Origin of the sequence: Roseovarius sp., from assembly GCF_030373445.1 — a bacterium.
Taxonomy (GTDB): Bacteria; Pseudomonadota; Alphaproteobacteria; order Rhodobacterales; family Rhodobacteraceae; genus Roseovarius.
Genome location: NZ_JAUCYU010000002.1, coordinates 111,215 through 336,755 on the forward strand (window position 1 = coordinate 111,215; position 225,541 = coordinate 336,755).

General features: G+C 65.7%; 223 protein-coding genes, 1 tRNA gene and 1 pseudogene (2 of these 225 cut by a window edge). 135 read left to right on the top strand and 90 right to left on the bottom strand.

Annotation, left to right across the window (positions count from 1 at the left end; genetic code table 11):
• The 4 genes from QUV18_RS04035 to QUV18_RS04050 all read right to left on the bottom strand — a co-directional run.
• Positions 1-360, bottom strand: partial view of a cysteine hydrolase family protein gene (locus QUV18_RS04035; protein ID WP_300892148.1) — the 5' portion only. The gene continues 204 nt to the left of window position 1, outside the view; only the first 360 of its 564 coding nucleotides appear in the window; the start codon lies at positions 358-360; its stop codon lies beyond the left edge, outside the window.
• Between the two features lie 7 nt (positions 361-367).
• On the bottom strand, positions 368-1,330 hold the full coding sequence (gene glpX / locus QUV18_RS04040; RefSeq protein WP_300892149.1) for a class II fructose-bisphosphatase: 963 nt from the start codon (positions 1,328-1,330) through the stop codon (positions 368-370).
• A 98-nt stretch (positions 1,331-1,428) separates the two neighbouring features.
• Positions 1,429-2,715, bottom strand: a complete 1,287-nt coding sequence (locus tag QUV18_RS04045) for a homoserine dehydrogenase (protein ID WP_300892150.1) — start codon at positions 2,713-2,715, stop codon at positions 1,429-1,431.
• 381 nt (positions 2,716-3,096) lie between these two features.
• A complete protein-coding gene (locus QUV18_RS04050) occupies positions 3,097-3,429 on the bottom strand; it encodes a hypothetical protein (RefSeq protein ID WP_300892151.1) in 333 nt (110 codons plus the stop codon).
• Positions 3,430-3,533: 104 nt separating this feature from the next.
• Between QUV18_RS04050 and QUV18_RS04055 the strand changes: the two genes are divergently transcribed.
• From QUV18_RS04055 to QUV18_RS04065, 3 genes are all read left to right on the top strand, one after another.
• Positions 3,534-4,121, top strand: coding sequence for a TetR/AcrR family transcriptional regulator (locus tag QUV18_RS04055; protein ID WP_300892152.1), 588 nt, complete (start codon positions 3,534-3,536; stop codon positions 4,119-4,121).
• A 293-nt stretch (positions 4,122-4,414) separates the two neighbouring features.
• The gene (locus QUV18_RS04060) at positions 4,415-4,618 is read left to right on the top strand and encodes a dodecin family protein (RefSeq protein WP_300892153.1); all 204 of its coding nucleotides are present in this window, start codon (positions 4,415-4,417) and stop codon (positions 4,616-4,618) included.
• Positions 4,619-4,827: 209 nt separating this feature from the next.
• The gene (locus tag QUV18_RS04065; RefSeq protein WP_300892154.1) at positions 4,828-4,935 is read left to right on the top strand and encodes an LPXTG cell wall anchor domain-containing protein; all 108 of its coding nucleotides are present in this window, start codon (positions 4,828-4,830) and stop codon (positions 4,933-4,935) included.
• A 42-nt stretch (positions 4,936-4,977) separates the two neighbouring features.
• Here the strand turns inward: QUV18_RS04065 and QUV18_RS04070 are convergent, their stop codons facing one another.
• A complete protein-coding gene (locus QUV18_RS04070; protein WP_300892155.1) occupies positions 4,978-5,376 on the bottom strand; it encodes a hypothetical protein in 399 nt (132 codons plus the stop codon).
• An 11-nt stretch (positions 5,377-5,387) separates the two neighbouring features.
• On the bottom strand, positions 5,388-5,921 hold the full coding sequence (locus QUV18_RS04075) for a redoxin domain-containing protein (RefSeq protein WP_300892156.1): 534 nt from the start codon (positions 5,919-5,921) through the stop codon (positions 5,388-5,390).
• A 73-nt stretch (positions 5,922-5,994) separates the two neighbouring features.
• Here QUV18_RS04075 and QUV18_RS04080 point away from each other — a divergent pair, with 73 nt between their 5' ends.
• On the top strand, positions 5,995-6,603 hold the full coding sequence (locus tag QUV18_RS04080) for a TetR/AcrR family transcriptional regulator (protein ID WP_300892157.1): 609 nt from the start codon (positions 5,995-5,997) through the stop codon (positions 6,601-6,603).
• Between the two features lie 36 nt (positions 6,604-6,639).
• Here QUV18_RS04080 and QUV18_RS04085 read toward each other — a convergent pair whose 3' ends face one another.
• Positions 6,640-7,551: a pirin family protein gene (locus QUV18_RS04085; protein WP_300892158.1), complete on the bottom strand. Its 912-nt coding sequence runs from the start codon at positions 7,549-7,551 to the stop codon at positions 6,640-6,642.
• Between the two features lie 160 nt (positions 7,552-7,711).
• On the opposite strand from QUV18_RS04085, the gene QUV18_RS04090 reads away from it, so the two are divergent.
• Positions 7,712-8,197, top strand: coding sequence for a hypothetical protein (locus QUV18_RS04090; protein WP_300892159.1), 486 nt, complete (start codon positions 7,712-7,714; stop codon positions 8,195-8,197).
• A gap of 7 nt (positions 8,198-8,204) precedes the next feature.
• Here the strand turns inward: QUV18_RS04090 and QUV18_RS04095 are convergent, their stop codons facing one another.
• From QUV18_RS04095 to QUV18_RS04105, 3 genes are read right to left on the bottom strand one after another with little or no spacing between them, the layout of a single operon-like run.
• Positions 8,205-8,774 (bottom strand): TadE/TadG family type IV pilus assembly protein, encoded by a 570-nt coding sequence (locus QUV18_RS04095; protein WP_300892160.1) that lies wholly within the window; start codon positions 8,772-8,774, stop codon positions 8,205-8,207.
• Positions 8,774-9,310, bottom strand: coding sequence for a TadE/TadG family type IV pilus assembly protein (locus tag QUV18_RS04100; RefSeq protein WP_300892161.1), 537 nt, complete (start codon positions 9,308-9,310; stop codon positions 8,774-8,776). Before QUV18_RS04100 ends, QUV18_RS04095 begins: the two co-directional genes overlap by 1 nt.
• Positions 9,307-11,040, bottom strand: a complete 1,734-nt coding sequence (locus tag QUV18_RS04105) for a VWA domain-containing protein (RefSeq protein WP_300892162.1) — start codon at positions 11,038-11,040, stop codon at positions 9,307-9,309. The genes QUV18_RS04100 and QUV18_RS04105 overlap by 4 nt, the downstream gene beginning before the upstream one ends.
• A 361-nt stretch (positions 11,041-11,401) precedes the next feature.
• On the opposite strand from QUV18_RS04105, the gene QUV18_RS04110 reads away from it, so the two are divergent.
• From QUV18_RS04110 to QUV18_RS04165, 12 genes are all read left to right on the top strand, one after another.
• Complete coding sequence (locus QUV18_RS04110; RefSeq protein WP_300892163.1) at positions 11,402-12,835, top strand: Glu/Leu/Phe/Val dehydrogenase; 1,434 nt, start codon at positions 11,402-11,404, stop codon at positions 12,833-12,835.
• Positions 12,836-12,841: 6 nt separating this feature from the next.
• Positions 12,842-13,435: a DUF6151 family protein gene (locus QUV18_RS04115; protein WP_300892164.1), complete on the top strand. Its 594-nt coding sequence runs from the start codon at positions 12,842-12,844 to the stop codon at positions 13,433-13,435.
• Between the two features lie 217 nt (positions 13,436-13,652).
• Complete coding sequence (locus QUV18_RS04120) at positions 13,653-14,906, top strand: sarcosine oxidase subunit beta family protein (protein ID WP_300892165.1); 1,254 nt, start codon at positions 13,653-13,655, stop codon at positions 14,904-14,906.
• Positions 14,907-15,021: 115 nt separating this feature from the next.
• Positions 15,022-15,657: a YceI family protein gene (locus tag QUV18_RS04125; protein WP_300892166.1), complete on the top strand. Its 636-nt coding sequence runs from the start codon at positions 15,022-15,024 to the stop codon at positions 15,655-15,657.
• A 10-nt stretch (positions 15,658-15,667) separates the two neighbouring features.
• On the top strand, positions 15,668-15,952 hold the full coding sequence (locus QUV18_RS04130) for a sarcosine oxidase subunit delta (RefSeq protein ID WP_300892167.1): 285 nt from the start codon (positions 15,668-15,670) through the stop codon (positions 15,950-15,952).
• Positions 15,949-18,879 carry a sarcosine oxidase subunit alpha family protein gene (locus tag QUV18_RS04135; protein WP_300892168.1) on the top strand — a complete coding sequence of 977 codons (2,931 nt, stop codon included), beginning with the start codon at positions 15,949-15,951 and terminating at the stop codon, positions 18,877-18,879. Before QUV18_RS04130 ends, QUV18_RS04135 begins: the two co-directional genes overlap by 4 nt.
• Positions 18,872-19,423 (top strand): sarcosine oxidase subunit gamma, encoded by a 552-nt coding sequence (locus tag QUV18_RS04140; RefSeq protein ID WP_300892169.1) that lies wholly within the window; start codon positions 18,872-18,874, stop codon positions 19,421-19,423. Before QUV18_RS04135 ends, QUV18_RS04140 begins: the two co-directional genes overlap by 8 nt.
• Positions 19,424-19,462: 39 nt before the next feature.
• A complete protein-coding gene (locus tag QUV18_RS04145; RefSeq protein ID WP_300892170.1) occupies positions 19,463-19,771 on the top strand; it encodes a hypothetical protein in 309 nt (102 codons plus the stop codon).
• A gap of 42 nt (positions 19,772-19,813) precedes the next feature.
• Positions 19,814-21,793 carry a DNA primase gene (dnaG, locus tag QUV18_RS04150; protein WP_300892171.1) on the top strand — a complete coding sequence of 660 codons (1,980 nt, stop codon included), beginning with the start codon at positions 19,814-19,816 and terminating at the stop codon, positions 21,791-21,793.
• Positions 21,794-21,905: 112 nt separating this feature from the next.
• The gene (gene rpoD / locus QUV18_RS04155; RefSeq protein WP_300892172.1) at positions 21,906-23,906 is read left to right on the top strand and encodes an RNA polymerase sigma factor RpoD; all 2,001 of its coding nucleotides are present in this window, start codon (positions 21,906-21,908) and stop codon (positions 23,904-23,906) included.
• A 131-nt stretch (positions 23,907-24,037) separates the two neighbouring features.
• On the top strand, positions 24,038-24,421 hold the full coding sequence (locus QUV18_RS04160) for a hypothetical protein (RefSeq protein WP_300892173.1): 384 nt from the start codon (positions 24,038-24,040) through the stop codon (positions 24,419-24,421).
• A gap of 149 nt (positions 24,422-24,570) precedes the next feature.
• A complete protein-coding gene (locus QUV18_RS04165; protein WP_300892174.1) occupies positions 24,571-24,879 on the top strand; it encodes an HlyU family transcriptional regulator in 309 nt (102 codons plus the stop codon).
• A 348-nt stretch (positions 24,880-25,227) separates the two neighbouring features.
• On the opposite strand, the gene QUV18_RS04170 is transcribed toward QUV18_RS04165, so the two are convergent.
• Entirely contained in the window at positions 25,228-26,253 is a 1,026-nt protein-coding gene (locus QUV18_RS04170) for an AEC family transporter (protein WP_300892175.1), read from the bottom strand.
• A gap of 47 nt (positions 26,254-26,300) precedes the next feature.
• Between QUV18_RS04170 and QUV18_RS04175 the strand changes: the two genes are divergently transcribed.
• The 5 genes from QUV18_RS04175 to ribD all read left to right on the top strand — a co-directional run bounded on the left by QUV18_RS04175 (position 26,301) and on the right by ribD (position 29,389).
• On the top strand, positions 26,301-26,789 hold the full coding sequence (locus tag QUV18_RS04175; RefSeq protein ID WP_300892176.1) for a hypothetical protein: 489 nt from the start codon (positions 26,301-26,303) through the stop codon (positions 26,787-26,789).
• 5 nt (positions 26,790-26,794) lie between these two features.
• The gene (locus QUV18_RS04180) at positions 26,795-27,220 is read left to right on the top strand and encodes a secondary thiamine-phosphate synthase enzyme YjbQ (RefSeq protein ID WP_300892649.1); all 426 of its coding nucleotides are present in this window, start codon (positions 26,795-26,797) and stop codon (positions 27,218-27,220) included.
• Positions 27,221-27,363: 143 nt separating this feature from the next.
• Entirely contained in the window at positions 27,364-27,621 is a 258-nt protein-coding gene (locus QUV18_RS04185; RefSeq protein ID WP_300892177.1) for a hypothetical protein, read from the top strand.
• A 197-nt stretch (positions 27,622-27,818) separates the two neighbouring features.
• Entirely contained in the window at positions 27,819-28,298 is a 480-nt protein-coding gene (gene nrdR / locus QUV18_RS04190; protein ID WP_300892178.1) for a transcriptional regulator NrdR, read from the top strand.
• Positions 28,295-29,389: a bifunctional diaminohydroxyphosphoribosylaminopyrimidine deaminase/5-amino-6-(5-phosphoribosylamino)uracil reductase RibD gene (gene ribD / locus QUV18_RS04195; protein WP_300892179.1), complete on the top strand. Its 1,095-nt coding sequence runs from the start codon at positions 28,295-28,297 to the stop codon at positions 29,387-29,389. Before nrdR ends, ribD begins: the two co-directional genes overlap by 4 nt.
• Positions 29,390-29,480: 91 nt before the next feature.
• Here ribD and QUV18_RS04200 read toward each other — a convergent pair whose 3' ends face one another.
• The 3 genes from QUV18_RS04200 to QUV18_RS04210 form a co-directional block, all read right to left on the bottom strand.
• Positions 29,481-30,125, bottom strand: a complete 645-nt coding sequence (locus QUV18_RS04200; protein WP_300892180.1) for an SDR family NAD(P)-dependent oxidoreductase — start codon at positions 30,123-30,125, stop codon at positions 29,481-29,483.
• A 10-nt stretch (positions 30,126-30,135) separates the two neighbouring features.
• Positions 30,136-30,591, bottom strand: coding sequence for a DUF1178 family protein (locus QUV18_RS04205; protein ID WP_300892181.1), 456 nt, complete (start codon positions 30,589-30,591; stop codon positions 30,136-30,138).
• 73 nt (positions 30,592-30,664) lie between these two features.
• Positions 30,665-31,141 carry an NUDIX hydrolase gene (locus tag QUV18_RS04210; protein ID WP_300892182.1) on the bottom strand — a complete coding sequence of 159 codons (477 nt, stop codon included), beginning with the start codon at positions 31,139-31,141 and terminating at the stop codon, positions 30,665-30,667.
• A 323-nt stretch (positions 31,142-31,464) separates the two neighbouring features.
• Between QUV18_RS04210 and QUV18_RS04215 the strand changes: the two genes are divergently transcribed.
• The 5 genes from QUV18_RS04215 (at position 31,465) to bfr (ending at position 33,110) form a co-directional block, all read left to right on the top strand.
• The gene (locus QUV18_RS04215; protein ID WP_300892183.1) at positions 31,465-31,617 is read left to right on the top strand and encodes a hypothetical protein; all 153 of its coding nucleotides are present in this window, start codon (positions 31,465-31,467) and stop codon (positions 31,615-31,617) included.
• Entirely contained in the window at positions 31,617-31,778 is a 162-nt protein-coding gene (locus QUV18_RS04220) for a hemin uptake protein HemP (RefSeq protein ID WP_300892651.1), read from the top strand. Before QUV18_RS04215 ends, QUV18_RS04220 begins: the two co-directional genes overlap by 1 nt.
• A 5-nt stretch (positions 31,779-31,783) precedes the next feature.
• On the top strand, positions 31,784-32,257 hold the full coding sequence (locus QUV18_RS04225; protein WP_300892184.1) for a hypothetical protein: 474 nt from the start codon (positions 31,784-31,786) through the stop codon (positions 32,255-32,257).
• 126 nt (positions 32,258-32,383) lie between these two features.
• On the top strand, positions 32,384-32,659 hold the full coding sequence (locus tag QUV18_RS04230; protein WP_300892185.1) for a bacterioferritin-associated ferredoxin: 276 nt from the start codon (positions 32,384-32,386) through the stop codon (positions 32,657-32,659).
• Complete coding sequence (gene bfr, locus QUV18_RS04235) at positions 32,625-33,110, top strand: bacterioferritin (RefSeq protein ID WP_300892186.1); 486 nt, start codon at positions 32,625-32,627, stop codon at positions 33,108-33,110. The genes QUV18_RS04230 and bfr overlap by 35 nt, the downstream gene beginning before the upstream one ends.
• Before the next feature lie 109 nt (positions 33,111-33,219).
• Here the strand turns inward: bfr and QUV18_RS04240 are convergent, their stop codons facing one another.
• The 5 genes from QUV18_RS04240 to QUV18_RS04260 form a co-directional block, all read right to left on the bottom strand.
• Positions 33,220-34,188 carry an oligopeptide/dipeptide ABC transporter ATP-binding protein gene (locus QUV18_RS04240; RefSeq protein ID WP_300892187.1) on the bottom strand — a complete coding sequence of 323 codons (969 nt, stop codon included), beginning with the start codon at positions 34,186-34,188 and terminating at the stop codon, positions 33,220-33,222.
• A complete protein-coding gene (locus QUV18_RS04245) occupies positions 34,185-35,156 on the bottom strand; it encodes an ABC transporter ATP-binding protein (RefSeq protein WP_300892188.1) in 972 nt (323 codons plus the stop codon). The genes QUV18_RS04240 and QUV18_RS04245 overlap by 4 nt, the downstream gene beginning before the upstream one ends.
• Positions 35,156-36,064 carry an ABC transporter permease gene (locus QUV18_RS04250; RefSeq protein WP_300892189.1) on the bottom strand — a complete coding sequence of 303 codons (909 nt, stop codon included), beginning with the start codon at positions 36,062-36,064 and terminating at the stop codon, positions 35,156-35,158. The genes QUV18_RS04245 and QUV18_RS04250 overlap by 1 nt, the downstream gene beginning before the upstream one ends.
• The gene (locus QUV18_RS04255; protein WP_300892190.1) at positions 36,061-37,047 is read right to left on the bottom strand and encodes an ABC transporter permease; all 987 of its coding nucleotides are present in this window, start codon (positions 37,045-37,047) and stop codon (positions 36,061-36,063) included. Before QUV18_RS04255 ends, QUV18_RS04250 begins: the two co-directional genes overlap by 4 nt.
• Positions 37,048-37,190: 143 nt before the next feature.
• Positions 37,191-38,729: an ABC transporter substrate-binding protein gene (locus QUV18_RS04260; RefSeq protein WP_300892191.1), complete on the bottom strand. Its 1,539-nt coding sequence runs from the start codon at positions 38,727-38,729 to the stop codon at positions 37,191-37,193.
• 338 nt (positions 38,730-39,067) lie between these two features.
• Here QUV18_RS04260 and QUV18_RS04265 point away from each other — a divergent pair, with 338 nt between their 5' ends.
• The 6 genes from QUV18_RS04265 to QUV18_RS04290 all read left to right on the top strand — a co-directional run bounded on the left by QUV18_RS04265 (position 39,068) and on the right by QUV18_RS04290 (position 44,839).
• Positions 39,068-39,421 carry a hypothetical protein gene (locus tag QUV18_RS04265; RefSeq protein ID WP_300892192.1) on the top strand — a complete coding sequence of 118 codons (354 nt, stop codon included), beginning with the start codon at positions 39,068-39,070 and terminating at the stop codon, positions 39,419-39,421.
• Positions 39,422-39,514: 93 nt separating this feature from the next.
• The gene (locus QUV18_RS04270) at positions 39,515-40,348 is read left to right on the top strand and encodes a hypothetical protein (RefSeq protein WP_300892193.1); all 834 of its coding nucleotides are present in this window, start codon (positions 39,515-39,517) and stop codon (positions 40,346-40,348) included.
• A 3-nt stretch (positions 40,349-40,351) separates the two neighbouring features.
• On the top strand, positions 40,352-41,011 hold the full coding sequence (locus QUV18_RS04275; protein ID WP_300892194.1) for a Fe2+-dependent dioxygenase: 660 nt from the start codon (positions 40,352-40,354) through the stop codon (positions 41,009-41,011).
• A gap of 61 nt (positions 41,012-41,072) precedes the next feature.
• The gene (locus QUV18_RS04280) at positions 41,073-42,737 is read left to right on the top strand and encodes an iron ABC transporter permease (protein ID WP_300892653.1); all 1,665 of its coding nucleotides are present in this window, start codon (positions 41,073-41,075) and stop codon (positions 42,735-42,737) included.
• A 125-nt stretch (positions 42,738-42,862) separates the two neighbouring features.
• On the top strand, positions 42,863-43,543 hold the full coding sequence (locus QUV18_RS04285; RefSeq protein WP_300892195.1) for a hypothetical protein: 681 nt from the start codon (positions 42,863-42,865) through the stop codon (positions 43,541-43,543).
• 57 nt (positions 43,544-43,600) lie between these two features.
• Positions 43,601-44,839, top strand: coding sequence for an MFS transporter (locus tag QUV18_RS04290; RefSeq protein ID WP_300892196.1), 1,239 nt, complete (start codon positions 43,601-43,603; stop codon positions 44,837-44,839).
• A gap of 144 nt (positions 44,840-44,983) precedes the next feature.
• Here the strand turns inward: QUV18_RS04290 and QUV18_RS04295 are convergent, their stop codons facing one another.
• Entirely contained in the window at positions 44,984-46,333 is a 1,350-nt protein-coding gene (locus tag QUV18_RS04295; protein WP_300892197.1) for an NAD(P)/FAD-dependent oxidoreductase, read from the bottom strand.
• A gap of 162 nt (positions 46,334-46,495) precedes the next feature.
• Here QUV18_RS04295 and QUV18_RS04300 point away from each other — a divergent pair, with 162 nt between their 5' ends.
• A complete protein-coding gene (locus QUV18_RS04300; protein WP_300892198.1) occupies positions 46,496-47,797 on the top strand; it encodes an ABC transporter substrate-binding protein in 1,302 nt (433 codons plus the stop codon).
• A gap of 333 nt (positions 47,798-48,130) precedes the next feature.
• On the opposite strand, the gene QUV18_RS04305 is transcribed toward QUV18_RS04300, so the two are convergent.
• Complete coding sequence (locus QUV18_RS04305; protein ID WP_300892199.1) at positions 48,131-48,859, bottom strand: FCD domain-containing protein; 729 nt, start codon at positions 48,857-48,859, stop codon at positions 48,131-48,133.
• Positions 48,860-49,058: 199 nt separating this feature from the next.
• Between QUV18_RS04305 and QUV18_RS04310 the strand changes: the two genes are divergently transcribed.
• Positions 49,059-49,550 (top strand): thioesterase family protein, encoded by a 492-nt coding sequence (locus QUV18_RS04310; protein ID WP_300892200.1) that lies wholly within the window; start codon positions 49,059-49,061, stop codon positions 49,548-49,550.
• A 4-nt stretch (positions 49,551-49,554) separates the two neighbouring features.
• On the opposite strand, the gene QUV18_RS04315 is transcribed toward QUV18_RS04310, so the two are convergent.
• The 3 genes from QUV18_RS04315 to QUV18_RS04325 all read right to left on the bottom strand — a co-directional run bounded on the left by QUV18_RS04315 (position 49,555) and on the right by QUV18_RS04325 (position 53,332).
• Entirely contained in the window at positions 49,555-50,214 is a 660-nt protein-coding gene (locus QUV18_RS04315; RefSeq protein WP_300892201.1) for a hypothetical protein, read from the bottom strand.
• Positions 50,215-50,449: 235 nt separating this feature from the next.
• Positions 50,450-51,961 (bottom strand): Asp-tRNA(Asn)/Glu-tRNA(Gln) amidotransferase subunit GatB, encoded by a 1,512-nt coding sequence (gatB, locus tag QUV18_RS04320; RefSeq protein ID WP_300892202.1) that lies wholly within the window; start codon positions 51,959-51,961, stop codon positions 50,450-50,452.
• A 147-nt stretch (positions 51,962-52,108) separates the two neighbouring features.
• Positions 52,109-53,332, bottom strand: coding sequence for a hypothetical protein (locus QUV18_RS04325; RefSeq protein ID WP_300892203.1), 1,224 nt, complete (start codon positions 53,330-53,332; stop codon positions 52,109-52,111).
• 239 nt (positions 53,333-53,571) lie between these two features.
• On the opposite strand from QUV18_RS04325, the gene QUV18_RS23540 reads away from it, so the two are divergent.
• Complete coding sequence (locus QUV18_RS23540) at positions 53,572-54,639, top strand: transglycosylase SLT domain-containing protein (RefSeq protein ID WP_366914617.1); 1,068 nt, start codon at positions 53,572-53,574, stop codon at positions 54,637-54,639.
• 18 nt (positions 54,640-54,657) lie between these two features.
• Here the strand turns inward: QUV18_RS23540 and sigJ are convergent, their stop codons facing one another.
• The 3 genes from sigJ to pepN all read right to left on the bottom strand — a co-directional run bounded on the left by sigJ (position 54,658) and on the right by pepN (position 58,634).
• Positions 54,658-55,545 (bottom strand): RNA polymerase sigma factor SigJ, encoded by an 888-nt coding sequence (gene sigJ, locus QUV18_RS04335; protein WP_300892204.1) that lies wholly within the window; start codon positions 55,543-55,545, stop codon positions 54,658-54,660.
• On the bottom strand, positions 55,535-55,996 hold the full coding sequence (locus QUV18_RS04340) for a carboxymuconolactone decarboxylase family protein (protein WP_300892205.1): 462 nt from the start codon (positions 55,994-55,996) through the stop codon (positions 55,535-55,537). Before QUV18_RS04340 ends, sigJ begins: the two co-directional genes overlap by 11 nt.
• Positions 55,997-56,081: 85 nt before the next feature.
• Positions 56,082-58,634 carry an aminopeptidase N gene (gene pepN / locus QUV18_RS04345; protein ID WP_300892206.1) on the bottom strand — a complete coding sequence of 851 codons (2,553 nt, stop codon included), beginning with the start codon at positions 58,632-58,634 and terminating at the stop codon, positions 56,082-56,084.
• Between the two features lie 111 nt (positions 58,635-58,745).
• Here pepN and QUV18_RS04350 point away from each other — a divergent pair, with 111 nt between their 5' ends.
• The 4 genes from QUV18_RS04350 to QUV18_RS04365 all read left to right on the top strand — a co-directional run bounded on the left by QUV18_RS04350 (position 58,746) and on the right by QUV18_RS04365 (position 61,368).
• Positions 58,746-58,949, top strand: coding sequence for a hypothetical protein (locus tag QUV18_RS04350; RefSeq protein WP_300892207.1), 204 nt, complete (start codon positions 58,746-58,748; stop codon positions 58,947-58,949).
• Positions 58,950-59,085: 136 nt separating this feature from the next.
• Positions 59,086-59,862, top strand: a complete 777-nt coding sequence (locus QUV18_RS04355; RefSeq protein ID WP_300892208.1) for a gamma-glutamyl-gamma-aminobutyrate hydrolase family protein — start codon at positions 59,086-59,088, stop codon at positions 59,860-59,862.
• 197 nt (positions 59,863-60,059) lie between these two features.
• Complete coding sequence (locus QUV18_RS04360) at positions 60,060-60,755, top strand: DNA helicase (protein ID WP_300892209.1); 696 nt, start codon at positions 60,060-60,062, stop codon at positions 60,753-60,755.
• A gap of 145 nt (positions 60,756-60,900) precedes the next feature.
• The gene (locus QUV18_RS04365) at positions 60,901-61,368 is read left to right on the top strand and encodes a hypothetical protein (protein ID WP_300892210.1); all 468 of its coding nucleotides are present in this window, start codon (positions 60,901-60,903) and stop codon (positions 61,366-61,368) included.
• Positions 61,369-61,377: 9 nt separating this feature from the next.
• Here the strand turns inward: QUV18_RS04365 and QUV18_RS04370 are convergent, their stop codons facing one another.
• Positions 61,378-61,740 carry an MmcQ/YjbR family DNA-binding protein gene (locus QUV18_RS04370; protein WP_300892211.1) on the bottom strand — a complete coding sequence of 121 codons (363 nt, stop codon included), beginning with the start codon at positions 61,738-61,740 and terminating at the stop codon, positions 61,378-61,380.
• A 4-nt stretch (positions 61,741-61,744) separates the two neighbouring features.
• A complete protein-coding gene (locus QUV18_RS04375) occupies positions 61,745-62,494 on the bottom strand; it encodes an SDR family oxidoreductase (protein WP_300892212.1) in 750 nt (249 codons plus the stop codon).
• A 123-nt stretch (positions 62,495-62,617) separates the two neighbouring features.
• On the opposite strand from QUV18_RS04375, the gene QUV18_RS04380 reads away from it, so the two are divergent.
• The 4 genes from QUV18_RS04380 to QUV18_RS04395 all read left to right on the top strand — a co-directional run bounded on the left by QUV18_RS04380 (position 62,618) and on the right by QUV18_RS04395 (position 66,767).
• The gene (locus tag QUV18_RS04380; protein ID WP_300892213.1) at positions 62,618-63,070 is read left to right on the top strand and encodes an isoprenylcysteine carboxylmethyltransferase family protein; all 453 of its coding nucleotides are present in this window, start codon (positions 62,618-62,620) and stop codon (positions 63,068-63,070) included.
• A 121-nt stretch (positions 63,071-63,191) separates the two neighbouring features.
• Positions 63,192-63,698, top strand: coding sequence for a phasin family protein (locus QUV18_RS04385; RefSeq protein WP_300892214.1), 507 nt, complete (start codon positions 63,192-63,194; stop codon positions 63,696-63,698).
• A 46-nt stretch (positions 63,699-63,744) separates the two neighbouring features.
• Positions 63,745-65,319 carry a Re/Si-specific NAD(P)(+) transhydrogenase subunit alpha gene (locus tag QUV18_RS04390; protein WP_300892215.1) on the top strand — a complete coding sequence of 525 codons (1,575 nt, stop codon included), beginning with the start codon at positions 63,745-63,747 and terminating at the stop codon, positions 65,317-65,319.
• A 14-nt stretch (positions 65,320-65,333) separates the two neighbouring features.
• Positions 65,334-66,767, top strand: a complete 1,434-nt coding sequence (locus tag QUV18_RS04395; protein ID WP_300892216.1) for an NAD(P)(+) transhydrogenase (Re/Si-specific) subunit beta — start codon at positions 65,334-65,336, stop codon at positions 66,765-66,767.
• A 366-nt stretch (positions 66,768-67,133) separates the two neighbouring features.
• On the opposite strand, the gene QUV18_RS04400 is transcribed toward QUV18_RS04395, so the two are convergent.
• Positions 67,134-68,915 carry a calcium-binding protein gene (locus tag QUV18_RS04400; RefSeq protein WP_300892217.1) on the bottom strand — a complete coding sequence of 594 codons (1,782 nt, stop codon included), beginning with the start codon at positions 68,913-68,915 and terminating at the stop codon, positions 67,134-67,136.
• 225 nt (positions 68,916-69,140) lie between these two features.
• Between QUV18_RS04400 and QUV18_RS04405 the strand changes: the two genes are divergently transcribed.
• Positions 69,141-70,421 (top strand): DUF3422 family protein, encoded by a 1,281-nt coding sequence (locus QUV18_RS04405; protein ID WP_300892218.1) that lies wholly within the window; start codon positions 69,141-69,143, stop codon positions 70,419-70,421.
• Between the two features lie 16 nt (positions 70,422-70,437).
• On the opposite strand, the gene QUV18_RS04410 is transcribed toward QUV18_RS04405, so the two are convergent.
• The 11 genes from QUV18_RS04410 to xdhA all read right to left on the bottom strand — a co-directional run bounded on the left by QUV18_RS04410 (position 70,438) and on the right by xdhA (position 83,245).
• Positions 70,438-71,223: a GH25 family lysozyme gene (locus tag QUV18_RS04410; RefSeq protein WP_300892219.1), complete on the bottom strand. Its 786-nt coding sequence runs from the start codon at positions 71,221-71,223 to the stop codon at positions 70,438-70,440.
• Between the two features lie 2 nt (positions 71,224-71,225).
• On the bottom strand, positions 71,226-71,891 hold the full coding sequence (locus QUV18_RS04415) for a DUF938 domain-containing protein (protein WP_300892220.1): 666 nt from the start codon (positions 71,889-71,891) through the stop codon (positions 71,226-71,228).
• Between the two features lie 135 nt (positions 71,892-72,026).
• Positions 72,027-73,163, bottom strand: a complete 1,137-nt coding sequence (locus tag QUV18_RS04420) for a sugar-transfer associated ATP-grasp domain-containing protein (protein ID WP_300892221.1) — start codon at positions 73,161-73,163, stop codon at positions 72,027-72,029.
• A gap of 217 nt (positions 73,164-73,380) precedes the next feature.
• Complete coding sequence (locus tag QUV18_RS04425) at positions 73,381-74,454, bottom strand: BMP family ABC transporter substrate-binding protein (protein ID WP_300892222.1); 1,074 nt, start codon at positions 74,452-74,454, stop codon at positions 73,381-73,383.
• 52 nt (positions 74,455-74,506) lie between these two features.
• Positions 74,507-75,427, bottom strand: coding sequence for an ABC transporter permease (locus tag QUV18_RS04430; RefSeq protein WP_300892223.1), 921 nt, complete (start codon positions 75,425-75,427; stop codon positions 74,507-74,509).
• A 12-nt stretch (positions 75,428-75,439) separates the two neighbouring features.
• A complete protein-coding gene (locus QUV18_RS04435) occupies positions 75,440-75,814 on the bottom strand; it encodes a hypothetical protein (protein ID WP_300892224.1) in 375 nt (124 codons plus the stop codon).
• Positions 75,814-76,896: an ABC transporter permease gene (locus tag QUV18_RS04440; RefSeq protein WP_300892225.1), complete on the bottom strand. Its 1,083-nt coding sequence runs from the start codon at positions 76,894-76,896 to the stop codon at positions 75,814-75,816. The genes QUV18_RS04435 and QUV18_RS04440 overlap by 1 nt, the downstream gene beginning before the upstream one ends.
• A gap of 122 nt (positions 76,897-77,018) precedes the next feature.
• Positions 77,019-78,536 carry an ABC transporter ATP-binding protein gene (locus QUV18_RS04445; RefSeq protein WP_300892226.1) on the bottom strand — a complete coding sequence of 506 codons (1,518 nt, stop codon included), beginning with the start codon at positions 78,534-78,536 and terminating at the stop codon, positions 77,019-77,021.
• On the bottom strand, positions 78,533-79,468 hold the full coding sequence (gene xdhC, locus QUV18_RS04450; RefSeq protein WP_300892227.1) for a xanthine dehydrogenase accessory protein XdhC: 936 nt from the start codon (positions 79,466-79,468) through the stop codon (positions 78,533-78,535). Before xdhC ends, QUV18_RS04445 begins: the two co-directional genes overlap by 4 nt.
• Complete coding sequence (gene xdhB, locus QUV18_RS04455; RefSeq protein WP_300892228.1) at positions 79,458-81,890, bottom strand: xanthine dehydrogenase molybdopterin binding subunit; 2,433 nt, start codon at positions 81,888-81,890, stop codon at positions 79,458-79,460. Before xdhB ends, xdhC begins: the two co-directional genes overlap by 11 nt.
• The gene (xdhA, locus tag QUV18_RS04460) at positions 81,887-83,245 is read right to left on the bottom strand and encodes a xanthine dehydrogenase small subunit (protein WP_300892229.1); all 1,359 of its coding nucleotides are present in this window, start codon (positions 83,243-83,245) and stop codon (positions 81,887-81,889) included. Before xdhA ends, xdhB begins: the two co-directional genes overlap by 4 nt.
• Positions 83,246-83,637: 392 nt before the next feature.
• Here xdhA and dnaE point away from each other — a divergent pair, with 392 nt between their 5' ends.
• Entirely contained in the window at positions 83,638-87,132 is a 3,495-nt protein-coding gene (gene dnaE / locus QUV18_RS04465) for a DNA polymerase III subunit alpha (RefSeq protein WP_300892231.1), read from the top strand.
• A 112-nt stretch (positions 87,133-87,244) separates the two neighbouring features.
• A complete protein-coding gene (locus QUV18_RS04470) occupies positions 87,245-88,018 on the top strand; it encodes a hypothetical protein (protein WP_300892232.1) in 774 nt (257 codons plus the stop codon).
• Between the two features lie 12 nt (positions 88,019-88,030).
• Here the strand turns inward: QUV18_RS04470 and QUV18_RS04475 are convergent, their stop codons facing one another.
• Positions 88,031-88,225, bottom strand: coding sequence for a SlyX family protein (locus QUV18_RS04475; protein WP_300892233.1), 195 nt, complete (start codon positions 88,223-88,225; stop codon positions 88,031-88,033).
• A 112-nt stretch (positions 88,226-88,337) separates the two neighbouring features.
• Between QUV18_RS04475 and hisS the strand changes: the two genes are divergently transcribed.
• The 3 genes from hisS to hisG are packed head-to-tail and all read left to right on the top strand — an operon-like array spanning position 88,338 to position 91,602.
• Positions 88,338-89,828 carry a histidine--tRNA ligase gene (gene hisS, locus QUV18_RS04480; RefSeq protein WP_300892234.1) on the top strand — a complete coding sequence of 497 codons (1,491 nt, stop codon included), beginning with the start codon at positions 88,338-88,340 and terminating at the stop codon, positions 89,826-89,828.
• Positions 89,825-90,910 carry an ATP phosphoribosyltransferase regulatory subunit gene (locus QUV18_RS04485; RefSeq protein WP_300892235.1) on the top strand — a complete coding sequence of 362 codons (1,086 nt, stop codon included), beginning with the start codon at positions 89,825-89,827 and terminating at the stop codon, positions 90,908-90,910. Before hisS ends, QUV18_RS04485 begins: the two co-directional genes overlap by 4 nt.
• Positions 90,907-91,602 carry an ATP phosphoribosyltransferase gene (gene hisG, locus QUV18_RS04490; protein ID WP_300892236.1) on the top strand — a complete coding sequence of 232 codons (696 nt, stop codon included), beginning with the start codon at positions 90,907-90,909 and terminating at the stop codon, positions 91,600-91,602. The genes QUV18_RS04485 and hisG overlap by 4 nt, the downstream gene beginning before the upstream one ends.
• Before the next feature lie 97 nt (positions 91,603-91,699).
• Here hisG and QUV18_RS04495 read toward each other — a convergent pair whose 3' ends face one another.
• The 3 genes from QUV18_RS04495 to QUV18_RS04505 all read right to left on the bottom strand — a co-directional run bounded on the left by QUV18_RS04495 (position 91,700) and on the right by QUV18_RS04505 (position 94,119).
• Positions 91,700-92,188, bottom strand: a complete 489-nt coding sequence (locus tag QUV18_RS04495) for an outer membrane beta-barrel protein (protein WP_300892237.1) — start codon at positions 92,186-92,188, stop codon at positions 91,700-91,702.
• Positions 92,189-92,598: 410 nt separating this feature from the next.
• Positions 92,599-93,189 (bottom strand): outer membrane beta-barrel protein, encoded by a 591-nt coding sequence (locus tag QUV18_RS04500; RefSeq protein WP_300892238.1) that lies wholly within the window; start codon positions 93,187-93,189, stop codon positions 92,599-92,601.
• Positions 93,190-93,690: 501 nt separating this feature from the next.
• The gene (locus QUV18_RS04505) at positions 93,691-94,119 is read right to left on the bottom strand and encodes a DUF1489 domain-containing protein (RefSeq protein ID WP_300892239.1); all 429 of its coding nucleotides are present in this window, start codon (positions 94,117-94,119) and stop codon (positions 93,691-93,693) included.
• 98 nt (positions 94,120-94,217) lie between these two features.
• On the opposite strand from QUV18_RS04505, the gene QUV18_RS04510 reads away from it, so the two are divergent.
• A tRNA-OTHER gene (locus QUV18_RS04510) sits at positions 94,218-94,317 on the top strand.
• Between the two features lie 27 nt (positions 94,318-94,344).
• Positions 94,345-96,633 carry an adenosylcobalamin-dependent ribonucleoside-diphosphate reductase gene (locus QUV18_RS04515; protein ID WP_300892240.1) on the top strand — a complete coding sequence of 763 codons (2,289 nt, stop codon included), beginning with the start codon at positions 94,345-94,347 and terminating at the stop codon, positions 96,631-96,633.
• A gap of 50 nt (positions 96,634-96,683) precedes the next feature.
• Here the strand turns inward: QUV18_RS04515 and QUV18_RS04520 are convergent, their stop codons facing one another.
• The 3 genes from QUV18_RS04520 to QUV18_RS04530 are packed head-to-tail and all read right to left on the bottom strand — an operon-like array spanning position 96,684 to position 98,769.
• A complete protein-coding gene (locus tag QUV18_RS04520) occupies positions 96,684-97,478 on the bottom strand; it encodes a metal ABC transporter permease (protein WP_300892241.1) in 795 nt (264 codons plus the stop codon).
• Complete coding sequence (locus tag QUV18_RS04525) at positions 97,478-98,254, bottom strand: metal ABC transporter ATP-binding protein (RefSeq protein WP_300892242.1); 777 nt, start codon at positions 98,252-98,254, stop codon at positions 97,478-97,480. The genes QUV18_RS04520 and QUV18_RS04525 overlap by 1 nt, the downstream gene beginning before the upstream one ends.
• Positions 98,251-98,769 carry a transcriptional repressor gene (locus QUV18_RS04530; protein WP_300892243.1) on the bottom strand — a complete coding sequence of 173 codons (519 nt, stop codon included), beginning with the start codon at positions 98,767-98,769 and terminating at the stop codon, positions 98,251-98,253. Before QUV18_RS04530 ends, QUV18_RS04525 begins: the two co-directional genes overlap by 4 nt.
• 56 nt (positions 98,770-98,825) lie before the next feature.
• On the opposite strand from QUV18_RS04530, the gene QUV18_RS04535 reads away from it, so the two are divergent.
• The 5 genes from QUV18_RS04535 to QUV18_RS04555 all read left to right on the top strand — a co-directional run bounded on the left by QUV18_RS04535 (position 98,826) and on the right by QUV18_RS04555 (position 102,773).
• Complete coding sequence (locus QUV18_RS04535; protein ID WP_300892244.1) at positions 98,826-99,908, top strand: zinc ABC transporter substrate-binding protein; 1,083 nt, start codon at positions 98,826-98,828, stop codon at positions 99,906-99,908.
• Between the two features lie 151 nt (positions 99,909-100,059).
• The gene (locus tag QUV18_RS04540; RefSeq protein WP_300892245.1) at positions 100,060-101,268 is read left to right on the top strand and encodes a GTP-binding protein; all 1,209 of its coding nucleotides are present in this window, start codon (positions 100,060-100,062) and stop codon (positions 101,266-101,268) included.
• Positions 101,265-101,903 carry a DUF1826 domain-containing protein gene (locus QUV18_RS04545; RefSeq protein WP_300892246.1) on the top strand — a complete coding sequence of 213 codons (639 nt, stop codon included), beginning with the start codon at positions 101,265-101,267 and terminating at the stop codon, positions 101,901-101,903. Before QUV18_RS04540 ends, QUV18_RS04545 begins: the two co-directional genes overlap by 4 nt.
• Before the next feature lie 50 nt (positions 101,904-101,953).
• On the top strand, positions 101,954-102,148 hold the full coding sequence (locus QUV18_RS04550) for a DUF6525 family protein (RefSeq protein WP_300892247.1): 195 nt from the start codon (positions 101,954-101,956) through the stop codon (positions 102,146-102,148).
• A 274-nt stretch (positions 102,149-102,422) separates the two neighbouring features.
• Complete coding sequence (locus QUV18_RS04555; RefSeq protein WP_300892248.1) at positions 102,423-102,773, top strand: hypothetical protein; 351 nt, start codon at positions 102,423-102,425, stop codon at positions 102,771-102,773.
• A 4-nt stretch (positions 102,774-102,777) separates the two neighbouring features.
• Here the strand turns inward: QUV18_RS04555 and QUV18_RS04560 are convergent, their stop codons facing one another.
• Together QUV18_RS04560 and QUV18_RS04565 are read right to left on the bottom strand one after the other, a co-directional pair.
• Positions 102,778-102,996, bottom strand: coding sequence for a hypothetical protein (locus QUV18_RS04560; protein ID WP_300892249.1), 219 nt, complete (start codon positions 102,994-102,996; stop codon positions 102,778-102,780).
• Between the two features lie 488 nt (positions 102,997-103,484).
• A complete protein-coding gene (locus QUV18_RS04565) occupies positions 103,485-104,345 on the bottom strand; it encodes a LysR substrate-binding domain-containing protein (RefSeq protein ID WP_300892250.1) in 861 nt (286 codons plus the stop codon).
• 98 nt (positions 104,346-104,443) lie between these two features.
• On the opposite strand from QUV18_RS04565, the gene QUV18_RS04570 reads away from it, so the two are divergent.
• From QUV18_RS04570 to QUV18_RS04600, 7 genes are all read left to right on the top strand, one after another.
• Entirely contained in the window at positions 104,444-105,622 is a 1,179-nt protein-coding gene (locus tag QUV18_RS04570; protein ID WP_300892251.1) for a 2-aminoethylphosphonate--pyruvate transaminase, read from the top strand.
• Positions 105,623-105,640: 18 nt separating this feature from the next.
• Entirely contained in the window at positions 105,641-106,885 is a 1,245-nt protein-coding gene (gene phnA / locus QUV18_RS04575; RefSeq protein WP_300892252.1) for a phosphonoacetate hydrolase, read from the top strand.
• A gap of 11 nt (positions 106,886-106,896) precedes the next feature.
• Positions 106,897-108,345: a phosphonoacetaldehyde dehydrogenase gene (phnY, locus tag QUV18_RS04580; protein ID WP_300892253.1), complete on the top strand. Its 1,449-nt coding sequence runs from the start codon at positions 106,897-106,899 to the stop codon at positions 108,343-108,345.
• Positions 108,346-108,618: 273 nt separating this feature from the next.
• On the top strand, positions 108,619-109,752 hold the full coding sequence (locus QUV18_RS04585; protein WP_300892254.1) for an extracellular solute-binding protein: 1,134 nt from the start codon (positions 108,619-108,621) through the stop codon (positions 109,750-109,752).
• Between the two features lie 114 nt (positions 109,753-109,866).
• Positions 109,867-110,979, top strand: a complete 1,113-nt coding sequence (locus tag QUV18_RS04590; protein ID WP_300892255.1) for an ABC transporter ATP-binding protein — start codon at positions 109,867-109,869, stop codon at positions 110,977-110,979.
• A 12-nt stretch (positions 110,980-110,991) separates the two neighbouring features.
• Positions 110,992-111,912: an ABC transporter permease gene (locus QUV18_RS04595; RefSeq protein WP_300892256.1), complete on the top strand. Its 921-nt coding sequence runs from the start codon at positions 110,992-110,994 to the stop codon at positions 111,910-111,912.
• Positions 111,909-113,294 carry an ABC transporter permease gene (locus QUV18_RS04600; RefSeq protein ID WP_300892257.1) on the top strand — a complete coding sequence of 462 codons (1,386 nt, stop codon included), beginning with the start codon at positions 111,909-111,911 and terminating at the stop codon, positions 113,292-113,294. Before QUV18_RS04595 ends, QUV18_RS04600 begins: the two co-directional genes overlap by 4 nt.
• A 135-nt stretch (positions 113,295-113,429) precedes the next feature.
• On the opposite strand, the gene QUV18_RS04605 is transcribed toward QUV18_RS04600, so the two are convergent.
• The 3 genes from QUV18_RS04605 to QUV18_RS04615 all read right to left on the bottom strand — a co-directional run bounded on the left by QUV18_RS04605 (position 113,430) and on the right by QUV18_RS04615 (position 117,903).
• Entirely contained in the window at positions 113,430-115,937 is a 2,508-nt protein-coding gene (locus tag QUV18_RS04605; protein WP_300892258.1) for a Hint domain-containing protein, read from the bottom strand.
• A 117-nt stretch (positions 115,938-116,054) separates the two neighbouring features.
• Positions 116,055-116,795, bottom strand: coding sequence for a helix-turn-helix domain-containing protein (locus tag QUV18_RS04610; RefSeq protein ID WP_300892259.1), 741 nt, complete (start codon positions 116,793-116,795; stop codon positions 116,055-116,057).
• Positions 116,796-116,898: 103 nt separating this feature from the next.
• Positions 116,899-117,903 carry a LysR family transcriptional regulator gene (locus QUV18_RS04615; RefSeq protein ID WP_300892655.1) on the bottom strand — a complete coding sequence of 335 codons (1,005 nt, stop codon included), beginning with the start codon at positions 117,901-117,903 and terminating at the stop codon, positions 116,899-116,901.
• Positions 117,904-118,061: 158 nt separating this feature from the next.
• Between QUV18_RS04615 and QUV18_RS04620 the strand changes: the two genes are divergently transcribed.
• From QUV18_RS04620 to QUV18_RS04700, 17 genes are all read left to right on the top strand, one after another.
• The gene (locus QUV18_RS04620) at positions 118,062-119,297 is read left to right on the top strand and encodes an ABC transporter substrate-binding protein (protein WP_300892260.1); all 1,236 of its coding nucleotides are present in this window, start codon (positions 118,062-118,064) and stop codon (positions 119,295-119,297) included.
• Positions 119,298-119,391: 94 nt separating this feature from the next.
• Entirely contained in the window at positions 119,392-120,660 is a 1,269-nt protein-coding gene (locus tag QUV18_RS04625) for a branched-chain amino acid ABC transporter permease (protein WP_300892261.1), read from the top strand.
• A gap of 12 nt (positions 120,661-120,672) precedes the next feature.
• Positions 120,673-121,905: a branched-chain amino acid ABC transporter permease gene (locus QUV18_RS04630; RefSeq protein ID WP_300892262.1), complete on the top strand. Its 1,233-nt coding sequence runs from the start codon at positions 120,673-120,675 to the stop codon at positions 121,903-121,905.
• Positions 121,902-122,642, top strand: a complete 741-nt coding sequence (locus QUV18_RS04635; protein WP_300892263.1) for an ABC transporter ATP-binding protein — start codon at positions 121,902-121,904, stop codon at positions 122,640-122,642. The genes QUV18_RS04630 and QUV18_RS04635 overlap by 4 nt, the downstream gene beginning before the upstream one ends.
• A complete protein-coding gene (locus QUV18_RS04640; RefSeq protein ID WP_300892264.1) occupies positions 122,639-123,361 on the top strand; it encodes an ABC transporter ATP-binding protein in 723 nt (240 codons plus the stop codon). Before QUV18_RS04635 ends, QUV18_RS04640 begins: the two co-directional genes overlap by 4 nt.
• Positions 123,362-123,369: 8 nt before the next feature.
• Positions 123,370-124,707 (top strand): aspartate aminotransferase family protein, encoded by a 1,338-nt coding sequence (locus tag QUV18_RS04645; protein ID WP_300892657.1) that lies wholly within the window; start codon positions 123,370-123,372, stop codon positions 124,705-124,707.
• A 163-nt stretch (positions 124,708-124,870) separates the two neighbouring features.
• A complete protein-coding gene (locus tag QUV18_RS04650; protein ID WP_300892265.1) occupies positions 124,871-125,797 on the top strand; it encodes a 3-keto-5-aminohexanoate cleavage protein in 927 nt (308 codons plus the stop codon).
• The gene (locus QUV18_RS04655) at positions 125,784-126,278 is read left to right on the top strand and encodes a GNAT family N-acetyltransferase (protein ID WP_300892266.1); all 495 of its coding nucleotides are present in this window, start codon (positions 125,784-125,786) and stop codon (positions 126,276-126,278) included. The genes QUV18_RS04650 and QUV18_RS04655 overlap by 14 nt, the downstream gene beginning before the upstream one ends.
• Entirely contained in the window at positions 126,275-127,297 is a 1,023-nt protein-coding gene (locus QUV18_RS04660) for a histone deacetylase family protein (protein ID WP_300892267.1), read from the top strand. The genes QUV18_RS04655 and QUV18_RS04660 overlap by 4 nt, the downstream gene beginning before the upstream one ends.
• Before the next feature lies 1 nt (position 127,298).
• Entirely contained in the window at positions 127,299-128,339 is a 1,041-nt protein-coding gene (locus QUV18_RS04665) for a dipeptide epimerase (protein ID WP_300892268.1), read from the top strand.
• Positions 128,332-129,378, top strand: a complete 1,047-nt coding sequence (locus QUV18_RS04670) for a DUF1611 domain-containing protein (protein WP_300892269.1) — start codon at positions 128,332-128,334, stop codon at positions 129,376-129,378. Before QUV18_RS04665 ends, QUV18_RS04670 begins: the two co-directional genes overlap by 8 nt.
• Before the next feature lie 60 nt (positions 129,379-129,438).
• Complete coding sequence (locus QUV18_RS04675) at positions 129,439-131,184, top strand: ATP-binding protein (RefSeq protein ID WP_300892270.1); 1,746 nt, start codon at positions 129,439-129,441, stop codon at positions 131,182-131,184.
• A complete protein-coding gene (locus QUV18_RS04680) occupies positions 131,181-132,413 on the top strand; it encodes a sigma-54 dependent transcriptional regulator (protein ID WP_300892271.1) in 1,233 nt (410 codons plus the stop codon). Before QUV18_RS04675 ends, QUV18_RS04680 begins: the two co-directional genes overlap by 4 nt.
• A 342-nt stretch (positions 132,414-132,755) precedes the next feature.
• Complete coding sequence (locus QUV18_RS04685) at positions 132,756-133,757, top strand: DctP family TRAP transporter solute-binding subunit (RefSeq protein WP_300892272.1); 1,002 nt, start codon at positions 132,756-132,758, stop codon at positions 133,755-133,757.
• Positions 133,758-133,852: 95 nt separating this feature from the next.
• The gene (locus tag QUV18_RS04690) at positions 133,853-134,518 is read left to right on the top strand and encodes a TRAP transporter small permease (protein WP_300892273.1); all 666 of its coding nucleotides are present in this window, start codon (positions 133,853-133,855) and stop codon (positions 134,516-134,518) included.
• The gene (locus QUV18_RS04695) at positions 134,518-135,897 is read left to right on the top strand and encodes a TRAP transporter large permease (protein WP_300892274.1); all 1,380 of its coding nucleotides are present in this window, start codon (positions 134,518-134,520) and stop codon (positions 135,895-135,897) included. Before QUV18_RS04690 ends, QUV18_RS04695 begins: the two co-directional genes overlap by 1 nt.
• 128 nt (positions 135,898-136,025) lie before the next feature.
• On the top strand, positions 136,026-137,333 hold the full coding sequence (locus QUV18_RS04700) for an FAD-binding oxidoreductase (RefSeq protein ID WP_300892275.1): 1,308 nt from the start codon (positions 136,026-136,028) through the stop codon (positions 137,331-137,333).
• Between the two features lie 3 nt (positions 137,334-137,336).
• Here the strand turns inward: QUV18_RS04700 and QUV18_RS04705 are convergent, their stop codons facing one another.
• Positions 137,337-137,813, bottom strand: coding sequence for a MarR family transcriptional regulator (locus QUV18_RS04705; RefSeq protein WP_300892276.1), 477 nt, complete (start codon positions 137,811-137,813; stop codon positions 137,337-137,339).
• 223 nt (positions 137,814-138,036) lie between these two features.
• Here QUV18_RS04705 and ectA point away from each other — a divergent pair, with 223 nt between their 5' ends.
• The 4 genes from ectA to QUV18_RS04725 are packed head-to-tail and all read left to right on the top strand — an operon-like array spanning position 138,037 to position 141,772.
• Entirely contained in the window at positions 138,037-138,567 is a 531-nt protein-coding gene (ectA, locus tag QUV18_RS04710; RefSeq protein WP_300892277.1) for a diaminobutyrate acetyltransferase, read from the top strand.
• 49 nt (positions 138,568-138,616) lie between these two features.
• The gene (gene ectB, locus QUV18_RS04715; protein WP_300892278.1) at positions 138,617-139,909 is read left to right on the top strand and encodes a diaminobutyrate--2-oxoglutarate transaminase; all 1,293 of its coding nucleotides are present in this window, start codon (positions 138,617-138,619) and stop codon (positions 139,907-139,909) included.
• Positions 139,910-139,913: 4 nt separating this feature from the next.
• Complete coding sequence (locus QUV18_RS04720; protein ID WP_300892279.1) at positions 139,914-140,315, top strand: ectoine synthase; 402 nt, start codon at positions 139,914-139,916, stop codon at positions 140,313-140,315.
• A gap of 20 nt (positions 140,316-140,335) precedes the next feature.
• Positions 140,336-141,772 carry an aspartate kinase gene (locus QUV18_RS04725; RefSeq protein ID WP_300892280.1) on the top strand — a complete coding sequence of 479 codons (1,437 nt, stop codon included), beginning with the start codon at positions 140,336-140,338 and terminating at the stop codon, positions 141,770-141,772.
• An 86-nt stretch (positions 141,773-141,858) separates the two neighbouring features.
• Here QUV18_RS04725 and QUV18_RS04730 read toward each other — a convergent pair whose 3' ends face one another.
• From QUV18_RS04730 to QUV18_RS04755, 6 genes are all read right to left on the bottom strand, one after another.
• Positions 141,859-142,029 carry a hypothetical protein gene (locus tag QUV18_RS04730; RefSeq protein WP_300892281.1) on the bottom strand — a complete coding sequence of 57 codons (171 nt, stop codon included), beginning with the start codon at positions 142,027-142,029 and terminating at the stop codon, positions 141,859-141,861.
• Between the two features lie 15 nt (positions 142,030-142,044).
• On the bottom strand, positions 142,045-143,430 hold the full coding sequence (locus QUV18_RS04735; protein ID WP_300892282.1) for an ammonium transporter: 1,386 nt from the start codon (positions 143,428-143,430) through the stop codon (positions 142,045-142,047).
• Positions 143,431-143,720: 290 nt separating this feature from the next.
• Positions 143,721-143,951 (bottom strand): hypothetical protein, encoded by a 231-nt coding sequence (locus QUV18_RS04740; protein WP_300892283.1) that lies wholly within the window; start codon positions 143,949-143,951, stop codon positions 143,721-143,723.
• A gap of 13 nt (positions 143,952-143,964) precedes the next feature.
• Positions 143,965-145,395 carry an ammonium transporter gene (locus QUV18_RS04745; protein WP_300892284.1) on the bottom strand — a complete coding sequence of 477 codons (1,431 nt, stop codon included), beginning with the start codon at positions 145,393-145,395 and terminating at the stop codon, positions 143,965-143,967.
• 414 nt (positions 145,396-145,809) lie between these two features.
• Positions 145,810-146,439: a dimethylsulfonioproprionate lyase family protein gene (locus QUV18_RS04750; RefSeq protein ID WP_300892285.1), complete on the bottom strand. Its 630-nt coding sequence runs from the start codon at positions 146,437-146,439 to the stop codon at positions 145,810-145,812.
• 115 nt (positions 146,440-146,554) lie between these two features.
• Positions 146,555-147,157 (bottom strand): dimethylsulfonioproprionate lyase family protein, encoded by a 603-nt coding sequence (locus tag QUV18_RS04755; RefSeq protein ID WP_300892286.1) that lies wholly within the window; start codon positions 147,155-147,157, stop codon positions 146,555-146,557.
• 290 nt (positions 147,158-147,447) lie between these two features.
• Between QUV18_RS04755 and QUV18_RS04760 the strand changes: the two genes are divergently transcribed.
• The 10 genes from QUV18_RS04760 to QUV18_RS04805 all read left to right on the top strand — a co-directional run bounded on the left by QUV18_RS04760 (position 147,448) and on the right by QUV18_RS04805 (position 156,757).
• The gene (locus QUV18_RS04760) at positions 147,448-148,155 is read left to right on the top strand and encodes a glutathione S-transferase (RefSeq protein WP_300892287.1); all 708 of its coding nucleotides are present in this window, start codon (positions 147,448-147,450) and stop codon (positions 148,153-148,155) included.
• Positions 148,145-149,368: a Coenzyme F420 hydrogenase/dehydrogenase, beta subunit C-terminal domain gene (locus QUV18_RS04765; protein WP_300892288.1), complete on the top strand. Its 1,224-nt coding sequence runs from the start codon at positions 148,145-148,147 to the stop codon at positions 149,366-149,368. Before QUV18_RS04760 ends, QUV18_RS04765 begins: the two co-directional genes overlap by 11 nt.
• A complete protein-coding gene (locus QUV18_RS04770) occupies positions 149,365-150,216 on the top strand; it encodes an ADP-ribosylglycohydrolase family protein (RefSeq protein WP_300892289.1) in 852 nt (283 codons plus the stop codon). Before QUV18_RS04765 ends, QUV18_RS04770 begins: the two co-directional genes overlap by 4 nt.
• Before the next feature lie 14 nt (positions 150,217-150,230).
• Positions 150,231-150,617 carry a carboxymuconolactone decarboxylase family protein gene (locus tag QUV18_RS04775; protein WP_300892290.1) on the top strand — a complete coding sequence of 129 codons (387 nt, stop codon included), beginning with the start codon at positions 150,231-150,233 and terminating at the stop codon, positions 150,615-150,617.
• Between the two features lie 81 nt (positions 150,618-150,698).
• Positions 150,699-151,529 carry a 3-keto-5-aminohexanoate cleavage protein gene (locus QUV18_RS04780; protein ID WP_300892291.1) on the top strand — a complete coding sequence of 277 codons (831 nt, stop codon included), beginning with the start codon at positions 150,699-150,701 and terminating at the stop codon, positions 151,527-151,529.
• On the top strand, positions 151,526-152,611 hold the full coding sequence (locus QUV18_RS04785) for a 3-carboxy-cis,cis-muconate cycloisomerase (protein ID WP_300892292.1): 1,086 nt from the start codon (positions 151,526-151,528) through the stop codon (positions 152,609-152,611). Before QUV18_RS04780 ends, QUV18_RS04785 begins: the two co-directional genes overlap by 4 nt.
• Before the next feature lie 322 nt (positions 152,612-152,933).
• The gene (locus QUV18_RS04790; RefSeq protein ID WP_300892293.1) at positions 152,934-154,121 is read left to right on the top strand and encodes a porin; all 1,188 of its coding nucleotides are present in this window, start codon (positions 152,934-152,936) and stop codon (positions 154,119-154,121) included.
• A 110-nt stretch (positions 154,122-154,231) separates the two neighbouring features.
• Positions 154,232-155,062, top strand: coding sequence for a sulfotransferase domain-containing protein (locus QUV18_RS04795; protein WP_300892294.1), 831 nt, complete (start codon positions 154,232-154,234; stop codon positions 155,060-155,062).
• Positions 155,059-155,898 (top strand): sulfotransferase domain-containing protein, encoded by an 840-nt coding sequence (locus tag QUV18_RS04800; protein ID WP_300892295.1) that lies wholly within the window; start codon positions 155,059-155,061, stop codon positions 155,896-155,898. Before QUV18_RS04795 ends, QUV18_RS04800 begins: the two co-directional genes overlap by 4 nt.
• The gene (locus tag QUV18_RS04805) at positions 155,891-156,757 is read left to right on the top strand and encodes a sulfotransferase domain-containing protein (protein ID WP_300892296.1); all 867 of its coding nucleotides are present in this window, start codon (positions 155,891-155,893) and stop codon (positions 156,755-156,757) included. Before QUV18_RS04800 ends, QUV18_RS04805 begins: the two co-directional genes overlap by 8 nt.
• Positions 156,758-156,794: 37 nt before the next feature.
• Here the strand turns inward: QUV18_RS04805 and QUV18_RS04810 are convergent, their stop codons facing one another.
• Complete coding sequence (locus QUV18_RS04810) at positions 156,795-157,937, bottom strand: TauD/TfdA family dioxygenase (protein ID WP_300892297.1); 1,143 nt, start codon at positions 157,935-157,937, stop codon at positions 156,795-156,797.
• Positions 157,938-158,407: 470 nt separating this feature from the next.
• On the opposite strand from QUV18_RS04810, the gene QUV18_RS04815 reads away from it, so the two are divergent.
• Positions 158,408-159,319 carry a LysR family transcriptional regulator gene (locus QUV18_RS04815; protein ID WP_300892298.1) on the top strand — a complete coding sequence of 304 codons (912 nt, stop codon included), beginning with the start codon at positions 158,408-158,410 and terminating at the stop codon, positions 159,317-159,319.
• 6 nt (positions 159,320-159,325) lie between these two features.
• Here the strand turns inward: QUV18_RS04815 and QUV18_RS04820 are convergent, their stop codons facing one another.
• From QUV18_RS04820 to QUV18_RS04850, 7 genes are all read right to left on the bottom strand, one after another.
• The gene (locus tag QUV18_RS04820; protein ID WP_300892299.1) at positions 159,326-160,348 is read right to left on the bottom strand and encodes an ABC transporter ATP-binding protein; all 1,023 of its coding nucleotides are present in this window, start codon (positions 160,346-160,348) and stop codon (positions 159,326-159,328) included.
• A gap of 21 nt (positions 160,349-160,369) precedes the next feature.
• Positions 160,370-161,278: an ABC transporter permease gene (locus QUV18_RS04825; protein WP_300892300.1), complete on the bottom strand. Its 909-nt coding sequence runs from the start codon at positions 161,276-161,278 to the stop codon at positions 160,370-160,372.
• Positions 161,275-162,222, bottom strand: a complete 948-nt coding sequence (locus tag QUV18_RS04830; RefSeq protein ID WP_300892301.1) for an ABC transporter permease — start codon at positions 162,220-162,222, stop codon at positions 161,275-161,277. Before QUV18_RS04830 ends, QUV18_RS04825 begins: the two co-directional genes overlap by 4 nt.
• Entirely contained in the window at positions 162,219-164,045 is a 1,827-nt protein-coding gene (locus QUV18_RS04835; RefSeq protein ID WP_300892302.1) for an alpha/beta fold hydrolase, read from the bottom strand. Before QUV18_RS04835 ends, QUV18_RS04830 begins: the two co-directional genes overlap by 4 nt.
• Positions 164,046-164,047: 2 nt before the next feature.
• A complete protein-coding gene (locus QUV18_RS04840) occupies positions 164,048-165,061 on the bottom strand; it encodes a dipeptide ABC transporter ATP-binding protein (protein WP_300892303.1) in 1,014 nt (337 codons plus the stop codon).
• 74 nt (positions 165,062-165,135) lie between these two features.
• Positions 165,136-166,671 carry an ABC transporter substrate-binding protein gene (locus QUV18_RS04845; RefSeq protein ID WP_300892304.1) on the bottom strand — a complete coding sequence of 512 codons (1,536 nt, stop codon included), beginning with the start codon at positions 166,669-166,671 and terminating at the stop codon, positions 165,136-165,138.
• 24 nt (positions 166,672-166,695) lie between these two features.
• Positions 166,696-168,003, bottom strand: a complete 1,308-nt coding sequence (locus QUV18_RS04850) for a Zn-dependent hydrolase (RefSeq protein ID WP_300892305.1) — start codon at positions 168,001-168,003, stop codon at positions 166,696-166,698.
• Positions 168,004-168,465: 462 nt separating this feature from the next.
• Here QUV18_RS04850 and dusA point away from each other — a divergent pair, with 462 nt between their 5' ends.
• Complete coding sequence (gene dusA / locus QUV18_RS04855) at positions 168,466-169,482, top strand: tRNA dihydrouridine(20/20a) synthase DusA (protein WP_300892306.1); 1,017 nt, start codon at positions 168,466-168,468, stop codon at positions 169,480-169,482.
• A 7-nt stretch (positions 169,483-169,489) separates the two neighbouring features.
• Here the strand turns inward: dusA and QUV18_RS04860 are convergent, their stop codons facing one another.
• A complete protein-coding gene (locus QUV18_RS04860) occupies positions 169,490-170,665 on the bottom strand; it encodes a multidrug effflux MFS transporter (protein WP_300892307.1) in 1,176 nt (391 codons plus the stop codon).
• 166 nt (positions 170,666-170,831) lie between these two features.
• On the opposite strand from QUV18_RS04860, the gene QUV18_RS04865 reads away from it, so the two are divergent.
• Positions 170,832-171,656 carry a sulfite exporter TauE/SafE family protein gene (locus QUV18_RS04865; RefSeq protein ID WP_300892308.1) on the top strand — a complete coding sequence of 275 codons (825 nt, stop codon included), beginning with the start codon at positions 170,832-170,834 and terminating at the stop codon, positions 171,654-171,656.
• Complete coding sequence (locus tag QUV18_RS04870) at positions 171,650-172,435, top strand: hypothetical protein (protein WP_300892309.1); 786 nt, start codon at positions 171,650-171,652, stop codon at positions 172,433-172,435. Before QUV18_RS04865 ends, QUV18_RS04870 begins: the two co-directional genes overlap by 7 nt.
• 142 nt (positions 172,436-172,577) lie before the next feature.
• Here QUV18_RS04870 and QUV18_RS04875 read toward each other — a convergent pair whose 3' ends face one another.
• From QUV18_RS04875 to QUV18_RS04895, 5 genes are all read right to left on the bottom strand, one after another.
• A complete protein-coding gene (locus QUV18_RS04875; protein WP_300892310.1) occupies positions 172,578-172,817 on the bottom strand; it encodes a DUF1289 domain-containing protein in 240 nt (79 codons plus the stop codon).
• Positions 172,814-173,290, bottom strand: a complete 477-nt coding sequence (ruvX, locus tag QUV18_RS04880) for a Holliday junction resolvase RuvX (RefSeq protein WP_300892311.1) — start codon at positions 173,288-173,290, stop codon at positions 172,814-172,816. The genes QUV18_RS04875 and ruvX overlap by 4 nt, the downstream gene beginning before the upstream one ends.
• Positions 173,287-174,513, bottom strand: a complete 1,227-nt coding sequence (ccmI, locus tag QUV18_RS04885; protein ID WP_300892312.1) for a c-type cytochrome biogenesis protein CcmI — start codon at positions 174,511-174,513, stop codon at positions 173,287-173,289. Before ccmI ends, ruvX begins: the two co-directional genes overlap by 4 nt.
• A 78-nt stretch (positions 174,514-174,591) precedes the next feature.
• Complete coding sequence (locus QUV18_RS04890; protein WP_300892313.1) at positions 174,592-174,912, bottom strand: type II toxin-antitoxin system RelE/ParE family toxin; 321 nt, start codon at positions 174,910-174,912, stop codon at positions 174,592-174,594.
• Between the two features lie 5 nt (positions 174,913-174,917).
• On the bottom strand, positions 174,918-175,181 hold the full coding sequence (locus QUV18_RS04895) for a hypothetical protein (RefSeq protein WP_300892314.1): 264 nt from the start codon (positions 175,179-175,181) through the stop codon (positions 174,918-174,920).
• Between the two features lie 202 nt (positions 175,182-175,383).
• On the opposite strand from QUV18_RS04895, the gene QUV18_RS04900 reads away from it, so the two are divergent.
• The 12 genes from QUV18_RS04900 (at position 175,384) to rarD (ending at position 185,187) form a co-directional block, all read left to right on the top strand.
• Positions 175,384-176,628: a sarcosine oxidase subunit beta family protein gene (locus tag QUV18_RS04900; protein WP_300892315.1), complete on the top strand. Its 1,245-nt coding sequence runs from the start codon at positions 175,384-175,386 to the stop codon at positions 176,626-176,628.
• A 253-nt stretch (positions 176,629-176,881) separates the two neighbouring features.
• The gene (locus tag QUV18_RS04905) at positions 176,882-177,148 is read left to right on the top strand and encodes a hypothetical protein (RefSeq protein WP_300892316.1); all 267 of its coding nucleotides are present in this window, start codon (positions 176,882-176,884) and stop codon (positions 177,146-177,148) included.
• 174 nt (positions 177,149-177,322) lie between these two features.
• Entirely contained in the window at positions 177,323-177,652 is a 330-nt protein-coding gene (locus QUV18_RS04910; protein WP_300892317.1) for a hypothetical protein, read from the top strand.
• 213 nt (positions 177,653-177,865) lie between these two features.
• Complete coding sequence (locus QUV18_RS04915) at positions 177,866-178,093, top strand: hypothetical protein (protein ID WP_300892318.1); 228 nt, start codon at positions 177,866-177,868, stop codon at positions 178,091-178,093.
• A gap of 108 nt (positions 178,094-178,201) precedes the next feature.
• Positions 178,202-178,531, top strand: coding sequence for a sarcosine oxidase subunit delta (locus QUV18_RS04920; RefSeq protein WP_057819536.1), 330 nt, complete (start codon positions 178,202-178,204; stop codon positions 178,529-178,531).
• Positions 178,528-181,542, top strand: a complete 3,015-nt coding sequence (locus tag QUV18_RS04925) for a sarcosine oxidase subunit alpha family protein (RefSeq protein ID WP_300892319.1) — start codon at positions 178,528-178,530, stop codon at positions 181,540-181,542. The genes QUV18_RS04920 and QUV18_RS04925 overlap by 4 nt, the downstream gene beginning before the upstream one ends.
• Positions 181,535-182,104: a sarcosine oxidase subunit gamma family protein gene (locus QUV18_RS04930; protein WP_300892320.1), complete on the top strand. Its 570-nt coding sequence runs from the start codon at positions 181,535-181,537 to the stop codon at positions 182,102-182,104. The genes QUV18_RS04925 and QUV18_RS04930 overlap by 8 nt, the downstream gene beginning before the upstream one ends.
• A gap of 154 nt (positions 182,105-182,258) precedes the next feature.
• Entirely contained in the window at positions 182,259-182,858 is a 600-nt protein-coding gene (locus QUV18_RS04935; RefSeq protein ID WP_300892321.1) for a superoxide dismutase, read from the top strand.
• Between the two features lie 172 nt (positions 182,859-183,030).
• On the top strand, positions 183,031-183,429 hold the full coding sequence (locus QUV18_RS04940; protein ID WP_300892322.1) for a hypothetical protein: 399 nt from the start codon (positions 183,031-183,033) through the stop codon (positions 183,427-183,429).
• Between the two features lie 86 nt (positions 183,430-183,515).
• Complete coding sequence (locus tag QUV18_RS04945) at positions 183,516-183,737, top strand: hypothetical protein (RefSeq protein ID WP_300892323.1); 222 nt, start codon at positions 183,516-183,518, stop codon at positions 183,735-183,737.
• A gap of 1 nt (position 183,738) precedes the next feature.
• Positions 183,739-184,197 carry a host attachment family protein gene (locus QUV18_RS04950; protein WP_300892324.1) on the top strand — a complete coding sequence of 153 codons (459 nt, stop codon included), beginning with the start codon at positions 183,739-183,741 and terminating at the stop codon, positions 184,195-184,197.
• A gap of 93 nt (positions 184,198-184,290) precedes the next feature.
• Positions 184,291-185,187, top strand: a complete 897-nt coding sequence (gene rarD, locus QUV18_RS04955) for an EamA family transporter RarD (RefSeq protein ID WP_300892325.1) — start codon at positions 184,291-184,293, stop codon at positions 185,185-185,187.
• On the opposite strand, the gene QUV18_RS04960 is transcribed toward rarD, so the two are convergent.
• Positions 185,148-185,699 carry a TIGR00730 family Rossman fold protein gene (locus tag QUV18_RS04960; protein ID WP_300892326.1) on the bottom strand — a complete coding sequence of 184 codons (552 nt, stop codon included), beginning with the start codon at positions 185,697-185,699 and terminating at the stop codon, positions 185,148-185,150. The two genes, rarD and QUV18_RS04960, sit on opposite strands and share 40 nt — an antisense overlap.
• A gap of 101 nt (positions 185,700-185,800) precedes the next feature.
• Between QUV18_RS04960 and QUV18_RS04965 the strand changes: the two genes are divergently transcribed.
• From QUV18_RS04965 to xrtE, 4 genes are all read left to right on the top strand, one after another.
• Positions 185,801-187,696 carry a LysM peptidoglycan-binding domain-containing protein gene (locus QUV18_RS04965; protein WP_300892327.1) on the top strand — a complete coding sequence of 632 codons (1,896 nt, stop codon included), beginning with the start codon at positions 185,801-185,803 and terminating at the stop codon, positions 187,694-187,696.
• A 121-nt stretch (positions 187,697-187,817) separates the two neighbouring features.
• The gene (locus QUV18_RS04970; RefSeq protein WP_300892328.1) at positions 187,818-189,641 is read left to right on the top strand and encodes an ABC transporter ATP-binding protein/permease; all 1,824 of its coding nucleotides are present in this window, start codon (positions 187,818-187,820) and stop codon (positions 189,639-189,641) included.
• A 4-nt stretch (positions 189,642-189,645) separates the two neighbouring features.
• Positions 189,646-189,993 carry a hypothetical protein gene (locus QUV18_RS04975; protein ID WP_300892329.1) on the top strand — a complete coding sequence of 116 codons (348 nt, stop codon included), beginning with the start codon at positions 189,646-189,648 and terminating at the stop codon, positions 189,991-189,993.
• A gap of 109 nt (positions 189,994-190,102) precedes the next feature.
• Positions 190,103-191,677 (top strand): exosortase E/protease, VPEID-CTERM system, encoded by a 1,575-nt coding sequence (xrtE, locus tag QUV18_RS04980; RefSeq protein WP_300892330.1) that lies wholly within the window; start codon positions 190,103-190,105, stop codon positions 191,675-191,677.
• On the opposite strand, the gene QUV18_RS04985 is transcribed toward xrtE, so the two are convergent.
• The 3 genes from QUV18_RS04985 to QUV18_RS04995 form a co-directional block, all read right to left on the bottom strand.
• Complete coding sequence (locus tag QUV18_RS04985) at positions 191,678-191,926, bottom strand: VPEID-CTERM sorting domain-containing protein (protein ID WP_300892331.1); 249 nt, start codon at positions 191,924-191,926, stop codon at positions 191,678-191,680.
• A gap of 230 nt (positions 191,927-192,156) precedes the next feature.
• Positions 192,157-195,945 (bottom strand): efflux RND transporter permease subunit, encoded by a 3,789-nt coding sequence (locus tag QUV18_RS04990; RefSeq protein ID WP_300892332.1) that lies wholly within the window; start codon positions 195,943-195,945, stop codon positions 192,157-192,159.
• Positions 195,942-197,279, bottom strand: coding sequence for an efflux RND transporter periplasmic adaptor subunit (locus QUV18_RS04995; RefSeq protein ID WP_300892333.1), 1,338 nt, complete (start codon positions 197,277-197,279; stop codon positions 195,942-195,944). The genes QUV18_RS04990 and QUV18_RS04995 overlap by 4 nt, the downstream gene beginning before the upstream one ends.
• 229 nt (positions 197,280-197,508) lie before the next feature.
• Between QUV18_RS04995 and QUV18_RS05000 the strand changes: the two genes are divergently transcribed.
• The 3 genes from QUV18_RS05000 (at position 197,509) to der (ending at position 201,059) form a co-directional block, all read left to right on the top strand.
• Positions 197,509-198,159, top strand: coding sequence for a tetratricopeptide repeat protein (locus QUV18_RS05000; RefSeq protein WP_300892334.1), 651 nt, complete (start codon positions 197,509-197,511; stop codon positions 198,157-198,159).
• 66 nt (positions 198,160-198,225) lie between these two features.
• A complete protein-coding gene (locus QUV18_RS05005; RefSeq protein WP_300892335.1) occupies positions 198,226-199,557 on the top strand; it encodes a PQQ-like beta-propeller repeat protein in 1,332 nt (443 codons plus the stop codon).
• A 50-nt stretch (positions 199,558-199,607) separates the two neighbouring features.
• A complete protein-coding gene (gene der / locus QUV18_RS05010; protein WP_300892336.1) occupies positions 199,608-201,059 on the top strand; it encodes a ribosome biogenesis GTPase Der in 1,452 nt (483 codons plus the stop codon).
• A gap of 11 nt (positions 201,060-201,070) precedes the next feature.
• On the opposite strand, the gene QUV18_RS05015 is transcribed toward der, so the two are convergent.
• Positions 201,071-201,769 carry a hypothetical protein gene (locus tag QUV18_RS05015; protein ID WP_300892337.1) on the bottom strand — a complete coding sequence of 233 codons (699 nt, stop codon included), beginning with the start codon at positions 201,767-201,769 and terminating at the stop codon, positions 201,071-201,073.
• Between the two features lie 158 nt (positions 201,770-201,927).
• On the opposite strand from QUV18_RS05015, the gene QUV18_RS05020 reads away from it, so the two are divergent.
• Positions 201,928-202,917 (top strand): fatty acid desaturase, encoded by a 990-nt coding sequence (locus tag QUV18_RS05020; RefSeq protein ID WP_300892338.1) that lies wholly within the window; start codon positions 201,928-201,930, stop codon positions 202,915-202,917.
• A gap of 154 nt (positions 202,918-203,071) precedes the next feature.
• Positions 203,072-203,305 carry an EF-hand domain-containing protein gene (locus QUV18_RS05025; protein ID WP_300892339.1) on the top strand — a complete coding sequence of 78 codons (234 nt, stop codon included), beginning with the start codon at positions 203,072-203,074 and terminating at the stop codon, positions 203,303-203,305.
• Positions 203,306-203,422: 117 nt separating this feature from the next.
• On the opposite strand, the gene QUV18_RS05030 is transcribed toward QUV18_RS05025, so the two are convergent.
• Both QUV18_RS05030 and serS read right to left on the bottom strand, forming a co-directional pair.
• A complete protein-coding gene (locus QUV18_RS05030) occupies positions 203,423-204,145 on the bottom strand; it encodes a hypothetical protein (protein WP_300892340.1) in 723 nt (240 codons plus the stop codon).
• A 132-nt stretch (positions 204,146-204,277) separates the two neighbouring features.
• Entirely contained in the window at positions 204,278-205,570 is a 1,293-nt protein-coding gene (serS, locus tag QUV18_RS05035) for a serine--tRNA ligase (RefSeq protein WP_300892341.1), read from the bottom strand.
• Positions 205,571-205,946: 376 nt separating this feature from the next.
• Here serS and yajC point away from each other — a divergent pair, with 376 nt between their 5' ends.
• The 11 genes from yajC (at position 205,947) to QUV18_RS05090 (ending at position 214,707) form a co-directional block, all read left to right on the top strand.
• Positions 205,947-206,228, top strand: a complete 282-nt coding sequence (gene yajC, locus QUV18_RS05040) for a preprotein translocase subunit YajC (RefSeq protein WP_300892342.1) — start codon at positions 205,947-205,949, stop codon at positions 206,226-206,228.
• 40 nt (positions 206,229-206,268) lie between these two features.
• A complete protein-coding gene (gene secD / locus QUV18_RS05045) occupies positions 206,269-208,932 on the top strand; it encodes a protein translocase subunit SecD (protein ID WP_300892343.1) in 2,664 nt (887 codons plus the stop codon).
• Positions 208,925-209,686, top strand: a complete 762-nt coding sequence (locus tag QUV18_RS05050) for a sulfite exporter TauE/SafE family protein (protein WP_300892344.1) — start codon at positions 208,925-208,927, stop codon at positions 209,684-209,686. The genes secD and QUV18_RS05050 overlap by 8 nt, the downstream gene beginning before the upstream one ends.
• A gap of 1 nt (position 209,687) precedes the next feature.
• Positions 209,688-210,041, top strand: a complete 354-nt coding sequence (locus tag QUV18_RS05055) for an Mth938-like domain-containing protein (RefSeq protein ID WP_300892345.1) — start codon at positions 209,688-209,690, stop codon at positions 210,039-210,041.
• Between the two features lie 96 nt (positions 210,042-210,137).
• Positions 210,138-210,755: a heme ABC exporter ATP-binding protein CcmA gene (gene ccmA / locus QUV18_RS05060; protein ID WP_300892346.1), complete on the top strand. Its 618-nt coding sequence runs from the start codon at positions 210,138-210,140 to the stop codon at positions 210,753-210,755.
• Positions 210,752-211,408, top strand: a complete 657-nt coding sequence (gene ccmB / locus QUV18_RS05065; protein ID WP_300892347.1) for a heme exporter protein CcmB — start codon at positions 210,752-210,754, stop codon at positions 211,406-211,408. Before ccmA ends, ccmB begins: the two co-directional genes overlap by 4 nt.
• Before the next feature lie 16 nt (positions 211,409-211,424).
• Positions 211,425-212,162 (top strand): heme ABC transporter permease, encoded by a 738-nt coding sequence (locus QUV18_RS05070; RefSeq protein WP_300892348.1) that lies wholly within the window; start codon positions 211,425-211,427, stop codon positions 212,160-212,162.
• On the top strand, positions 212,159-212,317 hold the full coding sequence (gene ccmD / locus QUV18_RS05075) for a heme exporter protein CcmD (protein WP_300892349.1): 159 nt from the start codon (positions 212,159-212,161) through the stop codon (positions 212,315-212,317). Before QUV18_RS05070 ends, ccmD begins: the two co-directional genes overlap by 4 nt.
• A complete protein-coding gene (locus QUV18_RS05080) occupies positions 212,310-212,855 on the top strand; it encodes a DsbE family thiol:disulfide interchange protein (RefSeq protein WP_300892350.1) in 546 nt (181 codons plus the stop codon). The genes ccmD and QUV18_RS05080 overlap by 8 nt, the downstream gene beginning before the upstream one ends.
• The gene (locus tag QUV18_RS05085) at positions 212,852-213,949 is read left to right on the top strand and encodes an ABC transporter ATP-binding protein (RefSeq protein WP_300892351.1); all 1,098 of its coding nucleotides are present in this window, start codon (positions 212,852-212,854) and stop codon (positions 213,947-213,949) included. Before QUV18_RS05080 ends, QUV18_RS05085 begins: the two co-directional genes overlap by 4 nt.
• Complete coding sequence (locus QUV18_RS05090) at positions 213,946-214,707, top strand: SDR family NAD(P)-dependent oxidoreductase (RefSeq protein ID WP_300892352.1); 762 nt, start codon at positions 213,946-213,948, stop codon at positions 214,705-214,707. The genes QUV18_RS05085 and QUV18_RS05090 overlap by 4 nt, the downstream gene beginning before the upstream one ends.
• A 164-nt stretch (positions 214,708-214,871) precedes the next feature.
• On the opposite strand, the gene QUV18_RS05095 is transcribed toward QUV18_RS05090, so the two are convergent.
• The 4 genes from QUV18_RS05095 to purB form a co-directional block, all read right to left on the bottom strand.
• On the bottom strand, positions 214,872-215,951 hold the full coding sequence (locus tag QUV18_RS05095) for a FliG C-terminal domain-containing protein (protein WP_300892353.1): 1,080 nt from the start codon (positions 215,949-215,951) through the stop codon (positions 214,872-214,874).
• Between the two features lie 110 nt (positions 215,952-216,061).
• On the bottom strand, positions 216,062-216,220 hold the full coding sequence (locus tag QUV18_RS05100) for a chitin-binding domain-containing protein (RefSeq protein ID WP_300892354.1): 159 nt from the start codon (positions 216,218-216,220) through the stop codon (positions 216,062-216,064).
• A 75-nt stretch (positions 216,221-216,295) separates the two neighbouring features.
• Positions 216,296-216,829, bottom strand: a complete 534-nt coding sequence (locus QUV18_RS05105; RefSeq protein WP_300892355.1) for a tetratricopeptide repeat protein — start codon at positions 216,827-216,829, stop codon at positions 216,296-216,298.
• Positions 216,830-216,919: 90 nt separating this feature from the next.
• Entirely contained in the window at positions 216,920-218,227 is a 1,308-nt protein-coding gene (gene purB, locus QUV18_RS05110; RefSeq protein WP_300892356.1) for an adenylosuccinate lyase, read from the bottom strand.
• Between the two features lie 82 nt (positions 218,228-218,309).
• On the opposite strand from purB, the gene QUV18_RS05115 reads away from it, so the two are divergent.
• Both QUV18_RS05115 and QUV18_RS05120 read left to right on the top strand, forming a co-directional pair.
• A complete protein-coding gene (locus QUV18_RS05115; protein ID WP_300892357.1) occupies positions 218,310-218,723 on the top strand; it encodes a DUF6314 family protein in 414 nt (137 codons plus the stop codon).
• Positions 218,724-218,922: 199 nt separating this feature from the next.
• Positions 218,923-219,669 carry a DUF3445 domain-containing protein gene (locus tag QUV18_RS05120; protein WP_300892358.1) on the top strand — a complete coding sequence of 249 codons (747 nt, stop codon included), beginning with the start codon at positions 218,923-218,925 and terminating at the stop codon, positions 219,667-219,669.
• Here the strand turns inward: QUV18_RS05120 and QUV18_RS05125 are convergent.
• The 5 genes from QUV18_RS05125 to QUV18_RS05145 form a co-directional block, all read right to left on the bottom strand.
• Positions 219,657-220,442 (bottom strand): hypothetical protein, encoded by a 786-nt coding sequence (locus tag QUV18_RS05125; RefSeq protein ID WP_300892359.1) that lies wholly within the window; start codon positions 220,440-220,442, stop codon positions 219,657-219,659. The genes QUV18_RS05120 and QUV18_RS05125 overlap by 13 nt on opposite strands.
• Before the next feature lie 153 nt (positions 220,443-220,595).
• On the bottom strand, positions 220,596-221,405 hold the full coding sequence (locus tag QUV18_RS05130; protein ID WP_300892360.1) for a lytic transglycosylase domain-containing protein: 810 nt from the start codon (positions 221,403-221,405) through the stop codon (positions 220,596-220,598).
• A 79-nt stretch (positions 221,406-221,484) separates the two neighbouring features.
• Entirely contained in the window at positions 221,485-222,384 is a 900-nt protein-coding gene (locus QUV18_RS05135; protein ID WP_300892361.1) for a hypothetical protein, read from the bottom strand.
• Between the two features lie 214 nt (positions 222,385-222,598).
• Complete coding sequence (glnA, locus tag QUV18_RS05140) at positions 222,599-224,005, bottom strand: type I glutamate--ammonia ligase (protein ID WP_300892362.1); 1,407 nt, start codon at positions 224,003-224,005, stop codon at positions 222,599-222,601.
• A 43-nt stretch (positions 224,006-224,048) separates the two neighbouring features.
• Complete coding sequence (locus QUV18_RS05145) at positions 224,049-224,387, bottom strand: P-II family nitrogen regulator (protein ID WP_300892363.1); 339 nt, start codon at positions 224,385-224,387, stop codon at positions 224,049-224,051.
• A gap of 169 nt (positions 224,388-224,556) precedes the next feature.
• On the opposite strand from QUV18_RS05145, the gene QUV18_RS23545 reads away from it, so the two are divergent.
• Together QUV18_RS23545 and QUV18_RS23550 are read left to right on the top strand one after the other, a co-directional pair.
• Positions 224,557-225,321, top strand: a complete 765-nt coding sequence (locus tag QUV18_RS23545) for an NAD(P)H-hydrate epimerase (RefSeq protein ID WP_366914618.1) — start codon at positions 224,557-224,559, stop codon at positions 225,319-225,321.
• 158 nt (positions 225,322-225,479) lie between these two features.
• Positions 225,480-225,541, top strand: a pseudogene (locus QUV18_RS23550) (NAD(P)H-hydrate dehydratase) (its annotated part continues 781 nt past the right edge of the window); the annotation flags it as partial.

The window sequence follows — 225,541 nt, forward strand, 5'->3', positions numbered from 1 at the left end:
GGTGGTGGAAACGCAATGCGGCGTGGTGAGGCCGCAGATCACGAGGTCGGTGATTTCGCGCTCGCGCAGGTGCGCTTCGAGCGTGGTGCCGATGAAGGCGGCATTGACGGATTTCTCGAAGACCGGATCGCCCGGGCGCGGTATGACCTGCGGCTTGAAGGCGGTGCCGCCGGTCCTGGGCCCAAGCGGGCTGTTCGGTTCAGCGCTGACATGGAGGACGTGGCAGACGGGGTCGCCCGCCTTCCGCCACGCCGAGAGCAGCGCGCCGGCGGTGTCTTCGGCACCGGGGTTGTTGCGCTCGCCCCATGCCGGGTGGTCGAACCCCGTCTGGATATCGATCAGGATCAGCGCCGCCGGCATGGCCCGGTCAGAGCGGGTGGCGGCAGGTCATCCGGCGGCGTTCCCCGGTCTTGGACCTGAGCAGCAGGGTTTCGGTCTCGATGCTGTCGCCGCGCGGCTTGAGCCCTGCGACGAGGGAGCCGGTGGTCACGCCGGTGGCGGCGAAGATCACGTCGTCGGTGACCATCTCGTCGCGGGAATAGATGCGGTCGAGATCGGTGATCCCGGCCTTCTCGGCGCGGCCCTTCTCGTCATCGTTGCGGAAGAGGAGCCGGCCCCAGATCTGGCCGCCGAGGCACTTGAGCGCGCCCGCCGCCAGCACGCCCTCGGGTGCGCCGCCGGAGCCCATGTACATGTCGATGCCGGTGGCCTCGGGGTCGGTGCAATGCATCACGCCCGCCACGTCGCCGTCGCCGATCAGGTAGACGGAGGCGCCCACCTCGCGCAGCTCGGCGATGGTGTCCTGGTGGCGCGGGCGTTCGAGCACGCAGACGGTGATGCCCGACGGTTCGCAGCCCTTGGCCTTGGCCAGCGCCTCGACCCGTTCGCGCGGGCTCATGTCGAGCGAGACCACGTCCTTGGGGTAGCCCGGGCCGACGGCGAGCTTGTCCATGTAGACATCGGGCGCGTGCAGCATGGTGCCGCGCGGGGCCATCGAGATGACCGTCAGCGCGTTGGGCATGGCCTTGGCGGTGATGGTGGTACCTTCGAGCGGGTCGAGCGCGATGTCGACGCCGGGGCCATTGCCGGTGCCCACTTCCTCGCCGATATAGAGCATCGGCGCCTCGTCCCGCTCGCCTTCGCCGATCACCACGACGCCGGCGATGTCGAGCTTGCCCAGCTCCTCGCGCATGGCGTTGACGGCGGCCTGGTCGGCGGCTTTCTCGTCACCGCGGCCAATGAGCGGGCGGCAGGCCAGCGCGGCCTGTTCCGAGACCCGGGCGAGGGCGAGCGACAGGATCGTGTCGTCGAATTTGGCGGCGTCGGACATGGAAACTCCTCAAGGAAATGGGCCGGGGAATTGGGCCGGACGGTCGGGCAACAGCATTAGCGGCGGGGTCGGGCCGGCACAAGGGCCGGCCACCGGGTTCAGACGGATTCGATGCGCAGGGCGACCGGTTGCAGGGCCATCACGTCGAGCCGTCCCATGGCCTCGAGCGCCTCGTCGAGGGCGCTGCGGGTGGTGCGGTGGGTGACGATCAGCACCGGCGCGGTGTTGTCCTTGTGCTTTGTCTGGCGCATCCGGTCGATGGAAATGCCGGCATTGCCGAGCGCCGTCGCCACCTTGGCCAGCGCGCCGGGTTTGTCGTCGAGCGCCATGCGCAGGTAGTAGGGCGCGGGCGTGGCCGTTTTCGCCGGGGTGGCGCGGGTGAGCGCGGCGGCCGGTACGCCGAAGGTGGTGCAGCGGAAGCCGCGGGCGATGTCGAGCACGTCGCCCATCACCGCGCTGGCGGTGGGGCCTTCGCCCGCGCCGGGGCCGCGCAGGACGATCTGCTGCACCTGGTCGCCTTCGAGCACGACCATGTTGGTGCCGCCCTCGAGCTGGCCCAGCGGGCTTTTCTTCGGCACGAGGCAGGGCGACATGCGCTGTTCCAGCCCGCGGCCGGTCATCTGCGCCACGCCCAGAAGCTTGATGCGGTAGCCAAGGTCGTCGGCATGGCGGATATCGGCGATGGTGACCCGCTCAATCCCTTCCAGTTCCACGGCGTCGAAATCAACCTGGCAGCCGAAGGCGATGGCCGACAGGAGCGACAGCTTGTGGCCCGCGTCGATACCGCCCACGTCGAGCGTCGGGTCGGCCTCGAGGAAGCCCAGGGCGTTGGCCTCCTCGAAGACCTCGTCATAGGGCAGGCCGCCCGATTGCATGCGGGTCAGGATGTAGTTGCAGGTGCCGTTCATCACGCCCATGACACGGGTGATCTCGTTGCCGGCAAGTCCTTCGGTAAGCGATTTGACCACCGGGATGCCGCCCGCGACGGCGGCCTCGAAGCGCAGCACGGCGTCGTTTGCCTCGGCCAGTTCGGCGAGGGATTGCCCGTGATGGGCGAGCATGGCCTTGTTGGCGGTGACCACGTGTTTGCCGGCCTTCAGCGCGGCCTCGGTCGCGGCCTTGGCGGGGCCGTCGCTGCCGCCCATGAGCTCGACGAAGAGGTCGACATCGTCGCGGGTGGCCAGCGCCACGGGGTCGTCTTCCCAGGCGTAGTTCGACAGGGTCACGCCGCGGTCCTTGTCGCGGGTGCGTGCCGAGACGGCGGAAATGGTGACCGGGCGGCCGGCGCGGGTCTCGAGCAGCTGGGCTTTCTGGCGGATGATCTTGACGACACCGGTTCCGACGGTGCCGAGCCCGGCGATGCCTAGGCGCAGGGGGGTGGTCATTTGGGCGCTCCGATCAACAACTCAACTTCGCGGAAAGGTCTGGAATGGGCGTGTAAACGCTTGGTGCGGGGCTTGCAACGCGGGTTTTGTACGGGTGATGGCGGGTGCACCGTGCTCCGCGCGGAACAAGGGCGAAGCCCGCCGCGCATCGACGGGCCGTCCCGTCGCACCGGAGGTGCGCCGCCTATACACGGCACGCCTTTGGCGTGACGGCACGGCGTTCCGGAGAGGGACATGCGGCATCGAGATGGTGGAGGGGGCTGGCGGGCGTAAAGTGGTGGCCATCGGCGTTGGATCGCCATACCACGGCCCGTCGATGCGCGGCTTGTCGAGGTTTCAAAAGACCTTTCGCAAGCTTCCCGTGTCACCATGCGACCCGGCTCAGCCCTCGTCTTCGTCCATCTCGATCGTCTGGTTCAGCCTGTCCCTGTCGGCCTCGCCGATCACCTCGCCCCTGAGCCTTGCGGCGCGGGCCTTGAGGCTTGCGGCGCGGGCGTCGATCTCGGGCGCGGGGGAGGCGGCATTGCCGAGCGTCGTGCCGTCGGCCGAGGGGGGCCGTGCCGTCGCGCGGGCGCGGAGGGTTTCGGCCGGAACGAGCGCCGGGTAGTCGGACGCCCAGGCCTCGTCGCTGACCACGGCATCAAGCTGCGGGAAGGACCCGCAGCCGGCCGCCAGCGCGGCGGCGCAGAGGACGAGGGAGAGGCGCAGGGGCATCGGCGCTGTCCTTGGAAATCACACTGTCTCTTCCTTGCCACTTTTGCGTGGGGGAGGGCAAGTCGGGCGTTGATCTGAACAGGCGTTCAATTATGCTGCGGCCCATGGCAAGAACCCAGGGCTCTCATTCCGGGATCACCGGCCCGAAAGTGCGCGAGGCGGCGCTGAAACTCTTTGCGGACAAGGGGTTCGCCGCCGTGTCCATGCGCCAGATCGCGGCCGAGGTGGGGGTGCAGGCGGGCGCGCTCTACAATTATACACCTGACAAGCAGACGCTTCTGTTCGACCTGATGAAGACCCATCTCGAGGACCTGCTGGCCGCGCAGGAGGCGGAGGGGACGCGGGAGATGCCCTTTCCGGCGCTGCGGGAATTCACCCGGTTTCACATCAATTTCCACAACGAGCGGCCCGAGGAGGTGTTCATCGCCTACATGGAGCTGCGCAACCTGAGCCCCGAGAATTTCGGCGTGATCGAGACGCTGCGCCGGACCTATGAGCGGCGGCTGGAGGACATCCTGCAGCGGGGCATCGACAAGGGGGTCTTTGCCATCGCCGACACGCGGATCGCGGCGATGGCGCTGATCGCGATGCTGAACGGGGTGAATACGTGGTTCCGGGAGGGCGGTCGGCTGTCGCTGGCGGAGGTGCAGGAGCTGTACTGGGACATGGTGCGCAAGTCGGTGGCAGCCTGAGGCGCGCGAATCGGGGTTAACGGGCTGATTTGGCTGGGAAACCGCTTGTCGGTATCGCGTCGGTATCGCGTCGGTATTCTGTCGGTGTTTTTCACGGTGCGGCACCGGGTTGATGTGGCGCGCGGTGGGGGGTGGCGCAAGATGTGGTTTGGCACGCAACGGGGATAAAACCCCGCCGATGGCGACCGCTGCCCCGCGGCGATCCGCCGACGCCGGCAGGCAGGCGGCAGGCTGGCAGGAACAGGGGCGGCGGGGGTCATGTTGACTCGGTGCAATGATAAAGGAGGCAGTCCATGACCGTTGCACGCGTAACAGAACTTTCCGCGGTGTCCCCCAACAGCTTCGACGATGCCGTCGAGAAGGGGATCAACCGCGCGTCCGAAACCCTGCGCAACGTGAAGAGCGCCTGGGTCAAGGATCTCAACGTCGAGGTGGATGGCGGCAAGGTTTCGGCCTACCGCGTCAACATGGAAGTGACCTTCATCCTCGACGACTAGAACGTTTCGGCGATGCCGGAGAGAAAAGCAGGCCGCGCCCCGAGGGGTGTGGCCTGTTTTCGTGTGTCAGCGCCGTTTTCCGCGCGGAAAACGGGACAGAAAATGCGCATTTTCTGTCCCGGAATTTTCGAAAATTCCGGGGCCCGTGGCGACGGGTGGCATTCTTTTAACAGGCCGGGCAGGGTGGTGCCGGAAAAGGGAGGTGCGGCATGGTCTTCGGGCATTGGAACCAGACGGGGGTCGATATCTGGTTGACGCTGATCGGGATGGCGGTGGTCGGGCTGGTGCTGCTTTACGTGGTGCGGCGGAAGAAGTGAGGGGGCGGCCCGTGGGCGGGCCGGCCCCGTTGGTGAGCAGGGTCAGGCGGCTTCCGCGTCGGGGCGGCTGAAATTCACCTCGCGGATCACCTGCCAGCGGCCGTCTTCGAAGACGAAGTCGATGCTGAGGTCGATCATCATCTTCGGCCCGCCCACGGGGATCTTGCGGGAGATCAGCACGTGGCCGCGATGGCCGGTGACGGTGAGGCGGTGGAGGTGGAACCAGAGGTGGTCCTCGGGTGTCTTGTCGCGGAACGTCTCCTGCAGCATCGCCATGAACTCCTGCTTCTGCAGGGTCATCAGGCGGCCGTCGATGCCGAGGTCCATCACCTCGATATCCTCGTGGTAGATGGTGTCGAGCATGGCCATGTCGGCGCGCACACCGGCCTGCATGAGCTCTTCGAGCCGGGCGCGGAGGGTGGTTTCGGTGGGCTGGGTCATGGGGGTTCCTTTCAGGCGTGGGTGCCGTTGATGGGGGTGTTGGCGAAGGCGCCGCGGCGGAAGCCGATGCCCTTGGCGATCCATGCGAGGTCGGGGCGGGCGAAGGGGACGTTGGAAATGTCGGTGATCTGGAGGTTTCCGGTCTCGTCGATGACGAAGAGGCCGGGCTCGGCGAAGGGGGCTTCCACGTCGCGTCCATTCTGGGTGCCGGAGATGTAGAGGCCGAGTTGCTGCATCTGCGGGATGGTGAGCCCGTAGGCCACGTCGAATTGCGGTGCGACCTCCTCCATGTGGGCCGTGGCGCGGGCCTCGGTGTCGGCCGAGACGGCGAGCACGTCGGTGCCCTGGGCGGTGAAGTCGGGCAGGCGGTCGTTCAGCTCCTTGAGGTAGGTGGTGCAGAGCGGGCAGTGCTTGCCGCGGTAGACGAGGGTGAGCTGCCAGTCGAAGCCGTCGCGGGGGGTGGCGAGGCTGCGCGTGCCGCCGGAGAGCACGGGAAGGTCGATCGCCGGAAACACCGATCCGGCGGCGAGTTTCGGGGTGGTCATGGGGAGCCTTTCGCTTTATATATCGAACGGTACAAATATGTCGGGCGGCGCCGGGCGGGTCAAGGATTATATATTGAACGATACAAAAAAATTAGGACGGCCGCGCAGCTTCGACTATGATGCGGCGCTGAGGCAGGCGATGCATGTCTTCTGGACGATGGGCTATGACGGGGCGTCGCTGCGCGATCTGAAGGGGGCGATGGGGATCACCGGCCCGAGCCTTTACGCGGCCTTCGGCGACAAGCGGGAGCTGTATCTCAAGACCATCGACCATTACCGCGATGCGGAGGGCTGTGCGCCCCTGGTGGCCTTCGAGGCGGAGGAGGACATCGCGGCGGCGATCCGCGCCTTCCTGGTCGAAATCATCGATTCCGCCACCGGGCACGAGAGCGGGGCGAAGGGGTGTTTCCTGGCCTCGAGCGTGGCGACGACGGCGGGGCAGGTCGACGGCGTGTCGGAGCGGTTGCAGGCGGCGATCGAGGAGGCGCAGGCCCGGCTGACGGCGCGGTTCGAGCGGGAGGTGGAGAAGGGCACGCTACCGGAAGGATTCCCGTCAGAAGAGCGGGCGGCGCTGCTGTTCGATATAAGGCAGGGCTACATGTTCCAGGGCCGCGCCGGGGTGGCGCGGGAGGCGCTGATGCGGGATCTCGACGCGCGGGTTCGGCTGTTGCTGTCGGAGTGAGCCGGGCCGCGGCGATGCGCGGCCCGGGGTATTGCGTCAGTGGGCGGGCTTGATGAAGGTGCCGTTGCGAAGTTCGCTCATGGCGGTCATCAGCTCTTCGCGGGTGTTCATCACGATCGGCCCGTGCCAGGCGACCGGCTCCTGGATCGGCGCGCCGGAGACCAGCAGAAAGCGCACGCCCTCGTCGCCCGCCTGCACGGTGATCTCGTCACCGGTGCCGAAGCGGATCAGGGTACGGTTGCCCGACATGTCGCGGATGTTCACCTCCTGCCCGGCGACCTCCTTTTCGAGCAGCACGCCCGAGGGGGCCGAGGCGTCGGCGAAGGCGGCGGAGCCTTCGAAGACATAGGCGAAGCTGCGGCGGTAGGTGTCGACCTTGAAGGTCTTTTTCACGCCTGCCGGCACCGAGATGTCGAGGTATTGCGGATCGGCGGCGATGCCGTCGACCGGGCCGGTCTTGCCCCAGAAGCTGCCCACCACGACGCGGACGGTGGTGCCGTCATCGTCGGTGATGACGGGAATGTCGCCGCCCTTCACGTCCTGGTAGCGGGGCGCGGTCATCTTCAGCGAGGAGGGCAGGTTGGCCCAGAGCTGGAAGCCGTGCATCTGGCCTTGCGGGTTCCCCTTGGGCATCTCCTGGTGCATGATGCCCGACCCGGCGGTCATCCATTGCACGTCGCCCGCGCCCAGCGTGCCGGTGTTGCCCAGCGAGTCGCCGTGCTCAACCGTGCCCGACAGGACATAGGTTATCGTTTCGATGCCCCGGTGGGGGTGCCACGGGAAGCCCTGCGCGTAGTGCTCCGGCAGGTCGTTGCGGAAATCGTCGAAGAGCAGGAACGGGTCGAGCTCGGACGGGTCCTGGAAGCCGAAGGCGCGGTGGAGGTGGACGCCGGCGCCTTCCATCGTGGGCTGGGCGGGGCGTTGTTCGAGGATGGGTCTGAGGGACATGGGATGGTCCTCCTTTCCCGACAGATGTAGAGATTTGCCGGCGCCGCACCAGTGGGGCGGGTGGCCGGTTCCGGCAGGGCGTTTGTGCGCGGATGCGCAAATCCCCCTCGCGCGGGGGCGGCGAACCGGGTAGACGCGGGCGTAGCGAGGGAGAGTGCGAATGCGCGACGATGAGACGGTGCTGGCGGTTGTCCGCGCCTCGGCCATGCGGCGGGGGCTGGGGGTCACGATGCTGGCGGTGCTGGGGTTGCTGCTGATCTATACCGGGATTGCCAGGCCGCCGGCCCAATTCGCCTGGCAGGCCTTCCTGGTGGTGATGGGGATCATCGCGCTCTGGGGCGCCGAGCGGATGCGCCGGGCGACGCGGGCGGCGGTGGAGCTGACCGAGGCGGGGCTGCGCACCAGCGAGGGCGAGGAGATCGCGGCGATGGAAGAGATCGCATCGGTCGACCGGGGGGCCTTTGCCTTCAAGCCGTCGAACGGGTTCATCCTGCGGCTGAAGGGCCGGGCGCCGGGCCGCTGGCAGCCGGGGCTGTGGTGGCGGTTCGGGCCGCGCGTGGGCATCGGCGGGGTGACGCCGGGCGCGCAGGGCAAGGTGATGGCCGATATCATCGCCGCGAAACTGGCCGAGCGCGAGGCGCGCTGAGCCCGGTTTACGAGCTGCACGCGTCGAAGCACAGCTTCGGCGCGAAACGCAGGCTGGTGAAGACCCGGGTGTCGATGTTGATCTTGTCGCTGTAGACCAGCGAGAACAGCGAATCGTACTTCGAGACGCTTTCGACCACGATCAGCTCTTCTCCGTCGTTCATGATCGGGAAACGGTCGTGCTCGCTGGCGGTGTTGGTGGTGGTCAGCGCGGTCATGCGGTCCTCGCCGCGCACCTCGGACCACTTGACCTCGTACCGGTCGTCGGTCTCGTTGTAGCGGACGATGGTGACGCGGACCTGGTTGGTGCCGCTGTCGTTGGAGATCTCGTCGAACAGGATCTTGACGTTGTCCATGTAGGTGTCGGTCACGACCGACTGTTCGCGCGAGAGCAGGTCGGCGATGGTGTAGGTCGCCTTTTCGCGCACGCTCTTGTAGCGGTGAACCTCGAAGAACTCGTAGGAAGCGCAGATCGTCCAGAAGAGGAGCGGGAAGGCGATCACGGACTCGACCGTGAACGAGCCGCGCTCGTCATCGCGGAAGGTTTTCAGCAGGTGCTTGAGATACAGCCAGGACATCAGAGCGGCTCCTGCACGAAGGCGGTCATGGAAACGATCGAGGATTGGCCGTTGGCATCCTTGGTCAGGGCGCTGCCAAGCGCGTCATCGGGAAAGAGCGGGTCGAAGCGCAGGCAGGCGCGCAGCAGCATGAGCTGGTTCTGCTGGCCGTTGACGAACTGCTTCACCGGCTTGGTGGGCTCGGCCGAGTCGGTACAGTCGGCGGTGGTATCGAGCGAGTTGAAGACCCGGATGTCGGCCGAGCGCATCTCGAGCCGAAGGGTCGTCGCGCAATCGCGGATCATCAGGGCGTTGTCGCAGATGATATCCTTGATCTCGTCGTGCTGCGGGGCGGTGCCGGTGCCGAGGCGGATTTCGCGCACGGCGATGTCGAGCCCGCGTTCCAGCAGGGTGTGCCGCAGGGTGACGAAACCCAGCTCGATCGACATCAGCATGAGGGCGAGATAGGCCGGGAAGACCAGCACGAACTCGACCGATGCGTTGCCGCCCTCGTCGCGCAGGAAGCGGCGCAGCTCGTATCCGAAGGGGCCGATCATTCCGTGAGCCTCAGGTTCTGCACGTTCGACGCGATGGAGTTGAACGCGGCGCTGATGTCGGTGCCCGAGGCCGGGTAATAGTGGTTGAGCGTCGAGGCGCAGGAGGTCAGCGTGGTTTCGGCGGTGCCGCCGGAGGGCACCTCGAAGCCGATGGTGTAGACGACGACGCCCGCGGTCTTGGTGGCCGAGCAGACGCCCAGCATCCGGGTGTTCTTGGCGGACCCGCTGAGATATTCCGAGCCGACATAGTCGTTCCACGGGCCCCAGTCGCCGGTGATGTCGCCGTAATACTCGGGCGACATCAGCCCCCAGGCCATTTCCCAGGTAAGCCGCTCGGTCGAGATGTAGCCTTCCAGCGTGTTCTCGAGGTCGTTGAATTCCGCGGTCGAGATCCAGTTGTTGGCCACCTCCGGGTCATCGGCTTCGGCCGCGTAAAAGCGGTCGTCACCGGCGTCCCTGAGGTAATAGACCGACATTTCGGGGCCGTTGGCCTCGTATACGCAGGTCCATTTCGACTTGCCGCACTTGCTTTCGTCGTCGCTCTTGGTGTGCTTGAAATCGTGGTAGGCGTACTTGAAGACGCGGTCCTGGTACTTGACGTGGTACAGGTCGGAATGCGCGCCACGGTACTTCGGGTTGCTCTTGTCGAAGAAGTAGGAGGTGGTGTTGGCGCCGTCGCCCATCATGACGATGATTTTCAGGGTCTCCGGCTCGTTATAGTTGGCGGGCACGGTCGAGAGCGTGCCATCGACCTCGCCCGAGGCGATCAGGTCGGCAGACACGGCGCGGAAGGACGGGTCGAGCAGGGCGGCGCCCCAGTTCATGCCCTGGTGGCCGCTGGTGTTCCCCGATGCCTCAAGCGAGTCGATCTTCGCGTGGAGCGCGGTTTCGCTGATCGAGAAGGGCATGATTTCCATGTAGGCATCGGTGTAGCAGGAGCGCCATTCCGGATCGAGGTTGTCGAAGCCGCCATAGACCGACGTGTAGATCATGTGATCCACGGGAATGCCGCTGCTGAGGGCCGAGGCGCCTGTCGTGAGCGTCGCGTGATTGTAATCGTTTTCCTTGAATTTCAGGCAGGTCGAGTAATTGTGCTGCCGGTCCACCGCGAGGGCGTTGAAGATGGTCCAGCCGGGGGTGACCGACCAGCTGAACGGCACGATCGAGATCACGGTATTGCCCGCCTCGGAGCCGTTCAGGACGGTGGTGACGAATTCCTTGGCCGCGGCCTGGAGATTGAGGAGCTTGGTGCCCTTCATCGATCCCGAGACGTCGAGCACGATGACGATTTCCAGTTTCGGCGTGCGCACTTCGGCGGTTGCCGCGCCATAGGCATTGAGCTGATCCACGCCGGACAGCTTCATGATGTAGGTGTCGAGCGTCATGCTGGCCGACGCCTTGACCTTGGTCGAATTCAGGGAGGTCACGATGTCATCGCTGCCCTCGCCGTCGATATCGATGTCGTGCAGGTAGCTGGCCATGTCGCTCTTGGCGAAATAGTCTTCGACGATCGCCTTGACCTCGGCCTTGTCGGTGCCGCGCGGGGCGCCCGCACCGGCAAGCACGGCGGCGTCGAGCGTGGCCTGGAGATGGGCGCGTTCCATTTCGTGGCGCATGGTATCGATCCCGAGACCGGCCATCGCGAACATGAACAGGAACAGGAAGAGGACGAGGATCGTGGCGGCTCCGTCTTCTTCGTCACGGAAGCGCGCGACCCGGCCAGTTGCCACGGCGACGCCCGCCCTTTTTCTGGCCCAACGCCAATACGTCCGGCCCCCCGATACTTCCAGCATTCGGCACCCTCACAAATGTAAAACGCAGAATCGCGCACACTTTTTGACCGGCAAGATATTGCTGACGAGCATGGCACAAATATGGCGAAAGTACGAATTGTTACCGTGGATCAGGTGGTTAACCGGAAACTATGAATTGGAAGCCCGGCCATTGTTGCGCTCTGGTGGCGGATGGCCGCCGGGCCTGCCCGGAAAATCGGCGGGTGGACAAAGCCACACCATGCAGTAACGATACCGTCAAAAAAGATCCGTAGATACCAACAGGACGGACGCGAAACGCAAATGGGAGAGACGTGACATGACAAGCCCCCGGAAGGAGCCGAGTTTCCGCGAAAGCGTGGATCTGATGTTCAACCACGCGGTTGCGCTGATGGATCTGCCGCCGGGGCTGGAGGAGAAGATCAGGGTGTGCAACGCCACCTATACCGTGCGCTTCGGCGTGCGGCTGCGCGGGCAGATCCAGACCTTCACCGGCTATCGCAGCGTGCATTCCGAGCACATGGAGCCCGTCAAGGGCGGGATCCGCTACGCGATGGGCGTGAACCAGGACGAGGTCGAGGCGCTGGCGGCGCTGATGACCTACAAATGCGCCCTGGTCGAGGCGCCGTTCGGCGGCTCGAAGGGCGGTCTGCGGATCGACCCGCGCGAATGGGACGAGCACGAGCTGGAGCTGATCACCCGGCGGTTCGCCTACGAGCTGGCCAAGCGCGACCTGATCCACCCCAGCCAGAACGTGCCCGCCCCCGACATGGGCACCGGCGAGCGAGAGATGGCGTGGATCGCCGACCAGTACCGGCGGATGAACACGACCGACATCAACTCGCGCGCCTGCGTGACCGGCAAGCCGGTCAACGCCGGCGGCATCCAGGGCCGGACGGAGGCGACGGGCCGGGGCGTGCAATACGCGCTGCAGGAGTTCTTCCGCCATCCCGAGGACATCAAGGCCGCGAAACTGTCGGGCACGCTCGACGGCAAGCGGGTGGTCGTGCAGGGCCTCGGCAACGTGGGCTACCACGCCGCCAAGTTCCTGTCGGAGGAGGATGGCTGCAAGATCGTCGGCATCATCGAGCGCGACGGCGGGCTTTGGGACGATGACGGGCTCAACGTCGAGGAGGTGCGCAACTGGATCGCCAAGCATGACGGGGTGAACGGCTATTCCTCTGGCAAGTACGTCAAGGACGGGTCGAGCTTCCTCGAGGAGGAGTGCGACATCCTGATCCCGGCGGCGATGGAGGGGGTGATCAACCTCGACAACGCCGAGCGGATCAAGGCGCCGCTGATCGTCGAGGCGGCGAACGGCCCGGTGACCGCCGGGGCGGACGAGATCCTGCGCAAGCGGGGTACGGTGATCGTGCCCGACATGTATGCCAACGCGGGCGGTGTGACGGTGTCGTATTTCGAGTGGGTCAAGAACCTCAGCCACATCCGCTTTGGCCGGATGGGCCGGCGGCAGGAGGAGGCGCGCCACCAGCTGATCGTGTCCGAGCTGGAGCGGCTCGACGCGCATCTGGGCGATGCCTGGGTGATGTCGCCGGATTTCAAGAAGAAGTACCTGCGCGGGGCGGGCGAGCTTGAGCTTGTGCGCTCGGGGCTCGACGACACGATGCGCACGGCCTACCAGCAGATCCGCGAGGTCTGGCACGGCCGCGAGGACGTGCACGACCTGCGCACCGCCGCCTACCTGGTGGCGATCACCAAGGTGGCGGCGAGCTACCGGGCGCTGGGGCTCTGACCAGGCGTGGCGGGGCGGGAGATCGACATCGCGTGCCGTTGCGGGAAGCTGACGGGGCGGATGTCGGGGATCTCGCCCGCCACGGGCTGCCGGGTGACCTGCCACTGCAAGGATTGCCGGGCCTTTGCCACCCATGTGGGGGCGGCGGATATCCTTGACCGCAATGGCGGGTTCGAGCTGTTCCAGACCTTGCCCGCCAGGTTGAAGTTCACGTCCGGTGTCGAACATCTGCGCTGTCTGCGGCTGTCGCCGAAGGGGATGATGCGCTGGTACGCAGGGTGTTGCGGCACGCCCGTGGGCAACACGCTGGGCACCTCGGGGTGGTATTTCCTGAGCCTGGTCGTCGCGCTGGTGCCGGTGGACCAGGCGGCGGCGCTGGGTCCGAACCGGGGGACGTTCTTTGCCAAGGATGCGCCGGAAGGGGCCAGCCCGCCGGCGGATCACGGGAAATGGACGTTGATGTCGGGGGCGTTCGGGCGGCATTTCGCGGCCATGCTGGGGCTGGCGCCGAAGGGGTCGCCTTTCTTTGAAGGCGGGCGGCCGGTGGTGGAGCCGGCGGTTCTGACGAAAGAGCAGCGGTTGAAGGCGGAGGCGGTTTAGGCCGCGAGGGCCGCGCATCGCCGTGCCGGCGGGGCGGCCCTGCGATGCGCGGCGGTGCGCCCTTGGCGCACCTTGATTCCGCGCGGCGCTTTGCTTTGAGCTCTGCGCTGTCGCCCCCGGACCTGAATTTGTCGAACCGGTGATCGCGTGGCATTCCGCGTGTTGCTATCCGGGGCGGGACTTGCTTCACTCCGGCCAACCAAAGGGGAGTCTTTACATGCGCTTTTCCGGCTTGCGCGTTCTCAAGGAAGGCCTGACGGGCAACAAGGGCTGGCAGGCCCATTGGCGCGATGCCGAGCCGAAAGGCGAATATGACGTGGTCATCATCGGCGGCGGCGGGCATGGCCTCTCGACGGCCTATTACCTGGCCAAGAACCACGGCATCCGCAGCGTGGCGGTGCTGGAGAAGGGCTATCTCGGCGGCGGCAACGTGGGGCGGAACACCACGATCGTCAGGGCCAACTATTTCCTGCCGGGGAACTCGGAATTCTACAGCCACTCGCTCAAACTGTGGGAGGGGCTGGAGCAGGACCTGAACTACAACACGATGCTGTCGCAGCGGGGGCAGATCACGCTGTTTCACTCCGACGGCCAGCGCGACGCGGCGATCCGGCGGGGCAATTCCATCGTCAACCAGGGCGACGAGGCAGAGCTTCTGTCGCTGGCGCAGCTGAAGAAGATGGTGCCCTATCTCGATTACGAGCAGCAGCGCTTTCCGATCCATGGCGCGCTCATTTCGCGGCGCTCGGGCACGGCGCGGCATGACGCGGTGGCCTGGGGCTATGCGCGTGGTGCGAGTGAGCGGGGCGTGGACCTGGTCCAGAACTGCGAGGTGACGGGGATCGACATCGAGGGCGGGAAAGTAACCGGCGTGCAGACCTCGCGGGGCGCGATCAAGGCGAAGAAGGTGGCGATGATCGTCGCCGGGCGCTCGAGCCAGGTGGCGGCGATGGCCGGCATGCGCCTGCCGATCGAGAGCCACGTGCTGCAGGCCTTCGTGACCGAGGGGCTGAAACCCTGCATCGACCACGTGATCAGCTTCGGCATGGGGCATTTCTATATCAGCCAGTCCGACAAGGGCGGGCTGGTCTTCGGCGGCGACCTGGATTTCTACGCCTCCTACGCGCAGCGGGGCAACCTGCCGATGGTCGAGCACGTGATGGAGGCGGGGATGACCCTGATGCCGGCGATCGGCAAGGCAAGGGTTTTGCGGTCATGGGGCGGGATCATGGACATGTCGCCCGACGGCTCGCCCATCATCGACAGGACGCATATCGGCGGGCTCTACCTCAATTGCGGCTGGTGCTATGGCGGGTTCAAGGCGGTGCCGGGCTCGGGCTACTCGATGGCGCATCTCGTGGCCACTGACGAGCCGCACGAGCCGGCGGCGCGGTTCCGGCTGGACCGGTTCCGCACGGGATACGGGCTGATGGACGAAGAAGGCACGGGGATGCAGCATAACCTGCATTGATGGTCTGCGTGGCGAGGTCGGGATAGTGAGTATTTTCGGAACAATGAAAGGCGCGGAGATGAGCTTTGACGGCGGCGCGCGGGGAGAGGGCGGGATCTTGAGTATTTTTGGAAAGATGAAAGCGGTGGGGGGTGCCCTGTGTCTGGCCGTGGGGCTGGGCGGGGCGGCTGTTGCGCAGGACGATCCGCTGCCGGCGGGGAATTACACGCTCGACCCGTATCACTCGACGCTGGTCTTCTCGGTGAGCCACCTTGGGTTTTCCAACTACGTGATGAGCTTCGACAGCTTCGAGGCCGAGCTCGAGCTGGACCCGGCCGATCCGGGGAAGGCAGCGCTGAGCGTGACGGTGGACCCGGCCTCGCTCGACGTGCCGCGGCCGCCGGAGGGGTTCCTGGAGGAGTTGATGGGCGAGAGCTGGCTCAATACGGGCGCGCATCCGGAGATCGGCTTCACCTCGACCGGGATCGAGATGACGGGCGAGGAAAGTGCGACGGTGACGGGGGACCTGACCCTGTTGGGGGTGACGAAGCCCGTGACGCTGGAGGTCACGTTCAACGGCGGTTACACCGGCCACCCGATGGACCCCAACGCGCGGATCGGCTTCTCGGCGGAGGGGGCGTTCAACCGCTCTGATTTCGGCATGGGCTACGGCATTCCCGCGCCGGGCACGACCATGGGCGTGGGCGACGAGGTGACGGTGCGGATCGAGACCGAGTTCACCGGGCCGGCGATGGAAGAGAACAAGGACTGAGGACGGTTTCATGCGGATCACCTGCCCGCTTTGCGGCGCGCGCGACCGGCGCGAATTCTATTACAAGGGCGATGCCGTGGCGCTGGACCGGCCTGATCCGGCAGCGGGCGAGGCGGCGTGGGACGACTATGTTCACAACCGCGACAACCCGGCCGGGCCGACGCGCGAGCTGTGGTATCACGAGAGCGGCTGTTCGGCCTGGCTGGTGGTGACGCGGGATACGCGGACGCACGAGATTTCGGGGGTCGACCTGGCCTCGGACTTGGCGGCGGACGTCGCGGGGGCGGGCGCATGAGGGTCGCGGGCGAGGGGTTGATCAACCGCAGGCGCCGGGTGGAGTTCACCTTCGACGGGCGCGTCTACCAGGGGGTCGAGGGCGATACGCTGGCCTCGGCGCTGCTGGCCAACGATATCCGGCTGATCGGGCGGTCGTTCAAGTATCACCGGCCGCGGGGATTGCTGACCGCGGGGAGCGAGGAGCCGAACGGGCTGGTGACCACGGGGCGGGGTGCCGGGCAGGAGCCCAACATGCGCGCCACGATGGTGGAGCTGTTCGACGGGTTGCAGGCGCGGAGCCAGAATGCCTGGCCGACGCTGGATTTCGACCTGATGGCGGTCAATGACCTGGCGGCGCCATTCCTTGGGGCGGGGTTCTATTACAAGACCTTCATGTGGCCGGCGAAGTTCTGGGAAAAACTTTACGAGCCGGTCATTCGCCGGGCGGCGGGGCTGGGCGCGCTGTCGATGCGGGCCAATGCGGACAAGTACGAGAAGGCCTGGGCGCATTGCGACCTGCTGGTGATCGGGGCGGGGCCGGCCGGTTTGATGGCGGCGTTGACGGCGGCGCGGGCCGGGCTCGACGTGGTGCTGGCCGAGGAGGACACGCGGACGGGCGGGCGGCTCAATGCCGAGAGTTTCGAGGTGGACGGCGTGCCGGGGCGCGTGTGGGCCGAGGAGGTGACGCGGGAGCTGGTGGCGATGGAGAACGTGCGCATTCTCACGCGGACGACGGTGACGGGCGCCTATGACCACGGCACGTATGGCGCGCTGGAGCGGCTGTCGCCGTGGGATGCGGCCAAGAAGGGCGCGCCGCGGGAGTGTTTCTGGCGGATCGTGGCGAAGCGGGCGGTGCTGGCGGCGGGGGCGATTGAACGGCCCATCGCGTTCCAGAACAACGACCGGCCGGGGATCATGAATGCGGGCGCGGTCAGGGCCTACATGAACCGCTGGTGCGTGAGCCCGGGGCAGAGCGTGGCGGTCTTCGGCAACAACGATGACGCGCACCGGACGGCGGCGGACTTGCTGGAAGCGGGCGTGCATGTGAGCGCGCTGGTGGATGCGCGGCATGATGCGGTCACGAGCCTCGACGTGCCGTTCTATGCCGGCGCGCAGGTGTGCAACAGCGAGGGGCGGCGTGGGCTGGAGGCGGTGTCGATTGCCACCGCGTCGGGCATCGAGAAGGTGAAGGCCGAGGCGCTGGCCGTCTCGGGCGGGTGGAACCCGACGGTGCACCTGACCTGTCACATGACCGGGCGGCCGGTGTGGAACGCCGAGATTGCCGCCTTCGTGCCGCAGCCGGGGGCGATCCCGGGGCTGATGACGGCGGGGGCCTGCGAGGGGGTGTTCTCGACCCGCGGCTGTCTGGAGGCGGGCGTGCGGTTGGCATCCGCGGTCTTGGAGGACCTGGGGGTGAAGGCGCCCAAGGTCGATGTGCCGGGGGCCGAGGACAGCGACTATGACATCAGCCCGCTCTGGGCCGTGCCGGGCAAGGGGCGGGCGTGGCTGGATTTCCAGAACGACGTGACCGTGAAGGACGTGAAGCAGGCCGCGACGGAGAATTTCCGCTCGGTCGAGCATATGAAGCGCTATACCACGCAGGGCATGGCGACGGACCAGGGGAAGAATTCGAACGTCGCGGCGCTGGCAGTACTGGCGGACGTGACCGGGCGGGGGATACCGGAGACGGGGACGACAACGTTCCGGCCGCCCTACGTGCCGGTATCCATCGCCGCGCTGGGCGCGGGCGGGCAGGGCAAGGGGTTCGCGCCGCAGCGGTTCACCACCTCCCATGCCGCGAGCGTCGAGCGGGGCGCACCGATGATCGAGGCGGGGCTGTGGTACCGGCCCAGCTACTTCCCGAAGGATGGCGAGCGCACATGGCGGCAATCCTGCGACCGGGAGGTCGGGATGGTGCGCGATCACGTGGGGGTGTGTGACGTTTCCACCCTGGGCAAGATCGACATCCAGGGGCCGGATGCGGGTGCGTTCCTGGATTATGTCTATACCAACCTGTTCTCGACCCTGAAGGTTGGGCGGGTGCGCTACGGGCTGATGCTGCGTGAAGACGGGCACGTGATGGATGACGGCACCACGGCAAGGCTGGGCGAGACCCATTACGTGATGACGACCACCACCGCCGCGGCGGGGGAGGTGATGCGGCACCTGGAATTCGTGCACCAGGGGCTGTGCCCGCAGATGGACGTGCGGTTCGTGTCGGTGACCGAGCAATGGGCGCAGTTCGCCGTGGCCGGGCCGAAATCGCGGGAGGTGCTGAACGGGGTTCTGGGCGAGGCGATCGACGATGAAAGCTGGCCGTTCATGTCCTGCGGGGAGGCGACCGTCGGCGGCGTGAAGGGGCGGTTGTTCCGGATTTCGTTCTCGGGTGAGCATGCCTACGAGGTGGCGGTGCCGGCGCGTTATGGCGCGGCGCTGTTCAGCGAGCTGGTTCGCCGGGCCGAGGCGTTGGAGGGCGGACCTTACGGGATGGAGGCGCTGAACGTTCTGCGCATCGAGAAGGGGTTCATTACGCACGCCGAGATACACGGGCGGGTCACCGCCTTCGATATCGGGATGGGTCGGATGGTGAGCCAGAAGAAGGATTGCATCGGCAAGACCATGGCGGCGCGGCCCGGCCTGACGGACGAGAACCGCGAGCAACTGGTGGGGCTGAAACCCGTGGGCGCGGTGAAGCAGCTTGTGGCGGGCGCGCATCTCTTCAACGAGGGGGACGAGGCCGTGCGCACCAATGATCAGGGCTATATCACCTCGGTCGCCTTCTCGCCCACCTTCGGGCATGTGCTGGCGATGGGGTTCCTGAAGAACGGGCGGGCGCGGATCGGCGAGCGGATCCGCATGGTCGAGCATCTGAAGGGGGTGCAGACCCTGTGCGAGGTGATCGACCCGGTGCAGTTCGACCCGGAAGGAGGGCGCGTGCGTGGCTGAGTTGACGGCAATGACCCCGCTGGACGGGATGGCGCCGCTGGCGATTGGCGGGATGACGCTGAGCGAGGTGGATCTCGGGCGGCTGACCTCGGTCGCGCCTTACAAGGGGCGCGACGCGGCGCTGGGCAAGGCGCTCAAGGCGGCGCATGGCATGGGCTGGCCGGAGCCGAACCGGGCCACCGGGAAAGACGGCGCGCGGGCGATCTGGTTCGGGCAGCGCATGGCGCTGCTGGCGGGGCCGGAGCCGGCGGCGGAGCTTGCCGAGCACGCCGCGCTGACCGACCAGTCGGATGCGTGGACGGCGGTGACGCTGGAGGGGCCGGGCGCGGCCGATGTGCTGGCAAGGCTGGTGCCGCTCGACCTGCGGCCCGGGGTGTTCGCGCCGGGCCATACCGCGCGGACCGAGTTGCAGCACATGATGGCGTCGGTCACGAAGACGGGCGAGGCGGCGTTCCTGATCCTCGTCTTCCGGTCGATGGCGCAGACCCTGCTGCATGACATGCAGACGGCGATGGAAGGGGTTGCGGCACGGGGTCGGCCCTGACACTCTGTCCCGGTTAGGTGTCATGCGGAGGGGTCTGTCGTGTCACGGCTGTGCCTTGCACTGTTACTGAGTATCGCGCTGCCCACTGTTGCGGCGGCGCAGGGCCTGAGCCGCGAGAATTGCCGGGCGACGCGGGATATCCTGGCGCAGGTGATCGAGGGGCGGAAGGCCGGGATGTCGGCCAAGGCGGTGACCGCGCGATTGTCGAAGGGCGAGCAGGCGGTCGACGAGAAATACGTCGAGACCGTGCCGCCGCTGGTGAAGCTGGCCTATTCGCTGGAGCCCGCGATGCTGACCGGGCAGGTGGCGAAGGATTACGAGGCGCAGTGCCTTAGCTATAAGCCGTGATGTGGTCTTGGCCCCGGGGCCGGATTGCACCATATTCGGGGCATGAGCCTGCCCCCCGGATTCCTTGACGAGCTGAGAACGCGCACCTCGCTGTCGCAGGTGGTGGGCCGCAAGGTCATGTGGGACAACCGCAAGTCGAACCAGGGCAAGGGCGACATGTGGGCGCCGTGCCCGTTCCACCACGAGAAGACGGCCAGTTTCCACGTCGATGACCGGAAGGGGTATTATTACTGCTTCGGCTGCCACGCGAAGGGCGACGCGATCAGTTTCGTGCGCGAGACCGAGAACGTGGATTTCATGGAGGCGGTGAAGATCCTCGCGCAGGAGGCCGGGATGACCGTGCCCGAGCGCGACCCGCAGGCGCAGCAGAAGGCCGACCGGCGGACCGAACTGGTCGAGGTGATGGAGATGGCGGTGCGCCATTTCCGGATGTCCCTGAATACCGGGGCCGGTGGGGCGGCGCGGGACTATCTCGACGGTCGCGGCCTGAAGGCGGATGCGCTGGAGCGGTTCGAGATCGGCTTTGCCCCCGATGGCTGGCAGGGGTTGTGGGATCACCTGACCGGCAAGGGGGTGGAGCCGCAGAAGATCATCGATTGCGGGCTGGCGAAGCCCTCGCAGAAGGGCGGCAAGCCCTATGACACGTTCCGCAACCGGATCATGTTCCCGATCCGGGACGTGCGCGGCCGCTGCATCGCCTTCGGCGGGCGGGCGATGGACCCCGATGACAACGCCAAGTATCTCAACTCGCCCGAGACCGAGCTCTTCGACAAGTCGCACACGCTGTATAACCACGCGCCCGCGCGCGAGGCGGCGGGCAAGGGCCAGCCGCTGATCGTGGCCGAGGGCTACATGGACGTGATCGCGCTTTCCGAGGCCGGGTTCGAAGCCTCCGTCGCGCCGCTGGGCACGGCGGTGACCGAGCACCAGTTGCAATTGCTTTGGCGGATCGCCGACGAGCCCATCGTGGCGCTGGATGGCGACACCGCGGGCCTGCGCGCGGCCTATCGCGTCATCGACATCGCCCTGCCACTTCTGGAGGCGGGCAAGTCGCTGCGCTTTGCCCTGATGCCCGAGGGGCAGGACCCCGACGACCTGTTGCGCCGGTCTGGTGCGAAGGCGGTGCAGGACGTGCTGGATGCGGCGATGCCGATGGTGACGCTGCTGTGGCAGCGCGAGACGGAAGGGCGCAGCTATGACAGCCCCGAGCGGCGGGCCGCGCTCGACAAGGCGCTGCGCGAGAAGATCGCGCTGATCCGCGACCCCTCGATCCGGCACCATTACGGCGAGGCGGTGAAGGAGCTGCGCTGGCAGCTCTTCAACCCGCGCAACAACCGGCCGCCAAGGGGGGCAGCCGGGCAGGGCGCCCGGCGCACCGGCGGCGGCAAGGGCAAGTGGACGCCGGTCGAGCCGGTGCGGGCCGTAACCAAGACCTCGCTCCTGGTGACCTCGGACGAGAAGGCCTATGGCGAGCTGCGCGAGGCGGTGATCCTGGCCGTGCTGATCCTGACGCCAGAGGTGCTGGACGAATTCGAAAGCCGGATCGAGACCCTGCCCTGTACCGGGCGCGACCATGCCCGCCTGCGCGACCTGCTCCTGCGTCATGGCGAGACGGGGGCGGAAAGCCTGCATGAATATATTGCCGCCGAAATGGGCGAGGGGGCCGTTGAAAACCTCTGCCGCCGCCCCCATGTGGCGCTTATTCCCGCGGTGCGCCGGCCGGGTGATCATGACTTGGCCCGGCAGACCGTGAAGGAAGAGCTTGAGAAACTCGACGCCGCGCGTGGATTGGAACAGGAAATCAGCGAGGCGGCCGAGGATATCGGGGGCATGGCCGGAGAGTTCGTGACCCACCGGCTCAAGGCGGCCGCGCAGGCGCGCGAAAGCGCGACGCGCAGCGTGCAGGAGGATCAGACCGAGTATGAAATCGGGGCCAATGGCGCACCTATCAGCCGGTCGGAAAAGGAAGCGTTCGACGCCTTGCTGGAGACCATGGGGTTCCGGAAGAAGCACGATGAGTGACTTTTGGGCACGAATCAGTAAAGAAATCAGGGTAAAGGGTTTGCGAATCACCTATTCGCGCTATTGATTCGGATTATCTTCGAATCACCCGCCCACTGTTCAGGAGACGTTCATGGCCGCCAAGGACAACGACGACCAGAAGCCCGAAGATCAGGAGGCCGAAATCTCGCTCGACATGAGCCAGGCCGCGGTCAAGAAGATGATCGCCGAGGCGCGCGAGAAAGGTTTCATCACCTACGATCAGCTCAACAAGGTCCTGCCGCCCGACCAGGTCGGCAGCGAGCAGATCGAGGACGTGATGTCGATGCTGTCGGAAATGGGCATCAACATCATCGAGGATGAAGAGGCCGAGGAAGAAGAGCAGAAATCGACCGCCGTGGCCGAGATCGGCCGCAAGGGCGAGCTGACGCTGGGCTCGGGCAAGGAAGAGAAGCTCGACCGCACCGACGACCCGGTGCGCATGTACCTGCGCGAGATGGGCTCTGTCGAACTGCTGAGCCGCGAGGGCGAGATCGCCATCGCCAAGCGGATCGAGGCAGGCCGGAACACGATGATCGCGGGGCTGTGCGAAAGCCCGCTGACCTTCCAGGCCATCACCATCTGGCGTGACGAGCTTCTTGGCGAGGACATCCTGCTGCGCGACGTGATCGACCTGGAGACCACCTTCTCGGGCCAGATGGGCGACGAGGAAGGCGAGCCGATGGTCGAGGCGGCGAACATGGCCTCGGCCCCCTCGGGCGGCAGCCAGAAAGAGGAGGGCGGCTCGGAGCCCGAGCTCGACGCCGACGGCAACCCGCTCTCGCGCGAGGATGACGGCGACGAGGACGAGGACGAACAGGCCAACATGAGCCTTGCGGCGATGGAGGCCGCGCTGAAGCCGCGCGTGCTGGAAACGCTCGACCGGATCGCCAATGATTACGAGAAACTCTCCGAAATGCAGGACAGCCGGATCTCGGCCACCCTGAACGAGGACGGCTCGTTTTCCCAGGCGCAGGAAGATACCTACCAGAAGCTGCGCTCGGAGATCGTGCAGCTGGTGAACTCGCTGCACCTTCACAACAACCGGATCGAGGCGCTGATCGACCAGCTTTACGGCATCAACCGCCGGATCATGCAGATTGACAGCGCCATGGTGAAGCTGGCCGACCAGGCGCGCATCAACCGCAAGGAATTCGTGGACGAGTACCGGGGCCGCGAGCTTGACCCCAACTGGCTCGAGGACATGGCGGCCAAGTCGGGCCGCGGCTGGCAGGCGTTCATGGAACGCTCGCCCGGCAAGGTGGCCGAGCTGCGCGCCGACATGGCGCAGGTGGGCCAATACGTGGGCCTCGACATCAGCGAGTTCCGCCGCATCGTTCAGCAGGTGCAGAAGGGCGAGAAGGAAGCCCGCAACGCCAAGAAGGAAATGGTCGAGGCGAACCTGCGGCTGGTGATCTCGATCGCCAAGAAATACACCAACCGCGGGCTGCAGTTCCTCGACCTCATCCAGGAGGGGAACATCGGCCTGATGAAGGCGGTCGACAAGTTCGAATACCGCCGCGGCTACAAGTTCTCGACCTACGCGACCTGGTGGATCCGGCAGGCGATCACCCGGTCGATCGCCGACCAGGCGCGCACCATCCGTATCCCGGTGCACATGATCGAGACGATCAACAAGCTGGTCCGCACCGGCCGCCAGATGCTGCACGAGATCGGCCGCGAGCCCACGCCGGAAGAGCTGGCCGAGAAGCTGCAGATGCCGCTCGAGAAGGTCCGCAAGGTGATGAAGATCGCCAAGGAGCCGATCTCGCTCGAAACGCCCATCGGCGACGAGGAAGACAGCCAGCTTGGCGATTTCATCGAGGACAAGAACGTCATCCTGCCGCTGGATTCTGCCATTCAGGACAACCTGAAGGAAACCACGACGCGGGTGCTCTCCTCGCTCACCCCGCGCGAGGAACGGGTCCTGCGGATGCGCTTCGGCATCGGCATGAACACCGACCACACGCTCGAGGAGGTGGGCCAGCAGTTCAGCGTGACCCGCGAACGGATCCGCCAGATCGAGGCGAAGGCGCTGCGCAAGCTGAAGCATCCGAGCCGGTCGCGGAAGCTGCGGTCGTTCCTGGATCAGTGAGCGGGCGACACAGCCGGACATGGATAGAGCGGGCCGTCGGGAGACGGCCCGTTTTGCGTTCAGGACCGGCAGCTCCTGAGACCGGGGAGGGTCGAGAATTTGTTTGAGATGGACCACGGCGGGGCGCCGCGATGATCGAATATCGGATTTATATCCATGATTTCGACGGGGATGCGAAGGAGGTTGCAGAGTTCCTGGACTTCCCCGATGCATGCCACGCGAACCGAGGTGAGCGAAATCCGGAGATGGTCGTCCCCAGACGGAACAGCGTGATGTTCTCTGTCGATGACCCGACGGGAAAAGACGCAAGCTGCCTGACGGCCTTTGCGAAGGAAGTGACGAACAGGCGCGAAAATCTGAGAGACCTGGGAGGCGAGACGACATACAAGATCGCGCTGATCGTCACGGGGCGCGGGGCCGAGGAAAACGTGCATGTTACCGTTCCAACGGAGATTTCCAAGATAGCCTGCGAGCTTGGCTGTGAGATCGACGTCTTCGTTTCGAGCTTGGATTGATCCGGCGGACCGGTTTTGCAGGTTTCGGGTCAGGCCCAGGAACCGCCGCGGGATTGCCCCCAACCTTGACACCACTCGCCCCCGCGCCCACCCTTTGAGAGGCTCGGCGCCTGTCCGGGCCTGTGCTGCAAGGAATGGAAAGGCTGCCCATGTCGCTCTTGTCACGTCTCTTCGGGTCCGGCTCCGGTTCGGACAATGGATCGGGCAAGGGCTCGGCGCCTGCCCATGACCCGGTCACATACGAGGGCTTCACCATCCATCCCGAACCGATCAAGGAGGGCGGCACCTATCGCGTGGCCGCGCGGATCGAGAAGGAGGTGGCGGGCGAGGTGAAGGAGCACCAGCTTATCCGCGCCGACATGGTGAGCGACCCCGACGGCGCCGCCGCCGAGTCGGTGCGCAAGGCGCAGCGCCTGATCGACGAGCAGGGGGAGCGGCTGTTCGACCGGCCCCGGTGAGGGAAAGTTTGGCAGTCCCGAACCGGCGGCGGCTCCGATACGGTGCCATGGGAGCCCGCCGGGCGAGCGCCGGCCCGTGGGGAGGCGCTGCTACGGGTTTGGCTGGCAGTTTATGGCGCCGAATACATCCTTCCTATTGACGTTACGCGACACCCGCGAAAGCGCCTGCCCGTCACGCCAAAGGCGTGCCGCGTATACACGGCGCACTTGCGGTGCGACGGGACGGGCCGGCGCCGCGCTTTGGCGCGGCTTGACTCCGGGCGCGCGCGCGTCGGCCGGCCTCGGTAAGGGAGGATCAGGGGTTGGGTTGTGCCGGGGAGGTGCCGGGCTGAAGCCCGGCCTACGCGCCTACCGCCCCGCCAGCCACTCCGCCACCGTCATCCACACCGGCAGGGTCGCCGCGCTGAGGATCGTCGTCTGGGCAATGAGCGTCGCCGCCAGCCGCCGGTCGGCGCCGAAGCCCGCCGCCAGCACATGCGCGGCCGAGGCCGTGGGGAGCGCGGCGAAGACCACCAGCACCGGCACGATGGGCGCCGAGGAGCCGAGCGCCAGCGCCACCAGCGTCACCGTCAGCGGCAGGATCACCAGCTTGGTCGTCACGAGGATGCCGGTGAACCGGTTCATCCGCCCCAGCGCCCGCCAATTGAGCGTCGCCCCGATGGAGATGAGCGCCACCGGGATCGCCGCCTCGGCCAGAAGCGTCACCGGGGCCAGCACCGGTGCGGGGATGGTGAGCCCGGTAAGGCCCACGACCACGCCTGCAAGGCTTGCCAGCAGGAAGGGGGTGAGCGCCACCCGGCGCAGCATGGCCGCCGCCGTCAGCCCCTCGCCGCGCGACAGGGCCGAGACGGCGAAGATGTTGGCCAGCGGGATGCCGAGGCCGATGGTGACCGAGTAGAGCCCGATATCGGCCGAGGGCAGCGCCTGCACCAGCACGAAGCCCAGTGCCGTGTTGAACCGCCAGGCCGCCTGCCAGCAGCCGGCGAAATCGAGGAACCGTTCGGGCCCGAAAGGCCGCGCGAGCCAGCCGAGCGCCAGCCCCAGCCCAAGCACCGCCCAGACGAGCGGGCCCACGATCAGCAGGCTGGCCGGTTCGATCGGCCGGGAGGCGGCGGCGGTGAAGATGAGCGCCGGAAACAGGATCTCGAAGTTCAGCCGGTCGAGCCCGGCCCAGGCGTTCTCGCTCAGCCGGTTGCGCACCAGCCCGCCCAGCAGGACGAGCAGGACGACGGGCAGAAGGCCGGTGACGAGGATGGGCAGCATCGCGGGCAAGGGTCCGGTGGCGGGGTTCGCCCCCTCATGCCCGCTGGCGGCGGCGGGGTAAAGGCCCCGGCCGGCGATTGCGTCATCGCCGTTGCCGGGTGCGGGGCGCATGGCGTATGTCTGTTGGCAGTTGGTTGATGTCATTCCCGGAGACCCCGATGCGCCTGTCCCTCGTTGCCGCCTGCCTTGCCCTCTCGCCCCTTCCCGCGGCCGCGCAGTCGGGCTGCGCGGGTATCCCGCTGTTCCAGTGCCAGTCGGGCAGCAAGGCCATCGATCTCTGTCTTGCCGGCGACGTGGCGGTCTATCGCTACGGGCCTGCGGGCCGCGCGGCGGAGCTGGTGCTGGAACGCCACGTGACCGAGGTGGACCTGCAGCCGTGGAACGGCGTCGGGCGCTACCTGTGGGAGGAGCTGACGCTTTACAACGCCGGCTATTCCTATGCGCTCAATTACAGCGTCGACCGGATGGCGCAGGGCGAGGCGCAGGTGACCGGCGGGGTGACCGTGGCACAGGGCGGCCAGGTGCTGGCCGAGGTGCAGTGTAGCCCCGGCACGGTGGGCGCGCATGATTTCTACCCGGTCTTCGAGCGCAAGGAAGCCAACGGGCAATGCTGGAACCTCGACAGCCACGCATGGCAGCGGTGCTGAGGCCCGTGCAGACCAGTTTCGGCATCGAGACGCGCGGACAGGGGCTTTACGAGTTCACGGGCCAGGTGGAAAGCTGGCTGCGCGATGCGGGCGCGGACGAGGGGCTGCTGACGCTCTTCATCCGCCACACCTCGGCCAGCCTGCTGATCCAGGAGAATGCCGACCCGGACGTGCAGCGCGACCTGCTGGCCTATTTCTCGCGCCTCGTGCCGCCCTCGGACGACCCCGCGATGGGCTACCTGCGGCACACGATGGAAGGCCCCGACGACATGCCTGCCCATATCAAGGCGGCGATGATGCCGGTAAGCCTGACGATCCCGGTCAGCGGCGGGCGCATGGCGCTTGGTACCTGGCAGGGTTTGTACGTGTTCGAGCATCGCGATCGCCCGCATTTCAGGCAGGTGGCCGCGCATCTGGCCGTGTCCGGCTAGCCAAACTGGCCCGATTTCGCTGCAGTGCAACAAACAAACATTGCGAGCTTTCCACGAAAGCGGATAAAAAACGAATCAGGGCAAGATCGCCCGTATCGGCCGCGGCGCAACCCGCGCCCGGTCACAGTCGAAAGGACTTTAAAATGGCTGAAGCCGAAACCAAGACCCCGCTCACCGAAGAGCAGAAGAAGCGCCGTTGGGCCGGCCGCAAAATCGCGTTCCTGTATTTCAACCAGCAGTATCGCATCGACAACCCCGAGGCCAGCAAGGAAGAACGCAAGGCCGCGTGGAAGGAAGCGAAGAAGACGCAGACCAAGATCGCACTGCGTACGCTGAACCAGCTGGAACGGGCTGGCTTCGGGATTTCCGTGCCGGAAAAACCTGCGGAAGCCGCTGAATAAGCTTTCAGACCGACGACGCGCCCGGCCCTGCCGCCCGTCATGGGCGCGCCCGGGGCCGGGCGCAACACGAAGCCCCCCTTTATATAGCGCTGCAAAATCCCCTCTACCCAAAACTTTGCGGCTGCCCTATAGTGGCTGTGGATAAATGGGCCAAAGACCCATAACCAACGAGGCAGAGAAGAAAAGGGGCTGGGGCGATGCGGTGCCCGTTTTGCGGAAACATTGATACACAGGTGAAGGACTCTCGTCCGGCGGAAGACCACGTGTCGATCCGGCGGCGGCGGTTCTGTCCGGCCTGCGGGGGCCGGTTCACCACCTACGAGCGGGTGCAGCTGCGCGACCTCGTGGTCGTCAAGACCAACGGGCGGCGCGAGGATTTCGACCGCGACAAGCTGGAACGCTCGATCCGGATCGCGCTGCAGAAGCGCCCGGTGGAACCCGAACGGGTGGAGCAGATGATCTCGGGCATCGTGCGGCGGCTGGAAAGCCTTGGCGAGACCGACATCCCGTCGAAGACGGTGGGCGAGATCGTCATGGAAAGCCTGGCCCGGATCGACACCGTGGCCTACGTGCGGTTTGCCAGCGTTTACAAGAACTTCCAGGCGGCGGATGATTTCGACAAGTTCGTGAGCGAACTGCGCCCGAACGCCGCGGAAGACGCGCCCGCGGACGAGTGAGCGACACCGACACAAGGTACATGCGCCTCGCGCTGTCGCTCGGGCGGCGCGGGCAGGGGCAGTGCTGGCCCAACCCGGCCGTGGGCTGCGTGATCGTGCAGGGCGACCGGATCGTCGGGCGCGGCCGGACCCAACCGGGCGGGCGGCCCCATGCGGAGCGCGTGGCGCTGGCGCAGGCGGGGGCGGCGGCCAGGGGGGCCACGGCCTATGTCAGCCTTGAGCCCTGTTCCCATCACGGACAGACGCCGCCCTGCGCCGAGGCGCTGATCGAGGCGGGCGTCGCCCGCGTCGTGGCGCCGCTGGAGGACAGCGACACACGGGTCTCCGGCCGGGGCTTCGCCATGCTGCGCGCGGCCGGGGTCGAGGTGGTCACGGGCGTGCTGGCGGCGGAGGCACAGGCCGACCTCGCGGGCTTCTTCCGGAAGGCCACCGAGGGCCGGCCGTGGATCACCCTGAAACTTGCCAGCTCCCTCGACGGACGCATCGCAACCGCCAGCGGTCACAGCCAGTGGATCACCGGGCCCGAGGCGCGGCGGCTTGTCCACGGGCTGCGCGCCCGGCACGACGCGGTGATGGTGGGGGCGGGCACGGCACGGGCCGATGACCCGATGCTGACGGTGCGCGGCCTCGGCGTGGCGCGGCAGCCGGTGCGGGTGGTGGTCTCGCGCAGGCTGGACTTGCCGCAGGACGGCAAGCTGGCCCGCACGGCGGGCGAGGTGCCGGTGTGGCTGTGCCACGGGCCGGATGCGGACGAGGATCGCAAGGCGGCATGGCAGGGCTTCGGTGCCAAGTTGCTACCCTGTGAGCTGACGGGCAGGCAGATCGACCCGGTCTCGGTCTGCGCGGCGCTCGGGGCGGCGGGGCTGACGCGGGTGTTCTGCGAGGGCGGCGGCGCGCTGGCGGCCTCGCTCCTGTCGGCCGGGCTGGTGGATGAGCTGGTTGGGTTCACCGCGGGCTTTGCCGTGGGGGCCGAGGGGCTGCCCTCGGTGGGGGCGATGGGGATCTCGTCGCTGGACGAGGCGGAGCGGTTTGCCTTGGCCGAGGTCCGGCAGGTGGGCGGGGACGTGATGCACCGGTGGGTGCGGACCTGAGGCGGCGGTAACTCCGTTTTCTGTTGGATGCCTCCGGCGGGGATATTTTCAGCCAGAAGAAGCACGGGGTGCGTGATTGATCGCCCGGGGCTCAGAACGGCAGGTCGCGCCCGTCCCACGTGCGGAAACAGCCGGTGGTGTCGAGGGTCAGGCGGTCGAACTCGGCAATGAGGCCATCGGCGCTGTCGCCGACGCCGACCTCGCCCTTCTCGCCGCCCATGTCGGTGCGGACCCAGCCGGGGTGGTAGATGCCCACGGCGATATCCAGTTCCTTCAGGTCGACGGCCAGGTTGCGCCCCAGGTTGAGCGCGGCGGCCTTCGAGGCCCGGTAGCAATAGCTGCCCCCGGCGGCGAGCTCGTCACTGCCGAGGCGGCTGGAGAGGATGGCGATCTTCGGCTGTTTCGCCAGCTGCAGCCCGGTCATCAGGGCCTGGACCGTCAGGAAGACGCCGGTCACGTTGGTGGCCATCACCTCGGCCCATGTCCCGGGCGCGAAGCCGCTGGCGAGCGACTGGCCCTTGTCGGGGTAGATGCCGGCGTTGCAGACGAGGAGGTCGACGGGCTTGCCGTCGACATGGGCCGAGAGCGCCTCGAACTGGTCGGGTTTCGTCACGTCCAGCTCGACCTCGGCCCCGCCGGAGCGGGCGGTGCCGGTCACCTCGTGGCCCATGCGGCGGTAGCGCTCGGCAAGGGCGTGGCCGATCCCCCGGCTGACCCCGGTGATCACGACATGCATTGCCGCCTCCTCAGTTGGATTTCCGGTTGGGCAGGAATGGCAGCGGCGCGACAGGCACGCCGTCTTCGAGAAGCTTGCGCGCCTCCTCGGGCTTGGCCTCGCCGTAGATCGAGCGCTCGGGGGCGGTGCCCTCGTGCATCTGCCGGGCTTCGCGGGCGAAGTTGAGGCCCACGTATTCCGAGTTCTTCTCCACGTGGCGCTTCAGTTCGGCCAGCGCCTGTTCGGCGGTGGTCGCGGGGGCGGAAAGCGGGCGCTGGCGGGGGGTATCGGGCGCCTCGGGCGCTTGCGGGCTCTTGCGGCGGCTGTCGCGCACGCTGGGCGCCATCAGCGCCTTTTCCACGTGGGTCGAGCCGCAGACCGCGCAGGCCACCATGCCTGCCGATTGAAGCTTGTCGAAGGCCGAGGCCGACTGGAACCAGCTGTCGAAGCGGTGGTCCTTGTCGCATTTGAGGGTGAACTGAATCACACCGTCTACTCCATCACACGATTGCGTAACAGTTATACCGTCCGGGGCGGTTTTCAAGCGGCCTGCCGCGCGTTCAGGACCGCAGCAGCTTGGGGTCGAAGCGGCGGATGATCTGCGCCAGCTCGGGCTCGTCGACCTTCGCCGCGGCCTTCTTGCGCCGCATCCACTTGCGCTTGCGCTGGTCCTTCTCGGGATAATCCTCGGCCAGCGCCCGGACCCGCACCGGGTAGACCATGGCGACACAGGGCAGCCCGCCTTCCTGCGGGGCCGACTTGTGGTAGGAGAAGAGCCCCAGGCACGGCCCGGCCACCCGGCCCAGCACGCCCGCCTCCTCCCACGCTTCCTGAAGGGCGGCGTTGGCGGGGGTGTGCCCGTCGAGCGGCCAGCCCTTGGGAATGATCCAGCGCTTGGTCCCGCGCGAGGTGACCATCAGGAATTCCGGCTTGTCGTTGCGGATGCGGTAGCACAGCGCGGCGAACTGCGTGCGCAGGTCGGACTTGTGTCGCGAACGAAGCGCGATGGGCACCTGTTTGAGATAGTGCTGGGACATCGGGTTGTCCTTCTCCCTTGCGCCCGGGCTGCTCGGCCAGATTGTATATACAGTCTGCCAGAGAGGCGCGCGCATTGCGAGTCCTGATTGCCGCCGGGTCACATTTTCCGACAGGCGCCGTGGCCGTCCTGCGCAAGGCCAGAAACGCGCCCCCCGTGACGCCCCCCGCGCGCGGGCGAGCGCAGGAGAGCATGCAGGAGTCCGCGCGCCGCAATCCGATGGAAATAATCAGGATTGACAAAGCTGAGTGAAAAAGTCAGAAATGTAGTCAGCCAACCGGACCCGGTCAGCCATCAGCCAGAACACGAGGAAAGGAGCGACGGATGATTGCTGAACGGGTAAGCCGCGATACGGCGCCGGTGCGGGGGGCCAGCCCGACGCGCAACCAGGCGGCGGAGATGGCCATGGCGGGGCTGCTGACGCCCGACATGGTGCTCGAGCATCTGCTCGACCGGATCGAGGGGCGCCCGGCATGATGACGCTTCGCAAATCCCCCGATGGCGACGCGGCCACGGCACAGCCGCAATACGATGCCCGCGAGCTGATCGGCGAGGGCGCCACCGCGACGATCACGCTGGACGGCCAGATCTACACCCTGCGCATCACCCGGATGGGCAAGCTGATCCTGACGAAATGATCCCGATGAAACATCACAGCGACATGCGCGGCGGGTTTCCCGTCGCCGGGTTCGACACCCTTTCCGGCGCCGAGCGCGTGCTGGTCCGGGCGTTGCGCCACTGGTCCGACGGGCCGGAGGGGCAGGACCATATCGCCCGGCTGCTGCTGGAGGTGATGGGCGAGGCGCGGGCGAAGACCTGCCAGCGGGCGCTCAACGACGTGATGGGCCTGATCGGGCGGCACGGGCGGCGCAAGCTGATCCGGCACCAGCCGCACTGTTCCTGCGTCGGCGCAGACGAGGCCGTGTTCGCGCATTTCATCATGCTCGCCGCCACCGGCGAGCGGGAAGACGCGATGCTGGTGGGCTCGCTGATCGTCGAGGGGCCGCTGCTCCTGCCGCTGACCGAGGCGGCGCGGCAGGCGGGGCTCTACCTGCACCGCTCGACCCTGTCCGGCATGGTGCCCGCGACGGACATGGCGGGGGTCACCGTTCACTGATGCGGGGGAACCTGCGGCAAAGCCGCGCGTTTCCCTGTATCTGACAGAAAAGCTCTGGTTTTTGCCGGCGAATCGTGCAGAAATCGAGAACAGGATGGATCCAGGCGATCCGAAGACGAGGCCGAGATGATAATCTGCCATTGCCAGTCGATCACAGACCGCGATATCCGCGCTGCCGTGGACTGGATGCGTGCGGCCGACGAAGACACGCTCATCACCCCCGGCAAGGTGTACCGCGCGCTCGGCAAGAAGGCCGATTGCGGCGGCTGCCTGCCGCTCTTCCTTGACACCATGCATCAGTGTGACACCTTTGTCATACCCATGCAGCGGCGTGACAGGCGCCGCGAGGAATCAAAGGAAGCGAGCGATGAAGGGCGACGAAAAGGTTATCGAGTACCTTAACAAGGCACTGCGGAGCGAATTGACGGCGGTCAGCCAGTACTGGCTGCATTACCGGCTTCAGGAAGACTGGGGCTATGGCAAGAACGCCGCCAAGTCACGCGAGGAAAGCATCGAGGAGATGCACCACGCCGACAAGCTGATCACGCGGATCATCTTCCTCGGCGGCCACCCCAACCTGCAGAAGCTCGACACGCTGCGCATCGGCGAGACCCTGCGCGAGACGCTCGACGCCGACCTCGCCGCCGAGCATGACGCCCGCACCCTCTATATCGAGGCGCGCGACCATTGCGAGAAGGTGGGCGATTACGTCTCGAAGAACCTGTTCGAAGAGCTGATCGCTGACGAGGAAGGCCATATCGACTTCCTCGAGACGCAGATCGACCTGTTCGACAGCCTTGGCGCCGAGCGCTACGGGCTGCTGAATGCAAGCTCTGCGGACGAGGCGGAATAGGGGGCTCTGCCCCCAACGTTGAAATCCTGGGGGATTTCAACGTCTCCCCCGGGATATTTCCGGCCAGAAGAAGCACAGGGGCGGCCCCTTTTCCGGGGTCGCCCTTTTCCTATTCCGCGAAGTGGCAGGCGGCCTGGGTGCCGTTGGCGAGCGTGCGCAGTTCGGGGCGGTCCTGGCGGCAGATCGCCTCGGCCATGGGGCAGCGCGGCGCGAAGGGGCAGCCGGGCGGCGGATTGACCGGGTCGGGCAGTTCGCCGGGCTTGCGCGGGTTGTCGAAGGAGCCGCCCTCGAGCTTGGGGATCGCGTCGAGCAGGAGGCGTGTATAGGGGTGCTTCGGCGTGGCGAAGAGATCCTCGGCGCGCGCCAGCTCCATGATCCGGCCCAGGTACATCACCGCGACGCGGGTGCCGAAATGTTCGACCACCGACAGGTCGTGGGTGATGAACAGGTAGGTCAGCCCGCGCTCTGCCTGCAGGTCGGTCAGCAGGTTGAGGATCTGCGCCTGAATCGAGACGTCGAGCGCCGAGATGGGCTCGTCGGCGACGATGAAGGCGGGGTTCGTCACCAGCGCCCGGGCGATGGCGATGCGCTGGCGCTGGCCGCCCGAGAACTCGTGTGGCAGGCGGCGCTGCCAGCTCTGGTCGCAGCCGGTGGCATCCAGCACCTCCTCGACCCGCTGGCGCACCTGCTGGGCGTTCATTTCCGGCATCAGGTGGCGCACCGGCTCGGCCAGCGTGTCGAACACGTTGCGGCGCGGGTTGAGCGAGGCATAGGGGTTCTGGAACACCATCTGCATGTCGCGGCGCACCGGCTTGCGGGCGGCCTCGTCCATGGTGTCGATGCGCTGGCCCTGGAAGTGGATCTCGCCCTCGGTGGGGTTCAGCAGGCCGATGATGGCGCGGCCCAGCGTGGTCTTGCCACAGCCCGACTCGCCCACCACGCAGAAGCTTTCGCCGGGCTCGATGGACAGGTCGACGCCGTTCAGCGCGTGCAGCACCGGCGTTTCGCGCGACAGGAAGTGCGTGGGCAGCGCAAAGCGCACCTCGACGCCCTTGGTTTCGACGATGGGCTGGCTCATGAGGCGGCCTCCGCCGGGGTGAGGGGGTGGAAGCAGGCGGCGTGGCCGCCCGCGCGTTCGGGGATTTCCTGCCGGCAGCGCTCGGTCGCGCGGTTGCAGCGCGGGTGATAGGCGCAGCCCCGGGGCAAGGCGGTGATCGGCGGCATCGAGCCCGGGATCTGGTAGAGCCGCTCGCCCCGCGCCGCGTTCTGCGGCAGGGCCTGCAGCAGGCCGTAGGTATAGGGGTGCTGCGGGCCGCGGATGATTTCCTGCGTGGGGCCTTCCTCGACGCATTTGCCGGCATACATGATCATGATCCGCTCGGTCACCTCGGCCACGACGCCAAGGTCGTGGGTGATCAGGATGAGCGCCACGTCATTCTCGCGGCAGAGCTTGAGGATCAGCGCCATGATCTCGGCCTGGATCGTCACGTCGAGCGCGGTCGTGGGCTCGTCGGCGATGATCAGCTCGGGGTCGGTCAGCAGCGCGATGGCGATGACGACCCGCTGGCGCAGGCCACCCGACAGCTCGTGCGGGTAGGAGGTCATCCGGTTCTCGGCCGAGGGGATGGCGACCATGCGCAGCTTTTCCACGCAGAGCTTGTGGGCCTCGGACTTGGAGATGCGGCGGTGCGCCTGCAGCGTCTCGATCATCTGGGCGCCGATGGTCATCACCGGGTTGAGGGTGACCATCGGGTCCTGGAAGATCATCGAGATGCGGTTGCCGCGCAGCTTGCGGATCTTCCGCTCGGACAGCTCCAGCAGGTTTTCCCCGTGGAAATTGATCGTGCCGCCCGACACCCGGCCGGGCTCGGCGATGAGGTTCAGGATGGCGAAGGCCAGCATCGACTTGCCCGCGCCGGATTCGCCGACAACGCCAAGGCGCTCGCCCTTCTCCAGCGTCAGGTCGACCCCGCGCAGGGCCTCGACCTCGTCGCGCTTGCCGCGCGGAAAGGCCACGTGCAGGTCGCGTACTTCGAGCATCGCCATCAGTCCTCTCCCCGCCGCAGTTTCGGATTGAGCACGTCGCGCATCCAGTCGCCCAGGAGGTTCAGCGCCAGGATCAGCACCACCAGCACGATGGCGGGGTAGAGGGTGATCCACCACGAGCCCGAGAAGATGAACTCGAACCCCGAGCGGATGAGTGAGCCCAGCGACGGCTTGTCGGTCGGCATCCCCAGCCCGAGGAACGAGAGCGCCGCCTCGGTCATGATCGCCTCGGCCACCTGGATGGTCGAAATCACCAGCACCGGCGTCAGCGTGTTGGGCAGGATATGCCCCCACATCACCTTGCGCGCGGGCAGGCCGATGACCCGGGCGGCATCCACATATTCCTTCGACTTCTCGCCCAGGACCGAGCTGCGCACCGTGCGGGCGAACTTGGGCCATTCGGCGACGCCGATGATCAGGATCAGCATGAAGATGGCGTAATCGGCATAGGTGTTGGCGTCGAAGGCGGCGTTGAATATGGCCAGCACGATGATGGCGATCATCAGGGTCGAGAGCGACATCTGGATATCGGCCAGCCGCATCAGGAAGGCGTCGATCCAGCCACCCTTGTAGCCGGCGATCAGCCCCAGCGTGATGCCGAGGATGGCCTGCACGATCACCGCGCCGATCCCGATCAGGAGGGAAATGCCGGTGCCGTACATGATGGTCGAGAGCACCCCGCGCCCCTGCGCATCGGTGCCAAGCAGGAAGCGTTCATCGCCGCCGTCGCGCCACGACGGGGGCATCTCGCTGTCCATGATGTCGAGCTGCATCAGGTCATAGGGGTTCTGCGGCGCGATGAAGGGCGCGAAGACCGCCATGAGGATGAGCAGCACCAGGACGATGCCCGCGGCCATCGCCACCGGGTCGCCAAGGAAGCGTTTGAAGACAAAGCGCCAGGTGATCATGATTTGGCCCCCGGCAGTTTCACGGTCGGGTTGATCAGCGTGTAGATGAAATCGACGATGGTGTTGACCACCACGAAGATCAGGCCGACCACGATGATGTAGGCGATGATGAGGGGCGTATCGACCCGGTTCACCGCCTCGAGGAAAAGAAAGCCCATGCCCGGCCACTGGAAGACCGTCTCGGTCAGGATGGTATAGGCGATGAGCGTGCCGATCATCAGGCCGCCCACCGTGACCACCGGCAGAAGCGTGTTGCGGAAGGCGTGCACGTAACGCACCCGGCGGGTCGAGAGGCCCTTGGCACGGGCGAAGCGCACGTAATCGGTGGCCATCGTCTCCATCATCTCGGCCCGGATCAGGCGGATGAAGAGCGGCAGCATGATCGACGACAGGGCGACCGAGGGCAGGATCAGGTGCGCCCAGCCGTCCGCCGTCAAGAGGCCGGTATCCCAGCCCCACGGAAGTTCGACCGTCTCGCCGCGCCCGAAGGCGGGCAGCCATTTCAGCTCGACCCCGAAGATCCAGACCAGCATGATCGCGGTCAGGAAGACGGGGATCGAGATGCCGATGATCGAACCGGTCATGATCACCCGCGTGAGGAAACTGTCGCGGTTGATGGCACAGTATATCCCCGCCGGGATCGACACCGACAGGAAGATGAAGACCGCGCCCAGCACCAGCTCGAACGTGGCGGGGAACTTGTCCATGATCACGTCGAGGGCAGGGCGCTTGAAGAAATAGGAGGTGCCCAGGTCCCCCTGCACGGCATTGCCGAGGAACCGGAGATACTGTGCCATGAACGGATCATTGAGGCCCAGCTCCTCGCGCAGGGCGACGCGCTCTTCCTCCGAGACCGACTGGCCCACGAGTTCGCGCAGCGGGTCGCCGAGGTTGTCCTGGATGGAAAAGCCGATGAGCGAGATGACGAACATCACGATCACGGCCTGCAGGGCCCGGCGGATGAGGAAAGCGAGAATGTGCATGGCTTCGGATCTGTCCCGTGGCGCGCGCCCGTCTGGCGACTCAGGTGTTGCGTGGCGCGCGACAAATCACGGTTGGCGCACCGGGTGCAAGGCGCGGAATGCCGGCGGGCCGGGAAAACCGGCCCGCCGGACGTGGCGTAATCTTACTCTTCGATGACCAGGTCGCCCAGGTAGGGGAAGTTCATCACGTTGAGCACGGGCTCGATATCGACGCCCGTCCGCGCGGCCCAGGCCAGGTCCTGCCAGTGAAGCGGCACGAAGGCGGCCTCGTCATAGAGGATCTGCTCGACCTTCTGCAGCATGTCGGCGCGCTTCTGCTCGTCCGTTTCGGTCAGCGACGCCATGGTCAGGCTGTCGACTTCCTCGTTCGAGTAGTTGCCCGAGTTGTACTGGCCACGGCCGGTGTCGGCGTTGGGCGTCATGGTCAGGAACTCGTTGAAGTTGGCGCTGTCCTCGGTGTCCGAATGCCAGCCGATCATCATGATGTCGGCGGCGCGTTCATCGAACTTGGGCCAGTATTGCGCTTTCGGCATGGTGGTCAGGTCGATCTCGATGCCGATCTTCGCCAGCATGGCCGCCGCCGCTTCGCAGATCTTGTAGTCGTTCACGTAGCGGTTGTTGGGGCACATCATCGTGGCCGAGAACCCGTCGGCGTAACCGGCCTCTTCCATCAGCGCCTTGGCCTTTTCCACGTCGAAGCGCGGCTCGAGGTTGGGGTTGTGACCCACGTAGCCCTCGGGAGACTGTTGCGCCGCGACGGTGCCGAAGCCCTTCATGATCTTTTGCACGATGCCTTCGTTGTTGATGGCATGCACGATCGCCTGGCGGACCTTGACGTCGGCCAGCGCCTCGTTGCGCTCCTGGTTCATCTGCAAGGTGATGATCCGGGTGCCGGTCATGGTGACGAGGTTGGTGTTCTCGTCGTTCTCGATCCGCTCGAGGTCGGTCGGCGGCACCGGCGCGATGAAGTCGACGTCACCCGACAGAAGGGCAGCGACACGGGTCGGCGCTTCCTTGATCGGCGTCAGGATCGCGGTCTGCACGTTGCCCGGGCTCTCGGTGTCCCAGTAGTCGGCGTTGCGCTCGAAGGTCACTTTCACGCCCTGCTCGCGCTCGGCCACGGTGAACGGGCCGGTGCCCGAGACGTTCTGGCTGGCGAAGCTGTCACCGTGCTTGGCGATCTCGTCGCCGCCCTCGGTGTAGAACTTCTTGTCGAGCGGGAAGACATAGGTGGCAGTGTGCAGGATCAGCGGGCTCGGCCCGTCCGTCTTCACTTCCACGGTGTAGTCGTCGACCGCGGTGGCCGAGCTCCAGCCGGCGAAGATGCCCTTGAAGTCGGGCGAGGATTTCAGGCGCTCGATCGTGTAGACCACGTCTTCCGCCGTCAGCTCGTTGCCGGAATGGAAGGTCACGCCTTCGCGGATGTGGAACAGCATCGTGGTGTCGTCGATCCGCTCCCACTCGGTGGCGATGCGCGGGTCGAAGCCGAGGTCCTTGTTCCAGCGCACGAGCGGGTCGAAGACCATGTGGCTGAGCTGCAGCGTGCCGCCCGAAAGCTGCTCATGCGGGTCGAGCGAGACCGGGTCCGCGTCATAGGCGAAGTTCAGCGTCTGCGCCGACCCCATCCCTGCGGCCGCCACGAGGATCGCGGAAGCGGTAGCAAGATTGCGTAGGATTTTCATGTATTTCTCCCTGGATAAGCCGGTTTTCGTGGCACCACCATAGCGTGGGTGCCCCGACATGCGCGCAAGGTTGTCGCGATTCTGGGCGGGTGTAAAGGCCGCGTGCCGTTACGCTATAGCTGTCAAGGGCGCTAAAAAGTCAGCCAAACCAGCGGTCTATGGGAATTTTTATCAAAAGGTCAAAGGCTTGCGGCGTGGCGCGGGGCGGGGGCCTGGCCGTGGTTCGGGCCGGTTCGGCGGCCGGATTTCCAATCCTGACAAGAATGCATGGCTTTGTTGACAGGGGTGGCGCCGGGCAATACCAATGATTTCTATCAGGAACCCGAGGAGATCCAGACATGACCGACACCCCCGAAAAACCCCGCCGTCTTGTCGCCGCCCGCCGCAGCGTCGCGCTGGGCACGCTGGCCGCCGTCGTCGCCGGTGGCACCGCCGCCCATGCCGCCGTGGCGACCCCCGACATGACCGACACGCCTGACTGGGTTCTGCTGGCCTCCGGTGAGGGCGAAAGCGAAGGCGAGGGGGAAGCCGAGGGCGAAGGTGAAGCCGAGGGTGAAGGCGAGGGCGAAGGCACCGAGGAGTATTCCGAGGAAGGCGAAGGCGAGTCCTCCGGAGAAGGTGAAGGTGAGGGCGAAGGCGAAGGCGAAGGCGAAGGTGAGGGCGAAGGCGAAGGTGAGGGCGAAGGCTCCTGACCTCCGGCCAGCCACCGGCCAACCCACCCTGCAGGCGCCGCATGTCCCACATGCGGCGTCCATGATTTCAGAGCTTCCCGAAAGGATCGCGCCATGACGCAGACGCCCCGCAAACCCCGCCGGCTTGTGACCGCCCGGCGCACGCTGACCGTCGGAACGCTGGCCGCCGGTCTGGCCACCGCGGCCCATGCCGCCGTCATCACCCCGGCCGAGGCCGACCTGCCCGACAGCTACTGGCTCGCCGCCGGCGAGGGCGAAGGAGAGGGCGAGGGCGAGGGAGAAGGTGAAGGCGAGGGAGAAGGTGAGGGTGAAGGCGAGGCCACCGAGGCAAGGCTCGACGACGACGCCTTCCTCGTGGCGCTCGGACAACTGGAAGGCCGGTTGCGCGCCGCCACCGCGCTGGCCGAGGACGGCGAGGCCGAAGCGGCCTCGGCCCTGCTCGCCACGCAAGAGGCCGAGGCGCTGGACGCGCTCGAGGCCCGCGGCATCGACGGCGTGCCCGAGGCGCTGGACGCACTAGACGCCGCCCTTCAGGACGGCGAGCCCCAGGCGCAATACGAAGCGGCCCGCGACCTTTTCGAAGACGCCCGCCGCGAAACCACCGCCCGCGCCCAGTTCCGCGCGCTCATCGCGCTGACACGCGAGGCGGGCAAGACCTACGCCGCCGCCGTTGAAGGCTCGAAGATCACCGACCCCGCCGCCTACCAGGCCGCCTGGGGCATGATCGAACTGGCGAAAACCGAGGCCGGAGAGCTGGCCGATGCCGGCAACGAACGCATCGCCCGCGCGGGCCAGGGCCTGCTCGCCGCGCTGGCCTTTGCCGACCCGGCCTTCACCGACCTGCAAGCGGCGGGTCTGGACCCCGATGCCAGCCTCCTCCACGGCGCCGCCGGGCGGATGGACCTGGCCCTGTCGAAGGTGTACTGACCCATGTTCATGGTGATCGGAGACGTGCTGACCAAGAACGAGGTGGCGGAGCTGCGCCGCGCCGCCGACGCCATCGAATTCCAGGACGGCCGGGCCACGGCGGGCCGCTATGCCCGCGACGTGAAGTCGAACCTGCAGGCCAAACCCTCGGCCGATCTGGACGAGATCCTCGCCTCGGTGCGCAAGACCCTCTTCAAGAACGAGCTCTTCCGCTCCGTCGCGCGGCCCCGCAAGATCGCCCGCTCGCTGCTGTCGCGCTATGGCCCCGGCATGGAATACGGCTTCCACGTGGACGACCCGATCATGAAGGGGTCCCGCACCGACCTCTCCTTTACCCTCTACCTCTCGGAGCCCGAGGAATACGAGGGCGGCGGGCTGGTCATCGACGACGTTCTCGAGGAACGGGTGATCCGGCTTCAGGCCGGCGACATGGTGCTTTACCCCACCTCGGCCCTGCACCGGGTCGAACCCGTCACCACGGGCGAGCGCGTGGCGGTCGTGGGCTGGGTGACAAGCTGGGTGCGCGACGCGGCCAAGCGCGAGGTGCTGCACGATCTCGACGTCGCCACCCGCTCGATCTTCGACGAGCACGGCAAGACCCCGGCCTTCGACCGGCTCTTCAAGGCGAAAAGCAACCTTTACCGCATGTGGGCGGACGGGTAGGCAGGCACACCGCGCCCTGGCGCGGCGATAGGGAACCAAAGGCGGACCGGATCAAAGAATGCTGAGCGAAACCGTCCTGCACCGGCTGGCATGGGTTGTCGTGGCGTTCTGCGTCGCGCCCATCCTCGCGGCGGCGCTGGCGGCCTTCACCGGCGACCTCGATACCTGGCGCGAGGTGCTGGCCTCGGTCCTGCCGCGCTATGCACGGACCACGCTGATCCTCGTGGTGATCGTCGGCCTCTCGACAGCGGTGATCGGCAGCGTGACGGCCTGGCTGGTGACGGTCTACCGCTTCCCCGGCGCCCGCTGGCTGGAGATTGCGCTGGCCCTGCCGCTGGCCTTCCCGGCCTACGTGATGGCCTATGCCTATACCTACATGCTCGACCATCCGGGGCCGGTGCAGACGGCGCTGCGCGACGTGATGGGCTGGGGCCCGCGCGATTACTGGTTTCCCGAGGTGCGCTCCATCGGGGGGGCGGCCCTGATGCTGACCATCGTGCTTTACCCCTACGTCTACCTGCTGGCGCGCGCCTCGTTCCGCCAGCAATCGGCCAATGCCTTCCTCGTCGCCCGCACGCTGGGCCGCTCGCCGCTCAAGGCCTTCTACCGCGTCGCCCTGCCCATGGCGCGGCCCGCCATCGCCGGCGGCGCGCTTCTGGCGATCATGGAGACCATCGCGGATTACGGCACCGTCGCCTTCTTCAACGTCCAGACCTTCGCCACCGGCATCTACCAGGCGTGGTTCAGCCTCGGCGACCGGGCGGCGGCGGCGCAGCTCTCGCTCTGCCTCCTGAGCTTCGCCCTGCTGCTCGCCGGGCTCGAACGCGCCCAGCGGGGGCGGGCCCGCACCGCCGGGCGCGGCACGCGGTTCGAGACGATGGAGCGGCCCCGCCTGACCGGCGCCAAGGGCTGGATCGCCTGCGCGCTCTGCCTCCTGCCGGTGCTGCTGGGCTTCGTCATCCCGGTGCTGATGCTGGGCAGCATGGCCATCGGCTCGGGCCAGTCGCTCCTGTCGTCGCGCTATGTCGGGCTGATGCAGAACTCGGTCACCGTGGCGGGGGTGGCGGCGGTGCTGACCGTGCTGGGCGCCATCCTCATCGGCTTCCGCGCCCGCACCCGGCCCTCGCGCAGCTCGAAACTGATCGTGATCGGCGCGGGCGTGGGCTACGCGGTGCCGGGCGGGGTGATCGCCGTCGGCCTGATGGTGCCCATGGCCGCGCTCGACAACCTGATCGACGGGGTCATGGAGGCGCGGTTCGGCATCGACACCGGGCTGCTGATCACCGGCTCGATCTGGCTGATGGTGCTGGCCTACATGGCCCGTTTCATGGCCGCCGCCCTCAACGCCTATGACAGCGGCATGGCCACCATCCCCCATCACCTCGACGCGATCGGCCGCTCGCTGGGCCAGCCGGGCCAGCGCCTGCTCTGGCGCATCCACCTGCCGGTGGCGCGCAACTCGGTGCTGACGGCGCTGCTGATCGTCTTCGTCGACGTGATGAAGGAACTGCCCGCCACGCTGATCCTGCACCCGTTCAACTTCCAGACACTGGCGGTCCAGGCCCACCGCCTCGCCGCCGACGAGCGGCTGGCCGAGGCGGCGGTGCCCTCGCTGGTGCTGGTGGGCTTCGGCCTCATCCCCGTCGCGGTGCTCTGCCGGGCGCTGGGGCGCGAGGGGCGGGGGCAGAAGGCGGCGCGGCTCGGCACGGCGGTCAGCGCGGGGTAGGCCGGAGCGGCGCGGAGAAAATGCGCGGGGCGAGGCGAATTTCCTAGCAAGCCTCGCTTTTTGGGGTAACCTGACCCCCGGGAGCAGCCGGACGCATTGGTCCGGCTCGGGTGGAGGGAAATTTCATGAATTACGCATTGGCCGCCTTTCTGGCCGCTTTCATTGGCGTTTCGGCACACGCCGCGCCTTGCAAGGCGCCGTCGTCGATGGAGAATGTCTACCTTGTCAAAGAGTCGCATAGCCTTACCAGCGCCTTTGCGCCGCAGTTGACCAAGCCCAAAACGAACTTCGATTTCAACGAAGAATTACGATTTTATTCCGGTGATTTTGTCGTGAAACTTCAATGGTATAAAAATATCTTTGAACCCCAGTACGGAAGCAGGAAGATCACCGAAGGCTTCCGGGTCATCACCGGTATGCTCGGAGACGAGTACCAGGCCATGATGAGAACCAGCGAGACCACGTTCCAGTTCATCGTCAACGACAACGTCATCGACGTTCCCGTTCCTCCGTCGTCGGAGAGGGAAACCCTTGGCTATATCGATAACAAGCGGCATTACGGGCTGAGCACGGATACGGTTCAGATGCAGGACGGGCGGAGCCTTTCGGAATTCCTCGAGCAAAGCCTTGCCGGAAACAGCAGCTACACCTTCGCGATCGGGCTGGGTCGCGAAAAGTCGCGCCTTGGCGGGGTCAGCCATGAACAGGTGGTGTCGATCGACATTCCCTATGCCGACCTGCAAAGGCTGAGCGGCGAGCTGGACGCCCACGTCGCGAACACCAAGGGTGAATCCTGCATGCGATAGGCACGCCCAAGCTGCCTAGGCCGTAACTGGCCTTCCTTCGCGGTATCCTCGACCCGCGTGGAACCTTTGCCAGACCTTTTCATTCCTGCATGGAAGGGAGGCCGCGCCATCACCTATTTTCACAGCCTTTCGGCCGCCGGTTTCGCGGCCACCGCGATCAGCTACGGCCCCGGCCGCATGGGGTTCGGCCTTTTCGTGCCGGCCTTCAGCGGGGTGTTCTCGCTCGACGGCACGACCATCGGCCTTGTCTCCAGCCTCGGCTTCGTGGGGTTCTTCCTGGCGCTCCTGTCTGCGCAGCTGCTGCTCAACCGTCAGGGGCCCGAGGCGCCCGTGCTGGCGGGCCTCCTCTCTGCCACGCTGGGCATGGGGATGGTGGCGGCCGCGCCCTCGTTGCCCATACTGGCCGCCGGGGTGTTCTTCGCCTCGGCCAGCGCCGGCTTCGCCTGGACGCCGTTCAACGACGCGGTCCACCGCAAGGTCCGCGACATCGACCGGGCCACCGCCCTGTCCGAGATCAGCACCGGCACCAGCGTCGGCATCGCGCTGGCGGGGGCGGCGGCGCTGGCGATGGTGCTGACGGGGGTGTCGTGGCGGGTCTGCTGGGCGCTCTTCACGCTGGCGGCGGCGGGCGCGCTGGTTGCCAACTGGGCGGCCCTGCGCCACGTCGACAAGGACACCGAGCCGGTCGCCCGCCGCTCCTGGCGCGGGCTGTGCGAGCCCGCCATCCTGCCGCTTCTCGCGGTGGCCTTCGCCTTCGGCACCACCTCGGCGATCTACATCTCCTTCGCGGGCCGTCACTTCACCGCCGCGGGCGGCGTGCCGGGCGTGCCGGGGGCGGCGACGCCGGCGATCGTGTTCCTGTGCTTCGGCCTCGCGGGGCTGGCCGGGCTGCTGACCGGCCGGTTCCGCGACCGGCTGGGCCTTACGCCCCTTCTGCGGCTGGTGATGCTGGCCGGGGCCGGGTCGCTGGCGCTGGCGGCGCTGCTGCCGGGAAGCTGGGCCGGGCTGGCGGGCTCGGCGGCGCTGCAGGGGGTGCACGTGATGGTGACCAGCGCGATCCTCGCCTTCTGGTCCGAACGGCTCTTCCCCTCGAAGCCGACGCTGAGCTTCACCGCCGCCCTGCTGGCCACGGCGGCGGGCAATATCCTCGGCCCGGCCGTGGCGGGCGCGGTGTCCGACACGCTGGGGATGGCGGTGATGTTCCTGGGGGCGGCGATCCTTCCGGCCGCGATGAGCCTGGCCCTGCGCGAGCGGTTCGTTCAGGAATATCCGGCGGCGCCGGGCGCGGCTGCATGAGGCCGGCCCGTCCGTGATCGGCGCACCGGCACCCGCTTCAAAAAAAATCCCGGCCACCAGGGGCCGGGCGGTCATCGCTCTGACCTGAGTAAGGGCGCCGGCCACTCGGGGAGTTGTGCGGCCGGCGCCCGGTGTGCGTTGAAATCAGCGTCCCGTCTGCAGGTACGCCTCGAGACTATCGTCGAGCGCATCCTTCCACGGCGTGTGGTGCGCCGGGGCCTGCTTGCCCGTCAGCGGCGAGACATAGCCGTTGTCGCGGAAGGCCATGATGTCCTTCTTCTTGTGCTTCTTCCACTTGTAGAACTGCTCGCAGGCCTTATCGACATCGAAGCTCGGGTAATCCGTCTCGGCGATCAGCTCGGCCACGTAATCGCCCTGGTACTTGATGCAGGCGTAATCGTCCTCCAGCGCGTCCTCGTCGGCCTGCCGCTTCTGCCAGTCGGCATCCATCGCGGCGCGGTCGGGGATATCGAGCTTGCCCATGATCGCGTCACGCACCCACCAGGCCTGGGCGTCGAACATGTTGAAGGTGAACCACTGGTCCTGCATCCCGAGGTAGAAGAGCTTGGGGTTATGCACCCAGACCACGCCCTTGTAGAGATCGGTCGTCGCCAGCCGGTTCGCCGTCTTCAGGCGCAGGTCGTCGGGCAGGAAGTTGAAATGGTGCTTGTAGCCGGTGCACAGGATGATGGCATCGACCTCGCGGCTGGTCCCGTCGCTAAAATGCGCCGTGCGCCCCTCGACCCGGTCGAGCGCGGGCACCTCGTCCCAGTTGTCGGGCCAGTCATAGCCCATCGGCCCCGACCGGTAGCAGGACACGATCGACTTGGCGCCGTATTTCCAGCACTGCGAACCGATATCCTCGGCCGAGTAGCTGGAGCCCATGATCAGGATGTTCTTGCCCTCGAACTCGCGCGCATCGCGGAAATCGTGGGCGTGCAGGATGCGGCCGTTGAACCCGTCGAAGCCCGGGTATTCCGGCACGTTCGGCACCGAGAAATGGCCCGAGGCGACGATCACGTGGTCGTATTCCTCGACCGTCTCGGCGTCCTTCTCGCTGTCCCGCGCGGTGACGGTGAACTTGCCCGACGCGTCGTCGTAGCTCACGTCGCGCACCACGTTGTTGAACCGGATCCAGTCGCGCACGCCGGCCTTCTTCACGCGGCCCTCGATATAGTCGAAAAGCACCGCGCGCGGCGGGTAGCTGGCGATCTCCTGCCCGAAATGCTCGTCGAAGGAGTAGTCGGCGAATTCGAGCCCTTCCTTCGGCCCGTTCGACCAAAGGTAGCGGTACATCGAGCCGTGGCAGGGCTCGCCATCCTTGTCGACCCCGGTGCGCCACGTGTAGTTCCACAGGCCCCCCCAGGTCGACTGCTTCTCGTAGCAGACGATCTCGGGGATGTCCTCGCCCTTGTCCTTGGCGGACTGGAACGCGCGCAACTGCGCAAGGCCCGACGGCCCCGCACCGATGATCGCAACTCTTTTCTTGGCCATTCTGCTGGTCTCCCTGTCTGTATTGAACCAATATTTTAATTTGGTACTTTTGGTTCATTTCAGGAAACCAAAGCGTGAACCAATCTGTCAACAACAAACCTGTTCAGGCGGGCAGATTCCCCCTAGACTTGCCCAACCAGGCTGCAGAAAGGACGTGTACGGTTGGAAGCTTCGAGTTTCGCACAGCGGCTGGCGATTTCCGGTGCCATGCCAAGGCTTTCCGTCGGCATGGCCAACACCGTGAATATCGGCTTTCTCGCGCCGCTGTCGGGGCAGGCGGAAAGCTGGGGCCTGCCGGGGCTGCATGGCTGCCGCATCTGGGAAGGCTGGCTCAACCGCGCGGGCGGGCTCCTGATCGGCGGGCGGCGCTACCCGATTCGCATCCACGCCCATGATTGCGGGGCCGGGCCGGACGAGGCGCATGAAGGCGCCGTGGAACTGGTCCAGGGCCATGACGTCAAGCTGATGATGATGCTGGGCGGCGACGATTACGCCGCCGTCGGCGACTACCTGACCGAGAAGCGCATCCTGACCTCGACGCTGCTGCCCTCCGACCTGTCGCCCGACACGCCCTACCTGATCGCGCCGTCCGAGGTGCACCCGGTCTACGTGGTCACCGGGGTCGACTGGCTGACGCGCACGCAGCCGGGCCTGAAAACCGTCGCCCTCTGTGCCCAGAAGGACGGGATGGGCCTGCCCTCGCTCGCCACCTACCGCGCGGCCTTCAAGGCGGCCGGCGTCGAGATCGTGCGCGAGGTGCAATACCCCGCTTCGGGCGGCGATCCGGCCGAGATCGTGGGGCCCATGCTGGCGGCTGACCCCGACATCCTCTGCTGGTGCACCAGTTACACGCCCATGGTCCACGCCATGACCGAATACGCCCATGCGCAGGGCTTCAAGGGCCGCATCCTGTCCTGCACCTTCGACCATTACGATCGGCTGGTGGGCAAGCTGGGGGCGGAATTCATGGAAGGCGTCACCTTCCAGTTCCCCGATTTCGACGACCCGGCGCTGCGGGAAAAGGCGTTCTTCTTCAACCAGCCCAACGTCTTCTACGAGGAGTTCAACAACCGCTACCCGAAAAGCTGGTCGGCGGTGAGCTGGGAATACGCCGCCATCCTCGATATCTGGCACGCCGCGGTCGAAAAGGCGGGCACGGTCAACCCGGTCTCGGTTCTGGCGGCGATGAAGCAGCTGGGCCACGTCACCCACGCCTTCGGCCCGGCGGAATGGTGGGGGACGGAGCTTTTCGGGATCGACAACGCGCTGGTCGGCGACTGGCCGGTCGTGTCGATCCGCGACGGCAAGGCGCGGATCGAGGAATTCGGCTCGGTCCCCGGCTGGCTGCACGCCCATAGCGGCGCGCTGCGGCGCGAGATGCTGGACCTGGGCCAGATGTGGGAACAGCGCCTCACCGGGCCTGCCCGCGAGACCAAGCTGGGGGCAAGGACGGTGGCGGAGTAGGGGGCGCGCACCGACGTTATACCGACAAGATACCGACGTAATACCGACGTTGGATTTTGGCCGTCTTTAGCCGCCAATACCACCGTTTTAGGCAAGGGGCGCGACGTTGCCGCCGCCGGGCGAGCGCCGGCCCGTGGGGAGGCGATGAAACGGAGGTGGATGGCAATTTATGGTGCAGCCTACATCCATCCCAAGAACGTAACGCAACACCCGCCAAAGCGCCTGCCCGCCGGGACGGGCCGGCGCTCGCCCGGCGCCGCGCCAAGGCGCGGCTCGACTCCGGGCGTGTGCCGAACCTGGTAGGGTGGGTGAAACCCACCTTCCGCTAACCCCTCAAAAATCCTGCAACAACAGCTTCTGCTCTTCCACCAGGTGCAGCTTGATGAACTCCACCGCGCTCGCCACGTCCCGCGAGGCAATCGCGTTGAACAGCGTATTGTACCGCTTCTGGTAATCCTGCATCCGCTTCGGCGTCAGGTTCCGCCGCCGCAGCTTGGTGCGAAAGCTCTGCCGGTAGGTCTCGATCGTCAGCCGGTAGCACGACGCCAGCAACGGGTTTCCCGTGCCCTCGGCGATCTGCGTATACAGCTTCTCTTCCAGTTCGATGAACGCGTCCACATCCGTCTGGATCGTCTCGATCTTCGACAAAGTCTCCGACAGGTCGTTGATCTCGCGCGGGGTCATGTTCACCACCGCCAGCCGCACCATCTCCGGCTCGAGGATCCCCCGCACCACGAGGTGATGCAGCGGGCTGGTCTCGTCCGCCACCGATGCCGTCGCCGCATCCCCCGGCGCGGCCGAGCGGTAGGTCACGAAACTGCCCGAGCCCGGCCGCCGGCGAATGGCCTTCTGGCTTTCCAGCACGTCGAGCGCCTCGCGCACCGTGTTCCTTGCCACCCCCAGCTCCGCGGCCAGGGTCCGTTCCGAGGGCAGGCGCGTGTCGGTCGGGTATTCCTCCGACTTGATCCGCGCAAACAGCGTGTCCACGACGATCTGCACCGTCGCCCCCACCGGCTGGCCGGTGACGATCCCGCGCGCGCTGTCGTCGAGGTCCTTCTGCATGCGTGCTCCCCCGCTGGGCCTTCACCACCGCGCGCACCAGACCAATCCGGCCCGGGCCCGCGTGAATTGGTACTATGGCGGGGGATGGCGGCAATTTCCAGCCTCCTCTTCGCGCATCGACGCCGCGGGGAGAAACCCTTTGCACTCCCTCGCGGCTTCGCCCTATCTTGCCGCGACCCTTGAATCAGCACGCGTGACCATGACCGATACCGGCCCGTTCGTGTCCTCCCTTCTCGAGATCGAGAAGGGCTGGATCGACTACAACAATCATTTGAACATGGGCTATTACACGGTGGTGTTCGACCGCGCCTCGGACCAGCTGTGGGATTGGCTGGGCTTCGGCGCGCATTACGTGGCCGAGACCAACCACACCACCTTCGCGGCCGAGTTCCACGTCCGCTACCTGCGCGAGGTCAAGCTGGGCGACCGGCTCTATTCCCGCATCCGCATCCTCGACCATGACGAGAAGCGGTTCCACACCTTCCAGGAACTCTATCACGAGGATGGCTGGCTGTCGGCCACGGGCGAGGGGCTGACCCTGCATGTCGATCTCGGCGGGCCAAAAGTGGCGCCGATGCCCGAGCATATCCAGCACAGGCTGGCGGAGCTGGCCCGGGCCCATGCCAGGCTGCCCGCGCCCGAAGGGGTGGGCAGCCGGATCGGGATCAGGCGGAAGGCCGCGAGCGGCTGAGGCCCTACTCCCCCGGCTGCGCGAAGCTGTCGACGATGGGCGGAACCGGTTCTTCCATGGCGGGGGCGGCGATGCGCTCCCTGAGCGCCGCAGCCTCGTAGCAGAAGTAAAGCCACGTGGCGGCGCCGAGGAACTTCATCCCTTCCTCGATCACCTGGTTCACGGCGTAGGGAATGCCGATCACCTCCTGCACCGCGTCGATGCCCACCGACATCCCCAGAAGCGCGCCGGCCCCGAGAAAGGCCGCCCCGTTCACCGCGAAGATCGCCTGCCGGTGCTTCGACAGCAGCCGCCACAGGAAGATCGCGTAAAGCGGCACCACGATGCCTTCGGCGATGTACCGGTCATGGATCAGGAAGAAGTCATCCGCCGCCAGCACCAGCGAGAAGCCCCCGACAAGGAACAGCAGCCGGCGCAGGCGGTCATCGCCCCCGCGCTCGAAGGACAGCGCCCGCGCCAGGCAGATGGCGCCTGCCGCCACCCAGAACCAGACGCCGATATTGGACAGGAAGCCAAGGAAGCTCGACTGCCCCGTGCTCTGCGCCGTGTCACGCAGGATCTCGATCAGGGTAAAGCCGGATTGCGTGAGGAGGGTCAGCGAGACGACGTAAAACAGGAGTGCGGGGATGCCACAAAACAGGAAATAACGGTGCATCTTGTTCATCTGTATGTGCCTTGAGATGCATGTCTATACGAAATGTTGTGCCACCGTGTCCATCCGATAAAGCACTGTTTGTAATGTGGCTGTTACATGGGTGTTACAGGGGGGCGGTGAGGCGACGCCCGGTTTTTGGCCCCGCCAAGGACGTGGCGCCGGGGTCGCAAACGCGAAAACGCCCCGCAGGGCGAATCCGCAGGGCGCTTAACCGTTTCTCAACAGGTCTTAATCGACCGTTAACTCAAATCCCCAGCTTCTGCTGCACGATCTCGTTCACGGCCTTCGGGTTGGCCTTGCCGCCCGTGGCCTTCATCACCTGTCCGACAAACCAGCCGGCCAGCTTGGGGTTCGACTGCGCCTTCTCCACCTGCGCGGGGTTGTCGGCGATGATCTGGTCGACCGCCGTCTCGATGGCGCCGGTGTCGGTGACCTGCTTCATGCCGCGCTCCTCGACGATCTTCGCCGGGTCGCCGCCCTCGGTATAGACGATCTCGAACAGGTCCTTGGCGATCTTGCCCGAGATGGCATCGGAAGAGATCAGGTCGACGATCCCGCCAAGCTGCGCGGGGGAAACCGGGCTTTCGGTGATGTCGTGGCCTTCCTTCTTCAGCCGCCCGAACAGCTCGTTGATGACCCAGTTCGCCACCAGCTTGCCGTCGCGGCCCTCGGCCGCCGCCTCGAAGAAGGCCGCGTTCTCATGCTCGGCGGTCAGGACGTTGGCGTCGTATTCGCTGAGCCCGAAATTGTTGACGAAGCGCGATTTCTTCTCGTCCGGCAGCTCGGGCAGGGACTCGGCAATGCCATCCACCCACTCCTGCTCGATCTCGAGCGGCAGCAGGTCGGGGTCGGGGAAGTAGCGGTAATCATGCGCTTCTTCCTTCGACCGCATCGAGCGGGTCTCGTTCTTGTCCGGATCGTAGAGCCGGGTTTCCTGCACGATCTCGCCCCCGCCCTCGACAATCGCGATCTGGCGGCGCGCCTCGTAATCGATGGCCATCTGGATGAAGCGCATCGAGTTCATGTTCTTGATCTCGCAACGGGTGCCGAGATGCGAGAAATCCTGCGTTTCCATGTATTTCTCGTAGGCGCCGGGGCGGCAGACCGAGACATTCACGTCGGCCCGCAGGTTGCCGTTCTGCATGTTCCCGTCGCAGGTGCCCAGGTACCGCAGGATCTGGCGCAGCTTCAGCACGTAGGCCGCCGCCTCCTCGGGTCCGCGAATGTCGGGGCGGGAAACGATCTCCATCAGGCAGACGCCCGTGCGGTTGAGATCGACGAAGGACATGTGCGGATCCATGTCGTGGATCGACTTGCCGGCATCCTGCTCCATGTGGATGCGCTCGATGCGCACCTTGCGGGCGATCCCGGGTTCCATGTCGACGATGATCTCGCCCTCGCCCACGATCGGGTGGTAGAGCTGCGAGATCTGGTAGCCCTGCGGCAGGTCGGGATAGAAATAGTTCTTCCGGTCGAAGGCCGATTTCAGGTTGATCTGCGCCTTCAGGCCAAGGCCCGTGCGCACCGCCTGCTCGACGCAGAACTCGTTGATGACGGGCAGCATGCCGGGCATGGCCGCATCCACGAAGGCGACGTTCGAGTTGGGCTCGGCCCCGAACTGCGTCGAGGCGCCCGAGAACAGCTTGGCGTTCGAGGCGACCTGCGCATGCACCTCCATGCCGATCACCAGTTCCCAGTCGTGCTTGGCCCCGGCGATCACCTTGGGTTTCGGGGGCTCGTAGGTCAGGTCAAGCATCTGCGGCGCTCCGTTTGCGTATCGTCCGGCGTTCTAGACCGGGCGGGCGGAACGGGCAAGAGGCGCGGGCAGACAGGAACGCCCACGAAGTCTTTAAAAGACGTCGATCCGCAGTCTTTTAAAGACTGCGCCCCCCGCCGCCAACGATCAAAGCGCCGGCAGCCGGTACATCCCCTGCGGCGAGAACGCGATGGAGCTGCCATCGGCGATCTCGCTGGCGAACCGCGCCGCGATGATCCGAAGCGCCGTCTGGCGCCCCTTGACCACCAGCGCCCGGCGCGAGGGCAGCATCGACACCTGGCCCGGCGCCAGCAGCGTCTGCGACCAGATCAGCGGGTGCAGCTCCTGCAGGTAATCCGCCAGCAGCCAGTCGAGGCAGTCATGCAGCTGTTCCCGCGTCGCATGCCCGCGCCGCGACAGCTGCTTGTCCTGCTTCAGCGGCGCCATGGAAATGGCGCAGAAGGCGGCGAACTGGTTGATCACGTGCTGGTCGCGCTTGCGGTCGATGATGTTCTCCATCCCCTCGATGAAGAAATCCGCATCCAGCAGCTCGATCGCCTGCGGATCGGCGGTCAGCGCATCGAGATAGACCCAGGTATAGCCGCCTGCCTGCCAGACGTCCTCGGTCTGCGAGGCGACGCGGCGGGCCTCGATCTCCAGCACGTTGGGCGACTTGCGCAGCAGCGGCACCATGTGCCGGCCCATGGCCCGCATGTGGCGGTGCCCCTCGGGGTCGATCCCGATCAGCGTGGCGTAATCCTCGGCCAGGTGGCGGCCGCGCTTCTCGTTGGTGGCGTTGAGCGCGCATTGCGCCGCCAGGACCGACGGCGCGTCGAGCGCCACCCCGTCATAGGGCGCCAGGATCTCCTCGGCCCGCTCGAGATGCTCATGCGCCCGGTTCAGGCTTTTCTCGGGCGTGCTTTCGAACATGATGCTGTGCCAGGCCCAGGCGATATCCAGGTGCGCCAGCGCCACGACCAGCGCGCAGGCATAGTCGCCCGGCTCTTCCTCCAGCACCTCCTCCAGCGCCTCGATCCCCTCGGGGCTGGGCTCGGCATTGTCGTGCAGGGCGTCCTCGGCGGCCGACACCACGTCGCTGCGCGCGCCGAAGGCCAGCAGCAAGGAGGCCGTCTCGCCCCCCGGCGTGGTCAGGCGCGATTCGTCGGCATAGCGGATCCGGCGCGACAGTTCGGTCCAGCGGTCCTGCCGTGCGAGCTTCTGGCCCTTGTCCTGGTGCGTGGCGCGGGCCATCTCCTCGTCCGACACCGGAAGCGAGGGCAGGATGATGCGCTTGGTCAGGGCGTCGATGTCCTTTTCGGACATCTTCCGCATCTTCGGCGCCACCGACTTGCCGCCTGACCCGGTCAGCATCCCGCGCAGCTTCGAGAAGGTTCCGGACGCGGACTTTGACTGATTGCGCGATTTCAACATACTTTGCCTGTTCAGATGGAATTCGTTCCTGTTTGTGACAGCGTATTCGGCCCAAATTTGGGCAAGTCGAGGGAGATGGCAGGGAAAACATGCGGCCAGCGCATGTGTGCCACGGAAACGGCGAAGGAAGGGGATCCGGGGGGATGCGTCGACTAATACTTTGTCTTTATTTATTATTCTTGCCGTCAGCATCGCAGGCCGAGGAAACGGAAGGGGCCGAGGCCGGCGTCTTTCCGCCCGCGCGCGTCGCCCAGATTCCCCGCACGCGCTGGGATCACCGGGCCGAATCCGCCCTCTGGACGCGCAGCGCGCTGTCGGCGCTCAAGCAGCACGGCGCGGCGCTGGTGGAAACGGTCCCGCGCGATATCGCCGATTGGTGCCCGGCCTATCCCACCGCTTCGGCGGAAAAGCGCCGCGCCTTCTGGGTCGGCTTCCTGTCCGCCCTGGCGCGGTACGAAAGCACCCACCGGCCGCATGCCGTGGGGGGCGGCGGGCGCTGGTTCGGCCTGTTGCAGATCCTGCCCGGCACGGCGCGCGGGTATGGCTGCCGGGCGCGCAGCGGGCAGGCGCTGCTCGACGGGCCGTCGAACCTGTCCTGCGCCATCCGGATCATGACCCGCACCGTGCGGCGTGACGGGGTCGTCTCACGCGGGATGCGCGGCGTGGCGGCGGATTGGGGGCCGCTGGTCAGCCGCGCGAAACGGCACGAGATGATGGCCTGGACCAAGTCGCAGAAATACTGCACGCCGCTGTCTTCGGTACGGCCCCGCGCCCGCCCCGAGGGATGGAACCCGTCGCGGGATTTGGTCGCGATGCGGCCCAAGGTTCGGCCGCCCGAGGTGGTCGAGGCGGCGCTCCCCGCGATCCTCGAGCTGGAGTCCATCGTGCCGGAGAACGGCACCACGCCCGCGCCGGGAGACCTCGAACTTGAAGTCGTGATGCCGGCAGACAGCGCCACGGCCGCGCCGGATGACCTGGAACTTGAAGTCGTGACACCGGCAGACAGCGCCACTGCCGCGACGGATGATCTCGAACTTGAAGTCGTGATGCCTGCAGACAGCGCCACGGCCGCGCCGGAAGACCTCGAACTGGAGATCGTGACACCGGCAGACAGCGCAACCGCCGCGACGGACAACCTCGAGCTGGAGATCGTGATGCCGAAGGCCAACGCCACCGCCGCGCCGGAGGATCTCGAGCTGGAAATCCTGCCCACCGATGCGCCCGAACTCGAGATCGTCTCGCCCTGACCGCGCGTTGGGGCGCCCCTAGCCTGTGGCGCCTGACAGGTGGCGCAGCTTGTCGGGGTTGCGCACGATCCAGAGCGCCGCGATCCGCCCGTTGCGCAGGCTGACCGCCGTGGTCTGCATCACGCCCGCCGGGTCGACCGAGACGAAGCCGGGCGCGCCGTTGATCCGCCGCAGGGGCGGGCAGGGGCGCTGGGGCAGCTGGTTCTTGCGGGCAAGCCCCACGAAGAGGCCGGCGGCCCGGCGCGCACCGGACAGCACGTTGATCGCCGCCGGCACCTTGCCGCCGCCGTCGGTATGCACCGCGATATCCTCGGCGAAGATCTCTAGCAGGCGCTGCATGTCGCCCTCGCGGCTGGCTTCCCAGAAGGCGGCGATGATCGGGCGCGCTTCCTCGAGCGAGGGCGCCGCCGGCGGCTCGGCCCCGGCCAGCCGCTTGCGGGCGCGCGACACCAGTTGCCGACAGGTCGCGGGGGAGCGGCCCACCACCGGCGCGATCTCGTCGAACCCGTAGTCGAACGCATCGCGCAAAAGGAAGGCCGCCCGCATCTCGGGCGACAGCGTCTCCAGCAACAGGATCAGCGCGATGCTCACATCCTCGGTCACCATCCATTGCTGTTCCGGCGTCGGATCTGGGCTTTCCAGCAGCGGCTCTGGCAGCCACGCGCCCACGTAGGTCTCGCGCTGCCGCCGGGCCGATTTCAGGTGATCGAGGGAAAGGCGGCTGACCACCGTGGTCAGCCAGCGCGCGGGGCTTTCCAGCGCCGACAACTCCTGCCCAGCAAAGCGCAGCCAGGCCTGCTGCACGATATCCTCGGTCTCCGCCACCGATCCCGTCATGCGATAGGCGAGCCCCGCCAGACGGCGGCGCTCGCCCTCGAAGGTCGCGATATGCCAGTCAGGCGGCATCGCGCGCCTTCCGCGCCGGGTGCTGCGTGCGGAAGCCCACGGCGAACCGGTTCCACGCGTTGATCACGTTGATGATCAGCGTCAGGTCGACCTGCTCTTCCTTGCTGAACGCCTCGGCCAGCGCGGCGTAATCCGCGTCCGGCGCGCCCGTCGCCTCGATCCGCGTCAAAGTGTCGGCCCATCCCAGCGCGGCCCGTTCGCGGGCATCGAAAGCCGGGCTCTCCCGCCACGCCGCCAGCACGTCGAGCTGTTGCTGGGTCACGCCCGCCTTCAACGCCTCGGGCGCATGCATGTCGAGGCAGTAGGCACAGCCGTTGATCTGCGACACGCGCATCTTGATCAGCATCCGCAGCGCCGGGCCGATGGTCAGGTCGTGGGTGGCGTTCTCGACCGCCAGCATGGCCTTGGCGGCCTCGGGTGAAGCGGTGTGGATGTTCAGTCTCGGTGTCATGGCGACTTGTCCTTTCAGGGTTGCGTCTGCCTCCATGACGATCCACCGCCCCGATCTGTGACAGGGGCGGCGGATTATTTTCACATCACGCCCCGCGGATACGGCTGACCATCTCGGTCGTGTCGCGGCTCAGCCCCTCGACGGCTAGGATCCGGTCAAGCTCGGCGCCGATCTTCGCCTGCCGGTCGGCATCGTAGCGCTTCCACGTCTCGAAGGCCGAGCACATCCGCGCCGTGGTCTGCGGGTTGAGCGGGTCGAGCTTTATCAGCCAGTCCGCCAGCACCCGGTAGCCCTCTCCCGACGCATGGTGGAACCCGGCCGGGTTCATCGCCAGCGCGCCCAGCGTGGCGCGGAAGCGGTTGGGGTTCTTCATGCTGAAATCGGGGTGCTGCGTCAGCCGCTCGGCCACCGCCGCCGCCTCGTCCGGGGCGGCGTTGACGATCTGCAGCATGAACCACTTGTCGATCACCAGCCGGTCATGCTTCCACTGGTCATAGAAGGCCTTTCTCGCCGCTTCGCCCTTGCCGGCCTGCAACAGGCAGGAGAAGGCCGCCAGTTGCTGGGTCATGTTGTCGGCGGCGTCGTATTGGGCCTGCGCCCGTGCCCCGCCATCGAGCCGCGTGATGATCCCCAGCGCCCCGTTGGCCAGCGCCCGCGCGCCGGATTGCTTGGCATCGGGCTGGTATGGCTCGGTCACCTGGTGCTGGGCGTACAGCTTCGGCGCAAGGTCCTGCATCGCCTCGGCGCGGGCGTGCTTCAGCGTCTCCAGCGCCTCGTAAATCGCCTGCGGGTCCGGCGTGGTGCCGCCCTCGTGTAGCGCCTGCGCAAGGTCATCCTGCGACGGCAGGCCAAGCGCCAGCGCCCGGAAGGCGGGGTCGAGGCTCTCGTCCCGCGCCAGCGCCTGCACCGCGTCGAGATACCTGTCATCGGGCTGCGCCCCGTCCCGGAGCATCCGCAACAGCCCGTCGCGGGCCAGGTCGCGGCCCGCCTCCCACTTGTTGAACGGGTCGGTGTCATGGGCCAGCAGGAAGGCGCGCTCGGCATTGTCGGTCTCGCGCTCGACGATGACCGGCGCCGAAAAGCCGCGCAGGATCGACGGCACCGGCTTCGCCCCCAGCCCCTCGAAGCGGAAGCTCTGCCTGGCCTCCGTCATCTCAAGAACTTCAGTCTCCCGCACCTCGTCGCCATTCGGGCCCAGCAGCCCCACGGCGATGGGAATGACCCGCGGCGGCTTGTCGGCCTGGCCCGGCGTCGGCGGCGTGGACTGCTCGAAATGCAGGGTGTAGGTGCCGTCGGCATAGTCGTCGGTGACCTTCAGGCGCGGCGTGCCCGCATCGGTGTACCAGCGCTTGAATTGCGACAGGTCCCGCCCCGTCGCCTCCTCGAACACGGCAAGCCAGTCCTCGATCGTCGCCGCGTCGCCGTCATGCCGCTCGAAATAGAGGTCGAGCGCCTTGGCATAGCCCTCGTCCCCCACCAGCGTCTTCAGCATCCCGATCAGCTCGGCGCCCTTCTCGTAAACCGTGGCGGTGTAGAAATTGTTGATCTCGACGAAGCTTTCCGGCCTGACCGGGTGCGCCAGCGGGCCGTTATCCTCGCGGAACTGCCGGGCGCGCAGCGCAATGACGTCCGAGATCCGTTTGACCGCCGCGCTGCGCATGTCGGCGGTGAACTGGCTGTCTCGGAAGACGGTCAGGCCCTCCTTCAGGCAAAGCTGGAACCAGTCGCGGCAGGTGATGCGGTTGCCCGTCCAGTTGTGGAAATACTCGTGCGCGATGATCGCCTCGATCCGCTCGAAATTCATGTCGGTCGAGGTGGCCGGGTTGGCCAGCACGGCGGCGGAGTTGAAGATGTTCAGCCCCTTGTTCTCCATCGCGCCCATGTTGAAATCGTCGACCGCCACGATGTTGAAGATGTCCAGGTCGTATTCCCGGCCATACACCTCCTCGTCCCATTTCATCGACTTGATCAGGCTTTCCATGGCAAAGGCGCACTTGTCCTCGTCGCCGGGGCGGACCCAGACGTTCAGCTCGACCGCCTTGCCCGATCGGGTGGTGAAGTGGCCCGGATGGTTCACCAGGTCGCCGGCCACCAGCGCGAACAGGTAGGCGGGCTTGGGCCACGGATCCTGCCACTCGGCAAAGCCGTCGCCCTGCGCGCCGGGGTTGCCGTTCGACAGCAGCACCTCCTCCGCCCCCTCGATGCGCACGTCGAAGGGGGCCATTACGTCGGGGCGGTCGGGGTAATAGGTGATCTTGCGGAACCCCTCGGCCTCGCACTGGGTGCAGTACATGCCGTTCGACATGTAAAGCCCCTCGAGCGCGGTATTGGCCTGCGGGTCGATTTCGACCTCGGCCTCCCACACGAAGGGCGCATCGGGCACCTCGCAGGTCAGGCCCTCGTCGGTCACCTCGGGGGTGACGGGCTGGCCGTCGATGGTGACCGAGACCAGCTTCAGCTTCTCGCCATGCAGGAAAAAGCGCCGGTCTTCGGCCTCTGGATTGGGCCGGAAAGCAATACGCGAGAGCACCCGCGTGGCGGACGGATCAAGCCGGAATGTCAGCTCGACCTTGTCGACCCGGAAGCCGAACGGCGTGTAATCCTTGAGGTAGATCGTCTGGGGGGATGCATCCTTCATCGCGGTCTCCGGTCGGGGAACATGTAGGGTCGGGCGCACGTTATGTTCCTGAGCAGGGGGCTGCAATGGCGCAGCCCCGACAATTTGTTATTCAGAATTGAGAGGCCAATTTTGTCTGCACCCGAACCCGATCTCGAAACCGCGAAACGCCGGCATAAAGGCCCCCTGATCGGCATCGCCCTCGCCGTGGTCTTCGCCTCGGTGCTGCTCGTGGCGCTGCTGCTCTGGCTGGGCTACCTGGGCAACGAGCCCGGCAACGAGGCCCCCCAGATCGACGGTCGCACCGGCGCCGAGGAACAGACTGACGGGTCCTGACCCCGCTTTGCCTCTTTCCTGATCACCGTGGCGGGAATCTGCACTGGCGCGCGCCCGGTTGTGCGGGAATAGCTGTTTCCATATCCTCCGTTGGATTATATCCAGAGTGACAGGCTCCAACGGATAAAGGATCAGCATGACCCGCCCGATCATCGGCATCATCGGCAACAGTTATCTCATCGAAGGCAGCTACCCGGTGCATGCCGGCGGCCAGATGAACTCCGACGCGGTGGCACAGGTGGCCGACTGCATCCCGATGATCGTGCCGACCGATCCGCGCTTCATGTCGGTGCAGGAACTGCTCGACACCTGCGACGGCTTCCTGCTGACCGGCGGCCGCCCCAACGTCCACCCCGAGGAATACGGCCACGAACCGACCGAGGCGCATGGCACCTTCGACCGCTCGCGTGACGCGATCTCGCTGCCGCTGGTGCGGGCCTGTGTCGAGCGTGGCCAGCCCTTCTTCGGCGTCTGCCGCGGCTTCCAGGAGGTGAACGTGGCGCTGGGCGGCACCTTGCACCCCGAGATCCGCGACCTGCCGGGGCGCGAGAACCACCGCATGCCCCCCGACGGCACCATCGAGGAGAAATTCGCTCTCCGCCACACGGTGAAATTCACCGAAGGCGGCGTCTTCCATCGCCTGCTGGGCGAGGCCGAGGTTATGACCAACACGCTCCACGGGCAGGGCATCATAGACCCGGGTCGCGGCATCGTGATCGACGGCTACGCCCCGGATGGCACGCCCGAGGCGATCTATGTCGAGGATGCGCCGGGCTTCACCCTGTCGGTGCAATGGCACCCCGAGTACAACGCCGCCGCCGACCCGGTCAGCCGGGCGCTCTTCGGCGCCTTCGGACAGGCCGCCCGCGACTGGGCGGCGGGCCGCGTCGCCCCGGTGCGCCGCTCGGCCTGAGCATTCCGTTTTCTCCACCTTCAGGCTTGCGGCCACGGCCCCCGCACGGCTAGGCTGTTGTCAGGCGCGGCCCGCGCCTCCTCCCTCCGACCGGGCAGCATCGTACATGCAGGGCCAATTCCCGTATCGCTCCCGCCAACGCCGGGGCCGCGCATGAGGAGGGGTTGCGCGCCACGCCCGGCGGCGGAGAGACCGGAATGAAACTGTCAGCCCCCCTTTATCAACTGAAACGCCAGGCGAAACGCATGGCCCGCGACGAGGGGATCGCCCTCCACGCCGCGCTCGACCGGATCGCCGGCGCGCAGGGTTTCCGATCCTGGAGCCACCTTGCCGCGGCAGCACAGCCCGGCCCGGCGGAAGGCGTCCTGCGCCAGCTTGACCCGGGCGACATGCTGCTCGTCGCCGCGCGTCCGGGGCAGGGGAAGACCCTGCTCGGCCTCGAACTCGCCCGCGGGGCCGAAATCCTCGGCCGCCGCGGCGTCTTCTTCACGCTCGACTACACGCGCCGCGAGGTGGAGGAACATCTCGCCCGCCTGCCGGGGAAGGGGGAGGTGACCATCGACACCTCAGACGAGATCTGCGCCGCCTACATCACCACCCGGCTGGCCCGCCTCGACAGGCCCGCGCTCGCCGTGATCGACTACCTCCAGATCCTCGACCAGAGGCGCGACACCCCGCCGCTGGCCGATCAACTGGCGGCGCTGAATGCGCATGCCAAGGCCTCGGGCGCCATCCTCGCCATGATCTCGCAGGTCGACCGGGCCTTCGACGCCTCCGGGGGCAATCTCCCGGGGCTGCGCGATATCCGCATGCCCAACCGGTTCGATCCGGCGCTCTTCGACAAGGCCTGTTTCCTGCATGACGGGCAGGTGCGGATGGGCCGGGTGGGCTGAGGCCGCGGCGCGGTAAATTTGCCCGCCGCCCTTGATCGCCGGACAGAATCGTTGAAAACTCAAAGGATTACATGCACGGGGCCGGCGGCATCTGCCCGCCGGTCTCGTGTGCCGAAAGTCATTTTTTCAAAGAAAGGTAATTGGTATGAAACCGTATTTCACGAAACCCCTCTGCGCCGCCGTACTGGCGCTGGCCCCTAATCTCTCGGTCGCCGAGAACTGCTATTTCGATGTGCAGGCCGAGTACTACAGCGACGCCCAGAGCTACTCGCGGGATTTCCTGAAACCCATCATCGGCCAGGACATTCAGTCCAAGGACCTGCCGGGCGGAACGGTGCACGTCACCAAGGACTGCCGCAAGCTCAGAGACGGGCTGACCGTGTATCGCCGTCACCTCAGGCCGCAGTTGGAGGATCTTCGGGATGAAGTCTACGATAATATCATCGTGGACCGGGAGGAGGGGTATTTGAACTGCGCGCGGCGCGGCAGTCGAAATTACGATGTCGTCGTTCACGAGATGGACAATATGCTGAGCATCGCTGCAGAGGCGTGGCGCAACTACAAGAAGAACTGCGACGGCAATCTCCATTTCGACGAGGACGATCTGTCCTGAGGCAGACGGTCACTCCAGCACGATCCCAAGCTCGGCCCGCGCCTTCTTCGTAAGGTTGCGGGCCACCATGTCATAAGACGCCACGATATGATCGCGCAGGCTGTCATCCGACATTCCCTGCGCCTCGTAGACCTGCAGCCATTTCAGCCCGCGTGAGGCAAGATACGGGGCAGGGCGCACGCCCGGCTGGTCCTGCAATACCTCGTAGGCCAGCTCCGACGCCTTGAAGGTGAACGCATCCCGCCCCTCGTTCCATCCGCAGATGGCAAACACCTTCGGGCCCACCTTCCAGACATCCGCATCGCCCCACTGCACCACGTGATGCGTGCCGGTCAGCCCGCCGCAGAAGGCGTTGAACTCCTCCCGCGTCATGGGCTCAGCACTGGCCGCCCATGATCTCGATGGTCTGGCCGTTGATGCTTTGCGACCCCGGCCCGCAAAGCCACGTGACCGCCGCCGACACCTCTTCGGGTTCGATCAGGCGGCGGTGGCGGTTGGTGTGTACCATCATCTTGAGCGCATCCTCCTCGCTGATACCCGCCCGGTCGCGGATGGTCTCGACGTTGCGGCTGATGATGTCGGTATCGGTATAGCCGGGGCAGAGCGCGTTGAAGGTGATCGGCTGGCCGAGATAATCCTCGCTCAGGCTGCGTATCAGGCCGATCAGCCCGTGTTTCGACGCGGTATAGGCCGGTGCCCCCTTGAGCCCCCGGATCCCGGCGATGGAGGAAACGGCGATCACCCGGCCCCAGTCGGCCGTCCGCATCGAGGCCAGCGATTCCCTGATCGTCCAGAACGCCCCGTCGAGGTTGGTGGTCATCACCCAGCGCCAGAACTCGGTGTCGGTCTTGTGCAGGGCGCGCCCCTCGGCCACGCCGGCGTTGGGGATGCAGATCTGCACCGGTCCCCGCGCCTCGACCGCCTGCGCGATGCCGTCCGACACCGACGCCTCGTCGGTCACGTCCATCACCAGCGGGTGCAGCGTATCGCCCGCCGCCTCCTCCAGCACCTCGCGGCGGCGCCCGGTGATCGTCACCGCCGCACCCTGATCCGCCAGCGCCCGGGCGATGGCCAGCCCGATGCCCGTGCCACCCCCGGTGACGATTGCGTGTTTCCCGTCCAGCATCGCGGTCTCCTTCGTCCTTCTGTCGGGCGCCACCCTATAGGACAATCCCGGCGGAACAAGCCGGTAGCGCGCGACGTGCCGCATGGACAGCCGGACGCCGCCGCTTCATATGCTGCGCGCAGGATGTGGAAATGGATCGACATACCGCCCGTCTGGCTGGCCGGGTTCGCGGCGCTCGCCTGGTGGCAGAGCGCCCATTACCCCGTGGGGCTGGGCTTCGGCGGCGCGTGGGCCGATTTCGCCGGCGGCCTGCTGGTGGGCAGCGGGCTTGTGCTGGTCGCGCTGGCCTTTGCCGAGTTCCGCCGCCACAAGACAACCGTCATCCCCCATCGGGAGGCCGACCGCCTGATCCAGACCGGCATCTTCCGCCGCAGCCGCAATCCCATCTACCTCGCCGACGTTCTCATCCTCGCCGGGCTTATCCTGCGCTGGGACGCGGTGCTCTCGCTGCCGCTCGTTCCGGTCCTGCTCTGGGTGCTGGAAAACCGCTTCGTGATTCCGGAAGAGGACCGCCTGCGCCGCAAGTTCCGCGCCGAATTCGCCCGCTATTGCCAAAAAACCCGCCGCTGGGTCTGAAAAATGGGCCATTCAGGGAGTCGCATATCCGCGGGTATTGTGAAATAACGACCGTTGGACGAATAAAACCGTCACGCGCGCGGGAGGATGCGACGCGCGCCAGCGAACAGGGAGATGAGCCATGGCCGACAGCAAGAAATCCGGCAAGCAGACCCAGTCACCGATGGACCCGTTCGGGTTTTCACAGATGTTCCAGGAGTCGTTCAACATGTTCGACCCCGACCGCGTGGCCCAGATGTTCGACCCGCAGAAGGTCTTCGCCCAGATGCCGGCGATGCAGTCCGCGGGCATGGACATGAACGCCATCATCAAGAAGAACCAGGCCTCGTTCGAGGCGATGGTCGAGGCCAACAAGGCCGCCGCCGCCACCTACCAGGACATGCTGGAAAAGCAGATGGACATCTTCAACCGCATGACCGCCGCCGCGCAGGACGTGGCGAAGCAGACCGAAAGCCCGGTCAGCGCCGACGCCGCCGCGATGAATTCGAAGGTCTACGCCGAGGCCGCCGAGACCGCCTTCAACCTGATGCGCGAGATGGCCGAGGCGGCGCAATCGGCCAACCAGCAGGCCTTCGATCGCCTCAGCGGGCAGGTCGCTCAGGCCATGGACAACATGAAGAGCAAGTAACGCCGCGATTTGACAGCGTGCCTTTGACAGCAAGGGGAATGAGACATTGAAGATCGGAACGCCAAAGGAAGTTCTGAAGGGCGAGAACCGGGTCGCGATGACGCCGGACTCGGCGTTGCAGCTGCAGAAGCTGGGCTATGACTGCGCCATAGAAACCGGGGCAGGCGACAATGCCGGCTTCAAGGATGCCGATTACGAGGCCGCGGGCGTCGAGATCATCAAGACACCCGCCGCGCTGTGGAAGGCCGCCGATATCGTCGCCAAGGTGCGCGTCCCCACCGAGACCGAGCTGAAGCGGCTGCGCAAGGACCAGACGCTGATCACATTCTTCAACCCCGGCGGCAACGAAGAGGGGCTGGAACTCGCCAAGTCCAAGGGCGCCACCGTCATCGCCATGGAAATGGTGCCGCGGATCAGCCGTGCCCAGAAGATGGATGCGCTCAGCTCCATGGCCAATATCGCCGGCTACCGCGCGGTGATCGAGGCGGCCAACAACTTCCCCCGCCTGATGACCGGGCAGGTCACGGCGGCGGGCAAGGTCGCCCCCGCCCGCGTCCTGGTCGTCGGCGCCGGCGTGGCCGGTCTCGCCGCCATCGGCACCTCCACCTCGCTCGGTGCCATTACCTATGCCTTCGACGTGCGCCCCGAAGTGGCCGAGCAGATCGAGTCGATGGGCGCAGAGTTCGTCTATCTCGACTTCGAGGAAGAGCAGAAGGACGGCTCCTCCACCGGCGGCTATGCCGCCCCGTCGAGCCCCGAGTTCCAGGAAAAGCAGCTCGAGAAGTTCCGCGAGCTGGCCCCCGAGGTCGATATCGTCATCACCACGGCGCTCATCCCCAACCGGCCCGCGCCGGTCCTGTGGACCAAGGACATGGTCGAGGCGATGAAGCCCGGCTCCGTCATCGTCGACCTTGCCGCAGAGCGGGGCGGCAACTGCGAGCTGACCAAGCCGGACGAGAAGATCGTCACCGACAATGGCGTGACCATCGTCGGCTATACCGACTTCCCCAGCCGGATGGCCACGCAGTCCTCGACGCTCTACGCCACCAACATCCGCCACATGATGACCGACCTGACGCCCGAGAAGGACGGCAAGCCGGTCCATGACATGGAGGATGACGTCATCCGCGGCTCGACCGTCACCCACCAGGGCGAGATCACGTGGCCGCCGCCACCGCCCAAGGTGCAGGCCATCGCGGCCCAGAAGCCCAAGGAAAAGCCGAAGGAGCTGACCGCCGAGGAACGCCGCGCCCAGGAAGTCGCGGCCTTCAAGCAGCAGACCAAGAACCAGGTCACGCTGCTCGCCATCGGCGGCGCGCTGGTGCTGCTCGCCGGGCTCTACGCGCCGGCCAGCTTCATGCAGCACTTCATCGTCTTCGTTCTCGCCGTCTTCGTGGGCTTCCAGGTCATCTGGAACGTCTCGCACTCCCTGCACACGCCCCTGATGGCGGTCACGAATGCCATTTCGTCGATCATCATTCTCGGCGCGCTGATGCAGATCGGCTCGGGCTCGTTCATCGTCATATTGCTCGCCGCGCTTTCGGTCTTCATGGCCGGGATCAACATCTTCGGCGGCTTCCTCGTCACCCGGCGCATGCTCGCCATGTTCCAGAAGTCCTGAAGGAGGCCTGAGTAATGGAATTCGGATTTACCATTGCGGCCTATGTCGTGGCCGCCGTTCTCTTCATCCTCTCGCTCGGGGGGCTGTCGGGGCAGGAAAGCGCCAAGCGCGCGGTCTGGTACGGGATCGTCGGCATGGGGCTGGCCGTGCTGGCCACGCTCATCGGGCCGGGCTCGGGCCTGTGGCTGCTGTCGCTGATCCTCGTCGCCGCGGGCGGCGTGATCGGGGTCTATGTCGCCAAACGCGTGCAGATGACCGAGATGCCGCAGCTTGTGGCCGCCATGCACTCGCTGGTGGGCCTCGCGGCGGTCTTCGTGGGCTTCAACGCCGATATCGAGATCGGCCGCGTCATGGCGATGGAGGCCGACACCTACTCCACCCTCAAGGGCTTCGCGGCGCTTGTCGCCAAGAAGACGCAGGTGGAAATCAACATCCTGCGGGTCGAGCTGTTCCTCGGCGTCTTCATCGGGGCGGTCACCTTCACCGGCTCGGTCATCGCCTTCGGCAAGCTGGCGGGCAAGGTCAGCTCCAAGGCGGAAAAACTGCCGGGCGGGCACATGCTCAACGCCGGTGCCGCGATCATCTCGGCGATCTGCCTGATCTGGTACCTGAACACGGGCAACTTCTTCCCGCTCCTGCTGATGACGGCCATGGCGCTCTTCATCGGCTACCACCTGATCATGGGCATCGGCGGCGCCGACATGCCCGTGGTGGTGTCGATGCTGAACAGCTATTCGGGCTGGGCAGCGGCGGCCATCGGCTTCTCGCTGGGCAATGACCTGCTGATCGTGGTGGGCGCCCTCGTGGGCTCCTCGGGTGCGATCCTCAGCTACATCATGTGCAAGGCGATGAACCGCTCGTTCATCAGCGTCATCCTCGGCGGCTTCGGCAACGATGGCGGCCCGGCGGCGGAAATCGAGGGCGAACAGGTCGCCATCGAGGCCGACGGCGTGGCCAACGCGCTCAACGAGGCCGACAGCGTGATCATCGTGCCGGGCTACGGCATGGCGGTGGCCCAGGCCCAGCAGGCGGTCAGCGAGCTGACCAACAAACTGCGCGCCAAGGGCAAGACCGTCCGCTTCGGCATCCACCCGGTGGCGGGCCGTCTGCCCGGCCACATGAACGTGCTGCTGGCCGAGGCGAAGGTGCCCTACGACATCGTGCTCGAGATGGAGGAGATCAACGACGACTTCCCCGAAACCGACGTGGTGATCGTCATCGGCTCGAACGACATCGTGAACCCCGCCGCGCAGGAAGACCCCAACAGCCCCATCGCCGGCATGCCGGTGCTGGAGGTCTGGAAGGCCAAGACCGTCTTCGTCTCCAAGCGGGGGCAGGGCACCGGGTATTCCGGCATCGAGAACCCGCTCTTCTACAAGGACAACACGCGGATGTTCTACGGCGACGCGAAAGAGAGCGTGACCAAGCTGATCGGCCTGATCGACTGATCCGGCCGCGACCGGCATTGCGGGCACGGGGGCGAAAGCTTCCGTGCCCGTTTCGTTTCGGGGTGCGGTTTTTCGCCGGCAGGGGTGGCAATTCGTATATACATCGTATATCTAACGCATATGCGTCGCACAGCTTAACCAGCGGCGCCACATGAGGAAAGGACAGCACATGGCGAAGAAAGCCAAGATCAAGGCCCTCAAACAGGAAGTCGCCTCGCGCAAGAAGAAAGTCGCGCGCCAGGAAACCAAGCTGAAGAAAGCCAAGAAGGCCCTGAAGAAGGCCGCCTGAGCGGGTTTCGGCACCTGTCAGAGGAAGAGGCGCGGGGACCATCCCCGCGCCTCTTTCCCGTTCAGCCGTCCAACATCTCAGACGAAGGCGAAATCGTCGGTCGTCAGGTCCGCCACCCCGTCGAACCGGGCGATATGGCGCACGGTGACCTGCCCGGCGTCGAAATCCGCCTGGCTGGCGTAATCGACGTAATAAAGGTGCATCCCGTCATAGACGAAGGCGCTGTCATCCACCGAGTCGAACCCGAGATCGGCCAGGTCGCCGGTGTTCACCACCGGGCCCGAGAACTCTGCCGCGTCGAATTCCAGCGTGTCGGTGCCGGGCTCGAAGTCGCGGATCCGGTCCGGCGTGCCGCCGGCATAGGGCGCCACGGACGTCGTGTCGCCCTGCACCTGGCCCGGATGCTCGTCCTGCGCCACGAAAACGAAGGTATCGGCCCCGTCGCCGCCCTTCAGCGTGTCCGCGCCCGCGCGTCCGATCAGCGTGTCGTCACCGTCCCGCCCGATCAGCGTGTTGTCCTGCTGGTCGCCCTCGATGCTGTCGGAAAAGGCGGAGCCGTGGATGTTCTGTATCCAGCTGAACGTGTCGCCCTCGGCATCGCCGCCGGTATTCGGCCCCAGCGTCAGCGAAACGAAGACGGCGGCGTCCGAGGTCTTGTAGGTGACGGTGTCGATTCCCTCTCCGCCATGCAGGAAATCCGCCCCCGGCCCGCCGTTCAGCGTGTCGTTGCCGTTCCCGCCGTCCAGGAAGTCGTCGCCGGCCAGCCCGATCAGTAGGTTATCCTCGTCCCCCATGATGAGGCTGTCGCCGAACTGCGTGCCGCGCACCGCCTCGATCGAAATGAACGTGTCCCCGGCCGCCGCCCCCAGCATCTGCGGCGTGCGGGTGTTGACCGACACGTTCTGCGTTTCCGCGTGGTAGCTCACCATGTCGAAACCGTCGCCGCCGTCCATCACGTCAGCGCCGCGCCCGCCGATCATGGTGTCGTTGCCATCGCCCCCGGTCAGGGTGTCGTTCCCGTCCCGGCCGTGCAGCCTGTTGGCGTTTTCGTCCCCGGTGATGTCATCGCCATGGGCGGACCCCCGGACATTCTCGAAATTCGAGAACGTATCGCCTTCGGCAAAGCCGCCGCTGGCCGCCAGTGTCTCAAGGTTCACGGTAACCGCCGCATCGGACCCCGTGTAATCCAGCAGGTCGGTGCCATCGCCTCCGTCCAGGCTGTCCGCGCCGTCGCCGCCGTTGACGATGTCCGACTCGTCGCCGCCCAGGATCGTGTCGTTCCCGTCGCGGCCGAAAAGGCTGTTGCGCTGCCCGTCGCCGGTGATGTGGTCGTCGAAGCTGGAGCCCACCACGCGTTCGAAACCCGAGATCGTGTCGCCCTCGGCATCGCCGCCCGATGCCGAATTGGTGCCAAGGTCGATGGTGACCGCCGCCACGGAGGTGGAATAGATCAGCTTGTCGCGGCCCGCGCCCCCGGAAAGCACGTCCGCGCCGGGCCCGCCCCGGATGAAGTCGTTGCCGTCACCGCCCGAAAGGGTGTCGTCGCCCTCGCGGCCAAGCAGCCGGTTGGCACCGTCATCCCCGGTAAGCGTGTCGTCGAACAGGCTGCCCGCCAGTTCCTCGATCCCCGTCAGCGTGTCGCCTGCCGCGTCGCCGCCCGAGCCAAGGCCGGTCAGCAGGCTGACATCCACCGCTGCGGGCGAGTCGATGTAATCGGCCCGGTCGGTGTCACCCTCTCCGCCGTCCATCTCGTCGGCGCCAGCGCTGCCAAAGAGGGTGTCGTTGCCCGCAAGCCCCTCGATCGTGTCGGGAAGTATCGTTCCGTAAAGCGCGTTGTGGCCGGGGGTTCCGGTAATCAATGGCATCTCAATATCATCCAGCAAGACAGCGGCCGACGATGGCCTGAACCTTCATAGCACACATCCGGAAAAGTGGATTAAATTTTGTGCAGTTTGAAAACGGGCGCAGCCGCGTCGCGACGGCATACGATCGTATTCCGATAAGATATTGAATAAGCGAAGAAATCTGTTTTCATGGGGCGTCGAACCGCGTAGCCTGCCCCCGACACCACGAATTGCGGGCCCATGCCACCCATCAAGGATCACCCCCTCCGCTACGGCCTGGCGAACGAGCTGCACGCCCGCCCGTTCCCGGCGCTGAGCGTGCCGTCCACCGCCGTCTACCTTGCCATCAAGCAGGAGCACGGCGCGGCGGGCCGCGACCGGGCGGCCGACATGGCGCATCTCGTGGCGCTGCTCGACCGGCACGGCGCGCCGCATCCCCAGCCGGGCGCCACGCATTACTCCGGCGCCATCGGGCGGCATACGCTCAAGTGGGAAAGCCATACCGAGTTCGTCACCTACACCGCCTTCTCCGAGGGGCAGGGCAAGCGCCCCTTCGACCCGGCGGATTTCGAGGTCTTCCCCGCCGACTGGCTGGCCGAGGCGCCGGGCCTGCGCATCACCTCGGCGCTGATCCGCATCCAGCCCCTCAAGGATGACGAGGCGCTGGGGGCGGACATCGCCGAGTGGTTCGTGCCCGACAGCGTCGCCGTGGCCCGCGTGCTCGACAACGCCGCCGTTATCGCGGGCGATTTCCGGATTGACCCGGCGGGCCACCAGCGCCTGCTGATCAGCGTCTCGCCCGAAACCGGCCCCCGCCGGGTGGGCCGGATCATGCAGCGCCTCTGCGAGATCGAGACCTACAAGTCGATGTCGATGCTGGGCTTCTCCCGCGTGGGCGAGCTCAGCCCGCGGATGGGCGAGCTGGAAAACCGGATGCGCGCCATGATCGGCGACATGACAGGGGGCGAAAAGAAGGCCGAGGAAACGCTGCCCGACCTGCTCGACATCTCCGCCGAGCTCGAGGCGATGGTGGCGCAAAGCTCCTTCCGTTTCGGCGCGACCGAGGCCTACGAGACCATCGTCAACCAGCGCATCTCGGTCCTGCGCGAGGATCGCTTCAAGGGCCGCCAGACCTTTGCCGAGTTCATGATGCGCCGCTACGACCCGGCCATGCGCACCGTCCGCTCGGCCCAGGACCGGCTGCGCGCCATGGCCGACCGCGCCCGCCGCGCGGGCGAGCTTCTGCGCACCCGCGTCGACGTCGAGCGCAGCGCCCAGAACCAGGCGCTCCTGGAAAGCATGGACCGGCGCGCCGACCTGCAGCTCCGGCTGCAGAAGACGGTCGAGGGGCTGTCGGTGGTCGCCATCAGCTATTACGCCGTGTCGCTGGCGGGCTACCTGCTCTACCCGCTGACGGGCGTGCTGGGTGTCAGCAAGGGGCTGATCACCGCCGCCGTGACCCTGCCGGTCGTCGCCGCCGTCTGGCTGCTCGTCCGCCGCATCCGCAGGAAGTTCCACTGATCCGGCAGGCTGCCCGCTACTGCTGCCGCAGCCCGACCCATTGCGCCCAGGCCTGCCGCGACCCGGCAAAGGCGTTGAGATCCACATCGCCCTTCAGGCCCGGAACGAGCCCCGTGCCGCTATACTGCCAGAAGCTCCAGCGCTGGCCGGGATAGACCTGGTCGAGGGGCCTCGCCACCGACCGCAGCCAGAATTCCTCCTGCGTCAGGCGGTGAAGCCCGGCGTCCTTGTAGAATTGCGGCGTCGTGTAAACCACCGGGCGCTGGCCATAGTGCCGGTGCAGCATGTCGAGGAAGATCTTCATTTCGCTCCGGACAACCGAGCCTGCCGGACGTTTCTGGCAGGTGGGCGACATGTGGTTCCACTCCATGTCCAGAACCGGGGGCAGGGCGCCGGCCTGACGCGGCACGTTGCGAATGAACCATTTCGCCTGCGTCTCGGCATCGGTGCAGAAATAATAGAAGTGATAGGCCCCGCGGAGCACCCCCGCGCGCCCCGACATCTGCCAGTTCCGCGCGAACTCCGAATCCAGGAGGTCGCCGCCTTCCGTCGCCTTGATGAAGGCGAAGTTGACCCCGGCCCGCGCCGCCGCGTGCCAGTCGACCGTGCCCTGGTAACGGGCCACGTCGATCCCGTGCACCGGGTAGCGGCCCGGCGCGTCGCGCCCGAAATCCACCGGGTCGCGATCGTCGAACTCCGCCGACCGGACCGAGATCACGCCCCCCTCGGCTCGCGCCGCGCCCGGCAGGGCAAGGTCCGTCAGCAGGATCAGCGAAAGCAGCGAAGCGGCAAGGCGGGGCATGGTCAGGTCTCCGGGGCGCGGTGGGCGACGAACGCAAGGTTGTTGGCGGGCATCTCGACCACGTCGACAAGCGTCAGCCCAGCCTCGTGCAGCCAGTCGATGGTGGTGAAATCGTCCTTGTAGCCCACGTCCGGGTCACTGGCCCGCAGGCTGGCGTCGAAGCTGGCATCGCCCTCCGACGTGGCCTCGCCGTCGCGCAGGAAGGGGCCGTAAAGGACGAACCGCCCGCCCGGCGCCAGCGCCCGCGCAACCTCGGCAATGATCGTCCGCGCCTCTTGCGTGCTGATCAGGTGCAGCAGGTTCACCAGCACGACCAGGTCCTGCCCGCCATGCTCATTGGCCCAGCCGGGCGCGGTGGCATCGAGCGCGATGGCGGCACGGATATTCGGCAACCCCTCCGTCGCCGCCCAGGCGTCGATACTGGCCCGCCGCTCGGCCGCGATCTCTGTCGGCTGCCAGGTCAGCCCCGGAAACGCCCGCGCGAAGGCCAGCACATGCTGCCCGGTCCCGCTGGCAATCTCCAGCGCCCGGCCTTCCGCCGGCGCATGGGCGCGCAGCAACGCGGTGATCGGCCCGGCATTGCGCAACGCCGACGGCGCCGAGAGCCGCGCATCGCCTCCCGGCTCGGCGACCGAGGCAAGTTCTGCAGGCAGGTGTCGTTGCGGCATGAAGGTTCCCCCGGTTGACTGTTCAGGATAGCCGGGGCCGGGACATTTTCAAGCGGTTCGAAAGCAATCAGGGCCCGACAAAGCGGTCGGCCTTTTCATTTCCGGGGGACTTTGCGTGACCTTTGGTTCGCGCGATCAAACCCTGCGCGAACCGAGACCACGAAACGCCTCACGCATTTCCTCGGTAAAGAAACCTTGGCCGGTTGCAATCTGCGGAAGCTCGAAAGCACCGCCCCAATTGAACTCGATCTCGATTGGGCCGTCCTCGGTGATGGCGATGTCCTGGGTCTGGTACTTGACCGGGTAATGCATCTCGGCCACGCGGGCGTTCAGTTGCAGCACCTCCCGCCAGTGCGGCAAGCGTTCCCCTATGATGTCCTTGCCGGTCTCCGGATGCACCTCGTGGCGGACCAGATCGGGGCCATCACGTCCGACAACCGTCAGGACTTCGCCCGTCTCCACGTCAAGTTGACAAACAAGGTTTCCCGCGCGCCAGAAATTGTCCGCGTCGTTTTCCTTCGACGGCAGTTTCAGGATCGCATGCGGCGTCCAGAGCCGATCGTCCCGCCAAATGTTGACCATGCGCACCGTTGCGGTCGTGGACGTGTATTGTTTGAGAAACGGGTGGTTCTCGACAAAACGCTGGATCAGGAAAACATGCGATCCGACGTATTCACGAAGGAAATCCTCATAAAGTATAGGGGATTTCCCTTTCATGTGGATGTGCGTTTCGTCCGCCCCGGTGATGACGCTCGCACCAACGCTCCAGCGGCCGTTATTGTACTTGCAGAAAAGCGGAAACCCCTGTTCCCGGGTTAGAAAATCGCGCAGCGCGTCGGCCGATGAAAGCTTGACGCCGCCCTGGTACCGCCGCGGGCTGGTGTCGATGACCGCCAGGGTCTCGGGCTGAGGGGTGCCGTCGCGTCCGAGGAACACGGAACTGAGCCACTTGTCGCCCGCAACGTCAAACCATCCGTAATCGTTGAACTCGTACACGATCTTCCCATGCATCGCGGCCGAGATGAACGCCTGCCGCTCGGCCTGGCTGTATCGTTCACGCTCGTAAAGGGCATAGAGAACATACTCGGACGGCTGCAGCTTCGCTTTGCCAAGCGAAAAGCTCATCATTTCGCGCCCGATGGAAAATGCGCCGCGCCCGCTGCGCCTGGCGGCATGCACGATCAGGTCCGGGGCAGAATACTTGTCCTTGGTTTCGAAAGCCTTCGTGTCGCTTTCGATGATTGTGCCGGTATCCATGGTTGCCGCTTTCATCGTCTCTCCGCCGTCTACATTGGAACAGGATGCGATCATCCGAAACCGTTTGGGCGAAAACATGTCGTTTCAGAGAAATATTCGGCCATCGACCGGGCCGGATTGAGCATCACTTGAAAATACCGGCCAAGAACGCAGGCCCCCGAAGGGTTCTCCCGAAAAGCAAAAGGCCCCGCCAACCCGGCGGGGCCTTCCCTTTCCTCGCGAACGAGCAGCCTTACTGCGGGATCTCCCCCGTCAGCCCTTCGACGTAGAAGTCCATGCCCAGCAGCGTGCCGTCATCCGCCGTCTCGCCCTCGGCCAGCCAGTCCGAGCCGTCCTGCTTCTTCAGCGGCCCGGTGAAGGGGTGGTATTCGCCATTGGCCATGGCCTCCTTCATCGCCAGCGCCTCTTCCTTCACCTCGGCCGGCACCGCGTCGGTGATCTCGCCGATCTCGACCATGCCCGGGCCGATCCCGTCCCAGGTCTGCTGGCTTTCCCAGGTGCCGTCCATCACAGCCTGCGTGCGCGCGATATAGTAGGGCGCCCAGTTGTCGATGATCGAGCTCACCCGCGGTTTGGGCTTGTACTCGGCCATGTCCGAGGCCTGCCCGAAGGTGATGACATTGCCGGCCTTCTCGGCGGCGGCCTGGGGAGCTGTCGAATCGGTGTGCTGCAGGATCACGTCGGCGCCCTGTTCGATCAGCGCGGTGGCGGCATCCGCCTCTTTCGCCGGGTCGAACCAGGTATAGGCCCAGATGATCTTGAACTGAACGTCCGGGTTGACCTTCTTCGCGTGGATATAGGCCGAGTTGATGCCGCGGATCACCTCCGGAATGGGGAAGGAGGCGATATAGCCGATGATGTTCGATTCCGTCATCTTGCCCGCGATATGCCCCTGCACGGCGCGGCCTTCATAGAACCGGGCCGAGTAGGTGCTCACGTTGTCGGCGGTCTTGTAGCCGGTGGCGTGCTCGAACTTCACGTCCGGGAACTTCTTGGCCACGTTCACCGTCGGGTCCATGTAGCCGAAGGAGGTGGTAAAGATCAGGTCGGCCCCCTGAAGCGCCATCTGCGTGATCGCCCGCTCGGCATCGGCGCCCTCGGGCACGCTTTCCTGGTAGACCGTCTCGACCTGGTCGCCGAAATGCTCCTCGATGGCCAGCCGGCCCTTGTCATGCTCGAAGGTCCAGCCGCCATCGCCGATCGGGCCCACGTAGATGAAGCCGACCTTGGTCTTGTCCTGCGCCACCGCCGTGGTGGCGAGGCCAAGCGCCAGCGCGGCGCCGGTGAGAAGTCTGGTAAGGGTCATTGAGGTCTCCCGTGTTGTTGGTGTCGTGTTCGTATTCATGTTGCCGTCTGCCTCAGGACGAGGCGTGGAAGACGCGGCCCAAGGATGCGGGCGCGCGGGATTTGTCCGCCGACATGATGACCAGCACGACGATGGTGATCAAGTAGGGCGACATCGAAAGATACTCCACCGGGATGGCGACCCCCGCGGCCTGCAGGTTGAGCTGCAGCACCGTGACCCCGCCGAAGAGCCACGCGCCCAGCAGCACGCGCCCCGCCTTCCAGCTTGCGAACACCACCAGCGCCAGCGCGATCCACCCGGCACCGGCCGTCATCCCCTCGGTCCACTGCGGCACGCGCACGAGGCTGATATAGGCCCCGCCGAGGCCCGCACAGGCGCCCCCGAACAGGATCGCCATCAGCCGCACGCGCACCACCTTGTAGCCCAGCGCATGGGCGGCATCGTGGTTTTCCCCCACCGCCCGCAGGATCAGCCCGACGCGGGTGTATTTCAGCGTGGCCCAGACGGCAGCCACCAGCGCCAGCGCGAAATAGACCATCAGGTCATGGGAAAACACCACGCGGCCGATGAAGGGCAGGTCGCTCAGCACCGGGATATCCAGCTTCGGCGTCGGCGGCGGCTTGATCCCGACATAGCCTTGCCCCATCAGCGAACTCAGCCCCAGGCCAAAAAGCGTCAGCGCCAGCCCGCTCGCCACCTGGTTGGCCAGCGCAAATTGCGTCAGCAGCGCGAAAAGCAGCGCCAGCACCGCGCCGCCCAGGGCCGCCAGCAGGAAGCCCAGGGCAGGGGAGCCGGTCTCGACCGACACGGCAAAGCCGCAGATCGCCCCGGTGATCATCATTCCCTCGACCCCGAGGTTCAGAACGCCCGAGCGCTCCACCACCAGCTCGCCGATGGCGGCCAGCAGGATCGGCGTCGCCGCGACAAGCAGCGAGGCCAGCAGAAGGGCAGGGTTGATCGAAGAAAGGTCCATTACGTGCGCCCTCTATGCTTGGGATTGCATTGCTGCTGTGATCATGCCCGCGACAATGCCGGCGAGACTGCTCCACCAGAACGTTTTCTGGACAAGACGTGTAACGTGCGTGTCGTAGACCTTTTCATCCTCCGACATGCGTTCGAACGCTGCATTTCGCCTGCCTTCAAAGAACCAGTCCAGCGGTAAGAACATGAGGTAGAAGACACCCGAAGGAATGCTGATCACAAACAGAACAGTGATGAGTATGGCGATGGTTCCCAAATCGGTTGTAACGCTAATCAAAAGGAATGAGAGCAACCCAAACATCCATCCCACGAATAGGCCGAACGCAATACCAAGCAGGAGTCTCAGCTTGTCGCGTAGTCGATAATCCGAACCAGCCATCACGCGGCCTCCGCTGTCTTGATCCGGATACGGAAATTGGTGAGCAGGTCGACGGCCAGCAGGAAGAACAGAAGCATCCCCTGGAACATCTGGATGGCGGCGGCGGGCAGGCCGAGGTTCGACTGCGCGATCTCGCCCCCGATATAGGTGAGCGCCATCAACAGCCCGGCAAACAGGATGCCGATCGGGTGCAGCCGCCCGAGGAAGGCCACGATGATCGCGGTGAACCCATAGCCCACGTTGAAATCGATGCTGACCTGCCCCGAGGGGCCCGACACCTCGAACATCCCCGCCATGCCCGCCAGCGCCCCGGCTGTGCCCAGGCAGAACAGGATCAGCCGCGCCGGGTTGACGCCCGCGAACCGCGCCGCCCTCGGCGCCTCGCCGGTCAGCCGGATGTGGTAGCCCAGGATATGCCGGTTCAGCAGCACGTAGGCCAGGATCACCGCCAGGAACGCGGCCAGCACACCCCAATGCATCCCCGTCCCGGCAATCACCTCGGCGTTATGAGCAGACTCGTATTGCTGCAGGTTCCGCGAGCCCGGAAACCCGTGCCCCTCCGGGTTCCGCAACAGCCCTAGCGACATCTTCGCCAGCAATTGCTCGGCCACGTAGACCAGCATCAGCGACACGAGGATCTCGTTCGTTCCGAAGCGCACCTTCAGAAGCGCCGGGATCATCGCCCAGGCCCAGCCGCCCAGCGCCCCCGCGATCACCATCAGCGGAAAGATGAACCACGCCTCCATCGGGTAGAAGGCCAGCCCCACCCCGGCGCCGGTCAGCGCGCCGATGATATACTGCCCCTCGGCCCCGATATTCCAGATCCCCGCCCGGAACCCCAGGCTGAGGCCGATGGCGATCAGGATCAGCGGCGCCCCCTTCACCAGCAATTGCGGCCGGTAATAGAACGCGAACTCCCCGAACAGCGGCTCCCAGAAAATCGTCCCGATCGCCTCGACCGGGTTCTTGCCCAGCAGCGCGAACAGCGCGCCGCCGGCAATCATGGTGATCACCACGGCCACCACCGGCGTCAGGTAGGTCCAGAGCCGGGACGGCTGCGGCCGTTTCTCAAGCTTCAGCATGCCACGCCTCCTTCATCGTTGTCCCTGGATATTGTCCCGCCGGAAGAAACAGGGCACCGCGCCCGTGCTTCTTCTGGCCCGAAATATCCCCGCCGGAGGCATGAAATCTCTTTTCCCCACGCTCAGGCATGCGACACCTCCATCCCGTGGGCTCCCCCCATCATCAGGCCGATCTCCTCGACCGTCAGGCCCTTGGCAGGCCGGATATCCGACAGCCGCCCCTCGTTCAGCGCCCCGAACCGGTCGGAGATCTCCATCAGCTCGTCGAGGTCCTGGCTGATGCAAACGATCGCCGCGCCCTCGGCGGCCAGGTCCAGCAGCGCCTGCCGGATGGCCGCCGCCGCCGCCGCATCGACGCCCCAGGTGGGCTGGTTCACCACCAGCACCTTCGGCCGCTGCAGCACCTCCCGGCCGATCACGAATTTCTGCAGGTTCCCGCCCGACAGCGACCTTGCCGCGTTGTCCGGGCCGGGTGTGCGCACGTCGAAGCTCTCGATCACCTTCTCGGCAAAGCTCCGCGCCGCGCCCCATTTCAGGAAGCCGCGGTTCAGCAGGTTCTCCCGCTGCGCCGCCGTCAGCACGCCGTTCTCGATCAGGCTCATGTCGGGCGCCGCCGCATGGCCCAGCCGCTCCTCGGGTGCGGCCAGCAAGCCCAGCTCACGCCGCGCCGTCGGCCCCAGCCGGCCCACCGGCTGACCAAGCAGGCGGATCGCGTCGGGATGGGTCTTCAACTCCCCCGACAGCACCGCCAGCAATTCGTCCTGCCCGTTCCCCGCGACCCCGCCGATCCCGAGGATCTCGCCCTGCTGCACCGTCAGGTGAATGTTCTTCAGCGAGGTGCCAAAAGCCGAGGGCGACTTGACCGACAGCCCCGAGATATCGAGCGCCACGTCGCCAAGCGCGCGCCCCGCGCGTTCCGGCGCCTCGAAGGCCGAGCCCACCATCAGCTCCGCCATCTCCCGCGCCGAGGTCTCGGCCGGCACGCAGGTGCCCACGTTCCTGCCCAGCCGCAGGATCGTCGCGTGATCGCAAAGCGCGCGGATTTCCTCCAGCTTGTGCGAGATATAGAGGATCGCCACGCCTTCCCCGGTCAGCTTGCGCAGCGTCTCGAACAGGATCTCCACCTCCTGCGGCGTCAGCACCGACGTGGGCTCGTCCATGATCAGCAGCTTCGGCTCCTGCAACAGGCAGCGGATGATCTCCACCCTCTGCCGTTCCCCCGCCGACAGGTCGCCCACCGTGCGATACGGATCGAGCGGCAACCCGTAGGTCTCCGACACCTCGCGGATCCGCGCCGCGAGGTCGCGCATCTTCGGCGGATGCTCCATGCCGAGCGCGATATTCTCCGCCACGTTCAGCGCATCGAAGAGCGAGAAGTGTTGGAACACCATCGCCACCCCCGCCGCCCGCGCCGCGCGCGGCTCGGCCGGGGTGAAGGGCGTCCCGCGCAGCGTCATCGCGCCGCTGTCCGGTTTCACCAGCCCGTAGATCATCTTCACCAGCGTCGACTTGCCGGCGCCGTTTTCGCCAAGCAGGGCATGCACTTCGCCCTCCCTGATCTCGAAGGAAACGTCGTCATTGGCAACGACGCCCGGATAGGCCTTGGTCAGGCCCTTGATTGTCAGAAGTGTCCCTGTCACGCGGTTTTTCCTTGTTGGAGGCGGGTTTGCGCCCCGGGTCTCAGTATCTCCGCCGCCACGCCGACCGCAATGGCCTGCGGGTGTTTGCCCAAGCTCGGGTCGCCGATCGGGCAGCGGATGCCGTCGATTTGATCGGGCCCATGCCCGAGCGCGGCAAGGCGCTTGCGGAACCGGGCCCACTTGGTGGCCGAGCCGATCAGCCCGGCGCTTCCGAAACCATGGCTCAGAAGCTGGTGGCACAGTTCGAGGTCGAGCGCATGGGAATAGGTCAGGACCAGGTGATGCGCGTCATGCGGCGCGTGCGGCACCAGCCGTGCGGGCTCCGCAACGGGCAGGGGGGTCACGCCCTCGGGAATGTCTTCGGGAAAGCGGTCGGGCGCGGTATCGACCCAAGTGATCCGCACCTCCGGCAGCGGCGCCAGCACCGCCACCAACGCCCGGCCCACATGGCCCGCGCCCCAGATCCAGATCTCGCGCGTGGGCCGAGCCACCGGTTCGATCATCCAGCCATCGATGAGCTGCGCCTCCGGCGGCCGCCCCTGGTTGCGCGCCGTGGCCAGCAGGCGTTTCACCGACAGCGGCATCGCCCCCGGGCCACTCACCGGGCGGGCCACAACAGCCTCCGCCTCGGGCAGGCTCTTGGCGTCATACACCTCGCTCACCACCTCGACGGCCCCGCCACAGCACTGGCCCATCTCCGGCCCCAGCGCATGGCGGCTCAACCGGCAGCTTGCAGACTGCTCCCGCGCCGCCCGCGCCAATTCGTACTCGAGCGCACCACCGCCGATCGTGCCCGACTGCCCAGTGTCCCAGACCAGCATCGCCGCCCCGGTCTCCCTCGGGCAGGAACCATGCGTCGCCGCAATCACCACCCGCACCACGCGCCCATGCTTGGCCACGGCGCGGGAAAGGCTCTCCAGATCAAACCCCATGACGCACCCGTTCCACCGTCAGGAACACCCGCTCCGCCGTCGCCGGCGCATCCAGCGCCGGATAACCCGCGCCACAACTCGCAATCGCGTCCGACAACGCAAGAAACGCCGAAATCCCCAGCATGAAGGGCGGCTCGCCCACAGCCTTCGACCGGTAAATCGTCTCCTCCCGGTTCTCGTCGTCCCAGAGTTCCACGTTGAACACGTCCGGCCGGTCGCCACAGGCGGGGATCTTGTAGGTCGACGGCGCATGGGTGGTCAGCCGCCCCTTGTCGTTCCACACCAGCTCTTCGGTCGTCAGCCACCCCGCGCCCTGCACGTAACCGCCCTCTACCTGCCCGATATCGATCGCCGGGTTCAGGCTGGCCCCGGCATCATGCAGGATATCCGTCCGCAGGATCCGGTACTCGCCCGTCAGCGTGTCGATCACCACCTCGGTGACAGCCGCGCCGTAGGCGAAATAGAAGAACGGCCGGCCCTCGCCGCGGATACGGTCCCACGCCAGCTTGGGCGTCTTGTAGAACCCGGTCGAGGACAGGCTTACCCGGTGCTCGTAGGCCAGCTTCGCCGCCTCGGCGAAGCTGCGTTCATGCTCGCCCACGAAAACCTTGCCATCCTCGAACCGCACGGTCGCTGGCTCCGCCTGATGGTACTCCGCCAAAAACTCCGCCATACGCTCGCGGATGGTGTCGCAGGCCGCCTTCACCGCCATCCCGTTCAGGTCGCTCCCCGAACTGGCGGCGGTGGCCGAGGTATTGGGCACCTTGCCGGTATCCGTCGCGGTGATCCGCACCATCTCCTGCGGCACGCCGAACCGGGCGGCGGCCACCTGCGCCACCTTCTGGAACAGCCCCTGGCCCATCTCCGTCCCGCCGTGGTTCAGGTGGATCGAGCCGTCGTTATAGACATGCACCAGCGCACCGGCCTGGTTGAGATGGGTGAGCGTGAAGGAAATCCCGAACTTCACCGGCGTCAGCGCGATGCCCTTCTTGAGCACGGCGTTCGCGGCATTCCACTCCGCCACCGCCTTGCGCCGCGCGTGATACTCCGCCCGCTCCACCAGCGCATCGGTCATCTCGTGCAGGATGAAATCCTCCACCGGCTGCCCGTATGGCGTGGTTTGCACCCCTGCGGGTGGCTTCGCCACCGCGTCCGGCGGCATCTCCGCCTGCGCCCCGCGCGATGCCGGGTCGATATCGTCGGGGATCGGCCCGGCCCGGCTGGCCCCCGGCGAGAATTCCCCGCCATAGCGATGCCCCGTACCCGGCCCGGTCTTCGACGGCGCGGCATAGTAATTCACCCGCCGCACCTCCAGCGGATCGCGACCCAGCTCATGGGCGATATGATCCATCACCCGCTCGATCCCGATCATCCCCTGCGGGCCGCCGAAGCCCCGGAATGCGGTGGCCGACTGCGTGTTGGTCTTCAATCGGTGCGACAATATCCGCGCGTGTTCCAGATGATAGGCATTGTCCGCATGCAGCATCGCCCGGTCCGCCACCGGCAGCGACAAGTCCTGGCTCCACCCGCACCGGGCATACTGGGTGAACTCCACCCCCAGAACCCGGCCATCATCATCGAACCCCGCCCGATAGGCGATCCGGAAATCATGCCGCTTGCCGGTGATGATCATGTCGTCGTCCCGGTCATAGCGCATCTTGCAGGGCCGGCCCGTCAACTGCGCCCCCAGCGCACAGGCAATCGCCAGCGCGTTGCCCTGGCTCTCCTTGCCGCCGAAGCCGCCGCCCATCCGCCGGCACTCCACCCGCACGCCATGCATCGGCATGCCCAACGCATGCGCCACCTTGTGCTGGATCTCGCTGGGATGCTGGGTCGACGACATCACCACCATGTCGCCGCCTTCCTGCGGCAATGCCATGGCGGCCTGACCTTCGAGGTAGAAATGCTCCTGCCCACCCATCTCCAGCGTGCCGTCTATGGCATGGCGGGCATTGGCGATGGCGGCGTCCGCATCGCCCTTCTCGTACAAACGCGGCCCATCCTCGAAATGGCTGTCCGCGGCGATGGCGTCGTCGATGCTCAGGATCGGCGTGCGCTCGGCAATTTCCACCGTCGCCTTCCGCGCCGCCTTCCGCGCGTTCAGGTGACTGTCCGCGATCACTAGGAACAACGCCTGCCCGGCATAATGCACCTCGCCCGTCGCCAGCAACGGCTCGTCATGGATCGAGGGCGAGGTATCCGCCTCCCGCTCAAGATCATCGGCGGTCAGCACCGCGACCACCCCGGCACTGGTCCGAACCTCCGACACATCCAGCGCCGTGATCGTCCCCGCCGCCGCCTCGCTCAGCCCGAAAGCCAGGTGCAACGTCTCCGCCGGCGCCGGGATATCGTCCACGTACCTTGCCTGCCCGGTCACATGCAGCGGCGCGGCATCGTGGGGCAGGGGCTTCGTCACGCTCATGCCGACACCTCCAGCACGCTCGTCGCCTGCCCCTGATCCTCGTGGAAATACCGGGTCAGCAGGTTCCGCGCCCCCTCGAGCCGATACCGGGCCGAGGCGCGCATATCGGAAAGCGGGGTGAAATCGGTCTCCCACGCCCCCGATGCAGCCTCTACTGTCTGCAAAGTCCACGGCTGACCGACAATCGCCGCCTCCACATGCGCCGCCCGCTTCGGAACCCCCGCCATGCCACCGAACGCAATCCGCGCCCCGGTCACAACGCCATCCTCGACCGTGATGTTGAAACACCCGCACACGGCGGAAATATCCTGGTCGAACCGCTTCGACAGCTTGTAACAGCGCAACCGGTCCGCCTGCGCCGGAATGGTCACCGCCTCGACGAACTCTCCCTTCGCCCGGTCCTGCTTGCCGTACTCGAGGAAGAATTCCTCCAGCGGCAGCTCCCGCCGCACATCGCCCTTCCGCAGATGCAGCACCGCCCCCAGCGCAATCAGCGCCGGCGGCCCGTCACCGATGGGCGACCCATTGGCAATATTCCCGCCAATCGTCGCCGCCCCCCGCACCTGGGCCGAGCCATAGCGCCGGATCAGCCCGGCAAAGGACGGATGCCGACCGCGCATCTCCCGCATCAGCCGGTCGAGCGTCACGCCCGCGCCCACACGCAGGCCCGCCTCGCTCTCCTCGACCTCCTGCAGATCCAGGCAGCGGTGCAGGAACGCCACCGGCGCCAGCTCCCGCAACTGCTTGGTCACCCAAAGCCCCACATCCGTGGCGCCCGCCACCAGCACCGTCTCCGGCGCCCGCTCCAAGAGCGCCGCCAACTCGTCCGAGCTTTCCGGCAAGGCCGGCGCAGGGGCCACTGCCGCCATGTCCTCGCGCAGCCACTCCGGCACCGGCTCCCCCGCCGCCGCCTCCGCCGCCCGGATGATCGGCGCATAGCCGGTACACCGGCACAGGTTGCCGGCCAGCGCCGTGTCGAAATCCGTCTCGCCGTTCAGGTGCGCCACCGCCATCGACACGATGAACCCCGGCGTGCAGAACCCGCATTGCGAGCCGTGATGTTCGATCATCGCCGCCTGCACCGGGTGCAGCGTGCCATCCGGCCCGCTGATCCCCTCCACCGTCCGAACGGCTTTCCCATGCAACTGCGGCAGGAACAGGATACAGGCGTTCAGCGCCTTCGCCCCCTGCGCGTCGCTCACCATCACCGTGCAGGCCCCGCAATCGCCCTCGTTGCAGCCCTCCTTGGTGCCGGTCAGCCTCCGCCGTTCGCGAAGCCAGTCGAGCAGGGTTTCTGTGGGCGACACCCCGGCAAGTTCGATGGCCTCCCCGTTCAACCGAAAGGAAATGTCCATAAGCGCGTCTGCCTGCCGCGTTACCTCCGCCCTTTTCTGGTGCGCTCCCCCGATGCGGCGTAGAGGGGCGCGGGCTTTCCTGACATCAAGGCTATGCGCGCAATTCGCGGCTTGGCAAGGATTGAGTGGGCCGCAGAGCGGCGCGTGCCGCGGCGGAACGGGCCGTGGCAATGGCGCCATGACGCAAGGGAAATCAACGACTTGCCCGGCGCTCGCCCCGATTGCCTTGGAATCGGAGGAAGTGTTTCTGACCGGATATGGCAATGGTTTCGCCCAAACTCAGGGCAAAGCCACGGGCGGTCCGCGCCCCGCCGACCGCCGCCACCTTGCCGCAGGGTCACCCGGCAATCGGGTATTTCCACCGCCCCTTCGCCTGCCGTAAGCTGACCCCCATGAGCAGCGCCCCCCGATTCATCCATCTCCGCGTCCATACCGAATACTCCCTTCTCGAAGGCGCCGTGCGGCTGAAAAAGCTGCCGGGGCTGTGCGAGGCGGCCAACATGCCGGCGGTTGCGGTGACCGACACCAACAATATGTTCGCGGCGCTGGAATTCTCCGTCACGGCCCAGGGGGCGGGCATCCAGCCGATCATGGGCTGCCAGGTCGATCTGCAATACGTCACCCCCGCGCCGGGCGAACGGCCCAAACCCCCGGCGCCCGTGGTCCTGCTGGCACAGTCGGAACGCGGCTACGAGAACCTGATGAAGCTCAACTCCTGCCTCTACCTGCGCGGCGACGGCCAGCTGCCGCACGTGACGATGGAGGAGTTGCAGCGCCATTCCGAGGCCGTCATCTGCCTCTCCGGCGGCCCCGACGGCCCGGTGGGCCGGCTCCTGCAGGCCGGCCAGCGCCCGGCGGCGGAAACCCTGATGCGCGACCTGCACAGGGCCTTCGCCGACCGCCTCTATGTCGAGCTGCAACGCCACCCCGGCGAGACGGGCGCGCCCGAGAACGAACGGCTGACCGAGCAGGGCTTCGTCGAGATGGCCTACGCCATGGAAATCCCGCTTGTCGCCACCAATGACGTCTATTTCCCGCAGGAAAAGATGTACGAGGCCCATGACGCCATGATCTGCGTCGCCGAGGGCGCCTATGTCGACCAGTCGCAGCCCCGCCGCCGCCTGACGGCCCAGCATTATTTCAAATCGCCGCAGGAAATGGCCACCCTCTTCGCCGACCTGCCCGAAGCCATCGAGAACACCGTCGAGATCGCCAAACGCTGCGCCTTCGGCGCCTACCGGCGCGACCCGATCCTGCCCCGCTTCGCCGATGACGAGGTCGACGAGCTGCGCCGTCAGGCCAAGGAAGGGCTCGAGGCCCGCCTCGCCGTCATCCCCCACGCCGCCCCGGTCGAGGAGTACGAGAAACGCCTCGAATTCGAGCTGGGCATCATCGAGGGCATGGGCTTCCCCGGCTACTTCCTGATCGTGGCCGACTTCATCAAGTGGGCGAAAGACCACGACATCCCCGTCGGCCCCGGCCGCGGCTCGGGCGCGGGCTCCCTCGTGGCCTACGCACTTACCATCACCGACCTCGACCCGCTGCGCTACTCGCTGCTCTTCGAACGCTTCCTCAACCCCGACCGGGTCTCGATGCCCGACTTCGACATCGACTTCTGCATGGACCGCCGCGAGGAGGTGATCAGTTACGTCCAGCGCAAGTACGGCCGCGACAAGGTGGGCCAGATCATCACCTTCGGCGCGCTGCTCTCCAAGGCCGCCGTCCGCGACATCGGCCGCGTCCTGCAAATGCCCTACGGCCAGGTCGACCGCCTGTCCAAGATGATCCCCGTCGAGGGCGTCAAACCCGTCTCCATCGAAAAGGCCCTGCAACAGGAAGACCGCCTGCGCGAGGAAGCCCGCTCCGAGGAAGTGGTCGACCGCCTCCTGAAATACGGGATGCAGGTCGAGGGCCTCCTCCGCAACGCCTCCACCCACGCCGCCGGCGTGGTGATCGGCGACCGGCCCCTTGATGAGCTGGTCCCCCTCTACCAGGACCCCCGCTCCGACATGCCCGCGACCCAGTTCAACATGAAATGGGTCGAACAGGCGGGCCTCGTGAAATTCGACTTCCTCGGCCTGAAAACCCTCACCGTCGTCCAGAACGCCATCGAGCAGATCCACGCCTCGGGCCGCGACCTGCACATTTCGGCCGACGGCAGCACCATCTACGAACCCTTCGACGGCGCCGAGAACGATATCGGCCAGATCCCCCTCGACGACCCCAAGACCTACGAGCTCTACGCCCGTGCCAAGACGGTCGCCGTGTTCCAGGTGGAAAGCTCGGGCATGATGGACGCGCTCAAGCGGATGAAGCCCACCTGCATCGAGGATATCGTCGCCCTCGTGGCCCTCTACCGCCCCGGCCCGATGGAGAACATCCCGAAATACTGCGAGGTCAAGAACGGCCTCTCCAAGCGCGACAACCTGCACCCCTCGGTCGACCACATCCTCGACGAGACCCAGGGCATCATCGTCTACCAGGAACAGGTGATGCAGATCGCGCAGGAGATGGCCGGCTACTCCCTCGGCGGCGCCGACCTGCTGCGCCGCGCCATGGGCAAGAAGATCCAGGAAGCGATGGATGCCGAGCGGCCCAAGTTCATCGCCGGGGCCAAGGAAAACGGCGTCGACGACGCCAAGGCGCTCGAAGTCTGGAACCTGCTCGACAAGTTCGCGAACTACGGCTTCAACAAATCCCACGCCGCCGCCTATGCCGTGGTCAGCTACCAGACCGCCTGGCTCAAGGCCAACCACCCGGTCGAGTTCATGGCCGGCGTCATGAACTGCGACATCCACCTCACCGACAAGCTCGCCACCTATTTCGAGGAGGTGAAGCACGCCCTCGCGCTGCCCTACGTGCCGCCCTGCGTGAACCGCTCCAACGCCACCTTCATGGTCAGGGACGGCGCGCTCCACTACGCGCTGGGCGCGCTCAAGAACGTGGGCGTCGACGCCATGCGCCTCATTGTCGAGGGCAGGGGAGAGAAACCCTTCGTGACCCTCTTCGACTTCGCCCGCCGCGCCGACCTCAAGCGCATCGGCAAGCGGCCGCTGGAGATGCTCGCCCGCGCCGGCGCCTTCGACGAGCTCGACCGCAACCGCCGCCGCGTTTTCGACAATGTCGAACGGCTGATGAACTACTCCGCCGCCATCCACGAACAGAAGAACTCCAACCAGGTCTCGCTGTTTGGCGAGGCGGGCGACGACCTGCCCGAACCGCGCCTCTCCCCGGTCGAAGACTGGCTGCCCGCCGAACGCCTGACCGAGGAATTCCAGGCGGTGGGCTTCTACCTCTCCGGCCACCCGCTCGACGACTACGCCGCGCCCCTCAAGCGCAAGGACGTCAAGACGCTGGAGGAAGTCACCGAACACGCCCGCCGCGGCGCCGCCGTGGTCAAGATGGCCGGCGTCGTCGCCGGCCGGCAGGAACGCCGCTCGGCCCGGGGCAACCGCTTCGCCTTCGTGCAGCTCTCCGACACCACCGGCAGCTTCGAGGTCACGGTCTTCTCCGACACGCTCGAAGCCTCCCGCGATCACCTCGAAACCGGCTCGATGGTCGTCCTCACGGTCGAGGCCACGATGGAGGAGGACCAGCTCAAGCTGCTCGCCCGCGTCATCCAGCCCGCCGATACCGTCGTGGCCGATGCCGGCGCCTCGGGCCTGCGCATCTTCGTCGAGGATGCGGGCGCCGTGCCCTCCGTCGCCACCGTGCTCGAGAAATCCGCCGACGCCAAGGGCGGGCGCGGCCCGATCTACTTCTGCCTCCTCGACCAGGCCCTGCCGGGCGAGGTGGAAATCTCCGCCGGGCGCGACTACCCGGTCTCGCCCCAGATCAAGGGCGCGCTGCGCTCCCTGCCGGGTGTCGCCATGGTCGAGGAAATCTGAAGACACGCGGGCAAGTGCCTGAATTGTCGCGGCAATGCCCCCGGGCTGGACGGCGGCGTATGGCGTGGGATAAGGTCTCGGCCAGCCAACGGATGGAAAGGGGCTCACCCGGATGCGTATCGCCGCGGCATGTCTGGTTCTCACGCTCACGGCCGCCTGCGGGGCCGAGATGGCCGAGGTGCCGCGCCTCGCCGAAGAGAGTGTGGACGCCAACGCACCCGCCATGTCGATGGCCGCCCCCTCCGGCACGCAGAACGCCCGCGGCGGGTTCCTCTCGGGCCTGTTCGGCGGCAACGCCACCGCCCCCACGCCCGACGCCGACGCGCGCGAACCGACACAGGACGGCGACGGCGCCACCGTGACCGAGGCCTCGCTGCCCGCCGCCGACGCCTCGAAAAGCGAAATCGCCTTCGGCACACGCCTGCCATATGGCCGTGTCGCCACCATCTGCGGCGTCGATACCCGCCAACTCGGCACGCGCACGGCCCAGTATCCCGAACGCCGCCCCCGCTACCAGCTCTACGACAGCGCCCCGGGCAGCACCGATCCGCACACCTTCTACATCACCGGCTTCGATGATGGCTGCGCCCGGCAGTTCACCGCCGCGCTCGCCGTCTTCGGCTCGGTCGAGATGCACGAACAGCTCCGCTACGGCCTCCCGGCCGAGGTGCAGCCCTATTCCGACACCGACAAGGCGTACGAGACCATCAAGCGCCAGGTCTGCAACAAGCCCCGCCGCAAACCCTGCGGCAGCCGGATCGGCCAGATGGCGAAGGACACGGTTTTCCTAAGCGTCTACGAACGCTTCGGCGGCAATGCCCAGTGGATGAACCTGCTGCTGCATGGCGGCGACCTGGTGGCACAGGACCGCAAGTCCGGCCTCTGACGGCGCGCCGCCTCAGTAATGCGGCGGCCGCTCGTCGCCGATCACCTCGGCCCCGGAACTCAGGCTCTCCCGCTCCGCCTCGCGCTGCAACAGCAGGGCAACCCGCCGCTTGAGCTGGTCGATCTCGGTCTCCTGCCGGGCCACCACGTCGGACAGGTCGTCGACGACGCGGGCAAGGTGGGCGATGTGTTCTTCGAGCTTTTCCATGAAAGCCATCTAGGCGGGCCGGCCGGACCGGTCAAGCGCGCGCCTGCCGCTTGCCCCTTCACGCCCCTTCGGCTAGACCGCGCGGCGAATGGCACCGGCAAGGACCCGCAAGATGGCCAAGACCAAGAAACAGCCCCGCCCCAAGGCCGAAACCCCAAAGGGGTTCCGCGACTATTTCGGCGCGGAAGTGAGCGAACGCGCAGAGATGCTGCAGAAGATCGCCGCGGTCTACCATCGCTACGGGTTCGACGCGCTGGAATCGAGCGCCGTCGAGACGGTCGAGGCGCTGGGCAAGTTCCTCCCCGATGTCGACCGCCCCAACGAGGGCGTCTTCGCCTGGCAGGAGGCCGACGAGGACGGGCGCGGCGACTGGCTCGCCCTGCGCTATGACCTGACCGCGCCGCTCGCCCGCGTCTACGCCCAGCACCGCAACGACCTGCCCACCCCCTACCGCCGCTTCGCGATGGGGCCGGTCTGGCGCAACGAAAAGCCGGGCCCGGGCCGCTACCGCCAGTTCTACCAATGCGACGCCGACACCGTCGGCACCGCCAGCATGGCCGCCGACGCCGAGATCTGCGCCATGCTCGCCGACACGCTGGAAGAGGTGGGGATTCCGCGCAGGGATTACCTCATCCGGGTGAACAACCGGAAGGTTCTGAACGGCGTATTGGAAAGCATGGGGCTTGCCGACGACGAGGAGCGCAGCGCCGCCGTCATGCGCACCATCGACAAGTTCGACAAGGTCGGCGAAGCGGGCGTGCGCGAGCTGCTCGGCAAGGGGCGGCTGGATGCGTCGGGGGCCTATATCGACGGGGTAGGGCTCAATGACGATCAGGCCGGGCCGGTCCTCACCTTCCTCACCTCCAAAGCCGACGACATGGCGGAAACCTTCGCCAACCTGCGCCGCGCCGTGGGTGACAGCCCCATGGGGCAGGAGGGCGTAGTCGAACTCGAACAGATCGCCACCCTCCTAGCCGCGCAAGGCTATGGCCCCGACCGCATCGTCATCGACCCCTCCGTCGTCCGCGGCCTCGGCTACTACACCGGCCCCGTCTTCGAGGCTGAGCTGACCTTCGACATCCTCGACGAGAAAGGCCGCAAGCGCCAGTTCGGCTCCGTCGCCGGCGGCGGGCGCTACGACGACCTCGTCAAGCGCTTCACCGGCCAGGCCGTCCCCGCTACCGGCATCTCCATCGGCGTCGACCGCCTGCTCGCCGCCCTCCGCGAGAAAGGCCGCATCGGCTCCGCCGCCACCGGCCCGGTCGTCGTCACCGTGATGGATCGCGACCGCATGGCCGATTACCAGGCCATGGTCGGCGAACTCCGCCAGGCCGGCATCCGCGCCGAGGTCTATCTCGGCAACCCCAAGAACTTCGGCAACCAGCTCAAATACGCCGACAAGCGCAACTCCCCGGTCGCCATCATCGAGGGCGGCGACGAAAAGGAGAAGGGCATCGTCCAGCTCAAGGACCTGGTCCTTGGCGCGAAAATCGCCGAGAACGCCACGCTCGAGGAATGGAAGGAACGCCCCAGCCAGTTCGAGGTGCCGCGCGGCGACATGGTCGCCAAGGTCCGCGAGATCCTGGACGGGCAGGGCGGATGACCAACCGCGCCGCGATCCGGGCCGAGGCGATGCGCCTGCGCGCCCTGTTCGAGGCGGCGGGGGCGGACCCGGTGGAAACCGGCATCCTCCAGCCCGCCGACCTCCTCCTCGACCTCTATGGCGAGGATATCCGCGCCCGCGCCTACGTCACCTCCGACGCGCTGCGGGGCGAGCAGATGCTGCGCCCCGACTTCACCGTGCCGGTCGTGCAGATGCACATGGCCCACGGCGCCGAACCCGCCTGCTACACCTACGCGGGCGAGGTCTTCCGCCGCCAGGAAGACGACCCCGACCGCGCCAACGAATACACGCAAGCGGGCTTCGAAGTCTTCGACCGCACCAATGCCGAGGCCGCCGACGCCCGCGTCTTCGCCCTCTTCCACCAGGTGCTGGCCCCCCTGAACCTCCGCGCCGCCACCGGCGATATCGGCATCCTCATGGCCGCCGTCGAGGGCCTCCGCACGCCCGAGCGTCGCAAGGCCGCGCTCCGCCGCCACATCTGGCGGCCCAAGCGCTTCCGTGCGCTCATCGACCGCTACGCCGGCCGTGCCCGCATGCCCGAAAGCCGCGCCGCCCTTTTGGCCGCCACCGACCCGATGGCCCATGCCGCACCGATGATCGGCCTGCGCAGCGAGACCGAGATACGCCAGCGCATCGACACCCTGCGCGAGGACGCCGCCGCCGCCCCCCTCTCGGAAAACGAGGTCGCACTCCTCGACGCCATCCTCGCCGTGCGCGAAACCTCCGACAACGCGCTCGAACAGCTCCGCGACATCGCCGTCGACATGCCCGCCATCGCCCCGGCGATCGACCGGCTGGCCCGCCGCCTCGATGCGCTGAGCGACGCGGGCATCGACGTCACCGCGCTCGATTTCGAGGCCAGCTACGGCCGTACCCAGATGGAATACTACGACGGCTTCGTCTTCGGCTTCTACGCCGAACGCCGCCCCGATCTGCCCCCCGTCGCCACCGGCGGGCGCTACGACGCGCTGACCCGCCAACTGGGCGGCGGCGCGGAAATCCCGGCGGTCGGCGGCGTCATCCGCCCCGGCCTCGTCATCGACCTCGGAGGTGCGGCATGAGCGTGAAGCTTGGCGTCCCCTCCAAGGGCCGGCTGATGGAGAAAACCTTCGAATGGTTCGGCGCCCGCAGTGTCGAACTAGGCCGCGCCGGCTCCGACCGTGAATACGCGGGCTTCGTCGACGGCATCGACAATGTCGAACTCGTCCTCCTCTCCGCCGGCGAAATCCCCCGCGAACTCGCGGCAGGGCGCATCCACCTCGGCGTCACCGGCACCGATCTCGTCCGTGAAAAGCTGGGCCAGTGGGAACACCGGGTCGAGGAACTGGCCGAGCTGGGCTTCGGCCATGCCGACCTCGTCCTCGCCGTCCCCCGCGCCTGGGTCGACGTGGGCACGCTCGACGATCTCGACGCCGTCGCCGCCGCCTTCCGGGCGAAACACGGCTTCCGCCTGCGCATCGCCACCAAGTATCACCGCCTTGTCCGGGAATTCCTGCGCGAGAACGGCGTCGCCGATTACCAGCTTATCGACAGCCAGGGCGCCACCGAGGGCACCGTCAAGAACGAGACCGCCGAGGCTATCGCCGACATCACCTCCTCGGGCGATACCCTGCGCGCCAACCACCTCAAGACGCTGGAAGACGGGCTGGTCCTGCGCAGCCAGGCGACGCTTTTCCGCGCCCGCGGCGTGGATATGGGCACGGCCGACCGCACCACCCTGAAACAGCTCATCGCCAAGCTGGGCGCCGACTGAAACGGGCAGGGCGGGCCAGGCCCCGGCCGACCGTCAGAAACGAGAAAGGCCCGGATGATCGCTCATCCGGGCCTTTCTGAAATCGGGTATCCGACGATCAGAACTTGAAGACCGTCCGCACCGCCAGCGTGGTGGCTTCTGCGCCAACCGGCGTGCCGGTGAAGTTGTCGTAGTCGTGGTACAGCAGCTCGCCGCCGATGGTCAGGTGGTCGCCGACCATGTAGTCGTAACCGCCGCCGATGAAGTAGCCGTCGACATCGCCAACGATGTTGGTGTCGAGGTTGGTGTAGCCGCCGGTGGCATAGGCCAGGCCGCGGCCCATCTTGACACCGCCGCGCACCTTGACGCGCAGGATGTTCTCGGCCTGCACGGCCGGGGTCAGGTTCAGGCTGGTCCAGTCATAGTCGACCGCGGTACCAAGCACGAAGCTGCCGAAGTCATAGTCGTAACCGGCAGTGAAACCGGCGATGGGGTCGTCGCCGTCGATGCCGGGAAAGTTGGTGTCCATGTTCAGGTAGCCGATCTCGCTACCGAGGTAGAAACCGGTCCAGTTGGGGATGGCCGGTTTTGCCGGGGCCGGAACCATGACCGGTGCGTCCACGACCGGATCTGCCAGGCTGCCCGCCAGCGCGGGGCCTGTAGCGGTCAGAGTAGCGGCCACAAACAGGGAAAGCGCGTGTTTCATTTTTTTGTCCTCACGTTTCGGTCCGCGTGTTCGCTCACGAACCATTTGTGCATTTCCAGAGTAAGCCCGAAAGTGCCGGGTGCTGAGATGCAGTATCTATGCGAAATCGGCTGTCACTCAACGGAAGAAGAGCCGGAAATGTTTATCGGTCCAAGAGTGTTGCTCTCAAGTGACCTAATGTCCGGAAAACCCGAGTCCGAGCGGGAAATTGGGCGGAAAATCGCCGAAAAAACAAGCGGTAGGGTTGAAAAATGAACGGCCCGGGCTTGGGGTAGCCCGGGCCGTAATCCCGATCGAAATACTTGGTCGGATCAGAAGCGGAACGTGCCGCGAAGCTGAACCGTGGTCGCCTCGACGTCGGTGCCGGTCGATTGGAAGTTGTCGAACTCGTGATAGAGCACTTCCCCACCAAGCGACACGTTCTGGCTGATCATGTGCTCGTAGCCCGCGCCGACGAAATAGCCGTCGTCGTCGCCGACACCGCTCACGTCCGCGTTGGCGTAGCCGCCGGTGCCGTAGATCAGGCCGTCACCCACCTTGTAGCCGCCGCGTGCCTTGACGCGGTAGACCCGCTCGAGGCTGTTGCCGGGGGCCAGCGAGATGTCGGCGAAGTCATAGTCCATGCCGGCACCCACGACCCAGTTGCCGAGGTCGTAGTCGTAACCGAACGTCAGACCACCGATGACATCGTCACCGTCGACGCCGGGCACGTTGCTGTCGATGTTGCCATAGCCGATCTGGCCACCACCGTAGAAGCCGGTCCAGTCCGGGCCGGCCGGCGCCGGCGGCGCCACCGGGGCGATCACGGGCTGTTCCTGGGGCGCGGGCGTCATGCTGCCGGCCAGCGCGGGGCCGGCAACGAGGGCGGACGTGGCCGCAAGCACGGTAAGCGTTCTCTTCATGTCTGGTCTCCTTTGGTCTGACGACCATTGTCTTTTCTGCTCCTCCGGTCCGCTGAGCGGCACCGGACACCCCGCCGGGCCAATGCCCGATCTTTTGGGTGTGCGGCGCACATATACGCCCGCGGCCCCGTGACAAGGGGTGCGGCCCGTTAATCAGAAATTCGTGATCGGGAGGCAGGCTGCAACGGGCCTTAACAGCAAGATCCGGCCGTCGATTCAGGGATTTAAGCTGATTGGCGCCGATGACCTCGCGTCAGGCGTGCCCTGTTGCATTCATGCTGCACGGGTGGCGGTAACAGTCCGCGCTCCGCCGCGTCGCCGGGTTTACGGTTCCGGACCATCCGGCACCCGGCCGCACGTTGCGTTAACCATGCCCGGTACCGCCACGCGCGCCGACGACGTACCGACGTAATACCGACGTGATACCGACATGGCGTTTTGCCGATAAATCAGGGCCTTAACCCCGATTCGCCCGTCATTTCCGGAAAATCCCGAAACGCCTTACAAAACCCCGATATCCGCCAGCGCCGCCGACAGGTCCGCCGGCAGGGCCTCTTCGTCCCGCCGCGAGGCGGGCAGATCGGCCGGCGCATCGCCCGGCTGCAGGTACCGCCAGCCCTGGAACGGCCGCTTCTGCGCGGTGGTCGTCCGGACGATCTCCGGGTCGAGCACGATGGCGCAGCGCCGTATCCCGTCCTGCCCGATGACCTCGTCGAACCGGACGATCCGCTGGCGGCACTGCACCAGCCCCTGGATCACCCAGTAAAGCGACCCGCCCTCCAGCACCTCGTCCGCCCGCCGCGGCCACATGCGCGTGACATGCCTTGGCAGACCGTCCTCGGTCTGGGCTCGCCGGGTCGCCTGCCAGTCCGCCATGCTCTCGACGTTCTTCGAGCCGACGCTGAGTTTTATGAGGTGCAGTTTGGCCATGTGAAAGAATCGTCCTCTGGGCCAGATACGGTAGTGGAAATCCGGACGGCTTCAAGGTATTGTGGGTTTCCGGATGTCACTACACATCCGGAAACCCAGCGTCGCGTAGCTCAACTGGATAGAGCGCCTTGCGATTGGTGCCCAAGCATCATGAGCTTAATGCAAGGAGGTTGTAGGTTCAATTCCTGCCGCGACGCACACTCAAGATTTCAGGACTTACCTCGCATGACACGTTTCGCCGCCCCCATCGCCGAATCCATCTGGGACATGAAATACCGCCTGAAGGATGGCGACGGCACGGTCCGCGACCGCACGGTCGAGGATACGTGGCGCCGCGTGGCCCGCGCGCTGGCAAAGAACGAGGCCCGGCCGGAGGCCTGGGAAGACCCGTTCTTCCACGCGCTCGAGGATTTCCGCTTCCTCCCCGCCGGCCGCATCACCGCCGGCGCCGGCACGGCGCGGCAGGTGACGCTCTTCAACTGTTTCGTCATGGGCACCATCCCCGACAACCTCGACGGCATCTTCAACGCCCTGCGCGAGGCCGCGCTCACCATGCAGCAGGGCGGGGGGATCGGCTATGACTTCTCCACCATCCGCCCCCGTGGCGCCGAGGTGAAGGGCGTCGCCGCCGACGCCAGCGGGCCTTTGTCCTTCATGGACGTGTGGGACGCCATGTGCCGCACCATCATGTCCGCCGGCTCCCGCCGCGGCGCGATGATGGCCACCATGCGCTGCGACCATCCCGATATCGAGGATTTCGTCTCCGCCAAGGCCGACGCCTCGCGCCTGCGCATGTTCAACCTGTCGGTGCTGGTGACCGATGCCTTCATGGAAGCGGTGAAGGCCGACGGCCCGTGGGAGCTGAGTTTCGGCGGCAAGGTTTACCACACCATCCAGGCGCGCGACCTGTGGAACCGGATCATGCAGGCGACCTATGATTTCGCCGAACCCGGCGTGATCTTCATCGACCGGATCAACCAGGCCAACAACCTCGCCTATTGCGAGACGATCTCGGCCACCAACCCCTGCGGCGAGCAGCCCCTGCCGCCCTACGGCGCCTGCCTGCTGGGCTCGATCAACCTCGCCCGTCTGGTGCGCGACCCCTTCGAGACCACGGCCCACGTGGACGAGGCAGAACTCGACACCCTCGTCGCCACCGCCATCCGCATGATGGACGACGTGGTCGACGTGTCGAACTTCCCGCTGGAGCAACAGCGGCAGGAAGCGCAGGCCAAGCGCCGCATCGGCCTCGGCGTCACCGGCCTCGCCGACGCGCTCCTGATGAAAGGCATGCGCTACGGCTCCGAGGAGGCCGCGGAACAGACCGAACGCTGGATGCACCGCATCGCCCGCGCCGCCTATCTCGCCTCGGTGGAGCTTGCGAAAGAGAAGGGCGCCTTCCCCCTCTTCGACGCCGACGCCTTCCTCGCCAGCGGCACCATGCAGGCGATGGATGAAGACGTGCGCGCCGCCGTGGCCGAACACGGCATCCGCAACGCGCTTCTCACCTCCGTCGCCCCCACCGGCACGATCAGCCTTTACGCCGGCAACGTCTCGTCGGGCATCGAGCCGGTCTTCGCCTATTCCTACACCCGCAAGGTCCTGCAGAAGGACGGCTCCCGCACCGAGGAAGAGGTCGAGGATTACGCCGTGCAGATGTGGCGCGAGAAGTTCGGCGATGCCGACCTGCCCGACTATTTCGTCAACGCCCAGATGCTCGAACCCGAAGATCACGTGCGCATGCAGGCGGCCGCCCAGAAATGGGTGGATTCCTCGATTTCCAAGACCATCAACGTGCCCGAGGATATCGGCTTCGAGGCGTTCAAGAACGTCTACATGCAGGCCTACGAGACCGGCTGCAAGGGCTGCACCACCTACCGCCCCAACGACGTGACCGGCTCGGTCCTGAGCGTCAGCGAGAAGGCCGACAAGCTCCCTGGCGAGACACCCGTCAACGATGGCGGCCTGCCGGAGGAGGGGGGCGACGTGGTCTACATGTCCGAACCGCTCGACCGCCCGGCGGAGCTCGACGGCGCCACCTACAAGCTGAAATGGCCCGACAGCAACCACGCGATCTACGTCACCGTGAACGACATCCTCCTGAACGGCCACCGCCGCCCCTTCGAGGTGTTCATCAACTCCAAGAACATGGAGCATTTCGCCTGGACCGTGGCGCTCACCCGGATGATCTCGGCCGTCTTCCGGCGCGGCGGCGACGTGTCCTTCGTGGTCGAGGAACTGAAAGCCGTCTTCGACCCGCGCGGCGGGGCCTGGATGAACGGCAAGTACATCCCCTCGATCCTCGCCGCCATCGGCGGGGTGCTGGAACGCCACATGATCCAGATCGGCTTCCTCGAAGGCGAGGGGCTGGGCCTCAAGGCCGACCCCACTGCCGAGGTCGTCAACCTCCCCGGCCGCCGCGGCCCGGCCTGCCCGGCCTGCGGGCAATACGACATGCGCATGGTCGAAGGCTGCATGACCTGCGTGAACTGCGGCCACTCGAAATGCGGCTGAGGCGGGCGGCCGCGGCGTGACCGACGGCCTCGGGCCCGCCGCCGCGTGCCCTAGCCGGAACGCCAGACGCTGCTGGTAAGGCTGGTCAACGCAAAACACAGCGCCGCAACGCACACGATCGACGGGCCGGCGGGCGTATCGAACACGTAGGCCGCGCGCAGGCCGGCCACCGCCGACACCGCGCCAAGGACGGCAGCGGTGAGCGCCATGCCCTCCGGCGTTCGCGACAGCGGCCGTGCCGCGGCGGCCGGAATGATCAGCATGGCCGCGATAAGCAGGACGCCCACAACCTTGATCGCCACGGCGACGGTAATCGCCAGCGCCAGCGTCAGGATCAGCTTTTCGCGCTTCGGGTCGATGCCGCTGGCATGGGCGAGATCCTCGTTCAGGGTCGCGGTCAGCAAGCCCGACCATCGCCAGCCGATCAGCCCGACGACCAGGGCCGCTCCGCCCCAGATAACCGCGAGGTCGGTGCGCGACACCGCTAGGATATCACCGAAGAGATAGGCCATCAGGTCGATCCGGATGCCCGAAAGGAAGGACACCGCGACAAGTCCGAAGGCCAGGGCTGAATGCGCCAGCACGCCCAGCAGCGTGTCCATCGCGTAGCCGCGGCCCGTCAGCAGCGTGACGGTCAGCGCCATCACCAGCGCCACGGCCATGGCCCCGGCAAACACCGAGATCTGAAGCGCCAGCGACAGGGCGACGCCAAGCACCGCGGCGTGGGCCGTGGCATCGCCGAAATAGGCCATGCGGCGCCAGACGACGAAGCTTCCCAGGGGCGCGGCGGCACAGGCGACGCCAAGCCCGGCGAGGGTGGCGCGCATCATGAAATCGTCGAGCATCACTCGGCGGCCTCCGTCTGGTCGTGCCCGTGCCCATGATCGTGGCCGTGACCGTGATCGCAGGCGCCGTCATGGGCGTGGTCGTGATCGTGCCGGTAAAGCGCCAGCGCGCCGCCCGTGCCACTTCCGAAGAGCGCGCGGTACTCGGGCGCGGAAGAAACCTTCTCGGGCGTACCTTCGCAGCAGACATGCCCGTTGAGACAGATCACCCGGTCCGAGGCGCTCATCACCACGTGCAGCTCGTGGCTGATCATCAGCACGGCGCACCCGGTCTCCCGCCGCACCTCCTCGATCCGGCGGTAGAAGGCGGCCGAGCCGGGCTGGTCCAGCCCCTGCGTGGCCTCGTCGAGCAGGATCACGTCGGGCCGGTTGATCAGCGCCCGGGCCAGCAGCACCCGCTGGAACTGCCCGCCCGACAGCCCGGACATCTGGCGCCTGGCGAGGTCCGGCACCCCGGCCGTTTCGAGTGCCTCGGCACAGGCGCCCTTCGGAGTGCCGCCGGGCAGGCGCAGGAACCGTTCGACCGTCATCGGCAGGGTCGGGTCGATATGCAGCCTCTGCGGCACGTAGCCGATGCGCAGGCCGGGCTTGTGAACCACGCGCCCCTTGGCCGGCGCCACGGCGCCGATGATCGCGCGCAGCAGGCTGGTCTTGCCCGAACCGTTCGGCCCCACCACCGTGACGATCTCGCCCGGCGCGATCTCCATCGTCACGTCGTGCAACACCGTGACAGCGCCGTAACGAACGCTTAATCCGCGAAGCGATATCAGGCTCATGCGTCGGCCTTTTCCGCGCAGGACGGGCAGACGCCTTCGGCCTCGACCACCGTCCGCTCGATCCGGAAGCCCGCGTCCCGCGCCGCCTGTCCGAGCGCGCCGCGTGTCGGCGTCGCGTGCGCCTCGGCCACCGAATCGCACAGGCGGCAGATCATGAAGGCCGGCGAATGGCTGGTGCCGGGATGCGCGCAGGCTATGAAAGCGTTAAGACGTTCGATCTTGTGCGCGAAACCGTTGGCAACGAGGAAGTCGAGCGCGCGGTAGGCCACCGGCGGCTGCGAGCCGAAGCCCGCGTCGCGCAGCCGGTCGAGCACTTCGTAGGCGCCCAGCGCACGGTGTTCCTGCAGCAGGATTTCCAGCGCCTTGCGGCGCACGGGCGTGAATTGCAGGCCCTTGTCGGCGCAACGCTCTTCCGCCGCCGCGATGCCTGCGGCAACGCAACGGCCGTGATCATGCGCGGCGAAACCCACCGGGTCGGTGGCCGGGTCTGCCTTGGGGTGTCCGGGGCTTGTCATGTTATCTTATATCATGTATCGGGTCATGGATGTTATAAAATCACATGGAGCCCCGGATGTCCAGAAACCTTCTCCCGCTTTCGCTGACCGCCGCGTTGCTGGCCGGAACGGCCATGGCCGACACGCCCGGGGTCGCGGCCGATATCGCGCCGGTGCATTCGCTGGTGGCGCGCGTCATGGCCGGCGTGGGGGAGCCGGAGCTGATCGTCGCCCCCGGCGCCAGCCCGCATGAATACAGCCTTCGCCCCTCCGAGGCGCAGGCACTTCAGGACGCGGCGCTGGTGTTCTGGATCGGGCCGGACCTGACGCCGTGGCTCGGCGATTCGATCGAAACGCTGGCCGGCGGGGCCGAGATCGTCACGCTGTCCGCCCTGGACGGAACCACCACGCTTCCGACCCGCGATAGCGCCCTGTTCGAAGCGCATTCCCACGACGGCGACCACGATCATGAGGAGGCGCATGACGCCGGGCACGACCACGAAGAGGCGCACGACCACGACCATGATCATGACGACCACGCCGGGGAGGACGGCGAAGACCACGACCATGACCAGCACGCCGAGGGCGAAGCTCACGACCACGACCACGACCACGAACACGCCGACCGCCACGATCACGCCGGGACCGACCCGCATATGTGGCTCTCGACGGACAACGCCTCCGCCTGGCTGACGGTCATCGCAGACAGCCTGTCGGCCGCCGACCCGGAGAATGCCGAGGCCTACGCCGCAAACGCCGCCGCGGGGCGCGAGGAACTGGCGGCGCTGTCGCAGGACATCGAGGAGATGCTCGCGCCGGTACAGGGGCAGAATTTCATCGTCTTCCACGACGCCTACCAGTATTTCGAGAACAGCTTCGGAATTCCCGCCTCCGGCGCGATCTCGCTCTCCGACGCGGCCGACCCGAGCCCCGCGCGCATCGCCGAGGTCCAGGGGCGGGTGCAGGAACAGCAGGTCACCTGCGTGCTGTCCGAGCCGCAGTTCAGCCCCGGTGTCGTGGCCGCCGTGATGGAAGGGTCCGAGGCCCGGACCGGCGTGCTTGATCCGCTGGGTTCCGACCTGGAGCCGGGGTCGGACCTGTACCCGCAACTGCTTCGGAACCTTGCCGGGTCGCTGGCGGATTGCCTTCAGGCCGGCTGAGACCGGCCTGGGGGTGGGCCGCCTCGTCGCGGCCCGCCCTGCGCGCCGGCCCGCGGGGGAGGCGCGTTTTTTCGAGCCAAAGAGTGTAATGTGATAACACGCAATATGGCGGCACCCGCCGGGAGCCGCCCCTGCAAGAGGACCCCATGCCATGACCGACACCAGACTTCCCGTCACCGTGCTTTCCGGTTTCCTGGGCGCCGGCAAGACGACGCTTCTGAACCGCGTGCTCAACAACCGCGAGGGGCGGCGTGTCGCCGTGATCGTCAACGACATGTCCGAGGTGAACATCGACGCCGACCTCGTGCGCGCCGATACCGAGTTGTCGCGCACCGACGAAACGCTGGTGGAAATGTCGAACGGCTGCATCTGCTGCACCCTGCGCGACGACCTGCTCGACGAGGTGCGCCGCCTCGCCGCCGCCGGGCGGTTCGACTACCTGCTGATTGAATCCACCGGCATTTCCGAACCGCTGCCCGTGGCCGCGACCTTCGACTTCCGCGACGAATACGGCGACAGCCTGTCCGACGTGGCCCGGCTCGACACGATGGTCACGGTGGTCGACGCGGTGAACCTGCTGAACGATTACGCCAGCCACGATTTCCTCCGCGACCGGGGCGAGACCATGGGCGAGGCCGACGAGCGCACGCTGGTGCACCTGCTGACCGACCAGATCGAGTTCGCCGACGTGGTGATCCTCAACAAGGTGGCCGATGCCGGGCACGAGAAGACCGACGCGGCGCGCAAGATCATCCGCAGCCTCAACGCCGATGCGCGGATCATCGAGACGAACCACGCGAACGTGCCGGCGGGCGAGATCCTCGATACCGGGCTCTTCGATTTCGAGAAGGCCCACGAGCACCCGATGTGGGCCAAGGAGCTCTATGGCTTCGCCGACCACGTGCCCGAGACCGAGGAATACGGGGTCAGCTCCTATGTGTTCCGGGCGCGGCGGCCGTTCGATCCTCAGGGAATCCATGACGTGCTGAACGGGCCATTGCCGGGGGTGATCCGCGCCAAGGGACATTTCTGGATCGCCACGCGGCCCGAATGGGTGGCCGAGTTCTCGCTGGCGGGCAGCCTGTCGACCGTGGCGCCGCTGGGCACGTGGTGGGCCTCGGTGCCGAAGGAACGCTGGCCCGACCATCCGCAGGCGCAAAGCTATCTGGCCAACCACTGGCAGGAGCCGTGGGGCGACCGCCGGCAGGAGATCGTCTTCATCGGCGCCGGGATCGACTGGCCGGCGCTGAAGTGGACACTGGAGTCGGTGCTGGTGCCGGAAGAGCGCGCGCCGGGCCCCGACGCGCTGCCCGACCTGGCCGATCCGTTTCCCCAGTGGCGCCGATCGGAGGCGGCATGACACAGGATCCGGCCGTTGCGGACGCGCGGGTTAGCGGGCTCGAAATCGTCCGCCGGCCCGAAGAGCTCGACGTCATCCGACAGGCGGGCGTGGCCGCGGCACTGTGGCACCGGACACCGCTGCCGGGGGTCCGGCACTGGATGGACAGCCTCCCGCCCGACAACCTGCCGTACGGGCGGGTCGTCCTGCACGCCCGGGCCGTGCGCGCGGCCGTCACCGCGCTCTGCGACGGGGCAGGAACGCCGCCCGGTCCCGAGCGTGACATGCTGATCGACGACATCGCGGCCCTGGCCGATATCTTCGCCGCTCTTTCCGGCTCGCCCTACCTGCGCCTGCGCCTCGACCGGGTGAGCGGCAACGCCTGCGGACGGTTCCATGTCGATGCGGTGACGGTCCGGCTGATCTGCACCTACCGCGGGCCGGGCACCGAGTACGGGGAAGGGCAGGGGCATGACGACTCCCCTCGCGAGGTGTTCAATGCCCCCACCGGCGCGCCGCTGATACTCCGCGGCAAGCTCTGGCCGGGACACGGAACAAGCGGGTTTCTCCACCGCTCGCCGCCTGTCGAGGGGACAGGCCAGACCCGGCTGGTCCTGGTACTCGATCCGGTGGCCGAACCGAAGGCCGCCCGATGACCAACCTCGGGGACACCGCCCTGAGGCGCCGGCGGTGCGCCGGGGACCCGATGCGCGAATTCGACAGGCTGCCCCCCTGCCTGCGACAATGGCTGACGCAGGCGGCTCTTCCGTGGTCACCCGCCTCCTGCCGCCGCATCTGGCGGGCTGCACGGGCCGAGGGCGCGAGCGTTGCCGACGTGCTTGCCCGACTGGATCGGGCGGAACGCAAGGCCATGAGCAAGGCTCGCAGGGAACCGGTCTGAACGGGATATTTCGCGTGAAGCCGCCGCATTCAAGGAGTTGGAGCTTAGTGCCCGGTCAACGGGGCAATGGCGCGACCATCAGCGTAGGCAGCCCATTGGCGCAGCGTGCGGATACTCCGCGTCAGGGCGGTCCCTGCGAGCCGCTTAACTGACGGTCTTTTGACCGATCGCGGGATTGAAATCGACGGCACATTGCGTAAATGCGCGGAATGGTACATTCTGTCCACTGGTATCCGCGTTTGCGGCCCATTGGCGCAATAGAGGGGTTTCTCCCTTGCACACCGAGAAGATCGCACTGACAGGCGAACTTGCCCTCGGCCTTCTGGACAAGGCCGAGCAGGAGCGTGTGCGCCGCGATCTCGAAGGCGATTCGGAAATGCGCGATGCCTTCCGGCTCTGGAACGAGCGCTTCGTGGCCTTTTACGACTCCGACGACCTGGCCGGCGTCGCTCCGCCTCCGCGCGTTCTGAGCAATATCGAGAATACGCTGTTCGGGGAGAAGGAGCTGTCTTTGACGGCACGTTTCCTCGATGCCGTCCGCGCCCCGGAGAACAGGGGGATGGTGTTGATTATCGCCGTTGCGAAGACCGCGCTTCTGGCGTGGATCCTCTACCTGTTTCTCTGACGCCTCAGTTCGCCACCGGTACAGAGCCGCCGTCGATGACCCGCCCGATATAAGGCACGATCATCACCGTGGCAGCGACGGTTGCCACAAGCCCGACAACAAGTATTCCGACATGGTCACCGACACCGCTCGCCAGGGCATAGGCCGCGATCGCGACGATGGGGATATGCAACAGCGCTGCGCATATGACCTGAACGCGGCGTTTCTGGCGGGTTGGGGTCATCTGGGTCCTCCCGGAAATCTCTGCTTCATTCCCATTCCGAAGCCTCTCACGTCGCACGTGCGCGTGCAAGTCTCGGACAGGTCATGCGTGCCAAAGGCGTGCCCTGAAGCCACGCCGGCATCGGCCCGGGGAAGACACATCCGGGGCGGTTTCCGCGCGTTGTCCGCACGAAAACTGCCCCGAAATACGCTCAGCCAAGGGCTGGATCATCCGGCCACCAGATTGCATCGTGCAGTCGCGCGTATCGCGAACCGCCCTGTCAATCCGGCGGTCCTGACTGCAATGATGCGGTATTCCCTTTGATCGAAGCCCGCGCGGGTACCCTCCAAACAAAATCACTCGTCATGGCCGAGGATCAATATGCCCCGGAAACCAAGCAGGAATAGGGCAGGGCAAAGGTCATAGCGTGATGTGTCTTCCCGAAATCTGCCACAAATTATCGCCATGCGTGTATGGTGGCAGGAAATTCGCGTAATGCTCAGCAAGGTTCAGCCGCGTCTCGCGAGATCCATGACCGTGCGGATCAGGCGCAGGTCGCGCCGTTGAGAGAGGCAGACCAGCGTCTCTTCCATGCGCAACCCGGCGCCTTCGATCGACACGGCTCTAACCCGGTCATCCGCCCCCAGTTCGGCCCGCGAGACGAACCCGACCCCGGCGCCAGAGGCCACAAGCTCCCGCACGGCCTCGCGCCCCTCGGCCACGATGCCGGGGGTCAGGCGAAGGCCTTGCCGGGCGGCCTCTTCCTCGATTTTCTGACGGGTCTTCGACCCTGTCTCTCGCATGACCAGCGGAAGCTGGATCAGGTAGGACAGGGGCAGGGCGCTCGCACCGCGTGGCAGGAGTTCGGGCGGGGCGAACGCGATGATCTCCGCCCCGCCCAGTGGAACAGTATCGAATTCCGGGCCCGGGGCGATATCGCCCACGACACCGATCTCGGCCTTGTAGGCGCGCAGTTCGTCCAGGATCTCGCCCGTGTTGCCACCGCGCAGCGAGACCATGATCTGTGGATGCTTTGCACGCAGCTCTCGCAAGAGGCCGGTGACGTGGTGGGCTGCATCGGCGATCACGCGCAGCTCGCCCGCCACCGCCGCCCCGGATTGCGACAGATGCTCCGTGATCTGTGCCTCGGCCTCGAAATAGGGGCGGGTCAGGCGCAGCAGGGCCTCCCCCGCCTCGGTCAGGCGGACCTGGCGCCGGTCGCGATGGAACAGCAGCGTGTCATGTGCCTGTTCAAGCTTGCGCACCTGTTCGGAGATGGCGGGCTGGGTCAGGCTCAGGGCCTCGGCGGCGCGGGAAAAGCCGCCGAGCAGGGCCACGTGATGGAACGCCTTTATCTGGGCATACCGCACTATAAGTTCTGCCTATAGACACATTTCTATTACCAATTTTACATATGGGCGCAGAGACGGCAAGCCTGTGACAGGCATTCCCGACCGAGGCTGACGCCATGACCCCCCGTATCGAACCACCCCTGATGGGAGAGCCCTACCTGCTGACGCCGGGGCCGCTGACGACCTCTGCCGCCGTGAAACAGGCAATGCTGCGCGACTGGGGCAGCTGGGATGGCGACTTTCGCGCCATGACCGCCGAGATGAGAAAGCGGCTGGTGGCGATGCTGGGCACAGGCGGCGACGCCTGTGATTGCGTGCCGATGCAGGGATCGGGCACGTTCGCGGTCGAGGCCATGCTGGGAAGCCTGGTGCCCCGCGATGGCAAGGCCCTGGTGCTGGCCAACGGCGCCTATGGCAAGCGGTCGGCCGAGGTGCTGCGCTATCTCGGCCGTGACGTCGAGGTTCTGGACAAGGGCGACTACCTGCCGCCGCGCGGGGCGGAGGTGGCCGGGATCCTGGCCCGCGATCCGGCGATCACCCATGTCGTCGCGGTGCATTGCGAAACCTCGAGCGGCATCCTGAACCCCGTTGAAGAGATCGCCGAGGCCGTCGCTTCGGCGGGCCGTCGGCTGCTGATCGACAGCATGTCGGCATTCGGCGCGATCGACCTTCCGCCCGAGACAGTGCCCTGCGACGCGCTGGTGTCCTCGGCCAACAAGTGCATCGAAGGCGTGCCGGGCTTCGGTTTCGTCCTGGCCCGGCGGGACGCGCTGGATGCGGCCAAAGGCAATGCCGCCTCCCTCAGCCTCGACCTTCACGCCCAATGGGCCCACATGGAGAAAACCGGCCAGTGGCGCTTCACCCCGCCCACCCACGCTGTCGCCGCCTTCCTCGAAGCTCTGCGCGCGCATGAGGCGGAGGGCGGCGTCGCGGGCCGCGGCGCACGCTACGCCCGCAACCGCGACGTGATGGTGGCGGGCATGCGCGACCTGGGCTTCGAAACCCTGCTCGAGGCCCGGTGGCTCAGCCCGATCATCGTCACCTTCTTCTGTCCCGCCGACCCGCGGTTCGTCTTCGACCGGTTCTACGACCTGATGAAACGGAAAGGTTTCATCATCTACCCCGGCAAGCTGACCGTCGTCGACAGTTTCCGCATCGGCTGTATCGGCCAGATGGACGAGCACGTCATGCGCCGGGTGGTCGTTGCCGCGAAAGAGGCGCTGACAGAGATGGGCGTGGCCTCTGCCGCGCCGCCCGCAGAAGCGTTACAAGAGCGTGCAAAGCTTGCCGCCTGACAGTAAGGATATTCCGAGATGACCCTGCAAACCCCGATCACCGCCAACGACCGGGCCTATGCCATGCCGAAGGTTCCGGCGGTGGCGATCTGCCTCGACGGTTGCGAGCCGGCCTATCTGGATGTCGCCATCGGCAAGGGCCTGATGCCGAACCTCAAGCGCATCCGCGAAGAGGGGACCGAGCGGCGGGCGCATTCGGTCATCCCGTCCTTCACCAACCCCAACAACCTGTCCATCGCGACGGGCCGGCCGCCCTCGGTCCACGGGATCTGCGGGAACTTCCTCTACGATCCGGAAACGGGCGAGGAGGTAATGATGAACGATGTCCGCTTCCTGCGGGCGCCGACGCTGTTCTCGCAGTTCTACGAGCGCGGCGCACGGGTGGCCGTGGTGACCGCCAAGGACAAGCTGCGCGCGCTTCTGGGGGCCGGGCTGCGGTTCGACGAGGACCGGGCGATCGCCTTTTCGTCGGAGAAATCCGGTACCACCAGCATGGCGGAACATGGCATCGACAACGCCAGCGCCTGGCTGGGCCGCCCGGTGCCGGAGGTCTACTCGGCCGACCTGAGCGAATTCGTATTTGCCGCCGGGGTAAAGCTCCTGAAGGAGTGGCGGCCGGACGTGATGTACCTGTCGACCACCGATTACATTCAGCACAAGTTCGCCCCGGAGGAGGACGGCGCGTTGCAGTTCAATGCCATGGTCGACCGATATCTTGGCGAGCTGGATACCCTCGGCGCCGCCGTCGTGCTGACCGCCGATCACGGCATGAAGCCCAAGCACGATGCGCAGGGACAGCCCAACGTGGTCTACGTGCAAGACCTGATGGACGCGTGGCTGGGGCAGGGTGCGGCGCGGGTCATCCTGCCGATCACCGACCCGTACGTGGTGCATCACGGCGCGCTTGGCAGCTTTGCTACGGCCTACCTGCCCGATGGTGCAGACGTGGCCAGCATCATGGCTAAGCTTCAGTCCACCGACGGCATAATCGAGGTGGTCGACAGGGCCGAGGCCGTGCGCCGCTACGAACTGCCCGCCGACCGCATCGGCGATATCGTCATGGTGTCGGGGGAAAACATGACCATCGGCACCTCCGCCGACCGCCACGACCTGGCCGCGCTGAAGGAACCCCTGCGCAGCCACGGCGGCCTGACCGAGCAGGAGGTGCCGTTCATCGTCAACCGCCGGCTCGACCTGCCGGAGGCGCCCGAACTTCGCAATTTCGACGCCTTCTACTATGCGACCATGGCGGCGGCCCTATGAAGGATCAGGTGATGACCAAGGCAGATATCCGGCACGAAGGCATGCGGATCGGTGGAGAGACCGTGTTCACCGATGACGTGGTCGAGGTGCGCTATCCCTATACCGACGAGGTCGTCGGCACCGTGCCCGCCGGCACCGCCGAACATGCCCGCCGCGCTTTCGAAATCGCCGCCGCCTACAAGCCGAAGCTCACCCGTTACGAACGCAGCCAGATCCTGCAAAGGGCAGGGGAGCTGATCGGCGAGCGGCGGGAGTACCTCGCCAAGTGGCTGGTGCTGGAACTGGGCATCTGTCACCAGCACGCCATCTACGAGACCAAGCGTGCGCAGGATGTCTACCAGTTCGCCGCCGCCGAGGCACTGAAAGATGACGGAGAGATCTTCTCCTGCGACCTGACCCATAACGGCAAGGCGCGGAAGATCTTCACCATGCGCGAGCCGGTCCGGGCGATTTCGGCCATCACGCCCTTCAACCACCCGCTCAACATGGTCAGCCACAAGATCGCGCCGTCGATCGCCACCAACAACTGCATGGTCTGCAAACCGACCGAGCTGACGCCGCTGACCGCGCTGACGCTGGCGGATATCCTCTACGATGCCGGCCTGCCGCCCGAGATGTTCCAGGTGGTCACGGGCTGGCCTGCCGATATCGGCGACGAGATGATCACCAACGACAATATCGACATCATCACCTTCACCGGCGGCGTGCCGGTGGGCAAGATGATCGCGGCGAAAGCAGGCTACAGGCGGACGGCGCTGGAGCTCGGCGGGAACGATCCGCTGATCGTGTGCAACGATCTCTCAGACGCCGATCTCGAGAAAGCCGCCACCATCGCGGTCGCCGGGGCGACGGGCAATTCCGGCCAGCGCTGCACCGCGATCAAGCGTATCCTCGTGCAGGACAGCGTGGCCGACGCCTTCGTGCCGCTGGTGCTGGAAAAGGCCAGGGCCATCCGCTTCGGCAACCCGCAAGACCCCGAAACGCAGCTCGGCTGCGTGATCCACGCCCAGGCCGCCGAACTGTTCGAGTCGCGGGTCCACGCGGCGGAAAAGGCCGGTGCCGAAATCCTCTATCACCCGGGCCGCGATGGGGCGCTTCTGCCGCCCATCGTGGTCGACCGCGTGCCCCATGACAGCGAACTGGTGATGGAAGAAACCTTCGGACCGATCATCCCCATCGTCCGCGTGCCGGATGACGATGCCGAGGTGATGCGGATATCCAACGCCACGCCCTTCGGCCTGTCGTCGGGTGTCTGCACCAACGACCTCAACCGGGCCATCGCCTATATCAACGGGCTGGATGTCGGCACCTGCAATATCTGGGAACAGCCCGGCTACCGGATCGAGATGTCGCCCTTCGGCGGGATCAAGGACTCCGGCAACGGCATCAAGGAAGGCGTGATCGAGGCGATGAAATTCTTCACCAACGTGAAGACCTATTCCTTGCCCTGGCCGGGGTAACGCTGCTTCCGTCGCCTCGACAGGTGCCGACAAGCAGGACGCCAGCCTTTCGAGCTTTATCGGCTCTTTCGGCCATCAGTCCAGTTCACCTTCGTCTGCCTATATTTTGTACCGCAGGTCGGAAAAACTTGCGCAGAATCGGCTCATCTGGACTTATCTATTCTGTGAACTGTCACTTCGCGTTATGCGGAATGGCGGCGACACTCCGCACCATAAAAGCGTTACAATAAGAACCGAGGTTCATCGGGTCAAAGTCCTGAAGGGAGAAGACACATGACAACCAAATCCAACCTCACGCGCCGGTCCGTCTTGCGCGGAGCCACTACCCTGGGCGCCGCGGCGCTGGCCGCACCGCTCTACTCGAAAAGCGCGCTGGCCTCGTCGGGCGAGATCAACATCCTGATGTGGTCGGACTACCTGCCCGAGAAGTTCATCTCCGATTTCGAGGGCGAAACGGGCATCAAGGTGAATTACACCGGCATCGGCTCGAACGAGGAAATCATCAACAAGATGAAGGCCACCAAGGGCCAGGGCTTCGACATCGTCAGCCCCACCAACAACCGTTCGCTTCAGTGGGAGCCGCTGGAACTGTTGCAGCCCTTCGACATGAGCAAGGTCAAAATCGACGCGGTGAACCCGGCGATGGCCAAGATCGGCACCGATGCATGGAACTTCGGCGGCGAAGGCGTGCACTGGCTCCCGCATATCTGGGGCACCGAGGGCATCGCGTACCGCACCGACCTGTGGCTGCCGAGCGGCGACGCGCCGAGCTACGGCGACGTCTGGTCGGAAGAGAACGCGGGCAAGACCATGGGCCGGGCGCACTCGATGATGCTGGGCGCGGGCCTTTACATGGAAGCCTCGGGCCAGATGGAGCCGGGTTCGGTTTGGTCGGCCTATAACGACGAGGAAACCATGCGGAAGGTCTGGACCCAGATCGCCGACTGGACCATCGAGCGCAAGAACCGCATCAAGCTGATCTGGAACGATGCCGACACCCAGAAGAACGGCCTGCTCAACGAGGGCGTCGTGGTCGGCCAGACCTGGGACGGCCCGCCGCTGGCGCTGAAATCCGCGGGCGAGCCGGTGCATTACCAGGCGCCGGTCGAGGGCGCGATGGCCTGGGTCGACGGCATGTCGGTGCCGATCGGCGCCCAGAACATGGAGCAGATCTACGCCTTCATCGACTTCGCCTACCAGCAGGAGCCTGCGGGCGTCGCCATCGACAGCCACGGCTACAACTCGCCGGTGCTGGGCGCCGACCAGTATTCGGGTGATACCTACAAGAAGAACTTCGCCGAGGCCTATCCGGGCGAAAGCCTGGCCAACCTGAACCCCTGGCCGGCCGAAGCCCCCTGGTACGCCGAGGTGCGCACCGAGTTCGTCAACAAGTTCAAGAGCGCGTAACCCGCGCCCTGCCGACCCCGGCCCCCGTCACGGGGCCGGGGCCTTTAGCATGACAGAACCAGTGCGCGGCGCCCGGGGATGGGCGGAACGCGCGCGGCAAAAAGGGGACAGCAGATGAGCGCGGGGGTCGGTGTCGATCTGGAGAACCTGTGGATCAGGTTCGGCGATTTCGTCGCGGTACGCGACGCGAACGTAGCCATAGACGGTGGCAATTTCTTCTCGTTTCTCGGCCCGTCGGGCTGTGGCAAGACGACGATCCTGCGGGCGGTTTCGGGCTTCCTCGAGCCGTCGGACGGCCGGGTCCTGATCGGCGGCAAGGACATGAAGGGGATCGGGCCGAACAAGCGGCCGACCGCGCTGATCTTCCAGAACCTGGCGCTTTTCCCGCTGATGAAGGTCTGGGAGAACATCACATTCTCGCTCGAGATCAAGGGCGCCAGCACGGCAGAGCGGCGCAAGCGGGCCGACGAACTGCTCGAGATGATCGCGCTCAAGGGGCAGGGCGACAAGCTGCCTTCCGAACTGTCGGGCGGCCAACGGCAGCGGGTCGCCATCGCCCGCGCCCTCTGCGCAGAGCCCGATGTGCTTCTTCTGGACGAACCGCTGTCGGCGCTCGACCTGAAGCTGCGCCAGCACATGCGCACCGAACTGCGCGAGATCCAGCAGCGGGTGGGCATCACCTTCATTTACATCACCCACGACCAGGGCGAGGCGCTGACCATGTCCGACAAGATCGCGGTGATGAAAGCCGGCGTGATCGACCAGATCGACACGGGCCGCGCCATCTACAATGATCCGGCCACGGCTTTTGCCGCCTCCTTCGTGGGCGAGAACAACGTCTTCCGCGGCACGATCAAGGAGGTGAAGGGCGACGAGGCGGTGATCGCGACGAACCGCTCGGGCGATCTGCTGGCCACGATTTCCACCGCCAACCGCGGCAAGATGAAAGCGGGCGACAAGGCGATGATGTTCATCCGCCCCGAGGCCTTCGCCATTGCCCAGACCGGTGCCAAGGGCGACCATTTCGTGACCGCCAAGGTCACGAACGAGGAATTCGAGGGCAACGCCTACAACATCTTCATGGAGGGCGAGGGCGGCAAGGAGCTGAAGGTCTCGCTGCCGAATGTGGGCCAGTCCTTCCAGAGCCACGTGGGCGCGCCGATGACGCTGGAATACGACGTGCGGAACGCGGTTATCGTGCCCCACGGCGAACTGGCGACGGAATAGGGGGTCGTTGGCATGCCCCGTTTCCTGAAGGAATTCCTCGACCGCAACGGCCTGGGCGTCGGCCTCGTCATGCTTGGGCTGGTGCTGTTCTGGACGATCGGCCTGATCATCCTGCCACAGCTTTCCATGCTCGACTTCTCGTTCCGGCACAACCTGCCGCCGCCAGCATATGGCGGGCCGAGCGATACCTATACGCTGGAAAACTACCAGTACCTGATCTTCGGCCCGGAAGGCGGCAGCCAGAGTTTCAACCGGGTCGACCTGCGGGTTTTCTATCGCACGATCATCGCCGCGATCTTCGTGACGATCTTCAACCTGATCCTCTGTTATCCGATCGCCTATTACCTCGGGCAGTCGAAGGGCAACCATATCCGCATCTTCGCGCTGATGCTGATCATCCCCTACTGGATCAACGAGATCCTGCGCGCCTTCGCGCTGCGCATCATTTTCGGGGAAAGCGGGGTCATCAACTCGGTGCTGATGGGGCTGGGCATATTCGACGCGCCCTTCGACTTCATCCGCAACGACATCGCGCTCTATGCAGGGTTGGGCTATGCCTACATCCTGCTGATGATCTTCCCGATCTACAACGTGATCGAAAGCCTCGACCGCAACCAGATCGAGGCGGCCCGCGACATGGGGGCAAGCTGGACCAAGATCCACCGGCGGGTTGTCATTCCCTACGCCAAGCCCGGCATCAGTTCTGGCTGCACGATGGTCTTCATGCTGAGCGCCGGCGCGCTGGCCGCGCCGCAGATCCTTGGCGGGCCGTCGAGCCTGTGGTTCACGCAGCTGATCTACCAGCAGTTCAACGACAACAATGACTGGCCGCAGGGTGCGGCCTACGCCATCGTGTTGCTGGTGACCTGTATCCTCCTCGTTCTGGCGATCATGCGCCTGTTCAAGGTGAACATGGGGGATATCGGCAAATGAACCTGTCCGCCCTCCGTGTGAGCGTCTGGATCTACCTGGCGATCTTCTTTGCCTACCTGCTGGGGCCGCTGGTGATCATGTCGGTCACGGCGTTCAACTCCTCGGTGTTCCCGAGGGCCACGCCGTGGGAATGCCTGACCTTCGACTGGTTCGGCGAGCTGTTCCGCGACGAGCGTATCCTGAACGGCATCAAGAACTCCTTCATCATCGGCGCGGGCACGGTTGTCCTGTCGGTGGCGATGGGGCTGGCGGGGGCGCTGATGCTCACGCAGATCTGGCCGAAGCTGCGCGCGACCTACTACACGGTCGTCATCGCGCCGATCCTCATTCCCGGCGTGGTCCTCGGCATCTCCACGCTGGTCTTCTGGGACCGGATCAACCGGTTCCTCGGCCTCGGGCCCGACAGCTTCCTGTCGAACGGCATCTTCCTGACCGTCATCGGCCAGTCCACCTTCATCGCCAGCTATTGCATGCTGGTGCTGGTGGCCCGCCTGCAGCGCTACGATATCGGCCAGACCGAAGCCGCGCTCGACCTTGGCGCGACCCATGCGCAGGCCTTCCGCAAGGTGCTGCTTCCCTTCATGCGGCCGGCCATCGCTTCGGCTGCCGTGCTGGCCTTTCTGGCCAGTTTCGAGAACTACAACACCACCACCTTCACCTTCGGCCAGTACCCGACCCTGACGATCGAACTGGCACAGAAGGTGCGCTACGGCATCAACCCGTCGATATCCGCGCTGGCCTTCATCATCGTCGCGCTGACGGTGTTCTTCGCCCTTCTGAACGAGTCAATCATCCGGCGGCGCCAACTGGCCTTTGCCGCGCGTCAGAACCGCTCGGTCGGCGAGGTGACGGGCGGCGGCCCGAGGCTGCCCCGGTTCCTGTCGGGCAACCCGGCAGCCATTGTCCTCGTCATCTTCTGCATCGGCGCAATCACCGTGGTGGGCACGGCCACCGCCTACAGCCCCGACGCCTGTATTGCCCGCGTGACCGAGGAAAAGCGCCTCGAGGCAGAGCAGCGTATCCAGGAACTGCGTGAACAACGCGAGGAGGAGCGGCGCCAGCGGGAAGAGGAACGCCAGCGCAATTTCGAAGGCGTGTTCGATCCCGACGAGTTGACACCGGGCACCGAGGCCCCTGCCGAAGCGGCTCCGGAGGACAGCGACAGCTCCGGTTTCGGGAACGTGTTCAACCCGGGCAACCTGCAAAGCGAAGAGGAAGGCGAAGCCCCTGATGATGGCGGCGACGACTCCGGCTTTGGCAATGCCTTCGATCCGGGCAACCTCCAGAGCGACGAGGAGGAGGAGGGCACCGCGCCCGCCGAAGAGGATGACAGTTCCGGCTTCGGGAACGTCTTCGATCCGGGCAACCTTCAAAGCGAATAGGGCCCGGGGTCTCCGGCCCGACTGTCTCGATCGGTCGGGCCGCGACGCACCCCTCGCCAAGGCAGGCACGAGCAACAAGAAAGGGGCGCCCCGAAAGGCGCCCCTTCTTTCACTCGAACCATTGCGCTTGCGCGCTTACTCTTTGATCAGTTCGGGGTTCTCCGCCAGCACCCGGGCTTCGCGCACCTTCAGGGTCGGGCGCACCGGCTCGGAATAGGCCGAGACATCCTCGCGCAGTTTCGGGAAGAGCTGCAGGATTTCCTCGCGCGCGTCCTCGGCAAAGGCGCCCATGCCCACGTGGCCGGGGTGGAAGCTTTCCGACGGAATGCCTTCGGCATAGACCAGCTCGTGACGGTCGAACATCATGTGGTAGTAATCCACCGTGCCACCTTCCAGCGGGAAGACCGTCTCGTCGTTGATCAGCGCCTTGGCGGGCACGAGTGCCTCGGGCTTGCCGAACATCAGTTCCACGTGCCAGCCACGCACCAGCATCCGGTGCTGCGGCGAGACGCGCAGGTCGCGTTCGTTGCCCATGGCGCCCCTGCGGATCACCACCGGGGCCAGCTTGCCCTCGGCCGGCACGGTCGTCGAGCCGATCCAGCGGATCTTCTGGAAGCCGTGGTCCATGGTGATCACTTCGTCGCCGGCCTTCAGTTCCTCGATCGGAACCGACCCGCGGCGCGTGGCGATCAGCGTGCCGGAAACGAAGCAGGGGACGTTGGTGTTGTCGTAGGTCAGGCTCGACCCGGTGACCGCACCGCCCGATCCGTCCTGCAGAGCAAGATCGACATCGCCGATCTGGCCGCTGTAGTCGGTACCGCCGATATTGCCGTCGATCCGGCCATCCTCGGCATCGGCCCGCAGCATGTCGATGGCCGAAGTGAAGCTGCCGCCGGCTGCATTGACGTCCGCCAGGGTGGTTGCGTTGTAGAACCCGCTCAGATCGACGAAGTCGTTGTTCGACTGGTCGCCATCGGTGATCGGACCGGAGTCACCCACGCCGAAATCGGTGATGGTGTCGGCACCGTCGCCGCCGTTCTCGACGAAGATGTCGTTGCCATCGCCACCCGACATCTCGTCATCGCCGAGACCGCCGATGAGAGAGTCGTCATCCTGGCCACCAACCAGCGTGTCGTTGCCGTCGCCGCCGTCGATGGTGTCCTCGTCGATGCCGCCGTCGAGGTAGTCGTTGCCGTCCTCGCCGAAGATCTCGTCATCGTCGTCTTCACCATAGACCACGTCGTCGCCCGCGCCGGCATAGATCGTGTCCATGCCGTTGTCGGTCACGAGGTCCGGGCTGGCGCCGCCGGTGTCGTCGTCGGTGATGTTGAGTTGATCCGGGAAGCTCGGGCCGAGACCGCCGTAGATGGTGTCGTTGCCGGCACCGGCTTCGACGAAATCCGAACCTTCGCCCAGGGTGATCAGGTCATCGCCATCGCCCGCGTCGACCACGTCGTCGTCGATGCCCGCGTTGATGGTGTCATTGCCACCGCCAGAAACAATCGTGTCGGCATCGTCGCCCGTGCGGATGTCGTCGTTGCCATCACCCGTGGTAACGGAATCGCGGTCATCGTTCGGGTCGTCGTCGGCCGGGAACAGGCCCGGGTACCCGCGGTCGGGCAGGGCGGCCTGGCCGAGTTCGGAGGAGGTATCGATGGTGTTGTCGCCATCCAGGTCCTCGACCACGTCATTGCCGTCCCCGCCGGTGACCGTGTCGTCCCCTGCGCCGCCGGTCAGCGTGTCGTCGCCGTTGCCGCCAAAGACCGAATCCGAGCCGTCGCCGCCGTCGATGTCATCGTCGCCGTCGCCACCGAAGATCTTGTCGTTGCCCGGCGTGCCGCTGCCCGACACGTTGAAGGCGATATCGGTGATGTTGATGCCGCTGTTGCCTTCCCCGTTCTGGGTGTGAATGACTTCGTAATAGGCCACCGGACCCGGAATGCTGACCTTGAAGGAGTGCTCCGGATCGTTGTCATCGGTGTAATTGCCGTCGTTGCTGTCGGCGAAGTTGTTACCGTCAAGGCCGTTGGTGCTCGACGTGGTGATCCCGGTGCCGGCATCCTCGATGTAAACAGGCACTTCGTTTCCGTCCGCATCGTAGGCGCGCACTTCGACAAGGCCGTCACCGTCAAGGTCGTTCACGCGGAACTCGACGTCCTCGATCGTGCCGTCATTGGACGTCCAGCGATACGTGGTGCTGTTGCCGTTGGCATTCGTCACCGACTCGAAGGAGGCGTCTTCGGCGACTTCGTCGTCGAGGCCCGCGGTCAACTGGTCCTCGGTCTGGTACTGGCTCTGCGTGCCGGCATCCGCGTTTTCGATAGAGAAGGTGATCGAGGCCTCGCCGGTGTCCTGGGTAAAACCGCTGGCATAGGCAAGGTCGCCGAACCCGGGTGCTTCCGACCACTGGAAGATCTCCCGCGCGCCGGCGCCGGAGCCATCGGGCCCGTCACCACGGATGACGTCATTGCCGCCGGCACCGTCGATGGTGTCGTCGCCGCCGTTACCGTAGATGGTGTCGTCGCCATTGGTGATCTGGTCTCCGCCCTGATCGGTCGGAGCGTTGGAGTCATCGTAACCGAGACCCATGTTTTCGCCGGTATCTTCACCGTCGACAATGCCGGGATTATTGGTCGGGGCCATAATCGTGTTCCTCTTTACTGGTTGCCGGAACGTCGGAAAACGCACCGGTACTTGCATCGAGGAAATTGGTAGCCCCGCCGCGCACCAAAGACAAACGGATCATTCCGTATATTGAAATCACTCGCGAATTGTGGAGAGATTTGGAAACATTCCGGGCAGAAGCCGCCCAATTGCCTCCGCAGTTTCGACACAATCGCGCTGCCGGTGGCGCCCCGATCCGCGCGAAATAAGGCGAAGTCCTACTGCCTGGTCCGAATCACCCTGGACCCGAAGACACAGCGCACCGTGCTGTCCGTTCCAGATGAAGCCCTGGTATTGCGCCTGGCGGTACCGATCGAGAAACTCGTGCTCGACGTTCGCGCCGTCTCCCGCGGCGCGCAGGGCGCGGGCGGTCATCCTCGTCACCGCCACGGGATCGAAATGCGAAAGCAGAACCGAGACCAGATCGCTCTCGAAGAAGTCGATCTCGGCCTCCTCGTCCGGAGCGGTGGTTTCGACGACGCGAACTTCGCCGGCCTGGCTCAACACCGCGATTTCACAGTGGATTCGGCGGTGCTTGAGCCCCTCATCCACGGCTTTCGACACCGCGTCGATACCCGGCGGGCTGAAGAACGCGCCCCGGAAACTGTCCCGCAGCTCGGCGGTGACGATCACGTGCATCTTGCCCAGCTGGTAACGCACGAACCCGCGATCTATCAGCGCATGGATGGCCCGATGAACCGCCGTACGGCTGAGCCCGCTGATCGCGGTCAGCCGTTGCGGCGAGACCGGGCCGTGCTCCAGTATCAACCCGAGCACGAGCAGCGCCCGGCCTGCAGAGCCCGTCACCCCGCCATCCGTGTCGGTTTCGCTGCTCATGGCCGTCCCGGTTCTGACAAATTTCCGCCGCAATGATACCGCTTCCGGATCATTTCCAAACCGGAGACAGCCTGCGCCCTCTCCCTGCGGAAACGCCAGGTCCTCATTTCGGCTTTTCCGCCGTCAAGGGCCGGGACGCAAAGCCCGGCGGGCTGACATCGTCATAGGTGCGGTCGGCCAATGTCTTGGCCGCGATCTGCGCCTTGAGCGCGGAAAGGAATGCCGTCTCGGTCCGGCTGAGGCGGCTGGCCGGGTTGGTGACCACGTAGATGTCGACGGCCGGCGGATTGGTATAGGGCGGCAGGCGCCACAAGGTGCCGTTCTCCAGGTCCTGCCGCACGACATGAACGGGCAGGGGGCCGATGCCCAGCCCGCAATAGATAAGCCGCCGCACCTCCTCGAGGTGGGTCGAGCGTCCGACGATGTTGTGGTCGAGGTCATTGTCCCGCCGGAAGATGGCCACGGGGCGAAGCGCATCATCCATGCTGTCGGTCTCGAAGGACACCCCGGCACAGCCCCGTAGATCGCTGATGTCGAGGTCCCGCCGTCCGTAAAGCGGGTGGGGCGGGCCGCAGAAGAACCCGAAATGCTCACGGTAGATGCGCTCGTAGTCCAGTTTCTCCAGACGCCTGTTCAAAAGGCAGATCCCGAAGGGTGCCGTTTTTTCGAGCACCCCGCGCAGGACGTTGCGGCTGGTCTCGACGCGAACCTCGAAGCTGACAGCCGGGTGGACGCGGTGGAACTCGATCAGCGTCTGGTCGAGGATCGGGGTGACCACGTGGCTCGCCAGCAGGATATCGACATGCCCAGTCAGATCCTTCGAGGCGGATTGAGTGAGGTCGGCCAGTCGTGAGACCGACCCGTATATCTCGGTGCATTCGCGATACAGCTCGCGCCCGGCCGCCGTCAGCCGGAACGCCCCGCCACCCCGTTCTATAAGGCGGCTGCCGATCTGCGCCTCGAGCCGACCGAGCGCCACGCTGACCGTCGGCTGCCGTCGCAACAGGCGCGTGGCAGCCGCCGTGATCCCGCCTTCCTCGACGATCACCACGAAGGTGCGCAGCAGGTTCCAGTCGAGGTTGGTTACGAACTTGTCGGCGTGGTTCAGCGCCTCGTCCTTTCACTTTCGGGGCCAGATCCGCGGCCCCATAAATCTCGTCTATGCTCTGAATAGGTATTATCAATTTGAGGCATTTTGGCGGTGCCTGCAATAGTTTGGCCTACGAGGCTCTGGAAAAAGAGCCGGGAACCAACGGGAGACATTCAATGACGACTTTCAGATTGCTGACCGCCACCGCGGTCGGCGCCCTTGTGACGGCCGGCGCCGCCATGGCCGCCGATTGCCCCATAAAGATCGGCGGAATTGCCCCGCTTTCGGCCCCCGGGACCGTGGTCGGCGGTGAGGCGATGCGCGAGGCGATGCTGATCGCCGAGGAAGACATCAACGCGGCCGGCGGCGTGCTGGGCTGCGATATCGAGGTGGTGATCGGCGATTCCGAGGGCCTGCCCGAGAAGGGCGCCGCGCTGATGGAGAAATTCATTTCGCAGGATGGCGTTGTCGCCGTGGGTGGCGGCTATCACAGCTCGGTCGGCGTGGCGTCGAAGGACGTGGCGCAACGCCTTGGCGTGCCGACGGTCTTCGCCGAGACGTGGAATGACACCATCACCGGCGACAAGCAGAAATACATCTTCCGCATCGCGCCGCTCAGCTCGTGGGCCTCGGCAACCATCTGGCAATTTGCGCTGACCGTGCCGGGCGTCGAAAAGGTGGCGATCCTGACCGAGAACACCGATTACGGTATTCCCGCCTCGCAGGAAACCGCGAAGGGCCTGGAAAGCGGCGGCGTCGAAAGCACGACCTTCTCGGTCGATATCGGCACGCAGGACTATGCCGGCATCGTGCAGCGGATCAAGGCCGAGAACCCGGACATGATCATCACCCTGGTGACGGGCGAGGCCGCCTACAACTTCACCCAGCAGGCCGCGGACGCGGGCATCGGGCCGCTCGATCTTCCTTTCGTGACCGGGCAGGACGCGCTGGAATCGGGCGCCTACTGGCAGAACGTGCCGGACGGGCAGAACGCCTTCGTGCAACGGATCGGCGTGCCCGAGACCCAGTTCACCGAAAAGGGCAAGGCCTTCGCCGCCACCTACAAGGAGCGGATGGGCAAGTCTGATGTCGAGAGCTACGCGATGGAGGCCTACGATTCGATCGCCATCATTGCCCAGGCGATCGAAGAGGCCGGTTCGACTGACGCCGACGCGATCGTCACGGCACTGGAAGGGATCGAGCATGACGGCACGCTCGGCAAGATCTACTTCCCCTATGGCACCCAGAAAGACCCTTCGGAAGACGACAAGGGCGACGAGTGGTGGCACCAGTGGCCCGACCCGGCCCTGACCATGATCCAGTACCAGGAGGAGGGCCAGGACTCGACCAGCGCGGCGATCGTCTATCCTGACGCTTACAAGACGGCCGAGCCGGTCTTCGTGAACGAATGATCTTCTGATCCGCCCGGGCGCCCCCTTTCAGGCGCCCGGGCACACCAACATCCGAAAACAGCCGGGGCAAACCCGGCGTGACACGGGGGACATCGTGGAATTTCCGTTGCTGTTCTGGGGCGTGCTGGCCTGGATGATCTTCTGGGGTGTGGCTGGAAGTATCCTCATCAAGCGCCGCTATCTCGCCCGCGATCTCGACACGTCCAACGCGGCTTTCATAGGCACGATGGCCGGCGCCTCGCTTGGCCCCGTGGGGCTGGCGGCGGTCTGGGCGGCGACCCCCCGCACCTCCGTCTACCTGACCACGTCGCTCGCGCTCTTGACGGTCCTGATCATCGCGGTGACGTTCAGCTTCGCCGACCCCGACAACATCTGCGTCGTCTCTGGCGGGTTCGTCGCCAGCCAGTTCGTCAACGGCCTGATCATCGGCATCATCTACGGCTTCATGGCGCTGGGCCTGTCGCTGATCTTCTCGATCCTCGGCGTCGTCAGCTTCGCCCATGGCGAATTCTACATGATCGGCGGGATGCTGGTCTATTTCATCACCGAGGTCTGGCTGCCCGGGATCAACCCGCTGATGGGGGTGCTGGGCGCCTGCCTCGTGGCTTTCCTTCTCGGCGCGGCGTTCGAACGGCTGATGCTGACGCCGATGTATCATGGCAAGATCGACCGGCCGATCGAATACGGTATCCTAGTGACATTCGGCCTGGCCTTCACGCTGCAGTATTTCGTGCAGGCGCTGGCCGGCGCGAACCCGGTCAAGGCGCAACGTTTCCTGGAATTCCCGCGCTGGCGCTTCCCGGCCGAGGCTGACCCGATCTGGATCAAGACCAGCCGGGGCAGCATGACGCTGTTCGAGCAGGTCACGATCTCTAGCCCGCGCTTCACGGCGGCCATCACCTGTATCCTCGTGCTGCTGGCGCTGCTGTTCCTGATGCACCGCACATGGACGGGCAAGGCCCTGCGCGCGGTCAGCCAGGACCGCGAAGCCGCGGCCATCACCGGCATCAACCCCAACACGATGAACATGCTGGCCTTCGCCCTCGGGGGCATGATCGCGGCACTGGCGGGTGCGCTCCTGGTGCAGGCGTTCTCGTGGCTGCCTCAAGTCGGCGCCATCCCGGCGATGCGCTCCTTCGTGATCGTGGTACTGGGGGGCCTCGGCTCTCTGCCCGGCGCCTTCATCGGCGGCATCATGGTCGGCCTTGTCGAGGCGGCGGGGACCGGATGCGTGCCGGACGCCCAGAAGGCGGCCAGCTATATCCCGGCCTACGGCATGATCGTATTGACGCTGACGCTGCTGCTGCGGCCCACGGGCATGTTCGGCCGCCGCTTTGCCAGCGGCATGCACGGACAGGGCTAGGGGGTAGAGGCCATGAGAAAGCAGATACCCAACCTGGCCGGCGGCATCTTCCTGATCCTGCTGCTGATCTTCCCGCTGACCTACGGGGCGGCGGATTACGACTACATCATGCATATCCTGATCACCGGCTTCTTCTACGCGATCCTCGCGGCAAGCTGGTCGATGCTGTCGGGCTATGCGGGGCAGTTCTCGTTCGGGCACATGGGGTTCATGGCGATCGGGGCCTACACGACGGGCCTCTTCTGTCACTACATCTACCTCTCTCCTGAACCGACGGAACTTTGCGCGGAAACGCGGTTCTTCGGGCAATGGCTGGTGGTGGTGAACCCGATCGGGGTGACCTCGACGACGCTCACGCAGGACTGCTTGCGACAGGCGCTCGACGCGTGGGGCGGAACTGTCGATGTTCGGCCCATGCCCGTGCTCCTAGGCATTGTTCTGGGCACGCTGATGGGGGCCCTGGCGGGCTTTCTCGTCGGCATGCTGGTGCTGCGCCTGCGCGCGGCCTATCTCGCGCTCTTCACCCTGGGCTTCTCGGAAATCCTAAAGGCGACCATCTCGGCCGAGATCGACATCACGCGGGGGCAGGCGGGGCTGGAATTGCCGCCGCTCTATCCCAACGGCGTCAACCTTTTCGGCACCTATTTCGAGCCAACCGACAAACTGCCGCCCTATTATACCATGCTGGCGCTCTTGCTGGCCTGCCTCGCCATTCTCGGATGGCTCGCCCGGTCCAAGTTCGGCCTCTTCGTTCGCGCCCTGCGCGAGGATCAGGATGCGGCGGCGGCGCTCGGTGTGAATACAACCCGCTACAAGGTTTTGGTCTTCACCATCACCTGCGCCATGGCCGCCGCGGCCGGCGCGGTGCAGGGGCATTACGTGCAGATCATCACGCCCAACATGCTGTTCCTGCTGCAAATGAGCCTTGTCGTCGCCATGGCGGTCATCGGCGGCATCGAGAACTTCGTCGCCGCCGCCATCGGCGCGATCATCCTTCAGGTGGTGCTCGAACTCCTGCGCAACAGCTTCGTCATCGGCGGGGTCGAGGTCGACATGACGATCTGGCGGCTGGTCTTCTTCGGCATCCTGCTGATGATCACGCTGCGGTTCTTCCGCAACGGCCTGATCGCCCCCATCATCGCCTATTTCCGTCGCGAGGGCGTGGCAGAGGAAACCGTTGCCAAACGCGCCTCGACCGTCACCGGCCCGGGCGGCGGACCGCACAGAACGGAGGCACCGGAGTGATACATCTCAAGGTCACCAATCTGCAGAAGCGCTTTGGCGGCAACCATGTTCTGAAAGGCGTGAATTTCGAAATCAACGGTCCCGAGCTGATCGGCCTGATCGGCCCCAACGGGGCGGGCAAGACAACGATGACCAACATCCTCGACGGGGCGATCAAACCCACGAGCGGCACGGTCTATCTCGGGGAGAAACGCATCGACCAGTTGCAGCCGTTCGAGGTGGCACGCGCCGGACTGGGGCGTACTTTCCAGGTGACGCGCTCTTTCCGGCGGATGACGGTGTTGGAAAACCTCTACGTACCGGCGCTCGCCATGGGCAACACGCATGGGCAGGCAGAGCTTCGCGACAAGGCGATGGGGGTGCTCGAATTCCTTACCATCGACCACCTGCGCAACGAATACGCGCAGGCGCTGTCGGGCGGTCAGCAGAAGCTGCTGGAACTGGGCCGGCTGCTGATGCTCAACCCCGATGTCATCATTCTCGACGAACCCTTCGCCGGCGTGCACCCGCGCCTGATGGAGGTGATCTACGCCTACATCCAGCGCGTGAACGACGAGGGCAAGGCGATCATCATCATCAGCCACCAGATGGATTCGATCTTCTCGCTCTCGCAGCGGCTCCTGGTCCTGAACTTCGGCGATCTCATCGCCGACGGCCCGCCGCAGGAGGTCAAGAACGACCCGGCGGTGATCGAAGCCTATCTCGGCGCCGAGGAAGGCGAGGAGGCCCCGGCATGACCGAACCGGCAACCGTTCTCGAAATGAAGAACCTCTCGGTGGGCTACTACCGCGATCTCAACATTCTCTCCGACCTCGATATCAAGGCACGGCAGGGCCAGATCACCACGATCCTCGGCGCCAACGGGGTGGGCAAATCGACCGCGCTCAAGGCGGCGTTCGGTTTCCTCGACCCCAACCAGGGCGATATCCTTCTTGACGGAGAGTCGATCCTCGGCATCCCGCCGTATCAAAAGATCCTGAAGGGGCTGGCCTACATTCCGCAGCAACCCGGCGTCTTCAAGGACATGACAGTCGAAGAAAACCTCGAACTTGGCGGCTGGACCTTCCGGCGCGACCGCAAGCAGGTGCGCCAGAAGGTCGAGGCCAATTACGAACGCTTCCCGGCGCTGCGCGACAAGCGCAAGCAGGTCACGGGCGAGTTGTCGGGCGGTCAGCAGCGCATGGTCGAGATCGGACGCACACTGATGTCGGAACCGAAGATGCTGCTGGTCGACGAGCCCACGGCGGGCCTGTCCAAGATGCTGGCAGAGGAGGTCTACGAGATGCTCACCGACCTCGCGAAGGTCGACAAGCTGACCATCCTTCTGGTCGACCAGGAAATCCGTCACGCCCTCAAGATCGCCGACTATGTCTACGTGCTCGAGCTGGGCCGGAACAAGTTCGAAGGTCCGGCCAGCGAATTTGACGATCTCGAAAAGGCGTTCTGGATAGCGTGAGAGACGACATGGACGGGCAGGGCAAAAGCCACCTTTTCTATCAGACCCGACAGCGGCGGCCACGGCTCAGGCAGGCCGAGGGCGTGTATATCTGGGACGTGGACGGCAAACGTTACCTCGATGGCTCGTCCGGCGCGATGGTTTGCAATATCGGCCACTCGAACCCCAATGTGCTCGACGCCATGCGCAGGCAGATGGAGATTGCCACCTTCGGCTATCGCCTGCATTTCGAAACCGAGCCGGGCGAGGCCCTGGCGGCCAAGGTCGCCGGCATGGCCCCCGAGGGGATGGAGCGCGTGTTCTTCGTTTCCGGCGGGTCGGAGGCGGTGGAAAGCGCCATCAAGCTCGCCCGGCAGTACAAGCTGGCCGTGGGCGAGCCGCAGCGCTGGAAAGTCATCTCGCGCTACCCGGCATATCACGGCTGCACGCTCGGCGCGCTGGCACTGACCGGCTACGCGCCGATGACGGCACCTTTCGACCCGATGATGCGCCAGATGCCGAAGATACCCGCGCCGCGCGCTTATCTCGACGGTCTCGACCCGGCCGACGCGGAAACCGGTCGCCACTACGCCGACATGCTGGAGGAGCGCATCCTGCAGGAAGGGCCGGAAACCGTGCTGGCCTTTATCGTCGAGCCCATCGGTGGCGCCTCCACCGGCTGCCTGATGCCACCGGAAGGTTACATGAAACGCATTCGCGAGATTTGTGACCGCTACGACGTGTTGCTGATCCATGACGAGGTGATCTCGGGCGGCGGCCGCACCGGCACCTTTTTCGCCGCCGACAACTGGGACACCGTGCCGGATATCGCGGCGCTCTCGAAAGGGTTCGGCGCGGGTTACATGCCGCTCGGCGCGGTGATCGCACAGGAGGAGATCGTCGAGGCGGTGCTGGGCCATGGCGGCTTCATCCACGGCTTCACCTATGCCGGCAACCCGCTCGCCTGCGCGGCCGGCCTTGCCGTGATCGAGGAGATCGAACGGCAGGACATGATGGCGAATGCGCTGGACGTGGGCACGCAACTGGGCCACCGCCTGCACGCTTTGATGAACCGGTACCCGATCATCGGCGACGTGCGCGGCATGGGGATGCTGCAGGCGTTCGAACTGGTCGCCGACCGGGCCACCATGGCGCCTTTGCCGAAGGAGATGAACGCCTATGACCGGCTGGTCGAGGCGGCCTATGACGAAGGGCTCATCATCTATTCCCGCCGCACCCACGGGGGCTATTCCGGCGATCACTTCATCGTCGCGCCGCCGATGATCAGCACCATGGAGCATGTTGACGAAATCATCGAGAAGCTCACCCGCGCGCTCGACCGGTTCTGTGAAGAGGCAGGGCTTTGACCATGCGCTTTACACGAAACGAATGCGTTTCGCGGCGCCGTCGGATGCCTCCGGCGGGGATATTTCGGACCAGAAGAAGCATGAAACACGCGCGCTTGTTTCTTCTGGCTGAAAATATCCCGGGGGCTTGGGGGCTGGCCCCCAATCTGGCCGGTTAATTCCCATGTCGAAGATCATCATCACCTGCGCCGTCACCGGCTCGATCCACACGCCCAGCCTGTCTCCGCATCTGCCTTTCACAGCGAAGGAGATCGAGGATCAGGCTGTTGACGCCGCCGCGGCCGGCGCGGCAATCCTGCACCTGCACGCCCGTGATCCGGACGACGGCCGGCCATCCTCGAAGGCCGCGCATTTCATGGAGTTCCTGCCAAGCATCCGCGAGCGCTGCGATGCCGTGGTCAACATCACAACCGGTGGCAGCGCGGTCATGACGCTCGAGGAGAGGCTCGAAGGCGCGATGGCGGCAGAGCCGGAGATGTGCTCGCTCAACATGGGCTCGATGAACTTCGCGCTTTATCCCATGGCCAGGAAAGAACGTGACTGGCGCTTCGACTGGGAAAAGCCGTTTCTCGAAGCCACCGATGACCTGATCTTCAAGAACACGCCTCGCGACATTGCCCATGTACTGAACGAGATGGGCAAGAAGCGCGGGGCGCGGTTCGAGTTCGAATGCTACGACATGGGCCACCTCGTGATGCTGCGCCATTTCGTCGAGCGCGGCTTGGTGGTGCCGCCGATTTTCATCCAGTTCGTCTTCGGGGTGTTAGGCGGCATGGCCGCTGCACCCGAGACGCTGACGCATATGGTGCGGCTCGCCGACAGCTATTTCGGAGAGGATTACCGCTTCTCAGTTCTGGCCGCGGGTCGGGACCAGATGCCTATGGCGGCGATGGCCGCCGGGATGGGCGGGCATGTGCGCGTGGGGCTGGAGGACAGTCTCTATCTCGAAAAGGGACAGCTGGCAGTGTCCAACGCCGCACAGGTCGAAAAGGCCCGCCGGATCGTTGAAGACCTGGGCCGCGAGGTCGCCACGCCGGACGAGGCGCGGGCAATGCTCGGGCTCAAGGGGGCGGCACATGTCGCTTTCTGAAACCATCGGCATCTCACGGGTGGGCCCGGAGGATATTCTCGATCTCGCAATCGCGCTGGAGGCGCTTTCCTCGGACATGGGCGATACGCATCGCGCGACAGCGGAGGTGTTGACGCGCGCGTGCCTTGGTGACGCCCCGGCCTGTCATGGTCTGCTGGCCCGGGAGGGCGGCGCCGTGCTGGGCGCGGCGCTGGTGTCGCCGGTCTTCTCCACGACCTGCGGCGCGGCAGGCGTCTATGTCTCCGACCTCTGGGTCGCCGATACCGCGCGTGGGACGGGGCTGGGCCGGACCCTCCTGCGCGCCGCGGCGGATTTCGCGGTGCACAGGTGGCAGGCCCGGTTCATGAAACTGATGGTCTATGAAGAGAATACGTCCGCCCGGGCGTTTTACGACCGGCTCGGCTTTGATATGGCGGAGCGTGACCTGACCTGCCTTCTGACGGCAGACGCCTTCGACGACCTGCTGGGAGACCCTCAATGAAAGCCATCCTCGACGACCGCCAGCGCGCGCATGATCCGCAGAACTTCATGGCGAACGGCACGAAAAAGCCCAACCCCGAGGTGCCGAAACGTGTCGATATCCTGAAAGCGGGGGCCGAGGCGGCGGGTTGTATTTTCGAGACGCCGGCCGATGCCGGTCTCGGGCCCATCGCGGCGGTGCACACGGCCGAATACCTGACCTTCCTGCGCAACATTCACACCCGCTGGCAACGGATCGAAGGCGCCTCGGAGGAGGTCATCCCCAACGTCCATCCGATGAACCGCACCGACAGCTATCCGAAATCTGCCGTGGGGCAGGCGGGGTATCACCAGGCCGACACGGCCTGCCCGATTGCGGAGTACACCTGGAAGGCGGCCTATTGGTCGGCCCAGACCGCGGTTGCCGGCGCCGATGCCGTGGCCGACGGAACGCGGGCCATCTATGCGCTCTCCCGTCCGCCGGGGCATCACGCCTTTCCCGACCTTGCCGGCGGGTTCTGCTTCTTCAACAATTCGGGCATTGCGGCACAGCGGCTTCTTTCAAAGGGCCTGCGCCCGGCCATCCTCGATGTCGACGTGCATCATGGCAACGGAACGCAGGGCATGTTCTACGCCCGCGGCGACGTGCTGACCGTTTCGATCCATGCAGATCCGGCGCGTTTCTACCCGTTCTTCTGGGGCCACGCCCATGAACGCGGCGAGGGGGCGGGGCTGGGGGCCAATCTCAACCTGCCGCTGCCGCGCGGCACGGATGACGAGACCTATCTGGAAACACTTGACCGGGCGCTCGAACGGATCACCGATTTCGGTGCCGACGTGATCGTGGTGGCCCTGGGGCTCGACGCGCATGTCGACGACCCGTTCCAGGGCTTTGCCGTCACGACCGGAGGCTTCACCCGCATCGCCGCCGCCATCGCCAACACCGGCCTGCCGCTGGTCATCGTGCAGGAGGGAGGGTACGTCTCCGACGCTTTGGGCAGCAACCTGACTGCCTTCCTCAATGGTATCGAAGGGCACTGACATGGCCGAGATCTCGTTCCGCAAGGTCTATCTCAAGAAGCGCTTCCCGCTGGCCATCAGCCGGGGCGTGATCGAAGGGGCCGAGAACCTGTTCCTCTCGATCACCGAGAACGGGCAGACCGGCTGGGGCGAGGTTGCCCCAGGCATCACCGAGGGCGCCGAGACAACGGACGAAGCCGAAGCCATGCTGCGCGGCGTGCTGGATCGCGGTTTCGATGCGCAGGCCATTCACGACACGTGGGACAGGGCCCACGAAGAGGGCGTCGCCCCCTGTGCCCTGGCCGGTCTCGACATGGCGCTGTGGGATCTCAAGGCGAAACAGGCGGGCATGCCGTTGTACCGCCTTCTCGGGCTGGCGCGTCGGGGTGTGCCGACCTCGCTGACCGTGGGGATCAACCCGCCGGAGGTGGTGCGCGAACGGGTGCCGCTCCTGCTGGAAAAAGGCGCGAAGGCCCTCAAGATAAAGCTCGGCTCCCCCGAGGGGATCGAGGCCGACAAGGCGATGTATGCGGCCGTGATCGAGAGCGTCGGCGATGCCGATGTGGTCTTGCGCGTCGATGCCAACGGCGGCTGGTCGCTCGAAGATGCGCGCCACATGATGGGCTGGCTGGCCGAGCGGCGGGCGGAGTATATCGAACAGCCGCTGGTGCGCGGCGCCGAGGATCAGCTCTCCGACCTTTTCAAGGACCGCCCCCTTCCCATCTTCGTCGATGAAAGCTGCCGGATGTCGGGCGATATCCCCGGCTTTGCCGATCGGGTCGACGGGGTGAACCTGAAGCTGATGAAATGCGGCGGTATTACCGAGGCGTTGCGCATCGTCGCCACGGCTCGCGCCTTCGGCCTGAAAACGATGATCGGCTGCATGGGCGAAAGCGCGGTGTCGATCGCGGCGGGCGCCTCGATCGGGGCGCTGTTCGACTATATCGACCTCGACAGCCACCTCAACCTCGACCCCGACCCGGCCGATGGCGCCCCGCTGGTCGAGGGCGTGACCCTTCCCGCCGACCGGCCCGGTCACGGAGGAGACCTGCCCGATGCTTGAGCCGACCCAGAAGATCGCCATCTATGCCGAGGCCAACATGGGCCTGATCAACGCCAAGATGGCCGAGGGGATCATCCGCTACGGCCGCAATCCGGTCGCCTGTGTGATCGACAGCCAGGCGGTGGGTAAGAGCCTGAAAGAGCTATGTAAGATTGATCGCGACATCCCAATCGTCGCCACGCTGGACGATGCGATCGGGCTGGGTGCCGAGGTTCTGGTACTTGGCACCACGCCCTCGGGCGGGCGGGTGCCGCCCGAGTGGATGGCGATGCTGGAACAAGCCATCGGCGCCGGGCTGTCGGTGGTCAACGGGCTGCATGACCGGCTGAACGACGCGCTGGGCGACCGCTTGAAGCCCGGCCAGTGGATCTGGGACATCCGCACGCCCACCGACGCCATGCCGCCCATCGCCATGGCCCGCGCGGCGAAGCTGCCCAACATCCGCGCGCTGATGGTTGGCACCGACATGGCCGTGGGCAAAAAGACCTCCGGGCTCGAGATCTGGTCGTCGCTTTGCGATGCGGGGCACGACGCGGCCTTTCTCGCCACAGGCCAAAGCGGTGTCGCGATCACCGGCAAGGGCATTCCGCTCGACGCCTTCCGGGTGGATCATGCGGCGGGCGCCGTCGAACGCATGGTGCTGGAGAATGCCGACCACGACATTCTGATCATCGAGGGGCAGGGCTCGCTTCTGCATCCCGGCAGCACGGCGACCCTGCCGCTGATGCGCGGAAGTTGCGCCAATGCGCTGATCCTCTGCCACCGGGCAGGGATGGATGCGCTCGACACCGCGGGGGACGCGGTGCCGGTGCCACCCTTGAGAAATGTCATTGCGCTCAACGAGATGGTGGCGCGCGCGGGCGGTGCACTGACCCCGGCGAAGGTTGTCGGCATCGCGCTTAATACCCGCGACCTTGATGAAGCCGCGGCGCGGGAGGCGATCGAGACGACGGCCCGGGAAACGGGCCTTCCCGTGGCTGATCCGGTGCGTTTTGAAGCGGCAGAGCTCGCGGAGGCCGTGCTCGCCGCCAAGGGTTGAAACAGGGCCGCCCAACCGGGTGTCTGGTCAAGCCCGTGGAACCCTTGCTAGAACATCTCAATGACGAAGATGCTGCGCACCAGATTGCTCGTGGTCGCCCTGTTCCTTGGCGCGGTTGCCGCCATTGGGGCGGGCATCTGGCACTATGCGCACATCCAGGCACTGGCGCAGCTCGAAAAGCAGGGGCGTGCCGACCTTGCCCTGGCCTCTGACCGGTTCACCGGGGAATTGCGCCGTTTCCGCGAACTGGCGGTTCTAATGACCGAGCACCCGGTCTTCGAAGATCTCACCGCCGAAGACGGGGTCGCCCGGGCCGACCGGGTCCTGCAGGACGCGGCGGACAAGAGCGGGGCGCTGGCGCTCTTCTACACGGACACGGCCGGTACGGTTCTGGCGCGGGCAGGCGATGTCATCCTTCGCCCCGCCGGCAGCCGCTATTTCCGGCGCGCCATGCGCGGCGCGCTCGGCACCTTCTACGGGCGGCTCGGGCCGGACGGTCGCCGGGTCTACGCTTTCGCCGCCCCCGCTTTCGGCGCGAACGGGGTCAAGGGCAGCGTCATTGCCCTCGTCGACATGATGGAAGTCGAGTGGGACTGGATCGGCGGCCAGCCCCCGGTCTTCTTCACCGACCCGGAGGGGCGTATCTTCCTGTCGAACCGTTCGGAAATCCTCGGCTGGCAACCGCGCGAGGATGGCGCGGCGCCGGCCCCGCCGATCGACCCTGCGCCGGAGTTCAGCGCCGTCCAAACCGGCACCTACGAGATCTGGCGCATGGACTGGGGCGAATACCTGCCACGCGCCGCGCTGCACCTGTCCCGGGACGAGCCCGTGATCGGCATGACAGGGCACGCGCTGGTCGACACCTCTCCCGCCCGCCGCATCGCGTGGCTCCAGACCTCCGTTTTCACCGTGATCTGCCTCGCCTTCGGGATGGTACTGCTGCTTCTCGGCGAACGCCGCCGCACGCTGGCCCGCGCCAATGCACAGCTTGAAACCCGCGTGGCCGAACGCACCGCCGAGCTTTCCGACGCTAACATCGCGCTGCGCCGCGAAGTGCGGGAACGGGAAGAGGCCGAAGCCGCGCTCAAGCGCGCCCAGGACGAACTGGTGCAGGCGGGCAAGCTTTCGGCGCTGGGGCAGATGAGCGCCGGGATCAGTCACGAATTGAACCAGCCGCTCATGGCGATCCAGCAATTCGCGGATAACGGCGGCTCGTTCCTTGCCAAGGGCCGGACGGACGCGGCCGGCGAGAACCTCAATCGAATTTCGCAGCTTGCGGCGCGCGCCGCCCGCATCATCAAGAACCTGCGCGCCTTTGCCCGGAACGAGAGCGAACCCATGGGCAAGGTCGACCTCGTCCAGGTCATCGACACGGCGACAGAGCTGACCGAAGCCCGCCTCCGAAAGGAGGGGGTGACGCTTGACTGGCAGCCACCCTCGCATCCTGTCCATGCACTGGGGGGCGAAGTGCGGCTGGTGCAAGTCTTCGTAAATCTCATCAACAATGCCGCCGATGCCATGTCGGCCCAGGCCGACAAGCACGTAAGCATCGGTATCCAGGCCGGTCCGCCGCTGAGCGTGACCGTACGGGACATCGGCCCGGGCATCAGCGATCCGGCCAAGATGTTCGAACCCTTCTACACGACCAAGGCGGTGGGCACCGATGACGGTATGGGGCTCGGTCTCTCGATCTCATACGGTCTTGTGCAGAGTTTCGGTGGCAACATCCGCGGAACGAATGCGTCGGGCGGTGGGGCAATCATGACCGTCGAACTCGAACCCTGGCGTCAAGAGGTGGCGGCATGAGCATTGACGTCCTCGTGGTGGATGACGACGCCGCGGTGCGCGAGGCGTTGGTTCAGTCGCTGGAACTGGCCGAGCTGTCCGCAAGACCGGCCGGCTCTTTCATCGAGGCAAAGGACCATATCGCAGAAAATTTCCCGGGCGTGATCCTGTCCGATATCCGGATGCCGGGCCGTGACGGCTTCCACCTGTTGAAATACGCGATTGGCATCGACCCGGAACTTCCCGTGATCCTTCTCACCGGCGAGGGCGATATTCCCATGGCCGTCGAAGCCATGGGGCAGGGGGCGTTCGACTTCCTTGAAAAGCCATGTTCGCCGGATGACCTGATCCCGGTGCTCGAAAGGGCGCTTTCCACCCGGCGGCTGGTGCTGGAAAATCGCCGTCTCAAGGCACAGCTTCAAACCGGCGACCCCGCCGCGCGCATGCTTTTCGGTACGTCTGCCTTGGCGGATGACCTGCGTGCACGGGTGCGAGCGGTGGCGCCAATGGGTGTCGAGGTGCTGGTGACCGGCCCGCCGGGCGCGGGCGTCTCGAAGGTCGCCGAGGTCATCCACCTCCTGTCGCCCGTCGCGCGCGGCCCGTTCGTCAAGCGATCGTCTTCGGGAATGGACGGGTCATCTCTCGACCAGGCGTTCAGCGCGGCATCGGGAGGGACGCTGTTCCTCGACGATGTTTCAACCCTTCCGGCAGCGACCCAGTATGCGTTGGCCGAAAAACTTGAAGGTGCCGAAGATGTGCGCCTGATCGCCGGGACCACGGCCGACCTTGCCACCGAGGTCGAAGAGGGGCGGATGAACGCCGAACTTTACTACCGGCTCGACGTCACCCCGGTACGTATCCCTTCGCTGGCCGAACGCCCCGAGGATATTCCCGTTCTCTTCTCGCATTACGTCGCCCAGGCGGCAGAACAGGCGGGCATCCCGGTGCCCGAGATCACCACCGATCACATGGCCCGCCTGATGGCACAGGACTGGCCCGGCAATGCGCGCTCGCTGATGTCGGCGGCGATGCGTTTCGTGCTGGGAATGCCCGAGGAAGCCGCGGCGGCTGCCGAACTAGGGCTCGCCGAACAGATGGCGCGTGTCGAACGCTCGCTCCTGATCGCCGCGCTGGGGCGGCAGAACGGCCGTGCCTCGGAGGCCGCAAAGGCCCTCAAACTGCCGCGCAAGACATTCTACGACAAGCTGGCCCGCTACGGCATCAGGCCCGAGGATTACCGCCGCGACTGACCGCCCGGGCGGTTCGCCGGCACAGGCCCATTCGCTGGCCCGAACGGCCAGTCGGCGCCTGTGTCGGGGGCAAGGGAATCCCTTTTGCCAGATTGCCCATTCTGTGCGGATTTCCGCACAACATGGCGGCGACCATGTGCGAATTTCCGCACAATGGTAAGGCAGTTGTTCACGGGCTAGGTGTAGAATGTTCCATAAACAACTGATATTGTTGCACTTAATTCATCTATTTATTGGGCTCAAACTAACCCTTGAGCGCGCTTCACCTCGCAACGAACACTTGGGTACCGCCCCGCACAAGGGGCAGTCTTGCAATGTCTCATATTGGGAGGAGACCAGATCATGAAGTTCCTGACCGCTGCCGCATCCGCGCTGGCGCTGTCCGCTGCGGCTACCGCCGTAAGCGCCGCCTGCGACGATGGCGAGATCGTCGTCAAGTTCAGCCACGTCACCAACACCGACAAGCACCCCAAGGGGATCGCCGCGTCGCTGCTCGAACAGCGCGTCAACGAAGAGATGGACGGCACCATGTGCATGGAGGTCTTCCCGAACTCCACGCTCTACGACGACAACAAGGTGCTCGAGGCCATGCTTCAGGGCGACGTGCAGCTTGCTGCGCCCTCGCTTTCGAAATTCGAGAAATTTACCAAGCAATTCCGCATCTTCGACCTGCCGTTCATGTTCAAGGACATCAACGCCGTCGAGCAATTCCAGGCCTCCGACGCCGGTCAGGACCTGCTCGACAGCATGCAGCGCCGCGGGCTGCAGGGCCTGGCCTACTGGCATAACGGCATGAAGCAGATGTCGGCCAACGTGCCGCTCATCGAGCCGTCGGATGCCGAGGGCCTGAAGTTCCGCGTGCAATCCTCCGACGTGCTGGTGGCACAGATGGAAGCGCTTGGTGCCAGCCCGCAGAAGATGGCGTTCTCCGAGGTCTACGGCGCGCTGCAACAGGGCGTGGTCGACGGGCAGGAAAACACCTGGTCGAACATCTACGGCAAGAAATTCTTCGAGGTGCAGGATGGCGTGACCAACACCGATCACGGCATCATCGACTATCTCGTCGTGACCAGCGTGGATTGGCTCGACAGCCTCGAGCCCGAAGTGCGCGACCAGTTCCTGACCATCGTGTCCGAAGTGACCGAGACCCGGAACAAGGAATCCACCAAGGTGAACGCGGAAGCCAAGCAGGCGGTCATCGATGCCGGCGGCACCGTTCGTGAGCTCGACGCCGACCAGCGGGCCAAGTGGGTCGAAACCATGAAGCCGGTCTGGGACCAGTTCACCGACGACGTGGGCCAGGAAAACATCGACGCTGCGCAGGAAATCAACGCCAGCATGTAAGCCTGAAGGGTGCGTGACACGACGCATCTCATGGGGCGGGCCTGAATAGATCGGGCCCGTCCTTTTCGCAAGACACTTGCGGGAGGAGGGGACAGATGCAGCACGAACACAGCTTCGTGGACAAGATCGAGGAAACGGTGATCGCCGCGCTTCTCGGCCTGATGACGGTGGTGACGTTCTCGAACGTGATCGCCAGGTACGTATTCAACTCGAACATTCTCTGGGCACTCGAACTGACCGTGTTCATGTTCGGCTGGTTGGTGCTTCTGGGGGCTTCCTACGCCGTGAAGAAGCAAAGCCATCTTGGCGTGGATGCAATCATCAACATCGTCTCCGCCCCGGTGCGCAAGGCCATGGCGCTCTTTTCGATCGCCTGCTGCCTCGTCTTTTCACTCCTGCTTCTCAAGGGCGCGTGGGATTACTGGTCGGTCTATGCGGAACTGCCGCCGACCACCGGACGCTGGTTCCCGACCGGCTTCGAGACCGATTTCCGCGGTCAGGGCTGGTACGAGGTGCAGGACATCCCGATGCCCGGCTTTCTGCGCTTCCTCGAAGGGTGGATAAACTTCGACGAGGAATACGAGAAACTGCCCAAGGCCATCCCGTACCTCGTCCTGCCGCTGTCCATGGCATTGTTGACCTTCCGTTTTGCGCAGGCGGCCGTGCAGATCTGGCGCGGCAAGGTGGACCGGATCGTCGCCAGTCACGAGGTCGAGGAAGAGCTCGAACATGTTCGCGCCCAACAGGGGGAGCATGACTGATGGAAGTTCTTCTGCTTTTCGTCATGGTCATCGGCCTGCTTCTCGTGGGTGTGCCGATTGCCGTGTCGCTCGGGCTCAGCTCGATCATGTTCCTGCTGTGGTTCTCGAACAGCTCGCTGGCCTCGGTGGCGCAGACGCTCTTCAGCGCCTTCGAGGGGCATTACACCCTGCTGGCCATCCCCTTCTTCATCCTCGCCTCGAGCTTCATGACGACAGGCGGCGTGGCCCAGCGGATCATCCGCTTCTCGATTGCCTGTGTCGGCCACCTGCCGGGCGGGCTTGCCATCGCCGGCGTCTTCGCCTGCATGCTGTTCGCCGCGCTGTCGGGCTCGTCGCCCGCCACGGTGGTGGCCATCGGCACGATCGTCATTTCCGGCATGCGCCAGGTCGGCTATTCGCGGGATTTCGCGGCGGGCGTGATCTGTAACGCCGGGACGCTCGGCATCCTGATCCCGCCCTCCATCGTGATGGTGGTCTACGCGGCCGCGGTCGAGGTGTCGGTCGGTCGGATGTTCCTTGCCGGTGTCATCCCCGGGCTGCTCGCAGGTTTCATGCTGATGACGACGATCTACGTCATGGCAAAGGTCCGCAACCTGCCCAAGGGCGAATGGCAGGGCTGGGGCGAAATCCTCACTTCGGGGCGCGAGGCCGCATGGGGCCTTTTCCTCATCGTCATCATCCTCGGCGGTATCTACGGCGGTATATTCACCCCGACCGAGGCGGCTGCGGTCGCGGCGGTCTACGCGTTCTTCATCGCGTGTTTCGTCTATCGCGACATGGGCCCGCTGGCCCGGGGCACCGAGCGTGGCGGCAACCTCAGCCTCATCCGCAAGCCCTACGCCATCGTCACCGCGTTCTTCCACCCCGACACCAAGCATACGCTCTTCGAGGCGGGCAAGCTGACGGTGACGCTGCTCTTCGTCATCGCCAACGCCCTCATCCTCAAGCACGTGCTGACCGACGAGCAGATCCCCCAGCAGATCGCGGGCGCCATGCTGAACGCGGGCTTCGGGCCGGTGATGTTCCTGATCGTGGTGAACGTCATCCTCCTGATCGGCGGCCAGTTCATGGAGCCGTCGGGCCTTCTGGTGATCGTCGCGCCGCTGGTCTTCCCGATCGCCATGGAACTCGGGATCGACCCGATCCACCTTGGCATCATCATGGTGGTCAACATGGAAATCGGGATGATCACGCCGCCTGTCGGTCTCAACCTCTTCGTGACGTCGGGCGTGGCGGGCATGCCGATGATGAGCGTGGTGCGGGCGGCACTGCCGTTCCTCGCGGTGCTCTTCGTCTTCCTGATCATGATCACCTATATCCCGTGGATCTCGACGGTGCTGCCCAACACCTTCATGGGGCCTGAGATCATCACGAACTAGGAACGGGCCGGGCGCGAGGGTCAACACCGCGCCCGGCCCGCATTTCCCGCCCGGTTTGTCGCACTTGTGTCATGGACAAGCCGGTTGACCCACCCGATAGTCGGCCCGGTCAACGAGGGAAAACTCCCATGCAATGGAACGACGAATCCGAACCCGGCACCCCCTATTGGTGGAAGGTTCTGAACAACGACCCGGCAGATGATGCGCTGCCGCAAGACTGCGACGTGCTGGTCATCGGCGCAGGGTATGCCGGCCTTTCGGCGGCCATCGCCGCGCATGATTGCGGGGCGTCTGTCGTGGTCGTGGACAAGGCCGAGCCGGGGCAGGGCGCGTCGACCCGCAATGGCGGCATGCTGGGGGCGCATCCCCGGTTGGGCTGGAAGGCACTCGCCGACAAGTTCGGGCCACAGGTGGCGGATGCCCTCTTTGCAGAGGCCAAGCCGGCGCTCGACTGGGCAAAAGGGCTGATCGACCGGGAAGGCATCGATTGCGACCTGCAACAGACGGGCCGCATCCAGCTGGCGTGGACGAAAGAGCACTTCCAGAACCAGAAGACGCTGGCCCGCCAGGTCTCGGAAAAGAGCGAGGTGGAGATTGCTACCGTCGAACGGGACGCGCTCGGCCAGCATATCGAAACGCCCCGCTACTTCGGCGGCATTTTCTTTCCCGAACATTGCGGTCTGCACCCGGCCAAGTACCACCAGGGCCTGCGCAACGCTGTAACCCGCCGGGGCATCACGCTGACCGGCAACGCCGAGGTCACCGCGCTCGAACGCGCCGGCAACCGCTTCACGGTCACGACACCCAAGGGCACAGTGCGCGCGGAGAAGGTGATCCTCTGCACCAACGGCTACACGACACCCCTTTTTCGCTGGCACGTGGCGCGGGTCTTCCCGCTTCCCTCCTACCTGATCGCGACAGAGGAACTGCCGTCCAACCTGCTGGGCCACCTGGCGCCGGGCCGGCGCATGATGGTCGAGACCCGGGCCCGGCACAGCTATTTCCGCCTTTCCCCCGACGGCAAGCGCATCATCTGGGGCGGACGGGCCGCGATGCGCGAGATCCCGATGAAGCAGGCCGCGAAACGCCTGCGCGCGACCATGCTCAGTGTCTGGCCCGAACTGTCGGATGCCAAGATCAGCCACGCGTGGTGGGGCAATACCGGCTTCAGCTTCAATCACATGCCGCATGTGGGCGAAGACCGGGGGCTGCACTACGCGATGGGCTTTTCGGGATCAGGTACCGTCATGGCGCCCTATCTCGGGGCCAAGGCGGCCTATCGCGCGCTGGGCGATCCGCGAGGCGCGACTGCCTATGCCGACACGAGCCTGCGCCGTGACGTCCTGCACCCGTTCGCCAAGCCGCATTTCCTGAAGGCCGCGGATATCTGGTACCGGGAAGTGGTCGACCGGCTCGACAACGTGAAGGCCCGCTGACCCTCAGGCGCCGTTGCGCAACTCGCGGGAGTCGAGCACCGGCGAGGCATCGAGATTGGCGGCATTGAGCATCTTCGCCACCCGTTCCAGCGAGGCCACGATCATCGATTGCTCCCAGTCCTCCAACGCCTCGAAACGGGCGACGAACTGCTGTTGAAGCGCATCGGGCGCGTTGTCGACCGTCGCGCGGCCCTCTTCCGTCAGGATGATGTTTGTCTGCCGCCGGTCCGTGTTCGACTTCTCGCGCACCACCAGTCCCTTCTTGACCAGCTTGTCGACAAGGGCAGTCACCGTGGCCTGCGATACGATCATCCGGTGCGAAATTTCCGTGGCAGTGCAGCGCCCGCGCTCGGCGATCAACTGCAGCACCCGGAACTGCACGGCTGTCAGCCCGGCCGACTGGGCAAGGTCGCGTGCATAGGTGTCGGTCGCGCGAAGGATTCTGCGCAGGGCGATAAGGCAGGTATCAATGCGTTCCATGGACGACTCCGCAAGCTTTTACTTTACAGTCACATAATAATTATTTTTCGGCAATCCACGAAATTGCTTTGCTGAATGAAGCAAGAGCAATGATTTTATGTGCAAAATGCGCTGTTTTACCGTCCGCGCGCGACATTCTACTTCTGTTTGCTTTGCACCTTGAAGTTTGTAGTCGGGGAAACTACTTTAGTAATCAAAGCAAAACTGAGGAGACAGCAGACCGATGCGACACACGCTCGAACTGATCGACAAGGCGACGCCCTCGTTGCGAAAACCCGTGCCCGAAGACGGCGCGGATATCTGGTCGCTGATCAGGGCCTGCAAGCCGCTCGACGAGAACTCGATGTATTGCAACCTGATCCAGTGTGACCATTTCCGCGATACGTGCGTTCTGGCAGAGCTTGGCGGCAAGCCGGCGGGCTGGGTTTCGGCTTACGTCATGCCGAACGATCCCTCGACGCTGTTCGTCTGGCAGGTCGCCGTGTCTTCCGAAGCGCGCGGCATGGGCCTTGGCACGCTAATGCTCAAGAGCCTTCTGCAGCGCGACATTTGCAAGGATGTCGAGCGCATTCAGACCACCATCACGCGCTCGAACGCTGCCTCGTGGAAGCTGTTCCGCAAGTTCGCGAAACAGCAGGACGCGCGGCTTTCCTCGCAGGCCTATTTCGGTGAGGCCCTGCACTTCCGTGGAAAACACAACACCGAATACATGGTCACCATCGACCTCGCGGAAGAACTGAAGAAGGCAGCCTGAAGGGGCTGCCCGCCTTCCGCTTCAAATCCATCAAACCAAAGGACACGCCATGCCGACTGACACGTCAGCCGACAAATCTGTATTTGAACGCCGCGAATCAGAGGCGCGCAGCTACTGCCGCAGCTTCGACACGGTCTTCACGAAGGCCCTTGGCTCGGAACTCACCGATGCCGACGGCAAAACCTATATCGACTTCCTCGCCGGGTGCTCGTCGCTCAACTACGGGCACAACGACCCCGACATGAAAGCCGCGCTGATCGAGCATATCTCGGGCGACGGGATTGCCCACGGGCTCGACATGTACACGACCGAGAAGGCCCGTTTCCTGAAGGCATACGAGGACAACATCCTCAAGCCGCGCGGTATGGACCACAAGATCATGATGACCGGCCCGACCGGCACCAACGCCGTCGAGGCGGCGATGAAGCTTGCCCGCAAGGTCACCGGCCGGCGCAACATCGTGGCCTTTACCAATGGATTCCACGGCATGACCATGGGAGCGCTTTCGCTGACCGGTAATGCCGGCAAGCGCGGCGGCGCCGGTGGCGGGGCCCTGGGCGACGTCACGCATTTCCCCTTCGAAGGGGCACTTGGCGACGACGTCGACACGCTCGCCCAGGCCGAAATGATGCTCGACAACTCCTCGTCCGGCATTGATGCGCCCGCTGCGTTCATCTTCGAGCCGGTGCAGGGCGAGGGCGGTCTCACCGCCGCCTCCAAGGAATGGATGCAGGGCGTTGAGCGCCTTGCCCTCAAGTACGGCGCCATGCTGATCGTCGACGACATCCAGTCGGGCTGTGGCCGCACGGGCACCTACTTCGCCTTCGAGGAAGCCGGGATTGACCCGGACATGATCACGCAGGCGAAATCGCTTTCGGGCTTCGGCCTGCCGTTCGCCGCGCTTCTGATCAAGCCCGAGCACGACATCTGGAAGCCGGCCGAACATAACGGCACGTTCCGGGGCAACACGCACGCCTTCGTCACGGGCCGGGTCGCTCTGGAAAAGTTCTGGAAGACCGATGACTTCGCGAAAGAAGTTCAGGGCAAGAGCCAGATCCTGACCGAAGGCCTGCAAGCCATCGCCGACATCATCCCCGGCGCGCGCCTCAAGGGCCGCGGCCTGATGCAGGGCGTTGACGTGGGTTCCGGCGACCTGGCGGGCGACATCTGCGCCCGCGCCTTCGAGAAAGGCCTCGTGATCGAAACCTCGGGCGCCGACGACGAGGTCGTCAAGGTGCTCGCCCCCCTGACGACGTCGGAAGACACCTTCCGCAAGGGGCTCGACATCCTGCTCGAGGCAGCACGCGACGCCTCGGCATCCACAAAGATGGCAGCGGAGTAACAAAATGATTGTCAGAGATTTCAACGATATCGTCGAGAACCAGAAAGACCGCGTCGTTACCGACGCAGAATGGTCGTCGGTCAGGATGCTTCTGGCCGATGACAAGATGGGGTTCTCGTTTCACATCACGTTCCTGAACACGGGATCTGAGCATACGTTCGAATACAAGAACCACTTCGAAAGCGTGTACTGCATGTCCGGCAAGGGGTCGATAACCGACATCGCCACCGGGGAAACACACGAGATCAAGCCGGGCGTGATGTATGCGCTCGACAAGCACGACCGCCACGTCCTTCGGGCCGAGGAAGAGCTCGTCATGGCCTGTGTGTTCAACCCGCCGGTGACCGGCAACGAGGTACACCGCGAAGATGGCTCTTATGCCGCCGCGGAAGAGTTGGCGGACTGACCGCCGAAAGGAATAACGTCATGAGTTTTCCAAAGCATACCGTCGAGAAGATCGGCGGCACCTCGATGAGCCGCGTGGACGAGTTGCTCGACACGCTGCTGATCGGGGGGCGCGAAGGGTCCGATCTCTATCACCGCATTTTCGTCGTCTCGGCCTTCGGCGGCATCACCGACCTTCTGCTCGAGCACAAGAAATCGGGCCGACCGGGCGTCTATGGCCTTTTCGCCAATGACGACAACGATCATGGCTGGCTCGACGCGCTTTCTTCGGTCGGCGATGCCATGTGCGAGGCGCACCGCAAGGTGCTCAGCCATCCCGGCGATCAGAACATGGCCGACGAGTTCGTTCGTGAACGGGTGGAGGGGGCGCGTTCGTGCCTCTTCGACCTCCAGCGTCTCTGCTCCTTCGGTCATTTCCGCCTGTCCAGCCACATGCTGGTGATCCGCGAGCTTCTTTCGGGCCTGGGCGAGGCGCATTCGGCCTTCGTCACCGCGCTGCTGCTGCAGCGTAACGGTGTCGATGCCCGTTTTGTCGACCTCAGCGGCTGGCGCGACGAGGCCGAGCACACGCTGGAAGAGCGTATCGCGGCCGGGCTCGACGACATCGACCTGACCCGCGAACTGCCCATCGTCACGGGCTATGCCCAGTGCACCGAAGGGCTGATGCGCGAATATGACCGGGGCTATTCCGAGGTGACCTTCTCGAACATCGCCGCCCACACCGGCGCGCACGAGGCGATCATCCACAAGGAATTTCACCTGTCATCGGCCGATCCGGGCCTTGTGGGCGTCGAGAATGCGCGCAAGCTGGGTCACACCAACTACGACGTGGCCGACCAGCTGGCGAACATGGGGATGGAGGCGATCCATCCCAACGCCGCCAAGATCCTGCGCCGTGCCGGTATCACCCTGCGCGTGACCAACGCGTTCGAGCCGGGTGACCCTGGGACGCTGATCGACGAGGAGAAGGCCGAGAACCCCGGTGTCGAGATCGTCACCGGCCTCGGCGTGGTGGCACTCGAGCTTTTCGAACAGGACATGGTTGGCGTCAAAGGTTACGATGCGACCGCGCTGGAGGCGCTCAAGCGCCACAACGTCTGGATCGTGTCGAAAACGTCGAACGCCAACAACATCACGCATTACATCCAGGCCTCGCTCAAGACGGCCAAGCGCGTGATCCGCGAGATCGAGGAGGTCTACCCTCAGGCCGAGGTCACGGCGCGCGCCGTGTCGCTTGTGGCGGTCATCGGCCGCGACCTGACGGGCGAGCGGGTGCTGGGCCACGGCCTTCAGGCCCTGCACGAGGCGGGTATCGACGTCGTTGCCGCTCAGCAGACGCCGCGCAATGTCGATGTACAGTTCGTCGTGCCTCGCGATGCGGCCGACGACGCCGTGAAGTGCCTGCACGAAAGGTTCGTTTCGGGAAAGAGCGGGGCGGGGCTGGCGCGGGTGGCGTGACCGCTGCCGCATCTGCTCCGCTCTAAGAAGGCGCCCCGCTGGATGATGGCCAGCGGGGCGTCTCGTTTTTCAGCCATGATGCAGCTTTACTTGTGGCTGCGGTACTTTCCGGCTTCCGTCTTCTGGCCGAAGACCAGCGCCAGGATCGACATCACGATCGCGATGAACGAGAAGATCGCCGGGGCCGAGCTTCCGAGCCCCATGAAGATCGCGCCGGAGACGCCATCCCATGTCGGTGTGTCAAAGGGAAATCCCATTCTTAAGTCCTCCTGTTACTTGGATGCCGGGGGCGATGCCATGATGCCCTCGGGATAGGCCTGTGCCGGCACCTTGACGGTGTCGAGACCGGCGATTTCAGCAGCTTCCGGAACGCGCAGCATGCCGACCAGTTTCAGGATCAGCGAACAGCCGTAGCCGGTGATGAACCCGATCGCGACGAATACGACCGTGCCCACGAATTGACCGATGAAGCTGACCGTCGGGACGCCTTCGCCCAGAAGGGCAGGGTAGCCGCTGGCGAAGATCCCCAGGATCAGCATGCCGAAGACACCCATCACGCCGTGCACGGTAACCGCGCCCACCGCGTCATCGATGCCGAAGCTCTCGATGAAGGTCGCCGCCGGTTTCAGCATCAGGCCCGCCACCATGGCGATGATGAAGGTAAGCGAGGGGAAGTAGATATCGACCCCCGACGCCACCGAGATCAGGCCGGCCAGCGCCCCCGACATCATCCAGAACGGATCGCGCGTCAGCGACCAGGCCCCGATGATACCGCCCGCGACACCCATAAGGATGTTGAAGCTGAGCGCGCCGAGGTTGGTTGGCGTGCCGTAGATCGTGGTGAAGTTTCCACCCCACGACCAGCTTTCGCCACCCACGACGAGACACCCCATCAGGAAGCCCCAGAAGCCCACGACGATGAGCATGAGGCCGGTCGCCGTAAAGGGCATGTTGTGCCCGGCGAGGTTGTTGGCCGTGCCGTCCTCGTTGAACTTGCCGATCCGGGGGCCGAGATTGATCAGCACGCCGAGAGCGAAGAAGGCCGCGACCGCGTGGACAAGCCCCGCCGCGCCGAAGTCATGCACGCCCCATTGCTGGATCAGCCAGCCGTCGGAATGCCAGCCCCATGCCGCTGCCAACGTCCAGCTGAACCCGCCCAACACGATGGCGAGGATCACGAACCCGACCGTCTGGATGCGCTCGATGACCGCGCCCGAGAAAATCGAAGCCGTTGTCGCCGCAAACAGCGTGAAGGCACCCCAGAAGACGCCGTCGATCTGGTCCTCCGTGTTCGGGCCCATGTAGGCGGCCGCCTCGCCCCAGGCGAGCGCGAAGCCATTGGCATATTCCGCACCCGAAATCCCGTTCGGGCCAGCCGAGAGGGTAAATCCGGTGGGGAACGCCCAGTAGACCCACCACCCGAAGAAATAGAAGGCGGGGATTACGAAAGCGAAGGCCAGGATGTTCTTGACGCCCGAAGACAGGGCGTTCTTGGCGCGCGAGGCGCCCATTTCGTAGGCCAGAAAGCCTGCGTGAATGATGATCATCAGCGGGATGGTCAGGTAGTAATAGGTCTCCGCGAACATCGTGTTCGTCAGATTCCCCTTCGATTCAATGGCGGCCACCTTGGCCGCGAGTTCCGCGAGTTGCTCTTCCATGTGGGTCGTACCTCCGTACCATTGGTGGGCTTGCTTGCCGGCCCTTTTGGTTCACAATTGGTTCGTAAACCGTGTGAACGCTACACCAATGCTAAGCCAACACGAAATTTCAATGTTGCTGAAATAGAAGGCAAACAGGCTGAAAATGCAGGCATTGGTCGGGGCAAACAGGCTGTTTGCCGGGGAATATGCCTGTCATTCGGGGAGTTGCGTATGAAGGGGCCAATTGAACCAAAAGCGCCGGCCCAAGGGGCCGGCGCCATTTTTTTGTGCGAGTCTCGGGTGCGCGCCTATTCGCGCGCCTCCTCGTCGAAGACCCTTTCCAGCCGCTCCTTGCTGCGGGCGGCGGCCTCGTCCACCTCGAACTCCTTCTTCTCGATGCGCGCCTGAAGGATATGGAACAGCAGCCAGAAGGCCACGCCCAGAACGAAGAGGGTCACCTCCCATCCGACGCCCGGATAGACGGGGCCCAGTTGCGACAGGTCCGCGCCGGACCAGCTTTCGACGATCGTGGTTGACATTGTTACGTCCTCCTCAGGTCAGCAGTCCGAGGCGCTTGGCCTCTTCGATATCGGCTTCCGACACCGCGATGGCGTCGGCCTCCTCTCTCAGCTCCTCGCTCATGTCGAGCCCCACCAGTTCGACCGCGGGCGGAACGCGCAGCATACCCATCCCCTGAAGGATCTTCGACACGATCCAGGCCGGGATGAAGCCCAGCACGATGAACATGATGCATGCCCCGGCGAGCTGGCCCCACGGCGTGATCGAGGCAATCTCTTCGTGGTAGCCCGCCGTGGCCGGGTGGCCCCACAGCACGAAGCCGGCGATGATCAGGCCGATGAAGCCAGCATAACCATGCACCGCAACCGCGCCGACCGGATCATCGATCTTGAACGTCCGCTCGACCCAGAAGTGCAGCTTGTAGGCACAATAGGCGCCGACCGCGCCGATCAGCATTGCTTCGATCGGGTGGTACAGGTCATTCCCCGCCGAGGCGGTAATGACGCCGGCAAGGCCGGCCGAGTAGGTCCAGAAGGCCTCGCCTCGCGATACCACGTAGCCCATCAGCAACCCGCCCGACAGCGACATCAGGAAGTTGAAGACGATCGCCGAAAGGGTAGTGGGCGTCAGGTAGATGGTCGTCGCCGTGAACGTCCCTTCCGCGGCCCCGATAGCCCCCGAGCCGATGATCGGCACGTTGCAGGCCACGTAGAAGCCCCAGAAGCCGCAGTAGATCAGGAACAGCCCGATCGTCACCAGCCACTTGTTGTGAGGGTTGATGTTGCGCGGTGTGCCGTCGGGGGCGAACTTGCCGATCCGGGGCCCGAGCACGCATATGACGCCAAGGGCAAAGCCGCCCGCGATCGCGTGGATCACGCCCGAGGCATAGGCGTCGTGATAGCCCAGCTGCGTGACCATCCACCCGTCCGGGTGCCAGCCCCAGGCCGCGTCGATGATCCAGGTGAACGAGCCGATGACGACCGCCAGGATCCAGAAGGCCGAGGGCCGGATCCGCTCGATCGTGGCGCCCGAAACAATCGATGCCGCGGTCCAGCTGAACAGAAGGAACGCGGCCCAGAACACGCCGTTGAGCCGCGCCCAGTAGCCGTTGCCCAGGTCGGCGCCATAGCCCTGCGCCTGCGGGTCGTTCACGCCCGGCCCGCCAAGGTGCGTGCCCATCAGTTCGCCCCACGGCACGGCGTTGTCCGATTGCGTGAGGCCACCGGTAATGCCCGGCCCGTTGGGGAAGGCGAAGTAGATCCACCAGCCGAAGAAGAAGAAGGTGACCGTCACCAGCGGGATCAGCATGGTGTTCTTCATTAGGGTGTGGATGTGGTTCTTGTGCCGGGTCGCGCCGACCTCGTACATACAGAACCCGACGTGGATCAGGAACATGAGCGGTACGGTGACCCAGTAGTAAAATTCGGTGAATATCACCGTCAAAGCACCGATATCGGTATCCATTGACGTGTCCTCCCGTTCAGACATTCGGTTCGTGTTTACGGGGGTCTGATCTTCCGGCCCCCACTTTATCCGGACCAGTTTTGGTTTTCTTTTCGTGCCGTTCGCCGCACCAATTGTGGCCCAATGACGTTTCAACTCTGCATGAGTGATAGGCATGTTGCCAGATATTTCGGCTTTGGAATAGAAAAATTTTCACATGAGGAATAAAATTTTCGCTTGAGGGCTTGGTGGCTGTCGCAAACCCAAAATCCAGCCGTCTATCGTCTTCGATCCCTCGCACCTTTTTTTGCCTGCGGAACAAGCGAAATCAGTCGAACTGTCCGAATCTGCCGCGAAATTCAGCTGTTCAGACCCCGGCTTCGCAGTAGGAGCGGGGCGAGGCCGACCATTCGGCGCCTCGCAATTCCCCGGTGCTCAGGCGGCTGTCAGGCGTGGAGGGTCTGCCAACCCTGCGCCCCGCCAGTAGACCAGCGTCAGGATCGGCGAGTCGCTCGTGGTCATCGCGTGGGGCTGGTTCGCCGCGTGAATGCGTGTGGCCCCCGCGCCAAGCGCCTGGTCCTCTTCGCCATCGGCGTGAAACAGGGCCTTCCCCGACACGATGGTGTAAAGTTCTTCCGGCTCGTGCTGGTGGCGCGGATAGTAAAGGTTTGCCCCCCAGAACCCCACCGTGATCCGGGCATGATCCGTCAGGAAATGGCCCTCTGGACCGGCCAGTTCGAACCACCCGAAGCGCTGAAGGAAATCCGCGCCGACCTCGTCCTCGGTATAGGTCAGCCGCCACTCGGCGAAGGGAGCCACCGCGAGAATCGCGTCTCTGAGGGCGCGGGATGCCTCCGAAGCCGCGCCGGGGTCATGCACCATGTGTGCCAGCCCCGGAATCTGTACCGCTTCGCGCGAGACATACACCAGGTCTTCCGGCCACGGCGCAAAACCCTGCTGGACGGGGCAGGTTGCGTGCCAATCACGCGCCGCCAACAACGCCAAGTCGAACAGCGCCCGGATGTCGTTAGCATCAAGAAGCGGGGAAGGGGCGTCGATCAGCATCCGCACGGCTCCGACAGGGAAAAGACGTGGGTCCTGCATGCCAGAACCTGTCAGCGCGGTCTTTTCCGTTCGCGGCACCGTGACGGCGCGAACGGACCAGTGGCGCTTTCATCCGTCAGATCGGCGGGTCCGTTTCCGTCCAGACCGGCTTCTTTTCAACGTCACCCTTCCAGACCACGTAAGCCACGAGCGGCGCGTCATGCGTGGTCAGGGCATGTGGCGCGTTCTCGGGGTGCAGCGCCGTTTCACCGGCCTCCAGCCGGCGCGACGGCTGGCCTTGCAGATGAAACTCGCCCCATCCGGCCAGCACCAGGTAGATCTCCTCGGCCGGATGGTGGTGCATCGGGTAATGAAACCCCGGTGCCTGGTAGACCAGGAAACTGCGCATGCCCTCGGCCCCCAGCACCGTGTCCCGGCCCACCACCTCGAAACTCCCGAAATGGGCGTGCAGCGTCTCTCCGAACGCCGTGTCGCGATAGGTGTCGCGCCACTGTGCGCTGCGCGCGGCGGCCATGGCGCTTTGGTGGAAGACCTGCAGAGCGGGCAGGGTGGGCAGCGCCGTCTGCCCGAGCATGGCATCACAGAGCGGGTCGTGCTTCGCATCACAGGCCCGCGCCGTCACCGGATCGGGGAAATCGCAGAAGTCCGACAACGCTGGAACGTCGCGGTGAAGTGCTCTGGTCGCCTCCAGCAGGGCCTGCCAAGTCGTGTTCAACATGCGATTCCCGTTCATTTGCCGTGTTGCCACCGTTATGCCGCCCCGTCTCAGCGCTGCAAAGTCTCTCCATCCGGGTCTCGGCGGATTTCCGGTTGCGCTTCGGCGGGGCAGACGGTTTACCAGTGACGGCAAAGACACGCCGGTTCCTTGGGCCGTCGAGAAAGCGGGGATCCTGGTCCGGGGAGGCCGAACGAGCAACGAAGGGCTGCAATGCCACTTTGAAATGGATGCAGACCGAGGTTCCTCGTTGCCGCCGCGCTCTTCCCGGCAACATTGATGAAAGGCAGACCATGGCAGACTATACCCTCTACTACTGGCCGCTGCCCTTCCGGGGCCAGTTCATTCGCGCCGTGCTGGCATATGCCGGCAAGACATGGGACGAGCCCGGCATAGACGCCATCACCGACGTCATGGGCGCGAAAGTCACCGACCAGCCACTCCCCTTCATGGCACCGCCGTTGCTGGTCGACCACGGAGCCGATACCGCCATCGCCCAGATGCCCGCCGTACTTGCCTATCTGGGCACGACCCTCGACCTGATGCCGCAAGCCCCCGAACCCGCGGCCCTCACCCACAAGATCATCGCCGACGCCAACGACGTGCTCGACGAGGTCACCCGCTTCGGCGGCCGCTCCATGTGGAACCACGACGAGTGGGACAGCTTCACCGAAGACCGTCTGCCGCGCTGGGCACAGATATTCGAGGCAACGGGCCACGCCCACGGGTTGAAGGCCGACAGCGGCCACATGCTGGGCACCGACGCCCCGGGACTTGCCGACCTGGTCACCGCCACGCTCTGGTTCACCATGACCGCGCAGCTTCCGGAATTGCGCCCTCTGGTCGAGGCGCACGCGCCGCATGTCCTGTCACTCGGAAAGCGCATCATGTCCACCGACGATTTGGCAGCCATGCGCGATGACACCGACACCCGCTTCGGCCATGCCTGGTGCGGCGGGCAGATCGAGGCATCGATCCGCGAGATGCTCAATGCCGAATGACGGGCGGCAGCCCGCCTCGGTGCACGAGGTCGTCGAGCACGGGCTCTGCATCGGCTGCGGGTTGTGCGAGGCGCTGGGCCCCGACCGCTGGAAGATGACCATGACAGCGGAAGGGCGCCTTCGACCGGCGCCGCTCGGGCCGGAAGACCCCGCCGCCGATGCGGCCATTCTGGCCGCCTGTCCCGGCACGGTTGCCGAAGCCACCGCAGACGGCCCGAAAGAAGACGATGTCTGGGGCCGCTACGTCCATATGGGAGAGGCCTGGGCGGGTGATCCGGAAATCCGTTTCCGCGCCGCCACCGGCGGGGTGTTGACGGCGCTGGGCATGCATCTGCTGAAAAGCGGCAAGGCTCGCTTCATCCTCCATTGCTCGGCTGACCCGGCTCACCCCGTCCGCTCTCGCTGGGTGATGAGCGAGACGCCCGAAGAGGTGGCCCGCCGCTCCGGCTCCCGCTACGGGCCCTCCGACACGCTGGCCGGGCTGGAGGCTGCGTTGGCCCGCGGTGAACCTTTCGCCATCATTGCCAAGCCCTGCGATGCCGGCGCCGTGCGCGCCCGCGCCAAGGCCGACCCAAGGCTCGAGAAACTGCTGGTCGCGGTGCTGGTCATGGTCTGCGGTGGCGCCTCCGATCTCGGGAAGTCGTGGATGCTGCTCGACGAGTTGGGCGTGGCCGAGGAGGAGGTCACGGTCTTCCGCTACCGCGGCTATGGCAACCCGGGCCGCGCCCGGGTGGAAACCAGCGACGGCCGTGCCTATGAGCGCACCTATGACGAGCTCTGGGGCGACGAGGCCGGCTGGCGGATCCAGACCCGCTGCAAGCTCTGCCCGGACGCCATCGGAGAGGCCGCCGATATCGCCGCCGCCGACATATGGCCCGATGCCCAGCCCGAGGGCGAGGATGCGGGGTTCAACGGCGTCATCACCCGTACATCCACCGGCCAGCGGCTCATGCAGGCCGCGGTCGAGGCCGGCGACCTCACGCTCGGCAAGGAACATACGCCCCGCGACTACGACCATTTCCAGCCCCACCAGGTGAACAAGAAACGCGCCATGGCCGCCCGCCTGCGCGGCCTGTCCCGCGCGGGCTGGCCGGTCTACTCGCACAAGGGCCTCCGCCTCGACACGCTCGACGCGGGCGACGATGCGGAAGAGCAGGGCGCCCATGACCGTGCCCTCTCCGGCCGGTTCTCCGAGAAGCTGCCGCGGCCATGACCCAGACGGGAAAGCCCTTCTCGCAGGACCAGGCCCGGGGCATGCTGATCGGCCTCGCGGTGGGCGACGCGCTGGGCACCACGCTGGAATTCCGCGAACGCGGCACGTTCGAACCGGTCACAACCGTCACCGGCGGCGGCCCCTTCAAGCTCGATCCCGGCCAGTGGACAGACGACACGTCGATGGCCATGTGCCTGGCGCAGATGCTTCGCTCCGCGAACGGCTGGGACCCTGAAGACGCCATGAAGCGCTTCGTCAACTGGCGTCGCCACGGCTACCTCTCCTCGACCGGTGTCTGCTTCGATATCGGCGTCCAGACGGCCGAGGCGCTCGACCTCTTCGAGAAGACCCGCCATCCTTATTGCGGCCCGACGGACGAGGCGAAATCCGGTAATGGCGGCATCATGCGGCTGGCGCCCGTGGTGCTGGCCTACGGGGCACAGGTCGACAGCGCCATGGCCGTCGCCCAGATGCAAAGCCGCCTGACCCATGCCAGCCCCACCTGCATGAAGGCCGCGGCCAGCATGGCCCGTTTCATGGTTACCGGCGACACGTCGCTGCTGCCGCGTCCCGACGCGCCACCCGATGTGGCCAGCGGGTATGTCGTCCACACGCTCCACGCGGCCTTCTGGGCGCTGACGCAGGGCGACACGTTCCGCGACGTGCTGCTCGCCGCGGTCAACCTCGGCGGTGATGCCGACACGGTCGGCGCCGTAGCGGGACAGCTCGCCGGGCGTATCTACGGTTACGAGGGCATCCCGGCCGGCTGGCGCGCGGTGCTCCATGACCACGACAAGATCCTGACCGCCGCAGACGATCTTTACGTCCTGCGGCCCATAGATGTGTGACGGAGGACCCTGACATGAGCACATTCGACGAAGACCTCTTCCTGAAAGGCCTCGAACAGCGCAAGGCGACGCTCGGCGCCGAATATGTCGAGAAGAACCTCGAAGCGGCCGACGATTTCACCCGGCCCTTCCAGGAGGCGATGACCGCCTGGTGCTGGGGTTTCGGCTGGGGCGACGACGTGATCGAGCCCAAGACCCGCTCGATGATGAACCTCGCCATGATCGGCGCGCTGGGCAAGATGCACGAATGGGAAATCCACTGCCGTGGCGCGCTGAACAACGGCGTCACCAAGGAGGAGATCCGCGCCATCATCCACGTGGTCGGCATCTATTGTGGCGTCCCGCAGTCGCTTGAATGCTTCCGCGTCGCGAAGAAGGTGCTCGAGGAGCAGGGCCTCTGACGAAACAGGATGCGGAACCGACGCGCTTGCGGGGCGGTCGCATAGGCCGTAATTCTTGCGCAAAGGCGAGGGGAGACCACCATGACCAACCCGTGCATCATCTGCGTGGCAATCACCGGCTCGGTGCCGCAGAAATCCGACAATCCGGCCGTGCCGATCACCGTCGAGGAACAGGTCGAGTCGACCCAAGAGGCGTTCGAGGCGGGCGCCGCCATTGCCCATTGTCACGTTCGCAACGACGACGGCACACCCACCTCCGATCCCGAGCGTTTCGCCCTGCTGAAGGAGGGGATCGAGAAACATTGCCCCGGCATGATCGTCCAGCTTTCCACCGGCGGCCGCTCTGGCGCGGGGCAGGCCCGTGGCGGCATGCTGCCGCTGAAACCCGATATGGCCTCACTCTCGGTGGGCTCGAACAACTTCCCCAGCCGCGTCTATGAAAACCCGCCCGATCTCGTCGACTGGCTGGCGGGCGAGATGCGCACCTACGAGGTCGTGCCGGAAATCGAGGCCTTCGATCTCAGCCACATCCTGCAAGCGATCCGCCTGCACGGCGAGGGCAAGCTCTACGGCCCGCTCTACGTCCAGTTCGTCATGGGCGTGAAGAACGCGATGCCTGCCGACAGGCAGGTGTTTGATTTCTATGTGGAAACGGTCAAGACGCGTGCGCCCGACGCGCAATGGTGCGCCGCCGGGATCGGGCCGAACCAGATCGTCGTGAACGAATGGGCCATCGCTGCAGGCGGCCACACCCGGACCGGGCTTGAGGACAACATCCGCCTCGATCGCGAGACGCTTGCGCCCTCCAACGCCGCGCTGGTCCAGCGCACCGTCGAGCTCTGCGGCAAGTACGACCGCCCTGTCGCCACGCCATCCGAGGCCCGCGCTCTCCTCGGCCTGAGGCCGGCTTGACCGGGGCCGAACCCGGTGGCTGGCTCGAGGCGGTCGCAGGCGACCCGCCGACCTCCGCGCGCCTTGCAGAGGCCCGCCGCCTGCAGGACATGCTGCGCGTCGAGGCCGCTTATTCCCGCGCCCTCGGCGCCGTGGGCCAGGTCACGCCGGAGATCGCCGATGCCGCCGCCTCGGCCATCGAAACCGCGCAGATCGACACGGCCCGTCTCGCCCAAGAGGCGGCAGAAGACGGGATGCCCGTCCCCTCGCTCTCCCGCCAGCTTCGCGCGGCCCTCCCCGGCGAGCTGCACGGGGCGCTGCACAAGGGCCTCACTTCGCAGGACGTGATGGATACTGCGCTCGTCCTCGCCCTGCGCGACATCCTCGATGACTTTGAAACCCGGCTAGACCGGGTCGACGCCGCCCTTGCGGATCTCGACGCACGTTTCGGCAATGCCCCCCTCATGGCCCGCACCCGGATGCAGGCGGCGCTTCCCGTCGCCGTTTCAGACCGGATCGCCCTCTGGCGCCGACCTTTGGCCGGGCACCGCGACCGCCTCGCCGAGCTCCGCCCCCGCCTCCTTCGCCTGCAACTGGGCGGCCCGGTGGGCACGCGCGGCACGTTTCACGGCCACGGCGACGTCATCGCCGGCCACATGGCCAAAGCGCTCGACCTCGGCAATCCCGAGACGGCCTGGCACACCGACCGCGCCCCGCTGGCAGAGCTTGGCGGCTGGCTCTCGATGGTCGCCGGCAGCCTCGGCAAGATGGGCCACGACATCGCCCTGATGACCCAGCAGGGCGTCGATGCCGCAAAGCTCAAGGGCGGCGGCTCCTCCTCGGCGATGGCCCACAAGGTCAACCCGGTGAGCGCCGAGCTCCTCGTCACGCTCGCCCGCTACACGGCCGTGCAACTGCCCGGACTGCACCTGGCGCTGGACCACGAACAGGAACGCTCGGGCATCTCGTGGACCCTCGAATGGCTCATCCTGCCGCCCATGCTGGTGGCCACCGGTGCGGCGCTGTCCCGCGCCGAGGTCCTGGCCCGCGCCATCGAAAGTATGGGAGACTCGCGGACCGAGGAGGGGCCAAGCGACCCCTGAAACCGATTCCGAAGGGCTTCGACTCGGTCCTGAAATTGCCACTTTTCGGCGCCCGGTGCGCCCTCTCCCAAGGGCACCTTCAAGTCCGGGGTAATACGGCTCAAGAACGCCGAAACCGGGATATTATAAGGAAAAAAGGGCCTTTCCGTGCCGGGCCCGCCGGATGTGTGTGATTATTACGTCACAACGCGGGCAACAACCGCGCCAAGGGGGGGGCTCGCGTTGACACCCGAGGGGTATTTGGACCATTCTATCTTCAAGCCGTCTCCAAGTACTGGTGCGGTGGAACTTGAAACTTTCCTGCTTACTAGGAGGGACAACCTTGAAAAAGCAACTTCTCTGCACCAGCGCGATCGCACTCGGCATCGCAGCTGCGCCGGCAGCAGCCCAGGAGTGGAACCTGGACTGGGGCGGCTACATGAACCAGCACGTTGCGTTCGGTGACATCTCGGACAACCTGGCCGTCTTCGGCGTTGGTGGTCAGGACTGGGAAGGCGATGGCCTTGACCTGCACCAGACCTCTGAGATCATCTTCACCCCGAACGTGACCCTCGACAACGGCCTGACCTTCGGCATCAACATCCAGCTCGAAGGTGAAAACGTTGGCGCACGGGTTGACGAAACCTACATGTCGATCAGCAGCGACACCTTCGGCCGCCTCGACCTGGGTGCTGAAAACTCGGCTGGTTACAAATCGATGGTTGGCGCCCCGAGCGTGACCTCGATGTACATCAACTCGCCCTCGACTTCGGCGTTCATTCCGTTCACCGGTTACGACGCTGCGCTCAGCGTTGCAGCAGGTACCGCGGTTAACATCGTGACCCTGCCGTTCCGTCAAGCCGGTATCTCGTCCTTCACCGAGGTTGGCGGCAACAACGACGTTCAGCGTATCACCTACTACACGCCGGACTTCAACGGCCTGACCGTTGGTGTGTCGTACGCTCCGCAAGGCGCCGTCAACGCGGCTTCGAGCTACAGCATCAACAAGAACGCCGTTCTGTCGGATATCTTCGACATCGGTGTGAACTACTCGAACTCGTTCGGTTCGACCGACATCACCCTGGCCGCTCGCTGGGGTACGGGTGAAACGCCGAGCCTTGCAGCTGGCGCGTCGGACTTCGAAACCTGGGGCGTTGGCTTCCAGGTCGGCTTCAACAACATCACCATCGGTGGTAGCTGGGCCGAGAACGACAACGACGAAACCCTCGTCACGACCGCAGTTGGCCTCGGCGACTCCGAAGGCTGGAGCTTTGGTGTCACCTACGACGCCGCTGGTCCCTGGGCCTTCGAAGCTCTGACGTACCAGTCGGAAACCGACCTCGTTGCAGGTGGTGTGCCGACCACGTTCAAAGTTGATCGTGAAGCCTACAAGATCGGCGCAAGCCGCACGCTTGGACCGGGCGTTGACTGGGATATCTACCTGGTTCACGAAACCCGCGACACGGCTGCGCTTCCGGGCACCGAAATCGAAGGCACCCTGCTGGGTACCGCGATCAACCTGAGCTTCTAAGAAGCTGAAAGGTTCGTCCTAGCGGGCGGGGGGGTGAATAATCCCCCCGCCTTGCGTCGTTTTACGACGCCTTGACTGTATTATTTGCAGGGCCGCACAGACGGGGTGACATGAAAAAGAGCATCGTCTGGCTGGCCTCATATCCGAAGTCCGGCAATACCTGGACGCGGATCTTCCTCGCCAACTATTTCGCGAATGAAGACAAGCCGCTGTCGATCAACGATGCAGACCGTTTTGGTTTTGGCGACAGCATCACGTCGATGTATCGCAAGGTTGCAGGTGGTCCGATCGACCCACGCAACAAGCGCCAGGTCCTCGACCTGCGGCCCCGACTTCTGAATGCTATCGCGTCGAACGGCGCGAACGTCAATTTCATCAAGACGCACAACGTCGACTCCCAGGTCTTCGGCGTCGACCTGATGCCGCCACAGCTGACCCGGGCGGCCGTCTACATCATTCGCAATCCACTCGATGTAGTCCTCTCATTCTCCCGCCACTTCGCGACAAGCCACGAAGACACGGTCGACCTGATGGGGCGGAGTGATTACGTGACCGAGGCCACCGACAAGCAGGTGACCGAGTACCGTGCCTCCTGGTCCGATCATGTCACGAGCTGGACCCAGGAAAAGCGTTTTCCCGTTCATGTCATGCGCTACGAGGACCTTCTGGCGGATCCCGTGACCGGTTTCAAGCGCATGCTCCGCGATACCGGCCTGCCGGTCGACGCGGGCAGGATAGAGAAGGCCGCGCGCTTTTCCAGCTTCGAGGAGGTCTCGAAACAGGAACAGGCTGGCGGCTTCAAGGAAACCTCCGATCTCTCCGAGCGCTTCTTCACTTCCGGCACCAGCGGCCAATGGCAAACCGAGCTTGCACCCGCACTGGCCAAGAAGATACGTAAGCAGCACCGGAAGATGATGAAGAAATACGGATACCTCGAATGAGCGCGCCCAAGAGCATCATATGGCTGGCCTCCTATCCCAAATCCGGCAACACCTGGACACGGATTTTCCTGGCCAACTACCTGATGAACGCCGACAAGCCGGTGCCGATCAACCAGGTGCACCGTTTCGGCATGGGTGATTCCATTCCGCGGATGTACCACATGGTTGCCGGCCGCCAGATCGACATCAGCGATTACCAGTTGACCCTGAAGCTGCGCGACAAGGTGTTGGGCGGCATCGTCGCGAACAAGGCCGACGTGAATTTCGTCAAGACCCACAACATCCGGGCCGAGGCTTTCGGCGTGACCCTGATCCCTGAGAGGTTCACCCGCTCGGCGATCTACATCATCCGCAACCCTTTGGATATGCTGATTTCTTTCGCTCGCCACTATGGTCTCGGCCACGCGGAAACCGCAGATGCCATCTCGAGCCCCGACCATTCCAACTCGGCCGACGGCTCGACCGTTACCCAGTTCCTCGGAAGCTGGTCCGAGCATGTGGAAAGCTGGACCACGAAATCCCCCTATCCGGTCTGCGTCCTGCGCTACGAGGACATGCTCGCCGACCCCGAGGTGAGCTTCGCGAAGGTGCTCGACCTCGTCGGCATTCCCAACGATCCCGAGCGCCTGAAGAAGGCCATCCGATTCTCCAGCTTCGACGAGCTTTCGAAGCAGGAGGAGGAGGGCGGCTTCGTCGAAAGCTCGCCTAAGAACGACCGGTTCTTCTCCAAGGGCCAAAGCAACCAGTGGCAGTCAGAGCTTGCGCCCGAGATCGTCGAACGGGTGAAGAAAGATCACCGTAAGATCATGAAAAAATACGGATATCTCGATGACTAACCTGCGCCGTATCATCTGGCTGGCCTCCTATCCGAAGTCCGGCAACACCTGGATGCGCAGCCTTCTGGCGCATTACTTCATGCCGCCGGGGCAGGCGCCCGACATCAACAACCTGCGCCGCTTCACCACGGCCGACATCCGGCAGGATTTCTTCGACGCCGCCAATGGCGCCCCGTTCTCCACCGACAGCGTCAGCGAATGGCTGCGCGTCCGCGACAAGGCGCTGCGCCTCATCGCCGGCTCCAAGCCCGGTACGCATTTCGTCAAGACCCACTGCCAGGCGGTGCAATACATGGGCCACCACCTGATCCCGCCCGACGTTACCGCCGGCGCGGTCTACATGCTGCGCAACCCGTTCGACCTCGCCCCCTCCTTCGCCCGCCACCAGAGCGCGGATATCGACACCGCCATCGACCGGATGATGAACCCCGAGACAATGATGGGCACCGATACCGGCATCCGCGATGCCCTCGGGCGTTGGGACACGCATATCGAAGCCTGGACGGGCGCGCCGGGCCTGCCGCGCCACGTGGTGCGCTACGAGGACATGCTCGACAAGCCGGCCAAGGTGATGCGCGGCCTGCTCGACTTCCTCAGCGTGAAACCCGACAGCGCCAAGCTCGCCAAGGCGATCAAGGCCACCACCTTCGAGGCAATGAAGAAACAGGAAGAGGCGCATGGCTTCTTCGAACGCCCCGCCGGGATGCAAGCCTTCTTCGCGAAGGGGCAGGCCGGCGTCTGGCGCGAGGATCTCACCCCGGCACAGGTCGGCCGCATCCGCGAGGCTTTCCTGCCCACGCTGGAAAAGTGGTATCCGGAGCTTCTGGAAGAAACCGCCGCCGTGGCCGCCGCGGGCTGAACCCAACCCGCGCCGGCCCCCGGTTCTTGCCGGCCGGCTATTCCGCCGCGGTTGCCACCGGCTGCCCGTCATGCCCGTTCACCGCCAACGTGCGATAGGTGCTCCACGTCGCGCCGCGATCGGTATAACACCCGCGCAGGTGACGCTCTCCGCTCTCGGCCGAGAATCCCTCCCGGCCATGAACGATCCGGTGATTGTCGAAAACGATACATTCCCCGGCATTCAGGCGGAACCGGCACACGAAACGCGGGTCCTGCATCATCCGGATGAACTTGCAGAAAGCCGGGTAATAGGCATCCAGCACCTCCTGGGGCAGGTCCATATCCTCCTGCAGGTGCTGGGAAATAGTCACGCCGGAAACATTGCCGCGCGCATCCAGCTCGATCACCTTCTGCCACGCCCGGTAATCCCAATCGTCATGACGGTAGAAAAACGGGATCTTGTGCGTCGACAGAAGCGCGAAGGCTTCCGGGTCTTCCTCGCGCAGCGCGCCGGCCACGGCGGCCCCGTCGAGGAACAGGCTGTAGCCGCCCTCAACCGTGTTGGCCCGGCAATGCAGGAACTGCACACCCGGCGCCATCTCCTCGCCCGGCAGGTCCGTGTGCATCTCAAGCGGCCCGGCCGTGAAGGCAAGGTTCGTCGGTTCGATCTCCAGCCGGACCTCGAAGTAATGCCCTTCGCCGGTGGGTGTGACGGGCCCGAGGCAATTGACCAGCCGCGTCAGGCTGTCGTCGCTGTTCTCCATGCCCGTAACAAGCGCCACGCCTTCCTCGATCAGCGCGCGCGACAGCCGCGCCCGGCCTTGGTCCGTGCCCTCGACCTCGGCCTGCGACATCCGCCGGAACTGAGCGTCATGACCGGCATACCAAAGCTGCCGGGGCAGGTCGGCCGGGTCGGGCCGTCTCCCATTGGCCACGAAAGCCTCCAGCCGGTCCAGCGGCAGGCGGGTCAAATGGTCCTCGTTCGCCCAGTCGATCTCGAGTGCGCCATTCGCGACCCGCGCACTCCGCGCGCGCGGCGCGGCCTTCAACGAGGTCACGTCGAAGACCCGCTCCCGCGTCTGCGGATCGATCGTCGTCGGATCGGCATCCCGCAGCCAGTGGTAGTTGAAATAGGTTTCACCGCCGCTGAGCGGTGCATAGAGTCCGTTGTCCGTCAGCTGGACCTCGGCTTGCGTCATGGTCGTCTCCGTCTGGTTCTGTCGTGGGTATGCAGGGGTGATCTGCCGGTTCGCGCGCCTCAGGCGGCTCGACCGGAGCAGTAGGATATGACTGGCCTTCCAGCGTGGTCGTGATTTGACTTGGGCATGTCCGGCACCCTGTTATGCGATTCCCCCATCTATCGCAGCCATGCCCCCGGCATTCAATCAATCGGCCCGACCGATGCAGGCAGTTGAACGTCCGGTCGGCAGGCTTGGTCCAAAACGCCCGGATCTTGTGCCCTGTGCGATCGGGCGGGTGTGCCCGACGCCCACCGCCGATCGTCGTGAGCAGCCGCAAGGGCGCAAGCCAATTGCCACCTTGGTCAAGAACGTGACATCCGTCACAATGGCGAAGACAGCGGGGCCCGATCGGTCAATTCCCCTGGGTCCAGCGGGCAATAGATGCAAAGAACACGGTCTCGAAACCAAGATGCAAGAGGGCGGTTGAGGTGAAACTCAGGGAACTGGAAGCGTTCGACGCGTACATGAAATACGGTACGATGAAGGCGGCGTCGGAAGAAATCGGCGTCAGCCAACCCATGATCTCCAGGCTGCTGAACACGCTCGAGGGCAAGCTTGGCTTCGCCCTGTTCGAGAAAAAGCGAAATCAGCTGAAACCCACGCCGGAGGCCCACCTGTATCACGCATCGGTCATGCGCCTGATCTCCCAGTTGAAGGAGACAACGCAGGACGCTGCCGCCATCGCCAAGAACCAGCTGGGCAACATCGTTCTCGCATCTCAGCCCACTTTCGTGGATACGTTCCTGCTCGATGCGATCCGGGCTTTCCATGAAAAACACCCCGACGTCGGGATCCGTGTCCTCGACGTCGGTATGCGGGAACTGCTCCGGACCCTCGACAAGAAGTATTGCGACGTCGCCCTCGGGATCACGCTCGAGACGGGGGCCTACAGCGCGCGCGTCCGAAAGCTCGCGCGGTGCGAGGCGCGGTGCATCATGCACCGCGACCATCCGCTCGCGAAGGAGGACAAGATCACGAAGGAGATGCTGCTCGATGAGGATTTCATCGATCTCATGCCGGACAGCCCCCTGCGCAAGCGCGTCGACGAGGTGATACAAACGGAAAGCAAGGACCGCCGGACCGTCGTGGAAATGGGCACCATGCGCGGAGCATGCGCCCTCGTGGATCGCGGGGTGGGGGTTGCCATCGTCGACCCGTTCGCCGAACTGCTTCTCGGCGGGACATCGGTCGTATCAAAAAGGCTTGTGCCGAGGATCGAGTGGGACCTCGTTTTCCTGACCCCCGATGATGCGCCGATCAGCCGGATATCGGAATCCATGTTCATGGAGATCCAGATGCAGGTGGCGCGCCTCAAGGGGCTGGGCATTCTCGAGGAGTGATCCCTATCACGCGATCACGGCCTCGGTACCGGCTTCGGGTGCGGTGCCCTCGGCGATGGCCTTCCAGTGCCAGCAGCGCACCTTGTGCCCACCGGTCGCCACCTCGAGCGTCGGGGCGTTGGACACGCATTTTCCGGTCCTGAAGGGGCAGCGCGCCGCGAAACGGCATCCTTCCGGAACATCGGTCAGCGACGGAACCTTCCCCTTGATGGTGTGAAGGTCGGCCTTGGGATCGCTTTCGATGGTAGGCATCGCCTGCATCAGCCCCTTGGTATACGGATGCAGGGGCGCTTCGAAAAGGCTTTCGACCGTGCTGTCCTCGATCACCTGGCCGAGGTACATGACGGCGACGCGGTCACATATCTCGGCGACGACGCCCATGTCGTGGGTTATGAAGATCACGCCCATGTCGAGATCGGATTTCATCTGGATGATCAGGTCCAGGATCTGGGCCTGGGTCGTGACGTCAAGCGCGGTGGTGGGCTCGTCCGCGATCAGCAGCTTGGGTTCGCACACCAGCGCCATGGCGATCATGATCCTCTGGCGCATCCCGCCGGACAATTCGTGCGGGTATTCTTTCAGCCGTTTGTCGGGAGAGGGGATGCCGGTGGAGGTGACCACCTTCAGGGCCGTTTCGGCCGCCGCCTTGCGGCTGTACCGGCCATGGGCCTGCAGCGCCTCGATGATCTGATCGCCGACGGTGTAGAGCGGGTTCAGCGAACTGGTGGTGTCCTGGAAGATCATCGAGATGTCCTTGCCGCGGATCCGCGCAAGCTTGTCTTCGCCGAGGGCAAGAAGGTTCTCGCCGTCGAAGATGATCTCTCCCTCGAAGTCGGTGATATCCGGGTTGAGAAGCTGCATGATCGCCTCGGACGTGACGCTCTTGCCGCAGCCCGATTCACCGACGACGCCGAGAACCTCGTTGCGGTCCACGTGGAACGACACGTCATCCACCGCGGTGACACGGCCCTTCTCGGTGTGGAAATGCGTCCGAAGGTTGCGGACATCGATGACGTGAGACTCGGACATGACGGGTCCCTTTCGTTCGGGTTAGCGTTTGGACACGGCCTTGTTCGTGTGCGGGTCGAGGAAGTCTCGCAGGCCGTCACCCAGGATGTTCTGTCCCAGCACGATCCCAATGATTATCGCACCGGGAAAGACGGTCATCCACCACGCGGAGGTGATCACGTTCTTCCCGTCGTAGAGGATGTTGCCGAGGCTCGGATGCGGCGCCGGGATGCCCACGCCGAGAAAGCTCAGCATCGCCTCGGTAATGATCGAGACCGCGAAGACGAAGCTGGCCTGCACGATCAGCGACGAGACGGTGTTCGGGAAGATGTGTCGCCAGATGATCCGGGTCGTGCTCGAACCGAGCGCGTGAAGTGCTTCGATATAGGGCTGTTCCTTTACGACCAGCGCGTTCGACCGCACCACGCGCGCGATCAGCGGCGTGTAGACGACCACCAGCGTCAGGATCACGTTTTGCGTCGTGGGCCCGAACACGGCGATGACGGAGATCGCCAGAAGGATCGCGGGGAAGGCCATGAGGCCGTCGGTGATGCGCATCAGGAGATGGTCGAGCGGCTTGAAATAGGCCGAGTAGAGGCCGATCGTCACGCCAATCACCGATGACAGCAATGCCACGCTGAACCCGATCAGAAGCGAGGCCCGCGTGCCGTAGAGAACCCTGACATAGATGTCCCGCCCGAAATTGTCGGTGCCCATCCAGTGTTCCCGCGACGGCGGCTTCAGCCGGTCGATCGGGTTGACCTTGAGCGGTTCATGCTGGGTTATCAAGGGGCCCAGGAAAGCGATCAAGCATATCACGACGGTCAGGCCAAGACCGCAGACCGCCAGCCTGTTCGCCATGAAACGCCTGATCATCAGGCTGCGCTGCTCACGCTTCAGCCGGTTCTCGGCGGCCTTGAGCTCTTTGGGCGTCTGGGTGGTGTCGGTCATTGGTCAAGCCTCACTCGGGGGTCAACGATCCCGTAGATCAGGTCGATGATGAGGTTTATCAGCACGTAGCCGAAGGCCACGAGCAGCACCGTGCCCTGGATCACCGGGAAATCGCGCCGCTCGACGGAGTTGACGATGAGTTGCCCAAGGCCGGGGATGTTGAAGACGAACTCCACGACGACGGCGCCGGCGATCAGCGTCGTGAAGGTCTGGCCGATGATCTCGAGGATGGGGATGAAGGCGTTGCGAAGCGTATGCTTGATGACGATGGCGGCGCGTGGCAGGCCCTTGGCGCGGGCGGTCTTCACATAGGCGTTGTTCATCACCTCGAGCATTGCCGACCGGGTGATCCGGGTGATGAGCGCCGCCTGGATGAACCCGAGCGAGATGGCTGGCAGCAGCAAAAATTCCAGGTGGGTGAGCAGGCCTTCCGACAGGGGCGCGTAGCCCGCCACCGGAAGCCAGTTGAGGAACACGGCAAAGAACAGGATCAGAAGCAGACCCATCAGGAAACTGGGAACCGATATGCCGACAAGGGCAAAGCTCATCAGCGCGCCGTCGACCGCCTTGCCGCGGTGGAGCGCGGCGAAAACGCCCATCGGCAGCGCGACGGCTATGCCGATGATCTGGGCGAAGATCGCAAGGGAGAGGGTAGGGCGGAAGTAATCCAGAAAGACCTCGGTGACCGGCGTGCCGTTATAGAGGGAACTGCCCAGGTCACCGGTCAGGGCGTTGCCCAGCCACAGGAAGAACTGCTGTGGAATCGGTTGGTTCAGGCCCAGCTCCTCGCGCAAGCGATCGACATCTGCAGCCGAGGCGTCGGGCCCGAGGATGACACTGGCCGGGTCGCCTGGCGACAGGTGCACGAGGGCGAAGACCACCACGGCCACGACCCCGAGGACAGGGATGAGGGACAGGACTCGCTTGACGATGTAAGTGATCATGGGGCCTCCGTTCCGGAGTGGGTGTGCGCGTGATGTTCGCGGGTTGCGCCGCTCGCCGGGAAATGGCCGCCGACGAAGTCGACAATGGCGCGGGCCGCGACCTCGGTCGATGTGCGCCTGGTCAGGAAATGGCCTTCGCCCGCGATCCACTGGAGTTTGCAGCACTTGCCCGCGGCGTTCACGGCCCGCGCCATCGCCGCGCTTTCGGAGACGGGCACGCGCGTGTCGCGATCGCCATGCAGGACGAGCAGCGGGGTCCGGATATCGCCGGCCCGGTTCAGCGGCGCGATGCGATCGAAGAACTCGGCATGGGTGGCTGGGTCGCCGTATTCCATCGCGCGAAGCCTGCGCCGCCAGGCGGGCGCCGTGTCCAGGAAATTGCCGAGATGGGACATGCCCGCGATATCCACCGCGCAGGACCAGAGGTCGGGGTGATGCGCTATGGCCATCAGCGTCATGAAGCCGCCGTAGCTGTGGCCCATGATGCCGATCCCTTTGGCGGCCGGCGCGTAGTTTGCCCGGACATGCTCCCGCAGGGCGATCACGTCGGCCAGGGCGTCGAGCCGCTTCACCCCGTCATCGAGCCCGATGAAATCCCGCCCGTAACCCTCGCTACCGCGGATGTTCGGGGCAATGACCATCACGCCACTCTCGACCAGGGCTTCGAGGATCGCGGAATGCGACCGCTCGAACAGGCTTTCCGGCCCCCCGTGGAGGTAGATCATCGCCTGGCCGGATTCTTCACCGCCCATGACGACAAATTCGATTTCCCGGCCATCGAAGGAGGGGAAGCGGTCGACCCTTTCGGTGCGCACCCCCGACGCCGCGTTGCAGGCAGGTGGCGTTTCAGGCGGTTTATCCAGCGCAACGACATGGGCCTCTGGCGGGGTGAAGGGCCCGGAGGTCACGGTCAGCAGATCACCTTCTCCGACGAAGCACATCGAATGAACGTGAACCGGAAACTGCGTGACGATTTTCACGTCATCGGCGGCGTCCATGGTGATGGTGACGAGGTCCGCCGCACAATCCCTCGTCAGGGTCACGGCAATGCGGCCTGTTTCAGGGTGCAAGCAGAAGGCCTGAACATCCTGGCCGGGCCTTTCCAGAACGGTCCGCACCAGTCCGGTATCCAGGTTCAGCGTATGGAGGCCGATCCTCTCCCCGCCGAGATCACCTGTAAATATGACCGTATCATCGGCGGCGCGGCCAACCTGCCCGATCCGGCCGGCCCCCTCGGCGAGGGTGGTCAGCGCCAGGGAAGCCTCGTCGAAAATGGCAAGGCGCCGGTCGATATTCGTCTGCTCTTCGAGCAGCAGGAGGCGACCGGGGGACAGGTGCAGCACTGGTGTCAGCACCGCATCGGTGGCAAAAAGCTCGCGGCTCCCGCCGGTCGACGTGTCGGCCTGCATGATGCGATGGCGGGTCTGCGACGCGGTGTTCGCGACATAGAACCCCATCCCGTCGAACAGCCCACCGCCGAAATAATGATAGGTATCGTCGGCCTCTGCCAAGGGGCGCAGCGTGCCATCGTGCTCCAGGAGAAAGAGCTGCTCCCGCTCCGTCAAAACCGGGTCGCAGGCGAGGACCGCCCTGACGATCGGATCCTCCACCAGCCAGAACCGGGCGACATTGAGCTCCGGTCCGGTCAGCGCCGTGCGCTGTCCGGTCTTCGGGTCGCAACACCAAAGCCCGGTCGGCCCAGCTTCGTTGCCGAGGTAGAGGACCACATGCGCCGCCTTGTCCCACGCCACGGAATGCAGGCGCGTGTGCCGGGAGCCGGACCTGTCCTTCAGCGCGAGCGGAGTGGCGGCATGGTGGAACATGGTCACACGCTCTCTTCGTAGAGATGGCAGGCCGTCTTGTGCGTGCCGGAAATCGTGCGCGGTTCCGGCACGACCTTGCGGCAAATGTCCATCGCGTGCGGGCAGCGTGTATGAAAGCAGCACCCGCTCGGCGGGTCGAGCGGCGAGGGCACTTCGCCCGTCAGCTTGATCCGCTGCTTCTCGACCCGCGGGTTGGTCTTGGGCAGCGCCGAGATCAGCGCCTGCGTGTAGGGGTGCTTCGGCGCCTCGAACAGCTCTTCGGCGGTGGCGACCTCCACGAGGTTGCCGAGATACATCACACCGATCCTGTCCGAGATGTACTTCACCACGCCCAGGTCGTGCGAAATGAACAGGTAGGAGAGGTTGAATTCCTTCCGGATGCGTTTCATCAGGTTCAGGACCTGCGCCTGGATCGACACGTCGAGCGCCGAGACCGTCTCGTCGCAGACCACCACCTTGGGGGTGAGCGAGAGGGCCCGGGCAAGGTTGATCCTTTGCCGCTGGCCACCGGAAAACTCGTGCGGGAAGCGGAAGTAGTGCTCGCTCGACAGGCCGACGGTTTCCAGCAGGTCGATCACGCGGTCGGTGCGTTCCCGGCGGCTGCCGATGCCGTGGATGGCCATCGCCTCCTCGAGGATCGACCCCACGCGCATCTTCGGATTGAGCGACGAATAGGGATCCTGGAACACCATCTGGAGTTCCCGGCGATACTTGCCGAACTCGGCCTGAGACGTCTCGAAAATATTCTTGTTGCGGTAATAGCACGCGCCATCCGTCGGCTCGATCAGCCGCAACAGCGTACGCCCCAGGGTGCTTTTCCCGCAGCCGGACTCCCCGACGAGTCCGAATGTTTCGCCTTCCATGAGGTCGAACGACACCCCGTTCACGGCCTTCACGTAGGCGTTGGGCTTGAAAAAGCCCCGCCGAACCGGGAAGTGCTGCCGGATGTCGGTGGCACGCAACAGCGGTTCCGCAGTGGCTTGCGGGCTGACTTCACCTGTGGCGGCTTGCGACATGAGGCTTTCCTTCACGGTTGCTTGCGGGGGCGGGGCGATCCCGGCGGAACCGCCCCGCGCCGTCTCTCTTCCGCCTACTCGGCGACCGACAGGTTCGACAGGATGATGTTGTTGGAGACGGTGAACCCTTCGATCTCTGCCGAAAGACCGTGCAGCGGCTTGTAGTTACCGTAGCGGATGTAGGTCGTGTACTCCATCAACTCGGCCTGCATCTCCGTGAACAGCTCTAGCGCCTTGTCCTGATCCTCGGTCACCCGGATCTCCTCGATCAGGCGGTCGACTTCGGGGCTGTCCGTCCAGCCGGCATACTCGTTGCGCGAATGCAGGAAGATGGCGTTGATCGGCGTCGGCTCGAACGTGAACTCCGAGGCGAACATGTCCCAGGCTTCCGGGTCCGAGCGGTGTTCGAGAAGGGTGGCCCAGTCGTACTCGGCCAGCTTCACGTTCAACCCGACTTCCTGAAGCTGCTGCTGCACGATGACGGCCGCGTAGAAGTGCAGCGGATAGGCGCGCGTCACGAGGAAGGTCAGCTCTTCGCCGTCATAGGAGGATTCCTCGATCAGCTTGCGGGCCTTCTCGGCATCGTCCTGGTTGTAGTATTCCGCACCGGCGTCGTTGTACCAGAGTACCTGGTTCGGCGAGGCGAGCGAATGCTCGAGCGAATAGAACTTCTCGTTGCCCAGGGCGCCGTAGAGGATCTCGTTCATGTCGAGCGCCGCGGCGACGGCCTGGCGCAGCTTGATGTCGGTGAACGGCCCGCTCTTCTTGTTGAAGAACATGCCGAGGAAGGCATAATCCTCGGCGTAGATCTTCAGGTCGTCCGAGTTGAGCAGCTGGTCGGCATTGTCATGCGGCAGGCGCAGGGCAATGTCGTACTGGCCCGACCGCAGGCCCGACACGCGGGTCGAATCGTCCGTCACGATTTCCATGTAGACGTCATCGACGCCCGGGTTCTTCGATCCGGCAAGCCCGTTCGGCTCCGTGTCGACGGAGCTGTAATCCTCGAACTTGGCAAGGTGCATCTCCTGGTCGGTGTCCCAGTTGGCCACCTCGTAAGGCCCGGTGCCCACGTATTCGGTCACGCCCTGGGCCGGGGCGTTCTCGATGATTTCCTGCGGCATGATCCCGGCGAATTGCATCGGGTTGCCGATGACCGACAGGGTCAGCGGAGCGGCCTCGGCCAGCTTGAGTTCGAGCGTCAGGTCGTCGACCTTTTCGAACGTTGCGTCCGACAGCGTGCCGCGTGCGAGGATGGATTTCTCCTTCCAGCGGTTCATCGAGGCCACGGCATCGTCGGCCGTCAGCGGCTCGCCGTTGTGAAATGTGATCCCCTCGCGCAGCGTGATCGTGTAGGTCTTGCCGTCTTCGCTGACCTCGATCGACTCGGCCAGCACGAGCTCCGGCTCGTAATCCGCATTGAGCGTCACCAGCGGCTCGAAGATCTGGGCGGCGAAGTCCATCGTCGAATAGGCCGTCGACATGTGGGGGTCGATCGTCGGCGGAATGGTGTCATACGCGATGCGCACTTCCGTCCGGTCCTGGGCCTGCGCACCGGCCGCCATCAGGGCGACCGCCACGATGGCGGCAGATGTCTTGAGTTTGTTCAGCATTGTCTTCTCCTCTGTTGAGATTCCTTACGATTTTCCCGGCACGGCCCCTTTCGGTGCCGTGCCATCCAGTGCCAGCAGCGCCCGGGTCAGAACGCGGGCGCCGTTAAGCGCGTCTTCCATGGTGATGCTCTCTTCCGGACAGTGGCTGCGACCATCGAGGCAGGGCACGAAAAGCATCCCCGTCGGGCAGAGCCGCGCCATGTGCGCCGCGTCGTGACCGGCCCCGCTGGGCATTTTCATCGAACTGAAACCAAGCTCGGCAGCCGATGCGGCCAGCGTGTCGACGATCGGTTCCGCACAGTCGGTGGGGTGTGTCGCGCTGAGGCGGCGCACCTCGATCTGCAACGCGTCCTGCCGGCAGACCGCCTCTTCCGCCCAACCGAGCAGGGGATCGAGAAAGCCGGCCAGCCTGTCTTCGCTGTCGCTCCGGACTTCGAGTGTCAGGCGGGCTTCCCCCGGAACGGCATTCGCGGCATCAGGGCGCACGCTGATCTTGCCCACCGTGGCCACGAGATAGCCGTTCGAGGCTTGCAGCTCACGCGCCTGCGCGTTCACGCGCTCGACGATCCGCGAAGCGCCGACAAGGGCATCCTGGCGCAGGTTCATGGGGGTCGTACCCGAATGGTCGGCCCGGCCGGTGACCACGATCTCGTACCGCCGGATGCCGACGATATTCGTGACCACGCCGATCTGCGTGCCGGTGGATTCGAGCACCCGGCCCTGTTCGATATGCAATTCGAGGAACCCGGCCAACTCTTCCTTGCCGCGCAGGGGGCCTTCGAGCTTCTCCGGGGCGCCGCCCGCCCGCCGGATGGCCTCGCCCAGCCGTTCGCCCGAAGGGTTGGTATATTCCAGAAGGTCGGTTGGAAGGTTGCCGGACATGGCCCGGCTGCCGACACAGGAAACGCCGTAGTCGCTTGGTTCCTCGGAGAGGAAGTCGATCACCTCGATCGTGTGGCCGGGCTGTTTGCCGCTTTCGGCGATGGCTTGCGCGGCTTCCAGCGCGGCGACCACGCCCAGGATACCATCATACCTGCCACCGTCGACGACGGTGTCGATATGGCTGCCGCTGGCCAGGATGCCGTGCGCCGGTTCCCGTCCCTCCAGCGTGCCGATCAGGTTGCCCCCCGCATCGACGCGGGTGGTCAGGCCGGCGAGGGCCATTTCGTTCTGCAGCCAGTCCCTTGCGGCCGCGTATCTTTCGGTGAACGCGCGGCGCGTCCAGGGGCGCCCGGGCACGGTAAACTCCGACAGCCTGTCCAGCCTCATCTGCAATCGGTCTTCCCTGAGCTTCATCTGCCAGTACGTGTCCTGTCCTGCTCGCCCCGGCATGCCTGGGGCACCCTCCCGAATAGCCCGCCGAGGGGCATTCATTTCCGCCCAGCCCGGTGAGCCACATGCTCTGGGCCGGCATTTCCCCGAAGCCTCATTACGAATCTTCGGACCCGTCGAACCTCTTTCAGAATGCAATTGTTGTCAAATTTTTTATCTTTATTTACATTTAGTTATACTGAGATTGACCGATGTTGATACTATGGCAGAAACGCGGGGGGCATGCTGACCCGTGACGATGCACGTGATTTGGCGGAAGACAGGACGTTGCCCAGACGTCTGGCAACCTCCCCGACCTCGGGCCATGTCTGCCGCCGTGACAGGAGGTCGGGGGTATGGCGACGCTCCGGGGGGCTTGCCAATCACGATGCCAGGACGTAGCAACGCGGCTTGCAGGATTAGGCGGAACCCGGTGCAAGCGCCCACCGGTCCCGGTTCCGGAAATTTGCGACCAGCGGCTTAATGGTGATCGGTATCAACAACGTCATGCCTCGCGAAGCTTCACGTCTCTCCGTCGCCCCGATGATGGACTGGACGGACCGGCACTGCCGCTACCTCCACCGGCAACTGTCGTCGCGCGCGCTGCTCTATACCGAGATGGTCACAGCCCCGGCGCTCGTGCGGGGCGGGGCCGTGCACCTGCTCGATTTCTCGCCCGAGGAACATCCTGTCGCCCTGCAACTCGGTGGCTCAGACCCGGACGAACTGGCCGAAGCCGCGCGCATGGGGGCCGAGGCCGGCTATGACGAGATCAACCTCAATGTCGGCTGCCCCTCCGACCGCGTGCAATCCGGCACCTTCGGCGCGGTACTGATGAAAGAGCCGGCGCTGGTTGCCGAGTGCTGCGCCGCCATGATCGCGGCCACCGATGTCGAGGTCACCGTCAAATGCCGCATCGGTGTCGACGATCAGGACCCCGAACAGGTGCTCCCCGAATTCCTCGCCCGCGTCGCGGCTGCCGGTGTCGAACGCTTCACGATCCACGCCCGCAAGGCCTGGCTGCAAGGCTTGTCGCCCAAGGAAAACCGCGACATTCCCCCGCTCGACTATGCCCTCGTCCAGCGGATGAAGGGCCTCTTCCCGGCGCTGCACCTCTCCGTGAACGGCGGCATTTCCACCCTGTCCGAGGCGAAGACCTTTCTCGATGCGGGGATGGATGGCGTCATGCTCGGCCGCGCCGCCTATCACAACCCGGCCGATATCCTCGGCCCGGCCGACCGTGTGGTCTTCGGCGAGGAGACCCCGGACCGCACGCCCGAAGACGCGGTTCGCGCCATGCAGCCATATATCGAGAACCACCTGGCCCGGGGCGGCAAGCTCCACCAGGTCACCCGCCACATGCTGGGCCTCTTCACCGGCCGCCCCGGTGCCCGCGCGTGGCGCCGAGTCCTGTCCGAAGGCGCCACGCGGCCGGGGGCCGACTACGCCCTCGTAGAGGAGGCGCTCTTCCAGGTCACCGGCGCACCCGTGGCGGGGTAGGGGCTGCTCAGGCGTATTGCTCCCGCGGCAGCATCAGCATCGTCAACGCCGTCGCGATCACCCCGCACAGGGCAATCGCCGCCAGCATTGGCAGGGCAGTCCCGTCGAAGAACGGTCCCGCCGCCACGATCATCAGCCCGCCCGCCAGCATCTGCAGCGTGCCCCCCAGCGACGAGGCCAGCCCGGCGATATCGCCGTGATCGTCCAGCGCCAGCACCATCGACGTCGGGATCACCACGCCGAGGCAGGCATTGGCACAGAACAGCCCCGCCACCACCAACGGCAACGTCGTCCCCACGGTCAGTGCCACGACCACCAGCGCCAGCGTGAACAGCGTGAACCCCGTCACGCCCCGCCGAATAAGCCGCCGCATCCCCATCTTCGCCCCCAGCCACGACGCCAGCTGCGACGCGGTAAAGAACCCGATCGCGTTGAGCGCGAAGGCCACGGAGAAGCCGGTCGGCGACAGCCCGAACTGCTCGACATAGACGAACGGCGCCGAGGCGAGGAAGACGAAGAAACTCGCCATCCCGAACCCGCCGATCAACGTCACGCCCATGAAGCCCGGATCGAACAGCAACACCCGGCTCCCCTGCAGCATCGAACGCACCGAGATCCTCACCCTTTGCTCCTTTGGCAGTGTCTCGGGTTGCGCCAGCAGCGTCAGCACTGCCGACAACACGCCCAACCCTGCCAACACGAAGAACACCGCCCGCCAGCCGGAAATCGCCATGATCCCGCTGCCCGCCAGCGGCGCCAGCATGGGCGAGATCGCGATCACCAGCATGATCATTGCCATCAGCTTCGTCGCCTCGACCCCGGTATACTGGTCGCGGATGATCGCCCGCGGCACCACCATCAGCGCGGCCCCGCCCAGCCCCTGCAATGCCCGCCACGCCACCAGCGCCTCGGCCGATCCGGCCAGCGCCGAGCCGAGCGCACCGACCACGAATATCCCCAGCCCCAGGAAGATCGGCAGCCGCCGCCCGGCCTGGTCGGCCAGAGGGCCGTAAACAAGCTGCGCCACGCCAAAGGCGATGAAATACCCCGTCAGCGTCATCTGCACGGCCGTCTCTGACGTGCCGAATTCCTCGGCAATCCGCGGCATCGCCGGAAGATACATATCGATCGCCGCAGGCCCGACCAGCGCCAGCAGGCCGAGCACCAACCCGGTTCGTAACATGGGGTGTCCTTTCACAAACGCGGCCCGTAACCCGGCCGCCCGTCGCGCGCCGGAAACCTAGAAGCCGGTTTCGCAAAAGGCAATGCCGGGATTCCCGCTTGCCGCCGGGGCGCATTTCCGCTCAACATGGCGCCCGCGATCCGCCGCCAATTCAAGGATATCCCCCATGCCCGATACCATGCTGCTCCTCCAGATGCTGGCGCTTCTGCTGGTGATCGGCGGCTTTGCAGGCGTCCTTGCCGGCCTGCTGGGCGTGGGGGGTGGCATCGTGCTGGTGCCGGCATTCTTCTACGCGTTCCAGACCCTTGGCTACGACGGCCCGCAACTCATGCAGATCTGCCTCGCCACGTCGCTGGCCACGATCATCGTCACCTCCATCCGCTCGGTGCTCAGCCACAACAAGAAAGGCGCCGTCGACTGGCACATTCTCAAGACCTGGATGCCCGGCATCGTCATCGGTGCTATCGCCGGCGTGATGGTCGCGGCCTCCCTGCGCTCGACCGTGCTGCAGGGGGTCTTCGGCGTGCTCGGCATCGTCATCGGCCTCTACCTCGGCCTCGGCCGGTCGGAGTGGCGCCTCGGCCCGGCCATGCCCCGCGGCGTCACCCGTGGGCTGCTCTCGCCGGTCCTTGGCTTCCTTTCGGTGCTGATGGGCATCGGCGGCGGCAGCTTTGGCGTGCCGTTGATGAGCCTCTACGGCGTACCCATCCACCGCGCCGTGGCCACCGCGGCGGGCTTCGGCGTAACCATCGCGGTGCCCTCGGTCATCGGCTTCCTGTTCCTCACCATCGCCCCCGAAAACCGCCCGCCGCTCACCTTCGGCGCGGTCAACCTCGTGGCCTTCGTCGTGGTCATCGCCATGACCCTCATCACGGCCCCCTGGGGCGTGAAACTGGCCCACGCGATGGACCCCAAGCCGCTCAAGCGCGTCTTCGCGGTGTTCCTGCTGCTGGTGGCGGTCAATATGCTGCGCAAAGCGCTCGGATGGTAGACCAGCTCCTCGACAAGGGCTGGGTCAAGTTCCCCGCCGAGCCGGCGGTGCGCGACTGGGCGGCCTCGGCCCTTCAGGTGGCGCGCGAACAGGTTCGAGATCCGGCCCTCAAGGCACGCTGGCTCACCTGCGAAGGCACGTGGTTCGTGGGCGTCGACGCTCTGCCTAACGACGCCTCGGGCGACGCGGGCGGCGGTCCCCTTGCCGGAGAAGCCCACGAGGCGGCCAGGGCGCTCTACGGCACCCTGCCGCTTCACCGCGCGCAGGTCTCCGTGGTCTACCCGGGCTACCCCCGTCCGCGCGAAGGCGAAAGCGACACCGCCTTCCGCTACCGCCTCAACCGCGACGCGGCCCATGTCGACGGCTTCCACGCCACCGGCCCCGACCGCCGGCGCATGCTCAAGGAACGCCACGCCTATATCCTCGGCCTGCCGTTGACCGAATGCAGCGCCGGCGCGGCGCCGATGACCTTGTGGGAAGGCAGTCATCACGTCATGCGCGCGGCCTTTGCCAAGGCGCTGAAGGACATCTCCGAAGCCGATTGGGCCGACACCGACCTGACGGAGATTTACAAGGCCACCCGCCGCGAGGTCTTCGACACCTGCCGCCGTATCACGCTGCCCGCGAAGCCGGGCGAGGCCTATCTTGTCCATCGCCTTGCCCTGCACGGCGTCGCGCCCTGGCAGGAGGGCGCCACCGCCCCGCCCGACGGGCGGATGATCGCCTATTTCCGCCCCGAGCTTGCCGGCGGCAGCCGCGACTGGCTCGAACTGCCCTGAGCGAAAAGTGGGGGGCGCTGCCCCCGTCGCCGCACGCGGCGACTCCCCCGGGATACTTCCGGCCAGAAGAAGCACGCGTCCTTGTTTCACCGTTCCGGAAAAACGTCGGGGGGTGCGCGACCACCCGCGTCTTGAGATACGCCTAGCCCCGCGACAGCCGCGCTGCACGTCCGCCACGCCGCTTGCGCAACATCGGCGCGCGGTCGGGCAGGGCGGCCATGATCTCACGCCGCTCCTCCGCCGTCATCTTCGACCAGCGGGCAATCTCGTCCACGGTGCGGAAACAACCGGTGCAGATCCGCGCCTCCGGGTGCACGACGCAGACCCTGACACACGGACTCTCGATCTCGTTGCGCGTCCAGACTGGAGCGTTGTCGTTCAATTGCCTGCCCTCACATGCCTCAGCCGGTCCAGTGCTCCCTGAAGGATATATGAGGCGGCAACCGCGTCGATAACCTCTTTCCGACGCTTTCGTGTCAAATCTGCCTCGATCAGTGCCCTTTCTGCCGCAACCGTCGACAGGCGCTCGTCCCAGAAGCCGATGGGCAGGTCGGTGAGTCGCTCGAGGTTGCGGGCAAAGGCCCGGGTCGATTGGCAGCGCGGCCCTTCCGAGCCGTCCATGTTGCGCGGCAGCCCGAGGATCAGGCCACAGGCCTCGCGCCCCCCGGCGATCTCCAGCAGCCGCGCGGCATCCAGCCCGAACTTCCTGCGCTTGATCGTCTCCACCGCGTTGGCCGATGACAGGATTCCGTCCGACGCCGCCACGCCGATCGTCTTCTCGCCAAGGTCAAGCCCAAGGATCGGCCGTAACCGGGGCAGGGCGGCGGCAAATTCCTCGATCGTCTCGCAGATCATTCCAGCACTCCCGCCTCGCGCGCGGCGGCGCGCAGGATCTCCAACTCCGCTTCGCGGCCCTCGAACACCTGCTGCGCCTCCTGCCATATCGCGCGGGCCTGTTCCGTCTCGCCCAGCACGCCATGGGCGCCGATCAGCCGTGCCCATTCCTGCGCCGTGCCGCCTTCGCTGGCCAGCCGCTCCGACAGGCGCGTGACCATGCCCCGGATCATCTCGCCGCGATCGGCATCGCTCAGCTCGCCCGCGGCCTCGACATCCTCGGCGCTGGGGCCGGGGGCCTCTTCCATCTCGGGCAACTGGTACTCGACCCCCGCACGCCACGCCACCTCCTCGATCCGGCTGCGGATCAGTGGCACCCAGGGCGCGCCGGGCCGGCTTTCCTCCAGCAGCGCCCGCCACGTGCGAAACGCCGCGTCGGGCCGGTCGACCTGCATGTAGTAAAGTCCGAGGTAATACCGCGCCCTGGGCTCCCGCGGTTCGAGTTCCAGCGCGGCGCGGATCGCCTCCTCCGCCTCCTGCGAGATGTAACCGCCCGCGGCCGACACCATCAGGTCGGTCAGCAGCGCGTAGTCCCCCGCGGTGGCCGCGTCACCCTTTACCTCGATCAACTGCCGCTGCGCCGCATAGGCCGCCTTCAGATCGCCAAGCGCCGCCTCGTTGCGCACAAGAAGCTGCAGCCCGCGCTGATCCTCCGGCCGCTTCTCGACCGTCTCGCGCAGTTTCTCCATCAGGGCGAGGAACTCCTCCGACACGTCCGAGGGCATCTCCGCCTCCGGCATGCGCGCCTCGGCCTCGACCTGCGTCTGCCGGTTGGCCCGCGCCGCGTCCGACGCGGCGATCCGGCCCTTCAGCGGCACATCCGTATATCCCGGCGCCCCCAGTTCCGAATAGAGCAGCAACGCCCCGCCGCCCAGTCCGGCCACGGCAAGCCCCGTCACGGCCCAACCGGCCCATCCCGGCTGCCCGCCGCTCTCGCCGCCCTCTCGCAGCTTGGCATCGGCGGCCAGGATCCGGCGCGACACCTCGGCGCGCAGCCGCTCGGCATCCTCCTCGTTGATCACCCCGCGCGCTAGGTCGCGGTCCACCTCCTTGAGCTGGTCGCGATAGACCCGCAGGTCATAGGCCGCGGGTGGCTCCTCCCCGGCACGCCCCCTGAGCACCGCGACCCCGAGGATCGCGCCACAGAAAAGGGCGATGGCACTGACGATGATCCAGAAGAGCATGGGGCCTCCGTAACTTGCCCCCATGTAGCCGGGCCGGCGCCCAAGCAAAAGAGGCAAGCGGGTGCAGATGGTCGCAGGTCAGCGCCCGCGCCCCCGCACCATCCGCGCCCATTCCCGCCCGGCATAGGTGATCGCGACGAGGCGGACCTCCTGCCTCTCATCATCCACGGTGAAACAGATCACACCCTTGCGGGCCACGGGAATGGCCCTGAGACCGGGGTAAACATCGTCCCGCACCGTGCCCACATGCGGCAGGTCGGCCAACCCACGCACCGCTGTCTCGATCACGCCAAGGATGCGCAGGGCGGTGGCCTTCCCCGAGTAGTCGGCGACCAGCGTGAGGATGTCGTCCAGATCGGTCGCGACATGCGGATGCCGGAGCAGCCTGTACCGGGCCAAGCGCGTTACCGCCCGGCCAGCTTGGTCCGCGCCCCCTCGAACAGGTCGTCCACCCCGTCGTGCCAGTCTTCGTCCGGCATGGTCATCCGGTCGCGGATCGCCTGTTCCATCGCCGAGAGGGCCGCATCGCGTTCGGCTTCATCCTGGATCATCTGTTCCAACCCGGCCGCCACCACGCTGCTGAGCGATCCGTGCCGGCCTTCCTCGGCCAACCGCCTGGCATAGGCGTGATGGCGGTCGGTCAGGCTAATGGTGGTCTTCACGGTCATAGGCAGCTCTCCGAGCTAAATGGTATGACCAAGTATGACCACGAGCGGCAGACCTGTCAATTCATGCGTCGCTCCACGGCATCCTCGCCCATGTCGCGAATCGCATATCTTATGCCGCGCCGGATATCCTGCCGGGGCGCGGGATGTCGCATTACCACCTTCATGCAGACCGGCTGCGAATCCATCTGATCTGAGAGCGCGCATGAAACGATATTCCGCCTTCGCCATCGCCAGGGAAGCCCTGAGCTATCACATGGGATGGGAAAAGGCCTGGCACTCGCCCGAGCCGCGCAAGCGGTACGACGCCATCATCATCGGCGCCGGCGGGCACGGCCTCGCCACCGCCTATTACCTTGGCAAGAACCACGGCATCAAGAACATCGCCATCCTCGAAAAGGGCTGGCTCGGCGGCGGCAACACCGGCCGGAACACCACCATCATCCGCTCGAACTATCTCCAGGATTCCTCGGCCGCCATGTACGAGAAATCCCGCAGCCTCTACGAAACGCTCAGCCAGGACCTGAACTACAACGTCATGTTCAGCCCCCGCGGCGTCATCATGCTCGCCCAGACCGAGCACGAGGTCCGTGGCTACAAGCGCACGGCCCAGGCCAACGCGCTGCAGGGCGTCCAGACCGAGTTCATCACGCCCGAGCGCGTCCGGGAAATCGTGCCGATCATCAATCTCGAAGGCCCGCGCTATCCCGTGCTCGGCGGCCTCTGGCAGGCGCGCGGCGGCACCGCCCGGCACGACGCCGTCGCCTGGGGCTTTGCACGGGCCTGCTCGGCCATGGGCATGGACGTCATCCAGAAATGCGAAGTCACCGGCGTGCGCACGGAGAACGGCAAGGTCAAGGGTGTCAGCACCAACCGCGGCGACATCGACTGCGACAAGCTGGGCATCGTCGTCGCCGGGCACTCCGGTCACGTGGCCGACATGGCGGGCTTCCGTCTCCCGATCGAGTCGGTGGCGCTTCAGGCGCTCGTGTCCGAACCCATCAAGCCCTGCATGGACGTGGTCGTCATGGCCAACACCGTGCACGGCTACATGAGCCAGTCCGACAAGGGCGAGATGGTCATCGGCGGCGGTGCCGACAACTACAACAACTACACCCAGCGCGGCAGCTTCCATCATATCGAGGAAACCGTCCGCGCGCTCTGCGAAACCTTCCCGATGATCCAGCGGCTCAAGATGCTGCGCCAATGGGGCGGCATCGTCGACATGACCGGCGACCGCTCGCCCATCCTGTCGAAAACGCCCTTGGAAAACTGCTTCATCAACTGCGGTTGGGGCACCGGCGGCTTCAAGGCCACCCCCGGCTCCGGCTGGGGCTTTGCCGAGCTGATGGCGACGGGCTACTCGCCGCTGACCGACGAGTTCTCGCTCGACCGCTTCAAGGAAGGCCGCTTCATCGACGAATCCGTCGCCGCGGGGGTTGCGCACTGATGCAATCCCGGCCCGTCATCCTGCTGCTGGAGGCCACTCCGGCAATTGGCGCACAGATGCCGCGTAATTTCGCGCGCTCTGTGCAAAAATTGCCTTTCGGTGGCCAACCGGTGCGGATTCTGGCGGGAACCGGCCCATGCCGAACCCTCGAAATGGCGCCAAATGGCCCGTCCGGGGCGGGCGACGCGGCCCATACTCCCCATGCATGTCCGACGCTCCTATCTCTATCCCACCAAGGAGAGGAGATCGTCTCATGCCTAGTGAACTCGACTACGACCCGAACATCCAGCGCTACCAGCGCATGCCGCGGTACCAGCTCGAAGAAGGCCGTGGCAGCGGCTGGCAAATCTGGGCCCTCGTCGTCCTCATTGCCGGCGGCGCCCTGTTCCTCACCATCCTCACCGGCTTCGGCCCGGATGAGCAGACCGGCTCCGGCACCGAGCCTGCCGTCAGCGTTCCGGCCGATGGCGAAGAGGGCGGCGCGGCTCCGCAATCCGTCATGGAAGCCGACAGCCAGTAACGCACGCGACCTTAGCGGTCATGCAGGCGGGCGCCACGCGGTGCCCGCCTTTGTCGCGCCTGCAGAGGCCCGAGCGGAAAATGGCGCATTTGCAACACTTGTGACACGGCAAGGGAACCGTGGCCGCGCCGATCTCGTTAACATGGGTAGTTTTTGTCCGAAAGGAATGGACCCATGTCAAACCAGACCGACCATAGTACCAACCACGATCGTGACCACACCTATATCGAACGCACCGAGAAGCGCGGCGGCGGCGGCGGCACCGGTATTGCCCTGCTCGTCGGCGGACTCGTCGTTGCCGTGGGCGTACTGTTCTGGGCCATCTACGGCGGTTTTGAGGGCAGCGCGACCGGCGGCAGCACCGTCGACGTCAACGTCGAAGGCAGCGAAAGCGCCGTCGACGATGCAGCAGGCGCGGTCGAAGACGCGGCCGGCGCCGTCGAGGATGCCGCCGACGACACCGCTGGCGCGGCCGAAGAAGCAGCGGACGACGCCGCAAACTAACCACATTCCAACCAGTATTACGGCAAGGAAGCCGCGTCCCTCCGGGCGCGGCTTTCCCGTGCGGGCTGCCCTTTGCGCAACAGCGGAAACCGGCCTACTGGACCCCCTCCCATACGCGGCCCTTCGCACGGATCGGCCGGGGATTTCCGCTCATTCTTCCGCCGCTTCCGATGCCGGGGCATGGTTCCTGTCACCGAAACAGGAGGAATGCCCATGTCCTATGAATGGCAAAGATCGAGCAACATGCCCGACTTCACCCGCAGCGGCAACGATGTCGCCACCGGCGGCGGTCGGCTCACCGTCCTCGTCGTCGTGCTCGCGATACTCGGCGCGCTGGTGCTCTTCAGCGCGTTCAGCTACGCCCCCACGGGCACCGAGAACGGGGCCAGCGCACCTGCTGCCGTCGACGGTGCAACCGGCACCGGCACAACGACCGACTGACGACCTGACGACCGAATTTCCGGGCGGGTGCCTCGCGGCGCCCGCCCTTTTTGTGCGCCACGCACATCTCATTCCCCACAACCCAACTCAAGAACGGTGGAGACGCGCATGCTGATCCTTGAATGCCCCTATTGCGGCGTCAAAGGCGAGGAGACCGAGTTCGCCGGCGGCGGCGAAGCGCACCTGAAGCGCTTCGGTCCGGGCTCGTCGGATGACGAGTTCCACGGCTACCTCTTCTCGAAAGTGAACCCCAAGGGTGTTCACTTCGAACGCTGGCGTCACGCCCACGGCTGCGGCAAGTGGTTCCACGCCGCCCGCGACACCATCACGCTCGAGGTCTACGGCACCTATCCCGCCCAGACCACCGAGCCGCCGAAAGACATCAAGGACAAGATCTCGGCCAAACGGCCGGGCTGGAGCTGGAGAGAGTTCGCATGAGCACGCGCCTTGCCACCGGCGGGCGGCTTCTGGACAAGAGCCAACCGCTGAATTTCACCTTCAACGGCAAGCAGCTGCGCGGCGTCGCGGGCGACACGCTCGCTTCGGCCCTGCTGGCCAACGACCAGATGCTGGTCGGGCGGTCCTTCAAGTACCACCGCCCCCGCGGCATCGTCGCCTCCGGTGTCGAAGAGCCCAACGCGCTCTTCAACATGGGCAAGGGCGCCGATTTCGAGCCCAACCAGCGCGCCACCACGACCGAGCTGTTCGACGGCCTCACCGTCGAAAGCCAGAACCACTGGCCCAGCCTCGAGTTCGACGTGGGCGAGATCAACTCCAAGCTTTTCTCGCGCTTCCTGCCGGCGGGCTTCTACTACAAGATGTTCATGCATCCCCGCCCGCTCTGGAAACATGTCTACGAACCCTTCATCCGCCAGTCGGCCGGCTTGGGCCGCGCGCCCAAGGGCGGCGACAACGACACCTACGAGCATTTCTACGCCTTCGTCGACGTCGCCGTAATCGGCGGCGGCGTGGCGGGCCTTCAGGCGGCGAAAGCCGCGGCCGAGGCCGGCGCCCGTGTCCTCGTCATGGAACAGACCGCCCATTGGGGTGGCCGCTCGCCCGTCGATGGCGGCGAGGTCGACGGCCAGCCTGTGGATAAGTTCGTGGACGAAACTGTCGCGGCCCTCCAGGGTATGGAAAACGTGACCCTGCGCACCCGGATGATGGGGGCAGGGGTCTACGACCACGGCTACGTGCTGGGCTACGAGCGCGTGACCGACCACAAGCCCGGTACGCCCGGCCCCCGCCACCGCCTCTGGCGGATCCGTGCGGGGCAGGTCATCACCGCCACCGGCGCCCTCGAACGCCCGCTCAGCTTCGCCGGAAACGACATTCCCGGCGTCATGCTGGCTTCCGCCGTGCGCGATTACGCGGTCGATTACGGGGTCTCCGTGGGCGACCGCACCGTCGTGGTCACCAACAACGACGACGCCTATCGCACCGCGATCACCCTTAAAAACCTCGGCCTCGACGTGCCCGTCATCCTCGACGCCCGCGCCGAGGGCGGCAGCGCCCTGGCCCAGAAGGCGCGCACCATGGGCATCCGGGTCGAGAACGGCAAGGCCATCGCCAAGGTCAAGGGCGGCAAGCGCGTCGAAGCCGTCGAGATCTGCGCCCAGGCCGGTGAAGGCGCCGTGCTGGAAGAGATCAAGTGCGACGCCGTCGCCATGTCCGGCGGCTGGTCGCCGGTCGTGCACCTGTGGTCCCATTGCGGCGGCAAGCTGCTCTGGGACGAGGCGCAGGCCTGCTTCCGCCCGGATGTGGATAAAGCCCCGACCGGTGACGCCGGGGAACCCTTCGTCATCGCCGCCGGCGCCGCCAATGGCGAGCTCTCGCTGGCCGGTATCCTCACCGACGCCCATGCCGCCGGCAAGGCCGCGGCCAGGGCCCTCGGCCACGAACCCGCCGCCACCGACGCGCCGAAAGCCGCCACCATCGGCGAAGCGCCGATCCAGCCGGTCTGGCTCATGCCGCAGGGCGCCAAGATCCAGCTCCGCATGAAATCCTGGCTCGACTACCAGAACGACGTGAAGGTCTCCGACGTGCAGCTCGCCGCCCGCGAAGGCTTCGAGAGCGTCGAACACGCCAAGCGCTACACCACGCTCGGCATGGCCACCGACCAGGGGAAACTGAGCAACATCAACGGCCTCGCGATCCTGTCCGACTCCCTCGGCCAGCCCATCCCGCAGACCGGCACCACCACCTTCCGCCCGCCCTATACGCCGATCTCCATGTCGGCCATCGCGGGCGAGGCAAAGGGCGAGCTCTTCCAGCCCCTGCGCAAGACGCCGATGTATGAATGGCACGCCGCCAACAATGCCGATTTCGAACCCGTCGGCCAATGGCGCCGCGCCTACAGCTACCCCAAACCGGGTGAAACCCGCCACGATGCCGTCAACCGAGAGATCAAACAGGTCCGCGACAGCCTCGGCCTGCTCGACGCCTCGACGCTCGGCAAGCTGATCGTCAAGGGGCCGGATGCGGGCCGCTTCCTCGACATGCTCTACACCAACATGATGAGCACGCTGAAACCGGGGCGCTGCCGCTACGGCCTGATGTGCAACGAGAACGGCTTCCTGATGGATGACGGCGTTGTCGCCCGGCTCGATGAGGACACGTTCCTCTGCCACACCACCACCGGCGGGGCCGAGTCGATCCATGGCCACATGGAAGAATGGCTCCAGACCGAATGGTGGGACTGGAAAGTCTACGTCGCCAACGTGACCGAGCAATACGCCCAGATCGGCATCGCCGGCCCCAACTCCCGCAAGGCGCTTGAAAAGCTCACCGATGATGATGTCAGCGCCGAGGCCCTGACATTCATGGGCTGGAAGGACATCACCGTCGCGGGCGTCCCGGTGCGCTGCTACCGTATCTCCTTCGCGGGCGAGCTGTCCTTCGAACTGGCAATACCGGCCTCCCACGGCCGCGCCGTCTGGGACGCGCTGATGGAGGCAGGGGCCGAGTTCGGCGTCATGCCCTACGGCACCGAGGCGATGCACGTCATGCGCGCCGAGAAGGGTTTCATCATGATCGGCGACGAGACCGACGGCACCGTGATCCCGCAGGATCTCGGCCTCGACTGGGCGATCTCGAAGAAGAAAGAGGACTACCTCGGCAAGCGCGCCCAGGAACGCAAGCACATGGCCGACCCGAAGCGCTGGAAACTCGTCGGGCTGGAAACCACCGATGGCGGCGTCCTGCCCGACGGGGCCTATGCCACTGCCGAGGGCACCAACGCCAACGGCCAGCGCAAGACCCAAGGCCGCGTCACCTCGACCTACCACTCGCCCACGCTGGGCCGCGGCATCGCCATGGGCCTCGTGCTCGACGGCCCCGACCGCATGGGCGAGGTGATCGAGTTCCCGAAACTCGACGGCACCGTGATGACGGCGAAAATCGTCGATCCCATCTTCTACGACAAGGACGGGGAGAAGCAGAATGTCTGACGCAGTCAGCGCGCTCAAGGGCGCATCCTTTGACGGCACGGTCACCGTCCGCGACGCAGGGCTTCAGGGCATGATCACCCTGCGCGGAGATCAGGGCTCGGCCAAGATGACCAAGGCTGTGAAAGACGCAACCGGCGCCGCCAAGCCCGGCCAGCGCGAAATTACCTCGAGCGGCGACAGTGGCGCGGCATGGATGTCGCCGGACGAGCTGCTGGTCATGGTGCCTTACGACAGCGCCACCGAAGCCCTGACGAAGATCGACACCGCGCTCAAGGGCGAGCACTATCTCGCCGTCAACGTCTCCGACGCCCGCGCCATGTTCGAGATCAGCGGGGCAGGGGTGCGCGAGGTGATCGCCAAGCTCTGCCCGGTCGACATGTCGCCCGGCGCCTTCGAACCGGGCTCGATCCGGCGCACCCGGATGGCTCAGGTCGCCGCGGCCATCTGGATGACCGAGGCGGGCACGATCCGCATCGTCTGCTTCCGCTCTGTCGCCGAATACGTCTACGGCCTGCTTTGCGACGCGGCCGAGCCGGGCGGCGAGGTGGGCTACTTCGCCTGACCTGCCCCGCAGCGGGCAACACGCAACGATAGAAGGGGGGCGGCGCCATCGGCGGCCGCCCTCCGCCGTTTTCGAAAGTTACGCCTTGACGTCACTGCCCCCCCGATCACATGTAATGCCACAGGTTAAACGCAATAAGCACAAGAGGTCCGATATGGCTTTTGAACTTCCCGATCTTCCTTACGCTCACGACGCGCTGGCTGGCAGCGGCATGTCGAAGGAAACGCTGGAGTATCACCACGACATTCACCACAAGGCTTATGTCGACAACGGCAACAAGGCCATTTCCGGGACCGAGTGGGAAGGCAAATCCGCCGAAGAGATCATCAAGGGCACCTATGACCCGAAGGCCGTGGCTCAGTCGGGGATCTTCAACAACGCCTCGCAATACTGGAACCACAACCAGTTCTGGGAAATGATGGCGCCGGGCGGCACCGGCATGCCGGGCGAGCTCGAGAACGCGCTGAAGGAATCGTTCGGCTCGGTCGACAAGTTCAAGGAAGAATTCGCCGCCGCCGGCGCGGGCCAGTTCGGCTCGGGCTGGGCATGGCTGGTGAAGGACACCGATGGCAGCCTCAAGGTCACCAAGACCGAGAACGGCGTCAACCCGCTCTGCTTCAACCAGACCGCGCTTCTGGGCTGCGATGTGTGGGAGCATTCCTATTACATCGACTTCCGCAACAAGCGCCCGGCTTACCTGCAGAACTTCCTCGACAACCTGGTGAACTGGGAAAACGTCGCAGGCCGCATGTAAGCCAGGCCCGTACCATTCCAGCGAAAGGCCCCGTCATCCGGCGGGGCCTTTCTGCGTCTTGCGGGCGCGTATCTGCCCGCGCCCCGGTGACAGGACGGCCAAGGATGATCTATTCCTGAAGCGGTGCAGGCCCCGCAGCTTGCCAACCTGAAGGCCGCCGAAAGGGCAGCACATGCAAATCGTCTCGGTCCTCAAGGGCTGCCTCGCCGCTTACGCTGTCGGCGTCCTGTTCAACTGGGGCGGACAGCTATTGTCCACGGCGCATCGGCCGGGCCGGTCTCTCGATCCATGGAACGACCTCTGGTTCTCTGCCGTCTTCGGCGCGATCCTGGCCCTGCCGATGACCCTGCTCGTCCTCCTCATCTGGTACCTTCTGGCACGCCGGTCCAAGACCGTGACCTACCGCGATGCCCTCGCATCTGGCGCCGCCGGCACGGGCCTTGCCTTCTGGGCCGTGGGCAACCCGCTCCCCTGGCTGCTCGTGGGGCTCGCGCTCGGCGCGGCGTTCGGGGCCGCATTCTGGCTCACGGCATTCGGCCGCCGACGGCAGGTCACGCTCACCCTGCGCTAGTGCCGCCTTGCCCCGGCGTCGCCTCCGGAACCCGCGCTTTGCCTGTGCGTTTTGTTCTCGAAGACCAAGGAAAAGGAGGCGCCCAAATGGCCGAGCGCAAGAGATCCAAGGACGGCAGCCGCGACAGCGACGAATTCGTCGACAACTCCACCGAACAGCCCGACCAGGAAGGCCGGGGCGGCGGCACGCTGACCCGCAAGATCGGCACCCGTGACGAGGAGAAGCGCGCCAAGGAGAAACCCGCCGGTGCGACCCGGGTCACCGGCGCCGACGAGCGCGACCACGGATCGGACAGAGGAGACGAATGACATGAGCACGCTGACCCACGGCACCTGGGTGCTGATCGCCGACGGCGAAAAGGCCCTCTTCCTGCGCAACGACCTCGACGAGAAGGACCCCGACCTGAACGTCATCCGCATCGAGGAACAGGAAAACCCCGCCGACTCGGAGCAGGGCACCGACAAGCCCGGCCGGATGCAGGACACCGGCGTACAGCAGCTTTCCTCCATGCAGGAAACAGACTGGCACCAGCTTGCCAAGGACCGCTTTGCCGACGACCTGGCCGAGCTTCTCTACAAGTACGCCCACAAGAACGCCTTCGAGCGGATCGTCCTGATAGCCCCGCCGCGTGTTCTGGGTGAACTGCGCGACAAGATGCACAAGGAGGTCTCCTCCCGCGTCGTCGCCGACATGCCGAAGGACCTGACCAACCACCCGCTCGACAAGGTGGAAAAGCTGCTCAAGGCCGAGCTCGACCCCACGGCCTGACACCGGCCCCCGCACCGGTTCGCCAGAACCGGCTTGTCTTCCGCGCCGTCCTGCGTCAGCAAGGCGGCGCGGGCAGGCAAGGCGAGGGGCACCATGACAGACAGCGGCAAGGGCATTGCGGCAATGGTCTCCGCCTGCACGATCTGGGGACTGGCACCGCTTTTCTACAAGTTGCTGACCCACGTGCCCCCCTTCGAGGTCCTGGCCCACCGCACGCTGTGGTCGCTTGTCTTCTTCGCCGGCGTCCTGACCGCTCAGCGCCGCCTTCACGTTCTTCGGCAGGCCGTTTCGAACCGGCGCGACCTCGCGATCCTTGCCTTCGCCGCACTGATGATCTCCAGCAACTGGCTGATCTTCATCACCTCCATCCAGATCGAACATGCGATCGAGGCCTCGCTCGGCTATTACACCTTCCCGCTCGCCTCGGTCCTGATGGGCGCGATCTTCTTTCGCGAACGGCTCGGCCGGGCCCAGGCGCTTGCCGTCGCTTTGGCCGGCCTCGCGGTCGTGGTTCTGGCCGCAGGCTACGGAGCCGCACCGTGGATCCCGCTGATGGTCGCCATAACTTTCGCCCTCTACGGCGTTGCCAAGAAATGGCTCAGCATCGGCCCCGTCGTCTCGGTCACCGCCGAGGTGCTGCTGCTTTCCCCCATCGCGCTGGCGATCCTCTGGCTGGCCCACCGCGCGGGGACCGGCCATTTCGCCGCCGAGACCTCCACCACGCTCCTGCTGATGCTTTCAGGGCCGCTCACCGGCCTGCCGCTCATCCTTTTCAGCTACGCCGCGCGCCGCCTGACGCTCGCCACCGTCGGCGTGCTGCAATACATCAACCCCAGCCTGCAATTCCTCTGCGCCACGCTGGTCTTCCGCGAACTCTTCAGCTTGTGGCACGCCATCGCCTTTGCCCTGATCTGGACCGCGCTGGCGATCTACACCACCGCCATATGGCGTCAGGACAGGGCCGCCCGAAGGGTGCCGCCCAGCGTTTGAACATCCTCGCAGACGGTGATGAACCCGCGGATCGACTCGTCGGCGAAACCTTCCGCGATCACGTGATCGATGAGCGCGGTCAGTGGCGTCCAGTACCCGTCGGTATTGAGAAGCACCACGGGCTTGTCATGCAGGCCCAGCTGCCGCCATGTCAGCACCTCGAAGAACTCGTCCAGCGATCCGGCGCCGCCCGGCAGTACCACGATCGCGTCGCAATTCATGAACATCACCTTCTTGCGCTCGTGCATCGTCTCGGTCACGACATAGCGGGTCAGGTCGGTCTTCCCCACTTCCCAGCGTACCAGGTGCTCGGGGATCACGCCGAAGGTCTCGCCGCCCGCAGCCTGCGCCGCCCGGGCCACGGCGCCCATCAGGCCCACGTCGCCCGCCCCGTAAACCAGCCGCCAGCCTTCCCCGGCAATCCACCGTCCCAGCGCCGTCGCCTCGGCCTCGTAACGGGGGTTCGCCCCCGCACGTGAGCCGCAAAAGACACAGACCGAGCGAACCGCCATGAAATCACCGCAAATTGCAAAAGGGTTGTTTTGACCCTAGATAGCTGTGTTGATATTCTCCGGCAACCATGTGGCGCATGGCCTGGGGCGGAAGGAACCGGATGAGTAAACTGGCAGGAGGGGCGGGCGGTCAAACCGTCGTCATCGCGGGCGCGGTAGTGGCCGGCGTCGTGATCGGCAGGCTCTACATGGCTGGCGTCTTCACCCCGTCGCCCGAGCGACCGGAGGCCGAGCCGGCAGCGATGGTCCAGACCGAAGGGCAGGCCGCGCCGGAAAGCGGGACCGCACCCAGGGACCTTCCGGCATCGGGCACCGACCAGTCCGGCCAGCCCGACACCGACAACCCCGATCCGCTGGCCTCCGTCACCACCGGTGACACGCCCACTCCCGACACCGATCCGGCGTCCCAGCCTGAAGAGACGACGGACACCGGCAACCAACCCGAGGCGACAGACCCGGCCCCGCAATCCGGCGACACCGACACCGCCGAGGCCGAGGCAGCGCCAGACGCACCCGCCATCAGCCTCTTCCGCCTCACTCCTGACGGCCAGATGCTCGTCGCCGGCACCGGCAAGGCCGGCTGGGACGTGTCGATCCTTGTCGACGACGAGGTGCTGACCACCGTCACCCCCGACGCCAACGGCGATTTCGTCGAGTTCATCGAGATGGACAGCAGTGCCGACCCGCGCATCCTGACCCTCGCCATGCACTCTCCCGACACGGGCGAAGACATCATCTCGCTCGACGAGATCATCATCGCCCCCACGCCCCCCGTCGCCATGGCCGAAGCAGAGACCGCGACAGAGGAAGCGACACCGGAGATGTCGATGGCCTCCGGGGAAACCGCCTCCGCGGGCGATGACACTGCCGCCGATACGACTGCCGACACGGACACGGGCGCCGATTCCGGAACCATGGTCGAAATCTCCGACGCCGACCCCTCCAGCGAGGCCGACACCACGCCGGCCACCTCGTCCCCTGCGGCGGACGACACCGGCACGCCCGGCGAGCCGGTGGAGATCGGCGGCGCCGATACCGGAACGCCTGACCGGGCTGCACAGGCACAGGACGGCACGGCAAACACCGGTGAGGCCGCCACCGACACGACCGAGCCGGTCGAAACCGCATCCCTCGACGTCTCCACAGCCGAGCCCGCCGAGCCCGAACCCGCCACGACCACCGGTGTAGAGACGTCGGGGACAACCGATGCCGACCCGGAAACCGCCACACCCGCGGAACCCGCCGTCACCGCCGAAACCGACCCGCCGGCCGAGGCCGACACCTCCGACCCCGCGGATGTGGCTGCCGCAACCGGCGCCGAGGACCTGCAGGATCAGGGCGCCACGGCAGATCAACCCGCCGAACCCGCCGAACTGGCCAGCGCGGATATCGGCACATCGGCCCCCGAGCCGGCCGAGCCCGCCCAGGCTGACCCCGAGCCCGCCGCCGACGGTGCCACCTCGCAGGCCGTGCTGCGCTCCGATGCCTCGGGCGTCAGCGTCATCCAGCCGCCCACCCCAGGCGACACCGCGCCCGAGGTCATGTCGACCGTCGCGCTCGATGCCATCACCTACAACGACGCGGGCGAGGTCGAACTCACCGGCCGCGCCCAGGGCGACGGCTTCGTGCGCGTCTACCTCGACAACACCCCCATCACCACCTCGCGCATCTCCGAGGACGGCAACTGGCGCTCGGAATTGCCCGAGGTCGATACCGGCGTCTACACCCTCCGCATCGACGAGGTCGACGAAGACGGCACCGTCCTCTCCCGCGTCGAGACCCCCTTCAAACGCGAGGATCAGGAACTGCTCGGCACCCGCGACACGGGCCGCAAGATCCAGGCGATCACCGTGCAGCCGGGCAACACGCTCTGGGCCATCTCCCGCGACAAGTACGGCGAAGGCGTGCTCTACGTGCGCATCTTCCAGGCCAACCGCGACCGCATCCGCGACCCCGACCTGATCTACCCGGGCCAGGTCTTCACGGTCCCGAACTGACCGCCCGCCCGACAGGCCGGGCCCACCGGCAGCCCACGAACACCCCCCTGTGCGCGCATTCGCACTGGCCTCCCCGCCGCGCCCGGCCTATCTGTGGCCAACACCCCGAAGAAGTGACCGAATGCGCCGCCGCAGAACCCTGACCACGACAGAGCCGCCCAAGAACGGCTGGAAGACGATCCGCCAGGTCGCCCCCTACCTGTGGCCGAAGGACGAGGGATGGGTCAAATGGCGCGTGATCCTCGCCCTCGCGGCGCTCTTCGTTGCCAAGCTCGTCGCCGTCGGCACGCCGCTTCTATACAAGGGCGCGGTCGACGCGCTCGCCGGCGAAAGCCAGACAGAGGCGTGGATGCTCGCCATCGGCGCCGTGGGCCTCACCGTCGCCTACGGCATGGCCCGGCTGATGAACACCGGCTTCCAGCAACTGCGCGACGTCTTCTTCGCCCGCGTGGCCCAGCGGGCCCTGCGCAAACTCGCCCTGCGCACCTTCCGGCACATCCACGCCATGTCGCTGCGCTACCACATCACCCGCAAGACCGGCGGCCTCTCCCGCATCATCGAGCGGGGCGTGAAGGGCGTCGAATTCCTGCTCCGCTTCCTCGTCTTCTCGATCGGCCCGCTCGTCCTCGAACTGCTGATGATCGGCATCGTGCTCTGGACGCTCTTCGACATCTGGTACCTCGTCGTCGTCGCCGGCGTCATCGCCTTCTACGTGCTCTTCACCTTCAAGGTTACCGAATGGCGCGTGAAGCTGCGCAAGCGGATGAACGACCAGGACACCGACGCCAACCAGAAGGCCATCGACAGCCTGCTCAACTTCGAGACCGTCAAGTATTTCGGCGCCGAACAGCGCGAGGCCGAGCGCTACGACAAGGCCATGGAAGGCTACCAGGAAGCGGCGATCCAGACCTCCTATTCGCTGGCTTTCCTCAACGTGGGGCAGGCGGTGCTGATCACCGGCGGGCTGGTCATCGTCATGGTCATGGCCGCCACCGGGGTCCAGTCCGGCGCCATGACCGTGGGCGATTTCGTCATGGTCAATTCCTACATGATCCAGATCACCATGCCGCTCAACTTCCTCGGCACCGTCTACCGCGAGATCCGCCAGGCCCTCGTCGACATGGGCGAGATGTTCGGCCTTCTGGAACAGGACCCGGACGTGAGTGACAAGCCCGGCGCCGGGGCGCTCCACGTCACCGGCGGCACCGTCGAACTCGATGACGTCACCTTCGGCTACGAGCCCAACCGCCCGATCCTCAAGGGCGTCAGCCTGGCGGTCCCGGCGGGGCAGACCGTCGCCATCGTCGGCCCCTCGGGCTCGGGCAAATCCACCATCGGCCGGCTGCTTTTCCGCTTCTATGACGTCTCCGATGGCGCCCTGAAGATCGACGGCCAGGACGTGCGCGACGTGACGCAAGACAGCCTGCACGACGCCATCGGCGTGGTCCCGCAGGATACCGTGCTCTTCAACGACACGATCGGTTACAACATTGCCTATGGCCGCGAGGGCGCCACGCGGGCCGAGGTCGAGGCGGCGGCGAAATCCGCCCAGATCCACGACTTCATCGCCAGCCTCCCCGAGGGCTACGACACCACCGTCGGCGAACGCGGCCTGAAGCTCTCCGGCGGCGAGAAACAGCGCGTCGGCATCGCCCGCACCCTGCTCAAGAACCCGCCCATCCTGCTGCTCGACGAGGCCACCAGCGCGCTCGACACCGAGACTGAGCAGGGCATCCAGGAAGCGCTCCGCCGCGCGGGGCAGGGTCGCACCGTCATCACCATCGCCCACCGCCTGTCCACCGTGGCCGATGCCGACCACATTATCGTGCTCCAAGACGGCCGCATCGTCGAGGAAGGCAGCCATACGGATCTGCTGGTTCGCGACGGCCGCTATGCCGGGCTCTGGCGCCGGCAGGCCAGCGAGCGCGACCTGGCGGCGGAATAGGCCCATGGCCCGCAAGGAACGCCTCACCACCCCCGATCGCCGCTATTTCGTCACCCGTGGCCGCCTCTGGCGCTGCACCGACCCTTCGCTCGACGACAGCGAACGCCGCGCGGCGGTCAAGGCCCTGATGCAGGCCCGCCGCGCCGTCCAGATGGCCGACACGCCGGAGGCCGAGCGCGCGGCCCGCGCCGATGTCGACGCCGCCAAGCACCGGTTGGGCGAACGCGGGCCCGTCTGGTGGGATGACGGTGCCCCCGACGAAGGCGGGCGACACCCGAAGAACACCAGCTACGCCGACTGGTGGGCGAGGCTGGACGCCGAAACCCGGGACAGGGCCGAGGGGAAAGCCTGACAGGACGGTCTTTCCCGGTCCGAGCCGAAATCACCCGACATCGGCCATGATTTTAACAGGATTCCGGCCTACCGCCTGAGGCCGAGAAAACCGAGCGGACAAGAGCAACATGCCGAAGCGGGCAATCTGGATTTGCGGCCTTTTCGCCGTCGAGATGGTGCTGATCATGCTGGCCTTCCAGGTGCTGGCCTCGGTCGAGTGCCGCCTGACGCCGATCGAGACCGCCTGCCGCGGTCTGCGCGGGGCGATGGTGCGCGCCATGTGCCTCGCCGCGATGATCGGTGTCTACCTCTGGGCGGCGCCCTCGGCCCGGCACGGCTTCGCCCGCATGGCGCGCGGCCGCGACGGGGGCAGGGGATGGGTTCTTCTGCACGCCGCCGCCTTCGCCGCCGTCTTCGTCCCGCTCTTCGTCATCGCGCCCCGCGACCTCAACGACCTGTTCGGCTACGTCTTCCCCGTCCTGACCGCCGGCGCGCTCACCGCCATGCTGGCCGGGCTTTTCTGGCTTGCCGCGCCCCGCGACTGGCAGCGCTGGCTCCAGGGCCGCACCGGCACGCTTCTGGTCATCGCCGTGCTGGCCTTCTTGCTGCCCGACATCGCCGCGCTGCTGGGCCCGCTCTGGTACTGGGACATCCTGACCGAAACCACCTTCCGAGGCGTCGTGCTGCTGATGTCCCTCGTCGCCGACGACATGGTCATGGCACCGCCCTTCCAGGTCATCGGCACGCCCGATTTCCTCGTCTCCGTCGCCGATTCCTGCTCCGGCATCGAAGGTTTCGCCCTGATCACCGCCTTCATGGGCATCTACGCCTGGCTCTTCCGCGACACGCTGCGCATGGGGCGGTTCTGGGGCATGGTCCTGCCCGTCGCGCTGGCGCTCAGCTGGGGGCTCAACATCCTCCGCATCACCCTGCTGATCCTGATCGGCGACCGTGTCTCGCCCGCGCTGGCGCAAAATGGCTTCCACAGCTTCGCGGGCTGGCTCTTCTTCATGCTGCTGGCCTTCGGCGTGCTGGTCGCGGCCAGCCGCATCTCCTGGCTCCGAAAGGAGACCGCCGCACCCGCCGCCCCATCGACCCGGCTCTCGCAGGACGACGCGGCGGTCAAGCTCATCCCCTTCATCATCTTCATGGTCTCCGGCGTCATCGCCCAGACCTTCTGGACCGCGCCGGAACTGGCCTACCCGGTGCAGGCGGCGCTGATGTTCGGCGCGCTCTGGTGGGGCAGGGCGGTGCTTGTGCGCTACGCCCAATGGCCCGACATGGTCTCCGTGCTGGCCGGCCTTGCCATCGGCATCGGCTGGCTCGCCATGGCGCCCGAGGCGGAACCGGCGTCAGGGGCACTGATGGCGCTGCCCCTCTGGGCCTTCCTGCTCTGGGCCATGACGCGCATCGCCGGCACGGTGCTGTTCGTGCCGGTGATCGAAGAGCTGTTCTTCCGGGGATACCTGCAATCGCGGCTCGATATCGGTGGCTGGCCGGGCAAGGCGCTTGCCATCGTCGTGCCCACCGCCGCCTTCGCGGCGCTGCATGGCCGCTATCTCGAGGCCGGCATCGCCGGCGTCATCTTCGCGCTGCTGGTCATGCGGCGCGGGCGACTTGCAGACGCGATCGCCGCCCATGCCGTGGCCAACGCGCTCATTGCCGCGGTCGCGGCGTGGCGCGGAGATTGGGGCCTGATCTGATCAGGCGGCGCGGCGCCGCTTGATTTCCCACGCCAGGATCAACATCGCGCCCACGGCCGCCAGGGCCAGCGCGCCGCTCGACACGTCGATTTCCGGTGCCGGGGTGGTGTTGTTATGGCCGCCCGAGCCACCGCAATAGATCCCGTAGCGGCTGCAAAGATAGTCGGTCCAGCTCTGGGCCGACACAACCGCGGCGGTCGACAGGTACATCGTCGTCGCGGCCCCCATTGTCATCAAGATGCGTTTCATGGTTCACCCTTCCTTGTGCTTCAGCACTTCTTTTCCCGCCATAGTATTGCCACATTCCCGGTAAATTCGGTGACGTTTTTCTCGGATTGTACCTACGCCAGAAACAATGCCGCGGCTTACGAGAAAACTGTCCCGAAAATGGCCATAAAGTGATGCCAAAAAAGGTGAAATTCAGGCACGGCCACTGCCCGGCCACACCGCCCTAAGACCCTGCCGATAAGTGATTCGCCCTACTCGGCCGCCTTCAAAGGCTTGCTGCCCCGCGCGCCCAGCACCTTGCGGAACGCGTCAAGGCTGGGGCCGTCATCGCCCATGTCCCCCTCGAACCCGTTCTGGTTGTCCCGTTCGTCGTCCCAGATGATTTCCGGCGCCCGAAGCCGCCGCGCCTCGCGGTTGAGCACCCAGTCCTGCGCCGCCCGGCTCGTCCGGCCCAGCGACAGCTTCGCCATCAGCCGCGCGAACCACGTGACATAGGTCGTCGTCCACACCCTCAGCGCCAGCATCGACGGCGTGAAGATCAGCGTCAGCACCGTCGCGATGCCCAGCCCGAAGACCACCGCGGTCGCCAGCTGCTTCCACCACAGCGCCGTGGGGCTGTTCACCGTGTACCCCCCGCCGATGAAATCGAGGCTCAGCCCGAACATCATCGGCGCCAGCCCGGCCATCGTCGTGATCGTGGTCAGCAGCACCGGCCTTATCCGCGCCTCCGCGGTCCGCGTGATCGCCTCGATCCGCGGCATGTAGCGGCTGAACTCCTGGTAGGTGTCGATCAGCACGATATTGTTGTTCACCACGATCCCGGCCAGGGCCACGATCCCCGTACCCGTCATGATGATCGAGAAGGGCTGGTTCATCACCAGCATCCCGATCAGCACACCCGTGGTCGACAGAACCACCGCCAGCAGAACCAGCACCGCGTTGTAAACGCTGTTGAACTGCGCCAGCAGGATGATGAACATCAGCCCCAGCGCCCCAAGGAACGCCTTCTGCAGGAAGGCACCAGATTCCTCCTGATCCTCCTGGTCGCCGGTCCATTCATACTCGATCCCGGCCGGCAGCACGCCGCTCTCCAGCCACTCGGTCAGCGTCGCAATCCGCTCGTTGGCATTGATCGGCACCTCCTGGCTGGCGCCGCTCTCTTCGGTCTCCGTCTTGGTCAGCCCCTCCTTCACCGCCGCCTTCACGTCGAAGAACCGCGTCTGGTCCACCCGGTCGATCTGTGCCAGCTTCTGCACCGGCTTGCGGGTGATGAAGTTCGACAGCGGCACCAGCCCGTCATCGGTGCGCACCTTCAGCGTGTCGAGCGTGCTCAGAACCCGGTCCTCTTCCGGAAGCCTGACCCGGATCTCGATCTCCTCGTCCGACGACGGCACCCGCATCGTGTCAAGCAGGATCCCCCGCGTCACGAGCTGCACCATGGCGCCCACGGTCGCCACGTCGGCCCCGTAGCGGCCCGCCTTCTCGACATCCACGTCGATCTGCCAGTCGATGCCCGGCAGGGGCAGGGTGTCCTCCACCAGCGCCAGCCCGCGGGTCTCGTCGAACTTCTCCCGCGCCGTCTCGGTAAACGCCTTCAGCGCCTCCCAGTCGTCGCCCTTGATCCGCAGATGCACCGGCTTGGCCGAGGCCGGGCCCTGTTCCAGCGACAGGATCTCGAACTGGATGCCCGGTATCTCGCGCAGCGAGTCGGTCAGCTCCTCGATCGTCAGGTCGCCATCGGCCGCCGGGTCCAGCACCGTGCGCTGCACCTCGTAGCCGATGAACGGCACCGTGAACCACGTCTCGGTCGTGGTCGGCCGGTCCTCCCACTTGACGATCTCGAACTGCACCTGCCCGATCGTGTCGAGCGGCGGCTGCGCGCCCCCGGTGTTGTTGTTCAGCCCGCTTTCCCCGGCAAAGGCAAAGGCGCTCAGCACGTTGGGATGGGCCAGGACCACCTGCTCGGCCTCCTCGACCAGCGCGTTCTTCTGCTCGATCGACAGGTTGCCGCGCGCCTTGACATAGGCGATGGCATTCTCCGGCTCGGATTCCACGAAGAACTCCGTGCCGTTGTTGTTGTTCACGTAATAGAGCAGCACCGAGCCCACGAAGACGAAGATCGCGCAGAAGGCCAGCAGCGGCGCCACCGGGTTGCCCGCGATCAGGTGGATGCACCAGCCGAACATCGTCCGCCGATAGCCCGCCTTCACCTTGCCCTCGCGCCGGGGCCTCAGCTTGCGCCCGACCCAGCGCAGCCCGTATTTCACCCGCCGGAACACCGCCATCAGGCCCAGCAGGATGGCCACCACCCCCGACACACCCGCCGCGGCCAGCGCCACCACGCCCAGCAGAAGCACGAACACCGTCGCCAGCGTCGGCACGACGGAACCAAGGATGTTGCCGCCGTCAATCTGCCCGAACTGCGCGTTGACCATCCCCAGCAGCGCCGGCGCAAGCGCGCCCGCCGCCGCCACGGCCACCGCTGCGATCGGGAACAGCAGGATATGCCACAGCCAGAACCCGTGCGCGATCTGCCGGATGCGATTGTCGAACCACCGCTCGATCCGCCCCGTCACCCCGCCCATCACCGGCAGGTAGATCAGCGCCACCAGCAGAGACGCCGACAGCACGAAGATCAGCGTCACCGGCAGCATCCCCATGAACTGCCCCGGCACGCCCGGCCAGAACAGCATCGGCAGGAAGGCGCACAGCGTCGTCGCGGTCGAACTCACCACCGGCCAGAACATCCGCTTGGCGGCGGCCACGTAGGCATGCATCGGCCCCTCGCCATCGGCGATCCGCTTGTCTGCGTATTCCACCACCACGATGGCGCCATCCACCAGCATCCCCACGGCCAGGATCAACCCGAACATCACGATGTTCGACACCGACACGCCCATCACCGCCAGCAATGCAAAGCACAGCAGGAACGAGGTCGGAATCGCAAACCCAACCAGCAGGGCAGGGCGGATGCCAAGCGCGGCCAGCGTCACGATCATCACTAGCGCGATGGCCGTCAGCACCGAACCTTCAAGCTGGCTGACCATCGACTCGATGATCCGCGACTGGTCGTTCGACGTGCCCACGGTCACGGCCGCCCGCAACTGGTCGGGCCATGTCTCTTCCGCCGCCGCCACCGTCTCGCGGATCAGCGCGGCAGTGTCGATGATGTTGAACCCCTTCCGCTTGACCACCTGAAGCGCGACCGTGTTCTCGCCGTTGAACCGCGCCGTGCCCACCCGGTCCTCGAAGGTCAGGTTGATCGTCGCCAGGTCGCCCAGCGTCACCACCCGGTCGCCATTGGTCTTGACCGGCAGGTTGTAGATATCCCGCGTTTCATCGAAGGAAGACGGGATCTTGACCGAGAACGCCCCTTGCGAGGTATCGACCTCACCCGCCGCGATAAGCTGGTTGTTGTTTTGCACCACGTTGATCAGCTCGATCGCGGTGACGTTGTAGGCCTCCAGCCGCAGCGGGTCGATCACCACCTCGACCATCTCGTCGCGATTGCCCGCGATCCCGGCCTCCAGCACCGGCTCGAGCCCTTCCAGCCGGTCCTGCAAATCCTTGGCCAGGTGCGCCATCGTCCGCTCGGGCACGTCGCCCGACAGGTTCACGATGATGATCGGGAATTCCGAGAAGTTGATCTCGGAAATCGTGTACTTGTCCGCGCCTTCCGGGAACTCGGCCTCGGCCGTGCTCATCGCGTCGCGCACGTCGGCCATGATCTTGGTCTTGTCCCAGCCGAACTCGAATTCCAGCGCCACCCCGGCATAGTTCTCCGCCGCGGTGCCGGTCATGGTCTTCAGCCCGTCAAGATCGGAAAGCTCGGTCTCCATCACCTTGACCAGAAGCTTCTCGCTGTCCTCGGCGGAAATGCCCGGGAACTGCACCGACACGAACAGCGCCGGGATCTCGATATCCGGCTCGCCCTCCTTGGGCAGGCCGATATAGGCCATCGACCCGGCAAGGATCGACAGCACGATGAACGCGACGACCATCCGCGCCCGTGCCGCGGCCCAATCGACGATCCCCGTCATTGCCCGACCTCTCGGAACGTGGGCGCCACCGTCACGCCCTCGGTCACGTATTCCTGCCCGATCACGATCACGTCGGCCTCCTCGGGCAGCCCGCCCAGCCACGCGCCGTTGGGCGTGTCCCTCAGCAGGCTCACCGGCACGAAGGCCACGCTCCGGTCCTCGCCCACGGTACGCACGCCCAGTGTGCCCTCGTCATTCAGCGTCATCGCCGAGGTGGGCAACAGGTGCGCCGTGGTGCCCTCGGCGGCGATCTCGATCTCGGCGGTCTGCCCGTCGCGCAGGGTCAGCTCGGGGTTGGGCACCCGGATATCCACCCGGAACGTCCGCGTCGTCTCGTCCGCGGCGCGAGAGATGAACACCACCTCGCCCTCGACCTCCTCGCCCGAGGCCAGCTCGGCCGTGGCTTTCGCCCCCATCTCGACCCGGCTCACCGCCGTTTCCGGCACGTAGCCCACCAGCATCATCGGATCGAGCCGGATCACCGTCGCGCACAGCCCGCCGGGCTGCAACAGGCTGCCCCGCTCGGCACTGTCGCTCTCCAGCAGGCCAGAGAAGGGCGCGGTGATCTGCAACTGCCGGATTTCCCGCTTGGCCGAGGCCACGGCGGCCTCCGCGCTCTGCACGCCCGCCTTGGCGGCCTCGATATTCGCGGCGACCGTATCCAGGCCCGATTCCGCCGCCCGCAGCCCGGCCCGTGCACTCACGATCCCGGCCTCGGCGCCGCGCACCGCGGCCTCCGTCGCGGCCACGCGGGTCTGCGGGGCATACCCGTCCGCGCTCAGCCGGCTCGCGGCATTGGCGTTGATCTCCGCCTCCGCCAGCACCGATTCCGCCTCCGTCACCCTTGCCTCGGCCTCTTCCACCCGTGCCTCGGCCTCGGGCTGCTTGGCCTGCGCCTCCGGCACCCGGGCCTTGGCCTCGGCCAGCCGCGCCTCCGCCTCGGCCAGCACCGACTCCCGCGTGCCGGGGTCAAGCTCGCACAGAACGTCACCCTCTTCGACGAAATTACCCTTGCGAAGCGGCTCCGACACCACCTGGCCCGACGTCTCGGCCCGCAGTTCCACCTGCCGGTCCGCCTCGGTCTGGCCGCGCACCACCACCGCCCGGTCGATCGGCCGCGCCTTGGAATGCACCGCCACGACGCTCACGCCAACGGCGGGCTCACCGTTCTCGACGTCCGCCTCGGCCGGGGCCTCCGCCGCCTCCGCCGTGGCCTGCTCGACCTCCTCGGCCGCCGGTTCCGGCAACAGGGCAAGCACCCACTCGCGCTCGAAGACGAACGCATAGATCGCGGCTATCACCAGCAGGGCCGCCAGGATGGGAAACAGTCGCATTTATCAACTTCCTGCACAGACCGGGCCTGAACGAACGTTACATCGGGCGCCGGGCCCTTTATGCAACGGTTTCCCGTCCTGAACCAACCAGTTCAGTTTAAGGTTTTTGCCGGAAAGGTGCAAGACGTACCAAACCGGCGCCGCCCCGCAACGGCGCGGGCCCTTGGCAGCGCCCGGCGCACACTGTAAGAGGGGGCGAACGGCCCATACACAACAGGCGCGAGGCAGCGTGAGCGACAGCGACAGTTTCATCGACGAGGTTTCCGAAGAGGTCCGCCGCGAGCGGCTCTACCGTTACGTCCGCCGCTACGGCTGGATCGCGATTCTCGCCGTGGTGCTGCTCGTCGGCGCCGCCGGCTGGTACGAATGGCAGAAGGCCCAGAGCCGCCAGCAGGCCGAGGCCTTCGGCGATGCCATCCTCGCCGCCCTCAACGAACCCGAACGCGCCGCCCGGGCCGAGGCGCTTGCCGCCATCGACGCCCCCTCCGACGGCGGCCGCGCGGTTCTGGCTCTCCTGACCGCCGCGGAAGAAGGCTCCGAGAATCCCGAAGCCGCCGCAGACCGCCTCCTCACCATGGCCGACAGCCAGGGCGTGCCGATGGTCTACCGCCAGCTCGCCACGCTCAAGGCCGTCGCCATACAGGACTCCGGCCTCAGCGTCGAAGACCGTCGCGCCCGGCTCGAGGCGCTGGCCGGCACCGGCGGCCTCGTCCGCCTCCTGGCCGAGGAACAACTGGCCCTGCTCGACCTGGAACAGGGCAACCGCGACGCCGCACTTGAACGGCTACAGCGGATCGTCGAAGATGCCGAGGCAACGGCAGGCTTGCGCCAACGCGCCGGCCAAGTGATTGTGGCTCTGGGTGAGGAGCCGGCCGCATAGGGCGGTCTTGATGTATATTAGCCGGGCCCGGCCCGGCGGCACGCACCAAAGACGGGGGCGAAAGCGTTGAAACGAACTGCGATTTCTCTTGGACTGGCGGGCATCGTCCTGCTGGCGGCCTGTGAAAAGAAAGAGGTCATCCTGACCGGAGAGCGTGAGAATATCGACGCCGTCCTGTCCGAGGGCAACGTTGAAACCACGCTGGCCTCGAACCAGGCGCCGGCGGCGGCCCCGCCGCTCAGCCTGCCGGCCACCCGCGCCAATACCGACTGGACACAAAGCATCGCCAGCCCCGCGACCCGCACAGCGCACCCCGCGCTCAGCCCCACGCCTCGCCTGGCCTGGTCGGTCGACATCGGCGCCGGCGACGGCAAGCGCAACCGCATCACCGCCGATCCGGTGGTGGCCGGCGGCCGTATCTTCACCCTCGATTCGGAGGCCCGCGTCAGCGCCGTCTCCACCTCGGGCCAGCTTCTGTGGACCCGCGACCTCACCCCGCCCAACGACTCCGGCTCCGATGCCAGCGGCGGCGGGCTCGCCTACGGGGCGGGCAAGGTCTTCGTCTCCTCGGGCTTCGGCCTGATGACCGCGCTCGACGCCGCCACCGGGGCCGAGGTCTGGCAGCAGGACCTGCGCACCACCGGCACCGGCAGCCCGACGGTCTATGACGGGCTGGTCTACCTCGTTTCGGGCGACGAAATCGGCTGGGCGCTCGACGCCAACAATGGCCGCATCAAGTGGCAGATGAGCAGCACGGCCGACCGGAACAACGTCCTCGGCGCGCCCGCCCCGGCGATTTCCAGCAAGTATGCCGTCTTCGCCTTCGGGTCGGGCCAGGTCCAGGGCGCCTTCCGCAAGGGCGGCCTGCGCCGCTGGGACGCCCAGGTCGCCGGGCGCCGCCTCGGCTTCGGCACCGGCAGCGTCACCGACATCACCACCGACCCGGTGATCGAGGGCAACACCGTCTATGTCGGCAGCCACGCCGGGCGCACCGTCGCGCTCGACATCGGCAACGGCGAACGGCTCTGGACGGCCCCCGACGGCCCGCTCAACCCCGTCTGGCCGGCGGGCGACTCGATCTTCATGGTCTCCGACCGCAACGAGCTTCTGCGCCTCTCGGCCCGCGACGGCAGCCGCCTCTGGGCCCGCAAGCTGCCCTTCTTTACCAATGCCAGGCCCCGCCGCCAGAACGAGATCTACGCCCATCATGGCCCGATCATCGCCGGTGGCCGGCTGATCATCGCCTCCAATGACGGGCTGATGCGCTTCTTCAACCCGCAGAACGGCCAGTCGCTGGGCTCGGTCGAACTGCCGGGCGGTGCCACCACCGAACCGGTCGTCGCGGGCAGAACCCTCTACGTCGTCTCCACGCAGGGGCAATTGCTGGCTTTCCGTTGATCGCGGAATGCGTTAACAGGGCGGCTTGATCCGCTTTGGAGCCTGAGTAAATGACGTTCTCCCTCGCCATCGTGGGCCGCCCCAACGTGGGCAAGTCCACGCTGTTCAACCGCTTCGTCGGCAAACGCCTGGCGCTGGTCGACAACCAGCCCGGTGTCACCCGGGACTTGCGCGAGGGCGAGGGGCGGCTGGGCGACCTGCGCTTCACCGTGATCGACACCGCCGGGCTGGAAGAAGCCACCGATGCCTCGCTCGAGGGCCGGATGCGCAAGCTGACCGAGCGCGCGGTCGACATGGCCGATGTCTGCCTCTTCCTGATCGACGCCCGCACCGGCGTGACGCCCACCGACGAACTCTTCGCCGACATCCTGCGCAAGCGCTGCGATCACGTGATCCTCGCCGCCAACAAGGCCGAAGGCTCCGCCGCCGATGCCGGGGTGATCGAGGCCTATGCGCTGGGGCTGGGCGAGCCCGTCCGCCTCTCGGCCGAGCACGGCGAAGGCATGAACGACATCTACACGCACCTGATGCCGCTCGCCGACGCATTCGCCAAGCGCGCCGCGGCCGAGGCGCCGGATACCGACATCGCCCTCGACGAGGCCGAAGCGGAAGAAGACGGCGTCCGCCGCCCCACCGCCGATCGCCCGCTGCAGGTCGCCGTCGTTGGTCGGCCGAACGCCGGGAAATCCACCCTGATCAACAAGATACTGGGCGAAGATCGCCTCCTCACCGGCCCCGAGGCCGGCATCACCCGAGACGCCATTTCCCTCAAGCTCGATTGGGAAGGCCTCCCGGTCCGGATCTTCGACACCGCCGGCATGCGCAAGAAGGCCCGCGTTCAGGACAAGCTCGAAAAGCTCTCGGTCTCCGACGGCCTGCGCGCGGTCAAGTTCGCCGAGGTGGTCGTCGTCCTGCTCGACGCCGCCATCCCCTTCGAACAGCAGGACCTCCGCATCGCCGACCTTGCCGAGCGCGAGGGGCGCGCCGTGGTTGTCGCCGTCAACAAGTGGGATATCGAGACCGAGAAGCAGCAGAAGCTCCGCGACCTGCGCGAGGCCTTCGACCGCCTCCTGCCACAGCTCCGCGGCGCGCCGCTCGTCACCGTGTCCGCCAAGACGGGGCAGGGGCTCGACCGCCTCCGCGCCGCCGTCGAAAAGGCCCATGACGTCTGGAACCGCCGCGTCTCCACCGCGCGCCTCAACCGCTGGCTCACCGGCATGCTCGAGGCACACCCGCCGCCCGCACCGGGCGGCCGCCGCATCAAGCTCCGCTACATGACCCAGGCGAAAACCCGGCCGCCCGGCTTCGTCGTCATGTGCTCGCTGCCGGAAAAACTCCCCGATAGCTACTCGCGCTACCTGATCAACGGGCTACGCGAGGATTTCGACATGCCCGGCACGCCCATCCGCCTGCACATGCGCTCCCAGGCCGACAAGAACCCCTACAAGGGCAAGAAGAAATCCACGCCCTCGCGCCTGCGGAAACACCTCAAGGACAAGTAGCGCCGGGCGGCTCAGGCCGTCCGCCAGCTCATCACGCCCAGCCCGGCGATCCCGGCCACGGCCAGCCCCAGCACCGGCGCGTTCACCGGCGCCGCGTTGGCCACGGCCACGCCCAGCAGCGCCCAGATCACCGCCAGCCCGTATTCCGGCGTGCCCGGCCGCATCGCCAGAACCGCCGCCGCCAGCACCAGCGCCAGCACCAGGGCCCCCAGCGCCGCCGCCTGCGCGCTCATCACGCCATACCCCGCCAGCACCAGCGCCAGCGCCACGCAGGACGCCGCCGTCAGCCACCCGGCATAAACCGCCACCGGCGCCTGCAGCCAAAGCCGGTCGCTCCGCCCCGCCTGCATCAGCGCCGCCAGCGCCGTGCCCAGCATCACCCAGATCATCACTGTCGCCGCCACCGGCGACACCTGCGCCACCGGAAGCCACGCCGCCCCCACCGCAAGGCTCGCGAAGAGCGGCCCCCGATGCGCCGCCCACCGCCCGTCATCGGCCCGCATCAACAGCCCGAACCCGGCCCCGGCGATCAACCACACATAGATCAGCAACCAGATCGAGAACGCCCACCCCGCGGGCTGCGCCGGCGGATCCTCCTGCGGCACCGGGAACTGGTCCGCCTCGAACCCGTTGAACCCCGTCACCATCAACGGGGACACGGCAAAGGCCAGCGCGGCGGTCAGCACAAGTATGGCGAGCATCCGGGACATGGGCCAGAAACTGGGGCGATAACCCGCCGCTTCAACCGCGCGGCCCTATTTCCCGTTCCACGCCCCTTGCTAAGTTATTAATCTGTGCCAAATAACAGTTAAGTGATCAGTGTAACGAATTGCGATCCTGTAATTTTTGACGACCCGGGACAGAAAAGATGACAGATATACGCGAGTACACACGCCAATACGCGGTCAAGAGCGACGCGATGGGCGCACTGAGCTTTTTCGCCTCCCTCGCGGCCTACGGTACGGCCCTGGCACTGGCGGCCACCAATGCCTCGACCCTCTGGATCTCCGGCCCGATGGTGGTGATCCTCGCCTTCGCCTCCGTCCGCCTCTACGTGCTCCAGCACGATTGCGGCCACCATTCGCTGTTCGAGACCAAGTGGATGAACGACGCGGCGGGCTACGTGCTCTCGATCTTCTCCCTCACCCCGTTCCGCGTCATGCAATACAACCACAACCTGCATCATGCCTATCTTGGCAACCTCGAACACCGCGAGACGACCGAGGTCTACACCATGACCCTCCGGGAATGGGAAGAGGCCGGGTTTCTCACCCGCCTCTGGTACCGGCTCTACCGCAACCCGGCCATCATGCTGTCGCTGGGCGGGATCTACACCTATTTCATCGCCTACCGCTGGCCCCGGAACACGCGCAAGGTCGGGGCAGGGGGCGTGATCGCCCACAACCTGATGCTCGCCGCCTACGTGGCACTCGTCTACCTCGCCTTCGGGCTTCCGGGCCTCGTCGTCCTCGGCCTCAGCGCCGTCATCGCGGGCGTGATCGGCGTCTTCCTCGTCTACCTCCAGCATAATTTCGAGGACACCTACTGGGATCGCAAACCCGATCTCGATTTCCGCAAGGCCACGCTGGTGGGCTCCAGCTCGCTCGATCTCGGCCACTGGTGGGATATCGGCACCGGCAACATCGCCTATCACGACCTGCACCATTTCAACCCGTCGATCCCGTCCTTCATGCTCCGCAAGTGCCAGAACAACCTGCCGGACGAGCTGAAAAGCCACGACGTGATCCGCTGGCCCGAGGCCATCCGCTCCTTCCGGCTCAAGCTCTGGGACGAAGATGCCGAACGCCTCGTGCCCTTCCCGAAAGAGCCCGCCCACAGCATGGCCGCGGCGGGCTGACAGGCCTGCCGCCATCAGCCGAAATGCGCTCATGACGGCCGGCCCGCGCCCAAGATTTCCGTTGCGGAATTAGGGCGTTATGGCAGATTCGCGGCGAAGGCGATTTTGCCTTCGATTCGGCGGCAGATGCCGCCTTGGAGAGACCCCTGAAATGATGACCCGTGCTCTGTGCCTTGCCGCCATCGTGGCGGTATCTGCGGTTCAGGCCCATGCCGAAACCGCGGTGGAAGACGCCGACGGCAACGGCTCCTACTCGATGGACGAGATGACGGCCGCCTTCCCCGAGCTGACCGAAGACCAGTTCGTCGAGATCGACGCCGACGCCTCCGGCGAAGTGAGCGAGGAAGAGCTCGCCGCTGCCATGGAAGGCGGCGTGCTGGCCGAGTAACCCCGGCCGCGAACCTATTTCTGACTGTCCCTTCTACTGCCCCGGTGGCCTCCCCAGCCTCCGGGGCTTTTTGATGGGCCGGGCAAAATGACAGGATTGGGCGCGGTCTGCCGGGCGCTAGGATCGCCCGTTGATCAATTCGGCACGAAACGACACCCGGCCCAGCTCCACGCCGATCAGGCGCCCGTCATCGACGGCCGCCGCCACGTCCTCGCGAAGATAACGTTTGTGGCCCAGTTCGATGATCGAAGGAAAATCAGTCGTGACCATCCCGAGCCGCTCGGGCAGGGGAATGTCGAGAACCGTCCGCGCCGTGAAGTAATCCTGGAACATCTTGGCGGAGGAGAACCGCAAACCCGGCTGCAAGACCTCCGGGTCCCCAGGGCCCTCCAGCGAAACCGCATCGACGCACTGAAACGAGGACGCGCCGAAGTCGATCCACGCTGCCGCCGTCTCCTCCCGGCAGGCCGGCCTCCCCAACAGGATCTGCATTTCGTCAAACCCGACGGACAGATGCCCCGCAACTGCGCCACTCAAGGCCGTGTCCAGCCCGAACGACGCCCCCACATCGGTCGAGATCAATAGCCCGCCCGGGAAACAACTTGCATTGGGCAGCAGGATATTGGGTCGGGGCACCCCCTTGCGAAGCGACATGCTGACCGACACAGGATCGCCCGGCCGCGGATGCAGCCCAAGCCGGTCTTCCAGGTCCAACACGGGCTGCGCCACCGGCGGCGGCCCGAACCGGTCTTCCAGCTCGAGAACCGACGAATGATCCAGTGGCCCAAACCCATCCCTCCCCAGATAGGCCAGGTCTTGCGTGATCAGCGAATACTCCATGACCGGAAGCCTACCCGCCGCCCGCCCTTGGGAAAAGTATCAGCCCCCGTAGGCCGGGCTTCAGCCCGGCACGCATAGACACCCAAACTTGGTAGTCCGGGCTTCAGCCCGGCCCCACCGGCGTCCCAAATGTTACGCCAACACCCCGTCCGCCCCCAACCGCGTCTTGCCGCGCAGGTACGGATGCAGCGCCTCCGGAAGGTCGACCGAGCCGTCTTCCCGCTGCCCGTTCTCCAGCACCGCGATCAGGCACCGCCCCACCGCCAGCCCCGAGCCGTTCAGCGTATGCAGGAACTGCGGCTTGCCGCCATCCGCCGGCTTGAATCGCGCGTTCATCCGCCGCGCCTGGAAATCCCCGCAGACCGAGCAGGACGAGATCTCCCGATACAGGTTCTGCCCCGGCAGCCACACCTCGATATCATGCGTCCGCCGCGCGCCGAACCCCATGTCGCCCGTGCACAGCACGATCGTCCGGTAGGGCAGGCCCAGCCGTTCCAGAATCCCCTGCGCACAGCCCGTCATCCGGTCCAGCTCCTCGCGGCTCTTCTCCGGATGCGTCACGCTCACCATCTCGACCTTCTCGAACTGGTGCTGCCGCAGCATCCCGGCCGTGTCCTTGCCCGCGCTCCCGGCTTCCGAACGGAAGCACTGCGTATGCGCCACGTAGCGCCGGGGCAGGGTGGCTTCCTCCACCGTCATTCCGTTGACGATATTGGTCAGCGTCACCTCCGCCGTCGGCACCAGCCACCAGCCATTCGTCGTCCGGTAGCTGTCCTCGCCGAATTTCGGCAATTGTCCGGTGCCATACATCATCTCGTCGCGCACCAGCACCGGCGTCCATGTCTCCGACAGGCCGTTCTCCTCGGTGTGCACGTCCAGCATGAACTGCGCCAGCGCCCGGTGGATGCGCGCCACGCCCCCCGACAGCACCACGAAGCGCGAGCCGGAAAGCTTCGCCGCGGTCTCGAAATCCATCCCCGGCTTCACGCCCTCGAGCTCGTAATGCTCCTTCGGCTGGAACTCGAACCCCTTCGGCTCGCCCCAGCGATGGATCTCGACATTTTCGGCCTCGTCGGCGCCATCGGGCACATCGTCCATCGGCAGGTTGGGCAGCGACATCAGCAGGTCGTTGAGCGCCCCGTCCAACTCCTTCGCCTCGGCCTGCATCGCCGCCACCTCGGCCTTCTTCTCGCCCACCAGCGCCCGCAGCCGCTCGAACTCGGCCTCGTCGCCCTTCGCCTTGGCGGCGCCGACCTCCTTGCTCGCCCGGTTCTGCTCCGCCTGCGCCGTCTCGGCCGCCTGGATCCTTGCCCTGCGTGCCTCATCGGCCTTCAGGATCTCCGACGACGCATCCGACACCCCCCGACGGGCCATGGCGGCGTCGAACTGGGCAGGATTTTCACGGATCGCGCGGATGTCGTGCATCGGACTGGTTCCTTGGATTGATTGAGTCGTGCGTCGGGTTATGCACCAGTTTGTCGCGGAGGTGTAGGGCGGGGTTTCGGCTCGCCCCACATCCTCCTGGCATTACCCGCCTCGGGCTTGATCCGGGGCCACTGACAACGGGGGAGGTCCCGGCTCGGAGGCCGGGACGGGTGGAGCCAGAACACCACCCGCCCCGGGCCCGACCCGGGGCCTCTCACCCGCACCACCCCCCGACACAAACACCGACAAAATACCGACGTTATACCGACGCGATACCGACGTCCGTTTCCCGCCTTGCAAATACCTCCCCCCGGACTTAGGTTCCGGCAAAATTTTACGCGGCCAAGGCCGCCTTCAACCGACAAGGAAAGCGCGCATGGAAGCCCTTGGCCAGTTCGTCCCCCTCATCCTGATCTTCGCCATCATGTGGTTCCTGCTGATCCGTCCGCAGCAGAAAAAACTCAAGGAACACAAGGCGATGGTCGCCGCTCTTCGCCGTGGCGACCAGGTGGTCACCCAGGGCGGCCTGATCGGCAAGGTCGCCAAGGTCAAGGACGAGGACGAGATCGAGGTGGAGATCGCCCAGGGCGTCAAGGTGCGGGTCGTCAAGTCGACCGTGGCCCAGGTTCTGTCGAAGACCGAACCGGCCGAGTCCTGAGCCTTCGCTCCACCCTCTATCCTGTTGTAAAGGCTGAATAATGCTGCAAATCGACCTGTGGAAGCGCGTTGTGATCTGGGCCCTCGTGGCCCTCGGCCTCTTCATGGCGCTCCCCAACGCGTTCTACCCCCGGGTCGAGACCTACAACGATGCCACGGCGCTGATCCAGCGCGAGCCTACGCCGGCAGAGCTGGAAGAAAAAGGCCTTACAAAAGAAGAGCTTGAGCAGCAGGCCGGCCAATGGCCCGACTGGATGCCCTCCAGTCTCGTCAATCTCGGCCTCGACCTGCGCGGGGGCGCGCATCTGCTGGCCGAGGTCCAGGTCGCCGATGTCTACGAATCCCGGATCGAGGCGATGTGGCCCGAGATCCGCGACGTGCTCCGAGACGAACGCGACCGCGTCGGCCCAATCCGCCTGCAACCCATTGAAAACACGGAACTTCGCGTCCGCCTCGTCGAGAACGCCGACGAGGTGCAATACGCCGCCTCCGTCGTCCGCGAGCTGGCCCGTCCGGTCACCAGCCTCACCGGGGCGGCCGCCAGCGACATCGAGGTCACCACCGACGGCGACGAGATCGTCGTGCGCCTCAGCGAGGCCGAGCAGCGCGCGACCGATGAGCGCACCGTGCGGCAGGCGCTCGAGATCGTCCGCCGCCGGATCGACGAGGTCGGCACCCGCGAACCCACCATTCAGCGGCAAGGGTCCGACCGCATCCTGATCCAGGTCCCCGGCATCGGCAGCGCCGCCGAGCTCAAGGAGATCATCGGCACCACCGCCCAGCTGACCTTCCAGCCCGTCGTCAGCCGCACCTCCAACGGTAACGAAAGCCCCGGTGCGGGCAACGAGATCCTGCCCTCGCTTGACCAGGAAGGCCTGTATTACATCCTCGAAAGCGCTCCCGTGGTGACCGGAGAGGAGCTTGTCGACGCGCAACCCGACTTCGATCAGAACGGCCGCCCGGCGGTCTCGTTCCGGTTCAACCCGTCGGGCGCCCGCAAGTTCGGCGACTACACCGCCGCCAATATCGGCAACCCCTTCGCCATCGTCCTCGACGAGGAGGTGATCAGCGCCCCGGTCATCCAGGCCCATATCGCGGGCGGCTCGGGGATCATCACCGGCGATTTCACGGTCGAGGAAAGCACCAACCTGGCCGTCCTTCTCAGGGCCGGCGCCCTTCCGGCGGGACTGGACTTTCTCGAGGAACGCACCATCGGCCCCGAGCTCGGCGCCGACAGTATCGAGGCGGGCAAGATCGCCTGTATCGCGGCCTTCGGGCTGGTGCTGATCTACATGGTGCTGAGCTACGGCATCTTCGGCCTTTTCGCCAATATCGCCCTGATCATCAATGTCGGTCTGATCTTCGGCCTGCTAAGCTCCATCGGGGCGACGCTGACCCTGCCGGGGATTGCCGGGATCGTGCTGACCATCGGTATGGCGGTTGATGCCAACGTGCTGGTCTTCGAGCGAATCCGTGAGGAAATGCTCACCTCGAAAGGTCCCGCGCGGGCGATCCAGCTAGGCTATGAACGGGCGCTGAGTGCCATCACGGATGCCAACATCACCACGTTCATGACGGCCGTGATCCTGTTTGCCATGGGCAGCGGGCCGGTCAGGGGCTTTGCCATCACGCTCGGCCTCGGGATCGTGACGTCGGTGTTCACCGCGATTTTCGTGACCCGGCTGATGGTGGTCATGTGGTTCGAGCGCAAGCGGCCCAAGATGGTGCTGCAGGGGCGTGCCCTTCGGCTGGTGCCGAAGCAGACCAACTGGGATTTCTTCCGCCGGTGGAAATTGTCGCTGGGCATCTCGGCCGTGCTGATCCTGCTGGCGCTGGGGTCGTTTGGTATGCAGGGTCTGAATTTCGGGATCGACTTCCGGGGCGGCACCACGATCCGTACGCAGAGCGAGCAGCCCATCGATATCGGCGAGTATCGCGACGCCATACAGCAGCTCGAGCTGGGCGACATCACCATCACCGAGGTGTTCGACCCGACCTTCGGCCCCGACGAGAACGTCGCCATGATCCGTATCCAGGCGCAGGACGACCAGGAAAGCGTCAGCGCAGACACGATCCAGGCGGTCGAGGCGGCGCTACAGGAGGTCGTGCCGGATATCGAGTTCACCTCGGTCGAAAGCGTCGGCCCGAAAGTGTCGAACGAGCTGATCCAGACGGCGGTGATTGCCGTGTTGCTGGCGATCGGGGCGGTGCTTGTCTACATCTGGCTGCGATTCGAATGGCAGTTCGCGCTGGGTGCGGTGGCGGCGCTGGTGCATGACGTGGTGCTGACCATCGGCATATTCTCGGAGCTGCAGATACAGTTCGACCTGGCCATCATCGCAGCACTTCTGACCATCGTCGGCTATTCGCTCAACGACACCGTGGTTGTCTTCGACCGGGTGCGCGAGAACCTGCGGAAATACAAGAAGAAGGCGCTGAGCGAAGTGCTCAACATCTCGATCAACGAGACCCTCAGCCGGACGATGATGACCTCTGTCACCACGCTCCTTGCTCTGGTGGCGCTTTTCATCCTGGGCGGCGACGTGATCCGCGGCTTCGTCTTCGCGATGATCTGGGGCGTGATCGTGGGCACCTATTCCTCGATCTTCGTGGCCAGCACCATCCTGCTGTGGCTCGGAGTCAAGCGCGACTGGTCAAAGCCCGACAAGGGCGCCGGCACGCAGTTCGCCGACGTGGATGCCTGAGACACTGAACCAGGCCCTGGCCACGCCGGGGCTGGTCTGGCTGATCTTCGCAATCGGCCTGGCGGGCATCGTAAGGGGGTTTTCCGGCTTCGGTACGGCCCTGATCTTCGTGCCGGTCGCCAACATCTTCCTCGAGCCGAAGATCGTCGTTGCCGTGATCGCCCTGACGGGCATTGCCTGCAATGCGGTGGTCCTGCCACGCGCCTGGCACCAGGGCAGCCGGGGAGAGGTCGGCCGGCTTGTCGTGGCCGCGCTGCTGACCGTCCCTGTGGGGCTGTGGCTTCTCGACGTGCTGGACAAGACGACAGTGCGGTGGTTCGTCACCTTCGTGGCCGGCGGCATGCTGGCGGCGCTTGTTTCGGGCTGGCGGTTCTCCGGCGTGGTCTCGAAGCCGATGCTGTTCGTGATCGGGGCGGCGGCGGGTCTTGTCGGCGGCATGACCGGCCTGACGGGGCCGGTGGTGATTCTCTTCTACCTGGCGGGGCAGGCGGTGGCGCAGTCGGTGCGGGCCAACACGATCCTTTTCCTGGCCGCGCTCGACGTGGTGATCCTGACGACCCTTTTCGTGAAGGGCGACGTGACCCTTTACATCGTGCTGATGGCGACGATCCTCTCGGTGCCCTACGCGGCGACGACGATGCTGGGCCAGTCGTTGTTTGACCCCAGGCATGAACGGCTTTACCGCTGGGCCGCCTACGGGGTGATCGCGCTGGCGGTTGTCAGCGGGTTGCCCGTCTGGAACAATGGGGCCTGACATGCAACTGAACGAGATGAGTTTCGACGGCGCCACCCCGATCGAGGGGTACGGCCCGGGTTTCTTCCGGATCGGCGGACAGGCCTTCGAGGGCGGCGTGCTGGTGACGGCGCGGGGCGCCCGTAGCTGGGGCGGGTACGAGGATACCGAGCCGCTTCTGGCGCTGAAGGACGATGTCGACGTGGTCTTCGTGGGCACCGGGGCGGAAACCGGGCATATCCCCTCGGACCTTCGCCAGCCTCTCGAGGCCGCCGGGCTGGGGGTCGAGGCGATGAATTCACCCGCTGCCTGCCGCACCTACAACGTGCTGCTGTCCGAAGGTCGCCGTGTTGCCGTGGCGGTGCTGCCGGTATGAGGCACCTCCGCTGACGGCCTTGCTGTGCACGGGGCGTGGCCGGGGGCCGGGCGCAACCGTCTTTCCCACCCGATGGCGATAGGCTAAGGGGTGGCCATGAGCCTTGAGGTCAACGATCTGTCGATCGCGCGCGGGGGCGTGCGGGTGCTGGAAGGGGTGAGTTTCACGCTCGCGCCGGGCCGGGCATTGGTGCTGCGGGGGCCGAACGGGATCGGCAAGACCACGTTGCTGCGGACGGTTGCCGGGCTTCAGCCGCCGGTGAGTGGCACGGTTGAGGCGGAAGCGGAAAGCCTTGTCTATGCCGGCCATTCCGACGGGATCAAGGCGACGTTGAGCGTGGCCGAAAACCTGAACTTCTGGGCGCAGGTCTTTGGCAGGAAAGACATTTCCCCGGCATTGAAGGCGTTCGACCTGGCCCCGCTGGCGAACCGGGCGGCGGGGATGCTGTCGGCCGGGCAGAAACGCCGGCTGGGCCTGGCGCGTCTGCTGGTCACGGGCCGGCCTGTCTGGGTGCTGGACGAGCCGACCGTCTCGCTCGACCGGGAGGCGGTGGCGATGTTTGCGCAAGTGGTTGGCGCGCATCTGGCGGCGGGCGGTTCGGCCCTTTTGGCCACGCATATCGAGCTGGGGCTGGAGGGGGCGGAGACGCTGGAACTCGCGCCCTATCGCGCCCGGGCGGCCGAGGTGGACGATTTCGACGAGGCCTTCCTGTGATTGCGCTGCTCCTTCGCGACCTGCGCCTTGCCATGCGGGCGGGCGGAGGGTTCGGCCTTGGCCTTGCCTTCTTCCTGATCGTGGTCACGCTGGTGCCGTTCGGCGTCGGCCCGCAAGGCGGGCTGCTGGCCACCATTGCGCCCGGCATCCTGTGGCTGGGGGCGCTGCTGGCCTGCCTGCTGTCGCTCGACCGGATCCTGGCGCTCGACTGGGAGGATGGCAGCCTTGACCTTCTGGCGACAGCGCCCTTGCCGATGGAGGCGGTGGTCAGCGTCAAGGCGCTGGCGCACTGGCTGACCACGGGCCTGCCGCTGGTCTTGGCGACGCCGGTGTTCGGACTGCTTTTGAGCCTGCCGTCAAAGGGTTACGCGCCGCTCCTGTTGTCGCTGCTGTTGGGCACGCCGGCGCTGTCGGTGATCGGCACCTTCGGGGCAGCTCTGACGGTGGGGCTCAAGCGGGGCGGGCTTCTGCTGTCGCTTCTGGTGCTGCCGCTTTACGTGCCCACGCTGATCTTCGGCGCCGAGATGGCGCGTCGGGGCGTCGACGGGCTCGATTATTCCACCCCGCTCCTGATGGTCGCGGGGATCACCTGCGGCACGATCGCGCTTTTGCCTTTCGCGTCGGCTGCGGTATTGAGGGTCAATCTGAGGTAGCCAGCAGGAATCGGTGATGAATCTCAACCGGCTCTGGGAATATGCCAACCCGAAGAAGTTCATCGAGACCACCGACAGGGTGCTGCCCGCGGTCTCGGTGCTGGCGGTGCTGTGCCTTGTGGTCGGGTTGGCCTGGGGGTTCTTCTTCACGCCGGACGACTACCGGCAGGGCTCGACCGTGAAGATCATCTACATCCACGTGCCGAGCGCCCTGATGGCGATCAACGCGTGGCTGATGATGCTGGTCACTTCGCTGGTATGGATCGTGCGGCGGCATCATGTGAGCGCGCTGGCGGCCCGTGCGGCGGCGCCGGTGGGCATGGTGATGACGGTGATCGCGCTACTGACCGGGGCGATCTGGGGCCAGCCGATGTGGGGGACGTGGTGGGCGTGGGACCCGCGGCTGACCTCGTTCCTGATCCTGTTCCTGTTCTACCTTGGCTATATCGCCCTGTGGGAGGCGATCGAGAACGATGACACGGCGGCCGACCTGACCTCGATCCTGTGTCTCGTGGGTTCTGTCTTTGCGCTGCTGAGCCGGTATGCGGTGAATTTCTGGAACCAGGGTCTGCACCAGGGGGCGTCGCTCAGCCTCGACAAGGAGGAGAACGTGGCGGACGTGTTCTATTATCCGCTGCTGGTGGCCATCGCGGGGTTCGTGCTGTTGTTCGTGGCGCTGGTGTTGTTGCGGACGCGGACGGAAATTCGCGCCCGGCGGATGCGAGCCCTGCTGGCGAGGGAGCGGATGGGATGATGCCAGACCTCGGGAAATATGCCGAGACGGTGCTGTCGGCCTACGCGGTGTCGCTGGTGCTGATCGTGGTGCTTGTGCTGCTCAGCCTGCGCCGTGGGCACAAGGTGAAGGCGCAGTTGGAAGCTGTTGAAAAGAAAGTCAGAAAGAATGGCTAAGGTGTCGCCCCTGATGCTTGCGCCGCCGGTGATCTTCGCCGCGCTGGCCGCGCTCTTCTATTTCGGGATGCAGCGGGAAAACCCCGACGACCTGCCCTCGACCTTCATCGGGCGGGAGGCGCCGCCGGTGCCGGAGGGCAGGCTGGAAGGGCGGAAGAACTTCTCCGATGTCGACCTGCGCGAGGGCCAGGTGACGGTGGTGAACTTCTGGGCGAGCTGGTGCCCGCCCTGCCGGGCCGAGCACCCGACGCTGCACCGTTTGGCCGAGGAAGGGATCCAGCTTTACGGCATCAATTTCAAGGATGAGACGGCACAGGCGAACGGCTATCTCGACGATGACGGCAACCCTTTCCTTGGCATCGCCTACGATCCGAAAGGGCGCACGGCGATCGACTGGGGGGTCACGGCGCCGCCGGAAACCTTCATCATCGGGGGCGACGGCACCGTGCTTTACAAGTTCATCGGGCCCTTGGTGGGCAGCGATTACGAGCAGCGGTTCCGCCCCGAACTGGAAAAGGCGCTGGAGGCCGCGCGGTGAACGCTCCGGCCCCAAGACTCGAGGCCAGGCACCTAGTGCGGCGCTATGGCGGGCGCGTGGTGGTCGACGACGTGTCGCTGCACGTGGAGCCGGGGCAAGTGACCTGCCTGCTGGGCCCCTCGGGCTGTGGCAAGTCGACGACGTTGCGGATGATCGCCGGGGTCGAGATGCAGGATTCGGGCGAGATCCACGTTGATGGCAAGCTGATCTGCGACACGGTGTTCCGGGTGCCGCCGGAGCGGCGGAATATCGGGCTGATGTTCCAGGATTTCGCGCTTTTTCCGCACCTTAAGGTCGGCGAGAACGTGGCGTTCGGGCTGTCGGGCGACAAGGCCGCGATGGCGCGGCGGGTGGGCGAGCTGTTGGAACGGGTGGGGCTGGCGGATTACGAGGCCGCCTATCCGCACGAGCTGTCGGGGGGTGAGCAGCAGCGCGTGGCGCTGGCGCGGGCGCTGGCGCCGGGGCCGTCGATCATGCTGATGGACGAGCCGTTTTCCGGCCTCGACAACCGGCTGCGCGACGGTATCCGGGACGAGACGCTGGAGATCTTGCGGGAGCAGGACACCGCCGTTCTGCTGGTCACGCACGAGCCGGAAGAGGCGATGCGCATGGCCGACAACATCGCGCTGATGCGCGACGGGCGGATCGTGCAGGAGGGGGCGCCCTACAATATTTACAACGCCCCGGCCGACCGGGACGCGGTGGCTTTCTTCAGCGATATCAACGTGATCCGGGGCAAGGTTGAAGGGTCCCTGGTGCAGACGCCGTTCGGCCAGTTCCTGGCACCCGGCGCACATGAAGGCCACGAGGTCGAAATCGTCATCCGGCCACAGCACGTGAAGATCGACTTCGACCGCAGCGGGCGCGGCCCGGACCCGACCATCGAGTATGGCACGCCGGCAAGGGCGGTGGTCAAGCGGGCGCGGTTCATGGGGTCGGAGAGCCTTGTGGAGTTCCGGATGGACCATGACGGCTCGGTCTTCCGGGTGACGGTGCCGAACGTCTTCCTGCCCGCGGCGGGCAAGGTGATGTGGCTGATGATCCGGCGGGACAAATGTTTCCTGTTCCCGGTGAAGAAGGAGCGATCGGCATGACGCTGGCAGGCAAGAGGGCGCTGGTGACCGGCGGCGCGGGCGGGGTCGGCGTGGCCTGCGCCAGGGCGCTGGTGGAGGCCGGCGCCGAGGTCGTGATCGCGGACGCCACGCAAGCGGCCTGCGATGCCGCGCTGGAACGTCTCCCGGGCGGCGTGCGGGCCGTGGTTTTCGATGTAAGTGACCGGAACGCTTGCGAAAAAGCCTTTGCCGATCAGGCGGAGGCGGGGGGTGTGGATATCCTCGTGACCTCGGCGGCGATCGTGAAGGCGGCGCCGATCCTCGAGTTCGACCCGGAGGACTGGGCGCGGATCCTGGATGTCAATCTGACCGGGACGTTCCATTGCTGTCAGCTTGCGGGGCGGCAGATGGTGGAGAAGGGCTGGGGCCGGATCGTGACCATCAGCTCGGTCAACGGGCAGATCGCCAATGCGGGGCGGGGGGCCTATTCCTGTACCAAGGGCGGGGTCGACATGCTGACGCGGCTGCTGGCGGCGGAGCTGGGCGACAAGGGGGTCACGGCCAATGCGGTGGCGCCGATTCCGGTGGATACGCCGATGATATTGAACGTGCATGGGCCAAAGGACAGGGCGGCGTGGTATGCGCAGACGCCGAACCCGCGCTATGCCAGGCCGGAGGAGGTGGCATCGGCGGTGTGCTACCTAGCGTCGGAGGAGGCGGGGTTCGTCAACGGGCATATCCTCAATGTCGACGGGGGGTTCATGGCGGCGGGGGTGTTGCCGGGGCGGTCGACGTCTTAAGTGATTGATTAACGGCGGTTTCGGCCGAAAACGGCGTGTCGGTATCGCGTCGGTATTACGTCGGTATTTCGTCGGTGTTTCTGGCCGAAAGGGCGGTTTTGGCCGTGTGTTAACGCACCGGGCGTTGCGCGTGGGGTCGGGTGGGAGGTGGGTTGGCACCCACCCTACGGGTCATCTTCGGGCACGAGGAGGGTGATCTCGCCCGAGGCTTCGAGGGTGCGGATGGTGTTGATGACGGCGGTCATCGCGGCCTCGCCATCCCTGGCCGAGACGGTGCCCTGTTCCTCGATCTCGTCGCGCAGCGCGTCGCCCATGCGTTTCGACAGGCTGTCGAGAAGGAAATTGGCGGCCTGCACGAGATCCTCGTCATCGGAGGCCAGCGCGGCGGCCAGCGCCGGGGCAAGATCCTGGCGGGGCATGTCGCGGGTGATGGCGGGCACGTCACGAGGGTTGATCCGGTCGGGGATGTTGGCGAAGGTGAAGATCGCCTTGCGCACGAGGCGGGCGAAGTCGGTGTCGGTTTCCTCGAGCCCGGTGAGCACGTCGTCGCGGGTGGCGGCCTGCGAGTAGTTGAGGATGGCGCCGACCCGTTCCACCGGGCCGTTCTCAAAAGCGGTGGGCGGCACCTCGTGCAGCTGGGCGGCGAGAGACAGGCCGATCCGGTCGACGGCGTCGGGGGTTGCGGCCTCGGTCTGCGAGACGGCGTAGGTAATGCGTCGAGCCACGGGACCGGGCAGGCGGCCCAGAAGCTCGGCCGCGCGGGTGACGTCGAGCTTGGAGAGCAGTATCGCCGCAACTTCGGTGCTTTCGGCCTGCAGGATTTTCAGAAGATGTTCGGCCCCGGCGTTGCAAACCTGCTGCCAGGGGTCGCCGAACTGGCGCACGCCGGCCTCCTTCCGGAGGCGGGCGGCGGTCTGGGCGCTGATCCGGCCGTCGAGGGCGGAGAGGGCGCCGGCGACGCCACGGGGGAAGGTGAGGCCCATCGCCTCCAGCTCCTCGGAGAACTCGGAGACGACGTCGGTGAGCGTGGTGCGGTCGACATAGCGCATCGAGCCCATCTGGGTGGTGAGCTCGGCCTGCAACCCCTCGGGCAGGTCGGTGAGCGGCACGTCTGCCCCTTCATTGAGCAGGAACCGCACGATGATGGCAGCTTTCTGCCGACGGGTCAGCCGCGCGGCGGCAGAGCCGGCGCCCGAACCGGGGCCAGAGGGCAGGGCGAGGCGCGCAAGGTCGGTGGAGGACATACCGATTCCCGGACTGGTGACGGCGCGACACTAGGCCGGGAAGGTGAAGAAAGGTCTAAGGCAAAACAGGCGGCCAGAGGCCGCCCGTTTCATTCGGATATCGGCACGGCCTAGCTGGTCGTCGGCACGCAGGACTTGGAGTCGGAGTCATAGGTGGTGCCTTCGGCACAGGTCATGGCCTGCTGTTCGTGGTAGGTGCAGCCGGCATAGGCCGAGACGGCCGATGCGAGGGTGAGGGCGGCGGCTGTCAGAATGGTCTTCACTTGCATGGTGTACCTCTCCTGTTCGAATGGGTGGATCATAACATAGAACGCCCTGCCGTGGGGTCACATTTTGCGATGGGCCTAGTAGCTGTACGTCACACCGGTCATGATCGCCTGCCGAAGCGAGGTTTCGGACCATGTGCCGCTGCCCCCGTGTGCCGCTATTTCGAGCAGTTGATGCCTGGCGCCGACGAGGTCGCCGGTTTCGACGAGGGCCTGCCCCATGTAGGAGCGGGCGGCGATGTTGCCGGGGTTCTTTGCCAAAACGGCCCTGTAGAAGGCCATGCCTTCGTTCATGTCGCCCAGCTTGCGGGTGGTGAAGCCCCAGTAGGTAAGCACGCGGTCCTCGGACTGGTCGGACATGGCCGAGAGGGCGGCCTGGGCATTCCGGTGCTGGCCGGCATAGGCAAACTCCCGGACCGCGCCGAAGAGCGTGTCGTCATCCAGGGCGCCGCTTTGCGGATTCACGCAGCGCCCGGTGCGCTTGTCCCAGACCTGGCCGTTGGTGCAGGTCTGGGTGGTGGGGGACGGCTTCGGCGGGTCGTCGTCAAACCGGTCCTTGGCGATGGCAAGGCCGGGAACCGTGAGTGCGGCAATGAGAACGGCGCGAAGCATGGTGACCCCCTGTGATCGGTTTTGCCCCCAGATACGCAGCCGCCTGTGAAACAGTTGCAAAATACCCGGGCCGATCACGGGGTTGTGACGTCAGCTTTCGCCGAAGACGCGGCGGAAGATCGTGTCGACATGCTTGGTGTGGTAGTCCATGTCGAATTTTTCCTCGATCTGCTCGGGGCTCAGGGCGGCGCAGACTTCGGCGTCGGCGAGGAGCTCTTCCTTGAAGTCGGTGCGGTGTTCCCAAACCTTGAGCGCGTTGCGCTGGACCATGGCGTAGGCGTCTTCGCGGCTGACGCCCGCTTGCGTCAGGGCCAGCAGGACGCGTTGGGACATGACGAGCCCGGGGAACTTGTTCATGTTCTCGAGCATGTTTTCCGGGAAGATGATCATCTTGTCGACCACGCCCGTGAGGCGAGCCAGCGCAAAGTCGAGGGTGACGGTGGCGTCGGGCCCGATCATGCGCTCGACCGAGGAATGCGAGATGTCGCGCTCGTGCCAGAGGGCCACGTTTTCCATCGCCGGGATGACCGACATGCGCACGAGGCGGGCGAGGCCGGTGAGGTTTTCCGTCAGGACCGGGTTCTTCTTGTGCGGCATGGCCGAGGAGCCCTTCTGGCCCATCGAGAAGAACTCGGCGCCTTCCAGAACCTCGGTGCGCTGCATGTGGCGGATCTCGATCGCGACGTTCTCGACCGAGGAGGCGATGACGCCGAGGGTGGCGAAGAAGGCGGCGTGGCGGTCGCGGGGGATGACCTGCGTGCTTATCGGCTCGGGCTTGAGGCCGAGCTTGGCGCAGACGTGCTCCTCGACCGCAGGGTCGATATTGGCGAAGGTGCCGACGGCGCCGGAGATGGCGCCGGTGGCGACCTCCTCGCGGGCGGTGCGCAGGCGGGTGAGGTTGCGCTCCATCTCGGCGTAGAAGCGGGCGAAGGTGAGGCCCATGGTGGTGGGCTCGGCATGGATGCCGTGGGAGCGGCCGACGCGGAGGGTCATCTTGTGCTCGAAGGCGCGGCGCTTGAGGGCGGCCAGCAGGCCTTCGAGGTCGGCGATGAGGATGTCGGCGGCGCGGGTGAGCTGGATGTTGAAGCAGGTATCCAGAACGTCCGAGGAGGTCATGCCCTGGTGGACGAAGCGGGCCTCGTCGGAGCCCACATGTTCGGCGAGGTGGGTGAGGAAGGCGATGACGTCGTGCTTGGTGACGGCCTCGATCTCGTCGATGCGGGCGACGTCGAACTCGACATCGTTGGCTTTCCAGACGGCCTCGGCATTTTCCCGCGGGATGACGCCCAGATCGGCCATCGCGTCACAGGCATGGGACTCGATCTCGTACCAGATGCGGAACTTGGTGGCGGGGTCCCAGATCTGGACCATGTCGGGGCGGGAATAGCGGGGAATCATGCTGGGCGGTTTTCCGGTTTGAATGGGCTGTCGCGGGGGGTTTAGACTTATGCGCGCTGAGCAGCAAGGCGGGAGCGGGCGAGTGCGACTTGGGCTGATGGATTTCGAGGGCGTGTGGCAGGTGGTGCGGCGGATCGAGAATGCCGCGGGGCCCGATGCGCGGTTCGAGGGGGTGGCGCGGTTCGCGCGGGACGGCGAGGGGCTGACCTATGCCGAGGCGGGGGAGTTGCGGCTGGAGGGGCAGGCGCCGATCCGGGGGGAGCGGCGGTACCTGTGGCGGGAGGAGGGGGACGGGAGGATCGCGGTGTTCTTCGATGACGGGCGCGATTTTCACCGGTTCGATCCGGGGGCGGAGGCGCCGGGGGACCGGCATCACTGCGCGCCGGATGTGTATGACGTGGCCTATGATTTCAGCGGCTGGCCGGAATGGGAGAGCCGCTGGCGGGTGGCGGGGCCGCGGAAGGATTACGCGATGGTGTCGCGGTATCGGCGGTGAGGGGTGTGAAAATCTTCCGGGCCGGGGGATCGCGCCATGATCTGGACACAGTGTTCCGGCAGGGTGGAGGTCAGCCCGATGGAATGTTGCGTCCGACGGCCAGGCAGAGAAGTTTCAACTCGGAGCGGTACAGCGATGCTGTGCCGCTTCCTTTCGTTTTGCGGATGCGGGCCGCCGCGGGGCTGGGTAGGGTTTCGGCATGACCGAGATTCTGCAGACCCGCACGCCCCATGACGTGACCGCGCCCAAGCCCCTGCCGGGGGTGGCGCCGCTGGAGGTGGCCGAGTGGCTGCTGGTGGACGAGGCGTTCGCGGCGCAGATGGCGGAGCGGGAGAGGTTGCTGGCAGAGCGGCGGGACGAGGTGCTGGCGGTCACGGAGGCGGGGCAGGGTGCGGCGGCGGAGTTGTTGGAGCACGTGCTGGGCTGGCTGGCCGAGTATGGGACGGCCTACGAGGCGTCGGGGACGCAGGTGCTCCGGCCCGACGGGGTGACGGTGACGGTCGACCGGGGCGACCCGATGGGCACGCTGGGGCGGCTGGTGCAGGAGGACCTGTGCCTGCTGGAGAAGCAGGGCGACGAGCACGTGCTGACGGCGGCGGTGCTGTGTTTCCCGGCGAGCTGGCGGCTGGCGGAGAAGATCGGGCGGCCGCTGACGGATATCCACGTGCCGGTGCCGGCCTATGACGACGGCATCGCGCGGCGGGTGCAGCGGCTTTTCGACGGGGTCAGGGTGGGGCGGCCGCTGTGGCGGTTCAACGTGCTGAGCTATGCCGATGCGGAGCTTTTCCAGCCGGTGCGGCGCGCGGCGCCCGGGACGCCGGACGACGCGGCGGCCTATCCGTTTCTGCGGTCAGAGCGGCAATGCGTGCTGCGCCTGCCGGAAACGCGGGCCTGCGTCTTCTCGATCCATTCCTACGTGCTGCGGAAGGCCGGTCAGACGGCCTGAGCCGCCATCGGGAAGACGTCGCGCAGCATGGTGTAGGCGAACATCGCCGCCCCGAGCGCCGGCACGTAGAGGCAGAGCGACAGCGCGAGCGTGTGGATCGTCAGCCGCAGGGGCTTGGTGGGCTCGGCGCGGGTCAGGAGCATCTGGCCCAGGTCGTTGGTGAAGGACCGGGCGCGGGTTTCGGCGCGGTTGTCGCTGGCGCGGCGCGAGGTGCTCTCGGCGCGGAAGCCGGCGGTGCCGCCCATCCAGGGCGGGGGCATCGTGCTGTCGGTCTCGGCGTCGAAATCCGGTTCCGCCGCGTGCCGGAACCGGTCATCGCGAGGGGACTGGCTGTCGCCGGCCATGTCCTGCGTGTTCATCCGCAGCAGGTCGAATGTCTTGTCGACGAGATCGGCGCTGATCGGCTGGCGCGCGTCGCCGTGCAGGACGGCGGTCGAGGGCAGGAAATCCTGCGTGCGCTCGACGATGCGGTCGGCGAGGAAGCGGAAGGAATTAGGGTCGACCCGGACCTCTTCGCCTTTCAATGGGGTGCCGACGGCGATGACGAGGTGCCAGGACTGGCCCTCCTTCCGCGCCGGGAGCCATCCGAGGGCCACGCGCACGTTGTCGCGGTCGATGATGGCAATGTCGTCGCAATCCCAGGTCAGCGAGCGGGTGCGCGAATCGACCATCTGGAAGGCGATGTCGAATTCCTCGACGATGTCCGCGAAACCGATACCCGGCTTGCGGCTGAACTCCATCGCCACGATCGAACCGAAGGTCTGACTTTCCATAGCACCAATGCCTTTGTTGCCCTGTTAAGCCAATGTTAAGCACGCAAATCGGTTTGGAGTTGGGACAGATTGTGGCTGTTTCTTGTTGAAGGAAATTTTTCTTCACAGGCGGATCACGGTGCAAGCCCCTGATCCGCCACGGGTTTCGCCCTGTCAGCCCCCGTCGATCCGGGCGGCCATGATGGCGATGGCCTTCTGGTAGACGCCGGCGGCGTTCCAGGCCTCGATCACGCGGAAATTCGGCTCGCCCGGCTGGTAGCCAAGGCCGGGGCGCCAGCCTTTCTGGCGCAGGAAGTTCGCGGTCGAGGCCAGCGCGTCGGCCTGGCTGTAGAAATCGACGCGGCCGTTGCGGTCGGCATCGACGCCGTAGGCGAGCGCGTTGCCGGGCAGGAACTGGGTATGGCCCAGCTCTCCATGCATGGCGCCCTTGGTCTGGCCGGTGATGGAGCCCATGTCGACCAGCTTGAGCGCGCCGATGGCGTGGGGGACGAAGAAGGCCGAGCGGCGGCAGTCATAGGCGAGGGTGGTGATGGCCGAGACGACCTCGGCATCGCCCATGAACCCGCCGAAGCCGGTTTCCATGCCGTGGATGGCGATCAGAACCCCGGCCGGCACCCCGTAGGAGCGTTCGAGCGCGTCGTAGAAGGCGGCGTTGCGCGCCTTGCGTTGACGGCCCTGCGAGATGATCGTGGACGAGCCGCGCACCTGCATGAACTTCTCGAGCGTGTAGCCGAAGCTTTTCTGGTTGCGGTCGGCGGCGATGGTGCGGTTGGCGTAGCGGGTGGCGGCCAGCGCCTGAAGCCCGCGCTGGCCGACGCCGGCGCGCTGTGCCTCGCCGGCGAAGGCGGCTTTCCACGCCTCGAACCCGGCGGAAGTGTTGCCGCATTGCGCCGCGTTCGCGGATTGTCCTGAGAAAAGTGTGAGACTGCCTAGAAGGGCGAGGGCCGTCGCAAGCCGGGTCATGGGTATGCCTCCGTATGAAAATATCGAAGGAAGTCTAACCCGGCGCGACGGCCCTAGGAAGCGTGTTGATGCGCGGATATCAGCCGATGAAACCTTGCAGCGCCGTCATCGCGTGGGCGGTGGTGCCGAAGGTCTGGAAGCCGATGAACGTGCCGGTCAGCGCCGCGGTCTGCGAGGCGAGGCGCAGGTTCTCGCCCTTGGCGCAGTTGAGCACCAGCAGCATGACCCCCAGCGGCAGCGCGAAGAGCGCCACGGCGAAGGAGAGCATCCAGGCCGAAAGCCGCAGGGGCGCGGCGCGGACGATATCCTCCTTGTCGCGGGCCACCTTTTCGGCCGCGGCCTCGGAGGCGAGAACATCGGGGTCGACCCAGTTCTCGGTGAAGACCTTGCGCAGCCGGTCGGGCGAGGCGGCGTGGTCGAAGATCGCCGGGTCCTGGCTGGTGATGCGGCGCTGGAGGAGGTCGTTGGTTTCCTCGATGTCCGGCAGGGACCTGGCGCAGGTCACGCGGCGGGGGGTGATTCTTGCCGACGGCTTCGTGACGGCCGGGGCGAGGCCCGTGGCGCGGGCGAAATCGGCGGCGGTGAGGACGACATCGGTGTCGATCCACTTGACGAAATCCGGCGTCAGTTCCGTGAACAGCTTCTGCAGCACCCGGGCGATGGCGGAATCGCGCGAGAAGGTCGATGTGCGCCGCTCGTCCTTGCTGGCCATGGCGACGGCCAGGTAGGTCGGCACCGGCGCGGGCAGGGCGGCGTGCGTGACGTCGTCCTGGAGGGTGAGGTACAGCTCGAGCTGCTCGGTGGTGACCAGCGCCCGGTTGCCGGACAGGATATGCGAGCCGAGGACCCGGTGCCCCAGCGCCTCGAAGCTGCCAACGGCGTGGTTGGCGATATCGGTGATGTCGAGCGAGCGGTAGCGGGTGAACGCCAGCCCTGCGGTTGCCCATGTGTTGCCTGTCGTCATGATCAGCCCGTTCATGCATTCTTTGGTTTTCATTGGCGATCACACTGGCCCCGAAAGGCGGAGGCAGTTTGTTGCAAATGTGGAACTAATGGGGCATTTCGCCCGGCCATTGATGAGCCGCCCTCGCGCGCGGGCGCAAGGGCGGGCGCAAGAACGGCCAGCAAATCATTGACGGAAAAAAGAAAAGGCGCCCCGCGGGGCGCCTTTCCGAATTGCGGTGAAAGCCGGCTCAGCAGCTGTAGTACATCTGGAATTCGACCGGGTGCGGCGTGTGCTCGTACATCTCGATCTCTTCCATCTTCAGCGCGATATAGCCGTCGATCTGGTCCTTGGTGAAGACGTCGCCGGCCAGAAGGAAGGCGTGATCCGCGGCCAGCGCGTCGATCGCTTCGCGCAGGCTTCCGCAGACGGTGGGGATGCCTTCGAGCTCTTCGGCGGGCAGGTCGTAGAGGTTCTTGTCCATCGCCTCGCCCGGATCGATCTTGTTCTTGATCCCGTCGAGACCGGCCATCAGCAGGGCCGAGAAGGCCAGGTAGGGGTTGGCCGACGGGTCGGGGAAGCGGGCCTCGACGCGCTTGGCTTTCGGGCTTTCCGTCCACGGGATCCGGACGCAGCCCGAGCGGTTGCGGGCCGAGTAGGCGCGCAGAACGGGGGCTTCGAAGCCCGGGATCAGCCGCTTGTAGCTGTTGGTCGACGGGTTGGTGAAGGCGTTCAGCGTCTTGGCGTGCTTGAGAATGCCGCCGATGAAGTAGAGCGCTTCCTGGCTCAGGTCGGCATACTTGTCGCCGGCGAAGAGCGGCTTGCCGTCTTTCCAGATCGACATGTTGACGTGCATCCCGGTGCCGTTGTCGCCCGCGATGGGCTTGGGCATGAAAGTTGCCGTCTTGCCGTAGGCCTGGGCGACGTTATGGATGACGTACTTGTATTTCTGCAGCTCGTCGCCCTGCTTGGTGAGCGTGCCGAAGATCAGGCCGAGCTCGTGTTGGCAGGAGGCCACCTCGTGGTGGTGCTTGTCGACCTTCATGCCGAGGCGTTTCATGGTCGAGAGCATTTCCGAGCGGATGTCTTGGGCATCGTCGGTGGGGTTCACCGGGAAGTAGCCGCCCTTGACGCCGGGACGGTGGCCCATGTTGCCCATCTCGTACTCGGTGTCGGTGTTCCACGAGGCGTCGAGCGCGTCGACCTCGTAGCCGACCTTGTTGATCGAGTTCGAGAAGCGGACGTCGTCGAACAGGAAGAACTCGGCTTCCGGGCCGAAGAAGGCACTGTCGCCGATGCCCGACGATTTCAGGTAGGCCTCGGCCTTCTCGGCGGTGCCGCGCGGGTCACGCTCGTAGGGTTCGCCGGTGTCGGGTTCGACGACCGAGCAATGCACGCAGACGGTCTTCTCGGCATAGAACGGGTCGATATAGGCCGAGTCGGTGTCGGGCATGAGTTTCATGTCGGACGCTTCGATCGATTTCCAGCCGGCGATGGACGAGCCGTCGAACATGAAGCCTTCCTCGAGGAAGTCCTCGTCGACCTGGTCGCTCAGCACGGTGACGTGCTGAAGCTTGCCGCGCGGGTCGGTGAAGCGGATGTCGACATACTCGACGTCCTCGTCCTTGATCAGTTTGAGCAGATCGCTTGCGCTCATGGTTACAGATCCCCTTCGTTGGTTGATGTTGCTTGGGTGTTGCTTAAAGCGCGTCCGAGCCGGATTCGCCGGTGCGGATGCGGATGGCCTGTTCGATGGGCGAGACGAAAATCTTGCCGTCGCCGATCTTGTCGGTCTTGGCGGCCTCGACGATCGCCTCGATGGCGCTGTCGACCTGGTCGTCGTCGAGCACGACGTCGATCTTCACCTTGGGCAGGAAATCCACGACATATTCGGCACCGCGGTAGAGCTCGGTATGGCCCTTCTGCCGGCCGAATCCCTTGACCTCGATCACCGAGAGCCCCTGAACGCCGATCTCCTGCAGCGCCTCCTTGACCTCATCAAGCTTGAACGGCTTGATGATCGCTTCGATCTTTTTCATGCGCCCGACCTCCTTGCGACTGTGTCCGGGGATTTCGATCACTTCTCCCCGGCGCACACAATCGTATAGGGTGGGTGCGCGGGCATGGGGCAAGACCGAAAATGGTGTTGCCTAAAATTTAGGCAAAACGACGCGAAACCGGGCGAAATTGAATCGAGGGAGAGCGGAATTGACCGAACTGCTGACCGCCGCGCAGATGCGGGCCGTGGAACGGGCGGCCATCGAGTCGGGCGAGGTGACCGGGCTGGAGCTGATGGAACGCGCCGGGCGGGGCGTTGTCGAGGCGGTGTTCGAGGAATGGCCGGACCTGGCGCGGGCGCCGCACAAGGCGGTGGTGCTGTGCGGGCCGGGGAACAATGGCGGCGACGGGTTCGTGGCGGCGCGGCTGTTGCAGGAGTGGGGCTGGGAGGTGGAGGTTTTTCTCTACGGGGACGCGGAGAAGCTGCCGCCGGATGCGAAGGTGAATTACGAGCGGTGGCGGGAGATGGGGGAGGTGGAGACCAGCCAGAAGATGTTCGTGCGCCGTATCTGGCAGTTTGGTGATGAAGATAGGCCCGACCTTTGGGTCGATGCATTGTTTGGCACTGGTCTGACGCGACCGCTGGGTGAAAATGTGGGAATGTTGCTCCAAGAGATACTGTCGAGTTTTTCGGAAGCGGTTGATCGAGCGCCGGGAAAGATCGTTTCGGTGGATTTGCCCTCGGGTTTGGACAGCGACACTGGCAAATCGCGCTTCAAACGACTTCCCCTGGAAAAAGGCACTGTCTTTTATGCGAAGATGGGTGCGCGACGGGGAAATATCACGCGTCGTGACGGGAAACCCCTGCCATGCAGTCTAACTGTCACTTTTCATCGGGCCAAGCTTGGTCACTTTCTCGAAAGCGGACCGGAATACTGCGGTAAGGTTGTCGTTAAGTCCATTGGGTTAGAATGATGAAGGGGGAAAAAAGAAAGACAGAGGGCAGCCCCCGGCCGCGGGCGGGGGTGAAGCCTCCGCCCGGGGGGGCGGTCGGGGGCTGCCCGGCGGTGCCGCCGGGCGATGTGGTTCGGTTGGTCGATGAATCGCACATGCCGCTGCTGCGAAAATCCGCGCAAACCCACAAGTACACCCACGGCCACGCCCTCATCCTCACCGGTGGCTCCGGGCGGACCGG

Bases quoted from the DNA above. Each gene is read 5' to 3' on its own strand.
- QUV18_RS04870 (WP_300892309.1), top strand. From the start codon at position 171,650: ATGGTAGACCAGCTCCTCGACAAGGGCTGGGTCAAGTTCCCCGCCGAG.
- QUV18_RS04950 (WP_300892324.1), top strand. From the start codon at position 183,739: ATGAGCACGCTGACCCACGGCACCTGGGTGCTGATCGCCGACGGCGAA.
- QUV18_RS04070 (WP_300892155.1), bottom strand. From the start codon at position 5,376: ATGACCCAGCCCACCGAAACCACCCTCCGCGCCCGGCTCGAAGAGCTC.
- QUV18_RS04415 (WP_300892220.1), bottom strand. From the start codon at position 71,891: ATGCCGCAACGACACCTGCCTGCAGAACTTGCCTCGGTCGCCGAGCCG.
- QUV18_RS04630 (WP_300892262.1), top strand. From the start codon at position 120,673: ATGAGAAAGCAGATACCCAACCTGGCCGGCGGCATCTTCCTGATCCTG.
- QUV18_RS04795 (WP_300892294.1), top strand. From the start codon at position 154,232: ATGAAAAAGAGCATCGTCTGGCTGGCCTCATATCCGAAGTCCGGCAAT.
- QUV18_RS04730 (WP_300892281.1), bottom strand. From the start codon at position 142,029: ATGGGATTTCCCTTTGACACACCGACATGGGATGGCGTCTCCGGCGCG.
- QUV18_RS04060 (WP_300892153.1), top strand. From the start codon at position 4,415: ATGACCGTTGCACGCGTAACAGAACTTTCCGCGGTGTCCCCCAACAGC.
- QUV18_RS05025 (WP_300892339.1), top strand. From the start codon at position 203,072: ATGACCCGTGCTCTGTGCCTTGCCGCCATCGTGGCGGTATCTGCGGTT.
- QUV18_RS04830 (WP_300892301.1), bottom strand. From the start codon at position 162,222: ATGATCACTTACATCGTCAAGCGAGTCCTGTCCCTCATCCCTGTCCTC.
- QUV18_RS04355 (WP_300892208.1), top strand. From the start codon at position 59,086: ATGACCCGCCCGATCATCGGCATCATCGGCAACAGTTATCTCATCGAA.
- glnA (WP_300892362.1), bottom strand. From the start codon at position 224,005: ATGAGCGCAAGCGATCTGCTCAAACTGATCAAGGACGAGGACGTCGAG.
- QUV18_RS04305 (WP_300892199.1), bottom strand. From the start codon at position 48,859: ATGCAGAAGGACCTCGACGACAGCGCGCGCGGGATCGTCACCGGCCAG.
- QUV18_RS04420 (WP_300892221.1), bottom strand. From the start codon at position 73,163: ATGAAAGCGGCAACCATGGATACCGGCACAATCATCGAAAGCGACACG.
- QUV18_RS04135 (WP_300892168.1), top strand. From the start codon at position 15,949: ATGAGGGTCGCGGGCGAGGGGTTGATCAACCGCAGGCGCCGGGTGGAG.
- QUV18_RS05030 (WP_300892340.1), bottom strand. From the start codon at position 204,145: ATGGAGTATTCGCTGATCACGCAAGACCTGGCCTATCTGGGGAGGGAT.
- QUV18_RS04375 (WP_300892212.1), bottom strand. From the start codon at position 62,494: ATGCTGGACGGGAAACACGCAATCGTCACCGGGGGTGGCACGGGCATC.
- QUV18_RS04640 (WP_300892264.1), top strand. From the start codon at position 122,639: ATGACCGAACCGGCAACCGTTCTCGAAATGAAGAACCTCTCGGTGGGC.
- QUV18_RS04500 (WP_300892238.1), bottom strand. From the start codon at position 93,189: ATGAAGAGAACGCTTACCGTGCTTGCGGCCACGTCCGCCCTCGTTGCC.
- QUV18_RS05095 (WP_300892353.1), bottom strand. From the start codon at position 215,951: ATGTCCTCCACCGACCTTGCGCGCCTCGCCCTGCCCTCTGGCCCCGGT.
- QUV18_RS04610 (WP_300892259.1), bottom strand. From the start codon at position 116,795: ATGAGCAGCGAAACCGACACGGATGGCGGGGTGACGGGCTCTGCAGGC.
- bfr (WP_300892186.1), top strand. From the start codon at position 32,625: ATGAAGGGCGACGAAAAGGTTATCGAGTACCTTAACAAGGCACTGCGG.
- QUV18_RS05070 (WP_300892348.1), top strand. From the start codon at position 211,425: ATGAATCTCAACCGGCTCTGGGAATATGCCAACCCGAAGAAGTTCATC.
- QUV18_RS04700 (WP_300892275.1), top strand. From the start codon at position 136,026: ATGCAATGGAACGACGAATCCGAACCCGGCACCCCCTATTGGTGGAAG.
- QUV18_RS04865 (WP_300892308.1), top strand. From the start codon at position 170,832: ATGCCCGATACCATGCTGCTCCTCCAGATGCTGGCGCTTCTGCTGGTG.
- QUV18_RS04590 (WP_300892255.1), top strand. From the start codon at position 109,867: ATGAGCGCGGGGGTCGGTGTCGATCTGGAGAACCTGTGGATCAGGTTC.
- ruvX (WP_300892311.1), bottom strand. From the start codon at position 173,290: ATGATCTGCGAGACGATCGAGGAATTTGCCGCCGCCCTGCCCCGGTTA.
- QUV18_RS04695 (WP_300892274.1), top strand. From the start codon at position 134,518: ATGGAAGTTCTTCTGCTTTTCGTCATGGTCATCGGCCTGCTTCTCGTG.
- QUV18_RS04370 (WP_300892211.1), bottom strand. From the start codon at position 61,740: ATGACGCGGGAGGAGTTCAACGCCTTCTGCGGCGGGCTGACCGGCACG.
- pepN (WP_300892206.1), bottom strand. From the start codon at position 58,634: ATGAAGGATGCATCCCCCCAGACGATCTACCTCAAGGATTACACGCCG.
- QUV18_RS04295 (WP_300892197.1), bottom strand. From the start codon at position 46,333: ATGGCCAAGAAAAGAGTTGCGATCATCGGTGCGGGGCCGTCGGGCCTT.
- QUV18_RS04680 (WP_300892271.1), top strand. From the start codon at position 131,181: ATGAGCATTGACGTCCTCGTGGTGGATGACGACGCCGCGGTGCGCGAG.
- QUV18_RS04470 (WP_300892232.1), top strand. From the start codon at position 87,245: ATGCGTATCGCCGCGGCATGTCTGGTTCTCACGCTCACGGCCGCCTGC.
- QUV18_RS05135 (WP_300892361.1), bottom strand. From the start codon at position 222,384: ATGAACGGGCTGATCATGACGACAGGCAACACATGGGCAACCGCAGGG.
- ectA (WP_300892277.1), top strand. From the start codon at position 138,037: ATGCGACACACGCTCGAACTGATCGACAAGGCGACGCCCTCGTTGCGA.
- QUV18_RS04360 (WP_300892209.1), top strand. From the start codon at position 60,060: ATGAAACTGTCAGCCCCCCTTTATCAACTGAAACGCCAGGCGAAACGC.
- QUV18_RS05080 (WP_300892350.1), top strand. From the start codon at position 212,310: ATGGCTAAGGTGTCGCCCCTGATGCTTGCGCCGCCGGTGATCTTCGCC.
- QUV18_RS04440 (WP_300892225.1), bottom strand. From the start codon at position 76,896: ATGCTGAAGCTTGAGAAACGGCCGCAGCCGTCCCGGCTCTGGACCTAC.
- QUV18_RS04850 (WP_300892305.1), bottom strand. From the start codon at position 168,003: ATGCCGGGGCGAGCAGGACAGGACACGTACTGGCAGATGAAGCTCAGG.
- QUV18_RS04965 (WP_300892327.1), top strand. From the start codon at position 185,801: ATGAGTAAACTGGCAGGAGGGGCGGGCGGTCAAACCGTCGTCATCGCG.
- QUV18_RS04310 (WP_300892200.1), top strand. From the start codon at position 49,059: ATGACCGATACCGGCCCGTTCGTGTCCTCCCTTCTCGAGATCGAGAAG.
- yajC (WP_300892342.1), top strand. From the start codon at position 205,947: ATGGAAGCCCTTGGCCAGTTCGTCCCCCTCATCCTGATCTTCGCCATC.
- QUV18_RS04925 (WP_300892319.1), top strand. From the start codon at position 178,528: ATGAGCACGCGCCTTGCCACCGGCGGGCGGCTTCTGGACAAGAGCCAA.
- QUV18_RS04995 (WP_300892333.1), bottom strand. From the start codon at position 197,279: ATGCGACTGTTTCCCATCCTGGCGGCCCTGCTGGTGATAGCCGCGATC.
- xrtE (WP_300892330.1), top strand. From the start codon at position 190,103: ATGCCGAAGCGGGCAATCTGGATTTGCGGCCTTTTCGCCGTCGAGATG.
- serS (WP_300892341.1), bottom strand. From the start codon at position 205,570: ATGCACGACATCCGCGCGATCCGTGAAAATCCTGCCCAGTTCGACGCC.
- QUV18_RS04125 (WP_300892166.1), top strand. From the start codon at position 15,022: ATGAAAGCGGTGGGGGGTGCCCTGTGTCTGGCCGTGGGGCTGGGCGGG.
- QUV18_RS04725 (WP_300892280.1), top strand. From the start codon at position 140,336: ATGAGTTTTCCAAAGCATACCGTCGAGAAGATCGGCGGCACCTCGATG.
- QUV18_RS04660 (WP_300892267.1), top strand. From the start codon at position 126,275: ATGAAAGCCATCCTCGACGACCGCCAGCGCGCGCATGATCCGCAGAAC.
- gatB (WP_300892202.1), bottom strand. From the start codon at position 51,961: ATGCTTGACCTGACCTACGAGCCCCCGAAACCCAAGGTGATCGCCGGG.
- QUV18_RS05015 (WP_300892337.1), bottom strand. From the start codon at position 201,769: ATGTCCCGGATGCTCGCCATACTTGTGCTGACCGCCGCGCTGGCCTTT.
- QUV18_RS04110 (WP_300892163.1), top strand. From the start codon at position 11,402: ATGACAAGCCCCCGGAAGGAGCCGAGTTTCCGCGAAAGCGTGGATCTG.
- glpX (WP_300892149.1), bottom strand. From the start codon at position 1,330: ATGTCCGACGCCGCCAAATTCGACGACACGATCCTGTCGCTCGCCCTC.
- QUV18_RS04835 (WP_300892302.1), bottom strand. From the start codon at position 164,045: ATGTTCCACCATGCCGCCACTCCGCTCGCGCTGAAGGACAGGTCCGGC.
- QUV18_RS04560 (WP_300892249.1), bottom strand. From the start codon at position 102,996: ATGACCCCAACCCGCCAGAAACGCCGCGTTCAGGTCATATGCGCAGCG.
- QUV18_RS04200 (WP_300892180.1), bottom strand. From the start codon at position 30,125: ATGCATGTCGTGATCACCGGGGTCAGCCGGGGGATCGGCCACGCCCTT.
- QUV18_RS04395 (WP_300892216.1), top strand. From the start codon at position 65,334: ATGGAATTCGGATTTACCATTGCGGCCTATGTCGTGGCCGCCGTTCTC.
- QUV18_RS04525 (WP_300892242.1), bottom strand. From the start codon at position 98,254: ATGAGCCTGATATCGCTTCGCGGATTAAGCGTTCGTTACGGCGCTGTC.
- QUV18_RS04085 (WP_300892158.1), bottom strand. From the start codon at position 7,551: ATGTCCCTCAGACCCATCCTCGAACAACGCCCCGCCCAGCCCACGATG.
- QUV18_RS04410 (WP_300892219.1), bottom strand. From the start codon at position 71,223: ATGCCCCGCCTTGCCGCTTCGCTGCTTTCGCTGATCCTGCTGACGGAC.
- hisG (WP_300892236.1), top strand. From the start codon at position 90,907: ATGAGCGTGAAGCTTGGCGTCCCCTCCAAGGGCCGGCTGATGGAGAAA.
- QUV18_RS04545 (WP_300892246.1), top strand. From the start codon at position 101,265: ATGACACAGGATCCGGCCGTTGCGGACGCGCGGGTTAGCGGGCTCGAA.
- QUV18_RS05055 (WP_300892345.1), top strand. From the start codon at position 209,688: ATGCAACTGAACGAGATGAGTTTCGACGGCGCCACCCCGATCGAGGGG.
- QUV18_RS04220 (WP_300892651.1), top strand. From the start codon at position 31,617: ATGACGCTTCGCAAATCCCCCGATGGCGACGCGGCCACGGCACAGCCG.
- QUV18_RS04685 (WP_300892272.1), top strand. From the start codon at position 132,756: ATGAAGTTCCTGACCGCTGCCGCATCCGCGCTGGCGCTGTCCGCTGCG.
- der (WP_300892336.1), top strand. From the start codon at position 199,608: ATGACGTTCTCCCTCGCCATCGTGGGCCGCCCCAACGTGGGCAAGTCC.
- purB (WP_300892356.1), bottom strand. From the start codon at position 218,227: ATGATTCCCCGCTATTCCCGCCCCGACATGGTCCAGATCTGGGACCCC.
- QUV18_RS04895 (WP_300892314.1), bottom strand. From the start codon at position 175,181: ATGACCGTGAAGACCACCATTAGCCTGACCGACCGCCATCACGCCTAT.
- QUV18_RS05105 (WP_300892355.1), bottom strand. From the start codon at position 216,829: ATGCTTCGCGCCGTTCTCATTGCCGCACTCACGGTTCCCGGCCTTGCC.
- QUV18_RS04840 (WP_300892303.1), bottom strand. From the start codon at position 165,061: ATGTCGCAAGCCGCCACAGGTGAAGTCAGCCCGCAAGCCACTGCGGAA.
- xdhC (WP_300892227.1), bottom strand. From the start codon at position 79,468: ATGGGGTTTGATCTGGAGAGCCTTTCCCGCGCCGTGGCCAAGCATGGG.
- QUV18_RS05020 (WP_300892338.1), top strand. From the start codon at position 201,928: ATGACAGATATACGCGAGTACACACGCCAATACGCGGTCAAGAGCGAC.
- QUV18_RS04915 (WP_300892318.1), top strand. From the start codon at position 177,866: ATGTCCTATGAATGGCAAAGATCGAGCAACATGCCCGACTTCACCCGC.
- ccmA (WP_300892346.1), top strand. From the start codon at position 210,138: ATGAGCCTTGAGGTCAACGATCTGTCGATCGCGCGCGGGGGCGTGCGG.
- QUV18_RS04170 (WP_300892175.1), bottom strand. From the start codon at position 26,253: ATGCGCCCCGCACCCGGCAACGGCGATGACGCAATCGCCGGCCGGGGC.
- QUV18_RS04690 (WP_300892273.1), top strand. From the start codon at position 133,853: ATGCAGCACGAACACAGCTTCGTGGACAAGATCGAGGAAACGGTGATC.
- QUV18_RS04620 (WP_300892260.1), top strand. From the start codon at position 118,062: ATGACGACTTTCAGATTGCTGACCGCCACCGCGGTCGGCGCCCTTGTG.
- QUV18_RS04315 (WP_300892201.1), bottom strand. From the start codon at position 50,214: ATGAACAAGATGCACCGTTATTTCCTGTTTTGTGGCATCCCCGCACTC.
- QUV18_RS04530 (WP_300892243.1), bottom strand. From the start codon at position 98,769: ATGACAAGCCCCGGACACCCCAAGGCAGACCCGGCCACCGACCCGGTG.
- QUV18_RS04985 (WP_300892331.1), bottom strand. From the start codon at position 191,926: ATGAAACGCATCTTGATGACAATGGGGGCCGCGACGACGATGTACCTG.
- QUV18_RS04945 (WP_300892323.1), top strand. From the start codon at position 183,516: ATGGCCGAGCGCAAGAGATCCAAGGACGGCAGCCGCGACAGCGACGAA.
- phnY (WP_300892253.1), top strand. From the start codon at position 106,897: ATGACCAAGGCAGATATCCGGCACGAAGGCATGCGGATCGGTGGAGAG.
- QUV18_RS04930 (WP_300892320.1), top strand. From the start codon at position 181,535: ATGTCTGACGCAGTCAGCGCGCTCAAGGGCGCATCCTTTGACGGCACG.
- QUV18_RS04905 (WP_300892316.1), top strand. From the start codon at position 176,882: ATGCCTAGTGAACTCGACTACGACCCGAACATCCAGCGCTACCAGCGC.
- QUV18_RS04570 (WP_300892251.1), top strand. From the start codon at position 104,444: ATGACCCCCCGTATCGAACCACCCCTGATGGGAGAGCCCTACCTGCTG.
- QUV18_RS04600 (WP_300892257.1), top strand. From the start codon at position 111,909: ATGAACCTGTCCGCCCTCCGTGTGAGCGTCTGGATCTACCTGGCGATC.
- QUV18_RS04910 (WP_300892317.1), top strand. From the start codon at position 177,323: ATGTCAAACCAGACCGACCATAGTACCAACCACGATCGTGACCACACC.
- QUV18_RS04215 (WP_300892183.1), top strand. From the start codon at position 31,465: ATGATTGCTGAACGGGTAAGCCGCGATACGGCGCCGGTGCGGGGGGCC.
- QUV18_RS04050 (WP_300892151.1), bottom strand. From the start codon at position 3,429: ATGCCCCTGCGCCTCTCCCTCGTCCTCTGCGCCGCCGCGCTGGCGGCC.
- secD (WP_300892343.1), top strand. From the start codon at position 206,269: ATGCTGCAAATCGACCTGTGGAAGCGCGTTGTGATCTGGGCCCTCGTG.
- QUV18_RS04970 (WP_300892328.1), top strand. From the start codon at position 187,818: ATGCGCCGCCGCAGAACCCTGACCACGACAGAGCCGCCCAAGAACGGC.
- QUV18_RS04160 (WP_300892173.1), top strand. From the start codon at position 24,038: ATGATCGAATATCGGATTTATATCCATGATTTCGACGGGGATGCGAAG.
- QUV18_RS04900 (WP_300892315.1), top strand. From the start codon at position 175,384: ATGAAACGATATTCCGCCTTCGCCATCGCCAGGGAAGCCCTGAGCTAT.
- QUV18_RS04075 (WP_300892156.1), bottom strand. From the start codon at position 5,921: ATGACCACCCCGAAACTCGCCGCCGGATCGGTGTTTCCGGCGATCGAC.
- QUV18_RS04810 (WP_300892297.1), bottom strand. From the start codon at position 157,937: ATGACGCAAGCCGAGGTCCAGCTGACGGACAACGGACTCTATGCACCG.
- QUV18_RS04495 (WP_300892237.1), bottom strand. From the start codon at position 92,188: ATGGTTCCGGCCCCGGCAAAACCGGCCATCCCCAACTGGACCGGTTTC.
- QUV18_RS05130 (WP_300892360.1), bottom strand. From the start codon at position 221,405: ATGACCCGGCTTGCGACGGCCCTCGCCCTTCTAGGCAGTCTCACACTT.
- dnaE (WP_300892231.1), top strand. From the start codon at position 83,638: ATGAGCAGCGCCCCCCGATTCATCCATCTCCGCGTCCATACCGAATAC.
- QUV18_RS05145 (WP_300892363.1), bottom strand. From the start codon at position 224,387: ATGAAAAAGATCGAAGCGATCATCAAGCCGTTCAAGCTTGATGAGGTC.
- QUV18_RS04770 (WP_300892289.1), top strand. From the start codon at position 149,365: ATGACCCAGACGGGAAAGCCCTTCTCGCAGGACCAGGCCCGGGGCATG.
- QUV18_RS04540 (WP_300892245.1), top strand. From the start codon at position 100,060: ATGACCGACACCAGACTTCCCGTCACCGTGCTTTCCGGTTTCCTGGGC.
- xdhB (WP_300892228.1), bottom strand. From the start codon at position 81,890: ATGAGCGTGACGAAGCCCCTGCCCCACGATGCCGCGCCGCTGCATGTG.
- QUV18_RS04130 (WP_300892167.1), top strand. From the start codon at position 15,668: ATGCGGATCACCTGCCCGCTTTGCGGCGCGCGCGACCGGCGCGAATTC.
- QUV18_RS04595 (WP_300892256.1), top strand. From the start codon at position 110,992: ATGCCCCGTTTCCTGAAGGAATTCCTCGACCGCAACGGCCTGGGCGTC.
- QUV18_RS04175 (WP_300892176.1), top strand. From the start codon at position 26,301: ATGCGCCTGTCCCTCGTTGCCGCCTGCCTTGCCCTCTCGCCCCTTCCC.
- QUV18_RS04720 (WP_300892279.1), top strand. From the start codon at position 139,914: ATGATTGTCAGAGATTTCAACGATATCGTCGAGAACCAGAAAGACCGC.
- QUV18_RS04845 (WP_300892304.1), bottom strand. From the start codon at position 166,671: ATGCTGAACAAACTCAAGACATCTGCCGCCATCGTGGCGGTCGCCCTG.
- QUV18_RS04750 (WP_300892285.1), bottom strand. From the start codon at position 146,439: ATGCTGATCGACGCCCCTTCCCCGCTTCTTGATGCTAACGACATCCGG.
- sigJ (WP_300892204.1), bottom strand. From the start codon at position 55,545: ATGCCGCCTGACTGGCATATCGCGACCTTCGAGGGCGAGCGCCGCCGT.
- QUV18_RS04340 (WP_300892205.1), bottom strand. From the start codon at position 55,996: ATGACACCGAGACTGAACATCCACACCGCTTCACCCGAGGCCGCCAAG.
- QUV18_RS04775 (WP_300892290.1), top strand. From the start codon at position 150,231: ATGAGCACATTCGACGAAGACCTCTTCCTGAAAGGCCTCGAACAGCGC.
- QUV18_RS04535 (WP_300892244.1), top strand. From the start codon at position 98,826: ATGTCCAGAAACCTTCTCCCGCTTTCGCTGACCGCCGCGTTGCTGGCC.
- QUV18_RS04380 (WP_300892213.1), top strand. From the start codon at position 62,618: ATGTGGAAATGGATCGACATACCGCCCGTCTGGCTGGCCGGGTTCGCG.
- QUV18_RS04165 (WP_300892174.1), top strand. From the start codon at position 24,571: ATGTCGCTCTTGTCACGTCTCTTCGGGTCCGGCTCCGGTTCGGACAAT.
- QUV18_RS05100 (WP_300892354.1), bottom strand. From the start codon at position 216,220: ATGCAAGTGAAGACCATTCTGACAGCCGCCGCCCTCACCCTCGCATCG.
- QUV18_RS04425 (WP_300892222.1), bottom strand. From the start codon at position 74,454: ATGACCCTTACCAGACTTCTCACCGGCGCCGCGCTGGCGCTTGGCCTC.
- QUV18_RS04975 (WP_300892329.1), top strand. From the start codon at position 189,646: ATGGCCCGCAAGGAACGCCTCACCACCCCCGATCGCCGCTATTTCGTC.
- dusA (WP_300892306.1), top strand. From the start codon at position 168,466: ATGGTGATCGGTATCAACAACGTCATGCCTCGCGAAGCTTCACGTCTC.
- QUV18_RS04240 (WP_300892187.1), bottom strand. From the start codon at position 34,188: ATGAGCCAGCCCATCGTCGAAACCAAGGGCGTCGAGGTGCGCTTTGCG.
- QUV18_RS04325 (WP_300892203.1), bottom strand. From the start codon at position 53,332: ATGCTGACCGGGTCAGGCGGCAAGTCGGTGGCGCCGAAGATGCGGAAG.
- QUV18_RS04645 (WP_300892657.1), top strand. From the start codon at position 123,370: ATGGACGGGCAGGGCAAAAGCCACCTTTTCTATCAGACCCGACAGCGG.
- ectB (WP_300892278.1), top strand. From the start codon at position 138,617: ATGCCGACTGACACGTCAGCCGACAAATCTGTATTTGAACGCCGCGAA.
- xdhA (WP_300892229.1), bottom strand. From the start codon at position 83,245: ATGGACATTTCCTTTCGGTTGAACGGGGAGGCCATCGAACTTGCCGGG.
- QUV18_RS05090 (WP_300892352.1), top strand. From the start codon at position 213,946: ATGACGCTGGCAGGCAAGAGGGCGCTGGTGACCGGCGGCGCGGGCGGG.
- QUV18_RS04655 (WP_300892266.1), top strand. From the start codon at position 125,784: ATGTCGCTTTCTGAAACCATCGGCATCTCACGGGTGGGCCCGGAGGAT.
- nrdR (WP_300892178.1), top strand. From the start codon at position 27,819: ATGCGGTGCCCGTTTTGCGGAAACATTGATACACAGGTGAAGGACTCT.
- QUV18_RS04365 (WP_300892210.1), top strand. From the start codon at position 60,901: ATGAAACCGTATTTCACGAAACCCCTCTGCGCCGCCGTACTGGCGCTG.
- QUV18_RS04100 (WP_300892161.1), bottom strand. From the start codon at position 9,310: ATGATCGGCCCCTTCGGATACGAGCTGCGCCGCTTCCTGCGCGACGAG.
- QUV18_RS04265 (WP_300892192.1), top strand. From the start codon at position 39,068: ATGACCGACACCCCCGAAAAACCCCGCCGTCTTGTCGCCGCCCGCCGC.
- QUV18_RS04275 (WP_300892194.1), top strand. From the start codon at position 40,352: ATGTTCATGGTGATCGGAGACGTGCTGACCAAGAACGAGGTGGCGGAG.
- QUV18_RS04225 (WP_300892184.1), top strand. From the start codon at position 31,784: ATGAAACATCACAGCGACATGCGCGGCGGGTTTCCCGTCGCCGGGTTC.
- QUV18_RS04650 (WP_300892265.1), top strand. From the start codon at position 124,871: ATGTCGAAGATCATCATCACCTGCGCCGTCACCGGCTCGATCCACACG.
- QUV18_RS04550 (WP_300892247.1), top strand. From the start codon at position 101,954: ATGCGCGAATTCGACAGGCTGCCCCCCTGCCTGCGACAATGGCTGACG.
- QUV18_RS04820 (WP_300892299.1), bottom strand. From the start codon at position 160,348: ATGTCCGAGTCTCACGTCATCGATGTCCGCAACCTTCGGACGCATTTC.
- ccmI (WP_300892312.1), bottom strand. From the start codon at position 174,513: ATGCTCTTCTGGATCATCGTCAGTGCCATCGCCCTTTTCTGTGGCGCG.
- QUV18_RS04505 (WP_300892239.1), bottom strand. From the start codon at position 94,119: ATGGCCAAACTGCACCTCATAAAACTCAGCGTCGGCTCGAAGAACGTC.
- QUV18_RS05125 (WP_300892359.1), bottom strand. From the start codon at position 220,442: ATGGAAAGTCAGACCTTCGGTTCGATCGTGGCGATGGAGTTCAGCCGC.
- QUV18_RS04990 (WP_300892332.1), bottom strand. From the start codon at position 195,945: ATGACGGGGATCGTCGATTGGGCCGCGGCACGGGCGCGGATGGTCGTC.
- QUV18_RS04860 (WP_300892307.1), bottom strand. From the start codon at position 170,665: ATGTTACGAACCGGGTTGGTGCTCGGCCTGCTGGCGCTGGTCGGGCCT.
- QUV18_RS04250 (WP_300892189.1), bottom strand. From the start codon at position 36,064: ATGATCACCTGGCGCTTTGTCTTCAAACGCTTCCTTGGCGACCCGGTG.
- QUV18_RS04585 (WP_300892254.1), top strand. From the start codon at position 108,619: ATGACAACCAAATCCAACCTCACGCGCCGGTCCGTCTTGCGCGGAGCC.
- QUV18_RS04475 (WP_300892233.1), bottom strand. From the start codon at position 88,225: ATGGAAAAGCTCGAAGAACACATCGCCCACCTTGCCCGCGTCGTCGAC.
- QUV18_RS04705 (WP_300892276.1), bottom strand. From the start codon at position 137,813: ATGGAACGCATTGATACCTGCCTTATCGCCCTGCGCAGAATCCTTCGC.
- QUV18_RS04800 (WP_300892295.1), top strand. From the start codon at position 155,059: ATGAGCGCGCCCAAGAGCATCATATGGCTGGCCTCCTATCCCAAATCC.
- QUV18_RS04230 (WP_300892185.1), top strand. From the start codon at position 32,384: ATGATAATCTGCCATTGCCAGTCGATCACAGACCGCGATATCCGCGCT.
- QUV18_RS04210 (WP_300892182.1), bottom strand. From the start codon at position 31,141: ATGTCCCAGCACTATCTCAAACAGGTGCCCATCGCGCTTCGTTCGCGA.
- QUV18_RS04765 (WP_300892288.1), top strand. From the start codon at position 148,145: ATGCCGAATGACGGGCGGCAGCCCGCCTCGGTGCACGAGGTCGTCGAG.
- QUV18_RS05050 (WP_300892344.1), top strand. From the start codon at position 208,925: ATGCCTGAGACACTGAACCAGGCCCTGGCCACGCCGGGGCTGGTCTGG.
- ccmD (WP_300892349.1), top strand. From the start codon at position 212,159: ATGATGCCAGACCTCGGGAAATATGCCGAGACGGTGCTGTCGGCCTAC.
- QUV18_RS05120 (WP_300892358.1), top strand. From the start codon at position 218,923: ATGACCGAGATTCTGCAGACCCGCACGCCCCATGACGTGACCGCGCCC.
- QUV18_RS04780 (WP_300892291.1), top strand. From the start codon at position 150,699: ATGACCAACCCGTGCATCATCTGCGTGGCAATCACCGGCTCGGTGCCG.
- QUV18_RS04095 (WP_300892160.1), bottom strand. From the start codon at position 8,774: ATGTCCTGGCTGTATCTCAAGCACCTGCTGAAAACCTTCCGCGATGAC.
- QUV18_RS04520 (WP_300892241.1), bottom strand. From the start codon at position 97,478: ATGCTCGACGATTTCATGATGCGCGCCACCCTCGCCGGGCTTGGCGTC.
- QUV18_RS04920 (WP_057819536.1), top strand. From the start codon at position 178,202: ATGCTGATCCTTGAATGCCCCTATTGCGGCGTCAAAGGCGAGGAGACC.
- QUV18_RS04065 (WP_300892154.1), top strand. From the start codon at position 4,828: ATGGTCTTCGGGCATTGGAACCAGACGGGGGTCGATATCTGGTTGACG.
- QUV18_RS04120 (WP_300892165.1), top strand. From the start codon at position 13,653: ATGCGCTTTTCCGGCTTGCGCGTTCTCAAGGAAGGCCTGACGGGCAAC.
- QUV18_RS04740 (WP_300892283.1), bottom strand. From the start codon at position 143,951: ATGTCAACCACGATCGTCGAAAGCTGGTCCGGCGCGGACCTGTCGCAA.
- QUV18_RS04090 (WP_300892159.1), top strand. From the start codon at position 7,712: ATGCGCGACGATGAGACGGTGCTGGCGGTTGTCCGCGCCTCGGCCATG.
- QUV18_RS04670 (WP_300892269.1), top strand. From the start codon at position 128,332: ATGCTTGAGCCGACCCAGAAGATCGCCATCTATGCCGAGGCCAACATG.
- QUV18_RS04675 (WP_300892270.1), top strand. From the start codon at position 129,439: ATGACGAAGATGCTGCGCACCAGATTGCTCGTGGTCGCCCTGTTCCTT.
- QUV18_RS04485 (WP_300892235.1), top strand. From the start codon at position 89,825: ATGACCAACCGCGCCGCGATCCGGGCCGAGGCGATGCGCCTGCGCGCC.
- QUV18_RS04270 (WP_300892193.1), top strand. From the start codon at position 39,515: ATGACGCAGACGCCCCGCAAACCCCGCCGGCTTGTGACCGCCCGGCGC.
- rarD (WP_300892325.1), top strand. From the start codon at position 184,291: ATGACAGACAGCGGCAAGGGCATTGCGGCAATGGTCTCCGCCTGCACG.
- QUV18_RS04260 (WP_300892191.1), bottom strand. From the start codon at position 38,729: ATGAAAATCCTACGCAATCTTGCTACCGCTTCCGCGATCCTCGTGGCG.
- QUV18_RS04960 (WP_300892326.1), bottom strand. From the start codon at position 185,699: ATGGCGGTTCGCTCGGTCTGTGTCTTTTGCGGCTCACGTGCGGGGGCG.
- QUV18_RS04935 (WP_300892321.1), top strand. From the start codon at position 182,259: ATGGCTTTTGAACTTCCCGATCTTCCTTACGCTCACGACGCGCTGGCT.
- QUV18_RS04940 (WP_300892322.1), top strand. From the start codon at position 183,031: ATGCAAATCGTCTCGGTCCTCAAGGGCTGCCTCGCCGCTTACGCTGTC.
- QUV18_RS04665 (WP_300892268.1), top strand. From the start codon at position 127,299: ATGGCCGAGATCTCGTTCCGCAAGGTCTATCTCAAGAAGCGCTTCCCG.
- QUV18_RS04285 (WP_300892195.1), top strand. From the start codon at position 42,863: ATGAATTACGCATTGGCCGCCTTTCTGGCCGCTTTCATTGGCGTTTCG.
- QUV18_RS04405 (WP_300892218.1), top strand. From the start codon at position 69,141: ATGCCACCCATCAAGGATCACCCCCTCCGCTACGGCCTGGCGAACGAG.
- QUV18_RS04745 (WP_300892284.1), bottom strand. From the start codon at position 145,395: ATGGATACCGATATCGGTGCTTTGACGGTGATATTCACCGAATTTTAC.
- QUV18_RS04805 (WP_300892296.1), top strand. From the start codon at position 155,891: ATGACTAACCTGCGCCGTATCATCTGGCTGGCCTCCTATCCGAAGTCC.
- QUV18_RS04185 (WP_300892177.1), top strand. From the start codon at position 27,364: ATGGCTGAAGCCGAAACCAAGACCCCGCTCACCGAAGAGCAGAAGAAG.
- QUV18_RS04605 (WP_300892258.1), bottom strand. From the start codon at position 115,937: ATGGCCCCGACCAATAATCCCGGCATTGTCGACGGTGAAGATACCGGC.
- rpoD (WP_300892172.1), top strand. From the start codon at position 21,906: ATGGCCGCCAAGGACAACGACGACCAGAAGCCCGAAGATCAGGAGGCC.
- QUV18_RS04435 (WP_300892224.1), bottom strand. From the start codon at position 75,814: ATGGCTGGTTCGGATTATCGACTACGCGACAAGCTGAGACTCCTGCTT.
- QUV18_RS04245 (WP_300892188.1), bottom strand. From the start codon at position 35,156: ATGGCGATGCTCGAAGTACGCGACCTGCACGTGGCCTTTCCGCGCGGC.
- QUV18_RS04755 (WP_300892286.1), bottom strand. From the start codon at position 147,157: ATGTTGAACACGACTTGGCAGGCCCTGCTGGAGGCGACCAGAGCACTT.
- hisS (WP_300892234.1), top strand. From the start codon at position 88,338: ATGGCCAAGACCAAGAAACAGCCCCGCCCCAAGGCCGAAACCCCAAAG.
- QUV18_RS04825 (WP_300892300.1), bottom strand. From the start codon at position 161,278: ATGACCGACACCACCCAGACGCCCAAAGAGCTCAAGGCCGCCGAGAAC.
- QUV18_RS04385 (WP_300892214.1), top strand. From the start codon at position 63,192: ATGGCCGACAGCAAGAAATCCGGCAAGCAGACCCAGTCACCGATGGAC.
- QUV18_RS04760 (WP_300892287.1), top strand. From the start codon at position 147,448: ATGGCAGACTATACCCTCTACTACTGGCCGCTGCCCTTCCGGGGCCAG.
- QUV18_RS04055 (WP_300892152.1), top strand. From the start codon at position 3,534: ATGGCAAGAACCCAGGGCTCTCATTCCGGGATCACCGGCCCGAAAGTG.
- QUV18_RS04045 (WP_300892150.1), bottom strand. From the start codon at position 2,715: ATGACCACCCCCCTGCGCCTAGGCATCGCCGGGCTCGGCACCGTCGGA.
- QUV18_RS04430 (WP_300892223.1), bottom strand. From the start codon at position 75,427: ATGGACCTTTCTTCGATCAACCCTGCCCTTCTGCTGGCCTCGCTGCTT.
- QUV18_RS04255 (WP_300892190.1), bottom strand. From the start codon at position 37,047: ATGCACATTCTCGCTTTCCTCATCCGCCGGGCCCTGCAGGCCGTGATC.
- dnaG (WP_300892171.1), top strand. From the start codon at position 19,814: ATGAGCCTGCCCCCCGGATTCCTTGACGAGCTGAGAACGCGCACCTCG.
- QUV18_RS04515 (WP_300892240.1), top strand. From the start codon at position 94,345: ATGACACGTTTCGCCGCCCCCATCGCCGAATCCATCTGGGACATGAAA.
- QUV18_RS04735 (WP_300892282.1), bottom strand. From the start codon at position 143,430: ATGGAAGAGCAACTCGCGGAACTCGCGGCCAAGGTGGCCGCCATTGAA.
- phnA (WP_300892252.1), top strand. From the start codon at position 105,641: ATGACCCTGCAAACCCCGATCACCGCCAACGACCGGGCCTATGCCATG.